Genomic DNA, 230,686 nt, shown 5'->3' on the forward strand with positions numbered 1-230,686 from the left:
GAACCATCGGTCACGTTGACCACGGTAAAACAACATTAACCGCTGCAATCACCACCGTCTTAAACAAACGCTTCGGAACCGGTGAAGCTGTAGCTTTCGACAACATCGATAAAGCACCAGAAGAAAGAGAACGTGGAATCACCATCTCAACCGCCCACGTTGAATATGAAACCGACGCCCGCCACTACGCCCACGTTGACTGCCCGGGCCATGCCGACTACGTTAAAAATATGATCACCGGCGCAGCCCAGATGGACGGCGCGATCTTAGTCGTATCCGCAGCCGACGGCCCAATGCCGCAGACCCGTGAACACATCCTGTTAAGCCGCCAGGTAGGCGTACCTTACATCATCGTATTCTTAAACAAAGCCGACATGGTCGACGATGAAGAATTATTAGAACTCGTTGAAATGGAAGTACGTGAACTGTTAGACGAATACGAATTCCCAGGAGACGACACACCAATCGTTATCGGATCCGCTTTAAAAGCCCTGGAAGATCCAGACGGCGAATGGGGCGACAAGATCGTCGAACTGATGAAAGAAGTGGATGCATACATCCCAGAACCAGAACGTGACACCGACAAACCTTTCTTAATGCCAGTGGAAGACGTGTTCTCCATCACCGGCCGTGGTACCGTTGCAACCGGTAGAGTAGAACGTGGGATCGTACACGTTGGGGACGAAGTTGAAATCGTAGGGATCCATGAAATCAAGAAAACCGTTGTAACCGGGATTGAAATGTTCCGTAAGCTGTTAGATGAAGGCCGCTCCGGCGACAACATCGGCGCGCTGTTACGTGGGATCGACCGTACCATGATCGAACGTGGACAGGTACTGGCAAAACCAGGCTCCATCCACCCACACACCCACTTCACCGCTCAGGTCTATGTACTGACCAAAGAAGAAGGCGGCCGTCATACCCCATTCTTCGATGGCTACAGACCACAGTTCTACTTCAGAACAACCGACGTAACCGGTAATATCAAATTACCAGAAGGCGTTGAAATGGTAATGCCAGGGGATAACGTAGAAATGGAAATCACCCTGATCACCCCAATCGCGATCGAAGAAGGTTTACGTTTCGCGATCCGTGAAGGCGGCCGTACCGTAGGTTCCGGCGCTGTTGCGAAGATTATCACGGATTAATTTCAGATAAAACCAATTTAAAATTAAAAGGATCTGGCTTTTGTGAGCCGGATCCTTTTTTAATGGAAAGGATAGAGCCGGTCACGGTTACTGCCTGCACAGATGAAAAAGACCTCCCGAAATCCCGAATAAGCAGTTCAAAAACAGTTTTCGGGATTTCGGGAGGCCTTTTGTAATTTAAAAGCAAAAAAATAAAAAGCAACGGGCTCCGATACCCATTGCCTTTTATATAAATTAGGAATGAAAAGAAAAAGGGGAGATGTTTATCTCTCAAGTACTATTCTAATCGTTCAACCTTTAGAATATCTTTAATTTTCTCTATCTTAATAAAAAATTTACATACCAAATACAATTTGTTCGAGTGTTTTCCTGAAAATGTCCTGGCTGTTTACGCCGTCTTCCTTTACCAGCTCCCGGGCCAGCGGCACATCGTCTGTGATGATATTGTCAACGTTGAGGTCGATCATGTCGTCGATGAGGTCCTCGTTGTCGACCGTCCAGACGTAGATGTCTTTATTCTGCCGGTGTACAGCCTCGACGAGGGTTTTGTTGACAAAGGTGGCCTCGATACTGAAGGCGTCCACCGGAAGGGTGTCAATGTCGCCGTAGGCAATGGCGCTGATATAAGCGGTACGCACACTGGAGTCAATTTGCTTAACCCGTTCAATAGTGGGATAATCCAGCGAGGCAAGAATGCAGTCGTCTTTAAAATGCTGGTTCTGGACAACGGCCACAGCCTTTTCCACAAACTCGTGATCGTGAGAGGTGGGCTTGAGCTCAATGTTCATCTTGACCTTACCGCGGCAGGTCTCAATGGCTTCGTCCAGAGTCATGAGGCGTTCGCCGCTGAATTCAGGCGAGAACCAGCTGCCAATGTCGATGTTCTTAAGCGCATCATAGGTGCTGTTCCAGATGTCAATGTCCTGCCCGGAAACCCGCTTGAGGTTATTGTCATGGGAAACCACCAGTACACCGTCTTTGGTCTCGGCAATGTCGATTTCTACATAATCGGCGCCGTTGGTAATGGCCGCCTCCAGCGCAGCGCGGGTATTTTCCGGCGCTTCAGTAGAATTGCCGCGGTGCCCGGTAACCTGTGGGCCGCTTAGCAGAATATCGGCAGTGTCGGCGTCAAAGGCCAGCATAATCTGCGCGCTTTTAACCCCGATGGAGATGACCAGCAGAATACAGGCGGCGATGACCAGGTGTTTTTTTTGGGGAGCGAGGGACATGTTGTTGTTGACCAGCGCCACTTCGTCCAGCGCTCCGTTGTCAGCCTGGGAATAGGCAGCGTAAAGCTTTGATATAAAAGCAAAGTTTAACGGAGTGATAACCGCGTCCAGAATGGTTGAGCCCAGAAGAAAAATGATGGAGACCACACTGGTCAGAAGGGTAAACCAGAAGGAAGGATCGTTCATTTCCTGGATACGCTCAATGATCAGGGAAGCCGGAATGACACAGACCATGAGAAACGCCAGTATCACAAGCAGACCAATGGCCACAATAAAAAGATTCCAGAGCAGAAACCGCCACAGCGTTTGGAAAAAGCGGCCTTTAATCAGCTTTGCGCTCTGGCGCCGGGCGCTTTTAAAGGATTGGTCTTTTAAAATGAACACATTAAACACAAAGAGCCAGCGAATAACAAGAATGGCCAGAAAGGCAACCAGCAAGAGAAAAATAACCGACAGCAGGGCCGAGTCCGCGATATAGTCCGAAATAAACCCTGGAATGGTGAGTTCCCCGATAAAGTTGGAGGTAACCATCATGTTCATAAACGGGATGATCAGGATCAGAAACAGAATCATCAGGAAATTTTTAGGTTTAAAAATCGCCAGTGCCCGTTTAAAGCCGCTCCGTATTAATGGAATGATCTGCACCTTATGTCCGGCCAGGCTTTCGTGAAAGCAGACGGCCAGGGTGGTAAACTCGATGAGGGTATAGAAGGCCAGAATGAGCAGCAGCAGCAGTCCGACAATCCAGAGCACCGGATGCCGGAGCAGCTCGCTGATATTGGAGCCTGTAATATAGAAAAGTCCCGCGGCCGAGAGTGAATGCTTTAAAATAAACCCGGTCGCAGGAAAAATAATCGTGCTTCCGCAGAAAGAGTACAAAATCTCGAAAATGATCAAGGGCCAGAAGTTAAACCGAAAGAGCCCAAGGGTTTCTCTTGAGAAGCGTTTATATTGAATTTTTTGTTTTTTCATGGAAACCGCCCTCTCAATCGAAGGAAGCAACGGCTTCGAGACCTGCGTCTTCACCGGCCAGATACATCATCCCCCAGCCAATGGGCTTATCCTTTTCGTCCAGCAGCTTTTCCTCAACGACCAGCAGGGGCATCCCCACAGGAATCTCAAGGTTCCGCGCGGTTTCATCCTCCGCGATGGCCGCTCTTATTTTAAGCTTTTTGGTCATGGCAAAAATAGAATTTTTCTTTGCCACCATCTCCGGGAAGGTTGCGTAGCGGATTTCCTTTTCCACAATCGGAATCCCTCTGTAGTAGGGAATGTATTTGATATCGTAGGCGGTTGGGAAACCGTCCTTTAAAAAGATACGCTTGACCACAATGACGTGCTTGGTTTCGGGAATTTCAAGGTTGAAACCAACCTCATAGCTGGGCTTGACAACGTTCACCTCAATCAGGCGGACCTCGTCTCCACGCTCATTTCCCGGCGCCATCTCATTATAATGAAGGATATACTGGTCCAGATCCGGCTCGCAGACATAATTGCCCTTTCCGGGAATCGAATAGATGTAGCCCTCATTGACGAGTACGGCCAGGCCCTTGCGCACGGTCATCCGGCTGACGTTAAATTCCTCGCAGAGAAGGTTCTCTGACTGGATAGCGTCCCCGGGCTCAAGCTCCTGGCTGGTTATTTTATTTTTTATCGCTTCGACAATTTTAATATATTCAGGTGCGCCCATGACTTACTTTTTCTCCTGTATCCATTGTTTGCATATTTCCACCGCTTTGGTTACGTCCTTTGTGCCGTAATCTGCGCCTACGCTGAGATGGGTTACGCCGTCATCCACACATGCGCCGCCGATCATCACACGTATCTGCTCCCTTATGCCAAGGTCTTCAAGTCCGTCGGTGATTTTTTTCATTTCGATGGTTGTTTCCTGCTGCATTCCGCTGAGACCGATGATATCAGCCTGATATTCCTGTACTTTTTCAAGAATGGTCGTGGAAGGAACGTCAATGCCGATGTCGATGACTTCAAAGCCTGCTGTGGTTGCAAAGGAGGCAAAAATATTTTTTCCGATGTCGTGGCAGTCTCCATAAACAGAAGCGACGACAATTTTACCCATTCTGGGCACTGCCGGCATGGCGTACAGCGCTTTCAGCTCATCAAGATCCATGACTTCCTGAAAGATAATACCGGCAAAAATAAGATCGGCAATGAAATAATCACATTTTTCATAATGGTCTCCGACCCGTTCCATGCCGATACGCAGCCAGTCCAGAATCTGAAGCGGTGTAAAGCCTTTACGCACGGCGATCTTTACCAGCTCCAGCGTCCGCTGCTCATACAACCCCTCTACTGATCTTACAATACTCTCTTTCATGATTTTTACCTAACTTGTGTTCACACAAAGAATTATTCAAAAATTATACCATAAAAAGATTGTTTGTGAAAAAATTATCTTAGTAATCTTAAAAGAATTCAAACAATCTGAAATCGTTTTGTCTTTATTATACCATACTTATACTAACCTGTATATACAAATCTAGACATAAGACAAAAAAAGACATTAAAAAAGACACCATTGTTGGTGTCTTTTTTATATTTGATCTTACTTTACGGATTTAACTCAGCCAACCCATGCCTGGCAGATCTTAACGCCTTCAGCTGCATTTGTTGTGAAGTCGTCAGCGCCAACATATTCGCAGGCTTCTTTAGTAACAGGGTTACCACCGATGATTAATTTAGAGTCAACGCCAGCTGCTTTCAGAGCGTCTGAGGTTTCTTTCATAGAGTCGATAGCCAGGGTTAAAACGCCGCTGATACCGATAATGTCCGGTTTGATTTCTTTAGCTTTTTCAACGAAAGTGTCGATTGCTACGTCAATACCTAAGTCAGTAACCTGGAAGCCAGCTGCTTCAGCCATGCTTCTGAAAATGTTTTTACCGATATCATGTAAATCGCCATGAGCGGTACCGATTAAGATAGTGCCGGCAACAGCTGTGTCGCCACTGCCTAATACTGGTTTTAATACGTTGATTGCTTCGGTTAATAATTCGCCTGCGAAAATTAAGTCCCCAACAAAATATTCGCCTTCTTCGAATAAATCACCAACAACAGCCATACCAGCCTGGCAAGCTGCAACAGCTTCTTCAGCTTCTGCTTCGGTAGGATTTGTAGCTACGAAATCATTTAAGATTTCCATTACATCGTCTTCTTCTAAATCTCCAACTGCCTGTGTTAAATTTTTCCAATCTGCCATTTTAAAATACCATCCCTTCATTTTTTGAATAAATAATTTTTCAGTAAGCACATGTGTGTACATGTGTTGTTTGTGATTCTATAATACTCCCTTTTGAATCCGTTGTCAAGAAAACGCTTTCGATTTTTTGCTCAAAAAGGCCAAAAAACAAAAATTTATCTGTTTAGAAGTATGTGCAGGAAGAATTACACTAATTTACATGAAAAAGAAGAGGTTTTCTTAAAGAAAAGACCTCCCGAAAACCCGAAAACTCTTTTAAAATAATCAGGTAAAAGGGTTTTTGGGATTTCGGGAGGTGTATGGGTGGGGAAAAGATGTTTAGCGGGGGCCGTCAAAGAATTTTTCTGTGGGAGGCCGCAAATCGCGGTACTCTTATTTCGCGGCTTCGATGGCTCTTTGAAAAATCAACAATAATTGACAGGCAATGAGACCATAGGCGCAGCTCAATAAAGTACCGCGCTCTGCGGCGCGAGTGGATGAAAAATTCTTTGACTCCTCAGCGTTTTGTAATGATGGTGGCTCATTGGTTTTCTGAGCGGCCTGAATGCTTTTAAAAACGCTGAGCTGCAAATATTCAATTTTTTGAGGAGACGGGAGATTTTCGTCCCCCATGCCGTAAGCAGGGTACTTTACCGAACGGCGCCTGCGGTCTCATTGAGAAAGAAATCGGATTGTTTTTCGCAGAGCCGCCGAAGCCGAGAGGTAAGAGTACCTTGATTGCGGCATATTTCTGAAAATCTCCCATCGGTCTTAAGCTGCAAACCCAATCTACTGTATATGATTTCTGAGGATGCCGATCTTTTCGATCTCGGCTTCTACCACGTCGCCGTGCTTCAGGAAAACGGGAGGATCCTGGGCCAGGCCAACGCCGGCAGGGGTGCCGGTCAGGATGATGTCGCCGGGATACAGTGTAACGCCCTGGGACAGATCGCTGATGATGGTGGGGATGTCAAAGATCATATGGCCGGTGGTGGATTCCTGGCGGGTCTCGCCGTTGACACGGCAGCGGATGCCCAGGTTCAGGGGCAGGGGCAGGGCGCTTTTGTGAACGATGGCCGGTCCCAGAGGGCAGAAGGTATCCAGCGATTTGCCCTTATACCACTGAGAATGCTTTTTCTGGAGGTCGCGGGCCGTGATGTCATTGGCGACCGTGTAGCCGAAGATATAGCCTTCAGCGTCCTTTTTGGCGATATCAGAGCCCTCTCTGCCGATGATAACGGCCAGCTCGGCCTCATAGTCGATCTGCTTGGTAGCGTTGGCGTGGGACAGAATAACGGAGTCCGGACCGGTGACAGATGAGGAGAGCTTCGAGAAATAAATGGGGCTTTCCGGCACAGAGCCCAGGCCGGGTATATTTTTGATTTCCTGTACATGCTCGGTATAGTTTTTGCCAAGGCAGAAAATGTTGCGTTCTGGCTTTGGTATGGGGGCCAGCAGCTTGACTGAGTTCAGGTTAATGCCCATATTGGGGTTGTCGGACATGGCCTTCTCGATGGAAGCGATCAGGGCGTCGTCGGACTGGCGGATAAAATCCGTCATCTGCTCGGGCAGCTTGACGCCGAGCACCTTACCGATGGTGGTAACCGGCACCACGCGTTTGAAATCCGAGGTGAGAATACCCGCTTCGCTGAAGGATGCGTATTGATAGGTGACAAAATACATTGGATGTACCTCCGTTCATTTCATTTGCTTAATCTTACCATAAATTTCTTAGTAAAGGCCAATATTTTGAACCATTAAGATATTGACATTTTTCAGGTTATACTTTATCATTAATTTAATTAAACTCTTAACAAAAGGGCAGAGGAAACCCCTGTTGAAGATGACCACGACCTTAGAGTAATATAGTGCATGATTATTGCGTGAAACGCCCTTTTGACAGTTTGAAAAGGTGTTTTTTTTTGCAAAAATGCACGTCGTGGACGAATTTAAAGCCAAGGAGGCAAGAGATGCTAAAAGGAAGACATTTAATAGAACCCGGTGACTTTACCATAGAAGAATTAGAATCCATTTTTGGGCTGGCTGATAATATTATTGCAAATCAGGACGATTATATTGACGTTTGCAAGGGAAAATTATTAGCCAGCCTTTTTTACGAACCATCCACCCGTACACGGTTCAGCTTTGAGTCGGCCATGCTGCGCTTAGGCGGCAAGGTTATTGGCTTTGACAACCCTGCGAACTCGTCCGTATCCAAGGGCGAAAGCATTGCCGATACCATCCGCACCGTCGGCTGCTACGCCGATATTGCGGTGATCCGTCACCCGAGAGAGGGGACCGCCAAGCTGGTATCCAAGGCGGCCTGCGATATGCCCATTATCAACGCCGGAGACGGCGGGCACGAGCACCCCACCCAGACCCTGACCGACCTCCTGACCATCCGGCATGAAATGGGCAGCTGTGACGGGCACGTGGTAGGGCTCTGCGGCGACCTGCTCTTCGGCCGTACCATCCACTCCCTGGTCAAAACCCTGAACCGCTACAAGGGCAGCAAATTTGTGTTTATCTCACCCAAGGAACTGAAAATGCCAGAATATTTCCTGAGCATGCTGGAACCCGGCTCCTATATTGAAACAGACAGCCTGGACGATGTCATCGGCGATCTGGATATTCTTTACATGTCCCGTGTGCAGCGTGAACGCTTCGTAAGTGAAGAAGAATACCTGCGCTTGAAGGACTACTACATTTTGGACAGGAAAAAAATGAAAAAGGCCAAAGAAGATATGATTGTCATGCACCCGCTGCCGCGTGTCAATGAAATTTCCGTGGAGGTGGATGACGATCCGCGCGCCGTGTATTTTAAACAGGCAAAATACGGCATGTATGTGCGCATGGCCCTGATTTCAAAATTACTGGGGGTAGACATCAATGATTAATGTATCAAAACTGAAAAAAGGAATTATCATCGACCATATTGAATCCGGCCACGGCTTTGAGATTTACAAGGAGCTGCACCTCAACGAAATCGACGATGTGGTCGTGCTCATGAAAAATGTTCCCAGCAAGAAAATGGGCAAAAAAGACCTGATCAAAATCGAGACCGATCTGGAGCTGGACATGAACGTGCTGGGCCTCATCGACCCCAATGTCACCATCAACTTTGTCAATAACGGCGAGCTTGTGAGCAAGGTGCAGCTGACCCTGCCCACCCGGGTCACGGGTATCATGAAGTGCAAAAACCCGCGCTGCATCACCCAGTATGAGGATGTGGGCGATATTGACTTCTATCTGGTAGACGCCGAAAAGAAATTATACCGCTGCGAATACTGCGACTCATACACAACGTTTATTGAGAAGTGAAGCTGAGTCCAAATTCTGAAAGAATTTGGCAGGACGCAGTTCTATGAGCCGATAGGCGAATGCGCCTGGCAACGAAGCAAATGCAAATGATGAGGAAATCATCCTGAAAGGATAAAAAGATTTCCGAAGAATTTGTGATCCTTAAAATAAAGGGGAAGGAAATACAATGAAAACATTGATCACAAATGTTGAAATCATCGACGCCACTGGCCGCAGGCCGGGAAAGGTGCTCATTGATGATGATGGTAAGATCAAAAAGGTTTATAAGGAAAAGGGACAGGTCAAAGCCGCCCATGACCGTGAAATTGACGGACAGGGCAAGGTGCTGATGCCGGGCTTTATCGACATGCACTGCCATCTGCGGGATCCTGGGCTCACCTATAAGGAAGATATGGAAACCGGCATGAAAGCAGCCCTGAAGGGCGGCTTTACCACGCTGGTGGCCATGGCTAATACCAAGCCAATTATGGACAACGCCGAAGCCCTGAAATCCAATATGGACAAAGCGGAAGCTCTGGGCCTCTGCGATCTGGTACAGGTCTGTGCCCTGACAAAGGATTTCAGCGATGCGGACCTGGTAGACTTTGAGAGTACCCGGGAATACACAAACGTGTACTCCAACGATGGACACAATGTGGACAACGAAGAAACCATGAAGCAGGGACTGGCCGCCTCCACCGAATACGACTTTATTCTGGCTACGCACTGTGAGCCGGAAACCGAAACCGTAGAGCGGGACATTGCCCTGCTGCGTGAGACACCGGGGCACCTGCACGTGTGCCATATCAGCAAAAAGGCTACTCTGGACGCCATTGTGGCCGCCAAGGCAGAGGGCCTGGACATTACCTGTGAGGTCACCCCGCACCACCTGTACGCTTCCGCCATGGAGTACAAGGTACACCCTCCGTTCAGAAGCTACCCGGACCGCCGGGCTTTGATCGAAGGCGCAAGGGACGGCAGCATTGATATCTGCGGCACCGACCACGCGCCGCACAGCGATGAGGACAAGCTTAAGGGCGCGCCGGGGATCAACAACTTCGAGACCGCCTTTGCCATGTACTACACTGTCTTTGAGGGCGCGGGCATTCCTGTGGAACGCCTGAGCCAGATGCTGAGCGAGGCCCCGGCAGCCCGCATGGGCTTAAAGGCCGGACTGGTCAAGGAACGCTATGCCGGCGATTTGGTTTTAGTAGATCTGGACGCCGAGGAACGGGTAGACCCCAAAACCTTTATCTCAAAAAGCCACAACACCCCCTTTGGCAGAGAACTGCTCAAAGGCAAGGTGCTCATGACATTTAAAGGAGGAGAGATCGCATATGATCATGGATCGCTTATATAACGAAGCATTGAAAAGCCCTGTCTGCGTGGGCCTGGATACCAAAATTGACTTTCTGCCCCAGTACCTGAAGGACAAGGACTGGTCAGCCGGTGAAAAGATCACCGAGTTCAACAAAAAGATTGTGGACGCCACCGCAGATATTGCGGCCTGCTACAAAATGCAGATTGCCTGCTACGAGGCTCTGGGCCTGGACGGCATGAAGGCTTACTCGGAAACCGTCAGCTATGTGCGCAAAAACGGTAAAATCGCCATTGGAGACGCGAAAAGAGGCGACATCACCTCCACAGCCACCCAGTACGCCAAGGGCCATTTTGAGGGCGATTTTGAGGTGGATATCCTGACCGTCAATGCCTACATGGGCGAGGATGCCGTGTCCCCTTATTTCCCATATATCAAAAACAATGAAAAGGGCCTCTTTGTCCTGCTGCACACCTCCAACCCATCCTCACGGGATTTTCAGGAGCTGAAGCTGGAAGAAAACGGCCAGAAGCTTTATGAGGCCGTGGGCGACAAGATTACCCAATGGGGTAAGCCCTTTATCGGCGAGAGCGGCTATTCGGCAGTGGGCGCAGTGGTGGGCCTCACCTTCCCCGAAGAATTTGAAGCTTTGCAGAACCAGTGCCCGTCCACCTTTTTCCTGGTGCCGGGCTACGGCGCCCAGGGCGGCACCGGCAAGGATATTGCCAACATCTTTAAGAAATCCCGCTGTGCGGTCATCAATTCCTCCAGAGGCCTGATCACCGCCCATCAGAAGGCTGAAACACCCTGCGAAACCGAAGGCTTTGAAGCCCTGATCCGGGAAAAGACACTGGCCATGAAGGAGGATATTCTGCAATGGCTTTAATCTTAAACAACCAGTTTGTGGCTGAGGGCATCTACAAAATGGATGTGGCCTACGACGGCGAAGTGGGCGCAGGACAGTTCTTTATGCTGCGCGCCTGGGACAAGGATCCGCTGCTGTCGCGCCCGGTCTCAGTGCACAATTACGAAAACGGTGTGCTCACCTTCCTGTATCAGATAGTGGGCAAGGGCACACAGCTTTTATCAAAGCTGGAAAAGGACGGCACCGTGGAATTGCAGGGCCCATACGGCAAAGGCTTCCCGGATGTGGACGCCGACCTGGCCGTGGTGGGCGGCGGTATCGGCATCGCCCCTCTGTACTATGTGTGCCGGGATTTTAAGGAAAAACACCCGGACCGCAACCTGCGTGTTTACCTGGGCTACCGCGACACCGCCTACTGCGTAGAAGAATTTGACGCGGTGGCAGACGAGGTGATCGTGGACATTGGCGGCATCATTACCCACAGGGTGGAAGCCCGGCCCGGTGAGGTGTTCTTTACCTGCGGGCCTGAGATCATGATGAAAAGTCTGTGCGACATTGTTCCGGCCGAAAATCCGGTTTATGTGTCCCTGGAGGCCCATATGGCCTGCGGTATCGGCGCCTGTCTGGGCTGTACCTGCAAAACCAGCGAGGGCAACAAGAAGGTCTGTAAAGATGGCCCGGTATTTACCAGAGAGGTGGCAGCCTTATGAGCAAAGCGTTAGAAACGAAGTTTAACGACATTATCTTTAAGAACCCGGTGCTCACCGCTTCCGGTACCTTTGGCTTTGGACGTGAGTTTGAGGAATACTACGACCTGGCAGCGCTGGGCGGCCTGTGCACCAAGGGCCTGACCCTTGAGCCGCGGCCGGGCAACACAGGCATGCGCCTGTGGGAAACCCCTGCGGGCATGATCAACAGTATCGGCCTTGAAAACCCGGGAGTGGACGCCTTTATCGCCAATGAGTGGCCCCACCTCAAGGGGATTGACACCGTGACCGTGGTCAATGTGGGCGGCAAGGACGAAGCCTCCTACCTGGAAGCCATAGAACGGATCAATGCCATCAACGCCCAGCTGGTTGAGCTGAACATTTCCTGCCCTAACGTCAAGGCCGGCGGCATGGCCTACGGCATCAAAGCGGAAATGGCAGCGGACATCACCCGCAAGGTAGTGGCAGTGTCCAAGGCTCCGGTCATGGTTAAGCTGTCGCCCAATGTGGAGAGCATTGCCGACATCGCTCTGGCCTGCGAAGAAGCCGGCGCCTGCGGGATTTCGCTCATCAATACCATCCAGGCCATGGCCGTGGACTACAAAAAGAAAAAGATTGTGTTCGACAATACCTACGCCGGCCTGTCCGGCCCGGCGGTCAAGCCCATTGCCCTGCGCATGACCCATCAGGTCTGTAAGGCTGTGGACGTGCCGGTCATGGCCATGGGCGGCATCAGCACCTGGGAGGACGCCCTTGAGTTTATCATGGTCGGCGCGGCCTGTGTGCAGGTGGGAACCATGAACTTCATCGACCCCAAAGCGCCAGTCCGGGTGATCGAGGGGTTAGAGGCCTACTGTCAGGCCGAGGGCCTTACCAACATCGATCAGGTGCGCGGTATTTTATTATAAATTTTAAACACAGCGGACCTCCCGAAATCCCGAAAAGCTGCCAGCAATGGCTTTTCAGGATTTCGGGAGGTCTTTTTTAACGGAAAACAAAAGCCGCGCTCAGGGGAGTGAGCGCGGCTTTTTATCTTACGGGGGAGTAATAAAATGAATATCGGAACCATCCGATAAGGGGTAAGCTATGATTTATTCAATCGCAATGTATTTTTTCTGTTCAACCTGTTTGGTCTCATTTTTCGGAAATTCCAGATGGAGAATACCATCCTTATAGCCGGCTTTAATGTCCTCTTCTTTTACATTGTCGCCAACGTAGAAGCTTCTTGAGCACTGGCCGGTGTAGCGTTCCTGATGAACCAGATTGCCTTTTTCATCCTTTTCTTCCTTTGAGTCATTTCTGGAAGCGGTAATGGTCAGGTAGCCATTTTCAAGGTCGGCTTTGATGTTTTCCCTGCCAAAGCCCGGCAGATCCATGTCCAGGATGTACCTGCCATCCTTTTCCTGAATATCCGTTTTCATGAGAGCGGGGGACTCTGTCTTTTTAAAAAACGGGTCATTAAACATATCATCAAACAAATTAAAACCGAAACGATCTCTAGGCATCAACAACATAAGGCATTCCTCCTTTTTGATTTAGTTTTCATGATTTATGAAGTGATCAACCTGTATAACCATTGAGTTCGGTTCCTTTTTCAAGGGACTTCGCTTAATTCTGTTTACGCGTATATTATAGGACGGGTTGTTAGCACTGTCAAGTGGTGAGTGCTAAAATTTTAGAATTTTTTAAGCTTTTGCAAGGTCTGCTTTTATTCAGGCTCTGTGCTTAACAGGCGGACTGACGGCGACAGACGGGTCTCATCGGGCTGAAAGCCGTTTTTGAGCAGATAGGCCTCTGCTTCTTTAAATTCTCGGGATAACAGGCCGCTGAGCAGCCTGGCACACTGGTCAAAATCCTTTGCCCTGAGGGCGTCCACAGAAGCTTTGGTGAAGGCGGACATCTGCAGGTCGAGGCGGGCGGAGCGTTCGTAGCGGCTCACCGGGTAGCCCCAGAAGAGCAGGCCGTACAGCTTGCCGTAAATTTCCTTTATGCCCTGAAGAGGAGCGTGCTCAATGATGCGGGTCAGGATGGACCCCGGCGAGTGAACACTGTTGCCAGTGGACAGGTTCGTCTCCAGCTGGAGCAGAAGCGCCTCCAGCTGGCTGTCGCTGAGCAGCGGCAGAACGGTCCGGACAATCGCTCTGCAGGTATAGGTGATGATCTCATAAGACTGGATAAAGAGAGCCATGTTCCGGCGGATGGCAGATTGGCTGAAATCAGGCTTACCGCTGCGCTCGTTCAGGGAAAAAATACGGATGCCCTTGCCGTTGATGGTGCGCACCGCGCCGATCTGGCTCAGGAGGCTGACGGTCCGCCGTATGGTGCTGACCGACACCCCGTACTGCTTTGCCAGCTGGGTATAGGAGGGCAGGAAATCCGCGTTGCGGTATTGTCCTGAATAAATTTCGTGCAGGATATGCACCGCCAGCGTGTGGCAGATCTGGGGCCGGTCACGGTAGATCCGCCATGTGAAGGGTACGGTCTCCTGTTGGGCTGCGGTAGCTGTCTGCCGGCCCATGTACTGGGTCAGTTTTTTGGATACATCCTTCTGAAAAGTCAGATGCGCCTCAAGAATCCGGCGCGGGTTTTTCATCTGTCCGCAGCGGATAACCGTTTCTATCCGCTTACGCATCATATCTGTGCTGCAGGGGCCGGCGCTGTCTTTTTCGCTGAGATAGGGCAGGCCCAGGTACAGCGAGGTTTCCCAGAACAGGTTCATGATCAGGGGATTATCCATTTTTTGCAGAACGAAGCAGTAAATCCTGGTCAGGTCATCGGGGCCGGACCTTTCTGCCCAGCGGTAGACGCAGTCAAAATCCTTTTCGTCCATCCGGAGAAAGCCCTCGATGAGAAGCGGGATAAAAATCATCTCCGTGGACTGATACAAATCCGGAAAGGTCGTTTTCCGTTTTGAAAAATAATCGGCCGCGTAGGCCTTGAGCTCGGCGTCCGTTTTTTTAAAGGTCACGACAGTGCTGCGGCGCTGCTGTGTGGAAATGTAGCCCTCGGCCCGCATACGGCTGAAGGCTTCCTTCACGGTGAGGGAGGACACGCTGAACTCGCGGCACAGGCTGTCGATGGAGGGAAGTGTATCGCCATATTTATAATATTGAAACCAAAAGCGCAGAATAAAATACTCGTAGATTAAATTAGACCGTCTCTGTTTATTTGGCAAGACCCTTACCTCCTGATCATTGTTGGTCTTTTCATTTTAGCATCTACGAGCGCAAAAGGCCAATATGGATTGATTTTTGTTGCTTAATGCGCTATACTAGAGATTAATTCTGAGGTATATATGAACAAGGTATGAGCTTGGTATGGGCAGGCTATCGTGTGAAAGGAGCGCGCATGAGTGAGAAATTGAATCAGCTGAAAGAGGAAATTATGGATATATTCTGGCAGGAGCCAGACTTTGATGTGGCCGTCCGGCAGACGCTTGAGAAGGTCGGCGTCTGTTTTGGAGCAGATACGGTCTATGTCGCCGAGTATTCGGAAGCTGCCGGCGCGCCTGAGCACACCTACTGCTGGTGCGCGCCCGGGACGAACGCGCTGCCCGAAAAACAGGAGACTGGGCGCCAGGCATTACAGGTCCCCATCGAGGAGGACGGAGAGGCACTGGCCTTTTGGGGCATGACCGGCGGCCAGTGTGAACCGGAGGCCCAAAGCGTCCTGCCGTTTATCGCCAGAATGCTCGGAACCTTTCTGCTTAAGAAGCTTTACGCGCGGCGCAACGAGGAATACCAGAAGCGTATGGAAGCCTCGCTGGAGCTGTCGGAGAAAAGGGCAGAGACGGCCTATAATATTCTGGATTCCATCTCAGCCGGCGTTATTCTGGTACGCCTGTATCCAGACGGAAGCGCCCGCCCCCTGTACGGTAATCTGGGCATGTACCGCATATTGAAGCTGCCGCGCACTGCGGAGAACGCCCGGGTGCCGGACCGGGAAAGCGCGGAGCTGGAGGGGCAGTATTTTGACGATTTTTTCGCGAATATTCCAGAACCAGACGGCACCCGGGTACGGCGTGAATACAAAGAGGGATATGGTTTGGAGCATTTCAGCGTGAAAAAATACCGGCTGCTCCGCGGCGACGGCAGCTATGTATGGGTAAGTGCGGACATAAGCCTGTGCGAGGAGCATTCCGATTACCGGACCTATTACGCGACCTATACCGATATGACAGAAGAACAAAACCTGCAGGTCGGGCTGATGGACGCACTGGAAAAGGAAAAGAAAATTTCCAAAGCGCTGGAAAAGGCAGACCGGGCAAAGAACGAGTTTTTGTCGCGCATGTCCCATGAAATCCGGACGCCGATGAACGCCATTATCGGCCTCACCACCATTTCGGCCGCCCATATCGACGACCGGGCACGCCTGGAGGACTGTCTGACCAAAATCGGTATATCGTCTCGCCATCTGCTGTCTATTATCAACGATGTGCTGGACATGTCTAAAATCAGCGATGGAAAAATTTCCATTAACAATGAGCCCTTTGAGCTGCGGCAGCTGCTGCTGAATTTATCGGCAGTGTGCGCGGCGAACTGTGAGCAGCAGCGGCAGAAATTTGATATGCGGCTTTCCAATGTCGAAAACGAAATTTTGATGGGTGACCGGATGCGCCTCCAGCAGATTCTTCTGAATCTGCTGTCCAACGCTGAAAAGTTCACCCCGGCCGGCGGCAGTATCCGGCTCTGGGTCGAGCAGACTCCCAAGTCAGAGCACCAGGTGGTCATGCGGTTTACCGTGGAAGATACTGGAATCGGGATGAAGAAAGAGTTTCTGGAACGGATATTCGTACCCTTCGAGCAGGAAGACCAGTCCATGACCCGCCAGCAGAATGGCACGGGCCTGGGCATGTCGATCACCAAAAACCTGGTCGAGCTCATGGGCGGTACCATTGAGGTGGAAAGCGAGTATGGGGAAGGCTCCCGCTTTACCGTGGAGATTCCCATGAGCCTGCCGCAGCAGAGGAAGCCGGAAAAACCAAAGGAGGACGTGGCGCATCTGAAGGTTTTGATTGTGGACGACGACGAGGGAACCTGTGAGCATGCCGCGCTGCTGCTGGAACGCATGGGCATTGCCGGACAGTGGGTGCTGGAGGGCGCTGAGGCGGTAAGGCTCATTGAGACTAGCCACCAGAGCGGCGATGATTTTGACGTCTGCTTTATCGACTGGAAGATGCCCCGGATGGACGGGCTGGAGACCACACGGCAAATCCGGAAGCTGCTGGGGCCGGATGTGCTGATCATTATCATCACAGCCTATGACCTGGGCGCGGTCGAGACAGAGGCGCGTAAGGCCGGCGCCAACGCGCTGCTCAGCAAGCCCTTTTTCCAGTCCGCGCTCTATGACGCGCTGCTCACAGCCAGCAACCTGCGTGTCATTCCAGAGGCGCCGGCGGAGGCGGAACAGCCGCTCTGCGGCCATGTGCTGCTGTGTGAGGACAATGCGCTGAACACCGAGATCGCTGTTTACCTGCTGGAGGAAGCGGGCATGACCGTGGAATGTGCCGGAAACGGGCAGATCGGTCTGGAAAAATTCGAGTCGGCTGCGCCCGGGGCCTACGATGCAATTCTCATGGACATCAGTATGCCGGTCATGGACGGACTCCAGGCCACCAGAGCCATCCGTTCGCTGAAACACCCCGACGCCGGCACCATCCCCATCATCGCCATGACAGCCAACGCCTACGATGAGGATAAAAAGAAAAGCCTGGACGCAGGCATGAACGCACATTTATCAAAGCCCATTGAGCCGGCGGTGTTATACAAAATGCTCCGGCAGTATCTGAGGCCGACACCACCCGATTCGCCAGGGAGATAAAATGGAGGAAGAAGAGATGCAGACACCAGATTTGAGTACAACCGAGCTGCTGGACAGCTTTCGCGGGCTCATGGACACCATGTGGGTGATCACGCCGGAGGAGAACCGTGTGGAAATTTTACGCGATTCCATGACGCCGGAATGGGAGGGCCGTGTTCTGGACTATTCAGAGCTCTGCGACACCTATATGAAAAGCTTCATCTACATGCCCGATATGGACTGGTGGGATGAGGTGCTTTCGCTTCGCGCCCTAAAGCAGTTCTGCATCTCTGGCCAGAAAAACAGGGATTTTGACATGCGCTTTAAAAATACGCATTTCGGTTTTGAGTGGCATGAGGCCCATGTCAGCAGGATTGCCGGCAATGGGGACAGGCCGGACCGGATTATGCTCACCAGCCGTTTTGCCAACTCAGACCGCAAGGCCGCCATTGTGGAAACCGCTGTGCAGACAGAGTACGACTATGTGGTCTACATCGAGGCTGATAAAAACAGCTACGTCATGTACTCGTCCAACGATTCGACCGGTACGCCGCTGCCACCGGTTGCCAGCGACGACTACGAAAAGGAGGTCGCGGAATTTCACAGGCTGTACGTGCCCGAGGAAGAGCGCGACAGCCTGACCCAGAAGCTCAGCATTGCCAACGCAGGGGCGCATTTGAAAAATAGCGGCGAGTACGTGATCTTCTGTACCGTGGTGGAAAACGGTGAGCGGCGGGATAAAAAGCTGCGCTTCAGCTATTTTGACCGGGCGAAAAACATCTGGCTTCTGACCCGGACCGACGTGACCGAGGTACGGGACGAAAAACGGCAGAGAAAGGAACTTCAGGAAGCCCTTCAGGCCGCCAGGGTGGCGAGCCGCGCGAAATCCGATTTTCTCTCACGGATGAGCCACGATATCCGCACACCCATGAATGCCATTATCGGGATGACCACCATTGCGACTTCTTATATCGGAAGCCCCGAGCGTGTCAGGGACTGTCTGGAGAAAATCAGCGTGTCCTCCAAATTACTGCTCAGCATCATCAACGAGGTGCTGGACATGTCCAAGATAGAGAGCGGGCGCATCCTTCTGACAGAGGAGGAGGTGAACCTGGCCGACCTGGTGTACGGCGTGGTAACCATGGTACAGCCGCAGATGCAAGAAAAGAAGCTGAACTTTAACATCCATATCAACGACATTCCCAACGAGATTGTCATCAGCGATATGCAGCGTCTGCAGCAGCTTTTGGTAAACCTTCTTTCCAATTCAGTAAAATATACGCCCACGGGCGGCAGCATTCTGCTGGAAATCAATGAGGGGCCTTCGGAAACGCCGGGGTTCAGGCGCTACGAGTTTGCGGTGTCCGACACCGGCATCGGCATGCAGCCGGAATTTCTCGCCCGGGTTTTTGACCCTTTCGAGAGGGCAAACGATCAGAAGATACAGCCGGTGCAGGGAACCGGCCTGGGGCTGTCCATCTGTAAAAGCGTCACAGAGCTCATGGGCGGGGACATAAAGGTGGAAAGCGTGTACGGCGAGGGCAGCCGCTTTACCGCGATCGTTTACCTGAAGGTGGAGGAAGAAGTCCTCGACCAGAAGCACCTGGCTGGACTGCCGGTGCTGGTGGCAGACGATGACGAGATTGTCTGCCGCAATACCTGCAGGCGGTTGGAAAGCATGGGCATGAAGCCCGAATGGGTGTTGAGCGGTTTGGAAGCCCTTGAAAAGACAGAAGCGGCCCACCGCGCCGGTCAGGATTACTTCGCGCTGATCATTGACCTTAAAATGCCGGGAATGGACGGCATTGAGACCACCCGGAGGATCCGGGAAAGCCTGGGCTTCAAGCTGCCGATTATTGTGATCTCCGCCTATGACCTGTCCGATCAGATGGACGCCGCTGTGAGCGCAGGCGCCAACGACTTTATCACCAAACCGCTCTTCTGCTCACGCCTGGCCTACAAGCTCAGCCAGTTTCTGGAGGATGCCCCCCACGAGCCCGGCCCGGCCATTCAGAGAACAGAGCGCCAATATGTAAAAAAACGTGTTCTGCTGGCAGAGGACAATGAACTCAACCAGGAAATCGCCGTGGAGCTGCTCTCACAGCTTGGAATCACGGTGGAAACCGCCGAGAACGGCAGAATTGCGGTGGAGATGGTATCCCGCTCACCCGAGGGCTACTACGACCTGATCTTTATGGACATGCAGATGCCTGTGCTGGACGGCTGCGGCGCAGCCGTGGAAATCAGGGCCCTTCCCCGGTCAGACATCCAGACCATGCCCATCATCGCCATGACGGCCAACGCCTTTGCCGATGACCGCCGGAGGACAAGGGACGCGGGCATGAATGAGCATCTCGACAAGCCCATTGACACAGCCCGCCTGTCCGAGGTGCTGCACCGCTGGCTGAAGCCGGGTAAATCATAGCATCCATAAACCTGTCCCGGTATCCTGTCTGGATGCCCGGGCAGGTTTTATTTTATTAAGAGAAAAAAGAATAAAAAAAGGAACGGCAATGTTTTAAGATAAAAAAATTGTATATTTGGTTTAATGAGTATATAATAAAGAGTAATACTGGTAATTAATGAGAGAAATTAATCCGCCGAGGGGCAGGAGGAAGAAAAGTGAGACAGTTCTTTAGGAGGCTATGCAGCGCCGGCCTTGTTTTGTGCCTGGTTTTTTGTTTTGCTGCGTCGCCGGTTCACGCTGAGGAAAAAAAGGTGGTTCGGGTGGCTTTTCCGAACCAGCAGGGTTTTAGCAATACAGATGAAAAGGGAAACCATACCGGCTACAGCTATGAATTTCTTCAGGAAATCGCAAAATATACCGGATGGGAATATGAGTTCATCACCGGGGACGACAGCAACGAGAGTCTGCTTCAAATGATGGAGGACCTGAAAAACGGCGAGGTCGATATCATGGGCGGCATGCTTTATTCGGATGAGCTGGCCCAGGACTACGACTTTCCTGAGTACAACTGCGGCTACAGCTACTCGACGCTGGCCGTTTTAAAGGACAATAACAACATCAACGCCACCAACTATTCAACCTTTGAAAACATGAAGGTCGGCGTGCTGGCAACGGCCAAACGCCGGATACAGGCCCTGGAGGATTTCTGCAAAGCCAACGGCATCACCGTGCAGATTGTATCCTTTGAGAACGACGAGGAGCGGCAGAAAGCCCTGAACGAGGGCGAGATCGACGCTGTTCTGGGGTCCGATGTGACGCCGAGCGATAATCAGCGCTTCATCGCCCGGTTTGACGGCAGGCCTTATTACTTTGCTGTGACCAAGGGCAACTCGGAGATCGTGAGCGGCATCAACACCGCCACGTCAACCATCAACGAGAAGGACCCGAACTACGCCACCGATCTCTATATGAAATACTTTAACCCGGCAGACAGCCAGCGGGTCACCCTGGAGCGCTTTATCAAGGCCAATCCCATTGAGAGTATTATCGCGGCCCTGCTGATCGGCCTGGTGCTGGCAGTGGTGGTAGGTCTGACCATGTATATCCGTATCCAGCGCAACCGCCAGCTGCTCCTGGACTATGAGCGCTACCGGGTGCTTTCGGAAATGTCCAGTGAGCTGATTTTTGAATATGACTACAGCGACGACAGCATCATGGTTTCTGAGCCCTACGCCCCGTATTTCGGGGGAAAGGCCCGAAACGAGCATTTTGCCGTTGAGTCTCTGAAAACGAGTATGGGAACAAGCGAGGCGGTCGACTGCTTTGCGAAGCTTATCGGGCGGCGCCCGCCCGAGCAGGCGCGGTATGAGACCGAGTTCCAGGCCCGGATGATAAGCGGCAATATTGAGTGGGTGCGCGGAACCAGCGTGATCATCTACAATAAGCACAACCAGCCGCTGCGCGCTGTGGGCAAAATCATCAATATCAATCAGGAAAAATGCGAGCGGGAGGCCTTGATCAACCAGGCCCGCCACGACGCCCTCACCGGGCTTTACAACCGCACAACCTTTGAGCATCTGGTCAACCAGTATCTCGAACAGCGCGGCGAACAGGAAGGGGCCATCATGGTGGTGGATCTCGACCATTTTAAAACCGTCAACGATACCCTCGGGCATCAGGGCGGCGACGAGGTTCTCGAGGATCTTGCCCGGGAAATGAGCGGGATTTTCGGCGAGGACGCCATTCTGGGCCGTCTGGGCGGCGACGAGTTTCTGGTTTTTGTCCGGGATATCAAGGAACGTCTGGAAGAGCCCGTGGAAAAGGCCCGTGCGCTCTGCCAGATCATGTACCGCTGTTATAAGAGAGGCAATGTGCACACCGAGGTTTCCATAAGCGTAGGGCTGGCCTATTCCGGTGAGGAAAGTGGCTTTGAAAAGCTGTACGGAATGGCCGATACGGCGCTCTACTATATGAAAGCCCACGGAAAGAACAACGTGACCGTCTATGATGCGTCCTTAGAGGATGCTTTGGGTAATAATGGCAATACAAAACGAAAAGGAGCATTTTAACATGGCTAAAAAAATTATCGCTTTAATCAGCGACGACTTTGAAGATCTGGAATTATGGTACCCGGTTCACCGGCTGCGCGAGGAGGACAATGTGACCGTCCACGTGGTCGGCGAGGAAAAGGGAAAAACCTATATCGGCAAGTACGGCGTGCCCTGCGTATCCGACTACCGCTTTGATGAGATCGACCCGGACGACTACGACGGCATTCTGGTGCCGGGCGGCTGGGCGCCGGACAAGCTGCGCCGTTTCCCGGTGGTGCTGGATATGGTGCGGGCAATGGACAGAGCCGGAAAGCCCATTGGTGAAATCTGCCACGCGGGCTGGGTGCTGATCTCAGCCGGTATCCTGAAGGGCAAAAACGTCACGAGCACCCCGGGTATCCGGGATGACATGGAAAACGCAGGCGCTGTCTGGCACGACACCCCGTCCATTGTGGACGGCCACATTATTTCCGCCAGACGCCCGCCGGATCTGCCGCAGTACATGAAGGATTACATCAGTGTTTTGATGAAGTAGAAAAGCAGGTCCCGAAATCCCGAAAAGCTAAAAAATGGTTTTTGGGATTTCGGGATTTTTTTACGATCACGCACAATTATGGTATAATAGAGCAATTATAAAGCGTTAAGGAGTAAAAGCATGAAGAACATCCGTATAGGGGACATACTGGTCGGCGACGGCTATATTACAGAGGGGCAGCTTCAGGAAGCCCTGGCCTATCAGAAAGTGGACAAAAGCAAACGTCTGGGCGCGATTCTGGTCGATTACGGCTACGTGACCGAGAGCCAGCTGCTGGGCGCGCTGGCAAAACGCCTGGATCTGCAGGTGATTAATCTGAGCCAGATTGAGGTAGACCTGGAGGCAGCCGCCAAAATTCCGAAAAATATTGCGCAGAAATACACCCTTATCCCAATAGGGTTTTCCAACGGGCATCTGCTGGTCGCCACCAATGACCCGCTGGATTTCTACGCCATCGAGGACCTGCGGCTGATCACCAACATGCCCATCGACATTGTCCTGGCCGAAAAGGACGCGATCCTTAAGGGTATTGACAGCGGCTATTCGGAAATTGAGGCCCGCCAGGCAGCCACCAGCGCCAACGAGATGGCCGACGATATGGAAACAGTCTCCATCGTGGAGGACCTGGACGCCGCCGGAGATGACGCGCCGGTTGTCAACCTGATCAATACCATGCTCATAAAAGGCTATAATACCGGCGCCAGCGATATCCACATCGAGCCCTTTGAGGACAAGACCAACGTGCGCCTGCGTATCGACGGTCTCATTGTCGACTACCTGACACTGGCCACCGCGCTGCACCAGTCCGTCATCGCCCGAATCAAGATATTGTCCAACCTGGACATCGCCGAGCGGCGCCTGCCCCAGGACGGCCATTTCCGCGCGCGGATCAAGGGCATTGAGATGAATATCCGTACTTCGGTTATCCCGACCGTCTACGGCGAAAAGGCCGTGCTGCGTTTCCTGAACCAGAACACCAAGCTCGACCATTCCGGTACCTTTGGCATGAACGACGACAACTATGCCCGCATGCGCCAGATCCTGCAGAGCCCACACGGCATCATCTACATCACCGGGCCGACCGGGAGCGGTAAAACCACCACCCTGTACATGGTTCTGGAAATGCTCTCGAGCAAAAACGTCAATATCTGTACCATCGAGGACCCGGTAGAACGGAACCTCGACAGCGTCAACCAGACCCAGGTCAACAACGTGGCCGGCCTCACCTTTGAGAGCGGCCTGCGCTCCCTTCTGCGCCAGGATCCGGACATCATCATGGTCGGTGAAACCCGTGACTCAGAGACGGCCAACATCGCTGTGCGTGCCGCCATCACCGGGCACCAGGTGCTCTCCACCCTGCATACCAACGACGCCGTATCCACCATTGTGCGTCTGGTGGATATGGGGGTCGAGCCCTACATGGTCGCCAACTCCCTGACCGGGGTGGTGGCCCAGCGGCTGGTCAAGAAAATCTGCCCGGACTGCAAGGAAGCCTATACCCCCAGCGAGGCCGAGCGGGAGCTTCTGGGCAGGGACATCCCTGTGCTGTACCGCGGCCGGGGCTGTCACCAGTGCAACCACACCGGCTATAAGGGGCGTATCGCCGTCCATGAGATTTTAGCCATTGACAAAACCATCAGGAACATGATCTCAGGCCAGACGCCCATCGAGGATATCTATGAATATGTGGCCGTTAACCATAAAACCACCAGCCTGCGCCAGAGCCTGGTCGAGCTGGTCGAGCAGGGCGTGACAAGCATGGAAGAGCTGCTGAAGGTTACGTATTACGTGGAATAAATAAAAGCGAGGAAAGATATGCCAACCATTTTAGACTTAATCAATTACGGCCGCCAGACAGGCTGCTCCGATATTCATTTGACAACAGATCTGCCGCCGGTGTTCAGAAGCAACGGGGTGCTGGTCAAGGGACCCTTTGAGATGAGCAAGCGGGAGATCGGCGAAATGATCGTCGATATGCTCAGCGAGATGAACCGCGAGAAAATCAAGAACGGCGAGGACGCGGACTTTACCTTTGTCACCCCTGAGGGGCTCAGACAGAGGGTGAACGTGTACCGCCAGCAGAATGAGCTCTGTGCCGCTGTGCGTCTGCTCAACGATACCATCCCCACCTTTGAGGAGCTGGGCCTGCCGCCCATTATCCGCAAGCTGGCCGCTGAGCCCAGAGGCCTGATCCTGATCACCGGGCCCACCGGGAGCGGGAAATCCACCACGCTGGCTGCCATGATCGACTACATCAACATCAATTTTGCCAAGCACATCATTACCATTGAGGATCCGGTGGAATACCGCCATTACCATAAGCTCAGCATGATCCACCAGCGTGAGGTGGGCGTGGATGTGTCCTCCTTTTCAGGCGCGCTCCGCTCCTCCCTGCGTGAGGACCCCGACGTTATTCTGGTAGGGGAAATGCGGGACTACGAAACCATCTCAGCGGCGGTAACCGCAGCCGAAACCGGCCATCTTGTGCTGTCCACCCTGCACACCATCGGGGCCGCCAACACCGTGGACCGTATCATCGACGTGTTCCCGCCCCACAGCCAGCAGCAGATACGGACACAGCTGGCCAGCACCCTGAAGGGCGTTGTGACCCAGCAGCTTGTGCCGCTGGCGTCCGGCGAAGGCCGTATGGCCGCCCTCGAGGTGATGACCGGCACCGACGCGGTGCTCAACCTTATCCGTGAGAACAAAACCCATCAGCTTTCCTCAGCCATGCAGACCGGCAGCCGGGACGGCATGAACACCCTGAACAGCCACCTGGCCAAGCTGGTCAAGGAAGGAAAAATCGGCTTCGATACCGGCCTCCAGTGGTCGTCCGATAAAAACGAGTTCAACCAATACTTTTAAATAAGGGAGTAAGATTGACATGAGCAATGAGCAGTCATCAGTTTTGAAAAAGAAAATAGAACGCTATGGTATCATACTGGAAACCACCGGAGACATCATCTTTGAGTACCATATCGACGAGGACCGGATGCTGTTCGATGAAGCCAGGCTGGAAAATGGGCAGTACGTGCACTACCCGATGGTGGTGGAGCGCTACATCGAGGCCCTGCACCTGGGGAACCTGGTGCACCCCGATGATATTGAGGAAACCATCCGCCTGGTCAACGGTCTTACTGCCGACGGCATTGTTATCCGTGTGACCCGGCCCGATGAGCACGACGGCCAGTACCACTGGACCCTGGTCCGCGCCGCCACTGTCCGGGACGACGATGGCAGAGTAACCGAGATTGTGGGCATCATGCGGGACATCGACGACCAGAAACGCCGGGAGGATCGTCTCATCGAGGAATCCCGGTGCGACAAGCTCACAGGGCTCTACGATAAAAAATGGACCCGCGAAAAAATCAGCGAAGCCCTAGCCGCAGGCACAAAGCTGGACGAGGGCATCATGATGCTGGTGGACATCGACGGGTTTCGCGCGGTCAATGAAAACTTAGGCCATATCTTTGGCGACGCCGTGCTGGTGGAAACCGCTGAAAAGCTGACCGCCCATGCGGCTCCTGGCGATGTCATCGGCCGTATCGGCGGCGATGAGTTTCTGGTCTACAGCCCCGGCGTGGCAGAAAACCAGATCGCCGAGCGGGTGACCCGTATCCGCCGCATATTTGACCATACCTTCGAGGGGAAAAACCAGTCCTACCGCATTACCTGCAGTCTGGGCGTTGCCGCCTGCCCGAGGGACGGCGACACCTTTGAGTCTCTGTTCAGCTGCGCCGACCAGGCCCTGAGCATGGCGAAAATGGCGGGACGGGACCGCTGGTACCGCTACGATAAAAAGATGAGCGGCAGATCCTATCTGACCGGACACGCCACCAATATCGATGGCACAGTCTTCCAGAAGGGCGGTATCTCCGCGGAGAACCGGGTGCTGATCAATATTTTTGAAATCCTGGCCGACTCCAAGGACCTCACCTCGTCCATGACCCTGATCCTGGGCATGATCGGCCGTTTCATCGGGGTGGAGCGGGTCTGCGTTTTCGTGGAGGAGCCGGAAAGCGGAGAGCTGGTAAACCAGTACAGCTGGTATTCCGGCACTGCCATCTGCCCGAAAACAGAACGGGTCGGAGCAGAGGACCACAGGCGGTACCGCGAAGCCTATGATGAAAAGGGCCTGTACACACTGTACAGCGCCGATACCCTCCCGGCGCGGGAGCGCGCCCTGTTCTGTGAAAGAGGCGTTTACTCCGGGATTTATAAAACCCTGGTGGAAAACGGCCGGTACCTGGGCTGCATCGGGCTGTCCGGCAGCCAGAACAACCGCAGCTGGAGCGAGGATGAAAAAGAATTTGTGTGCCTGGTGTCCAAAATTATCAGCGCAAACCTGTATAAATTCCACCTTCAGAAGGAAAATGCCTACGAGAGCCAGGTGGCCCGCACCATTGTGGATTCCCAGAGCATTAAAAGCCATGTGGTTGACGCCAAAACCTATAAGCTTTTGTTTGTCAGCGCTTCCTTGAAGGCCGAGCGGCCAGCCGCCAAAGTGGGCAGCCTGTGCTACGAGACCGTCATGGGCCTGGACGCGCCCTGCCCCTTCTGCCGCCTGAACGAGCTCACCCAGGAGACACCGGATTTAAACTGGCAGCGTTATGTGAGCGGGTGGAACCGCTGGTTCAATTTCCAGTGCCACAGCCTGCAGTGGCGTGGCGCCGGCGAGGCCGCCCTCATCGCCATGGACGATATCTCCAATTTTGTGGATAATATCCTGTATGTGGATAAGCTCACAGGGATTTCCACCTTCAGCCGCTTTGAGCTGGACGCCTCCGAAATCTTCGACCATGAGACCGGCAAGGAATACGCCATGGTCACCTTTGATATCGACGAGTTCCGCTACATTAACGAGTTTCACGGCTACAGCATGGGCAACCAGCTGCTGCGCTATATCTCCGGCGGCCTGGTGGTAGCCATGAGCGGCGCCGAGGTCTGCGCCCGTGTGACCGGGGACGTGTTTGTCGCCCTGATGGAATGGACCGGCGAGGGCCCGCTGTTCAAGCGGCTCACCCAGATGGTCGAGGGCATCAACAAGCGTCTGGACTACGTGATTCCAGGCATCCGCCCCAGCTTTCAGATTGGCGTGTACCACGCCCGGGAGGGAGAGCGGGACATTGGTAAAATGATGGACAACGCCGATATTGCCCGAAAATCCATAAAGGGCAGCCGCAAAACCGGCATCGCCTTTTACAATAAATCCATGGGCGAAAAGATCCTGAAAACCCGCCAGATCGAGGCGCGGATGGAGCGGGCCCTCAAGGACAAGGAGTTCCTTGTCTACCTGCAGCCCAAAATCGACCTGGAAAGCGGCCGTGTGGTGGGGGCCGAGGCACTGGCCCGCTGGGTGGACGACCGGGGGAACATTGTGCTGCCCGGGGAATTTATCCCCGTGTTCGAGAGCAACGGCTTCATCGTCGAGCTGGACTTTTACGTGTACGAGGAAGTTTTTAAGACCCATTGCTACCGCCAGTCCAGAGGGCTGAAACGCCTGCCCATCTCCATGAACATGTCCAGGTTCCATCTGAAATCCGGCAGCTATATCGAGCGTTTCCGGGCGCTGGCCGAGAACTACCAGGTCGATCCCAGTCTCATCGAGGTGGAGGTGACCGAGACCATCTTCATCGAGAACAGCGGTTATGTGAAACGTCTGGTCAGCGAGTTGAGAAGCGACGGCTTCAAGGTCTCCATCGACGACTTCGGTTCAGGCTACTCCTCCTTAAATCTGCTGTCCGAAATCGACGTGGATGTGCTCAAGCTTGACCGCTCCCTCTGCCGCGAGGAAAACCTCTCGTCCAAGGAACGGGTCATTCTCAAAAACATCGCGGCCATGGCCAAGGAGCTTAACCTCCAGGTGCTGGCCGAGGGCATTGAAACCCAGAACCAGGCCGAATTCCTGAGAAGCATCCAGTGCGACAGCGCCCAGGGCTTCCTGTTCGCAAGACCCATGCCCATGGACGAGTTTTTTAAGAAGCTGGATGGGGAATGGTAGGAAAATGCAAAAAGGCTGTGCGCTTGATAATCAACGCACAGCCGGCAGCCATTATTATAAAGATGTGTTCATATGGGATCATTTTTAAGAAGCCGTTGTAGTTTCTTGTCGAAAGTAAATACTTCATAGTGAAGATTGGAATGATAGGCAAACAGAACACAATCAACAAAATCAAGTTTTTTAGTCCTGAAAACGGACAGAGCAGTTTCGGCAATATCAGGAACGGTTAATTGAATATTCTCGTTTTTGATAAAGGAAAGAAGTCCTTCAGCGATATCTTCTCGGGAAACAGAATAGACTTTCTCTAAAACATATACAATCTCTGCCTGGACTTCGATCGTAAGGGAAACCGTTTCTTTTTGAAGAATTTCTTCTACCTTATCGGCCATTTCTTCATGATCGTTTAAATTGAATCGCAGAACGGCATTTGCATCAAAGAGCATCGTCATCGGTATATTTTTCCTTTACGGCATCTGGCCATGCATTTTTTTCATGACCGATTTTCTCTGGGTTAGCATATTTTGCAAAAAGTCCTCTGGAAGAACCTTTTTTTCCCGTTAAGCGTGCAATTTCCTTTTCGTCGGCATATTCATCCAAAACCGTTATTTTAACAAGCTGATTCTTTTTTAAACGCAGCTTTTCAAGGGGTAAAATATTTTTCCCGTCATAGTAACCTTTTGACGCCAGCATACAATCGCCTCCCATTCAGATGGTTTAATCATATTATAACTTATTTCGAGATGTGCCACAAGTTTAGCAAGCGATTCTTAATTGTCTGTAAAAATATCGTGTTATACCGAAAAAAGGATCGTTTTATCAAGTTGTTTACAATAGATGTACAATATAATATAATTTACCCATAAAATAAACTGAAGGAGCCGAAAAAATAAAATGACGGAATGGAAGAATAATGCTGAAACGACCCGAGCTTAAAACAGCCGCCTCGGCGGTGCTGGCAGTCATTGCCGGAGCGGTGCCCATGATCATTGTGCCGCCCTTTGGCGATACCCTGTACATGCCCAAGCTGATGACCATTGAGGTGCTGGTTTTTGGTCTGCTGCTTTTGTATGTGCGGCCGCTTACAGGGTATTTTACCGGGAAACCTAAAATACCGCTGCCGGTCAAGCTGGTGCTGCTGTATCTTTTGTGCGTGACCATTACGCTGCCCTTCTCGACCGATGTGATGCTCTCGCTTAAGGGGCGGTCCTTCCGGCTGGAGAGCTACTCCGCCATTTTGTTTTATGGTATTTTAATGATGCTGGGCGCTTTTTTCTACACCTTTAAGCCCTGGCATGTGCGGTTGTATGCCGTGGGCGTATCCTGTGTGGCGCTCTACGGCATTTTTCAGAAATTCGGTCTGGACTTTCAGCCCCAGGATCCTTTAATGTACGGCGGCCCTGGTTCGTCCTATGCCACCATCGGCAACCCCAATTTTCTGGGTTCTTTTCTGACACTGGCACTGCCGATTCTCATCTATGCTTTTATCAGAGGCCCCAGGATCTGCCTGTTGCCCTGTGGGTTGGTGTACTTCTGCCTGCTGTGCACCAATACGCGCGGCGCATGGATCGGCAGCTTTCTGGGCTTTATCCTGCTGGGCGTGTTCCTGCTGAGAGAAAAAGAAAACCGATGCCGTTTCGTGGTGGTGAGCGGTCTGTTTGTCGTGCTGACCCTTGTTTTTTTGCTGATAAACACCGGATTTGGCGCCCGGCTTTTCAGTGTTTTTGCCGATCTGTCGAAAGCCATCAAGGGGGACGACTGGGAAAAGGGCGGTTCCTGCCGGCTTTTTATCTGGTCAAAAACCGTGGAGCTCATTAAGCTGCGGCCGCTGACCGGCTTTGGCATTGAGACGCTGGGACAGGTTATGGGACAGTATTTCGAGAACGATATTATCCGGGTGACCGGGCACCATCTCGTCATCGACCGCGCCCACAACGAGTACCTGCACATCGCTGTGAGCAGCGGAATCCCTGCAGCGCTCAGTTATCTGGCCTTTGAGGGGACAACGCTGTACCAGGGCATTAAAAGCTGGCGCAGGTCTCCCATGCTCATACCGCTGATCTGCAGTGTGGCCGCCTATATGGTCGCAGGCTGCTTTAATATCTCGGTGGTGACGGTAGCGCCTGTTTTCTGGATATTCTGCGGAATAGTGGTGCGGCTGAGCAATGAAAATCAAGTAAAATTTGAATATGATTTAAGGAAATGAAAATTTGAAAAAATCTTGAAAAAGATTGAGGGCTTTACCAAAATCGTACTGTTTTTACCATCAGCTTAATACTGGTGGTAAATGAAACAGTATTTATAATAACCTATAGCTATAAGAGAAGCGAAAAAAGCATATTTATGTGGTTTTGAAAGTGTGCAAACCTGTATTAATGGTGAATGGCTGGAACCTTTTAAAGTTTTTAAAAGTAACTGGTTTTTATAGTTCTTGACAATTGTCCGAATCAGTTGTAGAATAGAATTGTTCAAAAGGCAAAGCGGTGCGAAAGCCCGTGGCGCAAAACTACAGGGTCTACGTCGGGAGCTCCAGTCCGATATGACAGCCAGCTGCCAAAACGGTAGACGGCCGAAAGCCCTGTGTGGTTTCCGGCTATTTTTGTTTTTTGAGCGGCCTTTAACAAAAAGGCATGCTGGGGCAGGTAATGACTTCATTTATAATCGTCATGGCGCGGACGGTTTAAATAAAGGTTTATATTTATAAGGTAAACAAGAGAACATAAAAGGAGAGATGTAAATGATTCAGATGATTAACAAGCTGAAGAAAAACCGTAAAGGTTTTACTTTGGTAGAATTGATTGTTGTATTGGTTATTTTGGCGATTTTAGCGGCGTTCACGATTCCGGCGATGTTGGGGTTTGTTGATGATGCTAGAGGGAAAGCTGGAATCGCAGAAGCGAGAGAAATTTATATGGCTTATTCGGGCTCTGTAACAGAAGTTATAGCTGGTGGAAAAACTGCTGATGCTCAAGGTTACGATGCAGTTTTTGTACAAAGTGGGGTTAAAACATCACCAAGTGGAGATACAAAAGCGCCTAGTATTCAGAAAGGTGCATTAAATAAATTATCAGGTGATGTTACAGATGGAGATAAAGTAACAAATGGTAGTGAATGGATGGTTACAGTAACTGATGGTAAAGTAACCGAAGTGAAATATTGGGTTACAAGTGGATACTTGATTACTTTAAATATGGAAGCCTCTGGAAGTGAAGCTACTGTTGAAAAGATGAAGACAGCACCTGGTTATACAGTGTAATAATATAAGGCCGAGCCTGCAGCGCCGCAGCCGGCCTTTTCTCCCCATTTTTTAGGCGCTTTTTTTATTGCCAGAAAAGAGAGTAGTTGACAGTTTATCAGGGGAAAGCTTTTCAGGTGAAAGATTGAAAGCAGACCGGAACAGGTGTAGGCTAGTGTTTTTTTCTGTTTTCAAGGTTTCATCTTTATTGCATATTTGTAAAAAAGTATTTTAAATGCTTTCTTATCATAAAAATAGGATTCAATTGATTTTTTAGCAGAATAACTGTTGTGTTTTCAGGATTTCAGGAGGTGGAATCTGTGTCTAAACTAAAAAAGCTGCTTAAAAACCAAAAGGGCTTTACCGTGGTTGAACTGATTGTAGTACTGGTAATCCTGGCGATTTTAGCGGCTTTCACTATTCCGGCCATGCTGGGATTTGTGGAGGACGCCAAAGGAAAAGCCGCGATTGCCGAGGCGAGAGAAGTTTATGTGGCGGCACAGACGGCGTCTACAGAATTTAAAGGCGATAATGACTTTGTCAGCGATAAGTTGATTGATGTTTTGAAAAATGATTTAGGTGATTTGGAAGTTTGGGACATAAGAATATCGTCAAACGAGCCTCCAATTATATGGGATCCAAATAAAGGGAATACAGGAAGAATAGGAGTGCTGCTTGATAGCAGTACAAATGGTATTGTTAAATGGGTCGAGTATATTGATGCATCACAAAGTTATCTTGTTAAAATCACCCCCGGCGGCTCCGCCGAAGTCACAAAAATAAAATAATCCACCAGTCCCTATCCCGAAAACCCGAAAACAGCCGCAGGAGGTGTTGTCATGCGCTTTGACCGCAAACCTGAAAATCTGATCAAAGATACCTCTGGCTTCACCATGATGGAGCTCATCACCGTCATTGTGGTCATTGCCCTGCTGGCAGTGATCATCATCCCGGGCTATCTCCATTTTATCGACGACGCCAAAAAGGACGCGGTGATTGCTGAGGCGCGGACCATTTATCTGGCGGCCCAGATACGGGCGACGGAGCTTAAGTCCGCCGAGACGCCGGAGAGCCCTTACCGCATTCCGGACGCAGATGACCTGCGGGAGCTGGTGGGGCCGGACGACATCTACGTGGGGGTCACCAAGCTGACCATTGTGGACGATAACCGGGATGGCTCCATTGATAAAATTGAGATGATTAAAAATAACATCAATGTTATAATTGAACCAGGAAAAAATGTGATTGTCGATGGAAAGGTGCGAACGGTCTATTCCAAGGATGATCAAAAGTAAAATGCCTGAATTCACATAGCAATCCTGGAGGTTTTGTCTTGTATGATTCTTTGACCTTGATCTATTTTGTCCTGTATGCCTTTGTTTTTATCTTTGGCTGTATGATTGGCAGTTTTTTGAACGTGGTGGTCTACCGGGTGCCCATTGGCATTTCGGTGGCTAAGGGGCGGTCCTTTTGTCCGAACTGCGGCAAGCCCATTGCGTTTTATGATAATATTCCTCTGCTCAGCTATCTGTGGCTGAGGGGGAAATGCCGGAAGTGCGGGGCGAGGATCGCGCCGCGGTACTTCCTGACCGAGCTGTGCGGCGGGCTGCTGGCCCTGCTCATGGCCTGGCATTACGATTTTGGATTACAGGCGGTGGTCGGCTTTGCCGTGGCGGCAATTCTGCTGGCCATCACCCTCATTGATTTTGACACCATGACCATCCCCAATGGCCTGGTGATCGCTCTGATCCTTCCGGTGGCGGCCAGCTATTTTGTGTTTCTGGAGCCCAGCCTTATTTCCCGGGTAATCGGTGTGTTTGTCATATCGGTGCCCATGCTGGTTTTATCCATGGTCATCCCCGGCGGCTTCGGCGGCGGTGACGTCAAGCTCATGGCAGTCGCCGGATTTCTCCTCGGCTGGCCCTGCACCCTGCTGGCTACCTTTATCGGCCTGGTGCTGGGCGGCATTGTGGGTGTGGTCAAGCTTGTCCGCAAAAGCGGAGAAAAGCATATGGCCTTTGGCCCGTACCTCTCGGTGGGCATACTGGTTTCCATGCTGTGGGGCATGCAGATTATTTTCTGGTATTTGGATTTTTTTGGACTTTAATGAGAGGGCAGACACCCCGGACTTCAACCTTATGAAGCGGCCGAAAGGAGCGATGAAGCTTTGCCAAAGTTTAAGTATAAAGCAAAAAACATGAACTCAAAAATAGTAAATGGAATGGCAGATGCCATCGACGAGAGCACGCTGCGTAAGGCTTTGCGGGAGAAGAACGAGTTTCTTGTTTCGTGCCGCGAGGTGGACACCGAGAAGAAAGCCTATAAAATGAAGAACATGGAGCTTTCGGATTTCTCAAGGGAGATTGAGAGCATGCTGGCCTCCGGGATTACCGTGATCCGCGCGCTCTCCATTATGATGGACCGGAACATCAAGCCCAATGTGGCCAAGGTGTACCAGGCCCTTTACCGGGAGGTGCAGCAGGGTATTACGCTGTCAGAGGCCATGGAAAGCAGCCACGGCTCCTTTCCGCAGCTCATCATCAACATGTTTCGGGCGGGTGAGTCCAGCGGCCAGATGGCCGAGACAGCGCACAAGATGGCGCTGTACTACGAAAAGGAGCACCGCCTTCACACCAAGATCCGGAACGCTATGATCTACCCGATTTTGCTCTTAGTGGCAACGGTCGTGGTGGTGATCGGGCTGTTTACCTTTATCCTGCCCCAGTTCTTTGACCTGTTTGAGGGTATGGACGCAGCACTGCCGGGCATTACGGTCATGGTCATTGGCATTTCCAATTTTATGACCACCAACTGGTACTGGGTGCTCATCGTGATCGCGCTGCTCGCTGGCGGCTTCCGGGCTCTGCTCGGGGTGCCGTCCTTCAGGCTGCGCTTTGATAAGATGAAGGTACACCTGCCCTGGGCCGGCAAGCTCATTAAGATTATCTATACCGCCCGTTTTGCCAGGACGCTGAGCTCGCTGTATTCCAGCGGCCTCTCCATGATCAACGCCATGGAGATCAGCGCGAGTATTGTGGGCAACAAATACATCGAGGACCAGTTTGGCCCGGCCACCCAGATGGTGCGCAGCGGGAACACACTGTCCGAGGCCATTGGCAGCATTGACGGCATGGATAAAAAGCTGATTTCCACCATCTTTATCGGTGAGGAAACCGGGAATCTTGACACCATGCTGGACTCCATTGCGGATTCCTATGATTATGACTCAGAAATGGCGATACAGCGCATGGTCACGATCATCGAGCCGGTGATGATTATCATCATGGCTGTGATTGTGGGGACAGTCATGCTGTCCGTTATGGTACCGATCGTCACACTTTACAACAGCATCGGTTAGGGGGATATAAGAGAGTATGCAGACAACCATCTATTTAGGCAGCGACGCCATTCAGATACTCCAGGGGGATGTGCGCGGCGGCAGGCTGACCATTTCAAAGCACCTGACCGTGGAGATGGGACCAGGCGCCATGATCAACGGGGTGATCACCAACGAGGATATGCTCCTTGACGCCATTGACCAGGCCGACGAGGAAGGCGATATTGATTTCCACAACACCAATCTGGTCATCAACTCCAGCCTGATTGTGAACAAAAACGTGGCAGTGCCCAAAATGACGCCAAAGGAGCTCACCGAGCTGTCCCACCACGAATTTGAGGACGCCACCAATTTTGAGAACCTGATCATTGACTACAGCGGTATCCGTGGCAAACAGGGCACCAACATGCTCTGCTGCGCGGTGGAGCGGGAGGTGCTGGAAAGCTATATCCGCCTCTTTGAGACGGCGGGCATCAAGCTCAGACGCATTGACACCGCCCTCAACGCCACCATTAATTATGTGGAGGCGACCAGCGAGTACGACAGCCAGACCTTTGCCATCAACATGCTGGACGGCAATAACCTCATGTACGCGCTTTTTGAAAATGGGGTTTACACCTTCTCCAGCCAGGCCAGAATCATGGCCGAGCGGGGCACCGAGGCCTTTACCATTGAAATGGCCGCCAAGCTGTCCTCACTGGTGCAGTTCAACAAAAGCCAGAAATCCGACTATATTCTGGACAAGGCTTACTATGCCGGCCTGACCAGGGATGAGGTCCGCCGTTTGAAGGAATATGTGGACGATACTGAGGTAGCCGTCTATGCGGTGGAAAACACCGGGAACATCCAGGAAAATTTCAACATCGACGATGACTTTCTCCTGTCCGATTATTTCTACCCGGCAGCCCTGTTCTTTGAGAAAAAGAACGACGTCAACCTGTTGACCAGCTATAAGACAGCGCTCAAGCCTCAGCGGTCCTTTTCCGTCAAAAATAAGTGGGCCATTCCACCTCTGGTGGTGGTGGCGGTCATGATCATTGGCTTTACCTTTTTTACCATCATGAACTACAATGTGGACAAGGCGCTTAAAAAGGCCAATAAATACATCAATGACCCCGCCAATGTGTCTGAGTACACCGAGGCCCAGCAGGTTGACAGCGCTCTGAAGCTTATCCAGGGCCAGACCAGTATTCTGGACACGAACCGAAAGGCCATGGAATCCTATCCGGTGGTCAACAGCGATAAGGTCTATCAGGTGCTGAACCTGGGCAATAACATCACCGTGGGTGCCCTGAGCTATGACTGGACCACCGGCGGCGTGAGTATTACCGCCTCAGCGCCCAACGAGTTTGCGGCCGCAGCCTACGTCAGCGAGCTTAATCGTTCCGGCCTGTTCAGCAGCATTGAGTACCAGGGCTACAGCCTGAGCGAGGGCAGCACCTCCACGGTGACCAACGGCTCCTCCACAACCACGCTGCCTGGCGGCCAGACCGTCACCACGCCCAATACCGAAACCGTTACGACGCCAGACAGCTACGGCTTCTCTGTTGTGGCCTATCTGAAACCGGGGGTTGTACAGCCATGAAAAAGCCAGAATTTAAAAAACCCAATATTAAGCTGAACATCAACTACGAGTTCACCAGGCGTGAAAAAGGCCTGCTCTATATTTTAGGCATGGCCCTGCTCATCGTGGCAGCCCTGTACCTGGTGTTTTTCCCGGGGATCAATAAATATCAGGCCCTGTCCGAGGAGCGGAGCGAGGCCGAGTTTAAGCAGCAGGAAATGGAAATGGCCATTGCCAGCCTGCCGGCCAATAAGACCATCAAGGACGCGGCAGCGGCCGACCTGTCGGCCAAAAAAGAGGGCTACGAAAAGCGCATGACCAACGACGAGCTGGATAACCTTATCACCAATCTGGTGGTGGACGAGGGCTTTAAGGCCCAGGATCTGGCCATCACCGCCAATGAGATCGCCACAGTGGCCACCTTTGGCAGCGATGGTGCTGAGACCACCGAGTCCAGCGATACCACCACCGAAGCCCAGGAAATGAAAGACCTGGCCGAAATGCAGGGCAATACCACTACGGATGAAAACAGTACGACCACTACCACCGAGCCGACCATCAGCGGTATTTACATCGGTACCGTCACCATGACCATCCAGGGCAACATCGGCCAGTTTGAAAATTTGCTGGACACGGTCAACAGCCGTTCCGATATGCAGATCACCGCCTTTGACGTAAGCCCGGGCACCAGCAGTTCCAGCAGTTCAGGCAGCAGCAACACCGTCGCCAACCTGCGCGCGGGCACCAATACGGTGAGCGTGACCTTTAACGTGTATATGGTGGATAAAGGCAGCACAGCGGCCAACACCACCGAATAACAAGCTATTAATTGAGAATGGGCACACCCCGTTCTCCTTTGATAAACCTCCCAAAATCCCAAAAATACTGCGCCAGGTACTTTTCGGGATTTCGGGAGGACCTTTTGGAATCATTTTGTTTTTTGATCAGAGAACGGAAGAGATTTAGTGGATAGTTGACAGTGGATAGTGGATAGTTTTGGAACAAAATGCCTTTGGCATTTTGATTTTAATCAAATTTTCCACAGGAAAATTTGTACTTCAACTGTCAACTATCAACTATCAACTGCTTTCCCGCTTTGTGATAAGGAAATGAAAAAGCCCGTCAGGGTAACAGGAAGTGATGATCGGTAAAATTTACCGGTCCAGCACCACGGGCAATACAGCCAAAGCCCGGAAAGGAGCGCAGATGGATGAAGAAACAATGGAAGCTCGACAATAAAGGCATGACCCTGCTGGAAGTGATCGTAGCCTTTGCGATATTCGCGATTGCGGCGACGATTTTGATTACCGGGTTTAATGGGGCGCTGAAGGTGATGGGGAATAGTGAGGCCATTAAGGATGCGAGTCAGAAGAATGCGAGTGGATTGGAATCACCGTTGGAAGTAATTGAAGAAGAAGGTTACACGGTAAAAAAGCTGGATGCACCAACAACAGCAACCTTTACTTATGATGGTAAAATGTATGTTATAAATGGTAGTTATATAAAGGCTATAAGCACAAAAAGCAACGATTCTTTAGCTATGGAAATGGCACTTTTTGAAGCAGATGCTTTAGGTTCGGCAGAAACGCCGGAAACACCAGAGACACCAGATGCACCAGTTATTACGCCACCTTCATCGGACAAAGCGTATTATGACAATGACAGGAAACAATATCCTTACAATTCATATATTGTATTTAATACGGGAACTTTTTGTACTCAGGCATTCGATGATATGGCTCAAGACCCTGATGATCCGAATAATAAATGGCTGGCTTATAGACCTTTTGGCCGATACTTTTCCAGTTTAGTTGTCACAGATACACCTAATTATCCAGCGCATGGAACCACTCAAGCGTATTACGAGAATGTTAAACAAATTTATTTTATTGGAAAACCTCCAATGACTTTTTCTACCCATGGCGGAATATCTTATGCTGTTAAATTATGCTATATTGGTACTGAAACAGAGGATAAGACTAATATTGATATCGAAGTAAAATATGATTATACATCTAATCAGCGAAAGAATGTAATCATAGAGGGCGAAACGAATCAGTTTATTTTAAATACCTGCGAAGGCAATCAATCCATTATTTTGTACTTGCCAAAGCCTTTAACCATAACAGCCAAATGTACAGATTATGCAAACACACCAGCAACTATTTCAGAAGTAACGCTTTCGCCGGGCTTCTATGCTTTACCTTCTGGGACGGATTTATTCAAAATAACTTATGATACAGATGAAAAAGATAAATATTCTGACAGCTCAGCAACGGGATACTATCGGCCTGATATGACGGAAGCGGAACTGAAAAAGATGGGTATTGAATACTAAATAATGAGGGGAATATGAAAAAAAGATTATCAGATCAATCAGGTTCAGCTCTTGTCTGGGTTTTAGTCATTTGTATTATCTTCGGTTTGTTGGGAATAGCTATCGGTTCTGTGGCCTTATCCATGAATAATAGAAGTATAAAAAACAATTTGCATCAGCAGACTTATTTTACTGCACGTTCGGCAGTTGATGCCTTTTTTGTACAGCTTAATGGCGATACCTCAGACAACCCTACAACAGCGCTTTTGTATCAAAAATTAATTGAGGATGGCGGTCATGCGTTTGAAGTGGAAAACATTGATTTTGAGGACACTATGGGTAATTGTTCTTTAAAAGCAACGTATGACGTGAATGCTAAAGAAGTAACTTTGACGGCTACAGCCAGTAAAGGAGATATGACTGATACGGTAACGTTAAAGGCAAAATATAAAGGTAACCAAGACGGTGAAATATGGCCTTCAAAAGAAAGTGGCATAAAACTAAATGCTAATGGAGGAGGACTGGTGCCGAATCTTGGTAAAGATAGTCAGGTTTATTGTTTAGAGAAATCTAATACTAAAGGCGATACGCTAAATTTCTTTGCTAATAATAAAAGAAAAGCAATTTTTATCTATGTTTTGGAGGGGCAAACACTTACAATAAACAATATAAATCAGTGGGATAAAACGGAGCCGGATGTTTTTATCTATTTGGAGAAAGATGCGGTTTTGAAATTTGAGCTGAAAAATAATGCTGAAACGACTTACCCGATTTATATCAATGGTGACAACAGTGCTGAAATAATATATGAAGGAAACAGCCAGATAAGCATTTATAATATCAATACTGTAAAATATAATCACAATGAGAAGATACGAAATTTAGGATATACAACAAAAACAAAGAAAAGTGGATATAATCCGAATGGTAAACCTGCATCTGAGGAAAACGATGTGTGGCAGAAAATTGCGTACAGTACAGCTGAATGATCAGGGTTCTCTAAGGTTGAAATGAGGAAATAGGCATGAAACAATGGAATAAAATAAGAAATAATAAAGGCTTTACTTTAGTTGAGTTGATCGTTACACTTGCGATTGCTTCCATTGTGATGCTGGTCGCAGGCAACTATCTTTTCTTTGGAAACCGAATGTTTGCTGAAAATGAAGTAAAGAATACAGATAAATATATTGGTGACAGTGTCTTTCAGTTTATGAAAGAAAGGCTGATTTATGCTGGTAAGATTGAAGTAATTGATAGAGCAAAAGTTTTATCGGGTGAGTCTGAAGCTAAGTATAGTCATATTTTTGAATTAAGCGGTAATTCTGTGGAGGAAAATAAAGGATACTTAGAATTTACCAATGATAAAACCGTTAAAGCACCAGAGGACATATACGGTGTGGATTTTTATCGTAATAATAAGATTTCATATACGCTTAGGCTGGATGAAAAGGACAGTACAAAAACAACGTTTGTTTTGACAGTTTATGTTTATAATACAAAAGGTGAAGAGGTTTACCAAACCGGAGCCGCAATTAGAAATCTCAATATTCGTTTGGAAAAAAACAACGGAGAAATTGAAACGATTAATTATAAAGAAGAAACGTCAAAAGTATTCATGAATCCGGTCATATCTTACGAGGATAAAAAAAGTAAGGCGATTGATCCTTTTGAAGAAATGGCAAAGCAGCTAAGAGAAGATTATATTGGAACGTATGAGACTTTATGGAAAATATGGCACAGTGAACTTGATAAAAATTCTTTAATAGATCATGATAAATATTTTAATAAAGGAACAAGTCAAGGTGGTAACAGCCAAATTAGAACATATATATATAAACAGATTTATAATGGAAGTTGGCCTGAATTTACAAATTTTTCGGAAAAAATGTTAAAAGATTTGTCACCAGAATATGATCGTATAATCAAGTTTTTAGAAACGAATCCAGATTTATACTATCAGCCTATGTTGGGATTACAAAGTAGTGGGTCTTATAGTCCAAATAGCAAACCATTGAACTTTGCTAAGGATAATTGTTTTATTTATTTGGGAGCATCAAATGTTCCTGCGTCTAACTGGAGTGCGTATTTTGTTTATGATCATGAAAATAATTTATGGTATGCAAGTGCAAAAGAACATTCTTATACACATAAAATGGAAGGGCAAGGTATTGCAAGTATGAATTGGCAGACACTAAAACAAGAACTGGATGATCAAAGTAAATGGATACCGTTAAATTCATATTAATAAATAATATCTCCATAAAAACGGAGGAAATCAATGAAATTATTAAGTCAGTTTAGAAATAAAGTAGCAGGCTTCACCCTTGTAGAACTCATTGTCGTCCTCGTCATCCTCGCCATCCTTGCGGCATTCACGATTCCTGCCATGCTTGGGTTTGTAGAGGATGCGAGAAGTAAAGCGTCAATTACTCTGGCACGTGAGGTTTATACGGCTGCACAATCAGCGGCTACAGAACTTTTCAATCAAATTGGCGGTGAAAATTTAGCTGACGGAAATACAGATAACATAAATGGTTTTAAAGAAAAGGTTGGAAAAAAAATACAAGCGTTAACTGCAGGCGATATTAATTTTACAAAAGTAGTTACCGGAGATGGGCCTAATACATCAGCTAACGCAAAAAGAGACTTTATAGAAGTAGCCATCCGATACAGCGAAGGGAATAGCTATAAATCAAGCGAATTTAAATATCCTAATAGTGCAAAAGTATGGTTTGATCGAAAGGATAAGGATTCTGGACAATTTGTTGTTAAAGCTGTTTGGTATGTTGACAAAGAGGGAAAATATAGAATAATCATCTTAGAAGACAGCACCAAAGGCATTTCCACCACCGTAGAAAAAATAAAATAACTTTCCCATCCCGCCTCCCGAAAACCCGAAAACCTCAAAAAAGGAGATATGCCACCGCGGCATATCTCCTTTTTTATTCCTCTCCACCATCCTCAAACTCTGTCTCTAACTCCCGAAGCCACTTAAAGTGCCAGTTCAGCAGCATCTGGTCCTCGGGCGGGAAGGGGCGGCCTTCTTTTTTGCAGATACGGGCTTTGTACAGAAGCTCCAGGCATTCGTCCAGCGCGTTGGGCGTGCTTTCGGCGATATGCTGAAAGGCGGGGTGGTTACGGCCTTTTTCCACCATCAGCGCCTCCATGCTGTGGGTCAGCTTATCAATTTCCTGGCGGTAGCTGGTTTCAATGTTTTCCTCGATCAGGGTCTGCAAAAGGCGCTCGTTTTCGTCCTCGGGCGTTGCAGGCGGGGTGTCCTCCATGCGCAGCTGGCGGATGGCTTTATCGGCCAGCAGGCGTGTGTACTCAAAAAAACTCTGGGAGGCCAGCAGAATATTGAGGGCGGCGCTGTCGCTGTGGGTTTTGTTGAAATGATGGACGATGTTGTCGCAGGCGGCAGGGCTCAGGTCCAGAAAATCCAGGACGGTGGGGTCTGGCGGCAGGGGGTGCTGGGTATAGCCCAGCATGTACTCAAAGCTGACGTCAAATTCATTATAGAGGGTATCCATGACGCGCAGATCGGGCAGGCGCTCGCCGTTCTCGTAATAGCTGATGCTGGCCGGGGCGACGCCGAGGCGGGCGGCCATTTCGGCCTGGGTGAGTTTATGGGATTTCCGGAGCTCCCGGAGCCGGGCTGGAAAATAGGATAGGTTGATTTCAGACATTTTGGCCTCTTTTCTTGAATGATTCTTAAGTTGAAATAAAATACTTGACAAACGCATAGCTTTGTAATAATATCTAAACTAATTGTTTCACTTTTGTGAAGTTATATTATTTATATCACTATAATGATTATAACGGATTTACAGGGGTTTGGCAAGGGGTTTTTAAAAATTTAAGAAAGTAAGGGGTAATGGATGATGTCAACAACCACAGATTTAATGGTACAGGGGAATGGGTGCGGAATCGGGGAGAAATCGCCCAACGCGTTGAGACTGGAGGCAAAAATGCGTGAGCTGAGCCGTCAGGAGGAGATTGAGCAATACGCGCCGCTTAAAAAAATTGAGATGGTGCAGGATCGTCTGCCGGATTTTCCGCTGGACTGCCTGCCGGCCGGGCTCCAAGATTTTGTCCGGCAGCTGTCTGGCTGTAAGCAGGCGCCAGTGGATACGGCGGCGGTATCGCTGCTTTCGGTGTTTTCGATGGCGGAAGGGGGCCGCTTTATGGTTGATCCTGGAATCGCCGCAGTGTATCAGCTTGGGATTAATCTGTTTACCATGACGGTGATGGAATCGGGCACGGGCAAATCGGAGATCATGAATGTGCTCAAAAAGCCCATCGAGGATTTTGTGAGGGATTATAATTGGAAAAACCGGGAGAAAATAGCAATGGATGAAAACTGGAGCAGTGTGCTGAGGGAGCGTGTGAGCAAGGCGAAAAAGCAGTGTGTCAGCGGCAAGGCAGATTACTCGGATCTGGAGGAAGCCCAGCGTGAGCTGGATGCCTTTAAGCCGATGAAAAAGCTGCGCCGCATTACGGATAACGCGACTTCTGAGGCTCTTGAGAACCTGCTGGCCGAGAACGATGGGGTCATGTCGGTGGTATCGACAGAGGGGGGCGTCATTGATATTATGGGCGGACGCTACAGCAAGGACGGAGGCTCCAACATTGATATTTACCTGCATGGGTACAGCAATGAATCCTTTGACAAGGACCGGGCGGGCCAGGGCCACGTGCACGTGGATCATCTTCATCTGACGGTTATCTTCTCCATCCAGCCCAGGGTGCTTAAGGATTTTATGCGCAGAGATTTTATTGAAAAGGGGATGACCTCGCGGTTTTTGTATGCCATTCCCAAGGAGCTTGATGAACGTCTCCTGAGGGATTCGTCGAATATTGACCCTCTGGTTCTGGCGGATTATGAAAATAAAATCAGGGATATCATGTCCATTGAACGCAATGTGGGCGCGCCCTATGAGCTGCGCTTTTCTGAGGAAGCGACTGAGCTTATGATCAGCTATAACGACGATGAGATTCAAAAGCGGATTAAGGAGGATCTGGCCTGTATTAAAAGGACGGCCCGGCGCATCATCGGGCAGACCATCCGTCTGGCGGGGGTCTTACACCTTATGGAGCACGGCGGCGAGGCGGTGGAGAAACGTGAGATTTCGGCACAGACGGTGGAAAAGGCCATCCGCCTAACCGATTATTTTCTGGAGCACACCAAGGCGGCGCACAAAACCGTGGAGGACAGCGAGGAGATCAAAAATCTGAAATATGTGTGGGAAAAATGCCGCGGCTTTAAAATGCCTGAGTTTTCCAGCGATGTGCTGCGTGAGAAATGCCGCGGCCGTCTGCGGACCAATGAGGAGCAAAAGCCTTATATTATGGGGCTCATTGAAAGGGGCTACCTGAGGGAGCTGCCCGAGGATAAAAATAACAAAGGAAAGGATGGGCGGCCAAAGGCTGCGCGCTACAGGATCAATCCGCTTTTATATAAGGCCATACTGCCTAAAAAGGATTCGACGGTCACAAAACTGCATCCCGAAATCCCGAAAAGCGGTGAGCCGGAAACGGCTGAAGCGGTATCCTGAAGTTGAACCAGTGGTATGTGTTTTAAGCTTCTAAGATTTGTAAAGGGAAAGCAATTATGATAAAATGTAACATAGTGTCATAGAAGGTACCGGACAAAGAAAGGGGGCTGCCTTTATGGAAAAAGAAAAAAGAACCAGACGGACGGGCAGGCGGGTTGCGCTGGATATTTTGTTTGCGGCTCTGATTGTTTTTCTGATTGTGGCCTCCTTTGTTGATTTTTCAAAGCGGGTGCGCTCCTCGGTCCATGAGAATGCCGAGCAGACCTTGCGTGAGATGAACCAGGAGGGCGCGCTGCTTCTGGAAACCCAGGTCCAACGGGATTTTGAGTTTCTCCACAGCCTGGCGGCCATTATGGTGGCGGACGGCTCTGTGGACAACCCGGAAATGGTGATCCGCAATCTGGGGCTGGGGCGTGACAACTATTCCTTTGACCGTATGTCCTATATTAAGGCGGACGGCATGGCCTACACTTCGGCCGGAGAGGCGCTGGACCAGAGCGGCTGCGATTATTTTAAGCGGGCCATGACGGGAGAAAACGCGGTGTCGGGGATTCTGTTTTTTGAGCAGACTGGCAAAGACGGCTTTGCGGTGGCCGTGCCGGTGTACAGGGACGGCGCCATCATTGGTGTGCTGTCGGGCTCCTATCTGACGGAGACCTTTAGCAACGTGGTAAATATGGAGGTCTACGGCGGCCAGAGCATTACCTACGTGGTGCAGCCGGACGGCAGCTATATCCTGAAGCCGGCGAACAATGAGGTGGATGTTAAAAAGTGGTCAACCGACGGCGATTCTAAACGGTCTGTCCGTGAGAAGATGGACCGGGGCGAGTCGGGCTATGCCTCCTTTGAGGGCGAGGGCGGAACCTGGCGTTTCTGCTATGTGCCCACCACCATCAACGACTGGTATGTGGTGACGGTTGTGCCGGACCGGGTGATCATGAAGCAGGCGGATTACATTAACCAGATGGCCCTGATCCTCGGCGCTAAAATCGGCCTGGCGCTGGTGTTCACAGGCGTTTACCTTGCTGTGAACCACCGGAGAAACGAGCGCAGGGAGCAGGAGCGTCAGGAGCGCTCCCAAATGGACAACGCGCGCTACCGGGTGCTGCTTGAAAATATGGACGCGCTGTTCTTTGAGTGGGATCTGCAGGACAATACCCTGACCTGCTCCCAGGGCTGGCAGGAGCAGATGGGTTACACGCCCCGGCTCGACGATATCGAGAACGGCGGCATTGTGGACACGCCGGAATCTCTGTCCTTTATCGGCTTTCTGGAAAGCGTGCGTGGCGGCCTGGAGCACGGCGAGGAGGAATACCAGGTGCTGAGGGCAGACACCAGCACCTACTGGTGCCGGGTGCGCCTGACAGGCATTAAGGACCATCAGGGCCGGGTGCGCCGGATCATGGGCCTGATCGAGGATATTGACGCCCGGAAAAAGCGTGAGGCTCAGCTCGTGAACCAGGCGAGCCGGGATTCGCTGACCAATCTCTATAATAAAAAGGCCACCGAGGAACAGATTACCTTTATTCTGAAAAACGAGCAGCGGGAGACTTACTGCCACGGGTTTTTCCTGCTGGACATTGACGATTTCAAGGCGATCAACGACACCTACGGCCACAGTGTGGGCGACCAGGTGCTCCGGGACCTTGCGGACTGCCTGCTGCGCCTGTTCCGGAGTACGGATGTGGTGGGACGTATCGGCGGCGACGAGTTCGCCATTTTTCTGCGAAACGCCGGCGCCCGTGAGGATATCCTGAAACGGGCCCGGGAGCTGATCGCAGAATTTCGCCGGATTCCAGTGAGCGGTGAGCAGTATGTGAGCTGCAGCCTGGGCGTGGTGATCGCTGAGCGCGGCGAAAAAGACTTCAAGAGCCTGTACAGCCACGCGGACGCGGCCATGTACGAGGCCAAGCGCAAGGGCAAAAACCAGTACGCGGTCTATGAGACGAACGAATAAGCACAGGAAATGAGGAGCCGGCAGTGCCGGCTCCTTTTTCGGGATTTCGGGAGGCCCGGCGTGGAAATTTTTGAAAAGAATTGGAATTGAACGGGCTGAAGTGCTACAATAGAGGTTGAAACACACATCCATCAAAAAAACGGATAAACCGATGTGTGATAAAGGAGAGACTTATGCAGTTTGAACGGAAACTCCAGCTCGCCACGGACTTGTACCAGATGAGTATGGGCAACGTTTATGTTGAGGACGGCAAGCAGGATGAAATGGCTGTCTTTGATGTTTTTATCAGAAATAACCCCTTCAGCGGCGGTTACACTGTGGCCGCCGGCCTGGAGCAGGTCATCGAATATATAGAGGGACTGGCCTTTGAGGAAGCGGATGTCCAGCTTCTTAAAAAGAACCACCCGGAATTTTCAGATAAGTTTATCAACTATCTGCGTCATTTTAAATTTACCGGAGAGCTCTACGCCCTGCCGGAGGGCACGATTTTCTTCCCCTTTGAGCCCATTATAAGGGTCAAGGCGCCGCTGGTGCAGGCGCAGCTGGTGGAGACCACAATCCTGAGCATCATCAACCACCAGACCCTCATCGCCACCAAGGCCTCCCGCATTGTGGAGGAAGCCCGCGGCGGCGCGGTCATGGAGTTTGGCCTGCGCCGGGCCCACGGCACCGAGGCCGGCTATTTCGGGGCGCGCGCCGCGGTTATCGGCGGCTGTGTGGGCACCTCGGTGGTGGAAACTGAGGCCATGCTGGACCGCCCCTCCATGGGCACCATGTCCCACAGCTTTATTCTCAGCTACGACACAGAGCTGGAGGCCTTTGAGAAGTTTGTCAAATACAATCCCCAGAACGCCACCCTGCTGGTGGACACCTACAACACCCTGGAGCAGGGAGTGCCCAATGCCATCAAGGTCTTTAAAAAAGCGCTGGCCGAGGGCGGTATTACCGGAAAATACGGTATCCGGATCGACTCGGGCGACCTGGCTTACCTGACGGCCGAAGCCCGCAAGCTGCTGGACGCGGCCGGACTTCAGGACGCGTCCATCTGCGCCTCCTCCGACCTGGACGAATACCTGATCAAGGACCTGAAGCTCCAGGGCGCCAAAATCGACTCCTGGGGCATTGGCACCAAGCTCATCACGGCCTATGATTGCCCGGCCCTGGGCGGGGTATATAAACTGGCGGAAATCGACGGCAAGCCCAAGCTCAAGGTCTCCAACGATCCCTGGAAAATCACCAATCCGGGCTATAAGAAAATTTACCGGATTTACGGCCGGAGCAACAACATGGCGCTGGCCGACCTGATGACCCTGGAATCCGAGACCATTGACGAAAGCCAGCCCCTCACCATCTTTCACCCCATGCACACCTGGAAAAAGCGCACCATCACGGATTATTACGTGAAGGAGCTGCTGGTACCGGTGTTTGTGGACGGGAAATGCGTGTATGAAAAGCCGTCCATCCGTCAAATCCACGACCGGCTGGTCCAGGAAAAGGAAACCCTGTGGCCGACCTTTAAGCGTATGGTGAACCCCCACGTGTACCACGTGGATCTCTCCCAGCCGCTCTGGGATATGAAGCAGCAGCTGCTGAGCGAGGCAGAATAAAAAAATACAGTAGGTTGATCTTATGAAAACAGAACTATTTAGAACGGACAGTCCCCTGCTCGGGGCCGTCCATCTGACCAAGGCCGGAGAACTGATTGCCATGGGAGAAACCGTGGTGTTTCCGACCGAAACGGTGTACGGTCTGGGGGCCAATGCCCTGGACGAAAACGCCGTGAAAAAAATCTTTGAAGCGAAAGGACGCCCCGCGGATAATCCGCTCATCGTGCACATTGCCGACCGGGCCGACCTGAAAAAACTGGTGACGGAGGTGCCAGAAAAGGCCGAAAAGCTCATGGACGCCTTCTGGCCCGGCCCCCTCACGCTGATCATGCATAAAAGCGGCGAGGTGCCGGAAATTGTGACCGCGGGACTGGACACCGTGGCGGTGCGCTTTCCCTCCAACCGGATTGCCCAGGGGCTGATCAAGTCGGCGGGGGTACCCATTGCCGCGCCCAGCGCCAATATTTCCGGACGGCCCAGCCCGACCAAAAGCGAGCATGTGATCGAGGATATGATGGGCCGGGTATCGGCCATCATCGTCTCGGAGGATACGGACGTGGGCCTGGAGTCCACCGTAGTGGACACCACCACCGAGCCGCCGACCGTGCTGCGTCCGGGCGGCGTGACTGTGGCGGAGCTGGAGTCTGTCATCGGCAGGGTGCAGGTATCGCCCAACGCCATCGAGAACGTGATCCCGGAAAAGGCCAAATCGCCGGGCATGAAGTACACCCATTACTCGCCAAAGGGTGATCTGGTCATCGTGAAGGGCACAGACGCCGAAAAGGTGGAGAAAATCAACCGCCATATCAAGAAGCACGAGGAAATGAAAATCGGCATTCTGGCAACCGATGAGACCATGGGCAATTACCATTCTGGCATCATCATTTCGCTGGGTAGCCGTGAGGACCCGGAGGAGATGAGCCACAACCTTTTCGCCCGGCTGCGCACCTTTGACGACCTGGGCATTGAGAAAATCTACGCCGAGGACATCGAGGTGGGCAACGATACCCTGGCGCTGGCCAACCGGCTGTACAAGGCCGGCGGCTACCATTTTATATGAAACAGAAAAGCAACCCGTACCGCTGCGGTACGGGTTGCTTTTTGATGCATTATTTTCACAAAGTTTCTCTATGTTTACTATCGTTAAAATTGGGAAAGTATGTTATAATAAATAAAAACGAATCGGAGGGAACTCAAATGAAATTAGCTATTGGATCGGATCACGGCGGTTTTGAGCTGAAACAGGTGGTGATGGCATTGCTTCGCGAGGAAGGCATCGACTATACGGACATGGGCCCTGAAACAGCGGAATCAGTGGATTATCCGGTATATGGACAGAAGGTTGCCGAAGCCGTGGCAGGCGGCGGGTATGACCGCGGGATTGCGATCTGCGGCACCGGCGTGGGCATCTCCATCGCGGTGAACAAGGTTCCCGGTATCCGCGGCTCACTCTGCACCAACGAATACATGGCTGAGATGACCAGACGCCACAACGACTCCAACGTGCTGGTGCTGGGCGGCCGTGTTCTGGGCGACGACCTGGCAAAGAACATTGTCAAGACCTGGCTGCACACCGAGTTTGAGGGCGGCCGCCACCAGCGCCGCATCGACATGATCGGCGACATTGAGAAAAAATACGATAAATAAGACCATCAGGCCTCCTAAAATCCCTTTTCAGGATTTCGGGAGGCTTTTTCTATGCCCTGGAATCAGAATTTCTAATGGAAAACCAGCGGTGTTTGTGTTATAATCTGATATTAAGTATACCATTTATAAAGCACTAAATACTGCTGAGAAGAGCGGTGTTTATTTTGAAGGAGAGCAAATTGATCATTAGTGTAATAGGCGCAGGAGTCCTGGGACTGGCGTACGCGGCTTCCTTTGCCCGCGGCGGGCATCGGGTTTACTGCACCGACATGGATGAAGAAATTGTCAATGCCGTGAAGGAAGGCGAATTTCCCGGCTACGAATCTGGACTGGAGCGGGTGGTGGCCGAGGCTGAGGCGACGGGAAATCTGGAGTTTACCGGCCATCTGCGCAAGGTTATCAAGGAGTCGGAGGTTATTTTCATTACCTGTGAGGTTCCCGAGGATGACGAGCACATGCCCAGCCTGCGGTTTGTAAAGGCCATTGCCCAGAGCATCGGCAGCCAGATGGAGTCGCCCAAGATTGTGGTGTTAAAATCCAGCGTGCCGCCGGGCTCGTCGGTGGTGATCGAGGAAACCATTCAGAAGGCCCTCGACGAGCGGGAGGAGGCCATTCGTTTTGATGTGGTGTCCTCGCCGTCCTTTGCCAAGCCCGGCAGCTTTTTGAAGGACATTGAGCGGCCCCGGTTTGTGGCCATCGGCGCGGATAACGAGGAGGCCCGTGAGAAGATACGCCGTCTGTACCGTGAGACGGGTATTGTGATGAACAAAATCATCGACGCCTCCCCGGCAGAGGTGGAGATGGCTGACTACGCCATCAGCGGCCTGATCGCGGTGAAAACCGCCTACATCAATGAGCTGGCCATGCTGTGCGAGAAGCTGGACATCGACGTGGACATGACCACCAAGATCATGGGCAGGGATTCCCGGATTTCGCCCCAGCTGATGGATCCGGGCCCGGGCTACGGCGGCAGTATTCTGCCGAAAACGGCCCGCGCCATGGTGCGCATCGCTCAGGAGGCGGACGAGACCGCCGAGGTTCTCAGTGGGGCCATCACGGCCAATGAGTGCCAAAAGCAGAAATGTGTGGCGAAAATTGAGAACATCATGGGCGGCGTGGCTGGAAAGACCATCGGGATTCTGGGGCTGGCCCCGGATTTTGGTACCGACGACCTCCGGGAAGCGCCGTCGCTGGACATTATCAGGAGCCTGGTGGAAAAGGAGGCCAGCCTGCGGATTTACAATCCCGACGGCTACCAGCAGGCTAAGTGGCGCCTGTTTAAGGAAAAGGACGCCATCACCTTTTGCGAGGACATCTACGGAGCGGCGGAGGATGCCGACGCCCTGGTGGTGCTGACCAAGTGGCCGAACACCCGGGCCACTGACGAAAACCAGTTGAAGGAAAAAATGAAGGGCGATATACTCATCGACCTGCAGAACCTTTTTGTCAAGCGCAGGGAGGTTCGGCAGCTCTTTAAATACTATGGATTAGGGATGCATTAAGCATTGCAGGAGGAATTATGAAAGTAAAAAAAGCGGTCATTCCGGCAGCGGGTCTGGGCACCCGTTTTCTGCCAGTCACCAAGTCTGTGCCAAAGGAAATGCTGCCCATTGTGGACAAGCCGACAATTCAGTACATCATCGAGGAGATTGTGGACTCCGGTATTCAGGAAATCCTGATCATCACCGGGCGGAACAAGGACATTATCACCAACCACTTTGACAATGTGCCGGAGCTGGAGTTTAATCTGCAGATGAAGGGCAAAACCGAGGAGCTCAAGATGATCGAGGACATTACCAATATGGCCCGCATCTTTACCGTGCGCCAGAAGGAGGCCAAGGGCCTGGGCCACGCGGTGCTCTGCGCCAAGGAATTTGTGGGTGACGAGCCCTTTGCGGTGGTGCTGGGGGACGACATTGTCTACAACCCGGAAAAGCCGGCCCTGAAGCAGATGATCGAGGTCTTTAACGAGTACCAGGCCTCTGTGATCGGCGTGCAGACTGTGCCGGATGACCAGGTGGACAAATACGGCATTGTCTCGGGCAAGCCGGTGACCGGGGATATTTTTGAGGTGGACAATATGGTTGAAAAGCCGGCCATCGGCACGGCGCCGTCCAACCTGGCCATTTTGGGGCGCTATATCATCACGCCGGCCATCTTCGACATTCTGGAAAACACCGGAAAGGGTGCCGGCGGCGAGATACAGCTGACCGACGGCCTGAAAACCCTGGGCGAAAAACAGCGGATTCTGGCCTATGACTTTAAGGGCCGCCGCTACGACGTAGGCGACAAGCTGGGCTTTCTGGAGGCCACAGTGGAGTACGGCCTGCGCACACCGGGGCTTGAGGAACGTTTTACCGAATACCTGAAAAATTATTTTCATCAGCATTAACGAGCAGCGTAATGGGGACGCGCAATCCGGAGCGGGGGCTTAGGCCGCCCGCCGGAGCGGTGTGTTCCCTGTTGTTTTTTGTGGAAATTTTATAGAAGTTTTACAGAAATTGCCACGCATTTGTGTTGAGTCAAACCGTTATTTCGGGTATAATAGATTTATGTAACCGAAATCAATGACTATAAATCATATAAGGAGGAACACAATGGGCTACAAAGAAGTATATCAACTATGGAAAGATTATCCGGAGCTGAACGCGGATTTGCGTGCAGAGCTTGAAGCAATGACCGACGAGGGTGAGATCGAGGACCGTTTTTATCAGGATCTGGAGTTCGGCACGGGCGGCATGCGCGGTAAGATCGGCGCGGGCATTAACCGGATGAACGTTTATATTGTGGCAAAGGCGACCTATGGCCTGGGCAGATACCTGCTGGGGGCCGACCCCAAGAATGCGGAAAAGGGTGTCGCCATCGCCTTTGACTCCAGAAATAAATCGGCTGAGTTCGCCCAGACCGCGGCCCGTGTGCTGGCGGCCATGGGCGTTCAGGCCTACCTGTTTGAAAGCCTGAGACCCACACCGGTGCTGTCCTTTACGGTACGCCACGTGGGCGCTGCGGGCGGGATCGTCATCACGGCCTCCCACAACCCCAAGGAATACAACGGCTATAAGGTTTACGGCTCCGACGGCGGACAGATGGTCTCCCCGGCGGCCGATGAGCTGGTGGCTGAAATTGAAAAGATTGACAACTACTTTGATATTCCGCTGGCCAACATGCAGACCGCTGTGGCAGACGGCATGATCCAGATCATCGGTAAGGAAGTGGATGACGCTTACGCCGCTGCGGTCGAAGCGGTGGCAAAGGCCAATCCGGGCAGTGACTTAAAGGTGATCTACACCCCGATCCACGGCAGCGGCAACGTGCCGGTGCGCCGGGTGCTGGACGATCTGGGCTATAAGAACGTGACCGTGGTGGCCGAGCAGGAACAGCCGGACGGCAGCTTCCCGACCGTGTCCTACCCCAATCCGGAGGAACGCTCTGTGTTTAACATTGCCATGGAAATGCCTGAAGCGCAGGATGTGGACATCATCATCGGCACCGACCCGGACTGCGACCGTGTGGGCGTGGTCGGACGCAACGCCGAGGGCGAGTTCGTGGTCTTTACCGGGAACCAGACCGGCGCGCTGCTGGTGGACTATTTCCTCAAAACCCGCACGGAGCTGCCCGACAACAAGGTGGTCATCAAGACCATTGTCACCAGCGAGCTGGGCGGCATCGTGGCCAAAGCGAACGGCGCCGAGGTGGTGGATGTGCTCACCGGCTTTAAATACATCGGCGAACACATGACCGAATATGAAAAGACTGGCGAAAAGACCTTTGCCTTTGGCTATGAGGAAAGCTACGGCTACCTGGCCGGCGGCTATGCCCGTGACAAGGACGCAGTGCTGGCCTCCGCGCTGGTCTGCGAGATGGCCGACTACTATAAGAAACAGGGCATGACCCTGTACGACGCGCTGGAAGGACTGTACCAGAAATTTGGCTATTTCATCGAGGGGATCCAGTCCATGACCCTGGAGGGCATTGAGGGCAAGAAGCAGATCGCCAGCATCATGGAAAAATTCCGCGCCGGCCATTTCGACGCCTTTGCCGACGAAAAGCTGGTGACCTACAACGACTACCAGTCAAAGGAAAGCCTGGAGGTGGCAACGGGCCAGAAAACCGCCATCGACCTGCCAAAATCCAATGTGCTTAAATTTGTCTTTAACGAAAATTCCTGGTACGCCCTGAGACCTTCAGGCACTGAGCCGAAGCTGAAGGTTTACTACTCGGTTACGGGCAAGAGCCGTGAGCGGGCCGAGGAAAAAATGGAAATTCTGAAAAAGGCAGTGAATGAAATCATCGAGGGTTAAGCCCTGACAGAATAAGGCGTCTGCGGACAGAACAGCCCCCGAAATCCTGAAAAGACGGTTTTCGGGATTTCGGGCGGCTTTTTACAAATGAGGAGTAAAAAATGAAATATGAAATTATCGGCGACACCCTGCCAGTCGTAGAGCTTGTGCTGGACCGGGGCGAGCAGATTTATACCGAATCCGGGGGCATGTCCTGGATGGACCCCTGCTTTGAAATGGAAACCAGCACCCGGGGCGGGGCGTTAAAGGCCATCAAGCGCAGCTTCAGCGGCAACTCGATGTTTCTGACCACCTATACCTGCCAGGCGGACAAGGGGCGGATCGCTTTTTCAGCCTCCTTCCCGGGCAATATCCGCGCGGTGCACCTGGAGGCCGGACAGTCCATTATCTGCGCCAAGACGGCTTTTCTGGCGGCGGAGGAATCGGTGGATTTCTCTATTTTCTTTAAGAAGAGCGTTAAAACCGGGGTTTTTGGCGGCGCGGGTTTTATTCTCCAGAAGCTCACCGGGCCGGGCCTTGTGTTCCTGGAGCTCAATGGCACCACGGTCGAGTACACACTGGATCCGGGACAGCAGCTGAACGTGGATCAGGGACACATCGCGGTCTTTGAGGAAAAGGTCAGCTTTGACGTGACCCAGGTAAAGGGCGCAAAAAATATCCTGTTCAGCGGCGAGGGGCTGTTCTTTGCCACGCTGACCGGGCCGGGCCGGGTCGTGCTCCAGAGCATGCCGGTGGACAAGCTGGCCAAAGCGCTGATCCCCTACATGCCCACCACTACCAGCACCTGAGACTGAAACGGACAAGAATCCACCCACCTATGCGGAGTGGATTCTTTTGTTTTTATGCCATTGGTGTGGTAAAATAAAGTAAATGAAGGAAAGGAAAAGTGTGCGGAAATGAGAGAAATGGTGGTTATAGGAACAGGCCTTGCGGCCAGAGTGATCGCGGACGCGCTCACAGAGCCGGATTACGCCCTGGTCGGTTTTTTGTATACGGGCGACGCGCCGCCGGAGGATTTCCCCTATCCGGTGCTGGGAAAGTTTGATGAGGCGGAGAACTTTGCGGCCGACGGCCGCAGCTTTATTGTCGCGGAGGAAAATTTAAAGGCGCGGGAGGCCCTGATGAATGCCCTTCCATTGCTTGATTTTCAGCCTGTGATCCATCCGGCCGCCTATGTGGCCAGGAACGTGCGGGTGGGGCCCTGCGCCTATATCGGGGCCGGAGCCATCGTGGGGACGGACGCGATTATCAGCGGGTGCACCTATATCGGCGAGGGGGCCATCGTCGGCGCCACGTCCCAGATCGCCCCTTACTGCCAGATACAGTCCCGGGTGAACATCGGCAGCGGGGTGCTGGTGGAGCCACGCTGCTTTATCGGCCAAAGCGCCACCCTTAAGGATAACATTACCATCGCCGGAGGCACGGTGATTCAAACCGGTGAGATTGTGGTAAAAGATATGGTGATGAAAATGGTGTACAAGCGCGGAGCCTGGATTTATAAGGAAAACGGCATCCCCGAAAAATAAAGGCTAGAGGGGAGAAGGGCAGCGTGTTATGAAAAAGAAGCAGACAGAAAGCGAAAAGCTGGTGGTCAGCGCCTGTCTGGCCGGGGAGGCCTGCCGGTATGACGGGCGGGACAACCTGGTGCCAGAGCTTAAAGCACTGGTGGCAGCCGGAAAAGCGGTGGCCATTTGCCCCGAATGTCTGGGCGGGCTGGAAATTCCCCGAAAACCCTGTGAAATTAGGGTAGTCAAAGGGGAACGAAAAGTGTATAATGTAAAAAATGAAGATTTAACGAACGCCTTTGAAAAAGGGGCGGAAAAAGCGTTATCCCTTGCCAGGGACGCGGGCGCGCGGCTGGCGGTGCTCAAGGCAAAGAGCCCTTCCTGCGGCTGCGGACGCGTCTATGACGGCAGCTTCCATAAACAGCTGGTGCCTGGAAACGGCATAACAGCGGAGCTGTTCCTGCAAAACGGCCTGAGGGTCATGACAGAGCAGGAGTGGCTGACGCAAAAATCTAAGGAGGAATCCAATATGGAGAAAAAGATTAATTTAGGCATTGTATTTGGTGGACAGTCTGGCGAACATGAGGTATCACGCGCCTCGGCCTGCAATGTCATTGAAGTGGTTGACAAAGAAAAATATGATATTACCCTGATCGGCATCACCAAGGACGGTGACTGGAAGGTCTACACTGGGGACTATAAAAAAATTAAGGACGGCTCCTGGGAGCAGGATACAGACAAAATCCACGCGGATTTTTCCATCTTCCACGATCCCATTATCCAGGATGTGGACGTGTTCTTCCCGGTTCTGCACGGGCCCATGGGCGAGGACGGCACCATTCAGGGCCTCTTTGAGCTCATGAACAAGCCTTACGTGGGCTGCGGGGTGCTGGCCTCCGCCGCGGGCATGGACAAGGTCGCTTCTAAAATGCTTTTTGAGAGCGCCGGCATTCCGGTTGGCCCTTACGTTTACTTTAAACGCAGAGACTGGGAAAAGGACCCGGACAGCATCATCGACGACATCGCCGGACGCGGTTTCCCGGTGTTCATCAAGCCCTCCAATATGGGCTCCAGCGTGGGCATCAGCAAGGCGCATAATAAGGAAGAGTTCATCGACGGCGTCAACGAAGCGCTCCGCTACGATAACAAAATCGTGGTCGAAGGCTTCCTGAACGCCCGCGAGATCGAGTGCGCGGTTCTGGAGGAAAACGGCGAGATCAAAGCTGCGGTTCCGGGCGAGGTGGTGGCCTCCAAGGAATTCTACGATTATGAGGCCAAGTACAGCGACCAGCAGGACTCCAAAATCGTGATTCCGGCCCAGATCAGCGACGCGCTGCTCGACAAAATCCGGAAATACGCCATCAAGGCCTTTGAGGTGATTGATGGCAGCGGCCTGAGCCGGGTGGATTTCTTTGTGACCCGCGCGACCTACAACATTTATATCAATGAAATCAACACCATGCCGGGCTTTACCGATATCAGCATGTACTCCAAAATGTGGGAAAACATGGGCGTTTCCTACACCGAGCTGGTGGAAAAGCTGATCCAGGGCGCTTCGGTTAAGCGTGTCAACAACTAATGGCCGATTATTTAAGAAAGTCCTTGAAAAATAAAGCCATAAATGATTTAATAGAGACACTAAAGTTTTAATAAGTGTACAAAGCGCGAAGCAAGGTGCCTCCGGGCAGTGGCTTCCTGCTGTGCAGCAGCCTGAAAAGTTTATAACGATTCGGAGGTGATTGTTGTGACAGATGATGAAAGAAAAAAAGTATGGCTTTCGATTACTGGAATCGTGAGCGATCAGCACCGTAATGAGGATAAGATGGAGTTTTCAACCGAAGGCGATATGTATAAGGAAAAAAACATCTCTTGTCTGACCTATAAAGAATCCGAGGTCTCGGGCATGGAGGGCACCACCACCACCGTGAAGGTGGAGGGCGGCAAAATCTCTGTGATCCGTCTGGGCTCGGTGAACTCCCTCATGGAATTTGAAGAGGGCAAACGCAATGTGACGCTTTATTCCACGCCCTACGGCGACATCGCCATGGGTATCTTTACCAAAGGGGTGAACATCGCCTACAACGACCGGAAGGACCCGGTCAATGTCAAGGTCGATTACGCCATCGAGGTTGAGGGCATGACCAACACGGAAAATACGCTGGACATTCGCATCAGTAATTATAAAAACTAGGTTGAAAAAGGGCGAACGAGGTTCGCCCTTTTAGTTGAAAGAGGAAAGTGGAATATTTTTGGAGGATACTATGTATATCAGAGAAAAAATCGAAAACCAAATAAAGGGGCTCATCCGTCAATCACTGGACGCGGCCATGGACGCCGGCGACTTTTCCGTCGAGGTCATGCCAGAGATCTATCTGGAGGTGCCCCGTGAGAAGGAACACGGCGAGTACGCCACCAACATCGCCATGCAGCTGCCAAAGCAGGCCCATAAGCCCCCCCGTGTGATTGCGGAGAGCATCGTGCGCCACATGAACATTGACAGCTCCTACGTGGAGGTGGTCGAGATTGCCGGACCGGGCTTTATCAATTTCAAGCTTAAAGCCGACTGGGTGTATGAGGTGCTGCTGGAAATCGAAGCCATGCAGGAAAACTATGGCAAAACCCAGGGCAATGCCGGCAAAAAATACAACCTGGAGTTTATATCCGCCAATCCCACAGGCCCGATGCACATGGGCAACGCCCGGGGCGGTGCCATCGGCGATATCCTGGCCTCCATCGCGGCGTGGACCGGCTACGATGTGACCCGCGAGTTTTACGTCAACGACGCCGGCAACCAGATCGCCAAGTTTGGCGACTCCTTAGACGCGCGATTCCGTCAGCTCATGGGCGAGGATATTCCCTTTCCGGAGGACGGCTACCAGGGCGACGACATCCGTGTGCACATGGAAGAATTCATCGACCGGGAGGGCGGCGCCGGGGCCTGTCAAAAATATCTGGCCATGGACGAAACCGAACGCAAGGGTCTTTTTGTAGACTACGCCCTTGAAAAAAACCTGAAAAAAATGCATGCCGACCTTGAAAAGTACGGTATCCACTATGATATCTGGTTCTCGGAGCAGAGCCTGTACGACCAGGGCGCCATTGAATCGGCCCTGAAGATTTTACAGGACAGCGGCGCGGTCTATGAAAAGGAAGGGGCCCTCTGGTTTACTACCAGCGAGTTCGGCTGCGAAAAGGACGACGTCCTGGTTCGCCAGAACGGCCTGCCCACCTACTTCATGGGCGATATCGCCTATCACCTGAACAAGTTTAAGACCCGCGGCTTTGACCGCTGTATCAACGTCTGGGGGGCAGACCACCACGGCCACATCGCCCGCCTGAAGGCCGCCATGCAGGCCGCCGGTGTGAACCCGGACCACCTGGAAATTGTCATCATGCAGCTGGTGCGCCTCATGCGCGACGGCGAGATCGCCCGTATGTCCAAGCGCAAGGGCGAGATGATCACCCTGACCGACCTCATCGAGGAGGTTGGCCGCGACGCTGCCCGTTTCCTGTTCAATATGCGCTCACCGGACAGCCATCTGGATTTCGACCTGGATCTGGCCATCGAGCAGTCCAACGAGAACCCGGTGTTCTATGTCCAGTACGCCCACGCCCGCATCTGCAGCATTCTGCGCCAGATGGAGGCGGACGGAAATACCGAGGGCCCGGCCAACCTGACCCTGCTCCGGGAAAAGGAAGAGCTGACCCTGCTGGATATGCTGTCGAATCTGCCCAACGAGATCATCGTGGCTGAGGAAAAGATGGACCCGAGCCGGATCACCCACTACGCCATGGATCTGGCCTCGGCCTTCCACAGCTTCTACAACGCCTGCCGCGTGCGCGTGGACGATGCCCCGCTCATGAAAGCCCGCCTGGCCCTGATCAAGGGCACCAAGCAGGTGCTGGCCAATGTGCTGGAAATTCTGGGCATTGACGCGCCGGAAAGAATGTAATGGCAACACAGTTTGACCGAACGGCCCTTGTCCTTGGCGACGAGGGCCTTAAAAAGTTGCAGCGGGCCCGGGTGATCCTGTTCGGCTTGGGGGGCGTGGGCTCCTTTACGGCCGAGGCCCTGATCCGGGCCGGAGTGGGCAGCCTGACCCTGGTGGACAAGGACGTGGTGGACCTTACAAACCTCAACCGCCAGCTCATCGCCCTGCACTCCACCATCGGCCGTGTGAAGGTGGAGGTGGCCGCCGAGCGGCTGAGGGACATCAACCCGGCGGCGGCGATCACCCCGCTGCACCAGTGCTTTCTGCCGGAGAACGCCGGGGATTTCGCGCTGGAAACCTATGACTACGTCATCGATGCCATCGACATGGTCACTGCCAAGCTGGCCCTGATCTGTGCGTGTCAGGAAAAGGGGATTCCCATTATTTCCAGCATGGGCACGGGCAACAAGCTGGACCCCTCCTGTTTTGAGATCACGGATATTTACAAAACCTCGGTCTGCCCCCTGGCAAAGGTTATGCGCCGGGAGCTGAAGGCCCGGGGCATCAAAAAGCTGAAGGTGCTCTACTCAAAGGAAGTGCCTGCCCTGAAATGCACCCCGCCGGGCAGCGTGAGCTTTGTGCCCTCAGTGGCCGGGCTGATGATCGCCGGGGAGTGTATTCAGGATTTGATAAGAGTTTAGAAATAGCAAGCCGTACCGCCGCGATACGGCTTGAGTGCTGTCAAAGGATCTGTGAAAATTGCCGCTGTCCGTGGATTAAAAACACCTTCTCTCGGTAAAAATGACAATCTTTGAAAGTCATTTTTAATGTCGAACCAGGTGTTGTTTAATCCACGGACAGCTTTGTTTTTTGCAATCCATTGTCTGGGAACGAGGGACGCAGTGATGGTGACGGCAGTCTTTTTTATATGCCTGTTTAAGGGATAGATTACACATCACAAGAGCCAAAGCCCGCAAATACCGTCTTCCCCGTCTGGCCTGTTTTGCTTTAGTATGGTGTGATTTCTGTCGAAAAAGCAGCGCAGCCGGTTTCGGGTTAATGGTTGATCGGTGCAGTGTCTAAAGAAGATACCAGCTTCTTCAAATAGAACTTCTTGAAAACCGATCTTTCCATTGACCTGAAATCGGACTAAGTCGCTTTTGAGATCAGCATGAACGCCATACTAAAGCAAGTTAAGGACAGACATTGTGGGGATTTGTGGGCGGCCCTGAAGAACTCTTTTCCATTTTCCAATCTCATTTATTAATTATTCATTAATTCGTATTGGCGGCGGTGAAGGTTTTTCCGATTTATGGTATAATAGAGCCACAAAAGTCCCGGCGGGACAACAGAATGGAGGCGTGAAATGGCAAAGAGCAGTAAGGTGGATGCCTATTTATTTTGCATGAACTGTGATAAGGAAACCGAGCATGAGATTGATTATCAGGATGGGCAGATTCATAAGATAACCTGTAAGAACTGTGGCATCGGCATTCAGATTAACCAGGAATATGTCAAAGAACACTACAAAGATGATTTTATTTCCCGGGTTATGTCAAAGCCAAAGCGGATGACGCGGGAGATGGAGGCCGACCTTAACGGCTTCTTGCGTTCACTGCCCTACCGTGTGATTACCAAGCCCTACCGGGTATATAAGGAGTTCTCGGAGGAGGATGAAATCCGCTGAGAATTTGATGTGAATGCCTTTAATTTTGTAAAAATTGGTATGTGCTAAACCCGTGAATTGGGGTTTGAAAATGCAGCTATTTTTACTTAATTAAACAAGTTGGGCGTATTCTTGAAAATTCGGAAAAACCGTAAATTTGCATAGGATTACATGAATTTTTGTTCAGCGATTCTCTATGCAAATCTTTTAGAATGTGATAAGATTCAGCTATCGGGAGCACTGTTTTTAAGCGGATAAAAAAGGCAGGGCGGCCCGGAGCGTTTAAATGAAAATTATGACAAACATTCGTGGAGGTAACCCTATGAATCCCTTTCGAGTCGGACTCGGTTATGATGTGCATCAGCTGGCGGAGGGCCGGAAGCTGATCCTCGGCGGCGTGGAGATCGCGTTTCCCAGAGGTTTGCTGGGCCATTCGGATGCCGATGTGCTGGTCCATGCCATTATGGACGCCATGCTGGGGGCTCTGGCCCTGGGCGACATTGGAAAATGGTTCCCGGATACGGATGAGAAATATAAGGGCGCGGACAGCATCGGCCTGCTGGCGGAGGTGGGCGCGCTCATTGACGAAAAAGGCTACGCGGTTGGCAACATCGACGCCATCATCGTGGCCCAGGCCCCAAAGTGTGCCCCCTACATCGACGCCATGCGTGAGAACATCGCGGCGGGGCTGGGGATCGGCCGGGACCAGGTCAGCGTGAAGGCAACCACGGAGGAAAAGCTCGGCTTTACCGGGCGGCAGGAGGGCATTGCCTCCAAGGCCGTGGTGCTGCTGGTAAAAAAATAAAAAACAGAGTGGAGAGAGAGTATGATCGGAATCATTGCGGCACTGAAGGATGAAGTGCGGGACATTAAAAATAAAATGACACAGGTGCAGACCAGTGAAAAGGCGGGTATGACCTTTTACCGGGGCCTGCTTTCCGGCAAGCCGGCCGTGGCTGTGATGTGCGGCGTGGGCAAGGTTAACGCGGCGCTGTGCGCCCAGATTCTGGTGGACCTTTTTGATGTGGACTGCCTGATCAACGTGGGCGTGGGCGGCGCGGTGGCCAAAGGCCTGACCGTGGGCGACATTGTCATCTCAAAGGATTCCGTCCAGTATGATATGGACGGCTCGGCTTTCGGCCACCCCAGAGGCGAGATCCCCAACATGGACATCACCTTTTTCCCGGCTGACGAGCGGCTGATCGGCCTGGCCAAGGACGCGGCGGCCCGGGTAGGCCAGGCGGCGCTGGTGGGCCGTGTGATGACCGCGGACCTGGGCGTTGATTCCCAGGCGCTCAAGCAGGAGCTGACCCAGCTTTTCGGCGGGGCCTGTGTGGAGATGGAGGGCGCGGCCATTGGCCAGGCGGCCTTTATCAACCAAATTCCCTACATTGTGATCCGCTCCATTTCGGACAACGCGGACGGCGATCTGGTAGAGACTTACCAGAATAATTTCCAGACATCTGTGGTCAACGCGGCCAAGATGGTACTGGAAATGGTTGAAAACTACTAAAGACAGAAGGTGTTTCCCTTGGATCTTTTTGATGATTTTAGCACGCTGCCGGCCCACCGGCCCACCTGGGCCGAGATCAGGCTGGAAAACCTGCTCTTTAACCTGGAGCAGATTAAAAAGGCGGCCGGCCCCGAGGCCCGGATCATGGGCGTGGTCAAGGCGGACGCCTACGGCCACGGCGTGGACGTGGCTGAGCTTTTGCAGGACGAGGGCGTGCCCTGCCTGGGGGTCGCTTTTCTGGACGAAGCCATTGCCCTGCGCCAGAAGGGCATTGACCGCTGCGACCTCTTTATTCTGGGCCATACCGGCGCAGACCAGATCCCCGAGCTGGTGGAATGGGATGTGACGCCCGGGGTTTACCAGATGGATTTTGCCGAAGCGCTCTCAGACTACTGCGTGGCGAACGGCGCAGTGCATCCGGTCCACGTCAAGGTGGATACGGGCATGGGGCGCATCGGCTTCCGCTGGGACGAGGCCGCGGACGCGGTGGAGCGCATGGCTGCCCTGCCGGGCATCCGCGTCGAGGGGCTGTACACGCATTTTGCCACCGCGGACGCCCAGGACAAGGACTTTACCCATCTGCAGCTGACGCGTTACGCCCAGGTGGTCAAGGCGCTTTCAGATAAGGGCATTGAGATTCCGATCAAGCATGTGGAAAACTCAGCGGCCATCATTGATTTTGACAAGACCATCTTTAACATGGTGCGGCCGGGCATTATTCTCTACGGCCATTATCCCTCGGACGAGGTGAAAAAGGAAAAGCTGGCGCTGAAGCCAGTCATGAGCTTTAAGACAAAGATCGTGCACATTAAGACCATCCACGCGGGCGATTCGGTGAGCTACGGCCGCCGCTTCATCGCCGACCGCGACCGCAGAATCGCCACCCTGCCGGTGGGCTACGCCGACGGCTATACCCGGATGCTCTCCGGAAAGGGGGCGGAGGTACTGATTAAGGGCCAGCGCGCGCCCGTGGTGGGGAATATCTGTATGGACCAGTGCATGGTGGATATTACGGACCTTGAGGGCGTTTCGCTCTACGATGAGGTAGAGCTTTTTGGGGAGAATCTCCCCGTGGAGGAGCTGGCTGAAAAGCTGGGCACCATCGCCTATGAGCTGCTCTGCATGGTGAACAAGCGGGTTCCCCGCATTTACGATTTTATGGGTGAAAAGCATCTGGAGGTCGAGATTTTGAACGACGGATTTTTTGGCGGCTTCTGAGTGCTGTAAAATTTATGAGGTGAAACCGGTTGGCCCAGCGCCGACCGGTGTGATGGGGAAATGGAAAACAAAATCAAAGATAATAAGGTTGCCCGTACCATTTTTGAGTACGTAGGCATTTTGTTCGGGACCTTTATGACAGCCCTGGCTGCCAATATGTTCATGATTCCCAATAAGCTGGCGCCGGGGGGCTTCAGCGGGCTGGCCACTGTGCTCTACTATGTGACAGGGCTGCCGGTCGGGACGGTTACCTTTGTATTCTCGGTGGCCACACAGCTGATTGCCCTCAAGGTGCTGGGCAAAAGCCTGGGTCTCAAGAGCTTTTTCTGTACCCTGGCCTACGGGGTCTTAGTCGATGTGATGGCGGGCGTGATTCCGCCCTTCTCAGACGACGTCCTGCTGGCCAGTATTTTCGCCGGCGTCCTTTACGGAGTCGGCATGGGCGTGCTGTACCGCATGGGCGGCTCCGGCGGCGGGACCGACCTGCTGGCCCGGATGCTGCTCAAGGTGACCAAACGCCTGACCCTGAGCACCTGGATCATGTGCATTGACTTCTGCGTGGTCATCTTTGCCGGGATCGCCTTTAAAAACATCTCGGTCATGCTGTATTCCATCATCGTGCTGTTTTTATACACACAGGTCATGGATTTTGTCATCGTGGGCAACAATTATGCCAAGGCGGCCAACATTGTCTCGGACAAGAGCCCGGAAATCTGCGAGCGCATCCGAACCGACCTCAACAAGACCGCCACCATCTTTCACGCTTACGGCGCTTACTCGGGCCAGAGCAAGGACGTGGTCTACTGCATTGTCTACCGGAGCCAGATCGCCAAGCTTAAGGGCATTATCTATGAGATTGACCCAGGCGCCTTTGTGACCCTGGCCGATACCCAGGAGGTTCTGGGCGGCGGATTTAAAAATCTCAATGAGTAATGAAAGCATTTGTGTTAATGAGCACTTTACGAAGTGCTAAAATATATTAGAAGGAGTAACATATGGAAAACTTAGAAAAAACAGCAAAAGGTATCCGTCGGGATATCGTGAAAATGATTGGTAAAGCCGCTTCCGGTCATCCGGGCGGATCTTTATCTGCCGTTGAAATTTTGAGCTTGTTATATTTTGAAAAGATGAACGTTGATCCAGCGGAGCCGAAGAAAGCAGACCGCGACCGCTTCGTCCTGTCAAAGGGCCATGCCGCGCCGGTGCTGTACGCAACCCTGGCCGCAAAGGGCTTCTTTGATAAAGCAGAGCTGGACAGCCTGCGCCAGGTCGGCGCGATCCTCCAGGGCCACCCGGATATGAAGAAGATCCCAGGTGTGGACATGTCCACCGGTTCGCTGGGACAGGGCATCTCCGCGGCTGTCGGCATGGCGCTGGGCGCTAAGATCGACAAGGCCGACTGGAAAACCTATGTGTTACTCGGCGACGGCGAGCTCCAGGAAGGCCTGGTCTGGGAAGCGGCCATGTCCGCAGCCCACTACAAGCTGGACAACCTGATCGCCTTTGTGGATAACAACAACCTGCAGATCGACGGCGCCATCACCGACGTTATGTCCCCGTATCCGATCGATGAAAAATTCGCGGCCTTTGGCTGGAATGTCATCAACATCGCGGACGGCAACGACTTTGACCAGCTGCGCGAAGGCCTTGAAAAAGCTTATGCCTGCGAGGGCAAGCCGTCTGTTTTAGTCTGCAAGACCGTCAAGGGCAAGGGCGTTTCCTACATGGAAAACAACGCAGGCTGGCACGGCAAGGGACCAAACGCGGAACAGGTTGAAATTGCACTGAAAGAACTGGAGGACTAATCATGAGTAAAAAATCAACAAGACAGGCATACGGCGAATATTTAGCGGTACTCGCTGAAAAAAATAAAGATATCGTTGTTCTGGACGCCGATTTATCCGGCGCAACCAAGACCTCTGAATTTAAAAAGGTGATGCCGGAACGTCATTTCAACGCCGGTATCGCAGAAGCCGACCTCATGGGCATGTCCGCCGGCTTAGCCACCACGGGCAAGATTCCCTTTGCCAGCACCTTCGCCATTTTCGGCGCAGGCCGTGCCTTTGAAATCATCCGCAACAGCATCTGCTATCCCAAGCTGAACGTCAAGATCGCCTTAACCCATGCGGGCATCTCCGTTGGCGAGGACGGCGGCTCCCACCAGTCCGTGGAAGACGTTGCCCTGATGCGCGCGGTTCCGAACATGACCGTTCTGGTACCCGCTGACGCCACCGAAACACAGCGCATGATGGATGCTGCCATCGCCATTGACGGCCCGGTTTACATCCGCTTAGGCCGCCTGGACACCAACGTGATCTTCGACGACGATTACGAATTTGAAGTGGGCAAGGCCGTAACCTTAAAGGAAGGCCACGACCTGACCATCATGGCCATGGGCTTAATGGTTGAAAAGGCTGTGGAAGCCGCCGACGCCTTAAAGGCAGAAGGCATCTCCGCCCGCGTGCTGAACATGGGCAGCATCAAGCCCATTGACCGCGAAGCCATCGAAGCAGCCGCCAAAGAAACCGGCGCCATCGTGACCGCTGAAGAACACAGCATCATCGGCGGCCTGGCCGGCGCAGTCTGTGAAGTTCTGGCAGAAACCACCCCCGCTCCGGTCGAAAAGGTCGGCGTGATGGATCAGTTCGGCCAGTCCGGCAAAGCGCTGGAGCTGCTTGAAAAGTACAACCTGACCACTGGCGCCATCGTAGAAGCCGCCAAAAAGGTTGTGGCACGCAAAGCCAAATAGTAAAACAACCACACAGGAGAAGATACGGCGTTTCGCCGTATCTTCTTTTTAATTGAAAGGGTACCGCGGCGGTACGGGTTGGGGAGCCCCCCAGACACCTTCGGTTTTCTTTTTACCAGTTCCGACAGAGAATTAATTTTTATTTAAGAATCGAACATTCCGAAGCTGAAACATTTGCCCATAAAGAAGATTAATAAAAGGCATAAGCGGTATCTGTGAAATATTTTGTAAAATTCCTGTAAATTTTCTTTAAAATTGAAAAATAACCTTGCCACACTTTTTGCCACATATTGAAATCCCGGCAAAACTCTGATATGATGTTCCTAAGTGCCGGTGCTGTGAATGCCACATCCCGGCTGAAATTGTCCAATCTCTACAGTTTTTACGGACGCCAAAGACTGCTCCGCGGCGTCATGCCGGACTGCTCCAAATTTTCCGGCCAAAACTGTTTGGTGAAAATACTGCCAATGGCAGTATTTTTTTTACCCCTTTGTAGAACGTTTCCAAAAAATACCCTTATATATGAAAATATTGACATTGCATTTTATTGAAAATGGTTATATAATATTTCTATTAATCTCAAAATTCACGTCTGAAAGGAGAAAGCCCATGTCGCAATTCAGTGAACGTCTGACCACCCTGGTCGAAGCAACGGGATTTTCCATCTATCAGCTTTCCAAAAAAGCCAAAATCGACCGCTCCACCATCCATAAAGTCATGGTGGGCGAGCGCATGCCCAGCGCCGATTTTTATAAAAAGCTCTGCCGCGCCCTGTCCCTGACCCCCTTTGAGAAAAGAGAGCTCGACGATCTCTACAAAATGGCCCGGATCGGGGATAAGGTCTACTACCGGCGCAACAGCGTCAAGCGCCTGGTCGAGGAGCTGGCCGGCAACACCTACGCCCCCAGCGAGGACATCAGCGGCCGGGAATATAAGGCCTTTCCCGTATTGGCGCGCGGTACCCAGGTCATCGAGGGCAAGAACGACATCAACAGCGTGCTCATCGATGTGATCAACGATGAAATTTACCACCGCGAGGCCCCGCACCTGGCCGTCGCCCTGGCTTTTGACCACCAGTTCGTGTACGAGTACCTGTACAACGCCTTTGTGAGCGCCGCCGGCCCGGTCGACATCGACCACTTTATCTACCTGGACAAGGAGACCAGCCGCAACGACGCCATCCAGAAAAACCTGCGCCACCTCCAGTACATCCTGTCCTTCAGCCTGTGCGGGCGCGACGGCTACCACCCCTATTATTCCTATGTCAACGCCGACCCAGCCCAGGCCGTGACCACCTTCCTGCCCTATTTCATCATCACCAGCCGCCACGTGCTCAAGCTGTCCCGCAGCTTTAAGACCGCTGTGCTGTACGACGACGAAGCGATCGTGAGTTTTTATAAGGCATCCGTGGAGCGCCTCTGCAGGGGCCTGCCCCAGCTCACCCGCAGGGCCAACCGGATCGAGGACATGTACGGCTGGACCCGGGAAAACCTGGGCGACGCCAGCCTGGAGCCCCACCCCTGCCTGAGCCTCTGCCTCAACGCGGCCCGCATCGAGCGCCTGGTGCAGCCCGATCTGCCCGGGCGGGAGGCCGTCTGCGCCATGGCAGAGGAAGTCTACGGCCCCTACGTCCGCCGCGAGCTGCCCCTGCCGCGGTCCATCTTCTCCCCAGAGGGGCTGAACATCTTTGCCGAGACCGGACGGATCTGCTACTTCCCGGAAACCGTGGTGCGCTGCTGCACCCCCGAGGAGCGCAAGGCCTTTCTGCGGGAGATCCTGGACGCAGTGGAGAGCGGGGAGACTGCCTTTATGGCCGTCGATTCCGATAAATTCAGAATCCCCCTCAACGTTGAGATCATCAAGGCAGCCGAGCAGCAGATCGTGGTCCAGCGCTTCAGCGACGACAGCCGGCGGCTCAACGCCATCTTCATCGACGAGCCCGGCATCTGCGAAGCCTTCAGCGATTTCTTCGACTACCTGCCCGACAGCGACCTGACCCTGGACCGGGAAGGGCTCATCAACCTGCTGAAAAGCTATTTATAATAAGGAGAGTACATGAATACCGACGCAAAAGAACATGCCCTGACGCCCGAACAGGCCAAGACCCTGAAAGAAAGCCTGGAGAATATCAGCAACGCCCTGACGGTAGAGGAAAAGGACCGGGAGCCCGGAAAGCCCTACATCAAGCATATCCACCGTGTTACCCACGAGCCCATCAGTATCCGCGACCCCGAAACGGGCGAAGACCGGCTGCTCACCGATGCGGAGCGAGAAGCCCAGACCACGGTTGACGAAACCGTCCGCTATTACCCCGACTTCCGGCTGAAATGGGGCGAGTACCTCTGCGATCCGGGCAAGGGCTGGACCCTGGAGGACTACGAGCACTACGAGGAGCGCATGCAGGAGTACGCCGAGACCGGCACCGTCCAGACCCAGTGGGGCCGCCTCATGCCCCTGACCGAGGAGATTGAGCGCCCCGAATTCCCCTTGAAATCCCTGCCAGAGCCCTACGCCCGCTACACCCGGGCCCTGGCCGAGAGCCTGCAGGTGCCCGTGGACATGGTGGGCGTGTCCGTGCTCGGCCTGCTGGGCGGCTGCCTGCAAAAGCGGTATGAGATCAACGCCAAGAACAAGTTCACCGTGCCCCTGGGCCTGTACACCCTGGTGGTGGCCGACCCCGGCGAGCGCAAATCCAGCGTCTACGACGAGGTCGTGCGCCCCGTCAAGGACTACGAGCAGAAGCTCTGGAGCGAGTACCAGAAAGCACAGCTCGACTACGAGCTGGAGCAGGAGCTGGCCGAGGAAGAATTCAAGAAAACCAAGCAGCAGTACATGAAATGCAAGGACGCGACCGAACGCGAAAGCCTCAAGGCGGCCCTGCTTGAGCTCAAGGAAAAGATCGCCTTTTTCCAGAAAAAATGCCCGCCCTGCCTGTATATGGACGACACCACCAACGCCGCCCTGGAGCAGGAGCTGGCCCGCAACGGCGGCCGCATGATCATCATGTCCGATGAGGGCGACCTCTTCGCCAACATGATGGGCCTGTACACCGGCGGCCAGCACACCCTGGGCGCCATGCTTAAGGGCCACACCGGCGGCAGCTCCAAGACCCACCGCGTGGGCCGCGACCCGGTCCGGCTGCCCGCCAGCAACCTGAGCGTGCTGCTCATGGTCCAGCCCATCATCATCGACACCATCATGGCCGACGCCGTCATGCGCGGCCGCGGCATGAACGCCCGGTTTCTCTACACCATGCCGAAAAGCCGGGTGGGGGACCGTAACATCGAGACCGCAAAGGATATCGACCCCAAAATCGACGCCGACTACTACAACGCCGTCTACAGCCTGTACGCCGACAACCACATCACCCTGGAACCAAAGCCCAGACAGCTTGTGCTCAAGGACAGCGCCCAGATGGCCTACATGGCCTACGAGACCATGTTTGAGCGGCGGCTCAAGGGCGATATGAAGGACCTCAGCGACTGGGGCAGCAAGCTCGGCGGCGAGATGCTGCGCCTGGTGGGCATCCTCCACTGCGCCGCCCACCCCGACGCCATCATGGAAACCCCCATCGCCAAGGAAACCGTGGATCAGGCCCATCAGCTGGCCAAATATTTTAGCGAGTACGCCCGCATCATCTATAACATGGGCAGCGGCCTGGACCCGAATATGCGGGTATGCCAGCGGATAGTGGAGGTGATAAAGGCACAGGGGATCAAAATCTTCTCGAAAACAGAGCTCTTTGGCATTTCACGCATGGGCTGTAAAAAAATTTCAGACCTGCTGCCCTATCTGAACATTCTGGAAGACTACGGCTATCTGAAAAGTGGCCGCTTTACCAACGGAAACCGCACCTTTACAGGCTATGAGGTGAATCCGGCAGTCTTTGAGGACGGGGAACAGATCCATAACAACGCATAACCACTAACATTTTAATAAAGAATCCCAAAACCGGCAAAACAGGATAAGGGGTATTAGGCATTTTTATGTAATGTTTATTTTATATAAATATTATAATATAAAAATGTCTTTTTTTCATGTTTGATTGCCAATTACAGGGTTAAGGTCTGGAAGTTAGTGGTTATGCGTTGTTATGGAATCTTTTTACCCTGAAAATAAAAAAAGCGCGGCACAAATTCTTGGTTTTTCCTTAATCAAATGGGTAAAACTCTTTTAAAGGTTAATTTTTATCATTCAGAAAAGGAAAATAACATGAAAACACATCGCTTACCGACGCTGCGGACATTTTTATTCGCAATGCTTCTGTTTTTGGCCGGCATGCTTTTTTTGGCTGCGCCCGTGCACGCCGAGGGCAGCCGTGAGCTGACCGCCGATGGCGGCGACCGCCCCTACACCGAGTGGTACGACCACATGGACGCCGGGGTGCTGCGCCACCAGATCGTCAAGGTCTACGCCCAGGCGGGCGAGACCCTGTATTTTGGCAGCAGCGTGACCGACAACGTCAACAAACAGGACATTGTGCTGCGCTATACCGGCAGCACCGACAACGGCTACGAGCCCTTTACCACCGCACCGGGCCAGCAGGGCATGGAGATCGTGTACGATACCAATACCGGCGACAACGTGGGCTATCTCATGAACCGTGACCAGGAAAAGGCCGGCCCGGACATCGCGGGCACCGGCACGGGCTACAAGCCCCTGGCCTTTAAAGTCACCGAGACCGGGAACTACGAGTTTGAGTTCCACGCCAGGCTGGACAGCGGCAACCGGAACAACCCGCGCCCCCTGAATGTGGACAGCAACGACGCCTGGAAGGCCAACGGCCAGGGCGACAGCACCGTGGCCGCCTGGGACGTGACCGTGGCAAAGGCCGACGGCACCCCGGTGCCCGGACGCGTCTTTACCCATTTCCTGACCCTGAACATGGGCAACAACGGCCGCAGCCTGGAATCCAAGATCACCGTGCTCACCATCGACGGGTTCCAGTACTGCGTGGACATGAACGGCATGGACCCCTTTGGCTTCATCTTCTTCGCCAACAACCGGGGCCTGGTGGTGGACGACAGCAACAGCAGCTACTACCACTCCTTTTACTCCGACAACCCGGGCCAGGGCGTGGACATCAACACCCTGATCAACCACGATCCCGCCCTTCAGCTCAACTCGCCCATCGCCGGCGACAGCGGCCTGGACATCAACGACCGTGTTTTCTTTAACCCGCCGGACGCCGAGCTGCTAAGCTCCCTGGGCATGACCCCAGAGCCCGACACCAGCGGCACCGTGAGCGATTTTAAATTCACCGGCTTCAAGGAAGGCTTCGGCTACGTGGGCGAGGGCGGCACCTTTACCTTCAACGCCCAGAATATCCACAGCTACGAGCTTCAGATCGACCTGCGGAATTACCAGGAAAAGCAGGCCGATGGCAGCTATAAGGCCGTGGACCACGGCGTTGTGACCATTGGCAACGCCAGTGTGGACGGCGTGAACAGCGTGGCCTGGGACGGCAAAGACGCAGCTGGCAACGTGCTGCCTGCGGGCCGCTGCGACCTGAGCCAGATCACCCTTCAGGCCCGGGGCGGCGAGGTGCACCTGCCTCTTTTGGATGTGGAAAACAACCCCAACGGCGTTATCGTCGAGCGCTGTAACGGCGCAGGCACCGACGCCGAGCGCTTTACTGTCCACTATGACAACACCACCGTTCCGGCCCTGAACGAAAACGGCGCGGACCAGAGCGCAGGTGTGGATAGCACAAACGGCGCCATGAAATTCTCCGGCAACAAGGGCAACCGCACCATTCTTGACGTCTGGGCCTTTTACAAAATCAGCGACCCCAACGGGCTGAGCACCAACCTTGAGCTCATCCCCAGAACCGACGACACCAACGGCGAAATCCGCGGCCTGGTTTTCTACGACACCAACAAGGACGGCGTCTACGCCAAGATCGACCAGGACTATCCGCTGCCAGGTGTTACCGTGCAGCTGCTGGGGCCAGACGGCAAAACCGTGATCGCCACCACGACTACCGACATCTCCGGCACCTACGTGTTCCCGGACGTGCCCTTCTCCGAGACACCCTACCAAGTTCAGGTGGTCAGCCCCTATCCGGGCCTGGACGCCTGCACCACCAGGGATAAGAAGAACCCCTCCAAGACCAACGAGCTGCAGTACGCCACCGTGGACCCCGCCACCCCCAAGGTGGTCAACACCGACGTGGGCTATTACGTGCCGCCCGAAACCATCAATATCCCGGTACAGAAGTACTGGAACGACGTGGACGACACCAGCCTGCGGCCAACCGAGATCGTGGTCAAGCTTTTGAAAAACAACAAGCCCACCCTGGAAAGCCTGACCCTGAACGCGGGCAACGGCTGGAAGGGCAGCTTTGAAAACCTGCTTAAGTTTGAAAACGGCAAGGCCATCCAGTACACCATCGCCGAGGTGGCCGTGGACGGCTACACCAGCCAGACCCAGGGCGACATGACCGCAGGCTATACCCTCACCAACACCCGCACCGCCCAGACCAGCCTTTCCGGCACCAAGACCTGGAAGGACGAGGGCGGCCCGCGGCCAGACGTCACCCTGACCCTCAAGGCCGGCGGCGTCCCTGTAGACGGCGCGGCCCCCGTCTGGGACAAAAGCGGCGACGTGTGGACCTGGCGCTTCGACAATCTGGATAAATTCGACGCAGGCGGCCGCCGCATCACCTACACCGTGGAAGAAGCCGTGCCCGACGGCTACAAGGCCGAATACGACGGCAATAACATCACCAATACCCGCTTTGGCACCACCGAGGTCACCGGCCAGAAAACCTGGCAGGACGGCGGGCGGGATAACCGCCAGCGCCCCAATATCCAGCTGACCCTCAAGGCAAACGGCGAGGTGGTCAACGACGCCGTGCCCTTCTGGTCCGACAAGGACGGCGACGTGTGGACCTACACCTTTGAAAACCTGCTGAAATACGACAAGGATGGCCAGAGCATTACCTACACCGTGGAAGAAGCCCCCATGGACGGCTACACCACCACCATGAGCGGCAGCAATATCACCAACACCCGCACCGGCTTCACCAGCCTCCAGGGCCAGAAGCTCTGGCAGGACGACAACAACAAGGACGGCCTGCGCCCGGCTCAGGTCACCGTCCAGCTCATGCAGAGCGTGAACCACGGCGCCGCTGTGCCCGTGGACGGCAGGACCGCTGTGGCCAGCGAGGACAGCGGCTGGTTCTACAGCTTTATGGACCTGCCCGCCTACGACAGCCAGGGCCGTGACATCATCTACACCGTGGCCGAAACCGGCATCAATCCGGATGATTACACCACCAGCTACAACGGCACCGACATCATTAACACCCACCCGGCCAAGCCCAAAATCGAGGTGGCCGGCGCCAAGACCTGGGAGGACAACGAAAACGCCGAGGGCCTGCGCCCAGAAAGCATTACCGTGCATCTGATGAAGAACGGCACCGAGGTGGCCAGCCAGACCGTCACCGGCCCAGACTGGCAGTACCGCTTTGAGGACCTGGACCCCGGCACCGCGGCCGACCCGGCCTACTACACCGTCCGGGAAGACCCCATCGAACACTACACCACCAGCTACGATGGCACCAATATCGTCAACACCCGCATTCCCACCGTTACCGTCACCGGGCAGAAAACCTGGAAGGACGGCCACAGCGTCAACCGGCCCCATCTGGACCTGATCCTCATGGCCAACGGCGTGGAGCAGCCGGACCGGGAGCCCGAATGGAGCAAGCAGGACGGCGATGTCTGGACCTACGAATACCGTAACCTGGACAAGTTTGACGCAGCGGGCAATACCATCACCTACACCGTGACCGAGGCCATCCCGGCCGGCTACGGCGGCTACCAGGACCCGGACAACCCCTTTAACTTCACCAATGTCCGCGACGAGGTCACCAGCCTTCACGGCCAAAAGACCTGGAGCGACAAGAACAACCAGGACGGACTGAGGCCCCAGAGCGTCACCGTACAGCTCATGCAGAGCATTGGGGGCGCGGCCGCCACACCTGTGGAGGGCCAGACCCGCGTCATGTCCGAGGACAACTACTGGACCTACAACTTTGAACGCATACCCGGCTACGATCAGAACGGCGACACCATTGTCTACACCGTCAAGGAAGTGGATCTGCCCGACGGCTACAGCGCCGATTACAACGGCAGCAACATCGTGAACGTGCACCCGGCCAAGGAAAAAATCCAGATCACAGGCACCAAGACCTGGGGAGACAACAACGACGCCGAGGGCAAGCGCCCGGGCAGCGTTAAGGTCCGCCTCATGGCCAACGGCGTCGAGCTGGCCGCCCAGACCGTCACCGGTCCGGACTGGCAGTACCGCTTCGAGAACCTGGACAAGACCGGCGACGACGGCGCCCCGGTGGTCTACACCGTGGTTGAGGACCCGGTGCCGGGCTACGACACCCTCTACAACGGCTACGACATCACCAACCAGTGCCGGGACTGCGAGACCCCGCCAGAGCCCAAAAAGCTGGGAAACATCAGCGGCAATGTCTTCTACGACGACAACTGGGATAAAAAATGGGACCGCGACACCGAGCCCCCAGTGGGCAACATCGTGGTCACCCTGTACAACGAAGCCGGGGACAAGGTGGGCGAGACCTTTGCGGACAGCAGCGGCTATTACCGCTTCGCCAGCCTGCCATACGGCCAGTACACCGTGACCGTCAGCGACCGGGGCGACGGCTACGTCTGCACCACCGAGAACCAGGAGCAGCCCATAACCCTGAACGCCCTGGAGGCAGAGGCGGCAGACGTCGGCTTTGCCAAAAAAGAGCCGCCCGTCGACCCACCCGTCGACCCGCCAGTGGATCCACCCGTGACCCCGCCTGTGAACCCGCCGGTCACCCCGCCGGCAGAACCGGGCACGCCTGACCTCACACCACCCCAGGGCTTTGAGATGCCGCCACAGGTCACAAAGGGCAGCGTGAACCCCAACACCGGGGCTCCGGCCACCTACGCCGGTGTGTTCGGCGCCGTGGCGCTGCTGGCCCTCATCGCCGTTTTAAGGAAAGTGCGCAGACGGTAGGGAAGAAACCAGAAAATTCTCAGGAATTTTAAAACTTTCCCTTGCACTTTTTGAAAGAAAAGGTAAAATAGATATATATATTGTTAATTGCATCACTGCAAAAAAAAAACCACTTTTTTGCAGTGATTTTCTTTATTTTATCATCAGGAGGCGTAATGAAAACAAAGTATATATTTGTAACCGGCGGCGTGGTTTCTTCACTAGGAAAAGGGATCACCAGTGCATCCCTGGGGCGTTTGCTCAAGGCCAGAGGCCTGAAGGTATCCATTCAGAAATTCGATCCCTACCTCAATTATGACCCGGGTACCATGAGCCCGTACCAGCACGGCGAGGTCTTCGTCACCGACGACGGCGCAGAGACCGACCTCGACCTCGGCCACTATGAGCGTTTTACCGATGAAAGCCTGGGCCAGTACAGCAACGTGACCACCGGCAAGGTCTACTGGAACGTCATCTCCAAGGAACGCCGGGGCGACTACCTGGGCGGCACCGTGCAGGTCATCCCGCACATCACCAACGAGATCAAGGAGAGCATCCTGCGCGTGTCCGAGAGCGCGGCCAACCCGGACGTGGTCATCACCGAAATCGGCGGCACCGTGGGCGATATTGAGAGCCTGCCCTATCTGGAGGCCATCCGCCAGTTTGAGGGCGACCTGGGCCCGGAAAACGTGCTCTACATCCACGTCACCCTGCTGCCCTATCTGGGCAAGGCCGGCGAGCTCAAGACCAAACCCACCCAGCACTCCGTCAAGGAGCTGCGCAGCATCGGGATTCAGCCCGACATCATTGTCCTGCGCTCCGAAAAGGAAGTGGAGGACAGCCTCAAGGACAAGATCAGCCTGTTCTGCAACGTGGATAAGGACGCAGTCGTCACCAACCTGGACGCGCCGGAGTTGTACGAAGTGCCCCTCATGCTTGAGAAGGAAGGCCTGGCCCGCCTGGTCTGCAGCAAGCTCAAAATCCGCTGTAAGGACCCGGACCTCACCGAGTGGAAGGACCTGGTCACCCGGGCCAAGAACCTGGAAAACAAGGTCACCATCGCCCTGGTAGGCAAGTACGTCGAGCTGCATGACGCCTACCTGTCCGTTGCTGAGGCCCTGCGCCACGGCGGCATCGCGGGCAACGCCGAGGTCACCGTCAAATGGGTGCACTCCGAGGATTTAAACGAACAGAACGTGGACCGGATCATGAAGGACGTGGACGGGATCATCGTGCCCGGGGGCTTTGGCAACCGCGGCATCGAGGGCAAGATCGAAGCCATCCGCTACGCCCGTGAGATGGGAATCCCCTTCCTGGGGCTCTGCCTGGGCTTACAGCTCACCGTCATCGAGTACGCCCGCAACGTGGTCGGCCTCGACGGCGCCAACAGCATCGAGCTGGACGAGGGAACGCCTTATCCGGTCATCAGCCTCATGGAGGAACAGAAAAAGATCCAGAACATGGGCGGTACCATGCGTCTGGGCGCTTACCCCTGTGAGATCAAGGAAGGCTCCCACGCCTGCGCGGCCTACGGCGGCGCAAAAACCATCGAGGAACGCCACCGCCACCGCTACGAGGTCAACGACGAGTACATCTCCGTGCTGGCCGAAAAGGGGCTGGTCTTTTCCGGTATGTCGCCGGACGGCGTTTTGGTGGAAATGGTCGAGCTCAGGGACCATCCCTTCTTCATCGCCACCCAGGCCCACCCGGAATTCAAATCCCGCCCGAACAAAGCCCACCCGCTGTTCAGCAGCTTTGTGGCAGCGGCCATGGATTACAAAAACAAGGGAAGCCGTTAATAAGGAAATTTTTCAAGGGGTATCGCCAAGATACCCCTTGATTTTTTGAGGAATGCGGTTCAGCATGCCGGAAAATTCAGAGAGATGAAGCCTTTTACCTAAGGAAGAAAGCGGGCGCAGTCTCAGACAGCACCCCTTTATTGACAGCCTGTTGAGTTTTTTACTTTCAATTTAAAAATTATAAAAAATTCTTTCTTGACACAAGATATAGGCCTGTGCAAAACTGTGGATAACCTGGGCTTTGTTTATAAAAACCGGTTAAAAATGTGTAAAACTGTGGAAAACATGCGTTTTTCCTGTGGATAATGTTCATAACTTGGTGGGTAAGTGAAGAAATGCCCATAAATCCGTTGTTGAAAAGTGAAGAAACTGTGGATAAGGTTCTGGAAAAGTTTATGCATAACTTGTGGATAAACCCCCTTGGTTATCCACACTTGTTCATAAATCCGATTCGCGGTATAATGAGATAAAAGCAAAACTATATCTTGGGGCAGGATTTTCAGACCACGCCCCGCCCGTCAAAAAAGATAATGTTTTCAATGAAATAGAAAGGGTAAATATGAAAGATTTAGGATATATTCGCACCGCCTGCGCGGTGCCAGTCATCAAGACAGGAGACTGCGCGGCCAACGCCAACGCGGTGCTGGCCCTGTGCGCCGAAGCCTGGGAAAAGCAGGTGGGCATTGTGGTTTTTCCCGAGCTGTGCCTCACCGGCTACACCTGCGGTGACCTCTTTTTCCAGCGGACCCTGCAAAAGGCCGCGGCGGCCGCTGTGGAGAAAATCAGAGAATGGTCCGAGGGTAAGGCCATGCTCATCGTGGTGGGCGCGCCCGTGGCAGCGGGCAGCGGCCTGTACAACTGCGCCCTGGCGCTGTCAGACGGTGAAATCCTGGGCATTGTGCCCAAAACCTATGTGCCCAACAATCAGGAATATTATGAGAAACGCTGGTTCCGCTCCGCCGGGCAGCTGCGCGCCACCGACAGAACCTGCTTCGGCGAGGGCGTGCCCATCGGAACCGACCTGCTCTTCCGCCACGAGGGCTGGCAGGACGTGGTGGTCGGCATTGAAATCTGCGAGGACCTGTGGGCGCCGGTGCCGCCGAGCTGCTTCCAGGCCGCCGAGGGAGCGACCATTATCGTGAACCCCTCGGCCAGCAACGAGGTTATCGGGAAGAGCGCCTACCGCAGAGCCCTCATCAGGCAGCAGTCTGCCCGCCTCAACGCCGGGTACCTGTACTGCTCCAGCGGCTATGGCGAGTCCACCACCGACCTCGTCTTTGGGGGCGACGCCCTCATCTGCGAAAAGGGAAGCCTGCTGGCCCAGTCCCAGCGGTTCCAGACCGAAAGCCAGCTGGTGGTGGCCGATCTGGACGTGGAGGCCATCGTGCACGACCGCCAGCTCCAGACCTCCTTTGGCGATTCGGCCGATATCCTGAGAGAGGGCGGCTATATGGAATGCTTCTTTAATGCCCAGGACGCCCAGGACTGCCTGCGGGAAGTGAACCCCCAGCCCTTTGTGCCCGCCGACGCCGGACGCCGCGACGAGCGCTGTGAGGAAATCCTGAATATTCAGACCATGGCCCTGGGCAGCCGTGTGGCCCATATCGGCGATCCGGCCATGGTGGTGGGCATCTCTGGCGGCCTGGACTCCACCCTGGCCCTGCTGGTCTGCGTGAACGTGTGCGACCGCTTCGGCATTGACAGAAAGCGCATCCACGCGGTCACCATGCCCGGCTTCGGCACCACTGACCGCACCTACGACAACGCCGTCAGCCTGATCCGCGCCCTGGGGGCCACCTTCCACGAGATCAGCATTAAGGACGCGGCCGCCCGCCACCTGGAGGACATCGGCCACGACCTGAGCGTGCACGACGTCACCTATGAAAACGCCCAGGCCCGGGAGCGCACCCAGATTCTCATGGATTTGGCCAACCGCCTGGACGGCCTGGTCATCGGCACCGGGGATCTGTCCGAGCTGGCCCTGGGCTGGGCCACCTACAACGGGGACCACATGTCCATGTACGGGGTCAACGGCGGCATTCCCAAGACCCTGGTGCGCTACCTGGTGCGCTACGTGGCCGAGAACAACGGGGACGCTGAGATCCGCCGGATTCTCTGCGACGTGCTGGACACCCCCGTGTCGCCGGAGCTGCTGCCCCCGGACGAGGCGGGCAAAATCGCCCAGAAAACCGAGGATCTGGTGGGGCCCTACGAGCTCCACGATTTCTTCATGTACCATGTGCTCAGAAACGGCTACAGCCCGGATAAAATCTACTTCCTGAGCCAGCGGGCCTTCGAGGGCCGCTACGACGACGCCACCCTGTACAAGTGGCTGCGCAACTTCTACTGGCGTTTCTTTACCCAGCAGTTCAAGCGCTCCTGCCTGCCCGACGGCCCCAAGGTGGGCACTGTGTCCCTGTCGCCAAGGGGCGACTGGCGCATGCCCTCCGACGCCAAGGTGGACGAGTGGCTGCGCGTGCTGGATACCCTGGGCTGAGCCCAGATTAAAAAGAGAGGAAGCCCATGGCGGAATTACTGAAAGACAAATATTACAATGCGGCGTCTCTGCGCGATTTGGGGCTGAGAATAAAGGCGGCGGCCCCCGCCTTTCCGGTGGAGCGGTTTGTGGCGGACACGCTGGACGAGGCTTGGCAGGCCCTGGGACTGAAAGAGCGCATGCGGCAGGTTACCGTCAACCTGGGCCGGTACCTGTCGGACGACTATGCCCGGGCGCTGGCCATTCTGGACGAGACCGCCGCGGGGTATCCCGCCGGGTTTAACGACTACGCCTTAATGATCTTCCCGGATTTTGTCGAGGTCTACGGCCAGCAGGAGGCCCATTGGGACCTGTCCGTGGCCGCGCTGGAGCGGTATACCCCGCTGTCCTCCGCCGAGTTTGCCGTGAGGCCCTTCATTATAAGGGATGAAGCCCGCATGATGCGGCAGATGGCGCTCTGGGCCGGGCACGACAACGCCCACGTCCGCCGGCTTGCCAGCGAGGGCTGCCGGCCGCAGCTGCCGTGGGGCCAGGCCCTGCCCCGCTTCAAGGAGGACCCGGAGCCGGTTCTCGCCATTTTAGAGCGGCTGAAAGCCGACCCGTCCCTGTATGTGCGCAAAAGCGTGGCCAATAACCTGAACGATATTTCCAAAACACATCCGGACCGGGTTGCGGGCCTCGCGCGGAAATGGTACGGCCAGAACAGGCACACAGACTGGATCGTAAAGCATGGGTGCCGGACCCTCCTTAAAAAGGGAAACCCGGAGGTGCTGGAGCTCTTTGGGTTTGAGGACGCCGCCAGCATCGAGGTGGCGGGCTTTGCGCTGGCGGCCGCGGCGGTGGCCATCGGGCAGGACCTGGTCTTCACCTTTAAGATCAGGGCTGGAAAGGAAGCCCGGGTCCGGCTGGAATACGGCATCGACTACGTGAAAGCAAACGGCCGGCGCAGCCGGAAGATCTTCCAGATATCCGAGCTTTCATTAAAGGCCAATCAGGAAAAAACCTACACGAAAGTCCAATCCTTTGCGGATTTGAGCACACGAAAGCACTGCCCCGGCCCCCACGCGGTAACCCTTATCGTCAACGGCGCGAAGCGGGGCACTCTGGATTTTGAGCTGCTGCCAGCAGAGGGCCGCACGGGCTCAGAAGGGGAATGACGCATCAAAAAAGAGGCGCAGCCTGGAAAAGGCCGCGCCTCTGGATTCAATAAATCCGTATTTAAGTTGTCGCCAAACGGTTCGATACAGCGGTGTACGCCAAAACAGCGTATACCGCTTTTTTAATGGAAGCCCTCAGCGCCCATGGCGGTGAGCCCCTCGCGCACCCTCTCCTCGGCCAGCTTTGGCAGGTTCTTCCAGTCGGCCCGGGTGTAGTCCGTGGTGTCGATGGGAGGCAGTACCCGGATCGCCACCTCGGCCGGGTGAATCCACAGGGTGTTCCGGCCCATGAGCTTGTCCGTGTCCTTCATGCAGAAGGGAACCACAGGCACCTTGTTGTTCTGGGCAATCTTAAAGGCCCCGCCCTTAAACTCGCCCAGGTACCCGTCCTCGGTGCGGGTGCCCTCAGGAAAGACGACCATGGAGTAGCCCTCGGCCACCCGGCGCTCGGCCTCCTTGATGTTTTTGATGGCCTCCCGCGGATTGTCCCGGTCCAGGAACACACAGTGCAGGGCCTCCATCCACGCGCGGATCAGCGGAATTTTGCCGATCTCCTTCTTGGCCACCAGCGGCTTGGTGTCGTCGCCCAGATAGCCCAGAACCAGGGGGATGTCAAAGTAGCTGCGGTGGTTGGAAACGTAGACCGCAGGCCCCTCGGGCATGTTTTCAAGCCCCTCCACCGTCACCGTGCCCCCGGCGGTGCGGATCATGCTCCTGGCCCAGGGCCCGACCTTTCGGCGCACCAGCGCGTCGTGCCCGGCCATGTCGCCCGCGGCCGCGAGCCTGCGGGCCTTGAACCGGCTGGGTAAAAGGGCCAGCTGGTACAGCCAGAAATGGATAAACCATAGAATTGTTCTCAAAATGCTCTCCTTGTCAATGTATTTCCGCCACGGCCAGTTTGATCCTGACGCCACGCTCCGCGAACATGGACTCGTGCTCGGTCACGATGTTGCCCGGGTATTCATCCGAGGCGTGCAGGTCCCGGATTAGCGTGGTCACCTGAAAGCCTGAGGCCTCAAAGTATTTCAGCGACGCCTCAAACAAAGGGTCGTCATCGGTCTTGAAGTGGATCTGCGCCCCGGGAACCAGGAATTTTTTGTACTGCTCCAGCTGCCGGGTGTGCGTCAGCCGCTTTTTCTGATAACGGCGCTTGGGCCAGGGATTGCAGAAGTTGATGTAGATGCGCTCCACCACGTCCTCAGGGGCGAGCATTTCCCCGATGCGGGCAATGTCCCAGGCTGTCAGGCGGATGTTGTCCACCGCTTCGGGCGCGTAGGCCTGCTCCACGTTGCGCTTGGAAAGCCCCAGCACCGCGTCGATCATGTCCACGGCCAGGTAGTTGACCTCAGGGTGGCGACGGCCCAGCGCCGCGATAAAGGTGCCCTTGCCGCAGCCCAGCTCCAGATGCAGGGGCGCCCGGCGCTCAAAAGCCTCCTGCCAGCGCCCCCGCATGGCCGTGGCCTCCGGAATGAAAAACCCGCAGGATAAAAGCTCGGGCCGGGCCCAGGGTTTTGGTCGAATATGCATAAATGCCCTCCGTCAATGGTTTTGTTCAAAAAAACAAGATTAATTCCTAAGATATATTACCATTTGACCCGGCATCCGTCAATTTTAAATTATTATCCGAAGTGTTAAAAAAAGTAAAGCTATTTTTGCGGGATCTGTGATATAATTTGCTTAGACAAGTATACTACAGCGGTCGTCGACAATGGGCAAACGGCTGCGTTGCAGACTTTTTTAAATTCAGTTACATATTGTAGATATGCGCCTTCATTTAAAAACGCCTGCGCCTTGCATTTTGCCCATTCTCTTAGACCGTTGGTCGTCCGGCCGTCGATAAAGAACAAGCTGCTGCGTTGCGAGCGTTTTTAAATTCAGTTACATATTATGAATATGTGCCTTCATTTAAAAACGCACACGCCTTGCATCTTGTCCTTTCTCTTAGGCCGGGGAGTTGGCAATGGGCAAACGGCTGCTTTGTCGACTGAGATTCATTATTTAAAATTTATATAAACTGATAGATAAACTGGAGAGAGCATTATGTTAGAAATGTTGATCAATGCCATCGAGGAGCTGGATGAGGAGAAGGTTCTGAAGATTGTGAAACGCTGTGTGGCGGCCGGGACGCCGCCCAAGGATATCTGGATGGCCCTGAACAAGGGGCTGGAAAAGGTGGGGCTGCGCTACGAGACCGGCGAGTACTCCATCGCGGATCTTATGGTGGTGGGCATTATTTTTGAAAATGTGCTGGAGTACACCAACATGTGTGATATTTACGACGGCATCGAGGCCGGGGAGTTTGGCAAGACCATGCTGCTGGGCACGGTCGAGGGCGATATCCACGACATCGGCAAGTCCATTTTCAAGGGCGCCATGCAGGCCGGCGGCTTTATCGTCAGGGACCTGGGCGTGGACGTCAAGGCCCAGGATTTTGTGGAGGCAGCCCGGAAGTACAAGTGTGACATCATCGGCCTGAGCGCTGTGCTCACCGACTGTATCCCCTCGGTTAAGGAAGTGGTGGACGCCTTTTCGGAGGCGGGCATGCGGGATCAGGTCCGGATCATCATCGGCGGCTGTGTGGCCAACAAAACCGTCAGCGATTTCGTGGGCGCCGACGCCTACACCAAATCGGCCATCAAAGGGGTGGAAATCTGTCAGGGATGGTTAAAAGATGAGCAAAAATGAAGTTAAATACCTCAACATTGCCGATTCCATTAAGATCAAGATCCTCAGCAATATCTATAAGCCTGGCGATTTGCTGCCATCGGAGAACAGCCTATGCGAGGAGTACGCTGTCAGCCGCATGACCATCCGCAAGGCCATCGAGGTGCTCATCGGCGAGGGCTACCTGATGTCATCCCCGGGCAAGGGCACCTATGTGCGGGAGTACTCCCTGAACAAATTTGACGTGGGCTTCAAAATTGACGAGATCATCCGCGGGGGCTACAGCCATGCCAAGCTCATCCACGCCAAAATCATGGCCCCCACTATCGAGCTGGTCTACCACCTGCAGGTGGCGCCCAAGACAAAGATCGTCTGTATCCGGTCCATGCTGTTCCAGGGCGAGCGGCCCGTGGCCCTGGATGAGAAGTACATTCCCTATTTTCCGGGCATGAACATCAAGGAGGACAGCTTCAGCTACCGCGACATGGTCAGCATCATCTTTGGCGAGCACTACGGCTTTGGCTACTGGGAGGAGATCTTTGTCACCGGGGTCATGACCGACGCGGAGATCGGTCCTTTTTTTGAGGAAATGACCGGAGAACCCCGGAAGAAGCAGAAGTTTATGATGCTCTTTGAGCAGAAGCTGTACGATTCCGACGATATTCCCATCGGCTATGGCAAGCTGTATGTGGAGAGCGACCTGTGCCGCCTGCGCGGCAATTCCAGAGTGTAGAGGTGTGCTGTGAAGACCTATGAATTTATTCTGAATGATATTCAGGCCAAAATCGAAAAGGGTGAGTACAAGCCTGAGGCGCAGCTGCCCTCGCTGCGGGAGTTCTCAAAAATCTACACGACCACGCCGGTCACGGTCAAGAAAAGCCTGGCGATCCTGGAGGAGCGGGGCTATGTGTACGTGGTGGACCGCAAAGGCTTCTTTGTGAGTTCGAGCAACCATAAGACCTACACCATGATCTTCCACGAGACCAAGAGCATCGACCATCTGACCGACATCCGCCTTGAGGAGATCAAGGAGGTGAGCGGCGCCAGCCTGCGGCAGCGCTTTGGCCTGGATGTGCCGGACCATACCCGCTGCCTGCGGGCCACCCGGATTCTCTACAACCGGGACATGCCCATCGGCCTGGACATCAAGTACATTATCCACAATGTCCGCAGCGCCTCGCCGGTCAGAAACCCGGAGCGGCTCATGGATTCGCTGAACCTGGTGCTGGGCAATTACGACATTTATAAGGAGCTTGAGATCACCCTCATGACCGACAACGCCCCGGTCCGGGACACCCTGTTCATCGACGCGGACGACGGCGTCTTTGCTTTCCGGCAGACCTACCGCACCGAGAGCGGCCAGCTCGTCGGGGTATCGGAAACCTATGTGCCCTGCGAGGAAATGCAGTTAAAAATGAAATATTAAAGTGAAAGGGTATCGCCGCGATACCCTTTTTTTGAGTTGTGAAAAAGCTTTAACGTAAGCGGCAGTTTGCTACAAAACCACAAAAGCCTCCGGCGGGATTTATGGAATGACAAGCTATTGATATATACAGTTATATGATCTGTTATATATTTTTTAACCAAATTCTATTGACAGAAATCGTTGCACGTGTTATAGTTGTAGCATACTTGTATATGACACATGGTCCGGACCCAAGTGTTATCAGTTTTTATGGAGGGGAAAAATGAATAAAAACGAAGTGACAAACGAAAGCATCAGCGGCTTTACCCGGAACGCGGTAATTGGTATTATCAGCTCCGGTGCGGTAGTGGTTTACCTGACATTCCTGATCCGGTATGTCTTTTACGAACCGGTTTTACAGAGCCTCGCGCTCTCCAACGAACAGCTTGGTGTGCTCTACGGCCTTTACGGCACCACCGCCATGATTTCCTATTTACCAGGCGGTATTCTGGCAGACAAGATTCGCGTCAAATACCTGGCGACTGCCGGCTTTGGACTTTCTGCAATTTTAACTTTCTGGTACGCGACGCTGCCGAGCTATGAGACCCTGAAGGTGATCTTCCTGCTCATGGGGGTCTGCACCACCTTTATTTACTGGGGCGTCCGCTATAAGGGCATCCGCCTGGTCAGCACAGACAACACCTATTCCAGAAACATCGGCATCAGCTACGGGATCGTCGGGATCCTCGGCCTGGTGGTCAACTTTATTTCCATGTGGATTTTTGACCTCTTTGCAGATCCGGCTTCCGGCTTTAACATGGTGCTCATGTTCTATGCATTCTTAAACATCGCCTTTGCCCTGGCGTCCTTCTTCCTGATTCCGAAGTTTGAGGGCGAAATCATTAAAACCAAGAAGAAATTCGACTTATCCGAGCTGGTGGCAGCTGTTAAGCACCCCGGTGTATGGCTCACCACCCTGTGTATGTTCTTTACCTATACGGTTTATACCTCGCTCAGCTACACCGTGCCTTACGTACAGGCCGTGTTCGGCGCCAGCGTGGCCATGGCAGCGCTCATGGGCAATATCCGTATGTACGGCACCTCGCTCTTTTCATCACCGATCATCGGGGCCCTGGCGACCAAGATCAAATCGCCGGCCAAAACCATTCTGCTGTGTATGGCCGTTACGGCTGTCTGCCTGTTCGTCATCGTTCTTGCGCCGCAGACCGCAGGCTTTATGGTTCCGGCCATTATCCTGATCATGATCCTGTCCTTCTTCTTAAGCGGGGCATACGGGGTTGAATCCTCACTGTTCACAGAAACCAAGGTACCGGCTGCCATCTTCGGCTCTGCCTCTGGTATTCTGTCACTGATCGGATTCCTGCCAGACATGTTCGTGTCACCGATCGCGGGCAAATGGCTGGACAGCTACGGCAACCAGGCCTATACCTATATCTTTATCGCCCTGGGCGTTAGCGCGATCCTGTCCATGGGCTGCGCGCTGCTGGTACTGGTCTACAATAAGAAAAAAGGGATCTCAATCGAAGAACCCGCTGAAGAAACACAGGCATAATATAAGAAAACAACTAGGGAACTTGAAGGAGAGAAATAACATATGGAACTTGAAAAACTGTTTTTACAGGCCAAGGATGTTGAGTTTATTCACGAACAATCCGCAAAATTACTGAAGGAAACCGGCTGTGTGTTCGAGGATGACCGCGCGGTTGAAATTTTCAAAAAACACGGCGCCACCGTGGATGGCTATACCATTCATTTTACCGATGAGCTCATTGCCAAGGGCCTGTCCACGGTCAGCCAGGAATTTGATATCCTGCGTCCGGACGGCACCAGCTACCACATGGGCGGGGGAAGCCTGACCATGGCCACAGCCGGCAGCCCGCCGTACGTGATGGAAAACGGCGAGTTCCGTTTTGCCGAAATGCACGACTACGTCGATATCTGCAAGCTGGTACAGACCAGCGACTGCATCGACATGACCCATTTGCTGCTCTGTGACACCTATGATGTGCCGAGAGAGGACCGATCCTACAACATGGCCGCCGCCCTGTTAAACTACACCACGCTGCCCATCTCGCTGACCGCCCTGGCCACCAAGCTGCACGATTCCGGCACTGTTGCCACCAACGTGGTCAAAATGATCCAGGATTTCGTGGATGTCCATGACCAATATGTGGCTGTCGGCTGTATCAGCCCGATCTCACCGCTGGCCTGGGTTAAGGACAGCCTGGACGCCATGTTTGCCTACTGCGAGCTCAATCAGCCCATGCAGCTGGCCACCTGCTCGCTGCCAGTGCTCACAAGCCCGGCCTCCATTCTGGGCACCATTATCCAGAACAACGCCGAGCTGCTGGCTGTCACGGTACTCATCCAGCTCATCAAGCCCGGACTGCCCATCTTCTACGGCAACACCTCCACCTCCACCAACCTGAGAGCTGTGTCCATGGCTCTGGGCAACAGTGAGACCGCTCTGATTTCTCTGGCAAGCGCGGCCATGGCCAAATATTACTGCATGCCGTTCAGAACCTCCGGCGCCCTCAACGACGCCATTGACGTGGACTACCAGGCAGGGGTTGAATCCACCCTCAACCTGATGAGCGGCACCCTGAGCAGCACAGACCTGATCTTCTTCAGCTGCGGTATGCTCAGCGGCTTTAACGTCAGCTCTCTGGAAAAATACATGGCGGACGAGCAGCTCATCAAGATGCTGAAGCGCATGACCCAGGGGATTGCCATTGACTACAATAAAGATTATACTAAAGAGATCAGCAAGGTGGGCCCGAGAGGCAACTTCATGTCTGGCCGCACCCCCAAGGAATACCGCAACGAGCACTATGTGCCGGATATGTTTGTGAAGGTGGACTACAACACCTGGCAGACAGAGGATAAAAAATCGGTCAAGGAAAAAGCATCAGAAAAGGTAGCTGAACGCCTGGCTGCCTATCAGGAACCGGAAAAGACACCGGAACAGATGAAAGTGATTGAAAAATATTTAATTAAGTAAACGGCATAGACGGGCGCGCAACAGGCAGGCCCGTCTTTGTTTTTTGAATCTAAGAAACGGAAGTGGAATATGGACCCGCAAAAAACCAAAATCCCCATTGATAAAACCATCTTTTTCGGCGCGCTGCTGCTCATGCTCCTGGTATCCGCGGCGTGTCTGGCCTTTCCGGAGCAGGCCATCGCTGTGTCCGGCGTGCTCAGAAACTTTGTCATCACAAAATTCGACTGGTTTTTCCTGCTCTTTGGCCTGGGGGTGTTTATTGTCTGTATGGTGGTGGGCTGCAGCCGCTACGGCAGGATCCGCCTCGGCGGCGAGGGGGAGAAGCCGGCCTACAGCTTTTACAGCTGGCTGGCCATGATTTTTTTCTCAGCCATTGGCTCATCGGCCATCCTGTGGTCAGTGTGCGAACCGTTAAACTATATCGCGTCACCGCCCTTCGGCTACGAGCCCTACTCGCTGGAGGCCTTTAACATTGCCATTCCCTACGGCCTGTTTCACTGGGGGCCTGTGGCCTGGTCCTTTTACGCGTTGTCCGGGCTGGTGGTCTCCTACTATTTTCTGGTGCTCAAGCGCAAAAACCTCAAGATATCCGGCGTGATGACCGACCTGATCGGTGAGAAAGCCGCCAAGGGCGTTCCGGGCAAGGCCATTGACATCGTGACGATTTTTGCAACCTTCTGTACCTTCGCTCCGGCCCTCGGCCTGGGGGTGCCCCTGCTGTCAGTGCTTATCTGCAAGATCACCGGGCTGCCCGACACCACCGAGCTGCAGGTGCTGGTGCTGGTGATCTGGATGTTTATTTTTTCCATCAGTGTCTACCGAGGCCTGGACAAGGGCATTAAGATTCTCAGCGACATCAACATGTACCTGCTCATCGGGGTCATTCTGTTCATTTTCTTTGCCAGCGGCGCGCGCTATATTCTGGCCGCCTCGGTCGAGGAATTCGGGACCCTGCTCAGCAATTTCCTGCGCATGAACAGCTACAGCGATGTGTTCGGCGGCGGGACCTTTGCCCAGGACTGGACGGTTTTTTACTGGAGCTGGTGGGTGGCCTCGGTGCCTTTCATGGCTATTTTTATCGCCAGAGTCTCCAAGGGACGCACCATCCGCGAGCTGATTTTCGGCATCATGGGCGCCGGCTCGGCCGGAACCATGGCGATCTTCTGCGTGCTGGGGAATTACGCCCTCAAGCTGCAGCGCAGCGGTGTGGTAGACCTGGCCAGGATCAACGCCGAGCAGGGCAGCAATTACGCGGTGCTGGCCATGCTGGACCAGCTGCCCTTTAAGAATGTGATCATCGTGGGGGTCATTCTCCTTTACTTTGTATTCCTGGCCACCTGTGTGGATTCCTGCGCCTTTACCATGGGCTGTATCGCGTCTAAGGAGATGACCGACATCAGCCAGCCGGCCCGCTGGAACCGCCTGTCCTGGTCCATCGCCATCGCCATACTCGGCGTGGCCGTGCTCAAGCTTGGCGGTGGTATCAGCGCTCTCCAGACCTTTGTCATTGTCGTGGGCCTGCCCTCAGCCCTCCTGACCATTGCCATGACCGTGCTGCTGTTCCGGTGGCTGAAAAAGAGAGAGATAAAAGAAAAGCTGTAAAAGACAACCCGTATTGCCATGATACGGGTTGTTTTTTTGTACGAACTAAAACGCGCCTTCCCCTTTGGCACAAGCCGGGAGCCAGTGCGACCGGCGCTCTCAATGCTGCTGCGAAGTGGCAGCAACCTAAGAGGGACCCGGATACGTTAAGGAAGCGGCGTAGCCCGGGACTGCGCCTTTTATCCAGATAAGAAAAAAGAACCAGGCGCTGTGGTGAACGGTCAGGAATCGTGCCGCTTTATCGGAGCAGCCGGACACCGGTAAGATAAAACGTCAGCTTTAGCGAGGAAGATATGGTTGCGAGCGCAGTACCCGCAGGCCGCTTTTTTCTTTCTTAGGTAAAAGGCTTCGTCTCTTGAGTTTAACGGTACGGTCTGAAATGCGCCATACCAAAAAAATAAAAGATAAATTTTTGATATGTGCTTGACTTTTTCTCCAAAGAAATATACCCTATAGGGGTATAGAGTAAATGAGGAGGAAATCATGATGACTTGGCTTAAGGATGAGGAAAAAAGAACGGTTGCGACCATGATTATTTCAGCGCTGGCGCTGGGGATTCATTTTGTGGCGGGCGGCCGGCTGGCCTTTGATTTATCGTGGATTGCGGTTGTTTTGTGCGGCTTTCCGATTATCATCGGTGCGGTGGTTGCGGTGATAAAGGAATTTGACATCCGGGCGGACGTGCTGGTCTCCATCGCCATCATCGCCTCTGTGGCGATCGGCGAGGTTTTCGCGGCGGGCGAGATCGCAGTGATCATGACCCTTGGCGGATATCTTGAGGAAAGAACAGTGAATAAGGCCCGGAAGGGCATCGAGCGCCTGGTGGACCTGACGCCGGAAAAAGCCCGGGTGATCCGGGGCGGAATAGAAGTGATGGCCGCTGTAGAGGATGTGGCCGTCGGTGAGGCGGTGCGGGTGCTGCCCGGAGAAAAGATACCCGTGGACGGCATTGTGCTCTGCGGCGATACGGCGGTGGATCAGTCCCTGATGACTGGGGAATCGCTGCCGGTTGATAAGGAAAAGGGCGACGAGGTTTTCTGCGGCACCATGAACCAGTTTGGCACAGTGGATATCCGGGTGACCAAGGCGGCTGAGGATAGCTCCCTGAAGCGGATGATCCGCCTGGTTGAGTCTGCCGACGCGGGCCGGGCGCCCATTGCGCACCTGGCAGACCGCTGGGCCACGGTTATTGTGGTGCTGGCGCTGACAGCCGCAGTTATCACGGGTCTGGTGACTGGAGCGCTGACCCGCGCGGTCACCATTCTGGTCGTGTTCTGCCCCTGTGCGCTGGTGCTCGCCACGCCAACAGCCATCATGGCTGGAATTGGCAACGCGGCTAAAAACGGGATTCTGATCCGGTCCGGAGACGCGCTGGAGCGGCTCTCGGCCATCGACCGTGTCGCCTTTGATAAAACCGGCACCATCACCTACGGAAAGCCCTGTGTGCGGGCCTTTGAATGTGATCAACCATGGGAAAAGGAGCCGCTGCTGCGGTGGACGGCGGCCGCCGAAGCCCGTTCGGAGCACCCGCTCGGCAAGGCGGTCTCAGACTATTATGCTCAAGAGCGCTCAGAAACGCTGCCAGAGCCGTCGACTTTTGCGATGCTGCCTGGCAAGGGTGTCCAGGCTGTGGTGGAGGGGCATGAAATTGCAGCTGGGAACCGAAAGCTGCTGGACGCCATGGGCGTTTCTGTGACGGAAAGCCTTGAAAAATCTGCGGAAAAATACTTGAAAGAGGGCGCTACCCTTATTTATATCGCGGTGGATGGAAAAGCAGCGGGCTACGCGGTGCTGGCCGATACCCTGCGCAACAACGCGCCAAGTATGGTTGAGAAACTGAGGGCGCAGGGGCTTAAAACCGCCCTGATCACCGGGGACCACCGGTCCGCGGCCCTCTATATGGCCGATCGGACCGGCATTGACACCGTCGAGGCTGACTGCCTGCCCGAGGATAAAATCGAGGTGGTCAAACGCCTCCAGTGGAAAGGCCAGGAGAAAGTCTGCATGATCGGCGATGGCATCAACGACGCGCCGGCCCTGAGGACAGCCGACGTGGGCCTGGCCATGGGCGATATCGGTTCAGACATTGCCATGGACGCGGCCGACGCGGTATTTGTGGGCGACGATGTGATGAAGGTGCCTTACCTGATGACCCTGTCCCGGAAAACCATGCGGACCATCCGCGTCAATATTTTCCTGTCCCAGGCCCTCAACGCCGTGGCTGTTGTGCTGGCCATGACCGGAATCATGGGGCCGGTGGCCGGCGCGCTGGTCCACAATGTGGGCTCGGTGGCAGTCATCATCAGCTCGGCCATGCTGCTGAACTTTAATCAGAAAAAAAACGAAAAGGACCGGCAGAAGACAGCCGGTTCCCTGGGATTATCGCAGCCGTAGGCTGACCTCGCCAGAGACGATGGACTGAAAGGTTCCATCGTCTTTTTTTAGGATCAGATGCCCCGAGTCGTTGATGTCGCTGACCACACCCTCCAGGGTTTCACGGCCGTTCAGGATGGTGACGGGCTTCCCGATCACCATGGAGTGCTTCCGGTAGTCGGCCATGACCTCACCGGGCTCGGGGATGCGGGTGAGGCGGCTCAGGCTGTTGACCAGCTCAGCGGCCAGGCGGCTCCGGAGCTGTCCGTCCGGGGCTTTCTTAAAGAGAGCGCCCGCCACAGGCTGAAGGTCTTCCGGAAAACCCTGCTTTGGTTCGGTAAAATTAATGCCGGCGCCGAGGACAATGTAGTCAATATTGCCGGTTTCAAAGTCGGCCGCGGCCTCGGTGAGGATGCCGCAGATTTTCTTATCCTTTATATAGAGATCGTTGACCCACTTGATCTCAGGCTCCAGGCCCGTGACATCCGCGATGGCCTGGCGGATCAGCACGCTGGCGGCAATGGTGATGAAAAGGGATTGGCTGATGGCCGTACCGGGCCTCAGGATGATGCTCAGGTAAATCCCGGAGCCGTCCGGTGAAAAAAAGGCGCGTCCCATGCGTCCGCGCCCGCCGGTCTGGGACTCCGCAATGATGACTGTGCCGTCCGGCGCCCCGGCCAGCGCGCGCTCCTTACCAAAGCTGTTGGTCGAGTCAAGGGAGGGGTACACCTCCAGGCGCTCTGCCTGCTGCGGGTTCTTCAGCCAGGGACCGATGGAGGCAGCGGAGAGAATGTCGTTGCCACTGCACAGCGTGTAGCCCCGCCGGGTTTTGGACTCGATCTGGTAGCCCTTATCTTTGAGGGCCTTGACGGCCTTCCAGACCGCGCTGCGGGACAGGCTCAGCCTTTCCGCCAGCGCCTCGCCGGACACGGGCTCGCCGCGGTTTTCCTCCAGTATTTTTAAAAGGTCAGTTTGTGTGGACATGGGCAGTTCTCCTTTGTGGTTTCTGTTATTATTATAAGATAGAAGAAAAGCAGCGGTCAATCTAAGAATCCTCAGGCAGCAAAATATTACCGTTTTCCCCGCTTAGAATCTTTAAATAAACCTTAAAAAGGTTACAGGAGTAAAAATATGACTTTTATATTTAAAAGAGGAAAGCAATGAAAAAAGGAATATTTTGCCATCAAATTGAAATGATTCTTAACTGCTGGACAATTTAATGCCTATTTCAGTCAAAATAATCTAAAATGTCAAAAATTTGGTTAAAAAAGTGCACGTTTGTGTTATAATATTATTCAAACAAGAGTTTTGAAGTATGATCATTAAGATAAAGAGGTTAATCTATGAGAGTCTTATTAAAAATCACAGATATCATCGATGTAGAAGTGCTGCAAAAAATTCAAGATTCTTTTTCAGATGCAACAGGCTTTGCGACCATTACCGTAGATTACAAGGGAAATCCCATTACGGAATACAGTAATTTTTCAGGTTACTGCACCAAGGTCCGTGAGGACGCCAAGTGTCTCGAGTGCTGCTATCGCTCCGATGCGCACGGGGGCATTGAGTCCGCCCGCTCTGGCAAGCCTTCGATCTATATCTGTCATGGAGGCCTCGTGGATTTAGCGGTTCCGATTATGGTCAAGGGCAACTACCTGGGCGCGATCATGTCCGGGCAGGTCCGGATTGACGAGGAGGGAATGAAAAAGCTCCCGCTGGGGTCGGTTTCCGAGCTCACGGATTTCTCGGGCAATCCGGAACTTCAGAAGCTGTATGATCAGACGCTGGTGACCACACTGAAGCAGGTTCACGCCGCTGCGGACCTTTTGTATACGATTGCCAATTATCTGGTCGAAAAGCAGATGATCCACATCATGCAGGAGGAACTGCACAACAAAAACCTCGAGCTCATGGAAGAGGTCAAGCTGCGAAGCGAGGTGGAGGCAGCCCTGAAGGAAGCGGATCTCAAGGCGCTGCAGGCCCAGATCAACCCGCACTTCCTCTTTAATGTCCTCAACACCATCGGCCGTCTGGCCCTGCTTGAGAACGCCGAAAAGACCCAGGAGATGATCTATGCCTTTTCGGATATGATGCGTTATACTTTAAAAAAGGAAAACACCAATATCGTTACGCTGAAGGAGGAGGTCGAGCATGTGCGCAATTACCTTTCCATTCAGAAGATGCGCCTGGGCGAACGTCTGGATTACTCCATTCACATCGACGAGGACGCCGAAGAGGTGATGTGCCCCTTCATGACGATCCAGCCCTTTGTGGAAAACGCGATCAACCACGCGATTGAGCCCCATGCTGCCGGCGGCAAGGTGATGATTACCGGGGAGCAGGACGGCGATATCGTGACGGTCCGCATTATTGACGACGGAAAGGGAATCGCTCCGGCGTTAATTGAAAAGATCCTTGATGGCAACTACGACCCAGAAGCGCAGGGTAATGACAAAAATACGGGTATTGGCATCAATAACGCCAATAAACGGCTAAAATATTATTATGGCCCTGAATTTGGTATTAAGATCAACAGCGAGGTTGGTAAAGGGACTGAAGTGATGATTAAGATACCCCGTAAGGCATTATTAGGGAGAGGTTTAAATGTATAAATTATTTATCGTAGAAGACGAACATCTGGAAATTGAAGCGATTGAATTGATTTTGAGTCAGTACGGTAAAAATATCACGGTCATTGGAAAAGCATCTTCAGGGCGTGTCGCCCTTGAGGAGATCAGGAGACTGGACCCTGACATTGTTCTGCTGGATATCAATATCCCAGAAATCAATGGTATTGATGTGCTGCGCGCCATCAAAAAAGAGGATCAGGAGAAAAAGGTTATTCTGATCACGGCCTTTAATGAGTTCGATTTTGCCCATCAGGCCATCAAAGCCCGTGTGGACGATTTCCTGTTAAAGCCCATCCGGCCCCAGCAGCTCATGGAATCCATCAATATGGTGATCTCTACATTAAAAGCGAACGCTAAAAATAAATTCGATGAAAAGATGAGCGAGGTTATTTTTGCGGTTGTGCAGAAAAAATACAGCGATGCCCGCAATGTGCTTACGGAGTACCTGGATCTGCTCTATGACCACTATGGCTATGACCTGATGTCCATCCAGAATGAAATTCAGCATTTTATGGAAGAATTGAACATTGTGTCCATGGATACCTGCGGCTATGACATCAAAAGTCCGCTGCGCATGAAGAACAACCAGCAGTTTGTGACCTCCTATAAAAACCGCTACGATCTGAAGGTCGAGATCATGAAGGTCATCGACAAGATTTTCGACCACCTCATGGATAATAAGGAAAACCGGAAGAATAATATCGAGGATATCCTGAATTATATTGACCGGAACTGCCATAAGGACATCTCGCTGGATCAGGTGGGCGAGTACGCCAACATGAGCTCCTATTATCTGAGTAAAATCTTTAAAAAGGAAACCGGTGTCAATTTTGTCACCTACCTCACCGAGCGCAAAATTGAGATTGCCAAGGATATGCTACTCAATACAGATGTGCCGATTATCAACATCGCGCTGGATTTGTCCTACCATGAGCCAAATTATTTCAGTAAGGTTTTTAAGAAAAGCACCGGCATGACGCCGACGGAATACAGACGTCTGCGAAAGGGCGACAATGGTGAGGGAAAAGAGGAGGAAAAGGAAATTTCCTGATCTTATTCTTAAAGCAAAAAAAGATGAACACATAAAAATCTGTAAAAAACAGGCTGTAAAAACAGGAAGTGCTGTTAAAAAATGCACTTCCTGTTTTTATTTTACGAAAATTCGCAAAATAATATCGTCAAAAGACAAAAAAAGACATGGCTTTAAATGGTAAAAGACAAAAAGAAACCAAATTGAAAACCGTTTTCAAAAAAAGCGGAGATCAGACAATATTTTTATAACAACAGTGCAAGTAATTACTCCCGCATATGGATTAAAATAGTAACAGTAAGAATATTAATATCAACCAAGGAGGGCAAAGCTTATGACAAATGAAGCTTTAGGTATGATTGAAACCAAAGGTCTTGTTGGCTGTATTGAAGCAGCTGATGCAATGGTTAAATCTGCAAACGTAGTATTAACAGGCTATGAAAAAATCGGTTCTGGTTTAGTAACCGTTATGGTTCGTGGCGATGTTGGTGCTGTAAAGGCAGCCGTAGACGCTGGCGCAGCTGCAGCTGACAAAGTAGGTCAGGTTGTTTCTGTACACGTTATCCCAAGACCACATCAAGATGTGGAAAAAATGTTACCTAGTTTTTAATCTAAATTTAATGGAGGTGTAGATTAATGAAAGATGATTTAATGAACAAATTGATGGAAGAAGTCATGAAAAAAATGGACGAAGTTGAAGAAACAGGTACTTGTGCAGCAGCAACTGGTGTTTGTGGCTTAACTGAATTCGTTGGAACCGCCATTGGTGACACCATTGGTTTTGTAATCGCTAATGTAGACTCTCAGTTACATGAAGCAATGAAAATTGACCCTAAATATAGATCAATCGGTATTTTATCCGCTCGTACTGGTGCCGGCCCTCAGGTTTTCGCAGCTGACGAAGCTGTTAAAGCGACCAACACAGAAGTTGTTTCCTGCGAATTCGCAAGAGATACAAAAGGTGGCGCTGGTCACGGTTCTTTAATTATTTTCGGTGCTGAAGACGTATCTGATGCTAAACGTGCTGTTGAAGTAGCTTTAAATGACTTAAACAGAACTTTCGGCGATGTATACGGAAACGACGCTGGCCATCTGGAATTCCAGTACACAGCAAGAGCTTCTTTCGCTTGTAACATGGTATTAGGCGCTCCAATCGGCAAAGCTTTCGGTATTGTTGTAGGCGCTCCTGCGGGTATCGGCGTATTAATGTCTGATGCTGCTTTAAAAGCTGCTAATGTAGAATTAGTTGGTTATGCTTCACCTGATAATGGTGGCACACAGTATTCAAACGAGTCCATGATTTTCTTCTCTGGCGACGCAGGTGCTGTTCGTCAAGCTATTTACGCTGCAAGAGAAGTTGGTAAACCAGCTCTGGAAGCTATGGCTGGTCCTGCACCATCTTCTACAACTCCTTATATTTAAGAAGCAGTAGCGAAATAGTTATAGAAAAGAGGAGGAATGACTATGAGATCAAAAAGATTTGAAGCGTTAGATGCTCGTCCGGTTAAAAAGGACGGTTTCGTAAAAGAATGGCCTGAAGTAGGTCTTATTGCAATGAATAACCCCGGAGATCCTACTCCGAGCTTAAAAATTGAAAATGGCGTTATCGTAGAAATGGATGGAAAGGCAAGAGCAGAATTCGATATGCTCGATACCTTCATCGCAAATTACGGTATCCGCACAGAAAAAGCACAGGAATACATGGCAATGGATTCTCTGGAAATTGCTCGTATGCTTTGTGATATCAATGTACCAAGAGCAACCGTTGTAGACATTACTACTTCCATTACTCCTGCTAAAATTACCGAAGTTTTAGGTAACATGACAGTACTGGAAATGATGATGGCACAGACAAAAATGCGTGCCCGCTTAATGCCTTCTAACCAGTGCCACGTCACCAACGTTAAAGATAACATGGTTCAGATCGCGTGTGACGCTGCTGAAGCTGCTATCCGTGGTTTCGACGAAATGGAAACAACCGTTGGTATCGCTCGTTACGCTCCTTTCAACGCTTTAGCGATCATGGTTGGCGCAAATGTTGGCCGTCCAGGTATCTTAACACAGTGTGCTGTTGAAGAAGCTACCGAACTTGACTTAGGTATGAAGGGCTACACCGCTTATGCTGAAACAATTTCTGTATATGGTACAGAACCAGTATTCATGGATGGCGATGATACTCCTTACTCTAAAGCTTTCTTAGCATCCTGCTACGCTTCCCGTGGTTTGAAGATGCGTTTTACATCCGGTTCCGGTTCTGAAGTACAGATGGGTTATGCCGAAGGTAAATCCATGTTATACTTGGAAGCTCGCTGCTTATACGTAACAAAAGGCGCTGGCGTTCAGGGTACTCAGAATGGTTCCGTATCTTGTATCGGTGTACCTGCCGGCGTACCTGGCGGTATCCGTGAAGTATTGGCTGAAAACTTATTAGCAGCATGTTTAGACCTTGAATGTGCTTCTTCTAATGACCAGACTTTCACCCACTCTGACCTTCGTAGAGTTGCTCGTTCATTAATGCAGATGGTACCAGGTACTGACTATATCTGTTCTGGTTACTCTTCTACACCAAACTACGACAACATGTTCGCAGGTTCCAACTGGGATGCTGAAGACTATGATGACTGGAACGTAATCCAGCGTGACCTTAAGATCGACGCCGGCTTACAGCCTGCTGATGAAGATACTGTTGTTGCTGCCCGTGCAAAAGCTGCCCGTGCTATGCAGGTTATCTTCCGCGAATTAGGCTTACCAGAAATCACCGATGAAGAAGTTGAAGCTGGTACATACGCTAACGGTTCTCAGGATATGCCTGACCGTGACGTAGTTGCTGACCTGAAAGCTGCTGAAGACTTAGTAAACCGCGCAACCGCAGTAGACTTCGTTAAAGCATTAGATCGCGGCGGCATGAGAGATGTTGCTGAATCGATCTTCAACATTCAGTTACAGAAATGTGCTGGTGACTACTTACACACCGCTTCTATGATCACATCTGACTGGGAAGTTGTTTCTGCAGTTAACTACATGAACGACTACCATGGTCCAATGACTGGTTATGTAATCAGTGATGAAAGATGGAAAGAAATTCAGGATATTCCATGGGCTGTTGACCCAGCCAGCATTTAAGGAAAGGGGTGTAGTAGAATGGCTATTAATGAACAAATGTTAAAAAGTATCATCGAAGATGTTTTAAATGAAATGAGCGGCGCTGCTCCAGCTGCTCCTGCTGCTCCGGCTGCTTCTGCCGCTGCTGCTGCAGGTTCTGTTGAATTGACTCCAGTAGGGGACGTTCAGCAGGGTGTTGCCGCTGATGAAGTTCTGATTGGTTTAGCTCCAGCTTTTGCTGAATTCCAGACAGAAAATATCGTAGGCGTACCTCATGATAAAATCTTAAAAGAAATTATTGCCGGTATCGAAGAAGAAGGTTTAAAAGCTCGTGTTATCAAAGTATACAGAAGCTCTGACGTTGCTGTATGCGGACATGACGCTGCTGAACTGAGTGGTTCTGGCGTTGCTGTTGGCTTACAGTCAAAAGGCACCTGCTTAATCCACCAGAAGGATTTACCACAGTTATCTAACTTGGAATTATTCTCTCAGGCTCCTTTGATCGATTTAGACACATATCGTGCAATCGGTAAAAATGCGGCTAAATACGCTAAAGGCGAAAGCCCGGCTCCAGTTCCGGTTCGTAATGACCAGATGGCCCGTCCTGCTTATCAGGCGAAAGCTGCTCTGTTACACATTAAAGAAACAGAACATGTTGTGCCAGGTAAAAAACCTGTAGAAATGAAAGTTACATTCAAATAGGAGGTGGATAGAATGACTCAAGAACAAATGTTAGAACAGATCGTTAAACAAGTTATGGCGTCTATGTCAGCTGCACCAGCTGAAGCACCTTCTTGTGCTTGTGGTGACAAAGTTACAAAAGAAGATTACCCAATCGGTGATAAGAGACCAGAATTAATTATCTCTGCTACTGGCAAACAGTACAAAGAATTAACACTGGATAAATTATTAGCTGGTGAATTAACCGCTGAAGATTTAAGAATCAGACCAGAAACTCTGGAATTACAGGCTCAGGTAGCTGAATCTGTACATCGTGATGCATTCGCAGGCAACTTAAGAAGAGCTGCTGAATTAATCGCTGTTCCAGATGCTCGTTTACTTGAAATCTACAATGCACTGAGACCTTACAAATCTACTAAAGATGAACTGTTAGCTATCTCAGAAGAACTGAAAAATCAGTACAATGCACCGATCTCTGCAGCTTTAGTAGCAGAAGCCGCTGAAGTTTACTACGTAAGAAAGAGATCTAAAGAATTTAAGTAAGCACAACATAATCCAGGAAATTGTTTGGAGGAAGCGATATGATTATTGCAGGTATTGATATTGGTAATGCAAGTACCGAAACAGCACTTGCCCGATATACTGACGGAAAACCTGAGTTCCTGAGCAGTGGCATCGTTAGTACCACTGGTATGAAAGGGACACGTCAAAACATTCATGGAGTGTTCGCCTCTCTAAAACAAGCCCTAGAAAAAGCAAACTTAACTGTTGATAATGTTGATTTAATTAGAATCAATGAAGCCGCTCCAGTTATTGGTGATGTGGCTATGGAAACTATTACTGAGACAATTATTACAGAATCCACCATGATCGGTCACAATCCTTCCACTCCGGGAGGATTGGGGACCGGTGTTGGTGTAACTGTAAACATAAGGGAAATTAGTAGTGTTAAAAAAGGAGACTCGGTTATCGTCATCATTCCGCGCGAAGTTGACTTTGAGAGTTCCTCCAGCATTATTAATCAGGCCGTTGCAAACGGCATTTTTGTAAATGGTGCCATTGTCCAGCGTGATGATGGCGTTTTAATTAATAACCGTTTGAACAAACCGATCCCAATTGTTGATGAAGTTTCTTTAATTGATAAGGTTCCGCTTGGAATGCGCGCTGCCGTTGAGGTAGCAGCTCCGGGAGCCGTTGTTGAACAATTATCCAATCCCTATGGGATTGCAACAGTCTTCGATTTATCCTCAGATGAAACCAAACAAGTTGTTCCTGTATCAAGAGCATTGATCGGGAACCGTTCTGCCGTTGTCATCAAAACACCAGCAGGGGACGTTAAAGAACGTAAAATCCCGGCCGGTAAAATCATTATCCAGGGTGAACATAAAAAAGCCGAGGTTAATGTAGATGAAGGCGCGGAAATCATCATGGATGCAATCCGAAGCGTTGCGCCTGTCGAAGATGTAAAGGGAGAAGCCGGAACAAACGCTGGCGGTATGCTCGAAAAGGTAAGACAGGTAATGTCAAACCTGACCGAACAGAATCCTCAGAACATCAAAATTCAGGATTTATTAGCTGTCGACACCTTTGTGCCTCAGAGCGTAAAGGGTGGTATGGCCGACGAATTTTCAATGGAAAACGCCGTTGGTATTGCCGCGATGGTCAAGGCTGATAAATTACAGATGAACATGATTGCCGAAGTTCTTGAAAAAGAACTGAACGTAAAGGTTGAAGTCGGCGGTGTTGAAGCTGACATGGCGATCCGCGGTGCGTTAACCACCCCGGGGAGCAATAAACCGCTCGCGATCATTGACATGGGCGCAGGGTCGACAGATGCTGCTATTATTAACAGGGCTGGCGAAATACATTCTATTCATCTGGCAGGCGCTGGTAACATGGTCACCATGCTTATCGGTTCAGAACTTGGTTTCGAGGACTCTGGCCTGGCAGAAGATATTAAAAAATATCCTTTAGCAAAGGTAGAAAGCTTATTCCATATTCGTCATGAAGATGGAACTGTTCAATTTTTTGATGAACCATTAGATCCGAGATCTTTTGCGCGTGTTGTCATTCTGACACCAAGCGGCATGGTTCCGATTCCAGGCAACCATTCGCTGGAAAGAATCCGCACAGTGCGCCGTGAAGCGAAAACCAAGGTTTTTGTTATGAATGCGATTCGTTCATTGGAACGGGTCAGCCCAACCGGTAATGTAAGAGACATTGAGTTTGTTACATTGGTTGGCGGTTCCGCACTCGACTTCGAGATTCCGCAGCTGGTAACGGATGCTTTATCAAAATTCAGTATTGTAGCAGGTAGAGCAAATATAAGAAGTGTAGAAGGTCCAAGAAACGCAGTTGCCACCGGCTTAGTACTTGCGTACGGCGAAGGTGAATAACATGAACGTGAACTTCGAAGCTCCAAAACCAGAAATAAAGGTTTTTTACAATAAAAACTCTGTCAATAAAAGCATTGTCACACAGGTTTTATTAGGCATCGAAGAAGAAGGTTTGCCTTTTTCGCTTGAAGAACGGGACAACAACGACGGCGTTGAGCTTGCTTATAAAGCGGCTGAGGTTTCACATCTTGGTGTGGGCATCGGCATCGGCGACAGTATTGTTTTACATTACATCAAGCTGAAAGAAAATGCTCCGCTGTTTTCCGTGCGTCTTCAGGACGATGAGAATACCCTTAGAGCCATTGGCGCAAATGCCGCCAGACTTGTAAAACGAATGCCTTTTAAAGATATTGGCAGTGCTAAATAGTGAGGGGGGATTTATTTGAGACAAGCATTAGGGTTGATTGAAGCGATCGGGCTGGCAACAGCCATTGAAGCCACTGATGCTGCTGTGAAATCAGCAAATGTCGAGCTGCTCGGACTGGAATCCGCCAAAGGTGACGGAATGCATACCATTAAGGTCGTTGGCGACGTGGGTGCGGTCAAGGCTGCTGTTGAGGCAGCAACCGCGGCATGTGCCAAGGGTCGCGGTGTGTTCAGCACAAAGGTGATTGCACGGCCGGCAGATGGTCTTGGACCGATGATCTATAATAATCAGACAATGGGCTTTGATCCGGAACAGGATCGCGATCGGATGGAACTGGACTCTTATTGGGTTTTCAATAAGTATGACCAGAAAAAACCGACAACCGCAGTGGAAAAAACACTGACGCCTATTTCTGAAGAAAAAGATGAAGCAGTCGAAGAGGAACCGACAGAAGAATAATCCTTGCGAACAGCAGATCCATAGATCTTAAAGAAAAGGTGTAAGCGAATGAATGATATTGAAAGAAAAGTGATTGAAGAGATTGTCATTAACACTGTCAAAAAATTAATGGCAGAAAAAGACGCTCCCAATCGCGTGCCCTTGGGCGTTTCCAATAAACACCTTCACTTGACCCAGGAACATGTCGAAATTTTATTCGGCGAAGGACATCAGCTTACAAATTTAAAAGATGTCAAACAGCCTGGTCAGTTTGCATGTGAAGAATGTGTAAGAATTATTGGCCCCAAAGGTGAATTTCCTAAAGTTAGAGTTTTAGGACCAGCAAGAAATGAAACCCAGATTGAACTTTCCATGACCGATGCGCGGACCTTGGGCGTTAATGTGCCAATCCGTGAATCCGGAAAACTGGAAGGAACACCGGGACTTATTCTGGAAGGCCCCTGTGGTCGTGTTGAACTGGATCATGGTGCCATTGCGGCACTGCGCCACATTCACATGACTCCGGACATTGCAGAACAGCTGGGACTGAAGGATGGCGATTGTGTAGGTGTAGAAAGCAGTGGGTTGCGTCCTACTCTGTTCCGCGATGTATTGGTACGTGTATCACCAAAATATGCCTATGAAATGCATATTGATACCGATGAAGCCAATGCTGCCGGACTTAAAAATAATGACATTTTAAAAATTGTTAAAAAGCAGGAGAAATAATGGACTGGAAGAGCGGTAATGACACAATACTAGAGTTTAACGAACTGATCAAAGCCAAAAGAGCAAACCCTTATCAGGGAAACCTGAAGGTTGGCGTCGACCTTGGTACAGCCAACATCGTTGTAGCTGTTGTTGACGAAAACAACCGTCCGGTAGCAGGTGCTACCCAGGGCGCTCACGTTGTAAGAGACGGGATCGTCGTGGATTATCTCGGAGCGGTAAATATTGTCAGAACCTTAAAAGCCGAAGTCGAAAAAATTATTGGTGTTGATTTAACGTATGCCAATGCCGCGACCGCTATCCCACCTGGAATTTTGGATGGAAATACTAAAATTATTTCTAATGTTGTGGATTCAGCTGATTTTACCGTTACCAATGTGGTTGACGAGCCGACGGCTGCCGCGACCGTTTTGGGGATTCAGAACGGTGCTGTTGTAGACGTTGGGGGCGGCACCACGGGTATCAGTATATTAAAAAATGGCGAAGTCATTTTTACAGCCGATGAGGCAACTGGCGGGACACATATGAGTCTCGTCATCGCAGGCGCTTATCATATCAGCTTCGATGAAGCGGAAGAGATGAAGAAGCATGAAGACCAGCGAAAGATATTCCCAGTCATAAAACCAGTTGTGGAAAAGATGGCGTCAATTGTCCATCGTTTTATCCAGGGCTATGATGTCGACACCATTTATGTCGTCGGCGGGGCCTGCGTTTTTGATAAATTTGAACAGGTTTTTGAAAAAGAAATCGGCATCAAAACAGTAAAACCCGTAGAACCTTTGTTGGTAACTCCTTTAGGGATAGCCTTTAATTGTCAAAGGTAAGGAATGTGGTGATATAATTTGGACTTAAAAGATTTGATTAACAGTGAAGCCTTCATGGATGCTTTTATCCAGAAGGTTGTCGAAGAAGTCATCAAAAGAATAAAGAATAAACCTAAGACAGCGCTGGTTGTTTTTTCCGGTGCGGCGATTGGGTTTAATCAGGCAATGGATTCACTGGTCAAGTTAAAAAATGATGGTTGGCAATTAAAGGTTTTCCTTTCGGATGAGGCGATGCACGTGTTCACTCCGAGCTATATACAGGAAACCTTAGGCTTAGACACCATTTATAACAGTGGTTCCAAGGTAGCCCAGAAAGAACTTTACGGTGAAGTTGATCAAATCATTATTGCAGCGACAACTGTTAATACCGCGGCAAAAATTGCCTATGGTATTTGTGATAATGAAATGCTCACCCTCATCAACCACGGGATCATGGCCGGAACACCAGTTGTTTGCGCCATCAACGGCGCTTGTCCGGATGACAGCGTCAGAGCACAGCTGGGGATGGGGAAATCCCCGCAAGGCTACCGTGAGTTACTGAGAAATAACCTCAAGGCTTTAAAAAGCTTTGGAATCAAACTGGTCAGCTCAGATGAGCTGTACGATGGCTGTGTGGGAAAAGACAGCTGCAAAGACGCGCTTCAGAGCAGCGCCTGCGCAGTGCCGGAACAGGCAGCCAAGGAATCCGATCCCTTTGAACCGGATGATGGCATGATTGCAAAACGTATCATCAGCCGCGGCGATGTATTATTACACCGCAACAGCAAAGTGATCAAAGTGCCTGCGGACGCTATCATTACAGAATATGCTAAGGAAGCAATCGCTACCCTTGGTCTTCGTGTAGAAAAGATATAGTAGGTGATTGAATGCATTTAGCAAAAGTAGTTGGTAATGTGGTTTCAACTCAGAAGGATTCAAACCTTGTGGGCTGCAAGCTCTTAATTATCAAAAAAATCAATGAAAACGGGGAGTTTGAAAAATACTCCAGCCAGTCTACCGCCATTGCCGTCGACTCTGTCGGCGCAGGTATTGGCGAAACTGTTATTGTGACAACCGGTAGTACGGCCCGTTACGTCTACGGTGATAAGCTGGCACCGCTTGATATGACTATCGTTGGAATTGTTGACGAAATTCAAATTGTTTAGTGAGGTAGAAATATGCCAAATGTCTATACAAGAGGCGGTGACAAAGGTGAAACCGGTTTGTTCGGCGGTAACCGTACGCCTAAAGATGATATTCGGGTAGAAGCCTACGGTACAATGGATGAAGCCAATTCAGCCATTGGCCTGGCCTATTCTTTATCTGAAGACAATGACATCCGCGAAATCCTCCACCATTTACAAGAAAGAATTTTCGTTTTAGGTGCGGAACTCGCCAGTGATGAAAAGGGTAAGGCAATGCTGAAGGATGGGATTTCCCAGGCAGACATTGACTTTATGGAAGAAAAGCTCGACTATTACCTTTCCATTATCGGCCCGCAAAAATCGTTTATTGTACCAGGGAAAAACCCTGTATCCTCAGCCTTGCATCTGGCTCGTACAGTTGTACGGCGCGGCGAAAGAAGAATTGTGGAGTATACCCACAAGGATCCGGATGTAAGACCGGAACTGGTGAAATTTGCCAACCGTCTTTCCGATCTGCTTTTCGTTCTCGCAAGAACTGAAGAATACAACGAAATGGTGAAAGAAGTCGTCAGACGAGTCGTTGAAAAAATGAAAATGGCTGAAGCGCCTTCAGAAGAAGCTCCTGAAGAAGAGAAAAAAAAAGACTTTTCACTTCTGACAACTGCTAAGAGAATGGGAGCAGCAGCAAGGGTCAAAGCAGAAGAAATGGGTGTGCCTATTGTTTTTTCCGTTGTTGATGCAGGTGGTAATTTAACGTATTTTGAAAGAATGGAAGATTCCCTGCTTGCCAGTATGGATATTTCAGTTAACAAGGCCTATACGGCCAATGCGTTGAAAATGTCTACCGATAAGGTTACCGATCTGGCAAAAGAAGATGGAGCACTCTTTGGAATTCAATTTACTAATGAAGGCCGCATTGTGACCTTCGGTGGTGGTTATCCACTCGTAGTTGAGGGAAAAATTGTCGGCGGTATCGGCGTTAGCGGCGGTACGGCAGACCAGGATATGGCCATCGCACAAAGCGCATTAGCTATTTTATAAGAGAGAAGATTTAATAGAGGAATCCAGGAGGAAATCTGTATGAATATTGATACAACAGGTATTGAATATATTGTAAAAAAGGTTATGGATCAGATCGACTATGCTGAAGAAACCGGCGCGCCGGTAGTAGACGGCAAAGACGGCGTTTTCCAGACCATGGACGCTGCGATTGAAGCCGCTGCAGTCGCCCAGAAAGAATACATGAAAAAACCATTGGCACTGCGTCGTCAGATGATTGCTGCCATGCGTGAAATCATGCTCAAGAAAGAAAATGTTGAAACAATCTGCGCCATGGTTGTTGAAGAATCTGGTATGGGTAACTATGAACATAAGTTAGCTAAACACCGTCTTGCAACAACAGGTACACCGGGTGTTGAAGATTTATTAACAGAAGCATGGGCTGGTGATGACGGCTGTACATTACTTGAGCTGTCACCATTTGGCGTAATCGGTGCGATTACACCAACCACCAACCCGAACGAAACCATTGTCAATAACAGTATTGGTATGTTGGCTGCCGGTAATGCGGTTGTTTTCTCACCCCATCCAAAGGCATTAAAAACAAGCTTTTTATGTATTAAATTATTAAATGAAGCCATTGTCTCTGTTGGCGGTCCGAGAAACTTAATCGTAACCTGCGCAAATCCGACCATTGATGCTGCTAACGAAATGATGGTTCATCCTAAAATCAGAATGTTAGTTGCAACAGGTGGCCCTGGTGTTGTTAAAGCGGTTCTGTCCAGCGGCAAAAAAGCCATTGGTGCCGGCGCTGGTAACCCACCGGCACTGGTTGATGAAACTGCTGACATCGAAAAAGCAGCAAAAGATATTATCGACGGCTGTTCTTTCGACAACAACCTGCCATGTATTGCAGAAAAAGAAGTCGTTGTTGTTGACCAGGTAGCAGACTATCTGATTTTCAACATGAAGAAAAACGGCGCTTATGAAATCACAGACAAAAAAGCCATTGACGCTTTAGCAGATTTGGTTTGTCCTGAAGGCCGTCTGAGCCGTGATTTCGTCGGTAAATCCGCCAAACACATCGCAGCGGCAGCTGGCCTGGATGTTCCGGAAGATACACGCGTATTAATCTGCGAAACTTCAAAAGATCATCTGTTAGCTGTAGAAGAACTGATGATGCCAATTCTTCCAATCGTTCGTGTTGCTAACGTTGATGAAGGTATCGATGTTGCTGTTGAATTAGAACATGGAAACAGACACACCGCTATCATGCATTCCAAAAATGTAGATAAATTAACAGAAATGGCTAAGAGAATCCAGACGACCATTTTCGTTAAAAATGGTCCTTCCTACGCTGGTATTGGTTTCGGTGGTGAAGGTTATCCGACATTCACCATTGCAGGTCCGACCGGTGAAGGCTTAACATCTGCTAAATCCTTCGCAAGAAGAAGAAGATGTGTGCTCGTTGGGGGATTCGATATTAAATAACAATAACAGGGGTGTTGCTCATGAGCACAAATTTAGTTGAAATAGTCAAAAGCGCTGGTATTATTGGTGCCGGCGGGGCTGGCTTCCCAACCCATGTGAAAATCGACGCTGAAGTTGATACAGTTATCGTCAACGGTGCTGAATGTGAGCCTTTGTTAAGAGTTGACCAACAATTAATGGCCGAAAGAGCCCACCACATGCTGGTGGCTCTTCAGGCCGTTATGGATCATACCAAGGCAAAGGCAGGCATTGTCGGACTCAAAAAGAAATATATTTCGGCAATCGGCGCATTAAGACAAGACTTACCCAATTTTCCTAAAATCGACCTTCACATTATGAATAATTTCTATCCTGCCGGTGATGAACAAACGCTGGTATATGAAACAACAGGGAGAATTGTTCCAGAGGGTGGAATTCCATTAAATGTTGGAACTTTAGTCATAAATGTAGAGACACTTCTCAATATTTATGATATAATGAACGAGGACAAGCCCGTAGTAGATAAATACATCACTGTTACGGGGGCAGTCCGCAATAAAATCACGACAAAGGTTCCACTGGGAATTACTGTTCGTGAAGCACTTGAGCTGGCTGGCGGAACAACCATTTCAGATTTTGTTATTATCAATGGTGGTCCAATGATGGGGAAAATTGTCGATATCGACTCCTATGTCACCAAGACCACAAAAGGCTTTATTGTTTTACCGAGCGATCATCCATTGATCGAATCAAAGACAAGAAGCATTCAGGATACAATAAAATTAGCCGGAATGGCGTGTATGCAGTGTAGTTTATGTACAGAAGTTTGTCCGAGACACAGTCTGGGACATAACCTTGAACCACACAAGCTTATGCGAATCGCGGCCTATGGCTCAACTTGTGATACGACCACTCAAGCTACAAATGCTTTCTTATGCTGTGAATGTGGCTTATGTCAATATGCGTGTGTCATGGATCTCCAACCTTGGAAATTCAATATCGCGCTCAAGCGGGAATTAGGCAGCAAAGGCATTAAAAACCCACATCACGACAAACCTGAAAAAGCTGATCCTTTCAGATCAGCAAAACAGTTTAACGTACATCGTTTAATTTCACGTCTGGGCCTGGATGAGTATGATCAACCAGCTCCGATGGTCGATTGCGACAAACAGTTTACTGAAGTAACCATTCAGCTGGCACAGCACATTGGTGCGCCTGCTCAGCCGGTTGTCAGTGTAGGAGATGTCGTTGAAAAGGGAACCCTGATTGGAGAAATTCCAGAAGGAAGCCTTGGCGCCCGTATTTTCGCAAGTATCGACGGTAAAGTAACTGCCGTTGAAGATGGTAAAATTACCATCCGGTCCTAAATAATTTAATAAGGGGGATAATTATGGACTTTACAATGTTAATTACCGCGTTTGGCGGTGGTTTATTAGCTGCTGCTATCGGTGGTGTTCCTTCATTCGTATTTACAGGTTTAACTGTAATTGCTGCTATTTTTGGCGGAGAAGCTGGTGCTCCTATGATTAGTGCATTAAGCTTTGGTTCTTTCTTTGGACCTCACGTAGCATTCGGTGGTGCTGTAGCCGGTGCTGCTTACGCTAAGACCAAAAACCTGTTAGATGACGGTCAGGATATCGTTACTCCATTATTCAAAACTGGAGACGCTGGTGTTCTGTTAGTCGGTGGTGTATTTGGTATTATTGGTTTCTTAATTCAGTATTTATTAGGTGCTGTTCTTGGCGGAATGGTATTCAGCTATGCAGGTTGGACCGATACTGTTGCTTTAACAGTATTCATCTCTGACATCTTAGTACGTTTGATCTTCACAAAATCTGGTCTTACCGGTAAATACACAGGTACTGAAAAGAGAAAATACTTCCCAGAAGGCAAACGCTTAAGCTTCTTAATCATGGTAGGCTTAGGTATTGGTGTTGCTATCGGTGGTTTAGCTGCTACTTTAGGTCAGTTAGGCGTCGCTGGTTCTGATGAAGCTTTATACTTATTCAATAACATCGGTTCCATCGGTTTCGGTATCGCTGCTGTATCCCTGGCGTTCTTATGTATGGGTCTTCCTTTAGAAGGATACCACCACGTAATCCTGCCAGCAGGCACAACAGCTATGATCGTTTTCGCTGCTACATTAAATCCGTTCTTAGCAATCTTAGGTGGCGCTATCATGGGTATTATTACCTCATTATGGGGCGAAATGATGGCATTAACTTTCAATAGTTATGCTGATTCTCATATTGACCCTCCGGCAGCTACTATCTGGGTATGGCAGTTAGTTAACTTTAGCCTGTTAATGATGTTATTACCATCAGTTCTTTAATTTTAATCTAGTAATTATACGTAATTTGTAGCAAATAAGCATTGAATTCACAGTATAGAAAGAAGTGGTATTTTGAAAAAAGCAGTAGGTTTTATAGAATTTAAGAGTATTCCTATCGGCATCGAAGCCACTGATGATATGCTGAAAGCCGGAAATGTTGATTTAATGATGGCCTCTCCTTTATGTCCCGGGAAATATGTTACCATAATTTCCGGTGACGTAGGGGCCGTTCAGGCATCAATTAGAAACGGTGAGCACATCGGTGGAATCTATGTACTCGAATCTCACGTTATTCCGAACATTCACCCGGATGTATTGCCGGCTATGTTGGGCGCGGGAGAAATCGAAGATGTCAAAGCTCTTGGTATCGTTGAAACAATTAATGCAATCTCTTCAATTATCGTCGGCGATGTGGCTGTCAAGGCTGCAAATGTCGAACTGATTGAAATCAGAATAGCCAGAGGCTTGGGTGGTAAAGGTTTTGTATTATTGACTGGTGAGGTTGCTTCTGTTAAACAGGCGATTAAAGCCGCAGAAGCCGACATGCGCGATTTAGGTGTTATCACAAGTTACTCAGTAATCGCGTCACCGCATAAAGATATTAAGAAAGTCATTTTCTAAAACGCATGAAATGTTTAGATGGAAGCTATTCCATCTAAACATCTTTTCATATACAGACCTTTTATTTTTTATAAGCGATTATAGCACTATGATCTTTTATAAAAAATAAAAAGATAAGAGGGAACGACGTGAAAACCATCAGTTTATTTAACTTAAAAGGCGGTTGTGGAAAAACCACATCTGTCATCAATCTCGGATATCTGCTGGGGCAAAAGATAAAAGGCAGGCTGCTCTATATTGATTGTGATATGCAGAGTAACCTGACTAACTCTCTTATGGAGTACGATCTGGACCGTCCATGTATCTATCATTTGTTCACTGACGAAAAAGAGGCGAAAGATGTTATCTATCAAGTAACCGATAACATTGATATTATTCCTTCCAGCCTTTTGATGGCAACCATTGAGCCGCGTCTTGCAGGCATGTATGGACGGGAGTTTATCTTAAAACGTAAGCTTGAAGCAGTTGCGGACGATTATGAATACTGCATCATTGACTGTTCGCCATCATTCAGCATTGTGACGACCAACGCGCTGGTGGTCACCGATGATATTTTCATACCAGTACAAACCGAATATTATGCGGTGGATGGGGTACACCTTTTGGAGGAAACCCTGGAATACATCAGCAAATCGCTGGGAATTGACAAGGACATTACACTTCTCTTCGCGACACTTCACGATGTGCGTAATAATATTAACAACCTTCAATATGATAATCTAAAGGCAAGCTTTGGCGATAAGTTTATGGATACCTATATTCGGAAGAATATCGCTCTGGTAGAGTCACCGATATTCAAGCAGTCGATCTTTGAGTATAAACCAAAGTCAAACGGCGCTGAAGATTATCTGAAATTATTTAAAGAAATAGAATCCAAAGGGGGCTTTTAAATGGCTAGGAAAAGCAAATTAAAATCAGAATTAAAAACACATAATAGTACCATTAAGGAAAAAAACGAACTGGCTTCTAAGGTTTTGACAGATGAAAATTCTACTAATACGGGGGATAACGAAGTGGGAATCATCGATGATTTGAAGAAAAAGATTATGGGGGAACCGAAAGAAGAAGAACAGGCCTCTGCTGCCAATCTTGAAGCAGAAAAGCTGAAGGCTGAAGCCATTAAGAAGGAAAAAGCATTAGCCGAAAAAGCAGCTGAGGAAAAAGAAAAGAAGGCTGAAGCCGCCCGCCAGAAAGCAGAAGCTGACGCGGCTGAAAAAGAGAAAAAAGAGGCCGAAGCTGCTGCAAAGGCAAAAGAAGCCGAAGAAGCTGAAAAAAGGGCAAAGGAAGAGGCTGACCAACAGGCCGCTAAGGAAGCTGCTGAAAAGGAAAAGGCTGAAAAATTGGCAGAGAAAAAGGCAAAAGAAGCTGAAGCAGCCAAGAAAAAGGCTGAAGAAGAGTTGAAGAAAAAACAGGAAGCAGAAGCCAAAGCCAAGGCTGAGGCAGAGGCCAAGAAAAAAGCAGAGGAAGAAGCAGCTGCGAAAGCAAAGGCGGCTGAGGAAGCTCAGGCCAAGGCGAAGGAAGAAGCCGAAGCTAAGAGAAAGGCCGAGGAGGCTGCTAAAGTAAAAGAAAAAGCAGAAGCGGAAGCCAAGAAGAAGGCTGAGAAAGAAGCTGCTGAAAAAGCTAAAGCAGAAGCGGAAGCCAAAAAGAAAGCTGCAGCTGAAGCAGAGGCTAAGAAAAAGGCAGAAGCGGAAGAAAAACGGAAAGCAGAAGAAGCTAAAAAGAAAGAATTTGAACGCCAGGAAGCAATCCGTATTGAAAAAGAACGAAAAGAAAAAGAAGAACAGGAAGCGCGGAATAAGGCAGAGCTCGAAGAAAAAATTAAAAAAGAGCTGAAAGAAAAGATGAAAAAACTGCATGAACTTCCGGATTATCTGTTATAAACGGCTAAAAACCCATACCTTTATAGGTATGGGTTTTTTATTACGCACAAAATTGTCACACTTTTTGCGTGATATTTTTAAAAACAGGTTCAGAAGCCATAAAGGTCTTTCTATAATAAGAGATACGCCGGATAAGAGAAGGAGTAAAAAGGATGAGTAAGCTTAAAAAAGGCCTTGTGGTTTTACTGGGGCTTCTATTATTTATGGTCAGCAGCAGCTTTTTTACTTATGTCAGAGAGACTGAACCAATACAGCTTGAGCATGAGCTCGGGCAGAAGAAGGAGGTGGATAAAGGAGAATACGCTTCGGATGAAAAAGACGGAAAGACAGAAGAAAACAAGCCGCTGCTTTACAATGGGCTGGGAGCTTATGAAGCGTATAACGCGGTTTCAGAAAATGATTTGTATGTAAAAATCCGTGATGTGGGCATGGCTTTGATTTTTCTGATCGCCATTTTGGGATCAGCCACTTTGTTTTTTTTATTGCGGGAGAAAGCGGATGGGGAAGAATAAGACTTCGTTAAGACAATGTGTCAAATTCTATGAATGGGGTATTAAGTAAATACTTATAGAATATAAGGAGTCTTATCATGAAAAAAATAAATCATTCAATCATTATAGCACTGCTTTTGTTTTGTCTGTCATTTAGTCCACAGGCGATGGTCATGGCAGAGGAAAGCAGCAACTCAGACCAAGCAGTGACACAAACCCGTTCGGAAAACCCAAATACGGGCATCGCAGAAAGGATAGGAACCGGCGCTTTTCTGTTTCTGGCCGGCAGCGGTTCTCTTGCGGGAACTGTTTTATTAAGAAGATTTCATAACGAGCAGCTTAAAAACGAAAACCGGCACTGTTAGATGCCGGTTTCGTGTTTTTTGCAACAGCTTTTACGGTAACACTGTGTTAAAATAGAATAGCATTAATTTACCCTTTCATAGGGTAGCGAATTTAAAGAATAAGTGATAAACTGGGGATATTACAAAAGAACATCGAGGAAAAAATAATGGGGGAAAATTTACATTGGGAATACGATGACTTTGAGTTTGATAACCGCGTAACAAACCTGATGTGGACCATCTGCGGAGACTACAAGGAGCAGATGAGTACAGCGGAAAAAACGAACCTATCTAAAAATATTGCACTTTACTATGGCATTACAGCCGGCGGCCGGCGCCGTTTTGTTGACTGGCAGCTGGTGGATACCTATGTTGGCTGGCGGAGGCGTCAGGGGTTCAAAAGAGACCGGCTGCAGCTGTTGATTCTTCATGCCGTCAATCCCATGGCCATTGACCGTCTGGTGACAGAAAGGCCGGGGATTGCGGACATTCAAAATGAAGCCTGCTCAGAGATGATTGCTCTGATGGAAGCGCCGGATTCTAACAAGATACTGGATCAGGTAGAGTTTGCCATGTTTGAAGCACTGGCGGGGGCGGCTTTTTCCGTAAAACCAGAAGCACAGTGGCTGGCAGAAAACCTGTTGAAGCTACGAAGCTCAAAGACAACCGCCGAGCTGCTCGAAGGCGTTGATGCGGTCTACATAGAGTGGCAGGGTTTAAAAAACATAGCGCCACTTGACTGGGATGCGGTTCTGCATCAGGATCGGGAAAAGGATATTAACACAGAGGATTTCGTGGACAGCGTTATATCGGCGATGATGAACCGGGAGTCGCTTCAGGTAAACAGCGATCAGAAGGAAATGTCCGGAAATATCGCAGAAGCAGAGGTGGTTTATCTTGATCAGGAACAGATTGACAATATGCACAGGCAGGTCGCACATTACTGCGGCAGCTCTTATCTGGAGTCCTATCAGGTTAAGCAGCTTCAGAGCCGGATCTGCAAAGGAGTGCACCGTGACTGCAGACTGCACTATACCGAAGGCGTTCTGCGAAGTGAGTGTGACGGCGAATTTCAGAGAAAATATGCCAAGAAGGATCTGAAACGAAACCAGGAGGCTTATCAGGCGAACCTGAGGGTCTATTCCAGAACGATCAAGCGTCTGCGCGACGCGCTGATCCGCACACTGGTTGCGGAGCGAGCCCGGTATCCGGTTGCCAGCGATTCGGGAGACATCGACGCCGCCAAGGTGTGGCGTGTGGGCAGGACACCCTGTTCCAGAATATTCAGGCGCTTTGAGAGCAATGATAAGGGCGGCTATGTGGTCGATCTTTTACTGGACAGCAGTACGTCCCAGAAGGGACGGGAAGCATTGGTTGCGATTCAGGCATATATCATAGCCCGAGCGCTGATTGAAGCCGGGATACCCTGCCGGGTCAACGGCTTTAACTGCTTTCTGGATTTTACGGTTCTCAAGCGTTTTAGAAATTACGATGATCCGATGAGAGAAACTGAAAATATTTTTGAATACTACTGCGAAGGCAGCAACCGGGACGGTCTGGCCATCAAGGGAATCTGCGACGGGCTGTATACAAGGGACGAGGAGAACAAAATCCTGATTATACTGAGCGACGGCAAGCCCAATGACATGCATCTGGAGCGTAAGGGAAATAAAAATCCCTTCAGAGGAGAAAAAGCCTATACCGGCGGCCGGGCTGTCGGCGATACCGCCAAAGAGGTGCGCATCGCCAGACAGCGGGGGATCTCGGTCCTTGGTGTTTTTACCGGAAATGAGCAGGAGCTTAAAGCGGAAAAGCTGATTTACGGCAAGGACTTTATTTACACCCGGGATGTCAAGCATTTTGCAGATATTGTTACAACCTATCTCAAGCGTATCATTACGCGGTAGAGAAGAAATAAATGATGAGAAAAGACAAAAGGAGATTGAATTGGAACTTTATAACAAACTTTTAGAACAGGGCATCAGTGAAAAACTCATTGACGATGTCAAGCACTTTAGAGCAGAATACCCGGTGGAAGCCGATCTGGCAGACCGCGTGCCCCAGTCGGAAACTATTTTTTACGGCAAGGATATCTGGGCAATGTGCATCACCGCGATTCTGGAGGGAGAAAATATTCTGCTTTCCGGTCCAAAGGCCACCGGGAAAAACGTTCTGGCCGATAACCTCTGTGAGCTTTTCGGCAGGCCTCAATGGAACACATCCTTCCATGTCAACACGGACAGCACCAGCCTGATCGGAACGGATACCTTTATTGACAATGAGGTCCGTCTGCGCCGCGGATCGGTTTATGAATGCGCGGTGAACGGCGGGTTCGGTGTGTTTGATGAAATCAATATGGCTAAAAATGACGCGCTGGTGGTTCTCCATTCCGCACTGGACTACCGCAAGGTCATTGATGTGCCAGGCTATGAAAAGATCAGCCTGAACCCTGCTACCCGCTTTATCGGGACCATGAACTATGAATACGCTGGGACCAAAGAGCTGAACGAAGCGCTGGTGTCCCGTTTTATGACCATTGATATTCCTCAGATTGATGAGGAAACGCTGATGGTTATTTTATCCGATGAGTTCCCAGACGCCAAACAGGATATGCTGAAGCAGTTTGCCGGGATCTTCCTGGATTTACAGGAAAAAGCCATGAACTCAGAAATCTCGACCAAATCCGTCGACCTCCGCGGCATCATGGGAAGCCTCCGTACCATACGCAGAGGGCTGCGGCCAATGCTCGCCATCAATATGGGGGTTATCGGGAAAACCTTTGACCAGTATGAGAAGGAAATCGTCTATGATGTTATCCGGACGCGTATCCGGGAGGACTGGACAGCGGAGGATATTTTTTAAAGGGCTGATAGTACCTTATCACGAAAGAAAGGAGGGATATAAATGGCAGAACCGGCGAAATGGGTCTACGACGACCTGGATTTTGACAACCGTGTGACGAATCTGATGTGGACAATTTCCGGCAATTACGATGAGAATATGGACGCTGGCGAGAAAAGCTTTATCTCCAGGGATGTGGCCCTTTACCAGGGGATCACCGCCGGGGGCCGGCGTAAATACATCAACTGGGACGCAGTGAAGCGCTTTATCATCAGCCGGGTAAAGGCTGGGCTGGATAAGGATATTCTTCTGGGACTGATCCAGATGGCCACCGATGTTCTGGTAGAGGAAAAGCTCATGGAGGAGCGGCCTGGAATCTATGATATTCGGAAAAAGGCCTATGACGACATTCTGTCGGATTATTTTAAGATGCATACCGATAATCTGCTTGAAAAAGCAAGGCACGCCCTCGTGCTGGAAAAGGTTGGAAAAACGCCTCGGCTGGATGTGGCGACAAACGGGCTGATCCGGGACATTAAGGCCCTCAGCGGCTGCGGGGATACCATCGAGATGCTGAGGGGCGTGGAGGCTGTTTACATCAAGTATTTCCCCATTTACGTTTATTCGGAGGATGGCGAGATTGTCGGCGAGGAACGCCGCAGCGATGTGGAGCCGAGTGATTTCAACGATTTTATGATGGAAGAATTCTATGACGACGCGCTGGAAGAGGAAATGCAGCTGGATGAAAGCCTGGATGAAATTGCCGAGTCCCTTCTGGGAGATAGTGGCGAGGGCAGCGGCTTTAACGGCGATGTCAAGAGTAACCGGGTGCTTCGTATCCGGGAGGAGGATCTGGATAAGATTTACGAAAAGGTCTCCTATCATTTTGGGAAGACCTATCTCTCGACACCGGAGGTCCGGAGACTGCAGAACCGGGTATGCCGTGATGTGCATGAAAACTGCCGGATTCACCTGACCGATGGGGTTATCCGGAGCAACTGCGACAATGGATTCCAGAAAAACCTGGTTGGGCGGCACAAGGTAAAGAATACGCTGGCCTACGGTGTGAACAAGCGCATCCACAAGCGCAATATCCACAAGCTGCGGGACAGCATTGCCCGAACGCTGGTGCAGGAGGAATTTAAGGATGAGATTCCGTCGGACCAGGGCATGCTTGTGCCCAACAAGCTTTGGCGGGTCGGACGCAGCAGTAATACAAAGGTGTTTGTGCGCACCCTGGACAATGACAAGGGCAGCTATGTGGTGGATATCCTCATTGATTCCAGCGGGTCACAGCGGCGGAATCAGGCACTGGTGGCCAGCCAGGCCTATGTGCTGGCCCAGGCGCTGACCCTGAATGGTATTCCCAACCGGGTCATGGGGTTTAACAGCTTTCTTGACTACACGATTCTGAAGCGCTACCGTGACTATGAATCTAACCTGAGGGCCAATGAAAATATTTTTGAGTACTACTGCACAGGCAATAACCGTGACGGTCTGGCCATAAAAGCCGTGGTAGAGGATTTGAAAAGACGGCCCGAGGATAATAAAATCCTTATTGTCTTAAGCGATGGCCGGCCCAATGACATTAAGGTGGGCAAGGGCCAGAGCCAGACGCTTGAGGAGGCCTACCGCGGCGCCACCGCCGTGCGGGACACGGCCATCGAGGTTCGCAGGGCCCGCCAGCAGGGCATTATGGTGCTTGGCGTATTTACCGGAAAGGAAAAGGACCTGCCGGCGGAAAAGCTGATTTATGGCAAGGACTTTGCCTATATCAAAGACATTAACCGGTTTTCGGATCTGGTAATCAAATACCTGAAGCAGGTTATCACCAATTAAAAAAGCTGTTGCCAATCGTGGTAACAGCTTTTTCAGTAGCCGAACTGGGTCATGAACTCGTCGTAGGTTCCGCGGTAAACATTGAGATCAATGTTGGGTGCGTAGCCCGTATATCCGGAGAGAGAGCCTTTATCTGAGTATTGCCAGAAGGTCCATTGCCGGTGGTCTGACAGGATGGGGCAGGCGTAGAAATTCCGGATCCAGATGGGATAATCGGTGTAATAATCGGCGATGTAGGTGGCGTAGGGCTTGGTAGAGGTATAGATGATGGGCCGCTTGCCATAATGGCTTTCCAGGCGGTTTAAAAGCTCTGTCAGTTCCCTGCGGATGGTTTCTTTATCCGGCGCGGTATAGCGGGTGTAGCTGCCGTAGAATTCGATGTCCACCACTGGCGGCAGGGCGTCGTCCCTGACCGGAACCGTCTTGATGTAGTTGTCTGCCTGGGTAGCGCCGCTGGTCTCATAGCTGAAAAAATGATAGGCGCCAACCTTTAAAGGCGTTTTGCCGGCATTTTCCCAGTTGTACCTGAATTTTTCATCCTGAAAGCTGCTGCCCTCGGTGGCCTTGATAAAGGCAAAGGTCAGGTTGTTGCCGGCCAGAACCGGCCAGTCGATGGTGCCCTGGTAGGTGGAGACATCAATGCCCTGAACCGGGTAGGTCTCGGCGTCGGGATGGTTAAACTGCAGGACGCCCCAGTGATAGAGCAGAAAGGCCCCAGCGATCAGGATGAGGACAATGAGCAGCAGCGGGGATATTTTCTTACGGGTTGGCATGGATTCCCCACCTTCCATTTTTTACGAGCCTGTCGGCAATGTACTTCGCGGGATAGCTCAGGATAATGCCAATGACAATACCGGCCAGCACGTCTGTCGGATAATGCACAAAGAGGTACAGGCGCGAGAAGGCAATGGCGGCAGCCAGGGCCAGGAGCCCCCAGCGAAGCCGGTCTTTCCTTGTGATAAAGTAGGCCCAGGCAGCCCCAAAGGAGGTAGCACTGTGGCCAGAAGGGAAGGAGGTTCCGCTTGGCGGCGCAATGGCAATATCAAGAGGATAGATCTGAAAGGGACGCGGTCTGCTGACCAGCGGCTTTATCCCCAAATTAACGACAGCCGCCGATAAAACAAACGAAATGGCCATCACAAGGCCAACGTAACGGGTGTCTTTGCGTATGAGCAGGACCAGGGTCAGCAGTATCCAGAAGATGCCGATATTGCCGAGCTTTGTGATCGAGCTGAAAATAAAATCAAGCACATCGCAACGCATATGTGCCTGAATCCAGAGTAAAATGTTTAATTCCAAGATAAACCGCCTTTCTAAAGGGGATCAATCTGCCAGTCAACCGGTTTTTTGCCAATGCTTTCGAGAAAGGCGTTGGTTTTTGAAAATGGACGGCTGCCAAAGAAGCCGCGGTTGGCAGAAAATGGGCTGGGGTGCGGTGATTTAATAATGTGGTGGGCCGGATTGGTGATCATGGGGATTTTAGACTGGGCAAAGGCGCCCCACAAAATAAAGACAATGGGATCCCCGCGCCGGTTCAGGGTTTCGATGACATGGTCTGTGAACTGCTCCCAGCCCATGCCTCTGTGGGAGGCGGGCTGGCCTGCCCGCACAGTGAGCACTGCGTTGAGCAGCAGAACGCCCTCATCGGTCCATTTTTTCAGGTAGCCGTGGTTTGGAACGGCGCAGCCCAGATCGTCGGACAGCTCCTTGTAGATATTCTGAAGCGATGGCGGCACAGCGACCTCTGGCTTTACGGAGAAGGAAAGGCCATGAGCCTGCCCTCTGCCGTGGTAAGGGTCCTGGCCGATGATACACACCTTGGTATCGGAGTAAGCCGTAAAGTGAAAGGCATTAAAAATGTCGTACATGTCTGGATAAATGGTCTGTGTTTTATATTCATGAAGCAGAAAGCGCCGCAGCTTCTGATAGTATTCCTGCTGAAATTCGTTTTGGAGCGTTTCCTCCCAGTCGTTTTGAAAATTGATGGACATCTGAGCCTTCCTTTCTAATCTAAATCGGTAAAATCCTGAATAAAGCCGTCGGCCAGGTTTTTAATTTTGACCAGATGGTCGCCCTGCCACAGGTCAGCCACGGCGATCGCATCCATTCCGGCCGTCTTGGCGGCCTGGATCCCCTCGAGGGTATCCTCAAAGACAAGGCAGTCCGCAGGCGGCAGAGCCAGCAGCTGGGCAGCCTGGATAAAAACCGCGGGGTCTGGCTTCCCTGCGCCTACCTCAGTGGTAAAGCAGAGAATATCAAAATAGCTCAGCACCTTGTGCTTTTGCAGAAAAGCTTCGGTGGTCTCCCGGTTGTTGGAGGTCGCCATGGCGATGCGCTGGCGCCGCCCGTGCAGATCTCGGATCAGGCGCAGGGCGCCGGGTTTAAAATGGACGTTGTTCAAATACGCCTCGTGGGACATTTCCACCCACTCGGCCTTGATTTCCTCGATGGAGTCCTCAAGCCCGAAGCGCTCTTTAAAGTATTCTGCGGTCTCGGTAAAGCTTTTACCGGCAATTTCATAAGGCAGGGTCTCAGGACAGACCTTGTTGTGGCGTGCCAGATAGATGTGGTCAATGCTGTGCCACAGCCCCATTGAATCTACAAGAGTACCGTCAAAATCAAAGATGACGGCTCTGTAATCCTCTATGTTTTTCATTCAGATGCTCCCTTAATTAAAGTATCCCTAATTATACACTATTTGCTTAAAGAAATACATGAAATTGGATTTAAACTGACGGATAATTTTTAGACAAACTTAAAGATATCAGTTGAATTTACTTTGTCTTGTGTTATAATGTATACAATGTGCTCAGAGTATAAACAAGAAGGATGAATGTATGAACGAATATGTAGTGCGGGCGCCCGCAAAGGTAAACCTTTCTTTGGACGTTATTGGCAAACGGCCTGACGGTTATCATGAGATGCGCATGGTGAATCATTCGGTGGCGTTGTCGGACACCCTTGTGTTTGAAAAAAGCGGTCAGGGAATCAGCATTTCCTGCAGTGATCCTAAAATCCCGACCGATGAGCGCAATCTGGTCCACCGGGTCGCAGAGAAGCTGCAGACCCGTTTCGGCATTGACCGGGGTATCCACATCGACATTAAAAAGAACATCCCGAGCGAGGCAGGACTGGCCGGCGGCAGCACCGATGCGGCGGCGGCCATTCTGGGGCTGAACCTGATCTGGGCGCTGAACATGAGTCTGGATGAGATGCTTGCCTTTGGCAGTACCATCGGCGCGGATATTCCCTATTGCTGTTATAAGGGAACGGCCCTGGTAGAGGGGATCGGCGAGCGCATCAGGCCTGTGAAGCCTCTTAGAAGACTGCCGGTGCTGGTGGTTAAGCCTGAGATCAGTATCGCTACGCCATGGGCCTTCGGCCGTCTGGACAGCGCAGAGTATGTGGCGCATCCGGACATCGACCGGGTGATCCGGCTGGTGGAAACGGAGGACTACGCAGCCCTCGGCAATGCTGTGGGCAACGCCTTCGAGCAGGTGGTTTTTCAGGATTATCCAGAGATTGGCGAGATGAAGGCAGAAATGCTGGCGTCTGGCGCTTTCGCGGCCATTATGAGCGGCAGCGGCTCGACAGTGATCGGTTATTTTTCAGACAACGCTGCGGCAGAGAGGGCCTACAGGGCCTTTAGACAGAAATATTTATTAACATTTTTAACTGAAATAGAATAGAGGATACAAAGAACATGGAAGCAGAAAAAGAAAAGATCAAATTAACCCTTGATGTGAGCTCCTGTAAGCCGCTGAGAGAAATTGTGTTTGAAACCATCAGAAACGCCATTATCAACGGTGACCTGAAGCCGGGACAGCGCCTGATGGAGGTACAGCTGGCAGAACAGCTGGGCGTCAGCCGCACCCCGGTGCGCGAGTCGATCCGTAAGCTGGAGCTGGAGGGCCTTGTGAAAATGGTTCCGAGAAAGGGCGCTTATGTTACGCCCATGTCCATCGACGATCTCAGGGATATGATGGAAATCCGCCGTGCCCTGGAGGCTTTGTCGGCTGAGCTGGCAGCCAAAAACGCAACGGAGGAGGATATCCAAAAGCTGGAGGAAAGCAACCGCGGCTTTGAGGAATCGGCCCTTAAAAATGATGAGGAGGGTATTATCAATTACGACATTGCGTTTCACGAAGCCATCTACCGGGCAACGGGAAATGAGCGCCTGATCCAGATGATCAACTCTCTGAGAGAGCAGATGCAGCGTGTCCGTGTGGAATATGTCCATCACATCGAGGATAAAACCCCGCTGATCGGCCAGCATCAGAAGATTATCGACAATATTGCCAACCACCGCTGCGGCGAAGCAAGCGAAGCGGCCGGCGCGCATATCCAGATTACTGAAAAAGATATGGTGGCGGTGCTGGAATAGACAGTGCCCCACGCAAAAACACCTCCTGAAACGCCAGCTTCTGGTCTTTCAGGAGGTGTTTTCATCTGAGGATTAATCCTCAGGTTCTTTTTTGTTTTTGTGCTGGAGGAATTCCGGTTCCTCCGGCGGCGGTCCGGGCTCAAAGTCGATGGAGCTGTAATGCTCGGGCAGCTTTTCGATTTGGGTCTTGACTTCTGGCTCCAGGTTCCGGCGGCGTTTCCGGGGCTTTCTTTTTGAGAGGACGTCCTTATTCAGCCCCTGGGCCTCCTCGGTGGCCTTTTCAGCCCCTGGATCAGCGTTTTTTTCGCGGACTTTGGATTTCCTCAGTACCTGCGCGGCCCGCTGGCGTTTTTTTTTAGCCAGGCTCGGCGGGTCGTTGAGCAGCTCCTTGTTTCTGAAAATGGCGATGACCATAAGGATGCAGCCCACAACCACAAAGATATCGGCAATGTTAAAAATGGCGAAGCCAATGAGGCGGACATCGAAAAAATCGATCACGTAGTTCAGGCGGATGCGGTCAATGAGATTGCCGACAGCGCCGCTGATAATCATCGACAAGGCCAGGTTGACGTCAAAATAGCGCTTGGTCTTGGGCATGATGACAAAAAAGTAAATCAGGACAACAATAAAAATCAGGGTGAGAAGAATCAGAAAAATTTGTTTCCCGGCAAAAATACTGAAAGCGGCGCCTGTGTTCTCCACGTAGGTCAGGTGAAAAACATGGGGAATGACAGGGACAGTGGTGACGGGCGACAAAAATGTTACGGCCAGATATTTGGTAAGCTGGTCAACGACGATTCCTCCAATGATGAATAATATATAAAATAACATGGATGCTCCTTAAGGGGGGCCGCCGATAAAAAACGGCGCGGCAGTGCCGGGAATTCGCTTTTTACCTTGGTCCGGAATTTTATAAATTCAGTGGTAACGGCCTTGTTTGTTTTATCATTGTTCAAGTATACATGATAATTTGAAATTTTTCAAAGATTTCTTAGAAAATTGTTTAAATTTTTCTCTTAAAATGGTAAGATGAAGGTTGTTAATCTATTTTTTAAGACAGGAGGTGCAGAGAATGCGCATTAAATTTGATAAGCAGTATTTAAAATACTATACCTATGCGGTTTTAGGCGTCATTACCATCATTCTGTTTTATAAAATATTGGATAATCTTGGCTTTATCCTCTCAGCGATCAGCAATGTGGTGGGGTCGGCCTTTGAAATTCTGCTGCCCATCATTATGGGGGCAGTACTGGCCTATTTTTTATTCCGTCCCATGCGCTGGATTGAGAAGAAAGCCTTTAAGTACATTAAGGGAAGTGAGCGAAAACCAAAACTCGTCAGGCTTCTGGCCGTTTTGGTCGTCTATATCATCACGATAATCGTGGTGATCCTGTTCATGTATATCTCGATTCCGGCCATTATTGACAGTGTGGTCGGCTTAGTGAGCAGTATACCCACCTACGCGGAAGAAATCAACGCTTTTCTGATAAACCTGTCGCACCGCGGCGGTTTCCTTAAGGATCTGGTGGATATGGTACAGCTGGACCTGTCTTCGGTCCAGAGCCTGAACGCCAAGGACACCATGGACTTTATTTTCGGCGATATGAATTTTAACTCCGAATCGGTCAAGCAGATCGGAAACATCGCCGTCGGCTTTGCCAAGGGAACCACCAGCTTTTTAATCGGCTTTGTGGCGGTCTTTTTCTCCGGCTTCTACCTGATGCTGGACAAGGAAAACATTGAGCGCCAGCTGAAACGGCTGAACCGGGCGATCCTGAGCCCAAAGGCCAACAATGGCCTGAACTGGGCGGTCCGTACCATCGACGGTGTTTTTTACAAATACTTCTCGGGTAAAATCATGACCTCCGCCTTAATCGGCCTGATCTGCTACGTTGGGCTTTTGGTCCTGCGGGTGGAATACGCGCCGCTCATCGCGCTGGTGGTGGGCGTGACCAATGTCATCCCTTATTTCGGCCCCATCATCGGGGCGATCCCGGGTATTTTCCTGACATTGCTGTACAGCCCGGCCAAGGCGCTCGGGGTAGCGATCTGGATTCTCATCGTTCAGCAGTTTGACGGCAATGTGCTGGGACCAAACGTGCTGGGGAAAATCGTAGAGCTGAACCCCTTCTGGGTACTGTTCTGCGTCATGGTGGGCGGAAGCCTTTTCGGGCCCCTCGGGATGTTTGTGGCCATTCCGTTTTTTGCCGTGATCAAGGTGTTTGTCACCGAGGCGCTGGACCGGTGGGAACGGCGCAAGACAACGGTTCAGGATGAGGTTACCGATAAAATCAATGAAAATATGAAGGATCTTTTGTGACGCTGGGGCCGCCGTCCTCCGGGAATTGGCGGAACCAGGCACGCGGTTCATTAAAAATAAAACACTTTTGAAAGGATAGACAGACAAATGGAAAATGTATTTGACGTACTACAAGAACGCGGTATGATCGAGCAGTGTACCAATGAGGAAGAAATCCGTAAATTATTGGGCAGCGAACCGGTCACCTTTTATATCGGCTTTGACCCGACAGCAGACAGCCTGCACGTCGGCCATTTTATCCAGATTATGGTGATGGCGCACATGCAGCGCTACGGCCACAGACCCATCGCTCTGATCGGCGGCGGCACCACCATGATCGGGGATCCCTCCGGCAGACAGGACCTGCGCCAGGTCATGACTCAGGAACGCATTGCCGAAAACGGCGAAAAATTTAAAAAGGTTTTTGAAAAATTTTTGACCTTTGAGGATGACAGGGCCATGATGGTCAACAACGCGGAATGGCTGCTGCCTTTGAACTACATCGGCTTTTTAAGAGATGTGGGCGCCCACTTCTCGGTCAACCGGATGCTGACCGCAGAATGCTACAAATCCAGAATGGAAAAAGGGCTGACCTTCCTTGAGTTTAACTACATGCTGCTGCAGGCCTATGATTTCTATGTGCTGCACAAGGATTACGGCTGTAAAATGCAGTTTGGGGGCAACGACCAGTGGTCCAACATCATCGCCGGGGCGGAGCTGGTGCGCCGCAAGGACGCGGAAACCGTGTACGGCATGACCTTCTCGCTGCTGACCACCAGCGAGGGCATCAAGATGGGCAAAACCGCCAAGGGCGCGCTCTGGCTTGATCCTGAAAAAACCTCACCCTACGAGTTCTACCAGTACTGGCGGAACGTGGCCGACGCGGATGTTGAGAAATGTCTGGCCATGCTCACCTTCCTGCCCATGGATGAGGTCCACCGTCTGGGCGCCCTGGAGGGCTCTGAAATCAACAAAGCCAAGGAAATCCTGGCCTATGAAGTGACCGCCATGGTTCACAGCAAGGAGGATGCGGACAAGGCCCAGGAAGCTTCAAGAGCTTTATTCGCGGGCGGTGTAAAAACCGATGATATCCCAAGCGTGGAGCTGTCAAGGGATGCGCTGGGCGACGGCATGGAAATCCTGACCCTGCTCGATGCGGCAGGCCTGATTCCCACCAGAAGCGAAGGCCGCAGACTGGTGCAGCAGGGCGGTATCGAGGTGGACGGCAATAAAATTACAGACATTAAGGCGCTCATTACGCCGGCTGATTTCAAGGATGACGCCATCATCGTTAAAAAGGGCAAGAAAGTCTATCGTCAGATTAAATTAGTATAAGAGGTGACCGAATTGATTAGTTCTAATCCAGTGCGGGGCGCGCGTGACATACTGCCCCGGGAAATGCTTATCCGGGATCAGCTAGAACAGCAGATCCTGGCGATTTACAGAAGTCATGGGTTCTCACGGATTGAAACGCCGGCCCTTGAAAATATTGATTTGCTGCTGGGCAGCGACGGCGGTGAGAACCTGAAGATGCTCTTCACGGTGTTAAAGCGCGGCGACAAGCTCAAGGTACACGAGGCAAGCACGGTGTCCGATCTCTGCGATATGGGCCTGCGCTTTGACCTGACCCTGCCGCTGAGCCGTTTCTATTCAAACAATGCCGGCGAGCTGGAAACGCCTTTTAAGGCGATCCAGATCGGCAATGTGTTCCGGGCCGAGCGTCCGCAGAAGGGGCGTTACCGTTCCTTTAAGCAGTGCGATATTGACATCATCGGGGATCCCACCGTATCGGCTGAGATGGAACTGATCAACACGACCTCCAAGGCGCTCATGGCCATTGGCTTTGAGGGGTTTACCATCAAGGTGAACGACCGCAAGCTGCTCAACGCCTTTATTGCAAAGGCTGGCTTTAAGGAGGAGGACGCGGGCTCGGTCTGCATCTCTCTGGATAAGGCGGATAAGATCGGACCGGACGGCGTGAAAAAGGAGCTCATCGAAAAGGGCTACGACGAAGCCATGGTCAATGCCTTTGTGGACGAAGCAGCCACCATTACCCTGGATAACATCGGCGGCAAGGTCGATGAGCCTGAGGCTGTGGCCGACCTGAAAAGGGTCATTGAGACCAGCACCGCCCTGTCCGGCGGCAGGTACAATGTCGTCTTTGATTTTACACTGATCCGCGGCATGGGGTATTACACCGGCCAGATCTTTGAAGTCAGCTACGGGCCTTATGGCTTCTCCATTGCTGGCGGTGGACGCTATGACAATATGATCGGCAAGTACTCTAAAAACTCGGTTCCGGCGGTTGGCTTTTCCATCGGCTTTGAACGGATCGTCAACATTCTTCTGGAGGAACAGGCCGACAAGGCGGCTGAAAACAAGCGGCTTCTGCTGTTCTACGACGCTGGCAGAGACGCCATGACCGAGGTCATTCCCTATGCCGACAAGCTCCGGGCTGACGGCTACACCGTCAATCTGGTCGCCATGAAGAAGAAATTTGGCAAGCAGATCAGTTATTATGAAGGTAAGGGCTACGGCGGATTTATGGTTTTTGGCAGAGACGAAGCAATAAAAGCATTTTAGCAGTCCAGGGGCGTGGCTTTAGCACACGCCCTTCAGGGAGTCAAAAAAGTGGCGTAGTGCGAGACTGCGCCTTTTATCCAGATAAGAAAAAGGTCCAGGCGCTGCGGGAAACGGCCCGAAATTGTATCGCTTTACCCGAACAGCCGGACACTGGAGAGATCAAGCATCAGCCTTAGTGAAGAAGATGCCGGCGCGGGTGCAGTGTCCGCAGAACGCTTTTTCTTCCTTAGGTAAAAGGCTTCGTCTCTTTGACTTTTGGCATTCTGAAGGGCGTGGCTTTAGCACACGCCCTTCTCCGTTTTAATGTAAAAATAAATATACAGTAAGGAAAATTATGAACAGACAAGTACATCTGATCGCGACGACAGCCTTTGGGCTGGAGAGCGTGGTAAAGGATGAAGTTAAACGCCTGGGTTACGAGATCGAGGCCGTTGAGAACGGGCGGGTTTACTACACCGGGCCGCTTTCAGCCATTGCGGAGTCCAATTTGTGGCTGCGGTGCGCAGACCGGGTTCTGCTGAAAATAGGGCAGTTCCGCGCGGAAACCTTTGACGAGCTTTTTGAAAAAACCAAGGCGCTGGCCTGGGAGGACTGGATTCCGGTAAAGGGCGTCTTTCCGGCGGCTAAGATCACCAGTGTAAAATCCAAGCTGTTCAGCAAATCGGACGGGCAGCGGATCGTGAAAAAGGCGGTGGTCGAGCGGCTGAAAAAGGTCTACGGCGTGAACTGGTTTGAGGAGACTGAGGGCCACTATCCCATTCATATTCAGATTTTAAAAGATGAGGTGGTTCTGTCCATTGATACCAGCGGTTCCGGGCTGAACAAACGCGGCTACAGACAGTACGGCAATGAGGCGCCGCTCAAGGAGACCATTGCCGCGGCGCTGGTATACCTGTCGCGCTGGCAGCCCCACCGTGTTTTTCTCGACCCGTTGTGCGGCTCTGGCACCATTGTCATCGAGGCGGCCCTGATGGGCAAGAACATCGCGCCGGGGCTGAACCGGAGCTTTGTGGCTGAAGAATGGCCGGCCATACCGGCAGAGCTGTGGGCGGAAACCCGGGAAAAGGCCAGAGCGGCCATCAATGACCGGGAGTTCCGGCTTATGGGGTCGGATATTGACCCGTCGGCTCTGAAGCAGGCGCGCATCAACGCTGAGCTGGCTGGAGTCACCAATTATGTGGCTTTTCAGAAGCTGCCGGTGCAGTCCGTTGCCACCAAACGGCGTTACGGGGTCATTGTCACCAACCCGCCCTACGGCGAGCGCATCGGGCAGGAAAAGGAAATCCAGGCGCTTTACCGTGATATGGGCGAGGCCTTTTCAGGGCTGGAGGACTGGTCGTACTTTATCATCACCGGCTATCCGGAGTTCGAGCGTTATTTCGGCCAAAAAGCCACCAAAAACCGCAAGCTCTACAACAGCACCATCAAAACCTATTTTTACCAGTATTTCGGCCCGCTGCCGCCCAGAAAACGGCGCGAGGGGGAAGCGGACGACCGGTAGAATTTACCGGTTGTGAGAGATGTTTAATCCAGCATTAATGATTCAATGTTAAAATAAAATAAAAACAAGCAGGTATAAAATGAAAAAAAATGATCGTAAAAATCCCCGGAATGACCGTGGGCGGGAACAGAAAAAGGAAAGCTATCACCGGGCAGATCTGAAACGGCGCGACACACGCAGACAGGATGACGACGGGGACGACAGCTTTGTGATCGTGGGCAAAAACCCGGTCATGGAAGCACTGCGCTCAGAGCAGCAGATGGACAAGCTTCTGATCCTCAAGGACAATAAAGACCATGTCCTGGGTGATATTGCCGAAAAAGCCCGCAAACGCGGCATTGTGGTCCAGAGCGTTGAGAAGATGAAGCTCGAGGGCCTGGCCGACGGGCAGCCGCACCAGGGTGTGGCGGCAATGATGGCGCCCTTTCCCTACAGCGGCATTGAGGATGTGCTGGCAAAGGCAGACGCCCGGGGCGAGGAACCTCTGGTGGTGATTCTGGACCACCTGACCGATCCCCATAACCTGGGGGCGATTATCCGGAGCGCCAACCTCTGCGGGGTTCACGGCGTGATTATTCCCAAACGCCGTTCAGCCAGCCTGACCGCTGTATCGGTCAAGGCATCCTCGGGCGCGGTGGCCCACACGCCCATTGTCAAGGTCGGCAACCTGACCCAGTGTATTGACGACCTGAAAGCAAAGGGCTTCTGGATCATGGCAGCGGATATGGACGGCGCGCCTTACTATAAAAATGATTTTAAGGGCAAGCTGGCCATTATCATCGGCAACGAAGGCAAGGGGATCAGCCCCAATGTGAAAAAACAGTGCGACTACAGCGTTTCGATTCCGCTTTACGGCGATATTGATTCCTTTAACGCGTCCGCCGCGGCGGCCATTATCCTGAGCGAGGCGGCCAGACAGCGCCACCAGTAGGCAGGGCGCGCTTCGGGCAGTACCGGAACGCGGACGCTAAAAGATGAAGGGAGGTGTCAAAAATAAAAACCTATCTGATTGTCGACGGCTACAATGTGATCCACCACTGGGCAGAGATGGAAGGCCTGACTGAGTTTAACCTGGAGGAGGCCCGTGAGGATTTGATCGAGCAGCTGAACAGCTACAGCGGGCTGATGGGCTATGAAACGGTTTTGGTTTTTGACGCCTATTCCCAGGAAACTACCGAGCGGCGCGAGGAAGTGCGCGGCCGGATCAAGGTGGTTTTTACCGAAAAAAATAAAACCGCCGACACCTATATTGAAAAGCTGGTGTTCAGCCTGCCGCGGCCCTACACGGTCAAGGTGGTCACCTCAGACTACACGCTGCAGCGGGTCGTGCTGGCAAACGGCGGTGAGCGGGTGCCCTCCCGGGAGCTGCTCCAGGCCATGCGCGAGAGCGCGAAGCAGGTCCGGAAGCAGTACCGCGAGGCGGAAAGCGACACCCGCAATAAGCTCGAGGACTACATGGACGACGAGGTGCTGGCCGTCATGAAGGAACTGAGAAAAGGAAATGTGGAGGATTAATGGAGCAGGATCGGGAACTTGTGAAAAAAGCCCAGGGCGGCGATAAGGAAGCGGTGGTCGCCATTGTGGAGAAATACCGCTGCGTGGTGACGCAGAAGGCCCGGCCCTTTTATTACATCGGCGGCGACCAGGAGGATTTGATCCAGGAGGGCATGATCGCCCTGCTGGGCGCGATCTGGGATTACCGCGCCGACCGGGGCACAAGCTTTAAAACCTTTGCCAGCCTGTGCGTGGAGAACCGCATCAAAAGTGTGGTCACAAGCGCCAAACGGCCAAAGCACAGCCCTGTGGGCGATACCGTTTCGCTCGATTCACCCATTTCGGAGGACGACCCGGACACCACGCTGCTGGATCTGGTGGCCTCCACCGCGGCGCTGGACCCAGACGAGGAGCTGGTGACCCGGGAGGCTGTGGAGCATTTCAGCCAGGTGGCCAGAAGCGAGCTCTCCGAGCTTGAAAAGCAGGTGCTTTATTATTACCTGAAAGGCGCGTCCCACCAGGAGATCAGCGACAGGATCGGGCGGTCGAAAAAGGCCGTGGACAACGCGATCCAGCGGATCCGAAAAAAAATCTAAAAATTTTAATAAAAGGGCTTGACTATCCTATCAGAATAGAGTATCATATAGAAGCTGTCAGGAACGGCAGCAGCCACCACACTTGTGGGGAGATGCCCGAGTGGCTAAAGGGGGCGGACTGTAAATCCGTTGACTGAGTCTACGATGGTTCGAATCCATCTCTCCCCACCAACATTTCGTCCAAATACATGCCCTTGTAGCTCAGCAGGTAGAGCACCACCATGGTAAGGTGGGGGTCTCCGGTTCGAATCCGGACAAGGGCTCCATCAATTAGTATTCAAGCGGTTCTTAGGAACCGCTATTTTAATAATGTGAGTATTTTGCACTGTGTTTGCACTGTAGAGTTTACAGCTGGTTCAAGAACGTTAACTTGGTCAGTTTCAGCGAGATCAGGAATACTTTCAGACGTGCGATAAAGGTCATCAATTTTGGTGGCCGTTTTTTGTTTGGTTTTTTCCAGCACATGAATGTAAGTTCCAAGCGTTATATTTATATCTGAATGTCCCAGAAGCTCTTGAACGGTCCGTGGCTCTTCACCAAGCTCAAAAAGCCTGGTCGCATAAGTATGTCTTAGATCATGAAAGGTTTTGCTTTTATCAAATCCTAGATTTTTGTATATGGTTTTAAGCCTGTGCAAGACGTTGTTGCCATCAAGGTAAGTACCAACAACTGTGGAAAAGACAATGCTTGTTTCTTCCTGAGGCATACCACAGCGGAACAGCATCGCTTTTTGTTCTGCTTTATGTTTTAGCAGTATTTCTTTCGTTCGCTGTGGTAGTGGAATATCACGGACAGATTTTTCTGATTTTGGCGGCGTGATCATTCCAACGCGTTTATTAAGCTTCAAATCTTTGGTGTAGCCATAAGTTTTATCAATATGTATGACCAGGCTTTCAAAATCAATGTCAGACCAAGTTAAAGCAAACAGTTCACCCTGCCGCATTCCAGTATCTAATGCAGTGTTAAACAGTGCTTCTAAAGGGTGCCCCTTAATTTCCCTGATAAAGGCCATTTGTTCATCAAGGGTTAACGGATGTACCCTTGATGCTTTTTCTTTCGAATTTGCGGCTTTTTTTAGGTTTTTAGGTAGAATTACAAGCTCAGCATAGTTTCTTAATATGTTCCCGGTTTTATAGGCGAAGCGTAAACAAGGGCTGATAATTTTGTGAATATTCTTAACCACGTTTTCAGCGTTTTTTCCTTCAGATACTTTCTCATCAAAAATATCATTGTACCATTGTTGAAGTTGAGTTGCGTCGAGGTCTTTTAGCTTCATTTTACCAATATAGCCGTTTTCAATATAGATTCGAAAGGTTGAATCATACCGCTGGGCTGTAGCAGGTTTTTTGTCTCTTAAGTGAATATTATAAAGCCATCCTTTGCAGTATTCACTAAATGTGTCAGATGTTTCTTTAATACCTGCCACCCGCTTAGCCTGGTAATTCTCATATTTTTCTAATAATTCCGCATAAGTTTTGCCATATAAGTAATTGTCATATTTTTTTAATACAGAATCCCAGTGCCGATAACGGAAATAAGTTATTCCATTATTTACAACTTTGTCATATTTCATATTGTTACCATCCTTTGTTCCAGGGCAAATTTCGGACACAAAAAAAGTCCCCGTGTTGTTTTTCAACCGGGAACATGGTACAATATCAATTGTCTAGAGAGATTATTGTGACCATGTGTCCGGTATCTCAAAGTGCTCCTTACCTTGCAGGGTGAGGGGCATTTTTTTATTTGTATGGTTTATATTTTACCTCAATTCGCATACCTAAAGTGGGAGAGTCTACGCTACCGCCTACAATTCTAAATTTAGTAATGTGATATTTTGTCTTTAGAATATTCAAAACTTGTTTTGTTCGCGAACTTCTTATATAACCTATTTTTATTCCATTTGCAAAAACAGCAACACATTCTTTATCTTCGTATAATTCTTTGGAAAAGCTAATTTTTACATCTTTTACATTAAAGGGTGATGTTTTATTTCTAAGGGCCTTTAGGAGTTCTTGTCTTTGAATGCCATCTTCATTGTCGAATGTTACTCCAGCAATAGCAAAATTAGCCGTATTCATTAATTTTAGTTCTTCTTGCTTTTCTTGATAAGATTTAAAACATGTTGGGCACAACCCTTGATTTAGTTTTAGAAATAGCCCCTTTTTTCCACAAGAAACACACTTAGCCATTTTCCATCAGCTCCTATCTTTTGATACAAATACAAAATATAGGATTATTATACAATACTTTAAGAGAAAATGAAAACGAATTTCAATCTTTAATCTAAAAACGAAGCATCAAAGTCAAAAGCACGGCCCACACGCAGGTTATCAAAACAAATGATGTAATTGTCAAAGGTCGTGAAATTTCCGTATTTCCGGCGGTATACTTCGACAGACATATCTAGAAATTTTTCTGTAACATCCAGGTATTCAGCCAGCTCATAGCGATTGCGCACACCATCTTCAAAAGCCTTTATAATGTCTGTCAGGCGTATTAACTTGAACACTGCCTGTTTACGGGCTTTTTGTTCCTGCCAGCGGCTGTTTGGATCGTCTGTGTCAGTAATGTTACCGATGTTATATTCATGGTGAGAGAGTTCTTCAGCTAAAGCACATTTTTTCTCTACCTGTGTCTGTAATTTTTCAGACAAGCCGATGACGTTTTTTCCTATCAACGCGTCGGCGTCACTCTCAAGGATTTCATTCTCAAAGACTTCAATTTCTTTGTTATAAGCATAATCAAGCATTTCTTCATATTGGTTCATTTGACTACCTCTCTAACTTTCGCTTTCGCGCCTTTTCCTCCAGTCTGGAGATGTCATTATTCATTTTTTCGACTTGGTCAGGGTCCTCATTGTCGTTATGTGCGGCTCTGACGATGTATGCGTCATCCTCGTCTGTATCAATGACAGGTTTTAAGTCTACATCAACAATTTCATCATACGGAAAATCCTTAATCGTTTCAGATTTAATTTCCATTAAGCAGTCAATAAAACTGGACATCATTCTTAATTCTTCATAGTCCATTTCATCTATTAACCGATCAAGTTTTTCACGGGTGGTTTGAGGTTTTACAAACATCTCACCAATGCCGGTTCTCAACCAGGTTTCATTTACGTTATATTCTGAACAAATCATAGTTATATGCCGTTCATTTACGTTCCTATCACCTTTTTCTATGCTTGAAATAGCAGATTTTGATAGGCCAATCTTAGCACCGAAGTCTTCCTGATTGAGCTTTAGTTTTTTTCTTAATTCAAAAATTCTTTTATTCATATCACACCTCTGAACATATTCTATCACGAAAATTCCCGTTTGTAAACTTTTTTGTTTTAAAAAGATTGACATATTCCACAAACAAGAATATAATATACACAAACAGGACTTAAAGGGAGGTGATAAAAATGTTAGCTAATAACGCTTTAGCCAAAAATGAGAGGTTAATAGTTTCTGAAAAAATTGATCAGCTAGAAAAGTCAGATAAAGATCAACGACTTAGCGAAATTACTATGAGGACGCTATTGATGTACGGTGAAATGGTCAAAGAGATTCACGAGATTAGTCCAGGTGACAGGAAATGCTGATTCAGCATTTCAACAGAGAAAGGAGGCAACTATGCGATTGTGGGTTATGTTATGTGTTTTGCTTTTGTGGGCTGTCGGAGCAGTTTGCGCTTTTATCATGAAAAAGGTTCAACCAGAGTTTTTGAAACTTTACATAGTCTATGCTTTGTTTATTCTCATAGCTGAGACATTGTTGGTACTGTATTTAAATTAATCAAAATAGTTATATTTCAAGGAGAATTTAAATGATACCCAATATTTTAACCGTTAAGGAAACCTGTAAAATCCTTAAAGTGGGCCGAACAAAGCTGTCCCGTATCCTTAACAGTGATCCAACATTTCCAGCCGTTAAGGATGGCACATGGTTCATTTTTGGGGATCGCCTACAGGACTGGATGGACCGGAAAAAATATATGCAGGAAGCAGACAGAGAGAAAGCGGCAAGCTGACATGGAAAGAAATAATATTAAGAATTGCCCAATAATAATGAGCTTGATTCAATTGGGTTACTCGGCTGAAAAAACGCAAGGTGCATTTGAAGTGTTTAAAGTTTTAACCAAAGGGAGGAAAAATTGACAGATGAACAACTTGTAACCAAGTATTTAAAGGTCGCGCACGAACTGGCAATGTTACCCCACGGAATCGGCTGGACGCCAGAAGTCGGCAGAAGGCGAGAGGAGCTGGAGCGGCAGGTGGAGGCGATGCGGCCACAGATTGATGTGCTGCATCGGAAGTATGAAAGGAGCACAAATGAAAAAGGTTGAATTTGCTTTTTCCTCAACGCAGGACTTAAAAGGGTGGCTGGAACGAAAAAACTGGAATAGTGAAAGCCCGGAAGCGTTCGATAATTGGCTACAGAATTTTTTTAATAGCGGCCATAAAATATCCGTTAATGATAAAAAATATGAGTATTGGGATTGTTGGGAATTGGTATAAAAAAGGTCCCAAAGCGTTGCAGCGCAATAGGGACCATAAATAAGACATTTTCATTATAGCAGTAATGGATACTGCGTGTCAATTTGCTATAAAGGGATCACCTAAAAACCTCCTAGAAATAAAAGTTCTTCCCCATTGAATTAATATTCTGGTGGTCCCTTTATATACATTAAGGAGTAAAAATGAATATTAAAGATAAAATTGAAAAATTGTTAAGGCTTAGCGAAAGTCCAAATGAAAACGAAGCAAAGGCCGCATTATTAAAGGCCAGAAAGCTTATGATGGAACATAAGCTGAGCGAAGCGGATTTTAAAGTCTTGGAGAAACAAGAACCTGTCAAAATTGAAACAGGGATCTATTTCACGAAAAAGACAAATTACTGGATTACCCAATTATTGACAGTGATTGCTCCGAATTATGCTTGTAATAATTACATGAATAAAAAGTATCGAAAAAAGAGCCATCAGGCAATTATCTACGGCTTTAAAGAGGACGCTGAGTTGTGTGAGCGTGTGTTTAAGTATGCTGTGGACTGTGTCATGTCCTGGATTAAAGAGTTGAAAAAGTCTATGCGTGGGCAGACGGCATACATCATTAATTCATATGTAGATAGCTATGCTCAGGGTTTTATTGATGGTTTGAAAGAATCGTATGATGAGCAGACCGAAGAAAATGAACAAGAATGGGGATTAGTGGCTGTTGTCCCGCCAGAGGTTAAAGCTGTGACCGATGGTATGAAACCTGTTTATCCTAACAACGATACATTTTTCGCTTCGGAATATTACGGCAATGGTTTTATGGATGGCAGGCGTTTTTCCATGGAAAAGAGATTAGAAAGTGAGGGAACAGTATGAGCGATAGAATTTGCAAGGCAATCGAAAAATTTGAGGATAAGGGCTTTATTGTAACCACAGGGGACTACAATGAGTACTGCTGTGAAAAAGAGGGGTTTAAAGACATTGTCTTTATCCCCGCGAATGTTGGAACAGGCGTGATGTTTCGTGTTGGCAAGGTATTGACTAAGAGTATGGAAAATGCCCTGAGACTGGCAAAGGTGAACTGAAAATGTTTTACGGATTTGACACGGAAATAGCCGAACAGTACGGCGTTGATGAAGCGATTATGTTACAGAATTTTGCTTTCTGGATTGAGAAAAATATGGCCAATGACAAGCATTTTCATGATGGGCGTTACTGGACGTACAACAGCCATAAGGCGATGGCAAGTCTGTTTCCCTTCTGGACAGAAAAGCAGATTCGCCGTATTATTGACAATTTGATTGAAAAAGGACTGATCACAAAAGAAAATTATAATGAATTAAAATACGATCAAACAAAATGGTATGCTCTTACCGATTTGGGCATCTCCATTTGCCTAAATGGGCAAATGGAAAAGACCGAACGGGCAGATGTCATTTGCCCAAATGGGCAAATCGAACAGCCCAAACGGGCGAATCGAATTGCTAAAAAGGGCGAACCTATACCAGATATAAACCATATACATACACAGATACAAAACCAGATAGTAAACACAGATATTGAGGCGGCTCCTTCCAAAGCCGAAATAGATTTTTCGAAAATTCAGGAGCACTGGAACAGTGTATGTGTAAAATTACCCGCTGTTACAGTGATGAGCAAAAAACGGATGGCAACGGTCAAGGCCAGGGTAAAAGAGCATGGACTTGAAGCGGTCTTTTCTGCTATCGACAAAACAGGTAAAAGCGATTTTATGAACGGTCAAAATAATAAGGGCTGGCGGGCAAGTTTTGACTGGATCATGCGGCCTGAAAACTTTGTGAAAGTGCTGGAAGGAAATTATGACAATGCAACTTTTAATCCACTGCCGCCAAACCTGCAAGGGGCTTTGCAGAATGTCGAAATACAGATGATGGGAGGGAATATTTTTGAATAACGTGGAGACTGCTAAAATACTGGCCGTCATTGCGGCGGTATACAGTAACTTTGCTGTGAATGATTTTAAGCAAAAAATATGGGCTGAACTACTGGCTGACATATCTTACAAAGATGCCAGCATCGCCCTTAAGGAGCTGCTGAAAACCAACAAATTTCCTCCTGTACCTTCGGAGATTATTGAAAAAGCCAACGTGGCAAAAATATTGAGCTGCGGGGGATTGGATTATAAATGGCTGGAAGGGGGTGACGATTTTGAACGCATTGGAGACAAAAAACTTACTGGAGCTGATACAAGGCGTTTACCCGAAAATCCGCATCAATGATTTTGCGATTGCAACGTGGATGGACGTTCTGGAAAATTTTGAGTTCGATGCCTGCCGGAAGGCGTATCTGGAATATGTCAGGGATGGCGGTGACCGGGAGCCGAAGCCAGCGGATATTTTACAGGTTTGCCGGAGGAATTACCGTGATCCAGATTTAAACATTGAGATGCAGGACTGTCCGATCTGCCACGGTAAGGGGATCGTGAGGGTTTTAAATAAAGGCTATGAGTGTGTCTACAGCTGCCGCTGCCCGAATGGTCGAAAATATAAAGGGCTGCCGCGTTTTGAAGCGGAACAATGGACGGAAAATGAATTTCACGTCAAGGAGGTGGCTGGTGGATGATTGATCTAAAGCAATGGCGGCTTGAGCGCGGCTACACAGTGGCAGCATTTTCGCGAATCGCAGGGGTTCACCGGAAGGTGATCGAACGGGCTGAGGCAGGCATGACAATACAATACAGGAGTGCAGACAAAATATGCCGGGCTATCGGAATACCGCTTATTTATTCGGACTGGGCCATTACTAAAGATAAATTCAGGCAGGTTGAAAGACCCTGCCTGGTAAAAGAATACCGTACCTATAAATTTTTTAAAGACAAGCTGAAAGCAGGGGAAAAGATCATGGTGCCCTGTACGCAGCTTAAGTCAAAAGACAGAAAAGGTATTTTGGTCGAAGGCACAATTTTAAAGTTTTATGAGAATTATGCGCTGCTGGAATTGAGGATTAAAAAACACTGTAATTCTGGGGAAAGATACAGAACAATAAAATCCGGCTTTGCCCTGGATGATCTTGTTAAGTTCAAGGAAGGACGTTACCAAAATGAATGAATTTATAACAATGCTGAAGATTCGCAGTCTCTGTGAAAAAAGAAAAACATGTATTAAAGAAACGGGTGAAGGCGGAATTGACAAATGTCCGTTGTACGATCCGTGTAACCACTTAGCATTTAGTGATCTTACAGAGGGGCAGCTTTTAGAAATTGCTGAAGCTTTGGGAGAAATTAAGGTACCTATGCAGGTGCGGAAGGGAATAAAAATGAGTAAACTGAGTGCAGAAAAATATTTCAAAATGAAAGCGAGAATGACGTGCAACTGTAGTATTTGTTGTAATGATTGTCCGCTTGACATGCTTAACAATGATATGACCTTAGACTGCAATGATCTTGAATTGAAATTTTATGGTCGGGCGATTGAAATTGTCGAAAACTGGGCAAAAGAGAATCCGGAAAGGACGTATAAGAGCCGTGTTTTTGGAGATAATGTAAAACCTAACGAATGTCAATACTATAGCTGTGCCGACTGTTTGAAGCGGGGGATAGAAAAATGAAAAAAGTGATCTTTAGTATTTTTGAGTTTGTAGGGTTGGCGTTTGTTGCTATGTGTGTACTGGGTTTGTTGCTGTTTGGCCGGGATTGGTTCACGGCCACAGTTTCAGTCACCTGGGGATTAAAGCGGCAGGTGATTACAGGAGCATTCTTTGCTGTCGGGGGAATCGTTGGCTTATGCGTAGGGTTTAGCCGATTTTGGAAAGACCAAACTAAAAAAATGGCACATGAAATTTGTATGAAGTATAAATACATTCCAAAAGATTACGCCTGCCCAGGCTGCCCGATCAGGGATCAGATCGGTCTGGGACATGATTGTAAGGCTTTTATAAGAGAAAACCCCATTGCGGTCCGGGAAATGTATAAAAAAATGATTGAACAGGAGAAGCGACATGTGCACTGAATTGAATAGACTTAAAAATAAGGATTGTGGCTTGATTCATGGCTTTGCTGATTATATTTACAAGGGTTTGAAAAATGGTAATGAACATATTTGTTTTAAAATTAAACGGACGAGGAAGCTTAAATGCGAAGCCTTGGATATTACCATTTTAAATTTGGAGCGATTCGACAAAGTAAATTTCTGGATATTTGTACCATTACAGGAGGATTGGTTTATTGCTCTTTTGAATGCACGGAGCCGGGCCAACCGCTTGTTTGGATATACGGTTTTGAGATAGGAGGGAACAATGGCAGAAAAAGGCAGCTTATTAGCAGAAATTGAGATTGAAAAAAGAATGTTGGAGGCGTTGGAGCACAAAAGGGACCGGATCATTTCAAAACTTGGTCCGGGAGCTGGTCAGTCAACCAGCTATGTTGATGCCGACAACATTCATGGGAGCAGCACCAGGGCCTTTGAAGCCTATCTTCCTGAAATGGTCGAGAATGAGCGAAAAATAGGGGACTGTAAGGCGGCCATTGAGACCTATGAAAAGCTATTAAGGACAATTCAGTATCAAATAAATTTAGTAGATTCTAAAAAAAATAAAATAATTTATCTGAAACATTATGTAGGGTTAAAAAATGCTGAAATCGCCCAGAAACTCGGGACTTCTGTGCAGTATGTAAAAAATGTTTTGGCAGAAAACAAAGGGCCAAAATAGTGGGGTTACCTTTTGGGTTACTTGCATTTTGAAATAAACATGATAAACTTTAGTGTATGAAAAAAGGTTTTTACAAATGCCGCGGTTGACCGTGGCTTTTTTATACGCGGAGGTGAGACGATGAAATGAAAAAGCAAGCATCACGGCCAATAAAAAATGACCGGACGGTGTGGGATATTCAGGATTATTTAAAAGTAGCGGCCAACCGCTCTTGTGAAGGTATGCGAAATTATATGCTGTTTTTGATTGGCGTAACAACCGGGTACCGTGCTGGTGATCTGGTCAATCTCAAGGTCCGGGATGCCAAAGAAGCCTTAAGGGCAAAGTATTTTACGATCATGGAGGGCAAGAAGCAGAACAGCCCTTTTGTAAGAGAGAAGAACCGGAAGCCGCGGCGGGCAGAGATACTGCCAAAGGTGGCTAAGGAATTAAAGGCTTATATCAAAGACAAACATGATTATGAATGGCTTTTCCCGAGCAGAAAGGGAAATGGGCATATTGGTGTCCAGGCGGTCAGTAATATTCTAAAGAATGCCGGGCTGTATTTTGGCCTGGAGAATATCTCAGCGCACTCAATGCGCAAGACCTATGCGTATAAAATATATATCACATCGGGCAAGGATATTGTAGCTGTGAAAGAAATGCTGGGACATAGCAGCATTGAAGAAACAAAAAGGTATCTGGGCTTAGACCAGGAAAGATACCACGAATTAAGTCAAGCACTTGGTGATTTCACCAGGTGATTTTTTATTTTTTGCGCTTTAATGTTTAAAAAATAAAGGAGCTGATATTTAAGGGCGATTGAAAAAAATAATCCTTAAGTATTAAAAAAACAGGAATGTGTGATTTACCAAGCAAATAAAACATTCAAGGGTATAAAACACGAACGATTAAAGAATAACAATAAAAAACGTTCGGGTTTTTTGGCGTGAAAGAAGGTGGTTTTTATCCGTGAGTTTGCAAGGCATATTTACAAAGGCCAGCAATGGAAGAAAGTAAGGCAATATGTTTTTGAAAAGTATTATGGTCTGTGTGCTGAGTGCGGTGCGCCGGGTGAGGAAGTGCACCACAAAACATTCCTGACACCACAGAATATAAATGATCCCGAGATTGTATATGGCGAGAACAACTTAGTGCTGCTGTGTAAGGAGTGTCATTTCAAAAAGCACCGCAAGACGAATCCACTGGAGCAGAACTTTAAGAGGCGGCGGCTTACCAACAATGGTTGTTGGTTTGATGAGTTCGGCAACGTGCAGCCCGTTAGGCGGTGGATCATCTGCGGCGCGCCTGCGTCTGGGAAATCAACTTACGTACAAGAACATATGCTGCCTGGTGATCTGGTGGTAGACCTGGACCTGATCGGCCAGGCTATCAGTATAAGCGCAAAGGCTGCGATACCTTACAATCTTTTGCCGACAACTTATGACATCCGCGATTACTTATATAAGCTGATCGAGAGTGACAAAGTAGATGCCAGGAATATCTGGATCATTGCAGCATTGCCAGACAGTAAGACCAGGGCAGAGCTTGCCGGGAGGCTGAGAGCTGAGATCGTGGACATGAAAGCAGATATAAATACTTGCATAGAAAGAGCGTTAAGCGATCCGGAAAGAATGGATAAAGAATTACAGAAGCAGATAATAGAGGATTATTTTGCTAAATATGGAAAGTAAGGAGGCCCCCCATAAAAATTTCATGGGGGAGCGCAGCGGGACCGTCGGAGGGGAACCTCTCTTTTCCTCCGCATGAAAATTTTGAAAAAAGGAGGGGGTTGATTTGAAAGGAAATCCCGAACAAATAAGGCTCCAGGTTGAGCGAGATAAAAAGATTCGTGCTGAGTTTAACCGAATTAAGCGGATTTTCAAGGATGTGGACATTGATAAGAATTTGTTGAAGGCTTTAGAAGGGCTTTGTAAGGACGCTGCTTTTATGCGTGTAAGCCTGGATGAGTTGAAGGAGTCCTTGACCTTATACGGCAATACCGAAATCTTTGAACAGGGTGCACAGCGTTTTGAGCGCGAACGGCCAGCGGTCAAGACCTTTTTAAATTATCTCAAGCAGTATTCCGTTGTCATGAAGCAGATTATTGACCAACTGCCAAAAGAGCAGCAGGAACAGGAAGAAAGCGAGCTGTTTGATTTTATCCAGGAAGCGCAAAAGCTCAGGGCGGTTAAATGATACCAACCTATATTGAGGAATACTATGACGCGATCATGTCAGGTGATATTAACGCCTGCAAGCGAATCAAACAAGTATACTCGATGCTTTATAAACAGCTAAAACATCCTGGAAAATATGTGTATGATAATGACCTGGCAAATTTGCCCATTGAATTTATTGAGCGGTTCTGTAAACAGGCGCAGGGCGTGGCAGGAAGGCCTCTTGAACTCATGCTTTTTCAAAAAGCAAAGTTCCAGGCGGTGTTTGGTTTTGTGGATGCTAAGACGCATTTTAGGAAAGTTGATGAGGTGCTGGACATCCGTGGCCGTAAAAATGGAAAGACCACGGAAAACGCCGCAACCAGTATTTTCCTGACAGTCGGTGACGGCGAAGCAGCCGCTGAAAGCTATTTTCTAGCCACCAAAAAAGAGCAGTCTCTAAAAGGCTTTAATGAGGCCTGGAATATGGTAAAGCAGTCTAAAGAATTGCGGCGTATACTCAGAAAACGCAAGTCTGATCTTTATTGTGAAATGACACTGGGATTTATTCAGGCGTTATCCAGCAATGACAACGGCCTTGACGGGCTGAACGTTCACAGCGCGATTATAGACGAACTGGCAGCCATAAAAAAACGTGATCTGTATGACCTGATCAAACAGGGGACATCTTCGCGACGGCAGCCTTTAATTAACTGTATCACAACAAACGGCTTTGTCCGTCATTCCATTTATGATTCACAGTATGAATATGCCTGTAAGGTGTTGGATGGGAAAATAGACGATCCATCATTTTTAGCATTTATTTATGAGCTGGATGATAAAGACGAGTGGGACAATGAAGAAATGTGGATCAAGGCGAATCCGGGACTGGACTTTATTAAGGATCGGGAGAAGCTCAGGGCCAATGTTAACAAGGCGAAAGAGGACCCGGCTTTCAAACCGACGGTCTTGGTCAAAGATTTTAATATGACTGAAAACGCCGCGACAAGATGGCTGCGCTGGGATGAACTCAACAACGAAGAAACCTTTGCTGTCGCAGATATGGGCTTTCGCTATGGTATTGGCGGATTTGACCTGGCTGAGACAACAGACCTGGCAGCTGCTAAGGCGGCAATGATGAAAAAAGATGATCCGAAGGTTTATTGGAAATCCATGTACTGGATACCTGAAGCACTGCTTGAGAAAAAGGAACTCATGGACAGTGTGCCTTATCAGCTTTGGGAGAAACAGGACTTGATAAGAGTCTGTGAGGGAAACCGGGTAAATCCCTATGATATGCTGAAATGGTATATGGAGTTACAAGAGAATGACGGTATCAACATGCTGTATATCGGCTATGACCCGTGGCATGTTGACGAAAGCCTGTTACAGGCTTATGAAAACTATTTTGGGAAAAATGTGATGATAGAGGTTCGGCAAGGACCGTATACTTTATCAGTTCCGATGAAAGAGTTCAAAGCTGAACTTGACGCCGATATTCACGTTTATAACAACAATCCGGTTGATAAGTGGTGTTTATCCAACTTAGAGATTAAAACCGATATAAACGGCAATATCCAGCCAATAAAGGGTATGGACAGCACACAGCGCATAGATGGTGCGGTGGCGCAGATTATCGCGAAGGTTATTTTACGTGATAAAATGGCCGAATATGAAAATATGATTTGAGGTGGTTGAGTGTTTGAAAGAATCAAGCGGCTTTTTAACAAAAGCCCAACAGAAACAAGGCTGAAAATGGTGACAATGCACGGAAACGGCTTTTATGCCTGGGATGGCAGGCTGTACCACAGCGACATTGTCCGGTCCTGTATCCGGCCAAAGGTGAAGGCGGTTGGAAAACTGGTGGCTAAGCATATCCGGGAGGATACAAGTGGGATTAAGACGAATCCTGAGCCCTATATGCGGTTTCTGCTAGAGGAACCAAACCCCTATATGACGGGGCAGGTATTACAGGAAAAAATAGCCGCACAACTACAGCTTAACAACAATGCCTTTGTTTTAATTATACGAAACAATGAGGGACTGCCTGTTGAGCTTTACCCGATTCCGGCCACGTCCGTTGAAGCAATCTACGGTGAAACCGGGGAGCTGTTTCTGCGGTGTTTTATGAAAAACGGAAAGATGTTTACTTTTCCGTACCGTGAAATTATCCATCTGCGACAGGACTTTAACAGTAATGATTTGTTTGGAGACAGTCCTGGAAAAGCCTTAGCGCCGCTCATGGAAATTGTGAACACAACGGACCAGGGGATTATCCACGCGGTCAGAAACAGCGCCATTATCCGATGGTTATTGAAGTTTAATACGAATCTGAACAAAGAAGATATAAAGGCAAAAACACAGGAATTTGCGGATGCCTTTTTAAGCATAGATAACACAACAACGGCTGCGGCTGTTGATAATAAGATGGAGGCTGTGCAAGTGCAGCCCCAGAGTTATGTCCCCAATGCGGTGCAGATGGATAAAACCACGCAGCGCATTTATTCATTTTTTGGGACAAACGAAAAGATTGTCCAGAGCCGATACAATGAAGATGAATGGAATGCTTATTATGAAGCAGAGATTGAGCCCTTAGCCGTCCAGATGGCCGGGGAGTACAGCCGTAAGCTGTTCAATCGGCGCGAGCGGAGTTTCGGCAATGCCATCATGTTCGAGGCCAGCAATCTACAGTATGCCAGTATGTCCACAAAGCTAAATCTATACCAGGTGGTTGACCGTGGAGCAATGACCCCCAATGAATGGCGAAAAATATTAGGAAATATGACCCCGCTTGATGGTGGTGATAAGCCAGTACGCCGTTTAGATACACAGCCCGTTGACGGGCAAGCCGAAAGGAGTGATTAATATTGCCGTTTGAAATTGGTATTCGCGGATGCATTGTAGAGGACTCGGACAAATGGATTTATGACTGGTTCGGGGAAACAGCAGTGTGTCCAGAGGATGTAAGAAAAGTGCTCAGTGAAGCGCGAGGGCAGCCAGTAAATGTGCTGATCAACAGCTATGGAGGTTCTGTCTTTGCCGGATCGGAAATTTATACAAACCTGATGGCTTATGCAGGTGAAGTAAATATCCGCATTGACGGTCTGGCCGCTTCTGCGGCTTCGGTGGTGGCGATGGGCGGCCGATGTGCCATGAGCCCAACAGCGCAAATAATGATTCATAATGTGTCTACTTCTGTGGCAGGAGATTACCGGGATATGGACAAAACCAGTGAAACCTTGCGGATCGCCAACCAGACCATTGCCAGTGCTTACAGTATTAAGTCTGGAATGGCTTTGGATGAAGCCCTTGCCATGATGGATGAGGAAACATGGATGACAGCCCAGGAGGCAAAAGACAAAGGTCTGATTGATGAGGTTTTGTTTATTGATGAGGAACAGCGCAGTATTTTTGCCAACGGCGGGCTGATGAACAGCTTGAAAAACAGTGCAAAGTCTTTATATGCCTGTATTCCAATACTGGATAAAGAAAAGATGATTGAAGCCTACAATGCCCGGCGTGAACGGATAGAAAAGCCTGTTGTTAATGACGATTCCGAATCATTAGCCAGGGCTAAAAGTAAATTTTTAAATTTAAGGAGAATTGAAGAATGACAAGAGAAGAATATTTAAAGCAGAGAAACGAGCTTATGAACGCGATTGACGTATTGATTGGATGCGGTCAGATTGACGAAGCCAATGCCAAAATGGCAGAAGTAGAGGTCCTTGACGGGCAATATGAAGCAGAACGAACCGCAAGGGCTAACGCTGAAGCGTTGCGACAGACTGGCTGTGTTGCTCCTGAACCGGTTAGAAATATTCTGGATATCGCCGGGGAACAAGCCGTTTCTGATAATGGGGCGGCAGTTGAGCCGGAAAATGCTATCTATGAGCGCGCTTTTTATAATTATATGACAGGCCGCAGCTTAACCGTCGATGAACAGAACGTGTTCGACAGGATAAATGAGCCGTTAAGAAACAGCACACAAACCGTTGAGGATCACCAGATTCTGGTTCCGGAGTCTACGGTTCAAACGATCTGGATGGAAATGGAGAGGCTTCATCCCATTATAGCGGATGTTGGCATGACCCATGTTCCAGGGGACATTAAAATTATCAAGGATGATGATTCTGCGGGCACAGATGCAGAATGGATTACTGAGACGGATACGCCTTCTGACGAAGCCATTAATACATCGGTTGTTGAACTTAATGGCCATGAACTGGTTAAATCTATTACTATTTCATGGAAACTCAAGAAAATGTCTATGGCAGACTTTTTAAATTATATTGCAAAGAAGATTGCCCGTAAAATGGGGAATGCTCTGGCCGCCGGGTTTGTTGTCGGTAAGGGAACCCCTGGGGAAAGTGATAGCCACAAAGCACAGCCTTTGGGGATTGTAACTGCACTGGAAAAGGAAGTGAGCACCCCACAAGTAGTGACTTACTCGACAAGCGATGCCTTAACTTTTAAAAAGGTGACCGAAGCTTTTGCGAAGATTAAAAGCGGGTATATTTCCGGCGCTGCGATCTATTCCAACAACAAGACAATCTGGGAAACCCTGGCCAATATGATGGATGGAAACGACAGGCCATACTTTGTTCCGGACCCGACATCTGGAGGTGTGGGCAGGATGTTTGGATTGGTCGTAAAAGAAGAATCAGCCATGCCGGATGGCGCGGCTTTAATCGGCTGCCCAGCAGAAGGGTATACCGCGAATGTGAATGAAAATATTACAATGTATACAGAGGACCATGTGAAAGCCAGAACAACGGACTATATGGGCTATGCGATCATTGACGGGACGGTTTTAGATACAAAGGCGTTTGCGTTAGTAAAAAAGTCATAAGCCAGCCCCCGGTAGAAAAAGAACCGGACCCGGCTGGCGCAAAGTGAGATAGGAGGGGAAACCCTCCTTTTTTAGGAGGGAGCAATGGAAAATGAACTGATCAAAAAAGTAAGAGAGAAGTGCCGAATCCGCAATACTGCCCTTGATAGTGAGGTTAGTGATTATATAGAGGCGGCAAAGCGGGATATGGGCATTTCCGGGATTAATACAGTGAATGGACAGGATAAGCTGATTGAACAGGCCATTGTACTATATTGTAAAGCCCAATATGCCGACATTAAGGACAGCGTCCGGTATATGGAAGCCTATGAAAAGACCTGCGTCAAGCTGGCGTTATCGGGTGAAAAAAATGTGGACTGATATATGTTATCTGGGAGAAATCCGGGAAATTGAAAATGATGTGGGGGATATTATCACGGAAATTACATATTTTCCGGAAGATGAGTATATTTTCTGTAATGAAAAATCCATTACCGATAAAGAGTTTTACCAGGCAGCCACAACAGACTATAAGCCCAGCGTTGAACTGGAGGTAAAAGCATCTGATTACAATGGACAACGGTTTATTAAGTATTACGGTGAAGAATATACCGTGTATAAAAGTAAAAAAGTCGGCAGTGAAAACATAGCATTGACACTGGAAAGGGGGATCAAGCATGAGCGTGCCACCGAAGGTACATAAGGTTATGTACCGCAAAGGAAAATGCATTGTCGAATACGACAATAAAATAGACCGGGCAAAATATACCCTTGACGGCCTTGTGTACGGCGCTTTAAGGGATGTAGGTAAATTTGTTTGCACAAAATTTAAAGAAGCCTATTACGGACACTTTAAAAGGCGCAAGGGTAGGGTAGGACGGTTTACACAATACTGGGTGCGCCGCCGTGAAATGAATTTACAGGTTGGCATTAAGCCTGGCGGCTTTTATGGTGGTTTCCAGGAAAAAGGAACATCAAAACAGCCAGCCCTTAACCTACTCTCGGATTCTGTAAAAAATAATATTCCTCAGATTGTCCAGATTGAATCAGAATATTTGAGTTCCTTGTCCGATGAAGCGGCTGCTTTGGCGCGTGTCACAGAGTCCCAGGAGGAAACAGGTGGTGCTGATGGATAGCCCGACAATCGCACTTCGGCGTGATGTTCATAATTTGCTTAAAATGGCTCATAACCGCGTTTCATATGTTAAGGCTAGTAAGAATACTCAATATCCTTATATCGTCTATAAAATAAGCGATATGGGGGATTCAAAAAAGCTGGAACTGGACTATTGGGACAGGAACAGCGATTCCACAAAAATTGAGACGATGGCCGACGATGTAAAGGGAATTTTAGACCAATGTGTTTTAACAAATGAACAACACTGCCTAGTTTTTTATCATGGACAGGATCGGCAGCCATTAACGGATGATGATCCGCAGATTTTAAGAATTAACGAGTCTTATGAGATTCGCTATTTCGGAAAGGATTGAGAATGAGCAGAGGAAAAGTAACCACAGGTTACAATCCAAAGACAAAAGACCACCTGCATTTGAACGCAGGTGCAATTTTTAAAAATTTTGAAGTGGGTGTTGATACCTACGAATCGGCAAGGGCATCAGGCAAGCTGATCGGGGCCACCCAGGGAGGTAATGAATTTAAAGCTGTCGCGGAAGTGCGTCAAATTGAAATTGATGGGCTGCCGGGCCGGGCAAAAGGGGCAGAGGTAATTGACAGCTGGGAGGTTTCCCAGATGGCAAATTTTGTTGAAACGACCCCAGATATTATTACGATGGCTTTAGGCGCAGCTACCATTGATAGTGATACGAATGGAACATACCACATTATAAAGGGTAAAAACAATATTGAAGATGAAGATTATATTGATAACATCACCTATATTGGGACTATTTCGGGTTCTGAACGGCCTGTTATTATCCAGACGCTAAATGCCTTGAGCACTGATGGCCTGGATATTAAAACAGAGGACAAAAAAGAAGGCGTTATCGCAGCTACCTTTTATGGACATTATGAGGATGATGGCAGCGGAAACATTGATTCACCACCCTATATTATTTATTACCCGAAAGGCGATAATGTCGAAAAGCCCGTTGCATCGGTTAAGGGAGGCACTTATACCGCTGGAAAAAGCGTAACGCTGAGCTGTGCAGATTCCGGCGCAACCATCCGGTATACAACCAATGGTTTTGAACCGGATGGCAGCAGTGATGAGTACACCACAGCCATTTCAATTTCAAAAAACACAATTTTAAAGGCAAAAGCCTTTAAATCGGGTAAGGCTGACAGCCCAACGCTCACAGAAACCTATATTATTAAATCTGGATCATAAGGAGAAAAAATATGGCAGTAAGAAAGTTAAATTTAAAAGATGTATTCAAGTTCAGCCGCTTGGTAAAAAAGACAGGTGCAAAGGCAGATATGCTGGCGGCATTCAAGGAAATCAGCAGCGACGGCGAAATGGCACAGACGGAACTGGGCATTCATTATGCCTTTATTTTTTTGGAAATCTTTTCCAAAGATGGCTGTGAGGAAGATTTATACGATCTGCTTTCCGGTCCGCTGGATTGCTCAAAAAGCGATGTGCCAAATATGGAATTAACAGAGCTCGCAGAAAAACTGTTCGAGGTTGCAAGTGTCGATGAGTGGAAAGCTTTTTTCAAGAAGGCAGTTCCTTCGACACCATCGAAGTCGGAGAGCTGCTTGCCCGAAAATATAATCTCAGCTATGTAATGCCCTTGGAGTTTTCCGAAGGCATTTCTTTTATCCGAAAAGCCTTTGAAAAGGAAAATGAACAGCGATTATGGGATTTATATATTGCTCAGTTTCCATATATGGACAAAGAAACGTTTATATCCTTTGAGGATTACAAAAAGCAGTTAATGGCAAAACCAAGTGCACAAATAAATAAACCACAGTCTAAAGAGCAGATTCTTGAAAGCGTAGAAGCCATAATAAATCTGACGGTGAAGGGTGGTGATCCACTTGGCGTTTGAAATTTTTAAACTGTTCGGTTCTATTTTCGTGGATACCAGCCAGGCGAAAAATGAAATGGACCAGGCTGGTACCAATGCAGAACGGTTAGGCAAAAATTTTAAGACCGTTGCTGACAAGGCCGGAGCTTTTGGTCAAGCAGTGACCAATGCAGGGAAAAAGCTTACTTTAGGGCTCACAACGCCAATTGTCGGTGCGGGCACTGCTGCTTTTAAACTTGCATCTGATTATAATGAATCTTTCTCAAAGATGGAGCAGGTGTTTAAGGGCAACAGTGGAAAAATTGAGGATTGGGCTAAAAACTCAATTAAGCAGTTTGGGATGGCTAAAGAAACCGCGTATGGTATGGTTTCGACATTTGGGGATATGTCCTTGTCAATGGGGCTGAGCTCAGACGAAGCGGTAAGTATGTCCACATCTGTCGCTGGTTTGGCAGCGGATATGGCTTCGTTCCACAATGTCAGCTTGGATGTAGCCCAAACAGCACTCAATTCTATCTGGACAGGTGAAACAGAATCTCTTAAACAGTTTGGTATTGTCATGACGCAGACAAACCTTGACGCTTTTGCCTTATCCCAGGGGCTTGGAAAAACCTATAGTCAGATGTCCCAGGCAGAACAGGTACAGCTAAGATATGCCTACGTCATGAGTGTCACGAGTAATGCGCAAGGCGATTTTGCCCGAACAAATGACCAGACGGCAAACCAGATGCGTATTTTTACAGAAGGACTGAAGGAGCTTGGCGCAAGCATCGGACAAGTGCTGCTGCCCATGATTACACCCATTATTCAGAAATTGAACGAATGGGTGCAGAAGCTATCAGCAATGGATGAAGGACAGAAAAAATTTATTGTTACCATTGCAGGAGTTGTGGCGGCTATTGGGCCGCTGCTCTTAATTTTGGGGAGCATGGCAAATGCAGTATCAAGCATCGCGGGTTTGTTTGCAACGGGAGGGATATTTAACAGTGCCCTTGGAGCGACAACGGCGGCTGCTGGAATGACCGCAGAATCAACAGTAGGCTTAGGCTCAGCATTGGGAACATTGCTTGGTCCCGTCGCACTAGTTGTAGCGGCCATTGCGGGGGTTATTGCTATTTTAGTAGGTGCCTGGCAGCAGTCAGAAGCTTTCAGAAATGCAGTAGGCACTCTGATTGAGACAATACAGCTCAAGCTACAAGATGCAATGGCAAGAATACAAGAGGCTCTGGCACCAGGGATACTTGCTTTTCAGAATTTCTTTGCTATTATCGGTCCGATATTACAACAGATTGGGGACTTTATCGGAAATAATATCGTCCCAATGATTAGCTGGTTTATGACATCTTTCATTGACGCTTTTACGGCTGTAATTACAGCGGCCGCGCCTTTCCTGGAAGTGATTGGAAACATCGCTTCATTTATTGGAAATATGGTGGGCTTTGTATTTGCGCTTTTAAACGGTGACTGGGCTTCGGCCTGGCAATTTGCTCAAAATATGGTTCAAAACGTCGTGGGCGTAATTACTGGACTGTTCAACACAATGTTGTCCGTTGGAACGTCTATTGTAGGCGGTATTTATAATGCTTTTGTGGGCGGTTTCAATTCTCTCCGTGATAGTGTCGTTGGCACGATTCAAAATTTGCATGACCGTGTGGTTGGTGTATTTAATACCATCAAAGGCGTGTTTAGTGGAGAATTACCTTTTCCCAGAATAAAGCTGCCTCATGTTAATATCTCTGGGTCGTTTTCCTTGAACCCACCACGAGCGCCCCACTTTGGAATTGAATGGTATGCAAAAGGGGCTGTATTAAATGATCCTACAGTTTTCGGGTTTAACGGCCCTAATGCCATGATTGGCGGTGAAGCAGGACCAGAAGCAATATCGCCAATTAGTACATTGCAAGCGTATATACGTGAAGCTGTTAATGATAATAATACTAAAATTTTAGTAATTTTACAGGCTATTTATGAATTGCTTGTTCAGTATTTTCCTGAATTTGGTAAACAGCCTATTATTGGTGCTGACGCAGTAGGCGTTATCACTGATGAGGCTTCAGCCTTTTTAGGTATGAGTAGTAGGAGGGTTAAAAAATGAAAATTGATAATATAAATATATCAAGATATGGAGCTAGGCAAAAGAGCTGCTCTATACAGCCCTCGGAAATTATTAATGAATCCGAAAAAATCAATGGAAGTATAAGTCCTGTATTTTTTCGTTCAGAGATAGGTATTAAAACATTAAAAATCGAATTGCTTTTCCAAGCGAAGCGTTCAGAAGAAATAGAAAAAAATATTTCGGACTGTACAGCCTTGCTTTTGGAACCGCGAGTAATCAAAATAGACTATCAAAATTTTCTTTACTCAGTTATTTTAACAAAAGTTGATAGTAAAAATGAAGTCAAGTCTGGTGTTGCTTCTATTGTAACCTATACTTTCATCGGCTATGCCTGCGGCACCCGGAAAAAAATGGATTTTAACCAGGCCTTAACCGCTGAGTGGAAGATAAAAGGAAACATCCCCAGCAGCGCCGTTGTGAGCATCACGCCGACACTCAGCATCCAGTCCGCAACATTGACGGGCTTTTCCGATGATCCGATCACGATCCGGAACCTGAAAAAGGACCAGGCCGTGATCCTGGACGGGGAAGCCGGGACCGTTACCGAGGCCGGGCAGAATAAATTTAAAGATGTGGATTTGTGGGAGTTTCCAAGGCTGCTGCCTGGTATGCAGTCCTTTGGCTGTAGCCATAACGGCTTAAAAATTCACATTGAATACAACCCAAGATATTTATAAAGGAGAACCCCATGTTAGATAAAACCATTACCGAGTTTAAACTTACCAACAAAAGCACCATTGACGGGAAGCTGGTCAAAAGCTTCCAGGCCGTGGTGGATACCCAGAACCCTGAGACGCTGCGCTTTTCGCACAGTACCGTATTGGACCAGGACCTGTACAAGGCCAACCGCGCCGAAATCCGTAAAGACGAATCTGATTTTGAAGATGAAGCCTACGCGTTCCAGGACAACCTGATCGCGGAAAGGAGAAAGACCCATGAAGCAGAAAATGTGTAACGCCGAGATCAACACCCATGTAATCGCCATGATGAAGGTATCGAAAAAGAAATTTTCCCCGGTGATCAACGTGGCCATTACAAGGAATTTCCGCGAGATCGGGAAACTAAATGACGATGTCCTTGAGGAGCGGAAAAAACTGGAGGCCGAGTACCTGGAAACCGAAGAAAGCGGAAGAATCGTCCTGACAGAGAGCGGCGAACCCGTTCCCAGGGAAGGGAAAAGCCTAAAAGATTATTTTAAGCAAGTCCAGGAAATTCTGGACGCTGAAACCGAAGTGGAGATCCAGACCGTCCCGATGGTCAAAATATCCAAAGAAAAAGAAGCCACTGCCAACGACCTGATCCTTTTAGATTTTATGATCGACGACAGCGAATAAGGGCAGAAAGGAGCTGAAACATGCTGATACAGCTCTTTGATAAAAACACCAGAGAACCCACCGGGTACCTGAGACACGCAAAGGAAATCAAGCTCGAGAGCACGCTTTCCGACGGGGATGAGCGGCTCTCTTTTTTAGTGCCGCGGGATACGGAGGTACACAACGAAGATTATTTAAGAACCAAGGATAACGAGTACGTGATTAAGCTGCTCTCCCCACAGTCCGACACCAACTGGATGCCCGTGGAGGCCACCCTGAACACCGAGGACTTAGAGGGAAAAGAGTGGAAAGCCTTTGAATCCGTGGAGCAGACCGCCCAGGCCTGCCTGAACCTGGCCTTTGCCGGAACCGGATGGACCGTCCAGCCCCACGGCGATTTAAAAAAGAAACGGACCATCCGCATGACCGGGAGCAGCTGGGAAGTCTTGCAGCAGGCCCTGAAAACCTACCGCTACGAAACCCGCCTGGAGGCCAGAGAAAAAGTCTGCCACCTGTACGAGCAGCGCGGCGAGGACAAGGGCGTGTATTTTAAAGACGGCCTGAACCTCAAAAAGCTGGCCGTCCAGAGCGACAGCTATGACTTTTATACCCGCATCCGTCCCGAGGGCAAGGAAGGCCTGACCATTGCAGACATCAACGATGGCCGGGACTACCTGGAAAACCACGGCTACAGCACCAAAGTTAAGACCCTGTACTGGAAAGATGAGCGGTACACCGTGGCCCAGAACCTGAAAGAGGATGCCGAGGACAAGCTGGCCGAGCTGGCCGCCCCGGCCGTGGCCTATACCACCGAAGTCCGGGACCTGGCCGCCATGAAGCCTGAAACCTATACGATACTGAGCTATGGCATCGGTGACACAATTACTTTGATCGACAAAGCCACCCTGACCCATGAGGAACAGCGGATCGTGAAGCTGGTCCGGTATCCGGACACCCCATGGAAAAACACCTGTGAGATTGCCAACCGGGCCGCGAGTTTTGACACCGTCCAGCAGGAGCAGAGCAGCGTCAACACCACGGTGAATAACATCACATCAACCAATGACCTGATTGCCGCGTCCGCCCTGGACGGTGTGATCGAGTCCAGTAGTTTTGGCCAGCTCATCGTCCAGGACCTGACCGCCGTAACCGCGCGGATCGGCCATCTGGAAGCAACCACTGCCGAGATCACCGAGCTTTACGCCAAGAAAGCCTATGTATCCGAGCTTTTAGCTGGATATGCCAAAATCACCGAACTGGACGTTACCAACGCCCGGATCGAAAATGCCGAGATCAAGGTGGCTGACATCGAGACCCTGGTCAACGGAAACCTGACCAGTGATAACATCCTGTCCCTGATCCTCACCTCCGATAAAGTGACCGCCGACACCCTGTTTGTCAAAACACAGATCGCCAGCAAAATTGCCGTCAACGATCTGGTGGCCGGAACCATCTACACCGAAAAGCAAAAGATTATGTCCGAGGATGGCGCGCTGGTGATCCAGGGGCCGACCATGCAGTTTAAAGACGAAAACAGCAAGGTCAGGATGCAGATCGGGCGGGATGCCTACGGCCATTTTAACTTTATCCTAATCGGCGAGGACCCGACAAAGGGCGCGATCCTGGACCAGGACGGCATCCATACCGGAGCCGTACCCGACGGGCTGATCGTGGATATTATGATCGCAGACAACGCCAATATTGGCGGGAATAAGATCAATATTCCCAGCCTGGTCACCGAGATCAACGGCAACACCGAAACCATCAAAAGCAGCCTGATCGCATACGATCCAACCGGGCAGACCCTGGACGTATTTCTGGGACAGCTCAAAACCACCACCGACAACCTGGACGGCATCACCGAGAGCCTGGAAACCAGTATCGGCATCCAGCAGGGCAAGATCGACGGCCTGATCTCCGATTCCGTGATCGTGAACAGCGACGGTACCACCACCAAGCTGAAAGACGCGTTCACCAGCTTTAAAATCACGCTGGACGGCCTTCAGATCACGGTCACCGATCATGAGAGCCGCTTCGGGGACTACGCCACCACCAGCGCCATGACCAGCGCCATCACCCAGGCAAAAAACGAAATTTCGACAACCGTGAGCCAGACCTACGCGACAAAAAGCAGTCTGAACAATTACTCCACCACCGAGCAGATGAACAGCGCCATTATCCAGAAGGGCAACAGCATTTTATCAACGGTGAGCCAGACCTATGTGTCAGAATCCAACATGGAGCAGGTGTTAAGCTTTTATTGGTCAGCCAGTACAACACAGACTGCCATTAATCAGAAGGCCGATGAAATTACCCTGTCCGCTTCAAAAAACTATGCGACCAAAACCGAGCAGGAAGGACTGGCAGAACGTATTTCAAGCGCAGAACTCAAGCTCACCGACAAAGCCATCACACTTGCCGTGAGCAATGGGATCAACGCAGGAAGTCCGGTCAGTACCACCAAGTTCACGCTGGACGGTTCTGGCGGCACCTTTAAAAACGGCGGGATTAAAATCCAGAACAATCAGGGGACCAATGTTTTATACGCGGACACCAGCGGAAATCTGAAAACTCTGAACATGATTGCCGACAACATGACCGCCAATAATATGACCGCTGTAAATGCCTATCTGGATGGCGGGACCATGACTACATACGGCTATTATGGAAGTGAAAAGAAAAAGGCCATTGACTTCCAGGGCAACTCCATCTATTTTTACAGCCTTATGGCCGCGTCTGGCTCCAGGCTGGCAGGAAAACTGTACAACTGGCAAGGTGCAAGCTATGACGGTTTAGGGATATGGGGTGCAACCGATAATGGCGGTGCGGTCGTGATTGGCGCAGGATCAAATACCAGTACAGGTATGGGCCTTGTCGTGCGCGCGACATCCACCACGGCCTATAATTTTAACAACGCTTCCACCGAGAGAATAAAAAGCAATATCCGGGAAATTGACCTGGATGTCAGAAACGTTATTAAAAATGCAAAAATATACGGATATAATCTGAACAGCGAGCGAGAGTTCTACGGAGCGGCCGCGCCAAGGCATTATGGTTTTGTCGTTGAACGTGAAACCCCAGAACAGGTTATTTCTATCGAACAGGATGCCGTGGATACCTATACCATGTCAGCCATCAACTGGCAGGCAACCAAAGAAATCTATACGATCACCGAAAATCACAAGCTCAGGATTGAGCAGTTAGAACAGGAAAATGCCCAGCTGAGAGCACGCCTACAGGCATTGGAAAATCAAAACGCTGCGTAAAGGAGGAAAAAATTTGCTTGAATTTAGAATAACCGAGCAGAACACCATTCGCGTGGATAACAGTAAAGTCGTTGCCGATTTTACAAAATTTATCGAATTTAAACTGGAACTTCCGGAAAACTGGCAGGGCCTGACCGTCAACGGCCTGTTTTACCGGGAAGAGGACGAAACGCTGGGAATGGTTGAAAACATCGTGAGCGGCGAAGTGCGAAACCTGCCGTCTGCGCCCTTTAAGGGAGAAGAATTTGGACAGGATTTTAAAGTGTTCATTTCATTTGTGGGGACCGGAACCGATGGAAAAACCGCCACCAGCTCCGTCTATGAGTTAACCGTTCATCCGAGCGGTTTGTCTGGAATGAACGTCACGCCGGACGGGGACGAAGAAAACCCCTTCGCCCGTTTTTTAAGACTGGTTGAGGAAGAACGAAAAAAAGCCGAAGCCAAAGCAGAGGAAGCAGCCGAAAGTGCAAGTGCCGCCGCCGGGGCTGGGGCCGCTGCTGCGGCCAGTGCAAAGAGTGCCGCCAGTGACGCAGCCAAAGCAGCCATGGATCGTGCCGCCGCGGATCAGGCTGCCGTGGATGCCGCCGCCGCCAAACAGGCAGCTAACCAATCGGCCATTGCCGCCGCCGCTTCCAAAGCAGCCGCCGCAGAAAGCGAAAAGAAAACCGCTGCCGACGCAACGAAAACCGGGCAGGATCGGGCCGCTGCCGAAAAGGCGGCCAGTGATGCCGCCGCAGCAAAGGAAGCCGCAGCACAAGAGGCCGCAGCCGCTGAGCAGTCACGCGTTCAAGCAGACGGCAGTGAACAGAGCGCCGCGGAAGCCGCCGAGCAAACGCAACAAGATAAAACCGACGCTGATGCCGCTGCGAGCGCAGCAGCGATATCCAAAAGCGAAGCGGCCGAAAAAGCCAGCGCCGCCGAAAAAGCCGCTGCCGCTGCTGAAAATAGCGAACAAGGTGCTGCCGCGTCGGCAACAGCGGCAGCAGCTTCCGCGACACAGATCGAAAACAGCCTTACAGACTATGTCAAAAAAGACACCGTCTATACCATACAAGGCGTATTATAGGAGGACACAATATGTTGAGATTTAAGAAAGTTGCACGAAAAGCAAACGGGGGGGGGGTATTATTCCTAAATAATAATATCTCCTGGCGGGAGGTGAACTAAATGCCGGATTCAAACACCTTAGAACGGCGTATCCTCCTGCCACGAAAGACAGCCTCAGAACTGTCAAACCTCAACCCAATTTTATTAAACGGTCAAACCGTGATCGAAGCCGACACCAACAAGCATAAAACAGGCGATGGTGTGAGCCCGTGGAACAGCCTGCCCTATGGAAAAGTAAGCTGCGTGAATGGACTGGACAGTGACAGTACAATAGACCCGCTGTCTGCCGCCCAGGGGAAAGCCCTGGAGCAGAAAAAACGGGATCGGATCAATGCGGATACAAACGCTTTTTATCGGGAAGGAAACTACTGTGTAAAGTATTTTAGTTTAGAGGTTTCTGAGCAGAATTCGATGGGGAACCAACTCTATTTTGCCTGGCCTGCATCAGAAAATATATATGGGAGAATCGTTGTAACGCTATTAACAACTTATTCTTACCAAAACGCCAGTGGAACCCTGTGTAAAGAGTATTCTTTTGCCAACGAATCCGGAAACACTTTTGAAAATGTATCAAGGTATACTTTTATTGGGGAAAAAGTCGCAGAGTATTATTCTTTATGGGACAAAATAGGGGTAAATGCAAACATGTTTGCAATTATTCTATCCAGAAAAGATACAAGTATCAATAATCGAATTACCATTAAAATAGAAGTTTTCGGGCGTACTAATTTAACTGAAAATTCTTTTTACATTTATGGGGGTAATTGGTTGGAGGTCACGAATACCTATAAAAAGCCAGAGTACACATTAGGAAACGTGCAGGAATTAAGCTATAAAGGCATCAGCGCGATACGTAGCCAGGAAGAGTTGAACAATGCTTTGGATAACATCGCCGTAGCGTCTGGTATCGAATCTTACATCAAAATGCTAAGTGTGAATGTTACCGGATTAAGCTTAAATGGTGGCATTAAACAGGTATTTGGATTGTCGATTGACAGCAGCTATCAAGCACAGTTTGCGATCTCGTATAACGCTGGGATGTTTTACCGCCATAAAAACGGTGGTGATTGGTATCCGTGGACAAAAGTGATCACGCTGGAAGATTTCACGCAGTCCATTAACGCAGAAAACGGCGTCGGTTATTTAAAACTGCCAAGTGGGGTATTGCTCCAGTGGTTTATCCTTTCATCGACTACCGAAATCTATAGCGGTGCCTTTCCGATAGCCTTTCCACATTATCCGCGTTATATCAACGGCATCGTGGTGGACTCTTCTAAAAGTGGCGTCAGTTTGACGAGTGCAAACAGAACAAACTGCACTCTAAAAGGACAGGCTGGCAGCACCATGTGGGTTTTTGCGATCGGTAATTAAAAAAAGGTTGAGGTTTGACAAGAAAATTTTAAAGGAGTTAACAATATGTTGAGACTTAATAAAGTTGCGCAAAAAGCAAACGGGGGGGGGTATTATAACTTAAAGTATAATATTCCCAAGCAGGAGGTGAACTAAATGCCAGATGCAAATACACTTGAACGGCGCATCCTCCTGCCACGAATGACAGCAGCAGAATTGTCGAACCTCAACCCGATTTTAAAAAATGGACAAGTCGTGATCGAAGCCGACACCAACAAGCAAAAGGCCGGAGACGGCGTAACCGAATGGAGCCGCCTGCCCTATGGAAAAGTAATCTGTATAAACAGCCTGGAAAATGACAGCGCGAGCGATCCGCTGTCTGCCGCCCAGGGAAAAATATTAAAACAAAATCTGGAGGCCGTTGCCAAGAAAAATCACATCATCAATTCTGATTTCAGCCGGGGACTGTACGGCATTGAACCAAACCAAAACGTGACCCTTAGTATCAATGAGCACCCAGACGGTTTCTCTTTTCTGACAGCCCAGTCAGAGCAGGCAACCTCCACACCAGGAGTTAAAATAAAATTGTCCGACATTGAGTATGGCAGGGATTATACCATATCCTTTAAGTATTCAGCCGCCATAGCCCATATACTTATGACAAGCGTCGCAGACTATTCAGGTGCGACCGCGCATAATACTGGCGCGTATGAAAGAATAGACAACAGCGGCGGGACAAGGACCTTTAAGCAGACCATCCGGATCAACAAAAACGGAAATGAGAATGAAATATTACACGAGTGTTATCTGTTTATTATTTGGGCGGGTGTAAGCGGGCAGGTGGTTTTAAACCTATGGGATCTGAAAATGGAGAAAGGCCTAGTTGCGACAGACTGGTGTTTATCCGACGACGATTTCGCAAAGATGGCAGATTACACACAATTCTTTACATCAGATGGCTATGCGAGGCTACCGAATGGCTTGATCCTACAGTGGCTGGTCTGGAAGGAAGTGACACCGAATGTACTGACCACATTGAATTATCCGATTACCTTTCCAAGGGCACAGACCGCGATCCTCGCAACGGGGAACGCAGGCACACCAGGTCAGGTGTCCGCTGCCAATGAATCAGAAAGCAGCGTACAGATCATATCCAGTGTAGGCCGAGTCAATCTTGCTATACTAGGGTATTAAAATCAATTTGAGGTTTCGACGTATAAAAAATACGGAGGAACACATGGACAATCTACAAAGAAGAATGCAGCAGGTCACCAATACCGCCGCACAATGGGAAACCGAAAACCCGGTACTGGCCGAAGGCCTGATCGGCGTGGTGAAAGAAACCGGACGCATGAAAGCCGGGGACGGTATTAAGCACTGGAACGAATTAAAGTTCGAGCTGGATTATTTTCCAGATGAAGAGTACCTCAAAAAAAGGGATAGCACTTTTGACAGTGAGGTCGTTCAAGACGGAAATACCATCAGTAAAAAAATCAGGCAAATAACAAAAAACCATGCCGTTATCAATTTTCAGATTAGATTTAGGACACAAGAAAATTCGATCATTATCCAAGCACACGTCAATTCAAAAACAGTCTTTACAGGAAAAGTTAAAATCAATTTGACATCTGGTTATCAGACAGAAGATACATCCGGTTGTTTAAGTAAAGAAATCTCAATTCTGTATATTAAAGATACAATCATCGATCAAAGTTCAAGATACACGAATATTGGATACCCGATCGGTAACTATTATTCTATTGGTGATTTTGTCAGAAGTGGAGAAATCCTATATTTTACCGTTGCAAAACGAACAAAATATCAAGACAATGTTAACTTAAGTGTAGAATTTGAAGGTCTTAATGCCGATCAGGCAGCTTTGTCCATGTATCAGGAGTACCCACTACTGATCGGTAATTTAAAAAACAGTGTTTATGTAAAACCAGAGTATACCCTCGGCAATGCCGGTGAATTTGTCTACAAAAATTTAGGAAGGCCTTCCACCCAGGGTGATTTGGATGGAGCGATTGATAATATTACGGATACGCTCTATGTCGCTTTCGTATATCCCAGTGAAAGTGGCTTGAGTTTGCCGCAATATCAAGGAACTATTATTGGTCAGTCCGAGCCATCTAAGGCTTATCAATCACAGATATATTTTTCTCATGGTGACCATTTACTTTTAAGAAGGTATAGATGGATCGGTGTTTGGAGTCCCTGGACAAAAATTCTTGAAATGACCGATATGCCGTCTGCGATGAATAACTATAGCGGTTATATTAAATTACCAACCGGACATATTCTGCAATATGGATATGTGACGAATGCGACACCGGAAGGATTGCAGGTAACCTGGCCCGTAGCCATCACACGCGTTCCGATGAGCCCGATTGTTACACCAGAGGTTAGCGGAGAAACAACAGGATACTACGCTTATTCTTACGCAACATCCAGCAATAAAAACAGTTTTATACTGCATTCAAACTGCCCAGGAGTAAGTTGGATGTGCATTACATTTTAGGAGATACTATGGAAATAAAAAGATACCTGAGAATCGGGGAAAACTACCCCGACAATTTGCAGGATTTTGGCTTTATATCCACCGATATTTATAAGCCAGAGGATATACGAGACACGGATCGGCCCATTACACAGGAAGATTGGCAGTTCTTTTTAGACAACGCAAACGGCCGAATGCGGCTTAAAAACCCGCTGCCGGAAAACGGCGGCCTGTTCGACTACTTGGAAATCTTTACCCAGGCAACGGCAGAACCGACCATAACGGCCGATGATGAGAAAACATTGGCCGCGGTCGAACTGTACGAGCAGCAGGAGCAGGATAAAACCGACATGCAGCTGTTAGTTGCAGAAATGATGGAAGGAGGCCTTTAAATGGCAAAGTTAAGCCCAATGGTAAAGATGTACGCTGACCTTGTAGAAAAGGGGATGCGGGCATTAGAGGAGAACGCAGACGGCATTAAGCTGGTGGATAGTCGGTATTGCGCAGAGGTGGCCCTGGAAGTGGAGCGCCGGAACATCGAAAAACAAGCCGCGCTTCAGAAGATGGAGGAAGAAAACGCCCGTCTGGCCGCCGAGATTGAAGCACAACGGCAGAAAACCGAACAGGCGGCAGGCAAACAACCGGAAACGCCGGAGAATACTGGAACCGAGGAAAACGTGCCGGATCAGTCGCAGGAAAGCCAAAACGATCCAGAGCCACCAAAACCTTCCGAAAAGGAAACAGAGTTCACAGAACAGCTGTAAGGCTGTTTTTTTAGTGCGAGAAAAGGAGGTGAGCTGTTAAGTCTTTACTGCAAATAGAACAGGAGGAAAACATGCAGGAGTCTATAAAGTTGCTGGCAGACTGGTCCGGGTGGATCGTTGCGATAATAGCGTGTGTGGCGCTTTTCTATAAGCCGTTAAACCAGTGGTTCCACAGAAAAATAATCCGGCCAGACCAGGAACAAGATAAAAAAATCGAAGCAATGGAAGAAAGAATCGCCGCAACCGAGAGCTGGCAGCGGAAACAGCAGGAGGACATCCAGGTAAGGACAAAAGAAAACTATATCCTTATAACCGCCATGAAAGCCTGTCTGGAAGCCGTTTCCGGAAAGAAGTGTAACGGCAATGTCGACGATGCGATCAAGCACATCGACGATTTTATGGCCGAGCAGGCCCACAAAACCAAAAGCCGCATGGAGGCTTAGAAAGGAAACAAAAATGAAATGGGAAGATTTAAGCAAGTATTCCGGCCCGATCGCCAGACTGTTTGTGCTGGTATTAACGTGGTTTAACCAGGTCTGCGCCATGACCGGGAATCCGTTTATCCCGATCGACAACGAGGCGATCAACCTGTTTGTAAGTACCGGGCTGACGCTGTTATCGACGGCGGTGTGCTACTGGAAAAACAACAGCTTCACCGAACCCGCCGTGGCGGCCGACAATTTAAAAAAGGCCATCAAGAAACTGGCCACAGACAAGCTCAACGAGCTTCTGGGAATTGTAGAGGAAGAAAACAACAAGGAGGAAAAATAAAAATGGCAACAATCGAATTATACAGTAACATCAGCATTCAGCAGGCATTAGCATGGCTTTACGGCGAGGAAGCCCTGGGCCCCTGTGGCTACGACGGGGATTTAGGGGAACCCGGCAGCGCCAGCTGCTGCCGCCAGCTGATCCGGCGTTTTGAATCCGAATACGGCCTGGCAGTCGACGACGGTGTCTGGGGCTGGGACTGCCAGCGCAAAATGGCCGAAGTTCTTACAAACGGTGTACAGCTCACCCCGCATTTTAACAGCGCAGAACTGGGCTGCGGCATTGCCGTGTCCGATAACGACGATCCGGCCATCCACTCCGGGAACTGCCTGCACTTCCCGGAAATGATTAACCATACGGCCTTAAACTGCCTGGAAGCCACCCGGCAGGATTTAGGCTCCGGCATCCAGGTAACCTCCGGGGTGCGCTGCCCAGACTACAACGCCAGCCTGTCCGGAAGCTCCTCCGAATCCTGCCACATGGCAGGACGGGCCTTTGACTGCAACCCCATGGGCGCGTGCAGCTACGAGGAACTGTTAGAAATCGGATTAAGAAACGGCTTTACCTGGGGCTATGTTGGCGATGGCTATGTCCATCTGCAATATACCGGAGCAGGTTATTAAGAAAACATCGGGCCGCCTTCGGGCGGCCCACACAAATGAAAGGAGAATAAAAAAATGAATAGCTTTTTAATGTGGATCGGCGGGAAACGCCTGTTAAGAAAACAGATTATCGCCCTGTTTCCAAAAGAATACGAGCGGTACATCGAAGTCTTTGGCGGCGCCGGATGGGTGCTGTTCGGAAAGGAACCCGGAAAAGAAATGGAGGTCTACAACGATGCCAACGGCGAGCTGGTAAACCTGTACCGCGTTGTTAAATACCATCCCGAGGCCCTACAGAAGGAGCTGGCCTACACCCTTAACTCATACGAACAATTTAATATCTGCAAAAACCAGTTAGAGGCAGAGGGACTGACCGATATCCAGCGGGCCGCTCGGTTTTATATTCTTATTAAGCATAGCTACGGCGCAAATTTGAAAGATTACTCCGGAAGAGAACGGACACCCGATAGGGGAATCGCTTACCTGGGAGAAATATCCGAACGCCTTCGGAAAGTGGTGATCGAAAATCGGGACTTTGAACGCATCCTAAAAACGTATGACCGCGAGAATGCTTTATTCTATCTGGACCCGCCCTATCACAGTACCGAAAAATATTATTCCGTGGCATTCACCGAAGCCGATCATAAGCGGCTGAAGGCCTGCCTGGACAAGATCCAAGGAAAATTTATTTTAAGCTACAACCGGGACAGCTTTGTAGAGGCACTTTATAAAGATTACAACCTGCACCCGGTGTCCAGGCGAAACGGGCTGCTGGAAAGATACAATAAGTCCGACGAGGAAATGGAATATAAAGAATTAATCATCACCAATTATTAGATGTGAGAGGACCGTCAAAGACGATCTTGTCCCATGTAATAAAAAAGCTCCCAGAACGGGAGCCGTTTCCTAAACACTCTTAATGCGCATGGCAAAGGGCATTTCAGGAGCGTTAGCATTTTCAAGGCGCAGGTCTTTCAATATACCAGCGCGGATTTTCATAAAACAGGTTGATCACCCTTTCACTTTCACCGATGCGGCAGACAAACCGGGTACCCAGTGCGCCAGCCCTTAAGCCCGGTGATTCGTGGATTTCCAGTATTTCGTCGATGTCGCATTTTCGTTCGTCCGGGAGCTTCAGGCGCAGCGGCCTTACTTTTCCATTTAAATCGAAAGCCGCCAGGACAGAAATGTAAAACCGATCAACCTTCAGCTTTGTATAGGCCTCCCGGTCTCTTTGCGGAGAATCATACCATTCATACAAAAGAACCACCCCCGTCAAAGTGCGCAAAACGCCATGATCTTTTAAGAAAGAGGCGGTTTTTCATCGTCCGAATCATTTCACGGTCCAGGCCGTCAATCCAAAATTTCATGTTCATTCCCTCCTTGATGATCGAATAAATGTTTATTTTATTATAAAATAAGAAAGCATGTTCGTCAAGAGAGACAAAAGGACACGCTTGTGAAAAGAAAGAAATTGTAAAATTAATGGGGGGTTGAATCCATACTTTTAATGATTGCAAAAAATATGGTAAAGATATATAATAGAGAACAGGAAAAACAAAAAAGCGGCATCCAGACAGTGCGCCAACACTGTCCGGCTTGCATAGCAGGTGTCCAAGCCACCATACCACACAACCTCCCTGAGGAAGTACCGCATACTGATTATTATAGGCTATTTATGTACAAATTACAAGTGATTGTGTTTGAGCATTAACGCGGGAAAAAGGCAGAAGTTTTATGCTGTGTATGGGTGTCACCCTGCACAGCATTTTTTGTTTTTCTGGAAGCTGGGGAACCAAAAGAGGACGCAGCGCGCCGTCCTCTTTCCACAGCGGATTCCAGAAAAATATAGATAGGGGAAAGAAACATGCAGCCACTCGATCACAAGGCCATCGGCCTAAGAATCCGTAAACAAAGAACCTTTTTAAACATGTCCCGCGACGAATTGGCCCGTAAAATTGGGATCACACCCACATTTTTAGCCGATATCGAGCTGGGGACAAAAGGCTTCTCATTAAAAAGCCTGAACCGCTTCTGTGACATTTTAAAAATGTCTGCCGATGCCATTCTCTACGGCCCAAAGGAATACATGGGGACAAAGTACGCATCGCTGCTGGAGCTTCTGGAACGCTGCCCGGCCGACAAGGGGAAATATGCAGAAGAAATCCTGACATTGTACTTACGCAGCCATGATCCGGTAGAATAAAAAAAGCCGCCTTTAATCAGGCGGCTGGCTTTCAGTTTTAAAATAGTTTCATAATAATTTCAGAAATAGTGCAAAAAGAAGCTATAAACTCGGTAGCGTTAAAAAGATTATTTACTGACTGAGAAATTTTACTTTTTTTATTTTCTTTAATGGAGTTGTTTGTTTCGTTTAATAAACACTCTAGATTATTAATTTTTATTAATGTATCGGTAGTAAGGGAACTAGCATTTGATTTGATTATTTTCAGTTCACGCTGCATATCGACAATAGAGACGCAAAGTAGTTGAAGTGTCTCTTCATATTTTGGAGACTCCAACAAATTGAGCATTGTAAACATATTTTCATGAATTTTATGATACCTCTCATCTAATTCATTTCTATCATCAAAAAGACAATAATAATTTTCTAATGACTGGAATAGAGCGCTAGGAAAATTATAGGGATTGTAATCTTCTTTAAAAAAGTAATCAACGGAGCTGTCGCTGGTGAACCATTCCACAACTTCTGGTAAAGTAGAATTGGTTAGAGTTACTATTTTTAGATCGGGTGAAATTTCTCTCAATTTGTGGAATAAAGCTAATCCGGTAGTCCACCCTCCATGAGATTCAATAGTGCTGAAAAGATGTTCCGTGTCATTCATATGAATATCAACCACAACAGCATCTAGTTCATGAGATTTAACATAAATAATCAATTCTGAGATTGAATTAAAAACTTTTGGTATAAAACCATACAATTGTAGTTTCTCTGAATATTGATAAGCACGAAATAAATCGTCATCTAAAAGACCAATTTTATAAGAGTACATGTAATCTTCCGTTCGTTATTTTTGTTTTAATACAATTATAATAGAGATATAAAAAAAAATAAATAAAAAAATATCTACATTATTATATATATATTGTTTACAGGTTTTGTTGATGAATATATCCGCTTTAAAAATCAACTTTCTTCTACTATACAATATATATAATATATATAATAAAAAATTTATTTATATTTTTGCCCGAGATTTGCCCTGTAGATTTTATAATGATATGTAAGGTAAGATGTACTTGTGACGGATATACCCTTGAAAACAAGCCATTTCTGAGCACCTTGAAACTTTGATAAACACTCTTTTCCTAAGGTGGGGGTCTCCGGTTCGAATCCGGACAAGGGCTCCATCAAATGAACTTGAACAGCTGCAAGCAGCTGTTTTTTTATTGCTCCGGGGCATGATGGCCCGGCTCAGGCGGTGGCCTTAAAAACCGGGGCCGGACCTTCTGCCGGTGTTTAAACCCCTGGTCCAGCGGGTATAATCATAACGAACACACAGACCTCTTATTTTAACGAACCATTCACTCTCCCAATTTTCTCTTTGCGAAGCCCTGGCCGGATGGCTGGGGCTTCGTTTCTTAAGAAAACGGGTTTTTCCTTAAGGTGATTTGACAAAGGACGCCGACTAGGGTATACTAAGAATGTATTTAAGAGAGTATCAATTGATTTCACATATTTTTGCAAGTCGTTTTTGTCTACTTAAGTTCAATGTAAGCTTGGTGACAAGAGGGTTTGCAAAAATATGTGTTTTTTTATTTTACGATTGCGAATATAATATAATTTTCAGGAGGTACCACAATGAATAATGGTACAGTTAAATGGTTTAATGGCGATAAAGGTTTTGGTTTCATCTCAAGAGAAGACGGCGACGATGTATTCGTACATTTCTCTTCAATCATTGGCGATGGCTTCAAGACTTTAAATGACGGCGACAAAGTAACCTTTGATACCGAACAGGGCCCACGCGGCTTACAGGCAAAGAACGTCTGCTTAGCGTAGACTGTCGCGATAAAATGAATTTTAAGCCGGATGCTTCCGGCTTATTTTTTTTATCCCCAATTTTATTTAAGTTTTGGAAGAAAAAAGCTTGAAACCCCCCGGATGCTATTGTATAATATGCTGAGTGAAGCCGTCCGGAATATGGAAAAAACGGCGCGCATCAAATCGTATCTATTAAAATTAATTTATAATCTTTAAGGAGATAACAAAATGGCTAAAGAAAAATTTGAAAGATCCAAACCACATGTTAACATTGGGACCATCGGTCACGTTGACCACGGTAAAACAACATTAACCGCTGCAATCACCACCGTCTTAAACAAACGCTTCGGAACCGGTGAAGCTGTAGCTTTCGACAACATCGATAAAGCACCAGAAGAAAGAGAACGTGGAATCACCATCTCAACCGCCCACGTTGAATATGAAACCGACGCTCGTCACTACGCACATGTTGACTGCCCGGGCCATGCCGACTACGTTAAAAACATGATCACCGGCGCAGCCCAGATGGACGGCGCGATCTTAGTAGTATCCGCAGCCGACGGCCCAATGCCGCAGACCCGTGAACACATCCTGTTAAGCCGCCAGGTCGGCGTACCTTACATCATCGTATTCTTAAACAAAGCCGACATGGTCGACGATGAAGAATTATTAGAACTCGTTGAAATGGAAGTACGTGAACTGTTAGACGAATACGAATTCCCAGGAGACGACACACCAATCGTTATCGGATCCGCTTTAAAAGCCCTGGAAGATCCAGACGGCGAATGGGGCGACAAGATCGTCGAACTGATGAAAGAAGTGGATGCCTACATCCCAGAACCAGAACGTGACACCGACAAACCTTTCTTAATGCCAGTGGAAGACGTGTTCTCCATCACCGGCCGTGGTACCGTTGCAACCGGTAGAGTAGAACGTGGGATCGTACACGTTGGGGACGAAGTTGAAATCGTAGGGATCCATGAAATCAAGAAAACCGTTGTAACCGGGATTGAAATGTTCCGTAAGCTGTTAGATGAAGGCCGCTCCGGCGACAACATCGGCGCGCTGTTACGTGGGATCGACCGTACCATGATCGAACGTGGACAGGTACTGGCAAAACCAGGCTCCATCCACCCACACACCCACTTCACCGCCCAGGTCTACGTACTGACCAAAGAAGAAGGCGGCCGTCATACCCCATTCTTCGATGGCTACAGACCACAGTTCTACTTCAGAACAACCGACGTAACCGGTAATATCAAACTGCCAGAAGGCGTTGAAATGGTAATGCCAGGGGATAACGTAGAAATGGAAATCACCCTGATCACCCCAATCGCGATCGAAGAAGGTTTACGTTTCGCGATCCGTGAAGGCGGCCGTACCGTAGGTTCCGGCGCCGTTGCGAAGATTATCACGGACTGACGCTGAGTCCGAATTTCGTGGAAATAATAAGCATAAAATAAAATTAAAAGGATCCGGCTTTTGCGAGCCGGATCCTTTTTTAATGGAAAATTCTTAGTTCCCGATTCTCAGTTCCTTCGCCATCCGCACATGGCCGATTCCGAGCTCCATGAAGGGTTCGCTCACAGTGGCGTACCCCTGCTTGTGGTAAAAGGCTTCGGCGGTCTGTCTGGCGTTGAGGATCATGCGGGTATAGCCCTGGGTGGCGGCAAAGCTTTCGGCAAAGGCGACGAGCTTCGCGCCGAGGTGCTGTCCCTGGAGGGCCGTGTCCACGGCCACCTGGCGCATCTGGAGGGTGGCGCTGTCCTTTGGGATGAGCACCAGCACTGCGGCCAGCGCCGGGCCCTTGAAAATGCCGAGGTGGTAATCGTCTTTTTCGCCGCTCAGGTCCTCGTCGTACAGGCTCAGGCCCAGAGGCCTGCGCAGCAGCCTGTCCCTCAGGGCAAGGGCCTGGTCGTAATCGTCGGAGCCGTAGGCGATGATTTTTCGTAGGGTTAAATTTGCAAACATGGGGATCTCCTTTGATGATAAGGTGTTTTCATTATACCACAGCGCCCGGACGGTTCATAACGCAAAAATCAAAAGGCGGCCCATGCGTTATGAGAAAAGGCTGGAACCCGCATGGACAGGGGGCTTGAGCCCACGAAAAAGTCATAACACCCATAACGCAGCCAATACGCCGCGTTTTTGGCCGGAGAAATGAGCGGCGGGTGTTGAAAGCGCGGACCCGGCGTATTATGATTTGAAAGGTTGTAAACCGAAAAGGAACTTCCGATGCGTTAGGGAAGTGGCGGAGCCCGAGACTACGCCTTTTATCCAGATAAGGAAAAAGGGCCAGGCGCTTTGGAGGACGGCCGAAAATCGAGCCGCCTTATCGGAGCAGCCGGACACCTGTGAGATAAAGCGTCAACCTTAATGAGGAAGATACGGTTGTGCGTGCAGTGCCCGCAGGCCGCTTTTTGCTTCCTTAGGTAAAAGGCTTCGTCTCTTGAGGTTTTGACACGGTGTGGCGGGGTCCGAGACTACGCCTTTTATCCAGATAAGGAAAAAGGGCCAGGCGCTTTGGAGGACGGCCGAAAATCGAGCCGCCTTATCGGAGCAGCCGGACACCTGTGAGATAAAGCGTCAACTTTAATGAAGAAGATAGCGTTGTGCGTGCAGTGCCCGTAGGCCGCTTTTTGCTTCCTTAGGTAAAAGGCTTCGTCTCTTGAGGTTTTGACACGGTGTGACGGGGCCCGAGACTACGCCTTTTATCCAGATAAGGAAAAAGGGCCAGGTGCAAGCCGGGAGCAAGGGCGACCGGCGCTCTCAGTGCTGCTGCGAAGCGGCAGCAACCGAAAAGGGACCCGGACGCGTTAGGGAACACAGCTGATCCACGCAGCCGGACACCTGTGAGATAAAGCGTCGACTTTAATGAGGAAGATAGCGTTGTGCGTGCAGTGCCCGCAGGCCGCTTTTTGCTTCCTCAGGTAAAAGACTTCGTCTCTCGTGTTTCTTTGGTCGTGAAATTTTCCATCCTTCATTTTCCGTTTGCTAAAATGCCCCCGGTTCTGCGCTTTATGTGTGTTATGACTTTTTGGTGTGCTCAAAGCCTGTGTTCATGCGGCTTCCAGCGGTTTTTCATAACGCAGGCGGGCCTTTCTGAAAAAGGCGTTATGTGTTTCTGGGACGCTGAAGCCAGGGGTGCGTTACTGTGGGAAAGTATCATTCCTTAAGGCTTTCTTAATTGTAAACGTCTTTTCATAAAGTCTTTAAAAAAATATGTTTATTTCTGCAAAAAGCTTGCAACGGAGCGTTCGGGCATGTATAATAGACAAGGTTGACTATCTGCGATGAGATGGGAAGTTGCTGTTACTAATTCAGGTAATTCCCATGGAGTATGTCACGATCACAGAATCGGACGACAACCCCTTGAAACCGGCTGTTTCAGGCCGCTTTTTTTTAAAAGTTTTAGAATGAAACACCCGGCAGAGTTGACAAGGCGGTTGACGTACCTAAATGCTATTGCAAAAAACATACAAGGAGGTAAATTTAGGTATGGCAAAACAAAAAATTAGAATCAGACTCAAGGCTTTTGATCATCAGTTACTCGATCAATCAGCTGAAAAAATCGTTGAAACGGCGAAGAGAACAGGTGCGAGTGTTTCTGGCCCTATTCCGCTTCCGACGGATAAAGAAATCATCACGATTTTAAGAGCGGTTCACAAGTACAAGGATTCCAGAGAACAGTTCGAAATGCGCACACATAAGCGCCTGATCGACATCTTAAATCCGACACCGAAGACAGTAGACGCTTTAATGCGTTTAAACCTGCCAGCAGGCGTTGATATCGAAATTAAATTATAATTTTTAGTCAACCACACACAATATTATGATCGCGCCGCGATCCAATGATATAGGAGGAAAAAATTGAAAAAAGCAATTATCGGCAAAAAAATTGGTATGACTCAGATTTTCACAGAAAACGGGACCGTAATCCCGGTAACGGTTGTGGAAGCGGGTCCATGTGTTGTTGTCCAGAAGAAAAATATGGACGTTGACGGTTACGAAGCCATTCAGCTCGCTTACGGCGATGTGAAGGAAAAAAGAGTAACCAAACCTTTAAAAGGTCATTATGACAAACACGGTGTTGAATACAAAAAAGTCATCCGTGAATTTAAATTAGACGATTACGATGCTTTTGAAACAGGACAGGTCATCAAGGCCGACTTGTTTGAAGCTGGCGACAAGGTTGATATCTCCGGTAAATCCAAAGGTAAGGGTTTCCAGGGCGTTATCAAGCGTCACGGCCAGTCCAGAGGACCAATGGCCCACGGCTCCAAGTACCACAGAAGCCCAGGCTCCATGGGTGCTTCCGCTTACCCGGCTCGTGTTATGAAGGGTAAGAAGTTACCAGGTCAGATGGGGAACAAGAATGTTACGGCTTTAAATCTGGAAGTTGTCCAGGTTTCTGCTGAAGACAATATTCTGCTCATTAAGGGGGCTGTTCCCGGTCCTAGAGGCGCACTGGTTTCCATCAAAAGCAGCGTTAAAGCATAGAATATCTTAGCTTGAAAGGAGGAATTCAAATGCCAAAAATGGACATCTTAGATGTAAAAGGAAATGTCGTTGGTGACGTGGAACTCAGCGAAAGAGTTTTCGGGATCGAACCCAACGAACCGGTTGTACATGAAGTGGTCGTAGCACTGCTTGCAAATAAACGTCAGGGCACTAAAGGCACCTTAACCCGTTCCGAGGTCAGAGGCGGCGGCAGAAAGCCCTGGAGACAAAAAGGAACGGGCCGCGCACGTGCCGGCACAAGCCGTTCTCCATTATGGGTTGGCGGCGGCGTGATCTTCGCTCCGAAATCCAGAGATTACAGCAAGAAGGTTAACAAGAAGGTTCGTAACCTGGCCATGCGTTCTGTTTTCTCAGCGAAGGCTCAGGACAACGAACTCCGCGTTTTGGATCAGCTGACAATGGATGCACCGAAGACCAAGGAAATGGTCGGCATCTTAAGCGCGATCAACGCGCCGAAGGCTCTGATCGTTACCGTGGAAAAAGACGATGCGGTTGTCCGCAGCGCCAACAACATTCAGAAGGTTGCGACCGCGACGGTCAGCGAGCTGAATGTTTATGATATGTTAAAATACGACGTTCTGGTCATGACCAAGGACGCTTTAGAAAAAATTGAGGAGGTATACGCATAATGAAGAATCCTCGCGATATTATCATCCGTCCACTGATCACTGAAAAGAGCATGGATGATAGTGAATTCAACCGATATACTTTCGAAGTCGCTAAAAATGCGAACAAAATCGAAATCAAGAATGCCGTTGAAGAAATCTTCGATGTGAAGGTCGAAAAAGTTGCGACCATGAACATGAACGGTAAGATGAAGAGAATGGGCCGTTTCGAAGGCAGAAGAAAAAACTGGAAAAAAGCCATCGTTAAACTGACGGAAGACAGCAAGGCCATTGAATTCTTCGAAGGCGTATAAGCCTAAGACCCGATAAGCATTTAACACTACAGGAGGTTTGCGAATAATGGGTATTAAAAAATACAAACCGACGTCCCCTGGACGCAGAAATATGAGCGTCAATACATTTGACGAAGTAACCAAAAAAGAACCAGAAAAATCCTTGTTGACGCCTTTGAAATCCAAAGCTGGTCGTAACAATTACGGTCGTATCACCGTAAGACACCAGGGTGGCGGCGCCAAGAGAAAATACAGAATCATTGACTTCAAGCGAAACAAAGACGGTGTACCGGGCAAGGTTGCCGGTATCGAATACGATCCGAACCGCAGCTCCAACATCGCGTTAATCCACTATGCAGATGGGGAAAAACGTTACATCATCGCGCCTTTAAAATTAAAGGTTGGCGACACCATTGTTTCCGGTCCTGAAGCGGAAATCACCATTGGCAACTGTCTGCCGCTGAAAAATATCCCTGTTGGTACCCTGGTGCACAACATCGAATTAAAAGCGGGCAAGGGCGGCCAGATGGTCCGTTCTGCCGGCGCTTCTGCCCAGCTGATGGCAAAGGAAGGCAACTACGCGACCCTGCGTCTGCCATCTGGTGAAATGCGCCAGGTTCGTCTGGAATGCCGCGCCACAGTCGGTACGGTTGGTAACTTAGACCACCAGAATGTCCGTATTGGTAAAGCGGGCCGTAAACGCCACATGGGTATCCGCCCGACCGTCCGCGGTTCGGTTATGAACCCGAATGACCATCCACACGGTGGTGGTGAAGGCCGCGCTCCGGTTGGCCGCTCTGGCCCAGTTACGCCTTGGGGTAAACCGGCACTTGGTTATAAGACACGTAAGAAGAATAAACCTTCCGATAAATATATCGTACGTCGTCGTAACGTGAAATAAGCATAGGAGGTTAAAATATGAGTCGATCTGTAAAAAAAGGACCTTACGTCAGCGAAAAGCTGCTTAAAAGAATCGAAGAAATGAACGAAAAAGGCGAAAAGAACGTGCTGAAGACCTGGTCAAGAAGCTCCACTTTATTCCCACAGATGGTTGGACACACCATCGCTGTTCATGACGGTAGAAAGCATGTGCCTGTATATGTCACTGAAGACATGGTTGGTCACAAACTCGGCGAGTTTGCGCCCACAAGAACCTACAGGGGCCATGCCGGCGAAAAGAAAACAAAAATGAAATAGCCAAAAGGAGGGTGCAAAGTGGAAGCAAGAGCTACAGCTAAATATGTACGTGTTTCATCCAGAAAGGCTAAATTAGTGGCTGATTTGATCAGAGGTAAAAGCCTCGGAGAAGCCTTAAGTATTTTGGCTTTAACACCGAACAAAGCCGCAAAAATCACTGAAAAAGTCGTAAAATCTGCCTTAGCAAACGCGGAAAATAACCATAACATGGATCCTGAAAAACTGTATATCGATCAGATCTACGCGGATCAGGGACCAACCTTAAAGAGATACAAAGCTGGCCCGCAGGGACGTGCTTTTCCAATTAAGAAGAGAACTTCCCACATCACAGCTGTTTTAAAAGAATACGAAGTACAGGAATAGGAGGAATCAGGTTTGGGTCAAAAAGTTAATGCACACGGCTTACGTGTGGGCGTGATTAAAGACTGGAATGCAAAATGGTATGCAAATGACAGAGATTTTGCAGATTGCTTAATTGAAGATCACGATATTCGTAAATACATCAAGGCCAGCCAATTCCAGGCGGGCATTTCCAAAATCGTTATCGAACGTTTCGGTAACAAGATTAAAATCCACATTCATACCGCAAAACCCGGCATGATCATCGGCAAGGGCGGTGCAGGTATTGAAGCGCTGAGATTAGAACTTGAAAAAATGACTGGCAAAACAGTCTTTATCAATATTGTAGAAGTTAAGAACATTGATATGGATGCTCAGCTGATCGCTGAAAACATTGCAGGCCAGTTAGAAAGAAGAATTTCTTTCCGTCGTGCAATGAAGCAGTGCATGCAGCGCACCATGCGCGCAGGCGCTAAGGGCATCAAAACCATGGTTGCCGGCCGCCTGAACGGTGCTGAAATGGCCCGTACAGAAGGCTACGCCCAGGGGAATGTACCGATGCAGACCTTACGTGCGAACATCGATTACGGTTTCGCCGAAGCCGACACCACTTATGGTAAAATCGGGATCAAGGTCTGGGTCAACAAAGGTGAAATCTTAACAGGACGTGAAAACATCTTAGCCGTCAGCGAGGAAGAAGATTCCAGAGGCAAAAGAAACAATAACCGTCGTAAAGCTCCCAGAAAAGAAGCAAACTAAGAGAGGAGGACATACAATATGTTAATGCCGAAACGTGTTAAACGTAGAAGAGTACATAGAGGTCGTATGAAAGGCCAGGCTACCCGCGGTAACAAGATCACCTATGGTGATTACGCGATTCAGGCCTTAGAACCAGCATGGATCACAGCCAATCAGATTGAAGCTGCCCGTGTTGCCATGACCAGATATATTAAAAGAGGTGGTAAGGTTTGGATCAAGATTTTCCCGGACAAGCCGGTTACTGCCAAACCAGCCGAAACGCGTATGGGTTCCGGTAAAGGGGCTCCAGAATACTGGGTGGCCGTTGTTAAACCAGGCCGCGTATTATTCGAAATCTCAGGTATTCCTGAAGATGTCGCGCGAGAAGCGATGCGTCTTGCTCAGCACAAGCTGCCGATCAAAACCAAGTTTATCACTCGTGCAGCACAGGAAGAAGTGGGTGAATAAATATGAAAGCAAATGAATTAAGAGAATTAACAAACGTAGAATTAGAAGGCAAGCTTGGAGATTTAAAGGAAGAATTATTCAACCTGCGTTTCCAGCACGCTACCGGACAATTGGAAAACCCGATGCGGATTAAAGAAGTAAAGAAAACATACGCACGTATCAAGACGATTATGCAGGAACGCTCCGCAAAATCGGCTGAAGCGTAAAAACTGGAGGTTTAGCTGATGGAACGTAATGATAGAAAAACCCGAGTTGGTCGCGTAGTCAGTGACAAAATGGACAAAACCATTGTTGTTGCAGTAGAAACTTTTGTAAAACATCCTCTTTACAAGAAAAGAGTTAAGAATACAGTTAAGTTTAAGGCGCATGATGAAAATAACGAATGTGGCATTGGCGATACCGTTAAAATCATGGAAACAAGACCACTTAGTAAAGATAAACGCTGGAGATTAGTTGAAATAGTAGAAAAGGCATTATAAGATATAGTGCCCGGAAGGAGGTATTTCGGATGATTCAACAAGAAAGTAGATTGAAAGTTGCTGATAATACCGGTGCAAAGGAATTGTTATGCATCCGAGTTCTCGGTGGTTCAGGAAGACGTTATGCCAACATTGGCGACGTGATTGTCTGCTCTGTAAAAAGCGCAGCTCCTGGCGGAGACGTTAAAAAAGGTGACGTTGTAAAAGCGGTTGTTGTTCGCTCAAAGCGCGGTGTACGCCGTGATGACGGAAGCTATATCAAATTTGACCAGAACGCAGCTGTTTTGATAAAAGATGATAAAAATCCAAGAGGCACCCGTATCTTCGGACCTGTTGCGAGAGAGTTAAGAGACAAGAAGTATATGAAAATTGTATCTTTGGCTCCTGAAGTACTTTAATTAGGAGGTGACCATATGGCTAACAAGATGCATGTAAAAAAAGATGATATTGTCCAGGTAATTTCTGGTAAAGATAAAGGCAAAACCGGTAAGGTTTTAGCCGCTTTCCCTGACGAAGGAAAAGTTCGTGTCGAAGGTGTCAACATTCTGACCAAGCATAAAAAACCATCCCAGGCAATGCAGCAGGGTGGCATTATCCGTGAAGAAGGCAAAATCGACGCTTCTAACGTATTGTTAAACTGTGACAAATGCGGCCGCGGCGTGCGCACCGGCGTTCAGATCACAGAAGATGGTAAAAAAGTAAGAGTCTGCAAGAAATGCGGACAGGTTCTCGATAACTAATCTGGGGAAGGAGGCACATTATGGCAAGAATGCAAGATAAGTATCTCAACGAAGTCGTACCGGCTTTAAAAGAGAAATTTCAGTATAAAAATGTAATGGAAGTTCCTAAACTGGAAAAGGTTGTAATCAACATGGGTTTAGGGGACTGCAAAGATAATTCAAAGGCTCTGGAAGCTGCGGTTATTGACTTAGGCATCATCGCCGGTCAGCGGCCGGTCGTTACCAAGGCTAAAAAATCAGTTGCAAACTTTAAGGTAAGAGAAGGACAGAATGTCGGTGCTAAAGTGACCTTAAGAAGCGACAGAATGTATGAATTCTGCGACAAGCTGTTTAACATCGCTCTCCCACGCGTAAGAGACTTCAGAGGTTTATCCAACAAGTCTTTTGACGGCAGAGGCAACTACGCATTCGGTATCAAGGAACAGTTAATCTTCCCTGAAATTGACTACGATAAGGTAGAACAGATCAGAGGGATGGACATTATGTTCGTAACCACGGCTAAAACCGACGAGGAAGCGCACGAACTGCTCAGCTTACTCGGCTTACCGTATGCTAAATAAGGAGGCTCGTTACAATGGCTAAAAAAGCAATGAAAGAAAAACAGCAGAAAAAACAAAAATATTCGTCACGTGAATACAACCGTTGTCGGATTTGCGGGAGACCACATGCTTACTTAAGAAAGTTTGGTATCTGCAGAATTTGTTTTAGAGAATTGGCTTATAAGGGAGAAATTCCTGGTGTTCGTAAAGCCAGCTGGTAAGTACGGCTTACACAAACGAAAAGGAGGCACTAAGCATGACAATGACTGATCCAATTGCAGATATGCTGACAAGAATCAGAAATGCAAACAATGCAGGTCACAAAACTGTAGAAATGCCGGCTTCCAAAGAAAAGAAAGCGATCGCTGAAATTCTTTTGGAAGAAGGTTATATCAATAAAGTAGATTTCATTGATGATGACAAACAGGGCATTATCAAAATCACACTTAAATACGGCGAAAACAAGAGCAAGGTTATTGCGGGTTTAAAGAGAATCTCTAAACCGGGCCTGCGTGTTTATGCTGGGAACAATGAAATCCCAAAAGTATTAAACGGACTGGGTGTAGCGATTATCTCTACATCTAAGGGCGTTTTAACCGATAAAGAAGCTAGAAGAGCCGGCGTAGGCGGCGAAGTAATCTGTTACGTCTGGTAACAAATTAACAGGAGGTATACGAAAATGTCAAGAATCGGTAAAGCTCCAGTTGCCATTCCCGCTGGTGTCGAAATCAAATTAGATGGACATACCTTAACTGTAAAAGGGCCTAAAGGTCAACTGGTTAGAGAGTTCCATCCGGATATGATTATCGAAATTGAAGAGAACGAAGTGATCGTTAAAAGACCAACTGAAAGTAAAGAACACAAGTCCTTACACGGTTTAACCCGTGCGTTGATCGCCAACATGGTAACCGGCGTCAGCAATGGATTTGAAAAAGTCCTTGAAATCAGTGGTGTTGGTTACAGAGCTGAAAAGAAAGGCAACAAACTGGTGATGAACCTCGGTTATTCTCATCCTGTCGAAATGGAAGATCCCGAAGGCGTCGAAACCGTTTGTGATGGACAGACGAAAGTAATTGTCAAAGGCATCAGCAAGGAAGCCGTTGGCGCACACGCTGCCAATATCCGTGCGAAGAGATTGCCTGAACCTTACAAGGGACATGGTGTTAAGTACGCGGACGAACATATCCGTCGTAAAGTTGGTAAAACTGGTTAATCATTAACGGCTATGCCCAACAGGTAAGAAAAAGGAGTGAATCTGAATGATTAAAAAAATCAATAAAAACGAATTACGTTTGAGAAAACATTTAAGAGTCCGTAAAAAAATCTCCGGAACAAATGAAAGACCTCGCCTGAACGTATTCAGAAGCAATAAAAATATGTACGCACAGATCATTGATGATGCCAAAGGTGTCACCTTGGTTTCTGCTTCCACCCTTGACAAAGATCTGAGAGACCAGATCGAAAAAGGTGGCGGAAAAGCCGCTGCAAAGATGGTCGGCGAAGCCATTGCCAAAAAAGCACTGGCAGCGGGCATTGAAGATGTCGTATTTGACCGTGGCGGTTATATCTACACTGGAAGAGTAAAAGAATTAGCAGACGGCGCGCGTGAAGCCGGATTAAAATTCTAAGTAAAGGAGGTCGCTTGATGCAGAGTAATAAAATTGATCCGAACACATTGGATTTACAGGAAAGAGTTGTTACCATCAACCGTGTAACCAAGGTTGTAAAAGGTGGTCGTAACTTTAGATTCAGTTGTTTAGTGATTGTTGGAGACGGAAACGGCTATGTGGGTGTCGGCAAAGGGAAAGCAATGGAAATTCCTGACGCGATCCGCAAGGGCATCGAATCCGCCAAAAAATCATTAATCAAAGTACCACTTGTTGGAACAACCATTCCGCATTTAGTACAGGGCGAAGACGGCGCCGGCAAAGTGCTCTTAAAACCTGCCGGACCTGGTACCGGTGTTATCGCCGGCGGCGCTGTTCGTGCTGTATGCGAATTGGCCGGAATTAAAGATATCAGAACGAAATCTTTAGGAACTAATAATGCCCGCAATATGGTCAACGCTACAATGGAAGGGTTAGCACGTTTAACCACTCTCGAAGAAGTAGCAGCCAAACGCGGCAAAACACCTGAAGAAATTTTAGGTTAGGAGGCGTTCATCGTGGCGAAACAATTAAAAATCACACTTAAGAAAAGCATCATCGGTCGCAATCAGAGACAGCGTAAGACGATTGAAGCCCTGGGTCTTAAGAAAATCGGACAGACCGTTGTTCATGATGACACCCCTCAGATTCGCGGCATGATCCACAAGACGGATTTCATGCTCGACGTTGAAGAAGTATAGGAGGTGTACGATGAGATTACATACCTTAAGACCTGCAGAAGGCTCTAAGAAAGATACCAAGCGTAAAGGCCGCGGTACCGCAACCGGACAGGGTAAAACTGCCGGCAGAGGACAGGACGGCCAAAAATCACGTTCAGGCGGCGGCGTACGTCCGGGCTTTGAAGGTGGTCAGATGCCATTGGCAAGAAGACTGCCAAAACGTGGTTTCTCAAACTACCGTTTCAAAAAAGAATATGCCATCGTCAATGTTGGTGAATTAAACGCTTTTGAAGAAAATACGGTAGTAACACCCGAGTTATTATTAGAATATGGTTTCATTCGCAAATTAAAAGCTGGTGTAAAAATTTTGGGCGAAGGGGATTTAGAAAAAACTTTAACCGTTAAAGTCAATAAAGTCAGCAAATCTGCTGAAGAAAAAATCCTTGCCCGAGGAGGAAAGGTAGAGGTGATTTAGATGATTTCTACTTTGAAGGATGCATGGAGAATACCGGATTTACGACGCAAGATGATCTATACGATCGCCTTGCTGTTCGTCTATCGTCTGGGTTCTTTTATTCCCGTCCCTTACATTGACACCGCGCAGCTTGCGAACCTTGTTAATGATGGCGGAATTTTTGGATTGTTTAACATCATTTCGGGGGGGAACTTTGGTAATTTTACGATTTTTGCCATGAGCATCACCCCTTATATCAATGCATCCATCATCATGAATCTTCTAGCATTTGCCATACCAGCATTAGAAAGATTACAAAAAGAAGGCGAAGAAGGACGTAAAAAAATTGCCCAGTACACCCGTTACCTGACCATTGTGCTGGCAATTATTCAAGCCTTGGGGATGAGTTTATCCTATGGTGGACTTTTAACCGAAAAGACAGCCTTTACCATTTTCGTTGTTGTGCTCTGTATTACATCAGGAACGACCTTCCTGATGTTCTTAGGCGAACAGATCACAGAAAACGGCATCGGCAACGGGATTTCACTGATCATCTTTATCAGTATCATCTCCAGAATTCCAAGTGCGATCGTACAGATTTATGAATATGTACAGGTCGGAACCATGTCCATCGTTGCGGTTATTTTACTTGTGATCGGGATCATCATCGCAACGGTTGCCGTTGTGGCCGTTACCGAAGGACAGCGTAAAATACCCGTACAGTATGCAAAAAGAGTGGTCGGACGTAAAATGTACGGCGGACAGAGCACCCATATTCCGCTCCGCGTGAATATGGCAGGCGTTATCCCCATCATTTTCGCCAGTTCCTTAACCCTCTTCCCGGCAACTTTAGCACAGTTTTTCCCGAACTCCGGCTTCTCAGCCTGGATTTCGAAATACTTTGCCTGGGGCGCACCGGTAACAACCATTATTTATATCGTTTTAATTGTAGCATTCACCTATTTCTATACTGCTGTTACCTTCAATCCATTCGATATTGCAGATAACATCAAGAAACAGGGTGGTTATGTGCCCGGTATACGGCCTGGTAAACCGACGGTTGAGTATTTATCCCGTATCATGAACCGCCTGACCCTGTTCGGTGGGATTTTCCTTGCGCTGATTGCGATCATTCCAATCATCATCGGAAATTTCATGGGCGGCGTCAGTCTGCAGTTCGGTGGTACCAGCCTGCTGATCATCGTCGGTGTTGCGCTGGAAACAGTTAAACAAATCGAGTCAGAAATGACCATGCGGAATTATCAAGGATTTTTAAAATAGTAAAAACGGAGATAAGAAAATGAGAGTTGTATTATTAGGACCTCCGGGTGCTGGAAAAGGTACACAGGCAAAGGGCATCGCGAATGCCTACGCCATTCCTCATATTTCCACTGGAGATCTTTTCAGAGAAAATTTAAAAAATAAAACACCGCTCGGAGTCAAGGCACAGTCCTATATGGACGCCGGGAAACTGGTGCCGGACGAACTTGTCATCGCATTGGTAGAAGACCGGATCGAAAGAGACGATTGTAAAAATGGTTACCTGCTCGACGGTTTCCCAAGAACCGTAGCACAGGCAGAAGCACTGAAAGCATTTAACGAAAAAATGGGTCATCCCCTGGACTTCGCTGTGAACATTTCCGTTCCCTCCGACATCCTGGTCGACCGGATTACCGAAAGACGCAGCTGTCCGGCCTGTGGCGCGACCTACCATGTCCGCTACAACGCTCCAAAGACAGAAGGGATTTGCGACAATGACGGCACAGCCTTAATCCAGAGAGATGACGATAAACCGGAAACGGTAAAAACCCGTATTGACGTATACGAAGCAGAATCCGCTCCTTTAGTAGGCTATTACGACAAGCTGGGTAAACTGGTGACCATTGACGGTACCCAGTCTCCTGCAGAAGTTGCAGAAGCGATCAAAGTTGCGCTTGGTGGTGCCCGGTAATATGATTACCATAAAATCACAAAATGAGATTGAAGCGATGCGGTGCGCCGGCAGAATTGTTGCCGAATGCCACGAGCTCATTCAATCAAAAATAAAGCCGGGTATGACAACCCTGGATCTGGACCGGATTGCTGAAAAGTTTATCCGGGAACAGGGTGCGTACCCAACCTTCCTGGGATACCAGGGCTTCCCAAATTCCATTTGTGCTTCCGTTAACGAGGAAGTGGTTCACGGCATTCCCGGGAACCGCCGCTTGAAGGAAGGAGACATTATCGCCGTGGATCTCGGCGCCACGCTTGACGGCTATGTCGGCGACGCGGCCAGAACCCATGGGGTCGGTAAAATCTCCGAGGAGGCGCAAAAACTCATTGATGTAACCAGAGAGTCCTTCTTTAAAGGCATCGCGTATGCCCGGGAGGGTTACCGCCTGTCAGACATCTCCCATGCGATACAAGAAGTTGTGGAAGCAAACGGGTTCTCTGTGGTAAGGGACTATGTGGGACACGGCATCGGACGCGAAATGCACGAAGATCCGCCCATTCCAAACTACGGTAAACCCGGTCACGGGCCTAGATTACGCCAGGGAATGTGCCTTGCCATTGAGCCAATGGTCGATGTGGGTACTTACAACGTAAAACTTTTAGCAAACGACTGGACCGTTGTGACTGCGGATGGTTCCTTATCCGCTCACTATGAAAATACAATTTACATTACAGGCAAAGAAGCGCCTGAGATACTCACGATGCTTTAAGGGTAATGAAGATGGATGATTTAAAAGTGGGACAGATTGTCCGGCCATTAGCCGGACGGGATAAAGGCCAGGTCATGGTTGTCTACGAGATTCTGGATCAGAACTACGTAACGATCTGTGATGGAAAGCTTAGAAAAGTAAGTAACCCTAAAAAGAAAAAGGTCAGGCACCTGGCAAAGACAAACCAGATCGTCACAATATTGCATGAGAAATTGAAAAACGGTGATAAAGTAAACAATGCCGAAATCAGAAAATGTCTTGAACCATTTTTAGGCGAGATTGATGACGGTAAAAGTGAGGAGGTTTGATCAATGGGCAAAAAAGACGTGATTGAAGTCGAAGGTAAAGTGATTGAGGCTTTACCAAATACGATTTTTTTAGTAGAATTAGAGAATGGGCATCAGATAACGGCGCATATTTCAGGAAAATTAAGAATGAACTACATTCGGATTTTACCTGGAGACAAAGTTATGTTAGAATTGTCCCCATATGATTTGACCCGTGGGCGTATCGTATGGCGGGGAAAAGGCAGATCATAAAGGAGGAAACAAACAATGAAAGTAAGACCATCAGTAAAACCGATTTGCGAAAAATGCAAAATCATTAAGAGAAACGGTCGTGTAATGGTAATTTGTGAAAATCCTAAACACAAACAGAAACAGGGTTAAGCAAACCCTTTGGACTAAAACAAGCGTGCGGCCGCGGCAATTAATCCGCACGTATGATATAGAGGCACAGGCCTGATTGCATAACCCACAAGGGGCCTGTCGAACATGGGACTAGGAAAAATAAGCAAGGAATCCGGGGTTCCAGGTCATCATACACATGACCAATAAATTTTAGGAGGTACTAACCATATGGCAAGAATTGCCGGCGTCGATTTACCCAGAGATAAAAGGGTAGAAGTAGGCTTAACCTACATTTATGGAATTGGTCGTCCCACTTCCAATAAGATTTTAAAAGAGTTAAACATTAACCCTGATACCAGAGTTAAAGACTTAACTGAAAATGAAGTTAACGCATTAAGAAACATTCTCGATGAAAAATACACCGTAGAAGGTGATTTACGCCGAGAAGTTAATTTAAATATTAAACGACTGATCGAAATTGGTTCCTACAGAGGTTTAAGACACCGTAGAGGTTTACCTGTCCGTGGACAGAAAACCAAAACCAATGCCCGCACACGCAAAGGTCCGAAGAAAACAGTCGGAAGAAAGAGCAAATAGGAGGTTGAATCATGGCTAAGAAAGTTATCCGTTCTAAGAAAAGAAAAATCAAAAAGAATATTGAACGCGGCCAGGCCCACATTCAATCTTCATTCAATAACACCATTGTGACCATCACTGACACTGCCGGAAACGCCTTATCTTGGGCAAGTGCCGGAGAATTAGGTTTCAGAGGTTCCAGAAAAAGCACACCTTTCGCAGCTCAGATGGCTGCTGAACAGGCGGCAAAGCTCGCAATGGAACACGGTTTAAAGAGTGTTGAAGTAATGGTCAAAGGACCAGGTTCAGGTCGTGAAGCAGCGATTCGTGCCCTACAGGCAGCGGGCCTTGAAATTACCCTCATCCGAGACGTAACCCCAATCCCGCACAATGGCTGTCGTCCACCTAAACGCAGAAGAGTCTAATAGGAGGTGTAAAGAATAGTATGGCAAGATATACAGAAGCATCATGCCGTCAGTGCAGACGTGAAGGCATGAAATTATACTTAAAGGGTGAAAGATGTTATTCTACAAACAAATGCGCGTTTGAAAGAAGACCGACACCACCAGGACAGCACGGTAAAAGACGGACAAAATTATCTGAATACGGCTTACAGTTACGTGAAAAACAGAAAGTTAAAAGAATCTATGGCGTTCTTGAAAAACAGTTCGCACATTATTTTGATTTAGCTGAAAAACAGAAAGGGATCACTGGTTCCAACCTGTTAGAAATCCTGGAAACCCGTCTGGACAATGTTGTTTACCGTCTTGGCCTGGCAACATCCAGAAAAGAAGCCCGTCAGCTGGTACAGCACGCTCATTTCCTGATTAACGGCAAAAAGGTCAACGTACCTTCTTACCTGGTTAAGGAAGGCGATACCATCGAAGTAAAGGCAAAAAGCAAAAAATCACCTAAATTTAAAGAAATTCTTGAAGCAACTGAAAACAGAGCTGTCGCTCCTTGGTTATCAGCAGATTTAGATACTTTAAGCGGAAAAGTTATCGGAAGACCGACAAGAGAAGATATTGATGTTGAAATTGCTGAACATCTAATCGTCGAATTGTATTCTAAGTAATAGGATAAAATGACAATGAGACATTCGCCGGCGCTCTGCGCCGGTATGCGTAACCCTCACGTTATGGAACTGAAAAATTTAAATTTAGGAGGGTCAAGATTAAATGATCGAATTTGAAAAACCAATTATCGAAATCGTTGAAAAATCAGAAGATGAAACCTACGGCAAGTTTGTCGTCGAACCCTTGGAAAGAGGCTATGGTACAACCTTAGGCAACAGCTTAAGACGGATCATGCTTTCCTCCCTCCCGGGCGTTGCCGTTACTTCCGTTAAAATAGACGGTGTTCTTCATGAGTTCTCAACCATTCCCGGCGTACGGGAAGACGTTGTGGAAATCCTGCTGAACATGAAAGGTCTGGCTGCTGAAATCTTCTCAGACGAACCGAAGACCGTCCGTATCGAAGCAGAAGGCGAAGGCGAGATCACCGCTGGTGATATCATTACCGACGCTGATGTGGAAATCTTAAACCCCGACATGCACATCGCAACCCTGGCAAAGGGCGCAACCCTGAACATGGAAATGCGTCTGGAAAAGGGCCGCGGCTATGTCGCTTCTGATAAAAATAAATACCCGGGTATGCCAATCGGCACTTTGCCGGTTGACTCCATTTTCTCACCAATCCGTAAGGTCAACTTTCTGGTGGAAAATACCCGTGTCGGTCAGATAACCGATTTTGACAAGCTGACCCTGGAAGTGTGGACCGATGGGACCACCACGCCAGAAGAAGCCCTGTCATTATCAGCAAAAGTACTGAATGAACATTTGAATCTTTTCATTGATTTAACCGACCACGCAAACAGTGTCGAAATCATGGTAGAAAAAGAAGAAAATGAAAAAGAACGCATCCGTGAAATGTCCATCGAAGAGCTGGAATTATCCGTGCGCTCAAGCAATTGCCTGAGAAGGGCAAATATTGATACCGTTGAAAAATTAACTCAGAAAACCGAAGAGGACATGATCAAGGTGCGTAACCTTGGCCGTAAGTCCTTAAATGAAATCAAGCATAAACTGGCTGAAATCGGGTTATCGCTGAGTCAAGAAGACGAAAAGACAAAGGAGTGATAGAATAATGGCTGGATACAGAAAATTAGGCCGCCCAACCGATCAAAGAAGAGCAATGCTCAGAAATCTGACCACTTCACTTTTAGAGCACGGTAGAATCGAAACAACCGTTACCCGCGCAAAAGAAGTAAAAAGAATGGCAGATAAAATGGTCACCTTGGGTAAAAGAGGCGACTTACATGCCAGAAGACAGGCGTTAGCATACATCACTAAAGATGATGTAGTCAAAAGCCTGTTCGATGAAATTGCACCTAAATACGCCGAAAGACAGGGTGGATACACACGCATCTACCGTGTTGGACCACGCAGAGGCGACGGTGCTGAAATGGCAGTAATTGAATTAGTATAACAAAGAATGGGATTAAGCCTTGCGCAAGGTTTAATCCCTTTTGACGATTTAGTCAGAAATTTCAGAATTCCATAGAAAGTTGAGTGGGAGCATAAAGCATGCCCTGCATTAAACAGAAAGAGAAACTCATGGAAAAAATTATCGAGGTTAAAAACCTGATCTATGAATACCCCAAAACCAATGAAAATGAAAGCACCATCGCGCTGCAAGGCGTCGATTTTAGTATAGAACGCGGGGAGTTCGTGGGGATTATCGGCCATAACGGCTCCGGTAAATCCACCCTGTCAAAGCTCCTCAACGCCATCATTCAGCCCACCGGCGGCGACGTCGTGGTCAACGGGATGAACACAAAGGACCCCGAACACATCTGGGACATCCGCCAGACCGCCGGCATGGTTTTTCAGAATCCTGACAACCAGCTGGTCGCCACCATCGTCGAGGAGGACGTGGCCTTTGGACCGGAAAATCTGGGCATACCGCCGGAGGAAATCCGCAGGCGCGTGGACGAGGCACTCGGCACCGTCGCCATGGAAGCCTACCGCCGGCAAAAGCCCCATCAGCTGTCCGGCGGACAGAAGCAGCGGATCGCCATTGCCGGTATCCTGGCCATGGAACCCGACTGCATCATTTTTGATGAGCCCACTGCCATGCTCGACCCCTCCGGCCGGAAAGAGGTTATGCGGACCATCAAAAAACTGAACCAGGAAAAGAAAATGACCGTGCTGCACATCACCCACTATATGAATGAGCTCATCGACGCAGACCGGATCATTGTACTCGATAAAGGCAGAATCGTCATGCAGGGCCGGCCCAAGGAAATCTTCCGTCAGGTGGATAAGCTGAAGGAGATCGGCCTTGACGTCCCTCAGATGACCGAGCTGGCACATGGTTTGCGCCAGTCAGGCTACGATATTCCCGACGATATTCTGCATATCGAAGAAATGGTGAGTGCCCTATGCCACTAGAAATACAACATTTAGACCATACCTACTCGGAAGGCTCCCCCTTTGAGTTCAAAGCGCTGAAGGACATTAACCTGAACATTGAGGACGGAGAGTTTATCGGTCTGATCGGCCATACCGGCTCCGGAAAATCCACCCTGATCCAGCACCTCAACGGGCTGCTTCAGCCCACTGGCGGCACGGTTTTATTTAACGGGGCAGACATCTTTGCCGAAAAGAAGGAAGCCCTGATCCAGATCCGCCATAAAATCGGTCTGGTTTTCCAGTATCCCGAGCACCAGCTGTTCGAGGAGACCGTGGAAAAGGACGTGTCCTTCGGCCCCAAAAACCTGGGGCTGGATGAGGAAGAAATCAGCCGTCGGGTCAAGCACGCCATTAAAATGGTTGGCCTGAACTACGAAAAGGTCAAGGATAAATCGCCCTTTGAGCTGTCCGGCGGACAGATGCGCCGCGTAGCCATTGCCGGTGTGCTGGCCATGGACCCCGACGTGCTCATTCTGGACGAACCCACCGCGGGCCTGGACCCCAGCGGGCGGGACGAGATCCTGAACCAGATCAAGACCCTGCATGAGAAAAAGAAAATCACCGTTATCCTCGTGTCCCACAGCATGGAGGACGTGGGCAAGCTGGTGGATAAAATCATCGTCATGCACGCCGGAGAGGTTGTCTTTTTCGACACGCCGGCCAGGGTTTTTACCCAGATCGACACCCTTGAGTCCATTGGGCTAGCCGTGCCGGAGGTCACCTACCTCATGCGTGAGCTTAAGAAAAAATATCCGGATATCCGGGAGGATATCTTTACCGTCGAAGCCGCAAGGCAGGAGATCGAGCGGGTTGTGGGGAGGGAACGTCATGTTTAAAGATATTACCATTGGCCAGTACTATCCCACCGATTCCATCATCCACCGCCTGGACCCACGCACCAAGATCATTTTTACCTTTGCCTACATTGTCATGCTCTTTGTGGTCAATAACCTGTGGGGCTATATCGCGGCCTTCGCGCTGCTGGTCGGCATTATCATCGCCTCCAGAATCCCGCTTTCCTACATTGTGCGCGGGGTCAAGGGGCTGATCTTTATTATCCTGCTGACTGTTATCCTTAACCTGTTTATGACACCGGGGACTGAAATCGCCAGCCTGGGACCACTGCGCATTACCATGGAAGGGGTAAAGGTCGCGGTTTTTATGGCCATGCGTCTGATCTTCCTGGTGGTGGGCACCAGCATCATGACTCTGACCACCTCGCCCATTGATCTGACCGACGGCATGGAGTTCTGCATGAAGGGCATTCCCTTTGTGCGCCGCTATGCCCATGAGCTGGCCATGATGATGTCCATCGCGCTCCGGTTTATCCCGACCCTGATGGAAGAAACCGACCGGATCATGAAAGCCCAGAAGGCCAGAGGCGCCAACTTTGAGACCGGCAATATCATTTCACGGGCCAAAGCCCTGATCCCCATATTGGTGCCGCTGTTCATCAGCGCCTTCAGACGGGCCGACGAGCTGGCAACCGCCATGGAAGCACGGTGCTACCGGGGCGGCGAGAACCGTACCCGCATGAACCAGCTGCGGTTTGCCAAGCGTGACGGCTGGGCCTTTGTGGTCATGTTTATCATGATCGCTGTCTTTATTCTGTCACGGTTTATCACCATACCGCTGATTTTCCCAGCGTGAGCGTAAAAAACATGGAGGACCGGTAAAAGCTGCCGGTCCTCAGATAATCAAAGAAGTGGAGCCGCCTGAGACTGCGCCTTTTATCCAGATAAGAAAAAGGTCCAGGCGCTGTGGATAACGGCCAGGAATCGTGCCGTTTTATCGAAGCCGCCGGACATCTGTGAGATAAAGCGTCAGCTTTAGTGAAGAAAGATAGCGTTGAGCGTGTGGTGCCCGCAGGACGCTTTTATCTGCCTTAGGTAAAAGGCTTCGTCTCTCAGATTTTTGACACTCGAAGGACCGGTAAAAGCTGCCGGTCCCGATTTATTTAAGGAAGCATACCATGAAAAATATCCAGATGATCATCGCCTACAAAGGCACCCGATACGCCGGATGGCAGCGCCAGCCGAACGCTCTCGCCGTCGAGCAGGTTCTGACAGACGCCATCGAAGCCGTGACCCGGGAGAAGATCACCCTTTACGGCTCGGGCCGTACCGACGCCGGCGTCCACGCCCTCGGGCAAAGTGCCAACTTCCATACCGAAAGCCGGGTGCCGCCTGAGCGCTTCGCGGCCGCCATCAATACCAAGCTGCCGGAGGACATCCGGGTGCTGTCAAGCTGTGAGGTCCCAGAAGGCTTTCACAGCCGCTATTCGGCGCGCGGTAAGGTTTATACCTACCAGATTTGTTTAAATCCGGTTTTAAGCCCTTTTTACGCCGAATACAGCTGGCATATCCAATATCCTGTGGATGTTTCCAGCATGAAGGCAGCGTCAGCGGCTTTTTTGGGCGAGCACGACTTCCGCGGGTTTATGGCGGCGGGCAGCAGTGTCAGGGGAACCGTCCGCACGGTCCGCGCCATCGCCTTTGAACAGGAGGGGGACTTACTGCGCGTGACCTATACCGGCAACGGCTTTCTGTACAACATGGTCCGGATCATGACCGGCACTCTGGCGGAAATCGGCATGGGCAGGCTGGAGGCAGCTGCGCTGCCGGAGATCATCGCTTCCTGCGACCGAAAACAGGCAGGAATCACGGCACCGCCCCAGGGGCTTTTTCTGCGGGAAGTGCTGTATTGAAAAAACATCAAAAAAGCCGGAAAATTAAGCAAAAAAGAATTGACACGCCAGGTGAGATGTAATAGAATATAGCGTGGACGTTATTGTATCACTAGCCCCGATACATTGATAAACGTGTTCCGGTAACCCCACTTTTACTGGAAAGACACTATAGATTAACACAGAATAACCGAGTTTTTTAGAAGAATGAAGGAGGAGCTTGAGATGAATTCAAACGCAACAAAAATGCCAAAATCTCATGAAATAGAGCGTAAATGGTACGTTGTTGACGCCGAAGGAAAAGTATTAGGCCGTCTGGCAACTGAAGTAGCCAATATTTTAAGAGGAAAGAACAAACCATATTTTGCACCACACGTAGACTGCGGTGACTTTGTGATCATTATCAATGCAGACAAAATTGTCTTAACGGGTAACAAATTAGATCAGAAATTATACAAAACCTATTCCGGACATCCAGGCGGATTAAAGGAAGTAACATACAGAAAATTCTTAGCAGACAAGCCAGAATTACTGGTGACCAAAGCCGTTAAAGGCATGGTTCCCCACAACAAGCTGGGCAGCCAGATCATGACCAAATTAAAGGTTTATGCCGGCAACGAACATCCGCATGCTGCGCAGCAGCCAGAAGCTTTAGAAATTTAATGCTAAGAAGGGAGAAAAAATAGAATGGCAAAAGTACAATATTTTGGAACAGGTAGAAGAAAAACCTCTGTCGCCAGAGTTCGTTTATTACCAGGCGAAGGTAAATTCGTCATCAATGGCCGCAATATCGATGAATACTTTGGTATGGAAACCTTAAAAGTGATCGCGAGACAGCCATTAACCTTAACAGGAACCACCGATACCTTTGACGTGATCGTCAACGTATACGGCGGCGGTTTCACCGGCCAGGCTGGTGCAATCCGTCATGGTATTGCAAGAGCCTTACTCGAAGCCGATGCCAACTTAAGACCAGAACTGAAAAAAGCCGGTTACTTAACCCGTGACCCAAGAATGACCGAAAGAAAGAAATACGGTCTCAAAAAAGCACGTCGTGCACCACAGTTCTCAAAGAGATAGATTTTATACTTTTTCGAGGAATTGTTTATGGCTGGGTTTTGTTGTAAAGGCCCGGAAATACAAGGTTTATAGAAGTTGTGAAAAGTTGTCAGTTGCATAGGATTTTTGGTGGTATGCAACACAAATGCAACAAGCATGCAACAGTAATATCTGATATTCAGGACATTTTCCAGGGCACCGTTCTTTGGAAAATGTCCTTTTTATATTTTATTGATGGCATCGACCAGTTCTTGAGGATCAAAATGTGTGTACACTTTTTCACTCAAAGACATTGCACCGGAGTGTCCCACAATTTTCTTTATAATTGTTTCATTGACATTCGCTGCGGCCAGAAGTGAAATGCAGGTATGCCTGCAGCAGTGAGGTGTCTGATCCCAATGGAAATTGTCCATAATGGGCTTGAAATAACTGTCATAGTAATTTCGATATTTAAATTGCTTACCATCCTCAGTATGAATAAGGTAAGGGCATTCAGGGTGATCTTCATACCACCATTGATAAAATGGAAAGACTTTTTCAGCAATAGGCACCTTGCGAATGCCATTTTCCGTTTTTGAGTCTATAACATCAAAGAAACGTTTTTCAAGGTTAACATCTTCTTTTTTTAAATTCAAAAATTCTGATATTCTTGCGCCATTATAAATAAGCATAAGAATAATTTGATAGTATCGATCATTCTCTAAATCCCAGAGGGTTTTAATCTGCTCATCACTAAACTTCTTGCGATTAAACTGGTTGGGATTTTTATCTTTATACTGCAAAATATCGACAAATTGTGAGTAATCTTTGTTGCAGATTTCATTCATTAAAGCATAGTCATAAAGCTGATTGAACAAAACTTTTAATTTTCTCAGAGTTGGATAATTCTTTCCACAACTATCAATAATATATTGCAAATCGACCAGTTTAATTTCTTTAAAGATTTTGTTATGCAAAGTGCCGCATAGCTTGTAAGAGGCATTGTAGCCCTTAATATTTGAATCAGAACAGGTTGAAAACTTCTTTTCAGACCATTTTTTAAAAACTTCCTCAAAGGTTATCTTTGAAGCGTTGATATCATAGGGATTTTTATTATAGTCTGCCAACATTTGAAGGCCATCCGCTTTTGTGGGAGCATAACCGATAATGACATATTCCTGTTTTTTCTTTTTTGTAACCTCATCAATTTTCCATCCGACCGTTTTTCGGACAATGTACGGCTTTCGGCGCTTGCCGGAGAGTTTGACGACACTGCCGTAACCATTTGGTAACCTCATACATACCATTCCTTTCATAATAAATTTTATGTTATAGGATAAGAGTCCTGATAACAGCCTTGGGTTTATTCATCATGATTATCGGATTTATCCGTTAAAAGTGAATCTGAATAATAAGCTAGTTTTTTCTCTTGCCATTCAGTATAGCTTTTTTTAGAAATCCAGTCAGTTTCTAAGAGATCGCGATGATTTTCGTAGTCTTCTAAAATTAGACAAATGGAAGAATTATATTTATGCTCTTTGTCCTGCCCGTCAAAAACAATTGAGCAACTCCATTCACCATCTTCTTTTGGCTTTTTTATGTCAAGATCAAAATGTACTTCTTGTTTGTCATCTAACTGAAACAAAAAATTGATTAAATCGGCAACACATGTGACTTCAATATTACTTGTTGAATAGTAACCTAATAGATGGGCAGGGCTCGTTTTTAAAACTTTGGCAATATCATTGATTGTTGCAATGTTGAGCTCAATTTCACCGCTTTCATATTTTTGAACCGTCCGTAATGACTTGTTGAGGGCATCGGCGAGATCTGTTTGGCTCAGTTTCATTAATTTTCGAGATTCCTTAATACGCGCTCCAATTTCTTGAGATTTGCACATTTTCTTAATCCTTTCTTAAATAAATGTATTTTGAGACAATCTAAAGGTCTTTAAATGTAAAGTGATCACTTTACATTTATATTAACACAAAGAAAAACGAATTTCAAGTACATATTATGAAATTAAAATACATAATTATATTGACTTGGCCTAATGATGTGTATTATAATTTCTTTATACGAACTAGAGTGCATATAAATAAGGAGGATAAACATGCAGATCGATTTAATGAAGTTTCAGATTTTAATGGCCCAGAAAAATTTTAATATTTCTAAATTGGCAGAAGAGAGTAATGTTTCCAGACAGACGATTTCATGTATTAAAGCAGGGAAAAGCTGTACACCCATTATAGTGTGTAAACTGGCGAAAGCTCTTGACGTTGAGATGGAAGAAATTTTAAAGGAGTGAGGGAAAAATGTTAGATTATCAGAAATTATATGTGGAATTACCCAAATTTAAAGGACGAAACGTTCCGATCACAGAGATTGCAAAAGCTATGGGTAAGGATGCTCAGTATATTCGCGTCGGATTACAGCAGGGAATTTTCAAATTTGGTTATGCTTTTAAGCTTAAGGATTCATCCGAATATAATTATTATTGCCCTGACCGTAAGGTGTGGGAGGAAACAGGCTATTTTAACGAGGAGGGATAATGTTGGATGAGAAACGATCAGGCGCCAATTTGAAAGATTCACAGGAACTTAAGCTTGTGCAACTATCTGAGATAGAGGCAGAGGAAGTCGAATGGCTTTGGTATCCTTTTATTCCTTTTGGGAAAATCACATTATTACAGGGTGATCCGGGATGTGGCAAAACATTTCTTATTTTAAAGTTAATCGCATTATTGACACGCGGTTTGTCTTTACCGGAATGCAAGGGGGAGCCTCTGCCCCCTTTTAATGTGATTTATCAAACCGCAGAAGATGGGATTGCAGATACAATTAAACCCCGACTGGAACAGGCAGGGGCAGATTGTGAGAAGGTGTTTGTGATTGATGAAAGCAAAAATCCACTTTCATTTGTTGATGCGCGGATTGAACAGGCAATTATTCAACAGAAGGCCCGCCTTTTAATTCTGGACCCCTTACAAGCATATCTCGGTGAGATGGTTGATATGAATCAGTCCAATAAAGTTCGACCGCAGTTTGCAAGACTAGCAGGTATTGCAGAGCGGACAGGCTGTTCAATTATTTTAATCGGCCATCTTAATAAAAAAGAAGGCACTAAAGATTTATATCGTGCACTCGGTTCAATTGACATTGCGGCTGCGGTTCGTAGTGTCCTGCTGGTTACAGAGGCAATGGAAAATAGAGGGCGTAAAGTTATGTTACAGTTTAAAAATAATTTAGCGCCGATGTGTCCCGGAATAGAATTTGAACTTGGAGAAGCAGTACACTTTTTGGGCTATACAGATATTCCAACAGATACTTTTTTGAAAGGAATGGAAAAGCTTCAAGAAAAATCACAAGCAGAAAAATTTAATAAAGCGCTTAAACGGATTCCAGAAATTTTATCCGAGCAGGCAGATTTAAGAATGCCATCTACTGAAATAATTCAAAGACTAGTTGATGAAGGGATCGGGAAACGAACCGCAGATAAAGCCAAGAAAGAATTAAATGTTCTATCTGTCAAAGAGGATAATATCTGGTATTGGTATCTGGATCATCCAGCAGAAAGTTAAGGATGCAAGGTTGTACGCTTCTATATAAATGCAATCTTGAAATACTCTGTTTAAGATTGCATTTTGTAAAGAGTGTGCAATCTTGCATCCTTTTCCAGAGATACAAAGAAAAAAGAAGCAGCCAAATGTCATAGGGTGTAACAAGCATTGGCTTTGTGTTGCCACGCCGCCGAAACAGGGGGCAAAGCCCCCTGCAACCCCCAGTTCATGAAAGGAGAAGCCCATGAGAAATCGAAGAGAAACCATTCAAATAAGAGTACGGGAAGATGAAAAAAATCAGATTATCACCAACAGCAAAAAGTGCGGATTAAGCGTTTCCGAATACCTGCGGATGCTGGCCAGAGGGTACGAACCGAAGCCGTTGCCCTCTTTCCAATATAGGGAATTGATGACCCTATTATACGATATTCAGAATGCTTTAGGCGATTATGACGCCCCAAAAGCCATCGCGGTCTTAGAAGAAACCCTGCTTGAAATGCATGCCGTTTTAGCCCCGGAAAGGAGAAAAAACAATGGCCATCACCAAAATCTGGCCCGTCAAGGACAGCTTGAACCGTGTCATTGAGTATGCCAAAAACGTTGATAAAACCGAAAATCCCGACTTTTTAAACTCCGATCTCTATCAGGTGCTGCACTACGCAGCCGATGAAAACAAGACCAAATTTGAACGACAATACTATGTAACCGGCATTAACTGCGCCGTCAAAACCGCCGGACAGCAGATGCAGATCACCAAAGAAAGGTTTGGCAAAACAGGTGGAATCCTGGCCCATCACGCCTGTCAAAGCTTCAGACCCGACGAGCTTACACCCAAAGAGTGCCACACAATCGGTGTCAAGCTCGCGCAAAAAATGTGGGGCGACAAGTATGAAGTGATCGTGAGCACCCACCTTAATACCAACTGCCTGCACAACCATTTCGTCATCAATTCCGTCTCTTTCCTTGACGGAAAGAAGTACAATGAACGCAAAGCAGAATACCAGCGGCTGCGGGATACCTCCGACGCTCTATGCCGAGAACAGCATCTGTCCGTGATTGAAAACCCCACAAAACGCAAACGGAGTCCGGGCCTTTACCAGGCAGAAAAACAGGGAGAGCCGACACGTTATGCCCTTTATCGTTCCGATATCGACGAAGCCATTGAACGCTCAATGACGATGAAAGAATTCTACGACTATCTGAGACAAAAAGGGTATCAGATTAAAGGGAAAATTGATTCCTGCGCGCTGAAGCTGCCACATTATCCACGCTTCACACGCTTTAAAACACTCGGAGAAGCCTACTCCGTGCTGCACATTCAAGATCAGATCTATAGACAAAGAGGGCCAGAAGTCCGGGAAAGAAGCAAAGAACCCATTTTATTCTTTGTACCCACACCAAAGAAATTACAGATCGAAGGCATACTGGGATTTGGAGAGGAGTACCGAAAACTTCGCAACCTTTACTTGTTTTTTTGCTACCAATTGGGGATCTATCCCAAAAACAAAGGACAGGTTTCCATGAGCCCTTATATCAAAGAAGAAGTCCGCCGCATGGAAGAAATATCCCAGCAGACCATCTTTTTGTGCAAAAATCAGATCGATACCTATGAACAGCTCAAAGAAAAACAGGAAGAAATTCAGACAGAGATGGATGATTTAATCAACAAAAGAAAGAAGCTTAACAACAAAATGCGGCGGGCAGAGCCAAAATCGAAAGAGCGATTTAGTCAGGAGAAAAAGGAATTGACGAAACAGATTTCAGGACTTCGTAAGGACTTGAAGTTGGCAATCGGCGTTGAAAAACGAGCATTAGATATGGTTGAGCAGCTTGAAACTACATTGATCGCTATGAATAAAGAGAAAGTGATTATTCATAAAAAAAAGAAATATCGATGATAAAATAAATTTAAGTAATTGGATTAAGATTCGACATATAAGTATAAAGTATTAAATACAAAATATTCATTGGAAATTTTTAGTTAGCTAAGAAACTTAAAAAATATATAGAAGAAAAAGAATAATGCCAATGAAACACTTAAGTTAAAGTCTTTGTTATGATTAAATTGTATTTTTATAGAAAATCACTAAACATAAAGTTCTTGACAAAAATAAGTATCTAATATAGAATTAAAGAAAATTAAATATATGTTTGTAGACGGATACAAACATTTTGATAGGTTTACGATGTAGCAAACTGAGATAACTTTTGGGGTCTCTGTTTGCTTTTTTGTTAGTATCGATTTTAAAGGTTGGCAGGACGGTGATAAGATGGAAGAGGTAATATTGGACGATAAGAAAAAAACAACGGTTGTTATTGTAGATGATGAACCCATTATTATCATGGATTTAGAAGAGGTTCTGGAAAATCTTGGATACAAAGTAGTAGGAAAAGCGCTTGATGGATTTGAAGCCATTGAAATATGTCGCTATAAAAAGCCGGATGTTGTGCTTATGGATGTTGAGATGCCTGTCCTTGATGGGTTTGCGGCAGCTAACTGCATTTTGGAAGAGGCCCTTGCTGAAACCGTAATTATGGTCACAGCATATAATGATAAAAAATTTGTAGATCAGGCAATGGAGATAGGCGCTTCAGGATATTTGGTAAAACCCATTAATGAGCGTTCCATCATGCCTTGTATCAATGTCGCTAGAGCCAGAAGCAAGGAGATTATACACCTTAAGCAAGAGGTGAAGAAGACAAAGGAGCTTGTAGAAGCAAGAAAGATTATTGAAAAGGCTAAAGGTTTGATTATGAAGAAAAAAAATATCAGCGAAAATGAAGCTTATGAGTATATCCGTTTGATTAGCAAAGAAAAACAGATTTCGATGCAGCGAGTCGCTGAAATTTTACTTAAGGGAAGACGAAAATAATGTCTGTACTTATTCGAAATTTATGTGAAAAATATACTAATTTAACGGAAGAAGATATTGATATCATTATAGAAAAGTCAGAAGTACTTGCTGATATTGCCTCCAAAACAGATCAAGATGTTTTTATTGACTGTCCCTGCATTCAAATATCTGAGGCGGTGGTTGTGGCAGAAGCTTTAAAAAAAGATTCACTTTACCAGCTAAGTACGTTAGGTTGTATCGTTCGTGAGGAAGATGAACCTGCGGTTTTTAGAACTTTTCGTTCTGGAGAGGAAACTGAAGAGGTTGAAGCCACAATTTTTTCTTCAAGATTAGAGGGAAGAGTCATTCAAAATGTTCAGCCAATAAAAAATAAGGATAAAACCATTGGTGTTTTAATTTTTGAGAGACCAACCAAGGAAGACTGGCCTTTAAAAAGAAATACAAAAAAATTGATGGCAAATACAGCGGGAACTTTGCCTATTTTAAAAGACTGTGTCTGGATTACAGAGTACTTTGATGATGCGCTTATTATTGTAAGTGAAAATGGCGTGATTTTATACCGCAATACAGTTGCTGCTAAACTGTACAGAAAACAGGGATATGTTTATGATATTTTAGGACAGGAATATTCAAAAGTTTCACTCCATGGTGAGTTACTGCCCAAAGATGGTAAACGCTCCGAAGCAGACATGAAAATTGGGGCTTACTATTATCGTATACGACAGTTCAATTTAAAGGATAAAGGCGTATTTTTAATTGTTATTCGTGATATTACAGAACTCAGAATAAACGAACAGGAGTTGATTTTAAAATCCACTGCTATCCAAGAGATCCATCATAGAATTAAAAATAATTTGCAAACAGTGCACAGTTTGCTCCGTTTACAATGGCGTCGGGCAAAATCAGTAGAGACACAAACCGCTTTATCAGATGCTATGAACCGAATCCTTAGCATTGCTACAACACATGAAAGCCTTTTGTATAGTGGAGTAGATGAGATTAGTCTTTTTACCGTCATTGAGGAAATTAAAAAAAATTTTACGGACTTAATGAATTTGGAAAAGCAAAAAATTGAAATAGATGTGACAGGTGATGATCTGCGCGTTTCTTCGGATATTTCATCCTCCATTGCCCTGGTCATTAATGAATTGATCCAGAACTCATTGAAATATGCCTTTGAAAATCGAAAGAATGGACGAATTACAATCGCTGTTTCCGAAGGAAATATGGGGTATGCCAATATAACAGTAACTGATAATGGGACTGGGTATGAAGTTCAGCAAGAAAATAAAAGCCTAGGATTAAAAATTGTCGAAAATCTTGTGCAGAATAAGTTAAAGGGAAGATTGGAAATTCAATCAGGGAATGGCGGTACACAAGTAACATTTGATTTTAAAATTAAATAATGTGTTTATGCGATGAAGCATAAATGAAAGAGTGACGAAGCTCGGCATACAGATATTATTTCTGTTTGGCGAGCTTTTTATTTTGAAGGGGTCGGAAATTATGAAAGAAAAAGTTTTAAGTGTAGGTATTGATATTGGAACCTCAACTACTGAGATGGTATTCAGCCATATTATTATTGAAAATATTGCATCAAACTTCAGAGTGCCAAACATTCAAATTGTAGATAAAGAGATTATTTACCGCAGTCCTATTTATTTTACACCACTGCTGTCAAACGCTGTGCTTGACACGGACGGAATCATGGACATCGTTAAAAAGGAGTACGATACAGCCGGTATTAAGCCAAGTGATGTACAGACAGGCGCAGTAATTATAACAGGTGATACTGCAAGAAAAGAAAATGCTGAAAATGTACTAAGGGAGATCAGTGATTATGCAGGTGATTTTGTTGTCGCGACAGCGGGACCCGAGCTTGAAAGTATTTTGGCAGGAAAAGGTAGTGGCGCCTCAGAATTTTCAAGAAGAAATAAAGGAACTATTTTAAATTTAGATATCGGTGGTGGCACAACAAATGTAGCGCTGTTCGAAAATGGAGAAGTTCTTGAAGCGAGTTGTTTTGACATTGGAGGAAGACTCATTCGTTTTTCAAAGGAAACAAATGAAATAGAGTATATTTTCCCCAAAATACAAAAGCTTTTTCAGGCGATGGGGATAACCGTCAAAGCAGGCGGCACATTAACCGATGATATGTTTGACAAAATAACAGAAGTTTTGGCGAAAGGGATAATAGAGATTATTGATCCATCACAAAGAAGCTTTCTCATTGATTTTTTGGCGACTAATAAAATTGTAAAAGATTTTGTTAAAATTCCAGACTATGTTTCACTTTCAGGTGGGGTCGGTGATCTTGTTTATCAAGAGCTATTGCCAAAAACAAATGTATTTGGTGATATTGGCGTGCTACTGGCAAAGAAAATAAGAAAAAATTTAGCTAAAGGTGCTGTTAATGTCGTTAAGCCAGCGGAGACAATTGGTGCAACGGTTGTTGGCGCTGGAAACCACAGCGTTAATATAAGCGGAAGCACCATCACTGTCACCGCCAAAAACTGTCTGCCGATTGTGAATACACCGATCATGAAGGTTGATAACCCAATAAACTATACAGATGAAGAAATAAAGAAAACTTTTGAAAAAAAAATAAATTGGATACATGGTGAAGATACATCAATGAATATTGCGTTGGCTATTGAAAGTGAAAAAATGTTGACGTTCGATGAGATACAGTTGATGGCCAGAAAGATTATTATCGGGATGCAGCCGATTATACAAAAACAGGAAGCGCTTATCGTAGTTTTAAAAGTAGACTATGGAAAGGTATTGGGACAATCTATTCAGAAATATCTTTCTGAGGATAAGCAAATTATCTGTTTGGATGGTGTTAATGTAGGTAATGGCGATTACATTGACATTGGAAGACCTGTTGGAGTAGGAGAAGCAGTACCCGTTGTAATAAAAACAATAGCATTTAGTTATTAGAGGAGGAGAAGCAATGCGATTAAAAACAAAGCTATTTGGAAAGGTCTACCAATTCGATTCAGTTAATGATGTTCTGGCAAAGGCAAATGAGCAAAAATCAGGAGATATTCTGGCTGGAATTGCGGCTGAGTCGGAACAGGAGCGTGTAGCTGCAAAAGAGGTATTGAGCAATCTTTTAGTTTCAGATATCCGAAATAACCCCTGTGTTCCTTATGAAGAAGATGAGGTGACCAGAATTATTCAAGATGATGTTAACGAAGCGATTTACAGTGAATTCAAGAATATGACGATTAGCGATCTAAGAGAGTATATCCTGGATTATAAAACATCGGAACTGGATTTAAAACGTATGGCAAGAGGTATCACATCAGAAGTTGCCGCAGCCGTTGGGAAGCTAATGGGGAATATGGATTTGATTTATGCTGCGCAGAAGATACGTGTGGAGGCTACTTGTAATACCACCATTGGAAAAAGAGGCATTTTGGCCAGTCGGATTCAGCCGAATCATCCGACGGATGATCCGGATTCTATAAAATTGTCACTGTATGAAGGCCTTAGTTATGGGTGTGGTGATGCGGTTCTTGGACTAAATCCTGTTGATGATACTATTGACAGTTTGACACGCAGTTTGAATTTATTTGATGAAATAAAACGTGAATTGGAGATTCCAACGCAAATTTGCGTTCTGGGGCACATTACGACACAGATTGAATGTCTGAAAAATGGAGTTCCAATGGATTTAATGTTCCAAAGTCTTGCGGGAACTGAAAAAGCAAATTCTTCTTTTGGAATTGATGCCGAGATGCTGCAAACTGGAAAAGACCTAATGCTTAAGCAGGGGACGTCTATCGGACCAAATGTGATGTATTTTGAAACTGGACAAGGTTCTGAATTATCCGCTGAGGCACATCATGGTGTAGACCAGATGACTTTAGAAGCACGTTGCTATGGATTAGCTAAGCGATATCAACCTTATTTAGTTAACACGGTTGTTGGCTTTATTGGACCGGAATATCTGTATGATGGCAGACAGGTTATTAGAGCGGCTCTTGAAGATCATTTTATGGGTAAAATACAAGGAATTCCCATGGGCGTAGACTCAACAATGACTTGTCATATGGATTCTTCATTTAATGATCTAGATATGCTTGAATCCCTTTTGGCTTTGGCTGGATGTAATTATTTTATGGGCATTAATGGCGGTGATGATGTGATGCTAAACCACTTAACATCTTCTTACCATGATATGGCAACATTACGTGAAATGACGAATAAAAAGGTTATTCCAGAATTTGGGGACTGGTGCCGCAAATGGGGAATTATGGATGAAAATGACCATTTGACAGAGCTGGCCGGCGACGCATCAATCTTTTTTAAATAATCTAAGGAGGATGAGTAAATGAATAATCAAATAAATGAAAAGCAAATATTAGAAGCGGTTATGAAAGTTTTGGGCGAAAGCAAAAACAATAATACTTCTCTTTTAACAGAATCCAGTAAAAATGAAGATCTGGTAGATATTACAGAAATAGATTTGCGTAAAGAGCTCTTGATAGACCATCCCCAAAATGGAGAAATATATCTTCGCTTAAAAAGCAGAACGCCCGCAAGACTTGGCATTGGAAAAGCCGGTCCGCGTTATAAAACATCTACGATGCTGAGAATACGCGCTGATCTTGCTGCTGCGCGCGATGCCGTTCAAACAATGGTTTCTCCAGAATTTATTGATGATCTGAAGTTGCCAGTAGTTAAAACAAAGGCAGAAGATAAAGCTCAGTATTTACTACGTCCAGATTTGGGAAGAATTTTCGATGAAGAAAACACGAAAATCATGAAGGAACGCTTAAAACAAAATCCAGATGTTCAAATTGTCATTGGTGATGGGCTTAGTTCCACAGCGATTGAGGCAAATATCCGTGAAATACTGCCGGCGTTAGAACAAGGGTTGAATTCCTTTGGTGTTGATCCCGGAACACCGGTTTTTGTTGAATACTCCCGTGTGGGAGCAGGTGATTTTATCGCTGAAACCGTTGGCGCAAAACTGGTTTTAATTCTTATCGGAGAAAGGCCAGGGGTGGCTTCATCAGAGAGTATGAGTTGCTATATGACGTATAATCCAAAAGTAGGTATGATGGAATCTGGAAGAACTGTTATTTCTAATATACATCAGCATGGAACACCTCCTGCTGAGGCAGGTGCGCATATTGCGGAACTTGTCAATACCATGTTACGTGAAAAGAAAAGCGGTGTTGATTTAGTCGTTGAATCGAATAAGACAACAGTCTGTTAAAGGGAGTTTAAAATGAAAGGTGATCGTATTAAAACTTATGTCTTAAGTCAAAAGCTAATTCCTAATGTTGATAAAGACATGTTTAAAGAACTAAAATTGCCGGATAATCACCGCAGTATTGGAATTTTTACAGCGGATAACGATGACGCAGCTTTTATCGCAATGGATGATGCTACTAAAAAAGCAAATATTCAGGTTGCTTATGCAGAATCAACCTATGGTGGTGGAAGTTGTGCCTGGTCAAAATATGGTGGAGAAGTTATAGGCATTATTTCGGGCCCGTCCCCAGATGATGTGCGAAGTGGTCTGAACTATATCAAAGAATTTATTGAAACAAAATCTTCCCTTTACAGTGTAAATGAGGATGATTCGGTTGTATATTATGCTTATAATATATCGAGAATTGGTAAATTTTACGCAAACTCTCTTGGACTGGAGGAAGGGACATCTCTTGCTTATGTGGCGTCTGCACCTCTGGAGTCGATGTATGCTCTGGACGCTGCGCTTAAAGCAGCAAATGTTCATGTGGCTGAATTTTGGGGGCCGCCAACAGTTACTAACTGCGGAGGAGCTCTTTTAACAGGAACACAGTCTGCCTGTAAAGCAGCAGTGGATGCTTTTGCCAATGCTGTCGCGTTTGCAGTGGATCGGCCGCTTGAGATTTAAAGGAATGGGGGAGTAAACTATGAGTGTTAGTACAATTATTATTTATATCATGGTGGCTTTTATGTTTTGGGGAGCCATTGATAAAGTTTTTTTGAATAATCGCTTTGGGTATGGGGCACAGTTTGAAGAAGGCATAAACACAATGGGGCCACTTGCAATGTCTATGGTAGGGATTATGTGTCTAGCGCCTGTTATCGGAAATATTTTAACACCTATTGTCGCGCCTGCTTTTAATTTAATTGGTGCAGATCCGGCAATGTTTTCTGGATCACTATTAGCAATTGACATGGGAGGATTTCCGCTTGCACAGGTCATGACATCAAATCAGGACATTGTAGTTCTTTCGGGTATTTTGCTTGCGTCCATGCTGGGGTGTACCATTGTTTTCTCGATTCCGGTATCTTTGAGTATTGTGGAAGAAAAAGATAAAACTTTTTTGGCAAAAGGTATGATGATTGGTATTATATCCATTCCCTTCGGAACTTTTATTGGTGCCATGATTGCAGGCATACCGGTATTGTTGACATTGATCAATATTGTACCTGCGGCTTTACTCTCCATACTTCTGGCTATTGGATTATGGAAAATTCCAAATGGTTTGCTCAAAGGCTTCAGTGTATTTTCTAAAATTATTACGATCATTATTGTAATGTCTTTTGCATGCGCGATTGTCGAGGGACTGACAGGAATCGTTATTATTCCAGGAATGGACCCGATCGGTCCACAACTTGAAATTATCGGAACAATTGCTATTACTTTAGCAGGCGCTTATCCACTCGTGCATTTCATTACAACAACGATGTCAAAACTTTTATCAAAATTTGGGAAAATTTTGGGTGTCAACGATATTGCAGTGGCTGGGATGATTGCAGCACTGGCAAACAGTATTCCAACCTTTGGAATGGTTAAGGATATGGATAATCGAGGAAAGGTTATTGCAATTGCTTTTGCTGTCCCAGCAGTAGCAGCATTGGGCGATCATTTAGGATATGTCTCTGCCAACGCACCGGAGTATCTTTTACCTTTAGTTATTGGAAAAGTTGCAGCAGGTATTATTGCTGTCCTGGTTGCCCTGCTATTTTTAAAGAATGATAAAAATGAAGCAATTAAAGTGGAAGGAGAATAAAATGGATGATAAACAAATATATGAAATTATTCATAAAGTATTAGATGAATTGACAGATAATACAATTAAAAATGAAGCTTTGGAATTTGAAAAAAAGGTTGATGAGAGTGGTGTGCTCTGTGTAAAAACGGATACCGTAAAGCCTGAACCTTTCGATACTGGAAAATCCGGCGATAAAGTATTTTTAAAAGATATTGTTACATTAAACGAAAGTCCGCGTCTGGGAGCCGGAGTAATGGAAATGGATCATACAACATTCGACTGGACACTCGGGTATGATGAGTTTGACTATATCATAGAAGGCACGCTATGTATCAATATAAATGGCCGCTCCATTATTGGGAATAAAGGTGATGTTATTTTTATTCCCAAGGGGTCTTCAATTCAGTTTTCAGCTCCACAATTTGCAAGATTTGTTTATATCACTTATCCTGCGGATTGGCAATAGAGTTTGAAATAATAGTTATTCCTCTTAAATCAGGGTCAATCTTTTGGCCCTGGATTTTTTTAAACCTATATTTTCTTTTAATGCGTAATGGCGTAAAATTCGAATGGTGAATTTGTCGGAAGGTGAGAAGATGAAACAAGAACAAAAATTTGCTAATGATTATATTGATAATTGGTATTCTAAATTTTTCATCCGAAATTTTGGTGACAAAAAAGGTCAGGATATTTTTGGTTTGTTTATAAATGAATATGTAAAATTAGTGGATATAGAAAATAAAGCTCATAATTACTTTGATAGAGAAACCCTGGGAATTGTCGCTCTTTACCATACATTGGTAATTAAAAAAATCGAATGGGAATTTGTAGAGCCAATGATTAAGGAAACGATGAAATTTTACATGGATACTAGAAAAAGTAAGTATATTGAATATTGTGTAAATGTAGACCATTCGTCGATTCCGGATTTTTGGGGACAGTATAAAAGAAATAGAAGTTTAGAAAACACCAGTTTTTCTGTGAGTGTTCCATTAAATATGTTAAAAAGACATAATTGTGTGGTACTTCTTCCCCTATTTGATGAAATTGAAAAAAATTACCAGTATAGCTGAAATATAATTACACAAAAGAAAACAGGTAAAATATATTGATTTGCCGAAAAGATTGTGAAAGAGTTTCTAGATATCAAAAATACAATAGTAATAGATTGTTATAAGAAGAACTACATCGCCCAGAACATAAAACACACAAGCAACAAATCCTATAGAAAAACAAGCATTTCAGGGCCTTTACAGTTCTCAAAACGTTAACAAAGAGATAATTATACCGATATCACAAAGCCCCGGATTTTATGCCGGGGTTTTTTATATCAAAGTCGTTTTGATTTTTCTAAAGGCATGCTCAAAAGACTCAAAACCCAATTTTCAGAGGTTTTGAGTCTTTTGAGCAGGGGGCAGGAAAATAAAAAATAATGGGCAGGGCATTCTTGAAAAATTAAAAATCAAGTGTTATAATAAACCCAGATTAGCGAGTAGTGCACGTCACGTAAGTCCAGTTGACGCCACGGCTCGCTTTTTTTATTTTCAGAATAAGGAGTGATTTTATGCCAAAAACAAAATTACAGGAGATTGTTTACGCGGTTTTAATGACCTTTTTCATGGTGCTGGCCATGGAATTTTATAATACCGGGCTGCGCATGGGGGGAATGACCAACGAGGGATTCTTTATGGCCTTTGAGGAAATGCGGATAATGGTGCCGGTTTGCTTTGTGATGGGCTATTTTTTCATGGACCGGATCGCCCCCAAAATCGCCTTTAAAATGGTAACGCCGGGTGAGGACAAGGAAATATTCTGCGTGATTGTCCGGGCCGCGGTAACGGTCTGTCTGATGTGCCCGGTGATGAGTTTCTGGGCAACCCTGATTTTTAAGCAGCCGGGTGTGCAGTTTTTGGCCGTCTGGCTGGAGACCATTGTCATCAACTTCCCCATGGCCCTCTGCTGGCAGGTTTTCTTCTGCGGGCCGCTGGTACGGTTTTTATTCCGGACGATTTTTAAGGGGCAGCTTGAAAAGCAGGCGGTGGAATTGCAGGAGTAGAGGTCTCTTTATCAGTAAAGAGACGCCTTAGGCTGTCAAAAAAGTGGCATAGAGGAGACTATGTCGATTAAGTTTTTTTGACGCGCTGAAGCCCGTATCCTTTAAAAAGGGATATGGGCTTTTTTATGGGGCTCACATTGCCATCAGCAGCCCCGTCAGCGCGGGAGGACTCAGCTCGGGGTCGCGGGTCAGGTGGTCACTCAGAAGGGCCTGATTTGGGATGGAATGCTCGATTTCGCGGGAGTAAGCGCAAAAGATGGCCTGGTGCTCCTTTTCGGACAGGGTGCGGCTGTTTTCGAGCCATTGGCGCTGTGAGAGCGCGTAGACGGCCAGGACGGCCAGGGCGGTGTGCTGAATTTGCAGCAGGGGCTCGCAGGACCAGGCGCAGTCCATGAAGTAGCGGAACAGATGGTACACGCTTAAATGCTCGTAATAATGGGCGTGAAGGTCCTGAAACCCGGCGTTGTCGAACCGGTTGGGCGCTGTTCTGAAGTGTGCCTGCACCTTTTCCAGCTGCCGGGTGAAGCTGGTCTGACGGTGCTCGCATTGGCCGAGGCAGCGGAAGAGGGCCTCAAAGGTATCATGGGGCTTCGGGCCTTCGGGCCGGGGCGCGCTCCGCAGGGCGGACAGGGTACGGCTAAGCTGTTTATCATCCGAAAAGGTGGTGTACAGGGTATTTTCCGCAGCATCATCAGATATAAACAGCAGGGCGGTGAGCCGGGTGGCGAACTGGAGCAGCAGGGCCAGGCGCTCAAAGATTGTGAAGCGGCGGTTTTGCAGCAGAGTACGGCCAAGGTGCCGGGCTCTGAGCATGCGCGCGCAGAAAAGCGGATCGAGCTCAGGCTCGTAACCGGTAGGTCCGTCGTTCTGGGAGGTCACAAAGCCCATAGGCGCAGGATCGGACAGCATGAGCCGGGCGGCCTCTGGGCAGGACAGGGAAAGGCCCGCCTCCTGGAGGTTTCCATAGTTCGCATAAAAGCGCGGGTAGAGGCGGCAGGTCTCGCTCAGGGCGTCCTCGCCCAGGGCGATATGGATATCGCAGAGATCTTTATGGTTGAGAAAGGGACAGCGGCCGGTCGGGTTGATGAAAATGCAGTCACCGTCCGCATCCAGGGTCATGGCGTCCCGGAGCCGCTTGCCGATGGCGCCCCCGGCGCTCTGGTAAAGCTGTTCGGCGGCCGGGTCGATGACCACCTCCCAGCCTGCGCAGCAGGTATCCGGGCAGGCTCCGGCCAGGCACCGGAAGGTATTAAAGGTTTCGGGTGTTTGAAAATTCATGGGGTTCTCCTTTTTAACTGCCTTTATTATAGCAGAACCGGGGCATGTTTAAAAATAAAAACACGGCTGAACCGTCTTGACTTTTCAATGATTAGAAGTATAATAATTAGAGTTCTAATTATTGAGAAGGAGTGTGGAGAATGACCGCAGGAGAAAAAATGAAACGCTATATGGTCTTTACGATTGGGGTGCTCATCAACGCCTTTGGCATCAGCTTTATCACAAAGGCCAGCCTGGGGACCTCGCCGATTTCCAGCGTGCCCTATGTGCTGAGCCTGCGGTTTGAGCCGACGCTGGGTGAATTCTCATTCGTGCTCAACATGCTCTTCATTATTCTGGAGATCGCGCTGCTGCGCAGAAGCTTTGAGAAGATCCAGCTCCTGCAGATTGTGGTGAACGTGGTGTTCAGCTATTTCATTGATTTCAGCATGCTGCTGCTCGGAGGCTTAAACCCGGGGAACTATGCCATGAAGCTTGTGTTTCTGCTGGTCGGCTGCGCGATTCTGGCCTTTGGCATTACACTGGAGGTCTTTGCGGATGTGATCCTGGTGCCGGGCGAGGGGATTGTGAACGCCATCGCGGTGACCTTTAAGAAGCCCTTCGGGTCGGTCAAGGTGGGCTTTGACGTGACGCTGATGTCCACGGCCTGCATTCTGTCGCTGGTCTTTTTTCACGGGCTGCAGGGCATCCGGGAGGGAACGCTGATTTCAGCGCTGATTGTGGGCACGGTGGTCAGGTTTTACAGTAAACGTCTGGCCTTTCTAAAGGACTGGCTTTTTGGCGCGCGGGCGGCAGCCGGTGCGGCGGCGGACAAGCCCTGCCGCTGCCCGGTGATTACCGTCAGCCGGCAGTATGGCTGCGGCGGAAACGAGGTGGGCCGGCGTCTGGCCGGGGATTTGAAGATGGCCTTTTATGACGATGAGATCAGCCGTCTCACGGCCGCTGAGGGCGGCTACACCAACCAGTATGTGGAGAAGGAGGAGCAGCGCTATACCAACAGCCTGCTCTACGACCTGGTGGCCTCCAATTATGCCATGGCGCCCGGAGAGGTGCCGCCGCTGGAGGCTCTGTTTGAAGTCCAGAGCCGGGTGATCCGCGCGCTTTCCTGCCAGGGCCCGTGTGTGATCATCGGGCGCTGCGCCGATTATGTGCTTAGGGACCAGCCGGACGGTTTTCATGTTTACCTCAGCGCCAGCCTGGAGGACCGGGTCCGCCGGGTAATGGCAAAGGAACAGCTGGACGAGGCCCAGGCCAGACAGCGGATCGCGGAAAAGGACCGGGAGCGGACCAGCCATTATCAGCATTTTACCGGACGGACCTGGGGCGCCGCCGGGAATTACAGCCTGTCGGTGGACACCTCGGTTTTTGGCATTGAGGGGGCCGCCGAGTTGATTGAGCACGCCTTTGAGTGTGCCCGGAAAGGAAAAGAAAATGAACCAGAGCTTTCACAACCTGCTGTTTGTCAGCCAGAGTCTTTTTAGCAAGCGCCTTTACGCGGCGCTGCAGGGCACGGGCCTGACCTCTGGGCAGCCCAAGGTGCTGGAATACCTGAGCAAAAATGACGGCAGTGTCCAGAAGGACATCGCGGCCGGCTGCCAGATCGAGCCGGCGACGGTCACCAGCCTGCTGCCCCGGATGGAGGCGGCCGGGCTCATCGAAAGACGCTCAGAAAACGGCAACCGCCGGTCCCTGTATGTCTATCTGACGGATAAGGGCAGAGCGGACGCCAACCGGATCGGGCAGGCCTTTGCGGATCTGGAGCGTCAGGCTTTTGAGGATATTGAGGATACGGAGCGCGAAGCGTTTATGTCGGTTTTAGGGAAGATCTGTGAGAACCTGAATGGAAAATAAAGGAACGGGTTTCAGTTTTCAGTTTTTTTCATAAAAGACTTGTGCTGAGGCTGGTTTTGCAGTATAATAAAGGACGGATTAATTTTCAATCAATGCAATTTTGAAAAGATATCCAGGGGGAGGCCCTGGGTATCTTTTTCTGATTATACCTCTTGACTGTCTGCGGTGAACCTTTATCCCCCATGCTCAAAAGACTCAAAACACCGGATACAGTGAAAATTTTTAATGAAGAAAGCAGGAAACATATGAAAGAAGAACAACCGATTATTAATATCGCGGTTATCGCCCACGTTGACGCGGGCAAGTCGACCCTGGTCGACGCGCTGTTGAGCCAGAGCGGCGTTTTCAGGGATAACCAGGAAGTGGTTGACTGTATTATGGACAGCAATGACCTGGAAAGAGAGCGTGGGATCACCATCTATTCCAAAAACTGCTCCATCATGCACGATCACATCAAAATCAACATTGTGGACACTCCGGGCCATGCGGATTTCTCATCGGAGGTCGAACGTATTTTAAAAACAGTTGACACGGTGATTCTGCTGGTGGACTCCAGCGAGGGGCCCATGCCGCAGACCCGCTTTGTGCTCAACAAATCCCTGGAACAGGGGCTGCGCCCCATTCTGTTCATCAACAAGATTGACAAGAAGGACCAGCGCGCCGAGGAAGTGGTCGATATGGTTTTCGACCTCTTTGTGGAGCTGAAGGCCAATGACGAGCAGCTGGACTTCCCGATTCTGTACGGGGTGGCCAAGCAGGGCATTGCCAAATATGACATGGACGATGACAGCACCGACCTGACCCCGCTGTTTGAGACCATTGTGAAGCATGTGGGCATTCCGGAGGATATGAGCCTGGAACCGCTGCAGATGCAGGTTTCCACCCTGGGCTATGACGATTATATCGGCCGTCTGGGCATTGGCCGCATCGACAAGGGCACCATCCACACCGGGGACAGCCTGGAGGTCTGCAAGCGTGACGGCAGCTTTAAACGGGTGAAGATCGGGCAGATCTTTGTGTACCGCGGCCTCTCAAGGGTTGAGGTCAAGGAGGCGAAGGCCGGCGACATCGTGGTGGTTTCCGGGATTCCAGACATTATGATCGGGGAAACCATCGGCGAAGTGGACCAGGTACAGCCCATGGAGCTCATCGAGATCGAGGAGCCGACCCTGTCCATGAACTTCTTAGTCAACACCTCGCCCTTTGCCGGCAAAACCGGTAAATTCGTGACCACCCGCCACATCAAGGCCCGCCTTGAAAAGGAGCTGGAGGTTAACGTCGGGATGACCGTTGAGCCGCTGGAGGGCACCACCGAGGGCTACCGTGTATCGGGCCGCGGCGAGCTGCATTTATCCATTCTGCTTGAGAACATGCGCCGCGAGGGCTATGAGGTGGCGGTTTCCAAGCCAGAGGTTATCATGCACCGCGACGAAAGGGGCCGCAAGCTGGAGCCTGTGGAAAGCGTGATCATCAGCGTCCCGGACGAGTATTCCGGCACGGTGATCTCCAAGCTGAACGTGCGCAAGGGCAGCATGGTGAGCATGGCTGCCGAGGAAGGCTGGACCAAGCTGGAATACCTGGTGCCGACCCGCGGGCTGCTGGGATACCAGAGCGAGTTCATCAACGACACCCACGGCGAGGGCACCCTGGTCCGCCGTTTCGATTCCTTCGAGCCTTATTTCGGAGAGATTCCGCAGCGCCAGAACGGCGTGCTGGTTTCCGGCGTCACCGGCGAGACCATGGCCTACTCACTGTTTAACCTGAGCGACCGCGGCACCATGATGGTGGAGGCGGGCACACCGGTTTACGAGGGTATGATCATCGGCATCAACAACCGCAGCGACGACATGGTCGTCAATCCCATCAAAAACAAAAAGATGACCAATACCCGTTCCTCCGGAGCGGACGAAGCCTTAAAGCTCATTGATCCCAAGGTCTTTACCTTAGAGGAAGCCCTGGAATTCATCAATGACGACGAGCTGGTTGAGATCACCCCGACGGATATCCGTATCCGCAAGAAGATTTTATCCGAGCTTGACCGGAGAAGAGACCGGCGAAACTAAGATAAAAGCGAGAACCCGTATCACGGCGATACGGGTTCTTTTTGATTCTCAGGCAAAATTAATACAAAGTGGGTATACTAGACTTAGAAAGAAATGAAAGGAGCTGGCAGATGGTATTTAAGAAGAAAAATATGAAGGATTATATCCTCCTGATCACCTATGCGGTCTGCCTGCTCATGGCGCTGGTCAACATCCAATATATCTGGAACGGCCTGGGCATTCTGGTGGATATTGTCATGCCCATGCTCATCGGAATCGGGATCGCCTTTGTGCTCAACATTCCCATGAGCTTTTTCGAGCGCTATGTCTTTAAGTTCATGAACCGGATCCGGGGCAGGCGGCTGAGGGAAAAGGGCAAGCGGGCCGCGGCCATGGTGCTCACCTTTATCTTTATCGGCCTGCTGATCACCGGAGTGGTCACCTTTGTGATCCCCCAGCTCCAGAAAAGTATTGAGATGCTCATCACCAAATTTCCGGGCTATGTGGCCAGCTTTAACCTGCTGGTCAACCAGGTGCTGGAATGGCTGCACCTGCCCGAGGACGCCTGGAACCAGCTCTCGAGCCAGTGGCAGGACCTGTTCCCCAAAATCAGCAGCAGCCTGATCGGGGCCATGCCGGAGATTGTCAACACGACGGTCAGCATCACCCAGGGCGTGTTCAACTTTCTCATGGGCTTTATCATCTCGGTCTATATGCTGGCCGACAAGGAACGCCTGCTGGCGCTGAAGGATAAGCTCATGTACGCCTATATCCCGGACAGGGCCAGGCTGTTTATCAACGAGGTGGGCCACACGGCCAACCAGACCTTCCACGGCTTTATCGCCGGACAGATCACCGAGGCCTTTATCCTGGGCACGCTGTGCGCCGCCGGGCTGGCCATTCTGCGGGTGCCCTACGCGCTGCTCATCGGCGTGCTGGTGGGTGTGACGAGTATTATCCCCATCTTCGGGGCTTTTCTGGGCGCAGTGCCCAGCGGGCTGATTCTGCTGGTGGTCAAGCCGGTGTACTGCCTGATCTTTATTGTTTACATCATCTGCCTGCAGCAGGTGGAGAGCAATGTGATCTACCCCAAGGTGGTGGGCACCTCGGTGGGGATTTCGGGCCTGTGGGTGCTGATCGGCATGCTGCTGGGCGGCAGCTTCTTCGGCTTTACGGGCATGATCCTGGGCATACCGGGCTTCGCGGTGCTGTACTCAGTGGTGCGCACCCTGACCAATGCCCGCATCGCCAGAAAGCAGGCGGCCGAGCGGCGCGAGACCATCGAGGTGAAGGATTTGGAAGATTCATAAATTAAAATCAAAAATATAAAGGAGTGAATGACATGAGTCGGGAATTAAAAAGTATTGAACCGGACGAATTGGAGGCTTTACTGGAAAAAAATGATGGAAACACCGTCTTATTGGATATTCGGGACAAAATGGAAATTCACAATGAGTTTGAGGATCAGGCGAATGTGGTGAACATTCCGCTCAAGCTTTTGCCCTCGCAGCTGGAGGCCCTCGCGCCTTTTAAGGATAAGACCATTGTGCTGGTGTGCCGGTCGGGCATGCGGGCGTCCAGAGCCCAGAAGCTGCTGGCCCAGAAGGGCTTTAAGGACCTGCGGGTGCTGAAGGGCGGCGTGGTGCTCTGGGAAAGGTTTAAGAACCATTCATAATTTTGTCTGAAGATATGATGCTCAAAAGACTCAAAACAGCCTGTGAAAGGGTTTTGAGTCTTTTGAGTGTTTTTTTTATGGGGTATTATTTTTTTTGTACGGTGTGATGTCGTGGCAGGACAGCAGCCAGGCCGGCGTATTTTTCCAGGAAATCACGGAGGCGTCGGCGGCCGACCAGACCTTGAGCACCGGATTGTAAACCTCCAGGGTGGAGCTGTTGTTCTCAGCGCTCAGCCCCCGGACCGGACAGGCCTCGCAGGGGGTTTCCTGGTCGAAAAAGGCCTGGTGGCAGGTCATGCCCACCTCGGAGGCGGGCGCGATGCTTTTGGTTTTGCGGTTGATGTACAGGAGCCGGTAGCTGGCGGGCTCGACGACATAAATCCAGGCGTTCTGGCTGTCGAGCACCTCTGTGAGCGCGGCCAGGGACTGCTCGGCGCGGTCCTGGGCCCGTTTTTTGAGCAGAAAGGTGCTCAGAATCTCGGCGATAAAGGACAGGGCGCTCACCTGCTCCTGGGTCCAGAGGCGGTTGCTGCGGCATTCGTCAAAGCCCACGTAGCCCTTGGCGTGGCCGTTATCGTTGATGGCGCACTGGAGCAGGGATTTGACGCCCTGAGGGGCCAGAATGGCGTACTCGGCCTCGGACAGGGTGCGGATATCCTGACAGTAGAAAATGCCGTTTTCGTCGAAGTTTTCCAGGTAATGGCCCTTCAGGTCATCCTCGTAGGAGAGCAGGGCCAGGTTCTCGATCTCGGGCGTGATGCCCTCGTTGCACCACTCGAAGGTGTTGCTGCAGTACAGGTCGTCCTCGCTGTTTTCAAAGATATAGACCCGGCTGACGTCGAACTGGCGTCCGACGATCTCGAGGATGGAGCTGACCGCTGCCTCCAGGTCGATGGACTGGTAGAGGATGCGGAAAACGTACTCCACCAGCTGGCTGTTGAGGGCGTGCGGGACCGACTCGGTGTCCGAATCAATGCGGGCGCCGACGGCGCTGTACATGCCGGATGCCGCGTCCTTAAAGGCCATGTCCTCAATGGTCTGGTTAAAGACGACGAACTGGTTTTTGCCCTGCCGTTTGGCCTGGTAGAGGGCGTAGTCGGCACATTTGTAGAGAGCGTGGAAGTCCACGGCGTTATCCGGATAGCAGGCAATGCCAATGCTGCAGGAGGTATCGCCGCCGTCGAAGTTGAACTCGTCGAGGTGGTGGAAATTCTCAAGGACCTGGACGGCCTTGGCGGTCGCCACCGCGGTGGCGGGAATATCCCGCAGAAAGACGATGAACTCATCGCCGCCGATGCGGCCCACGATATCGCTGCTTCGGAACAACGACTGGATCTTGGCGGAGATTTCCATGAGGAAGGCGTCACCGAACAGGTGCCCCCGGGTGTCGTTGACGTTTTTGAAATTGTCAATGTCGATGATCATCAGGGCGCAGCGGGTGTTCTCCTCGCAGAAGGAAAGCTGGCTTTCGATGAGGCTCTCGGCGGTCCCCTTGTTGTAGAGCTTGGTGAGGGTGTCGCGCTGGGCCTTCTGGGTCAGCTCCTCGGATTTCTTCCGTTCGTTGTCGATGTCGACGAAAACGCCCACGGCCTTAAAGGGATGGCCGCTCTCATCGTACTGGGCGGTGATGCGCACACGGCACCAGAGGTACAGCCCGTCGTTTTTCTGGATGCGCACCTCGGCCTCCACATAGGACTCGCCGTTGCGGATACGGTTTAAGATGCCGGCAAAAACAGGCACGTCGGCCGGGTGGAGGTGGGATTTGGCGGTGAGGTTCACGCTCACGTTCTCGGTGATGGGCTGATAGCCGAATTTTTTCTGCCAGTTGTGGGAAAACACAAAATTATCCCGCCGGATATCCCACTCGAAGATGATGTCATTGGCCTGATCCATGATGATCTCATGGCGCTCCAGGCTCAGGCGCAGGTTCTCCTGGGCCTCCTTGCCGGCAGTGTCGTCGATGAGAATGCAGTAGAAGGACGGCGGCCCGTCACTGGTGGTGATGAGCTGGCCCTTGTCAAGCACCCAGATGGTCCTGCCGTCGCCCCGGGTCACCCGGTATTCGATCTGCTTGGTGTTGCTGAGGCCCATCTGGCGCTCCACCTCCTGCCAGGTGGCGGCCCGGTCCCGGGGGTCGATCATGGCGAAAAAGCTGTCGTTGAATTTCTCGCGGATTTCAGAGCGGGTGTAGCCGAACATGGAAAGAAAGCCGTCGTTAACCTGCAAAATGGTCAGGCGGGCGTCGTACAGGCAGCGGAAAATGCCGCCCGGAATGTTTTCGGTCAGCTGCTGAAGGTCCCGGTTGCGGGCGTCCAGCTCCCTGGTGGTGTCCTCGATCAGCTTGTGGACATTGGCGTCAGGGGGCAGGTCCATATCGCGCAGAAGGGCGTCCGGCCCGTCGGGATTGGCATAAATCCGGGCGAGGTGCAGTTGGCGGAGCAGGATCCTGCCGCCGATGAGGCTGCAGGCCAGGCTGGCGGAAAGGCGCACGTCGTGCCCGGAACGCTCCGGGGCGTTATGGCGCAGGGTCAGCTGGCACTCGGCCAGACAGTTTTCCGGCCCCAGGGCTGTGGTCTGGACGCTGGATTCCAGGACCGTAAAGGCATGGGGAGACCGCTTGAAATCCTCGCGGAGGATGGTCTCCAGGCGCCCGGAACCAGCAGGCGCACAATCGTGATGAAACAGGCCGGACCAGATCACGTCTTCTGCGGCCATGCTGCATATCTTCTCAATGTCTCTCTCTTCAAAATAGGCTCTTTGCAGCGCTCCAACAAAGGCCTGCGTCTTGCTTTCGATGCTCATCCTTACACCTCTTCCGGCAGGTTCTCTGCGCGATTATCCTTCACGTGTGATCATCCTCAAAATCACTAAAATCACTTTTCACAGCGGCAAAGCGCTATGGCGGGAGACCGGTTTTCAAAATTAATTAATTTATGCTATTATACAGCTAAAAGCCCTAAATAACAAGCGAAAAGAAAAAGAGACCCCCGCGTGAAAGCGGGGGTTAGAATCCAGACGCAGGATACTAAGGGCCGTTTATTCTAAGGCCGGAACAGGCCTTTTACAGGGCCCGGTTGATGGCTGAAACCAGTGCGGTAACGGAGGCGACGATGATGTCGTTGTGGATACCGGCGCCCCAGACGGTGCGGCCGCCGGGCATGGTGATGCCCACATAGGCGGCGGCCTGGGAGGTCGAGCCTTCTTCCAGCGCGTGCTCCTTATAGATCAGGTCGGTATACGGGGTGTCGAGATAGTCCTTGAGCGCGTTGCTGACCGCGTCGAAGCGGCCGTTGCCCTCGGCGGCGACCATGGTTTTCTGTCCGTCGCGCTCAATGGTGATGGTGGCTTTGATGTGTTCGCCCACCTGCTCGAAATGGTATTCGGGCAGGGTGACCGGGTGCTGGATATTGACATAGGTTCTTTCAAAAATATCCCGGACCTCCTCGGCGGAGAGCTCCTTGTGCTTGTGGTCGGACACGTCCTTGACCGCATAGCCCAGGTCCTCGCGCATGCCCTTTGGCAGGTCGTAGCCGTACTTCTGTTCCAGCACATAGCCGATGCCGCCCTTGCCGGACTGGCTGTTGATCCGGATCACATCCTTTTCGTAGCGGCGGCCCAGGTCGGTGGGGTCGATGAGCAGGTAAGGCACGGTCCACTGGTCGCAGTGCTTTTCCTCACGCCACTGCATGCCCTTGGCGATGGCGTCCTGGTGGGAGCCGGAGAAAGCGGCAAAGACCAGCGCGCCGCTGTAGGGCTGGCGTTCGTAGACGTGCATGCGGGTGGTGCGCTCGTACACCTCGGTGATCTGGGGCAGATTGCTGAAATCGAGTCCCGGGTCCACGCCGTGGGTGTACATGTTCAGCGCCAGGGTGATGATGTCCACGTTGCCGGTGCGTTCGCCGTTGCCAAAGAGGGTGCCCTCAATGCGGTCGGCTCCGGCCAGAAGGCCCAGCTCGGTGTCGGCCACGGCGCAGCCGCGGTCATTGTGGGGGTGCAGCGAGACGATGACGTGCTCGCGGTTATTCAGGTTTTTACACATGTATTCAATCTGGCTGGCGTACACGTGGGGCATGGACATGGACACGGTGACGGGCAGGTTGATGATGACCTTGCTGTCCGCGGTGGGTTTCCAGACGTCGAGCACAGCGTTGCAGATGTCCAGGGCGAAATCGACCTCGGTACCGGTAAAGCTCTCTGGCGAATACTGGAACTGGAAGTTGCCCTCGGTTTCAGCGGCCAGGTCTCTGAGCATGACGGCTCCGTCCACGGCGATCTGGATAATCTCTTCCTTGGATTTGCGGAAGACCTGCTCGCGCTGGGCCACAGAGGTGGAGTTGTACAGGTGGACAACGGATTTCTTGCAGCCCTCCAGCGCCGCGAAGGTTTTGCGGATAATGTGCTCTCTTGCCTGGGTGAGCACCTGAATGGTCACGTCGTCGGGGATCAGGTCCTGCTCGATCAGGGTTCTCAGAAAGACGTACTCGGTTTCGGAGGCCGCCGGGAAGCCGACCTCGATTTCCTTAAAGCCCACGGCCACCAGGGTTTTAAAATATTCGATCTTTTCCTCCAGGCTCATGGGAATGATGAGGGCCTGGTTGCCGTCGCGCAGGTCCACTGAGCACCAGATCGGCGCTTTGGTAATGTATTCCTTGTGCACCCAGTCGGTGGATTCTTCGGGGGGCATAAAATAACCGCGTGTGTATTTTTTGGGGTTCATCATGGGTTGTTCTCCTTTTTGTTTTACAGGTATTTTAATCAGATCATCTTTTCCTTTAATCCTTTTGATGCCGGTGTTGAGAAGGATCGAATGAAAAGACATTTGTTTTGTTACCGCTCGTCCGCTGACGCTCCTTACGCGCTGCCAAATTTTTTTAAAATTTGGACAGTTTAACGGATCATCTTTTCCTTCAATCCTTTTGATGCCGGTGTTGAGAAGGATCGAATGAAAAGACGTTTGTTTTGTTATCGCTCGTCCGCTGACGCTCCTTACGCGCTGCCAAATTTTTTCAAAATTTGGACAAAACATCAAAAAACCGCCTCTACGCGCATTTTTATAAATGACGTATAGAGACGGAAGATTTTATCTTACGTGGTACCACTCTAATTTCACAGCGTAACGCTGCCTCATTGGCAGATACGGACCGGCAGGGCCTTATATCCTCCTGGGGTAACGGTCAGGAACCGGCGCCGCCTACTCTCGTAGATTTCAGCTTGCCACTCCGAGGCCAGTTCAGACGCCTTTCCCAACTGCTTCGCATCAACCAGCAGCTTTCTGAATGTTCCGGGAATCCTACTACTCCTCATCAAGGTGTTGTGATAATCATAATCATTTTAAAGTGATTTGTCAAGAAAAAAATTGTTAAAGTTGGGAAACCAATTGTGCGGAGGCGGTATGGGAGCCTGCGCCTTTTATCCAGATAAGAAAAAAGAGTCCAGGCGCTGCGGATAACGGCCGGGAATCGTGCCGCTTTATTGGAGCAGCCGGACACTGGAGCGATCGAGGGCTGGCTTTAATAAGGCAGATACAAGGTGTACGTGCAGTGCCCGCAGGACGTCTTTTTGCTTCCTTAGGTAAAAGGCTCCGGCGCTTGGGAGCCTGCGCCTTTTATCCAGATAAGAAAAAAGAGTCCAGGCGCTGCGGATAACGGCTGGGAATCGTGCCGTTTTATTGGAGCAGCCGGACACCGGAGCGATCAGGGGCTGGCTTTAATAAGGCAGATACAAGGTGTACGTGCAGTGCCCGCAGGACGTCTTTTATCTTCCTTAGGTAAAAGGCTCCGGCGCTCAGGTTTTGATCCTTATGTCAAATCGCAGGATCAACGCCGTCAATGCTTATCCAATCTTACACACACAATCCTTTGACAGCCACGCCACACACACAATGCGTGTGCCCGACCTTAAGCTCAAAAGACTCAAAACCCCCCAGCGTTGAAGTTTTGAGCCTTTTGAGCATGCCGCTTCATATTTTTATGCAAATAACACCGCGTAGATAATGACAATGATGCCGAGCACAATGCGGTAGTAGCCGAAAGCCTTGAAGTCGTGCTTGCGGATATAGCCCATGAGGAACTTGATGGCAAAGACGGAGACCACAAAAGCCACGATCATGCCGACCAGCAGGATGCCGACCTCGATGCCGGTAAAGCCCACGCCGGTTTTCACAAAGAACTTCACGATCTTCAGCAGGCTGGCGCCCAGCATAACCGGCACCGCGAGGAAGAAGGAGAACTCGGTGGCCACATAACGGGAGCAGCCCAGCAGGGTCGCGCCAATGATGGTGGAGCCGGAGCGGGAGGTGCCCGGGATCAGGGCCAGAATCTGGAACACGCCGATAAACAGGGCGGTTTTGTAGTCCAGCTGCTCAAAATTGCGGATGGTGGGGTGCTTGGTGCGCTCCATGTTTTCCACCACAATAAAGGCAATCCCGTAGACGATCAGGGTGATGGCCACGGTCACGTAGCCGTAGAGCTTGTCGGTGATAAAATCATCAAATAAAAGCCCGATAACCGCTGCCGGAATAACCGCCACCAGCACCTTGCCCCAGAGGGACCAGGTCTCCCTTTTCTGGACCGGTGATTTCTTAGGTGAAAAGGGATTAAGCTTATGAAAATACAGCAGCACAACGGCCAGAATGGACCCAAACTGGATAACCACCAGAAACATATCCCAGAAATCCTTGGATACATTCATGTGGATAAACTGCTCAAAGAGGATCATGTGGCCGGTACTGCTGATGGGCAGCCACTCGGTAATCCCCTGGACTACGCCGAAAAAGGCGGCTTTCAGCAATTCTAAAAACATATAAATAACTCCTTATGTATTGATTTTTTAACCGTGTAATATTTTACCACAACAGCTGGCAAAAAAACATTAAAAAATTCTTACATTTTCAGTCCTTCGCGCCATAAAAGCCCTGTCGGCCAGGACTTAAGGATGAAGATTGATTTTATCCGTATTTTATTGTAAGATTATAAGGATGAAAATGATAACAAGAAGGAAAAGATGAAAAATACATGCTTACAAAAATGCGCCGCGCTGCTCGCGGTGCTGCTGCTCCTGCCTGCGCTTTTGTCAGGCTGTCAGAGCGCTGAGGATCAAAACTATACAGTTCCGGATACGGAGAGCGCTGAAACGGTTACGCTGAAATTCTTTGGCAATAAGAACGAAGCCCTGAACGTGATGGTCATTGAGAATATCTTAAAGGCCTATATGGAAGAGAACCCCGGGATCAACATCACCTATGAGAGCGTCAAGGGCACCGACTACTTTGACGTGCTTAAAAAGCGGGTGAAAAGCGGCAACGGCGACGATATTTTTATGGTCAACCACGACACCACGCTGGCCTTTATTAAAACAGGGGAGCTGGCAGATCTGTCCGGCCTCTCCACGCTTTCGGATTTCAGCCCCAGCGTGCGCAGCCAGATGGAAATTGACGGCGCGGTTCCCTTTGTGCCTACCAGCATCTCCGCATTTGGGCTCTACTGCAATCTGGATCTGCTCAAAGCGTATAACGTGGCGGTTCCGGAAACCTATGAGGAATTTCTGGCGGCTTGCGATACCTTTGTGGAAAAGGATAAAATCCCCATTGTGGCGAACAATGACATTTCGTTGAAAACACTGGCCATTTCCCGGGGAATGTTTGACGTCTATCAGGATGAAAACGCCGATAAGCTGCTGGAGCAGATGAATGCAGACCCCAGCCTGCTGGCTCAGTACATGCGCCCGGGCTTTGAGATGGTCGAGCTTTTTATCGACCGCGGCTATGTGGACGCCGGGCGGGCTCTGGAAACCGAAAAGACAAAGGATGATCTCGACGATTTCGTCACAGGCCAGTACCCCTTTATGCTCACCGGAGCCTGGGCGTCGCCGCGGGTAGAAGCCATGAACCCGGATTTCAGTTATAAGGTTTATCCCTATCCGGTACAGGCGGACGGCAGCGTCCTGGTGACCAATGTGGATACCCGGGTGGCGGTTAACGCGCGGGGAGCCCATGTGGACGAGGCCAGAAAATTTTTGGAATACCTGACCCAGAAGGACGTGATGTGGGAATTTGTGGATGGTCAGAGCTCCTTCAGCCCCCTGAACGACAAACGGCTGCCCAGCGACCCGGCCGTACAGCCGCTGAGCGCCAGTATGACCAGCGGCAGAAGCGTTCTGGGGACCGACAGCAATCTCAAATACCCGATCTGGGATCTCTCCAGGGAGAGCGTGCGGCAGCTGCTGAAGGGTCAAAAAACCGATACCGTGCTGTCGGACTTTGAGGAAGGTCTCAGGAAAAGTCAGGAAGGAGGCTCAGAATGAAACACAGGCATCTGTCCATATTGCTGGCAACCGCCGTGCTGTCCCTTGCCCTGCTGGCCGGCGGCATGCTTTTATACATCAACCGTGTCAACAGCTCGCTCTGGAACCAGTCCGTCGCCAGTATTCTGGAGCTGACCAGACAGGGCGGGAACACGCTGGACACCTTTATCCAGAAAGATTATGATACCCTTCAGGTCTTTGCCAGTGAGATGAGCGAAAGACCCTCAGACGACCAGGCATGGATCCGGAGCAACCTGACCAGCTTTGAGTCGCCTCTTAAGGACAGCTATTACTGCATCGACCTGACCGCGAACCGGGTATACCATAACGACGGCATCACGGATCTCGGCGTCGAGCAGGCCGGGTATCTGGCGGGTATAGGCGATCAGGGGGTGCTGGAGCCCTACAACAGCGCAGAAAACGGAGTCCGCTCCCTGGGCGTCTATAAGCGTTTTACCTTCGGGGACGGCCGGAGCGGCCTGGTGTTCAAGCAGCACCGCCTGGAGGACGTGACCGACAGCTTTGCGCTGTCCTTTTACAATGGCAGCGGCTTTTCCTACGTGGTTAAAAATGACGGCGAGGTGCTGATCCGTTCGTCCAATAAAAACAGCAACCGGACCTTCAAAAACCTTTATGACATTATCGACCTGTCCGGAAAAAACAGCGAGGCGGCCCTCACGTCCTTTAAGGAGGCCATGGCGGGCGGCCAGGCAGGCGCTGCGGTTTTCAGCTACAACAAAGCCCGGAATGTGTTCTGCTATGTGCCCATCTCAAGCGTAGAGGGATGGTATCTGGTTTCCATTATCCCCAACAGCGTCATCATGAAGCAGGCCGACAACATCATCAACTGGACACTGATGCTCTGCGGGCTCATCACCGTTCTGATACTGGCCATCATTCTGATCTATAACCGCAGCAGCCGTGAACACCGGCGGGAGGTTCGTCAGATTGCCTATTATGACAGTCTGACCGGGCTGCCCAATTTTGAGAAGTTCAAGCTTGACGGCGCAGGCCTGGTGGCGGAGGCCTCTGGGGTCAAATGGTCGGCGCTGTATATCGACCTCACAGGCTTTAAGCTGGTAAACGACGTCATGGGTTTCCAGTTCGGCGACGAGGTGCTCTGTTATCTGGCCGACGTGCTCACCCGTGAGAAGGATGAGGGGGACATCGTATGCCGCTTTTCGGCCGATAATTTCCTGATGCTGCACGCGTACAAAGCGCGCGCAGAGGTTGAGGACCTGTGCCGGCGCATTATCCGCGGCATGAGCAGCCCCACCATCGGCGATAAGCAGAACGTGCCGCTGTCGGTCCATATCGGGACTTTCTGCCTGGAGGACGATCCCGCAGCGTCGGACATCAGCCTCATGGTGGACCGCGCCCACATGGCTCAGAAAAGCATAAAAAATGGCCGCAGCAACCAGTACTGCGCGTACAACAGCCGGATGCGCTCCGAAATGCTGCGCCGTTCCGAGATCGAGGGCGCCATGGAACAGGCGCTGGCCGACGGTCAGTTTGTCTTTTACCTCCAGCCCAAATACGAGGTGTCCGGAAAGCAGGTGGTGGGGGCCGAGGCCCTGGCCCGCTGGATACAGCCTGGGGGAAAAATTGTCAGCCCCGGGGAATTTATCCCCGTTTTTGAGCAGAACCACTTCATACTCCAGCTGGACGAGTATATCTTTACCAGAGTGTGCGAATCGGTCCGGGAACGTCTGGAACAGGGGCTGCCCGTGGTGACGGTCTCGGTCAATGTCTCCCGGGTGCATGTGCGCCAGCCGCACTTTGTCAGAAACTACCGGGCGATCAAGGACCGCTGCCAGATACCCGACGGCCTCATTGAGCTTGAGCTCACGGAAAGCATTTTTTTAGAAGATATTGACCGCATCGGCGCGATTATCCGTGAGCTGAGAGAGGCGGGCTTCGGCTGCTCCATCGACGACTTTGGCTCAGGCTATTCCTCCCTCAATGCCTTAAAGGGGCTGCCGGTCAATGTCATCAAGCTGGACCGGAATTTCCTGCTGGACGAGGGCAGCACCGGAAAGGGCGCGATCATTGTCCGCAGTATCATACAGATGGCCAAGAAGCTGGATATGGAGACTGTGGCCGAGGGCGTCGAGACGCCGGAGCAGCTGGCCTTTTTAAAGGAGGCGGGCTGCGATATGATCCAGGGCTTCATCTTCTCGAAGCCTCTGCCGGAGCCGGAGTTTGTGCAGCTTCTGGCGGCGGACACGCAGCCGGCAGCGGAAACTTTTTAACCGCTCCGTTGCTATTCCCGGAAAAATGTGATAGGATAAATAGCTAAAGAGAACTTAAAGAGAGCCGAGACAAAGGAGATACGATGAGAGAATGTATGGAAGACTTACCGAAGCTGCAGGCGCGGCTGAAGCGCATCGAGGGGCAGATCCGCGGCATTTCGGATATGATGGAAAAGGACGTGCCCTGCAATGAAATCCTGATTCAGATCAACGCCGCCAAATCGGCCCTGCACAAGGTAGGGCAGATGGTGGTGGAGGGACATCTGCACCACTGTGTCAAGGACAGCATCGAGCACGGAAATACCGAACAGACTTTAAAGGATCTGTCAAAGGTCATCGAATATTTTTCGAGAATCTGACAGAAAAGAACCCGTATCGTGGGGATACGGGTTCTTTTTTATGGGATTACAGCAGCCTGCTGACCTCTTTGTTGAGCGCTTCGATGTTAAAGGGCTTGGCCAGATGGCTGTCCATGCCCGCTTTTCTGGCGGCCTCCACATCCTCGGCGAAGGCGTCGGCGGTCATGGCCACAATGGGCACGGACGCGTCGCTCCGGTCCAGGGCGCGGATCTGCCGGGTGGCCTCGTACCCGTTCAGGTTCGGCATCTGGATATCCATCAGGATCAGGTCGTAATAGCCCTCCGGCGAGGCGTTAAACCGGGCTACGGCCAGAGCCCCGTCCTCGGCGGTTTCGACGGCAGCGCCCATGGTCTGCAGCAGCTCGACGGCAATCTCACGGTTTATGGGATTGTCCTCGGCCAGCAGGAGGGTCTTGTGCTGCAGGGAGTGCAGGATCCCTTTTGCGTGGTCATCGGGCAGCGCCTTCCCGCTGACAAAGTGCTGGATGCCGTCGCGCAGCGTGGATTTAAACAGCGGCTTCTGAATAAAGCCGTCGATGCCGGACTGTTCCGCCTCTGCCCGAATATCGCCCCAGTCATAGGCGGAGGTGATGATGATCGGGGTGATGGTGCCAATGGCCTCCCGGATTGCGGCGGCGGTCTGCACGCCGTCCATTTCCGGCATTTTCCAGTCCAGCAGGATGGCGTCAAAATCGCGGCCCGAGGCGTGGGCCTTAAGCACCTGCTCCAGGGCGTCGGCGCCGTTGGTGGAACAGACGGGCTGGATCTCCAGCTCCTGCAGGGTTTCTGCCAGATAGTCGCAGGCGATGGCGTCGTTATCCACGACCAGTATCCGCATCCCCGCGCAGGAGGCTGACCCTTCGGCCGGGGTGGTGATCTGCATGGGCAGCACGACTTGGAAGGTGGTACCTTTGCCTAACTGGCTGTCCACGGTGATGGAGCCGCCCAGCAGCTCGACGAGCCGTTGGGTAATGGCCATGCCCAGGCCGCTGCCCTCGGTCTGGTCCACACGGCTGTCCCGCTCCCGTGTGAAGGCGTCAAAAATATGGGGCAGGAAGTCCGGCTTGATGCCGATCCCGCTGTCCGAGCAGGTAAAGCGGAACAACGCGCGCTCCGGTTCGTCCGAAGACAGCTCCTCCACCTCAAAGACGATGGCGCCGTTATCGGGGGTAAACTTGGACGCGTTTGATAAAAGGTTGATAAAGACCTGCCGCAGGCGCAGGGCGTCGGAGATCAGGTCCTCATGCTGCACATGCTGGAGCCGGATGGAAAAGTGCTGCGCGTGCTCCCGGACCATGGGCTGCATAATGGTTACCACGTCCTCCAGCAGGCAGGGAAGGGACATCCGTTCCTGGTTGAGGGCGATACTGCCGCTCTCAATCTTTGACATGTCCAGCACATCGTTGATCAGGCCCAGAAGATGCTGGCTGGACAGCGATATTTTTTTCAGGCAGTCCTGTACCTTGCCGCGGTCGTCGAGGTGCATGGCGGCAATGCTCGTCATCCCGATGATGGCGTTCATGGGGGTGCGGATGTCGTGGCTCATCTGGGAGAGAAAATCGGATTTGGCCCGGTTGGCTTTCTCGGCCATGGCCAGGGCGTCGGTCAGCTGCCGGGACTGCTGCTCCAGCTGCCGCTGCATGGTTTTCAGCCGGGTGATGTCGGTGTAGATCGTGTAGATGACCGGAATCCCCTCAAAGATCTCGTCCGTGAAGCGTCCGGTAACCCGTATCCAGACCGTGTCGCCGCTCTTGGTGTGCATGGGGCATTCAAATTCATACCCCGGCTCCCGGCGTTCATAGGCTTCCAGGATCGTTTTGCCCATCATGGCCACAGCCTCTGGATCGTCCCGGTAGTATTCGTCTACATGGTTATGGAAAAGGGACTCGTACTCCTCTTTGGGGTAGCCGATGAGCTCGTAAAAATAATCGTTGGCCCACAGCACGGTAAAATGCTCGTCGAACAAATGCTTGCTGACGCTGACGTTCATGACGCTCATGAACGCGTTGTACTCGTAATCCATTACTTTATTGGCGTAGTTTTTAATCATTCAGACCTCCTTCTCAGGTCTCCGGTAGGTGGATTTCTTCTTTATCTGAGTATAGCATTTATGGTCCGCCACGTCAAAAGTTTCCTCGTTTTAATGGATTTTACAGCCTCAAAAACGCTTTTTTGTTAAATTTTCTTAACAGGCCTTGATTAATCTGGTCAACAGCTTATAATGGAGATTAACCGATCGGGTTAATGAAAGGATACGCTATGGTCAATGACAAGTTTTACAGGATGCCGGCTGAGAAGCAGCAGCGCATCATCAACGCGGCGCTGAAGGTCTTTGCCCGCAATCCCTATAAAAAGGCGAATACGGCGGACATCGCGGCGGCTGCGGGTATCTCAAAGGGGCTTTTGTTTCACTATTTTAACAATAAGCAGACCCTGTACGAGTACCTGTTCCAGTACGGCACCGACGTCATGCGGGAGCACATCGCCGAGGTGCTGCCCTCCAGCGAGTCGGATTTTTTTGAAATCTGGATGAAGGCGCAGCGGGCCAAAAGTGAGATCGTGATCCGCAACCCGCATCTCATGGATTTTATGATCCGGTCCTACTACGACCGGGAGCCGGAGAACGACGGCAACATGAATTATTACGACAGTCTTGAGGTCTCGAGTCTCGCCGTGATCATGGCCCGGGTGGACCGGTCCAAATTTAAGGAGGAGACGCCGCCGGAGAAGGTCATGAGCTGGCTGATGTGGGCGGCCGAGGGCTTTATGAAGCGCCAGACCGAAAGGGGCGGCCTCGATCTGGAGGCGCTGGACACCGCGTTCAGTGAGCTCGTTCTGTTTATGAAACAACACTGCTACAAGGAGGAGGCATTACAATGATCAGCGTGAATCAGTTGACCAGAGACTACGGCGAGGGACGGGGGATATTCAACCTGTCGCTGGAGGTAAAGCAGGGGGAGGTTTTTGGCTACCTGGGGCCCAATGGCGCCGGGAAGACCACCACCATCCGGCACCTCATGGGGTTTTTGAAGCCCAAAAAGGGCCAGTGTGTGATCGACGGGCTGGACTGCTTTAAGCAGGCGGCGGCGATCAAGGAATTTTTAGGCTACCTGCCCGGGGAGATCGCTTTTTTCGACAGCATGAGCGGTGTGGAGTTTTTAAACTTTATGGCGGAGATGCGGGGCATGAAGGACCGGGCCAAGATGGAAAAGCTCATTGCCTTTTTCGACCTGAACCCAAAGGGAAAGATCCGGAAGATGTCCAAGGGCACCAAGCAGAAGCTGGGGCTGGTGTCGGCCTTTATGCACGACCCCGAGGTGCTGATCCTCGACGAGCCCACCAGCGGTCTGGACCCGCTCATGCAGAACCGGTTTATCCGCCTCATTCTCAATGAGAAAAAGCGGGGCACCACCATTCTCATGTCCTCCCACAGCTTTGAGGAGGTGGAGCGCACCTGCGACCGGGTGGGCATCATCCGGGCCGGGGAGCTGGTGGCCCTGGACAGCGTGGCCTCCCTTAAGGCCGAGCGCCACAAGATCTACCGAGTCAGCTTCGCCAGTGAAGCGGAGGCCGCCGATTTTAGCCGCCACGCAGGCGGCACCCGGCAGATGAAGGAGCACCCCCAGGTGGTGGAGGTACGGATAGCGGGCAGCATGGACGCCTTTTTAAAAATGCTCACCGCCTACCACGTCACCGATATGGACACAGTTTCTCAGGATCTGGAGGATATTTTTATGCAGTATTACGGAGGTAAACACCATGCTTAGCTGGCCGCTTTTCAAAAAAACCTTTAAGTCACAGCTCAAAATGCTCATAATCTTCGCGGCCATCCTGGCCATGTACATGAGCGTTGAGATCAGTATGTTCAACCCGGACTCCATGGACGGCATCCAGCAGATGATGGACATGCTGCCCCAGCAGATGATCAGCGCCATGAACCTGGACGTCAGCGCAGAGACAAGCCTTGTGGGCTTTCTGGGGTCCTACTTTTACGGCTTTATCGTCATCATGGTGCCCATGATTTTTAACATCATCGCCAGCAACAACGCGGCGGCTAAGCTGGTAGACAGCGGCGCCATGGCCTGCCTGCTGTCCGCGCCTAACTCCCGGACCAAGGTGATTTTCACCCAGGCGCTGTCGCTGATTTTGTCCAATATCATCCTCATGACTTTTGTGACCGTGATGGGCATTGTGGTGAGCCAGGCCCTGTTCCCGGGCGATCTGGACATCAGAGCCTTTCTGCTCGTCAACGCCGGCGCGCTGCTCATGCAGCTGGCCGTCAGCGCCATCGGCTTCTTTGCCTCCTGCCTGTTTAATGAGAGCCGGTTCTCCCTGGCCCTGGGCGGCGGGCTGCCAGTGCTGTTTCTGGTGCTGATGATGCTCTCCGGCGTCAGCGAAGATCTGGACGCGGTGCGCTACACCACCATGTACAGCCTGTTTGACCCTGCCGAGATCATCGCCGGAGGCGATACGGTCGGCCTGTGCCTGGCCGGGCTGGCCGCCATCTTTGTGGTGCTCTACGCTCTGGGCATTTTGGTGTTCAGACGGAAGGACCTGCCCCTGTAAATCAAAAGGTAAGCTGGAAAAAGAACCTCAAAAGACTCAAAACCCATTATTCAGAGGGTTTTGAGTCTTTTGAGCTTTTACCTTGGAGCATTCTTATAAAAACCGCGCGGCCGGTTATTCTTTCCTGAAAGTGGTATGTACATAGAAAGGGCACTGCCAGAGGCAGGCCCAAAGCACTGATGAAAGAAGGAAGAATGATGAGAATTGCCATTGTGACCGGGGCGTCCAGCGGGCTTGGACGCGAATTTGTAAGACAGATCAGCGCGCGTGGGCAGCTGGATGAAATCTGGGCCGTTGCCCGGAGGCGGGAAAAGCTGGAGGCGCTGGCCGGGGAAGTGAAAACACCGGTGAGGCCAGTGGTCATGGACCTGACCGATACCGCCAGCTTTCCGGCGCTGACAGCCCTGCTGGCCGAGCACCAGCCCGACGTGCGGCTGTTTATCGGCGCCGCAGGCATGGGCAAGCTGGGAAAATACGACGAGGTCTCCGAGGCCGACGCCAATGCCCTCATTGATTTAAACTGCCGTGGGGCAGTGGATATGACCCTCAGGGTGCTCCCCTATATGAACCGGGGCGCCCGTCTGATGCAGATCTGCTCGGTGGCGGCCTTTCTGCCCCTGCCGGGCCTGAACCTGTACGCGGCCTCCAAGGCCTTTCTGCTCAGCTATACCAGGGCCCTGCGCCGGGAGCTCTCCGGCCGGGGCATCCGGGTGACGGCCGTGTGCCCCTACTGGATCAAAAACACCGAGTTTGTGTCCCGGGCCAGCGCCAACGCGGACCGCTCCGCAGTGCGGCACCTGCCCTTTGCCTCCACACCGCAGACCGTTGCGGGCCGGGCCCTGGCAGACAGCCGCAGGGGCGTGGCTGTATCCACTCCCGGGCTCATCAGCCTGAGCCTGCGGATTTTTAACAAGCTCGTGCCCCAATCGGTGGGGATGAGCCTCTGGAACGCCGTCCGCCGGCTGTGAGGTTTTAAAGGGCGCGGCCATAAATGTGTC

The 230,686-nt window shown here is 49.5% G+C and carries 241 protein-coding genes, 2 tRNA genes, 1 pseudogene, 1 riboswitch and 1 other annotated feature; of the genes and pseudogenes, 210 read left to right on the forward strand and 34 right to left on the reverse strand.

Annotation, left to right across the window (positions count from 1 at the left end):
- Positions 1-1,148 (forward strand): elongation factor Tu (gene tuf, locus I2B62_RS14670; protein WP_195269824.1); only part of this gene is annotated, 1,148 nt, incomplete at its 5' end.
- 335 nt (positions 1,149-1,483) lie between these two features.
- On the opposite strand, the gene I2B62_RS14675 is transcribed toward tuf (I2B62_RS14670), so the two are convergent.
- The 6 genes from I2B62_RS14675 to I2B62_RS14695 form a co-directional block, all read right to left on the reverse strand.
- Positions 1,484-3,349: a glycerophosphodiester phosphodiesterase gene (locus tag I2B62_RS14675; RefSeq protein WP_195269825.1), complete on the reverse strand. Its 1,866-nt coding sequence runs from the start codon at positions 3,347-3,349 to the stop codon at positions 1,484-1,486.
- Positions 3,350-3,362: 13 nt separating this feature from the next.
- A complete protein-coding gene (locus tag I2B62_RS14680; protein ID WP_013382418.1) occupies positions 3,363-4,067 on the reverse strand; it encodes a GntR family transcriptional regulator in 705 nt (234 codons plus the stop codon).
- Positions 4,068-4,070: 3 nt separating this feature from the next.
- Complete coding sequence (locus tag I2B62_RS14685) at positions 4,071-4,712, reverse strand: cobalamin-dependent protein (RefSeq protein ID WP_195269826.1); 642 nt, start codon at positions 4,710-4,712, stop codon at positions 4,071-4,073.
- Between the two features lie 246 nt (positions 4,713-4,958).
- Positions 4,959-5,591 carry a cobalamin-dependent protein gene (locus tag I2B62_RS14690; RefSeq protein ID WP_038352545.1) on the reverse strand — a complete coding sequence of 211 codons (633 nt, stop codon included), beginning with the start codon at positions 5,589-5,591 and terminating at the stop codon, positions 4,959-4,961.
- Positions 5,592-5,963: 372 nt separating this feature from the next.
- Positions 5,964-6,203, reverse strand: a complete 240-nt coding sequence (locus I2B62_RS20380) for a hypothetical protein (RefSeq protein ID WP_207736024.1) — start codon at positions 6,201-6,203, stop codon at positions 5,964-5,966.
- Between the two features lie 156 nt (positions 6,204-6,359).
- On the reverse strand, positions 6,360-7,253 hold the full coding sequence (locus I2B62_RS14695; RefSeq protein WP_195269827.1) for a fumarylacetoacetate hydrolase family protein: 894 nt from the start codon (positions 7,251-7,253) through the stop codon (positions 6,360-6,362).
- A gap of 287 nt (positions 7,254-7,540) precedes the next feature.
- Between I2B62_RS14695 and pyrB the strand changes: the two genes are divergently transcribed.
- The 6 genes from pyrB (at position 7,541) to I2B62_RS14725 (ending at position 12,668) form a co-directional block, all read left to right on the forward strand.
- On the forward strand, positions 7,541-8,467 hold the full coding sequence (gene pyrB, locus I2B62_RS14700; protein WP_195269828.1) for an aspartate carbamoyltransferase: 927 nt from the start codon (positions 7,541-7,543) through the stop codon (positions 8,465-8,467).
- A complete protein-coding gene (locus tag I2B62_RS14705; RefSeq protein ID WP_195269829.1) occupies positions 8,460-8,891 on the forward strand; it encodes an aspartate carbamoyltransferase regulatory subunit in 432 nt (143 codons plus the stop codon). Before pyrB ends, I2B62_RS14705 begins: the two co-directional genes overlap by 8 nt.
- A 166-nt stretch (positions 8,892-9,057) precedes the next feature.
- The gene (locus I2B62_RS14710) at positions 9,058-10,230 is read left to right on the forward strand and encodes a dihydroorotase (RefSeq protein WP_195269830.1); all 1,173 of its coding nucleotides are present in this window, start codon (positions 9,058-9,060) and stop codon (positions 10,228-10,230) included.
- Positions 10,214-11,074 (forward strand): orotidine-5'-phosphate decarboxylase, encoded by an 861-nt coding sequence (pyrF, locus tag I2B62_RS14715; protein WP_243259551.1) that lies wholly within the window; start codon positions 10,214-10,216, stop codon positions 11,072-11,074. The genes I2B62_RS14710 and pyrF overlap by 17 nt, the downstream gene beginning before the upstream one ends.
- The gene (locus I2B62_RS14720) at positions 11,065-11,763 is read left to right on the forward strand and encodes a dihydroorotate dehydrogenase electron transfer subunit (RefSeq protein ID WP_195269832.1); all 699 of its coding nucleotides are present in this window, start codon (positions 11,065-11,067) and stop codon (positions 11,761-11,763) included. Before pyrF ends, I2B62_RS14720 begins: the two co-directional genes overlap by 10 nt.
- Positions 11,760-12,668: a dihydroorotate dehydrogenase gene (locus I2B62_RS14725; protein WP_195269833.1), complete on the forward strand. Its 909-nt coding sequence runs from the start codon at positions 11,760-11,762 to the stop codon at positions 12,666-12,668. The genes I2B62_RS14720 and I2B62_RS14725 overlap by 4 nt, the downstream gene beginning before the upstream one ends.
- Positions 12,669-12,851: 183 nt before the next feature.
- Here I2B62_RS14725 and I2B62_RS14730 read toward each other — a convergent pair whose 3' ends face one another.
- Together I2B62_RS14730 and I2B62_RS14735 are read right to left on the reverse strand one after the other, a co-directional pair.
- Positions 12,852-13,274, reverse strand: a complete 423-nt coding sequence (locus I2B62_RS14730) for an Hsp20/alpha crystallin family protein (RefSeq protein ID WP_195269834.1) — start codon at positions 13,272-13,274, stop codon at positions 12,852-12,854.
- 194 nt (positions 13,275-13,468) lie between these two features.
- On the reverse strand, positions 13,469-14,935 hold the full coding sequence (locus I2B62_RS14735; protein ID WP_195269835.1) for a GntR family transcriptional regulator: 1,467 nt from the start codon (positions 14,933-14,935) through the stop codon (positions 13,469-13,471).
- A 173-nt stretch (positions 14,936-15,108) separates the two neighbouring features.
- On the opposite strand from I2B62_RS14735, the gene I2B62_RS14740 reads away from it, so the two are divergent.
- The 7 genes from I2B62_RS14740 to I2B62_RS14770 all read left to right on the forward strand — a co-directional run bounded on the left by I2B62_RS14740 (position 15,109) and on the right by I2B62_RS14770 (position 28,553).
- Positions 15,109-17,580 carry a response regulator gene (locus I2B62_RS14740; RefSeq protein WP_195269836.1) on the forward strand — a complete coding sequence of 824 codons (2,472 nt, stop codon included), beginning with the start codon at positions 15,109-15,111 and terminating at the stop codon, positions 17,578-17,580.
- A 1-nt stretch (position 17,581) separates the two neighbouring features.
- Positions 17,582-19,984, forward strand: a complete 2,403-nt coding sequence (locus I2B62_RS14745; protein ID WP_207736025.1) for a response regulator — start codon at positions 17,582-17,584, stop codon at positions 19,982-19,984.
- Between the two features lie 197 nt (positions 19,985-20,181).
- Positions 20,182-22,035 (forward strand): GGDEF domain-containing protein, encoded by a 1,854-nt coding sequence (locus I2B62_RS14750; protein ID WP_195269837.1) that lies wholly within the window; start codon positions 20,182-20,184, stop codon positions 22,033-22,035.
- A gap of 1 nt (position 22,036) precedes the next feature.
- Complete coding sequence (locus tag I2B62_RS14755; RefSeq protein ID WP_195269838.1) at positions 22,037-22,552, forward strand: type 1 glutamine amidotransferase domain-containing protein; 516 nt, start codon at positions 22,037-22,039, stop codon at positions 22,550-22,552.
- Positions 22,553-22,672: 120 nt separating this feature from the next.
- The gene (locus tag I2B62_RS14760; RefSeq protein ID WP_195269839.1) at positions 22,673-24,349 is read left to right on the forward strand and encodes a GspE/PulE family protein; all 1,677 of its coding nucleotides are present in this window, start codon (positions 22,673-22,675) and stop codon (positions 24,347-24,349) included.
- A gap of 18 nt (positions 24,350-24,367) precedes the next feature.
- Positions 24,368-25,417, forward strand: coding sequence for a type IV pilus twitching motility protein PilT (locus I2B62_RS14765; RefSeq protein WP_195269840.1), 1,050 nt, complete (start codon positions 24,368-24,370; stop codon positions 25,415-25,417).
- Between the two features lie 19 nt (positions 25,418-25,436).
- A complete protein-coding gene (locus I2B62_RS14770; protein ID WP_195269841.1) occupies positions 25,437-28,553 on the forward strand; it encodes an EAL domain-containing protein in 3,117 nt (1,038 codons plus the stop codon).
- Positions 28,554-28,621: 68 nt separating this feature from the next.
- Here the strand turns inward: I2B62_RS14770 and I2B62_RS14775 are convergent, their stop codons facing one another.
- On the reverse strand, positions 28,622-29,002 hold the full coding sequence (locus tag I2B62_RS14775) for a PIN domain-containing protein (RefSeq protein WP_207736026.1): 381 nt from the start codon (positions 29,000-29,002) through the stop codon (positions 28,622-28,624).
- Entirely contained in the window at positions 28,986-29,243 is a 258-nt protein-coding gene (locus tag I2B62_RS14780; protein WP_195269842.1) for a hypothetical protein, read from the reverse strand. The genes I2B62_RS14775 and I2B62_RS14780 overlap by 17 nt, the downstream gene beginning before the upstream one ends.
- Before the next feature lie 220 nt (positions 29,244-29,463).
- Here I2B62_RS14780 and I2B62_RS14785 point away from each other — a divergent pair, with 220 nt between their 5' ends.
- The 12 genes from I2B62_RS14785 to I2B62_RS14840 all read left to right on the forward strand — a co-directional run bounded on the left by I2B62_RS14785 (position 29,464) and on the right by I2B62_RS14840 (position 41,872).
- On the forward strand, positions 29,464-30,756 hold the full coding sequence (locus I2B62_RS14785) for an O-antigen ligase family protein (protein ID WP_195269843.1): 1,293 nt from the start codon (positions 29,464-29,466) through the stop codon (positions 30,754-30,756).
- A 258-nt stretch (positions 30,757-31,014) separates the two neighbouring features.
- A riboswitch (cyclic di-GMP riboswitch) is annotated at positions 31,015-31,108 on the forward strand.
- 179 nt (positions 31,109-31,287) lie between these two features.
- Entirely contained in the window at positions 31,288-31,806 is a 519-nt protein-coding gene (locus I2B62_RS14790; RefSeq protein ID WP_195269844.1) for a prepilin-type N-terminal cleavage/methylation domain-containing protein, read from the forward strand.
- 299 nt (positions 31,807-32,105) lie between these two features.
- Positions 32,106-32,573 (forward strand): prepilin-type N-terminal cleavage/methylation domain-containing protein, encoded by a 468-nt coding sequence (locus tag I2B62_RS14795; protein WP_195269845.1) that lies wholly within the window; start codon positions 32,106-32,108, stop codon positions 32,571-32,573.
- A 51-nt stretch (positions 32,574-32,624) separates the two neighbouring features.
- Complete coding sequence (locus I2B62_RS14800) at positions 32,625-33,080, forward strand: type II secretion system protein (RefSeq protein ID WP_195269846.1); 456 nt, start codon at positions 32,625-32,627, stop codon at positions 33,078-33,080.
- Between the two features lie 38 nt (positions 33,081-33,118).
- On the forward strand, positions 33,119-33,892 hold the full coding sequence (locus tag I2B62_RS14805) for an A24 family peptidase (RefSeq protein ID WP_195269847.1): 774 nt from the start codon (positions 33,119-33,121) through the stop codon (positions 33,890-33,892).
- A 90-nt stretch (positions 33,893-33,982) separates the two neighbouring features.
- Complete coding sequence (locus I2B62_RS14810) at positions 33,983-35,143, forward strand: type II secretion system F family protein (protein WP_243259552.1); 1,161 nt, start codon at positions 33,983-33,985, stop codon at positions 35,141-35,143.
- 16 nt (positions 35,144-35,159) lie between these two features.
- Positions 35,160-36,707, forward strand: a complete 1,548-nt coding sequence (locus I2B62_RS14815; protein WP_195269849.1) for a pilus assembly protein PilM — start codon at positions 35,160-35,162, stop codon at positions 36,705-36,707.
- Positions 36,704-37,504, forward strand: coding sequence for a hypothetical protein (locus tag I2B62_RS14820; RefSeq protein ID WP_195269850.1), 801 nt, complete (start codon positions 36,704-36,706; stop codon positions 37,502-37,504). The genes I2B62_RS14815 and I2B62_RS14820 overlap by 4 nt, the downstream gene beginning before the upstream one ends.
- 392 nt (positions 37,505-37,896) lie before the next feature.
- Positions 37,897-39,024, forward strand: coding sequence for a prepilin-type N-terminal cleavage/methylation domain-containing protein (locus I2B62_RS14825; RefSeq protein WP_195269851.1), 1,128 nt, complete (start codon positions 37,897-37,899; stop codon positions 39,022-39,024).
- Between the two features lie 14 nt (positions 39,025-39,038).
- Positions 39,039-39,992, forward strand: a complete 954-nt coding sequence (locus I2B62_RS14830) for a hypothetical protein (RefSeq protein WP_195269852.1) — start codon at positions 39,039-39,041, stop codon at positions 39,990-39,992.
- 35 nt (positions 39,993-40,027) lie between these two features.
- Positions 40,028-41,248, forward strand: a complete 1,221-nt coding sequence (locus I2B62_RS14835; protein ID WP_195269853.1) for a prepilin-type N-terminal cleavage/methylation domain-containing protein — start codon at positions 40,028-40,030, stop codon at positions 41,246-41,248.
- A gap of 33 nt (positions 41,249-41,281) precedes the next feature.
- The gene (locus I2B62_RS14840) at positions 41,282-41,872 is read left to right on the forward strand and encodes a prepilin-type N-terminal cleavage/methylation domain-containing protein (RefSeq protein ID WP_195269854.1); all 591 of its coding nucleotides are present in this window, start codon (positions 41,282-41,284) and stop codon (positions 41,870-41,872) included.
- Positions 41,873-41,945: 73 nt separating this feature from the next.
- Here the strand turns inward: I2B62_RS14840 and I2B62_RS14845 are convergent, their stop codons facing one another.
- Entirely contained in the window at positions 41,946-42,689 is a 744-nt protein-coding gene (locus tag I2B62_RS14845; RefSeq protein WP_195269855.1) for a helix-turn-helix transcriptional regulator, read from the reverse strand.
- A 192-nt stretch (positions 42,690-42,881) separates the two neighbouring features.
- Here I2B62_RS14845 and I2B62_RS14850 point away from each other — a divergent pair, with 192 nt between their 5' ends.
- The 28 genes and pseudogenes from I2B62_RS14850 (at position 42,882) to I2B62_RS14980 (ending at position 81,109) form a co-directional block, all read left to right on the forward strand.
- Complete coding sequence (locus I2B62_RS14850) at positions 42,882-44,558, forward strand: YfjI family protein (protein WP_195269856.1); 1,677 nt, start codon at positions 42,882-42,884, stop codon at positions 44,556-44,558.
- 115 nt (positions 44,559-44,673) lie between these two features.
- The gene (locus tag I2B62_RS14855) at positions 44,674-46,515 is read left to right on the forward strand and encodes a diguanylate cyclase (RefSeq protein ID WP_195269857.1); all 1,842 of its coding nucleotides are present in this window, start codon (positions 44,674-44,676) and stop codon (positions 46,513-46,515) included.
- A 173-nt stretch (positions 46,516-46,688) separates the two neighbouring features.
- Positions 46,689-48,122, forward strand: coding sequence for a nicotinate phosphoribosyltransferase (locus I2B62_RS14860; RefSeq protein WP_195269858.1), 1,434 nt, complete (start codon positions 46,689-46,691; stop codon positions 48,120-48,122).
- A gap of 22 nt (positions 48,123-48,144) precedes the next feature.
- Complete coding sequence (locus I2B62_RS14865) at positions 48,145-49,182, forward strand: L-threonylcarbamoyladenylate synthase (protein WP_195269859.1); 1,038 nt, start codon at positions 48,145-48,147, stop codon at positions 49,180-49,182.
- A gap of 137 nt (positions 49,183-49,319) precedes the next feature.
- Positions 49,320-49,769: a ribose 5-phosphate isomerase B gene (gene rpiB, locus I2B62_RS14870; RefSeq protein WP_195269860.1), complete on the forward strand. Its 450-nt coding sequence runs from the start codon at positions 49,320-49,322 to the stop codon at positions 49,767-49,769.
- Positions 49,770-49,948: 179 nt separating this feature from the next.
- The gene (locus tag I2B62_RS14875) at positions 49,949-51,271 is read left to right on the forward strand and encodes a nucleotide sugar dehydrogenase (RefSeq protein WP_195269861.1); all 1,323 of its coding nucleotides are present in this window, start codon (positions 49,949-49,951) and stop codon (positions 51,269-51,271) included.
- Positions 51,272-51,288: 17 nt separating this feature from the next.
- Positions 51,289-52,161: a UTP--glucose-1-phosphate uridylyltransferase GalU gene (gene galU, locus I2B62_RS14880; RefSeq protein ID WP_195269862.1), complete on the forward strand. Its 873-nt coding sequence runs from the start codon at positions 51,289-51,291 to the stop codon at positions 52,159-52,161.
- Between the two features lie 205 nt (positions 52,162-52,366).
- Entirely contained in the window at positions 52,367-54,070 is a 1,704-nt protein-coding gene (locus I2B62_RS14885; RefSeq protein ID WP_195269863.1) for a phospho-sugar mutase, read from the forward strand.
- A 101-nt stretch (positions 54,071-54,171) separates the two neighbouring features.
- A complete protein-coding gene (locus tag I2B62_RS14890) occupies positions 54,172-54,858 on the forward strand; it encodes a TIGR00266 family protein (RefSeq protein ID WP_195269864.1) in 687 nt (228 codons plus the stop codon).
- A gap of 108 nt (positions 54,859-54,966) precedes the next feature.
- Positions 54,967-55,596 carry a hypothetical protein gene (locus I2B62_RS14895; RefSeq protein ID WP_195269865.1) on the forward strand — a complete coding sequence of 210 codons (630 nt, stop codon included), beginning with the start codon at positions 54,967-54,969 and terminating at the stop codon, positions 55,594-55,596.
- A 28-nt stretch (positions 55,597-55,624) separates the two neighbouring features.
- Positions 55,625-56,059 (forward strand): annotated as a pseudogene (locus tag I2B62_RS20530) (DUF523 domain-containing protein); the annotation flags it as partial.
- 45 nt (positions 56,060-56,104) lie between these two features.
- Positions 56,105-57,154, forward strand: a complete 1,050-nt coding sequence (locus I2B62_RS14900; protein WP_243259564.1) for a D-alanine--D-alanine ligase family protein — start codon at positions 56,105-56,107, stop codon at positions 57,152-57,154.
- Between the two features lie 165 nt (positions 57,155-57,319).
- Complete coding sequence (locus I2B62_RS14905) at positions 57,320-57,766, forward strand: DUF1934 domain-containing protein (RefSeq protein ID WP_133968305.1); 447 nt, start codon at positions 57,320-57,322, stop codon at positions 57,764-57,766.
- 70 nt (positions 57,767-57,836) lie between these two features.
- Entirely contained in the window at positions 57,837-59,528 is a 1,692-nt protein-coding gene (gene argS / locus I2B62_RS14910; protein ID WP_195269867.1) for an arginine--tRNA ligase, read from the forward strand.
- A complete protein-coding gene (locus tag I2B62_RS14915) occupies positions 59,528-60,208 on the forward strand; it encodes a tRNA threonylcarbamoyladenosine dehydratase (protein WP_195269868.1) in 681 nt (226 codons plus the stop codon). Before argS ends, I2B62_RS14915 begins: the two co-directional genes overlap by 1 nt.
- A 665-nt stretch (positions 60,209-60,873) precedes the next feature.
- Positions 60,874-61,194 (forward strand): bh protein, encoded by a 321-nt coding sequence (locus I2B62_RS14920; RefSeq protein WP_195269869.1) that lies wholly within the window; start codon positions 60,874-60,876, stop codon positions 61,192-61,194.
- Between the two features lie 301 nt (positions 61,195-61,495).
- The gene (gene ispF / locus I2B62_RS14925) at positions 61,496-61,978 is read left to right on the forward strand and encodes a 2-C-methyl-D-erythritol 2,4-cyclodiphosphate synthase (protein WP_195269870.1); all 483 of its coding nucleotides are present in this window, start codon (positions 61,496-61,498) and stop codon (positions 61,976-61,978) included.
- 21 nt (positions 61,979-61,999) lie between these two features.
- Entirely contained in the window at positions 62,000-62,686 is a 687-nt protein-coding gene (locus I2B62_RS14930; RefSeq protein ID WP_195269871.1) for a 5'-methylthioadenosine/adenosylhomocysteine nucleosidase, read from the forward strand.
- Positions 62,687-62,695: 9 nt separating this feature from the next.
- Complete coding sequence (alr, locus tag I2B62_RS14935; protein WP_347707828.1) at positions 62,696-63,904, forward strand: alanine racemase; 1,209 nt, start codon at positions 62,696-62,698, stop codon at positions 63,902-63,904.
- A gap of 60 nt (positions 63,905-63,964) precedes the next feature.
- The gene (locus tag I2B62_RS14940; protein WP_195269873.1) at positions 63,965-64,837 is read left to right on the forward strand and encodes a YitT family protein; all 873 of its coding nucleotides are present in this window, start codon (positions 63,965-63,967) and stop codon (positions 64,835-64,837) included.
- Positions 64,838-64,899: 62 nt separating this feature from the next.
- A complete protein-coding gene (locus tag I2B62_RS14945) occupies positions 64,900-65,709 on the forward strand; it encodes a transketolase (RefSeq protein WP_195269874.1) in 810 nt (269 codons plus the stop codon).
- A 2-nt stretch (positions 65,710-65,711) separates the two neighbouring features.
- On the forward strand, positions 65,712-66,653 hold the full coding sequence (locus I2B62_RS14950; protein ID WP_195269875.1) for a transketolase family protein: 942 nt from the start codon (positions 65,712-65,714) through the stop codon (positions 66,651-66,653).
- A gap of 609 nt (positions 66,654-67,262) precedes the next feature.
- Entirely contained in the window at positions 67,263-68,696 is a 1,434-nt protein-coding gene (locus I2B62_RS14955) for a helix-turn-helix transcriptional regulator (RefSeq protein ID WP_195269876.1), read from the forward strand.
- A gap of 12 nt (positions 68,697-68,708) precedes the next feature.
- Entirely contained in the window at positions 68,709-70,574 is a 1,866-nt protein-coding gene (locus I2B62_RS14960) for a YfjI family protein (RefSeq protein ID WP_195269877.1), read from the forward strand.
- A 291-nt stretch (positions 70,575-70,865) separates the two neighbouring features.
- Positions 70,866-75,677, forward strand: coding sequence for a Cna B-type domain-containing protein (locus I2B62_RS14965; protein WP_195269878.1), 4,812 nt, complete (start codon positions 70,866-70,868; stop codon positions 75,675-75,677).
- A 155-nt stretch (positions 75,678-75,832) separates the two neighbouring features.
- The gene (locus tag I2B62_RS14970) at positions 75,833-77,455 is read left to right on the forward strand and encodes a CTP synthase (RefSeq protein ID WP_195269879.1); all 1,623 of its coding nucleotides are present in this window, start codon (positions 75,833-75,835) and stop codon (positions 77,453-77,455) included.
- A 559-nt stretch (positions 77,456-78,014) separates the two neighbouring features.
- Entirely contained in the window at positions 78,015-79,952 is a 1,938-nt protein-coding gene (locus I2B62_RS14975; protein WP_195269880.1) for an NAD(+) synthase, read from the forward strand.
- A 26-nt stretch (positions 79,953-79,978) separates the two neighbouring features.
- A complete protein-coding gene (locus I2B62_RS14980; RefSeq protein WP_195269881.1) occupies positions 79,979-81,109 on the forward strand; it encodes a DNA alkylation repair protein in 1,131 nt (376 codons plus the stop codon).
- A gap of 122 nt (positions 81,110-81,231) precedes the next feature.
- On the opposite strand, the gene I2B62_RS14985 is transcribed toward I2B62_RS14980, so the two are convergent.
- Positions 81,232-81,969, reverse strand: coding sequence for a lysophospholipid acyltransferase family protein (locus tag I2B62_RS14985; protein ID WP_195269882.1), 738 nt, complete (start codon positions 81,967-81,969; stop codon positions 81,232-81,234).
- A gap of 13 nt (positions 81,970-81,982) precedes the next feature.
- Positions 81,983-82,636: a tRNA (guanosine(46)-N7)-methyltransferase TrmB gene (gene trmB, locus I2B62_RS14990; RefSeq protein ID WP_195269883.1), complete on the reverse strand. Its 654-nt coding sequence runs from the start codon at positions 82,634-82,636 to the stop codon at positions 81,983-81,985.
- 513 nt (positions 82,637-83,149) lie between these two features.
- Between trmB and I2B62_RS14995 the strand changes: the two genes are divergently transcribed.
- The 7 genes from I2B62_RS14995 (at position 83,150) to I2B62_RS15025 (ending at position 92,196) form a co-directional block, all read left to right on the forward strand.
- Positions 83,150-83,794, forward strand: coding sequence for a cobalamin-dependent protein (locus I2B62_RS14995; RefSeq protein WP_195269884.1), 645 nt, complete (start codon positions 83,150-83,152; stop codon positions 83,792-83,794).
- Positions 83,781-84,506 carry a GntR family transcriptional regulator gene (locus I2B62_RS15000; protein WP_195269885.1) on the forward strand — a complete coding sequence of 242 codons (726 nt, stop codon included), beginning with the start codon at positions 83,781-83,783 and terminating at the stop codon, positions 84,504-84,506. Before I2B62_RS14995 ends, I2B62_RS15000 begins: the two co-directional genes overlap by 14 nt.
- 9 nt (positions 84,507-84,515) lie before the next feature.
- Positions 84,516-85,199, forward strand: coding sequence for a GntR family transcriptional regulator (locus I2B62_RS15005; RefSeq protein ID WP_195269886.1), 684 nt, complete (start codon positions 84,516-84,518; stop codon positions 85,197-85,199).
- Positions 85,200-85,461: 262 nt separating this feature from the next.
- The gene (locus I2B62_RS15010) at positions 85,462-86,751 is read left to right on the forward strand and encodes an MFS transporter (RefSeq protein WP_195269887.1); all 1,290 of its coding nucleotides are present in this window, start codon (positions 85,462-85,464) and stop codon (positions 86,749-86,751) included.
- Between the two features lie 42 nt (positions 86,752-86,793).
- Positions 86,794-88,200 (forward strand): trimethylamine methyltransferase family protein, encoded by a 1,407-nt coding sequence (locus I2B62_RS15015; RefSeq protein ID WP_195269888.1) that lies wholly within the window; start codon positions 86,794-86,796, stop codon positions 88,198-88,200.
- A 69-nt stretch (positions 88,201-88,269) separates the two neighbouring features.
- The gene (locus I2B62_RS15020; RefSeq protein WP_195269889.1) at positions 88,270-89,802 is read left to right on the forward strand and encodes a BCCT family transporter; all 1,533 of its coding nucleotides are present in this window, start codon (positions 88,270-88,272) and stop codon (positions 89,800-89,802) included.
- Positions 89,803-90,285: 483 nt separating this feature from the next.
- Positions 90,286-92,196: a cation-translocating P-type ATPase gene (locus I2B62_RS15025; RefSeq protein ID WP_195269890.1), complete on the forward strand. Its 1,911-nt coding sequence runs from the start codon at positions 90,286-90,288 to the stop codon at positions 92,194-92,196.
- On the opposite strand, the gene I2B62_RS15030 is transcribed toward I2B62_RS15025, so the two are convergent.
- The gene (locus I2B62_RS15030) at positions 92,182-93,159 is read right to left on the reverse strand and encodes a biotin--[acetyl-CoA-carboxylase] ligase (protein ID WP_195269891.1); all 978 of its coding nucleotides are present in this window, start codon (positions 93,157-93,159) and stop codon (positions 92,182-92,184) included. The genes I2B62_RS15025 and I2B62_RS15030 overlap by 15 nt on opposite strands.
- Positions 93,160-93,518: 359 nt before the next feature.
- On the opposite strand from I2B62_RS15030, the gene I2B62_RS15035 reads away from it, so the two are divergent.
- From I2B62_RS15035 to I2B62_RS15160, 26 genes are all read left to right on the forward strand, one after another.
- Positions 93,519-94,784: a PocR ligand-binding domain-containing protein gene (locus tag I2B62_RS15035; protein ID WP_195269892.1), complete on the forward strand. Its 1,266-nt coding sequence runs from the start codon at positions 93,519-93,521 to the stop codon at positions 94,782-94,784.
- Positions 94,777-95,853 carry a response regulator gene (locus I2B62_RS15040; RefSeq protein WP_195269893.1) on the forward strand — a complete coding sequence of 359 codons (1,077 nt, stop codon included), beginning with the start codon at positions 94,777-94,779 and terminating at the stop codon, positions 95,851-95,853. Before I2B62_RS15035 ends, I2B62_RS15040 begins: the two co-directional genes overlap by 8 nt.
- Before the next feature lie 313 nt (positions 95,854-96,166).
- A complete protein-coding gene (gene pduA / locus I2B62_RS15045; RefSeq protein WP_013382334.1) occupies positions 96,167-96,442 on the forward strand; it encodes a propanediol utilization microcompartment protein PduA in 276 nt (91 codons plus the stop codon).
- A gap of 26 nt (positions 96,443-96,468) precedes the next feature.
- A complete protein-coding gene (gene pduB / locus I2B62_RS15050) occupies positions 96,469-97,254 on the forward strand; it encodes a propanediol utilization microcompartment protein PduB (RefSeq protein WP_013382333.1) in 786 nt (261 codons plus the stop codon).
- 42 nt (positions 97,255-97,296) lie between these two features.
- The gene (locus tag I2B62_RS15055) at positions 97,297-98,955 is read left to right on the forward strand and encodes a propanediol/glycerol family dehydratase large subunit (RefSeq protein WP_013382332.1); all 1,659 of its coding nucleotides are present in this window, start codon (positions 97,297-97,299) and stop codon (positions 98,953-98,955) included.
- A gap of 18 nt (positions 98,956-98,973) precedes the next feature.
- A complete protein-coding gene (locus I2B62_RS15060) occupies positions 98,974-99,636 on the forward strand; it encodes a propanediol/glycerol family dehydratase medium subunit (RefSeq protein ID WP_195269894.1) in 663 nt (220 codons plus the stop codon).
- 12 nt (positions 99,637-99,648) lie between these two features.
- Positions 99,649-100,158: a diol dehydratase small subunit gene (locus I2B62_RS15065; protein WP_195269895.1), complete on the forward strand. Its 510-nt coding sequence runs from the start codon at positions 99,649-99,651 to the stop codon at positions 100,156-100,158.
- A 38-nt stretch (positions 100,159-100,196) separates the two neighbouring features.
- The gene (locus I2B62_RS15070; protein ID WP_195269896.1) at positions 100,197-102,011 is read left to right on the forward strand and encodes a diol dehydratase reactivase subunit alpha; all 1,815 of its coding nucleotides are present in this window, start codon (positions 100,197-100,199) and stop codon (positions 102,009-102,011) included.
- Between the two features lies 1 nt (position 102,012).
- A complete protein-coding gene (locus I2B62_RS15075; RefSeq protein ID WP_195269897.1) occupies positions 102,013-102,378 on the forward strand; it encodes a glycerol dehydratase reactivase beta/small subunit family protein in 366 nt (121 codons plus the stop codon).
- Between the two features lie 15 nt (positions 102,379-102,393).
- Positions 102,394-102,837 (forward strand): BMC domain-containing protein, encoded by a 444-nt coding sequence (locus tag I2B62_RS20700; protein ID WP_195269898.1) that lies wholly within the window; start codon positions 102,394-102,396, stop codon positions 102,835-102,837.
- A gap of 48 nt (positions 102,838-102,885) precedes the next feature.
- Positions 102,886-103,545 (forward strand): phosphate propanoyltransferase, encoded by a 660-nt coding sequence (locus tag I2B62_RS15085; RefSeq protein ID WP_172611187.1) that lies wholly within the window; start codon positions 102,886-102,888, stop codon positions 103,543-103,545.
- Positions 103,545-104,369, forward strand: a complete 825-nt coding sequence (gene eutJ, locus I2B62_RS15090; RefSeq protein WP_195269899.1) for an ethanolamine utilization protein EutJ — start codon at positions 103,545-103,547, stop codon at positions 104,367-104,369. Before I2B62_RS15085 ends, eutJ begins: the two co-directional genes overlap by 1 nt.
- A gap of 18 nt (positions 104,370-104,387) precedes the next feature.
- Entirely contained in the window at positions 104,388-105,224 is an 837-nt protein-coding gene (locus I2B62_RS15095) for a flavoprotein (RefSeq protein ID WP_195269900.1), read from the forward strand.
- 11 nt (positions 105,225-105,235) lie between these two features.
- Positions 105,236-105,514: a EutN/CcmL family microcompartment protein gene (locus I2B62_RS15100; protein WP_013382323.1), complete on the forward strand. Its 279-nt coding sequence runs from the start codon at positions 105,236-105,238 to the stop codon at positions 105,512-105,514.
- Between the two features lie 12 nt (positions 105,515-105,526).
- Entirely contained in the window at positions 105,527-106,534 is a 1,008-nt protein-coding gene (locus I2B62_RS15105) for a cob(I)yrinic acid a,c-diamide adenosyltransferase (protein ID WP_195269901.1), read from the forward strand.
- A gap of 39 nt (positions 106,535-106,573) precedes the next feature.
- Entirely contained in the window at positions 106,574-107,983 is a 1,410-nt protein-coding gene (locus I2B62_RS15110) for an aldehyde dehydrogenase family protein (RefSeq protein WP_207736027.1), read from the forward strand.
- A 20-nt stretch (positions 107,984-108,003) separates the two neighbouring features.
- Complete coding sequence (locus I2B62_RS15115) at positions 108,004-109,329, forward strand: 4Fe-4S dicluster domain-containing protein (RefSeq protein WP_195269902.1); 1,326 nt, start codon at positions 108,004-108,006, stop codon at positions 109,327-109,329.
- A 23-nt stretch (positions 109,330-109,352) separates the two neighbouring features.
- Positions 109,353-110,294, forward strand: a complete 942-nt coding sequence (locus tag I2B62_RS15120; RefSeq protein WP_195269903.1) for a hypothetical protein — start codon at positions 109,353-109,355, stop codon at positions 110,292-110,294.
- Positions 110,295-110,366: 72 nt separating this feature from the next.
- Complete coding sequence (locus I2B62_RS15125) at positions 110,367-110,915, forward strand: BMC domain-containing protein (RefSeq protein WP_013382318.1); 549 nt, start codon at positions 110,367-110,369, stop codon at positions 110,913-110,915.
- Between the two features lie 128 nt (positions 110,916-111,043).
- A complete protein-coding gene (locus I2B62_RS15130; RefSeq protein ID WP_195269904.1) occupies positions 111,044-111,805 on the forward strand; it encodes a ParA family protein in 762 nt (253 codons plus the stop codon).
- Positions 111,806-112,795, forward strand: a complete 990-nt coding sequence (locus tag I2B62_RS15135) for a hypothetical protein (RefSeq protein ID WP_195269905.1) — start codon at positions 111,806-111,808, stop codon at positions 112,793-112,795.
- Positions 112,796-112,947: 152 nt separating this feature from the next.
- Positions 112,948-113,307: a hypothetical protein gene (locus I2B62_RS15140; RefSeq protein ID WP_195269906.1), complete on the forward strand. Its 360-nt coding sequence runs from the start codon at positions 112,948-112,950 to the stop codon at positions 113,305-113,307.
- A gap of 77 nt (positions 113,308-113,384) precedes the next feature.
- A complete protein-coding gene (locus I2B62_RS15145; protein WP_195269907.1) occupies positions 113,385-113,651 on the forward strand; it encodes a hypothetical protein in 267 nt (88 codons plus the stop codon).
- A gap of 146 nt (positions 113,652-113,797) precedes the next feature.
- Entirely contained in the window at positions 113,798-115,537 is a 1,740-nt protein-coding gene (locus I2B62_RS15150) for a hypothetical protein (RefSeq protein ID WP_195269908.1), read from the forward strand.
- Positions 115,538-115,577: 40 nt separating this feature from the next.
- Positions 115,578-116,492: a MoxR family ATPase gene (locus I2B62_RS15155; protein WP_195269909.1), complete on the forward strand. Its 915-nt coding sequence runs from the start codon at positions 115,578-115,580 to the stop codon at positions 116,490-116,492.
- A gap of 42 nt (positions 116,493-116,534) precedes the next feature.
- On the forward strand, positions 116,535-118,310 hold the full coding sequence (locus I2B62_RS15160; protein WP_195269910.1) for a VWA domain-containing protein: 1,776 nt from the start codon (positions 116,535-116,537) through the stop codon (positions 118,308-118,310).
- Positions 118,311-118,342: 32 nt separating this feature from the next.
- Here the strand turns inward: I2B62_RS15160 and I2B62_RS15165 are convergent, their stop codons facing one another.
- Genes I2B62_RS15165 through I2B62_RS15180 form a run of 4 tightly spaced genes read right to left on the reverse strand, consistent with a single transcriptional unit; the run spans position 118,343 to position 120,966 of the window.
- Entirely contained in the window at positions 118,343-119,083 is a 741-nt protein-coding gene (locus I2B62_RS15165) for a GH25 family lysozyme (RefSeq protein ID WP_195269911.1), read from the reverse strand.
- Positions 119,070-119,609 (reverse strand): phosphatase PAP2 family protein, encoded by a 540-nt coding sequence (locus tag I2B62_RS15170; RefSeq protein WP_195269912.1) that lies wholly within the window; start codon positions 119,607-119,609, stop codon positions 119,070-119,072. The genes I2B62_RS15165 and I2B62_RS15170 overlap by 14 nt, the downstream gene beginning before the upstream one ends.
- A gap of 14 nt (positions 119,610-119,623) precedes the next feature.
- Entirely contained in the window at positions 119,624-120,301 is a 678-nt protein-coding gene (locus tag I2B62_RS15175) for a uracil-DNA glycosylase (protein WP_195269913.1), read from the reverse strand.
- Positions 120,302-120,315: 14 nt separating this feature from the next.
- Positions 120,316-120,966 (reverse strand): HAD family phosphatase, encoded by a 651-nt coding sequence (locus I2B62_RS15180; RefSeq protein WP_195269914.1) that lies wholly within the window; start codon positions 120,964-120,966, stop codon positions 120,316-120,318.
- A gap of 181 nt (positions 120,967-121,147) precedes the next feature.
- Between I2B62_RS15180 and ispE the strand changes: the two genes are divergently transcribed.
- Both ispE and I2B62_RS15190 read left to right on the forward strand, forming a co-directional pair.
- Positions 121,148-121,999 carry a 4-(cytidine 5'-diphospho)-2-C-methyl-D-erythritol kinase gene (gene ispE / locus I2B62_RS15185; RefSeq protein ID WP_195269915.1) on the forward strand — a complete coding sequence of 284 codons (852 nt, stop codon included), beginning with the start codon at positions 121,148-121,150 and terminating at the stop codon, positions 121,997-121,999.
- 14 nt (positions 122,000-122,013) lie between these two features.
- Complete coding sequence (locus I2B62_RS15190; protein ID WP_195269916.1) at positions 122,014-122,694, forward strand: GntR family transcriptional regulator; 681 nt, start codon at positions 122,014-122,016, stop codon at positions 122,692-122,694.
- 72 nt (positions 122,695-122,766) lie between these two features.
- Here the strand turns inward: I2B62_RS15190 and lspA are convergent, their stop codons facing one another.
- Positions 122,767-123,525, reverse strand: coding sequence for a signal peptidase II (lspA, locus tag I2B62_RS15195; RefSeq protein WP_195269917.1), 759 nt, complete (start codon positions 123,523-123,525; stop codon positions 122,767-122,769).
- A gap of 241 nt (positions 123,526-123,766) precedes the next feature.
- Here lspA and I2B62_RS15200 point away from each other — a divergent pair, with 241 nt between their 5' ends.
- The 9 genes from I2B62_RS15200 (at position 123,767) to I2B62_RS15240 (ending at position 131,433) form a co-directional block, all read left to right on the forward strand.
- Positions 123,767-125,014 (forward strand): AI-2E family transporter, encoded by a 1,248-nt coding sequence (locus I2B62_RS15200; protein ID WP_195269918.1) that lies wholly within the window; start codon positions 123,767-123,769, stop codon positions 125,012-125,014.
- An 87-nt stretch (positions 125,015-125,101) separates the two neighbouring features.
- On the forward strand, positions 125,102-126,328 hold the full coding sequence (gene tyrS / locus I2B62_RS15205; protein ID WP_195269919.1) for a tyrosine--tRNA ligase: 1,227 nt from the start codon (positions 125,102-125,104) through the stop codon (positions 126,326-126,328).
- A gap of 3 nt (positions 126,329-126,331) precedes the next feature.
- A complete protein-coding gene (gene hisS / locus I2B62_RS15210) occupies positions 126,332-127,576 on the forward strand; it encodes a histidine--tRNA ligase (protein WP_347707829.1) in 1,245 nt (414 codons plus the stop codon).
- 334 nt (positions 127,577-127,910) lie between these two features.
- On the forward strand, positions 127,911-129,077 hold the full coding sequence (locus I2B62_RS15215; RefSeq protein WP_195269921.1) for a class I SAM-dependent RNA methyltransferase: 1,167 nt from the start codon (positions 127,911-127,913) through the stop codon (positions 129,075-129,077).
- A gap of 79 nt (positions 129,078-129,156) precedes the next feature.
- On the forward strand, positions 129,157-130,008 hold the full coding sequence (rlmB, locus tag I2B62_RS15220; RefSeq protein WP_195269922.1) for a 23S rRNA (guanosine(2251)-2'-O)-methyltransferase RlmB: 852 nt from the start codon (positions 129,157-129,159) through the stop codon (positions 130,006-130,008).
- Between the two features lie 53 nt (positions 130,009-130,061).
- Complete coding sequence (locus tag I2B62_RS15225; protein ID WP_195269923.1) at positions 130,062-130,592, forward strand: NYN domain-containing protein; 531 nt, start codon at positions 130,062-130,064, stop codon at positions 130,590-130,592.
- Entirely contained in the window at positions 130,592-131,167 is a 576-nt protein-coding gene (locus I2B62_RS15230) for a sigma-70 family RNA polymerase sigma factor (RefSeq protein WP_195269924.1), read from the forward strand. Before I2B62_RS15225 ends, I2B62_RS15230 begins: the two co-directional genes overlap by 1 nt.
- An 86-nt stretch (positions 131,168-131,253) precedes the next feature.
- Positions 131,254-131,338: transfer RNA gene (locus I2B62_RS15235), tRNA-Tyr, on the forward strand.
- A 19-nt stretch (positions 131,339-131,357) separates the two neighbouring features.
- A tRNA-Thr gene (locus I2B62_RS15240) sits at positions 131,358-131,433 on the forward strand.
- A gap of 32 nt (positions 131,434-131,465) precedes the next feature.
- On the opposite strand, the gene I2B62_RS15245 is transcribed toward I2B62_RS15240, so the two are convergent.
- From I2B62_RS15245 to I2B62_RS15260, 4 genes are all read right to left on the reverse strand, one after another.
- Positions 131,466-132,740: a site-specific integrase gene (locus tag I2B62_RS15245; RefSeq protein WP_195269925.1), complete on the reverse strand. Its 1,275-nt coding sequence runs from the start codon at positions 132,738-132,740 to the stop codon at positions 131,466-131,468.
- A gap of 166 nt (positions 132,741-132,906) precedes the next feature.
- Positions 132,907-133,356, reverse strand: a complete 450-nt coding sequence (locus tag I2B62_RS15250) for a hypothetical protein (protein ID WP_195269926.1) — start codon at positions 133,354-133,356, stop codon at positions 132,907-132,909.
- An 89-nt stretch (positions 133,357-133,445) separates the two neighbouring features.
- Positions 133,446-133,934: an ImmA/IrrE family metallo-endopeptidase gene (locus tag I2B62_RS15255; protein ID WP_195269927.1), complete on the reverse strand. Its 489-nt coding sequence runs from the start codon at positions 133,932-133,934 to the stop codon at positions 133,446-133,448.
- Between the two features lie 4 nt (positions 133,935-133,938).
- Positions 133,939-134,445 carry a helix-turn-helix transcriptional regulator gene (locus tag I2B62_RS15260; protein ID WP_195269928.1) on the reverse strand — a complete coding sequence of 169 codons (507 nt, stop codon included), beginning with the start codon at positions 134,443-134,445 and terminating at the stop codon, positions 133,939-133,941.
- A gap of 128 nt (positions 134,446-134,573) precedes the next feature.
- Here I2B62_RS15260 and I2B62_RS15265 point away from each other — a divergent pair, with 128 nt between their 5' ends.
- The 43 genes from I2B62_RS15265 (at position 134,574) to I2B62_RS15475 (ending at position 164,915) form a co-directional block, all read left to right on the forward strand.
- Entirely contained in the window at positions 134,574-134,753 is a 180-nt protein-coding gene (locus I2B62_RS15265) for a hypothetical protein (RefSeq protein WP_195269929.1), read from the forward strand.
- 224 nt (positions 134,754-134,977) lie between these two features.
- Positions 134,978-135,181 carry a helix-turn-helix domain-containing protein gene (locus I2B62_RS15270; RefSeq protein ID WP_195269930.1) on the forward strand — a complete coding sequence of 68 codons (204 nt, stop codon included), beginning with the start codon at positions 134,978-134,980 and terminating at the stop codon, positions 135,179-135,181.
- Between the two features lie 123 nt (positions 135,182-135,304).
- Entirely contained in the window at positions 135,305-135,496 is a 192-nt protein-coding gene (locus I2B62_RS15275) for a hypothetical protein (RefSeq protein ID WP_195269931.1), read from the forward strand.
- Positions 135,483-135,668: a hypothetical protein gene (locus tag I2B62_RS15280; protein WP_195269932.1), complete on the forward strand. Its 186-nt coding sequence runs from the start codon at positions 135,483-135,485 to the stop codon at positions 135,666-135,668. The genes I2B62_RS15275 and I2B62_RS15280 overlap by 14 nt, the downstream gene beginning before the upstream one ends.
- A 182-nt stretch (positions 135,669-135,850) precedes the next feature.
- Entirely contained in the window at positions 135,851-136,522 is a 672-nt protein-coding gene (locus tag I2B62_RS15285) for a DUF2786 domain-containing protein (RefSeq protein ID WP_195269933.1), read from the forward strand.
- On the forward strand, positions 136,519-136,731 hold the full coding sequence (locus I2B62_RS15290) for a hypothetical protein (protein ID WP_195269934.1): 213 nt from the start codon (positions 136,519-136,521) through the stop codon (positions 136,729-136,731). The genes I2B62_RS15285 and I2B62_RS15290 overlap by 4 nt, the downstream gene beginning before the upstream one ends.
- 2 nt (positions 136,732-136,733) lie before the next feature.
- Positions 136,734-137,579, forward strand: a complete 846-nt coding sequence (locus tag I2B62_RS15295; RefSeq protein ID WP_195269935.1) for a hypothetical protein — start codon at positions 136,734-136,736, stop codon at positions 137,577-137,579.
- Between the two features lies 1 nt (position 137,580).
- Positions 137,581-137,904: a replicative helicase loader/inhibitor gene (locus I2B62_RS15300; protein ID WP_347707833.1), complete on the forward strand. Its 324-nt coding sequence runs from the start codon at positions 137,581-137,583 to the stop codon at positions 137,902-137,904.
- Positions 137,834-138,247, forward strand: coding sequence for a hypothetical protein (locus I2B62_RS15305; RefSeq protein ID WP_195269937.1), 414 nt, complete (start codon positions 137,834-137,836; stop codon positions 138,245-138,247). Before I2B62_RS15300 ends, I2B62_RS15305 begins: the two co-directional genes overlap by 71 nt.
- A complete protein-coding gene (locus I2B62_RS15310) occupies positions 138,244-138,732 on the forward strand; it encodes a helix-turn-helix transcriptional regulator (RefSeq protein ID WP_195269938.1) in 489 nt (162 codons plus the stop codon). Before I2B62_RS15305 ends, I2B62_RS15310 begins: the two co-directional genes overlap by 4 nt.
- Positions 138,725-139,231: a hypothetical protein gene (locus I2B62_RS15315; protein WP_195269939.1), complete on the forward strand. Its 507-nt coding sequence runs from the start codon at positions 138,725-138,727 to the stop codon at positions 139,229-139,231. The genes I2B62_RS15310 and I2B62_RS15315 overlap by 8 nt, the downstream gene beginning before the upstream one ends.
- Entirely contained in the window at positions 139,228-139,632 is a 405-nt protein-coding gene (locus tag I2B62_RS15320; RefSeq protein ID WP_195269940.1) for a hypothetical protein, read from the forward strand. Before I2B62_RS15315 ends, I2B62_RS15320 begins: the two co-directional genes overlap by 4 nt.
- Entirely contained in the window at positions 139,622-139,909 is a 288-nt protein-coding gene (locus tag I2B62_RS15325) for a hypothetical protein (RefSeq protein ID WP_195269941.1), read from the forward strand. The genes I2B62_RS15320 and I2B62_RS15325 overlap by 11 nt, the downstream gene beginning before the upstream one ends.
- Before the next feature lie 9 nt (positions 139,910-139,918).
- Positions 139,919-140,332 carry a hypothetical protein gene (locus tag I2B62_RS15330; protein ID WP_195269942.1) on the forward strand — a complete coding sequence of 138 codons (414 nt, stop codon included), beginning with the start codon at positions 139,919-139,921 and terminating at the stop codon, positions 140,330-140,332.
- Between the two features lie 125 nt (positions 140,333-140,457).
- Positions 140,458-141,075 (forward strand): tyrosine-type recombinase/integrase, encoded by a 618-nt coding sequence (locus I2B62_RS15335; RefSeq protein ID WP_195269943.1) that lies wholly within the window; start codon positions 140,458-140,460, stop codon positions 141,073-141,075.
- 195 nt (positions 141,076-141,270) lie between these two features.
- A complete protein-coding gene (locus I2B62_RS15340) occupies positions 141,271-142,005 on the forward strand; it encodes an AAA family ATPase (protein ID WP_347707830.1) in 735 nt (244 codons plus the stop codon).
- 103 nt (positions 142,006-142,108) lie between these two features.
- Complete coding sequence (locus tag I2B62_RS15345) at positions 142,109-142,510, forward strand: hypothetical protein (protein ID WP_207736028.1); 402 nt, start codon at positions 142,109-142,111, stop codon at positions 142,508-142,510.
- Positions 142,507-144,159 (forward strand): terminase TerL endonuclease subunit, encoded by a 1,653-nt coding sequence (locus tag I2B62_RS15350; RefSeq protein ID WP_195269944.1) that lies wholly within the window; start codon positions 142,507-142,509, stop codon positions 144,157-144,159. Before I2B62_RS15345 ends, I2B62_RS15350 begins: the two co-directional genes overlap by 4 nt.
- Before the next feature lie 9 nt (positions 144,160-144,168).
- Entirely contained in the window at positions 144,169-145,335 is a 1,167-nt protein-coding gene (locus I2B62_RS15355; RefSeq protein WP_347707831.1) for a phage portal protein, read from the forward strand.
- 2 nt (positions 145,336-145,337) lie between these two features.
- The gene (locus I2B62_RS15360) at positions 145,338-146,084 is read left to right on the forward strand and encodes a head maturation protease, ClpP-related (RefSeq protein ID WP_195269945.1); all 747 of its coding nucleotides are present in this window, start codon (positions 145,338-145,340) and stop codon (positions 146,082-146,084) included.
- The gene (locus tag I2B62_RS15365; protein ID WP_195269946.1) at positions 146,081-147,319 is read left to right on the forward strand and encodes a phage major capsid protein; all 1,239 of its coding nucleotides are present in this window, start codon (positions 146,081-146,083) and stop codon (positions 147,317-147,319) included. Before I2B62_RS15360 ends, I2B62_RS15365 begins: the two co-directional genes overlap by 4 nt.
- A gap of 84 nt (positions 147,320-147,403) precedes the next feature.
- Positions 147,404-147,679, forward strand: a complete 276-nt coding sequence (locus I2B62_RS15370) for a DNA-packaging protein (protein WP_195269947.1) — start codon at positions 147,404-147,406, stop codon at positions 147,677-147,679.
- The gene (locus tag I2B62_RS15375; RefSeq protein WP_195269948.1) at positions 147,669-148,001 is read left to right on the forward strand and encodes a hypothetical protein; all 333 of its coding nucleotides are present in this window, start codon (positions 147,669-147,671) and stop codon (positions 147,999-148,001) included. Before I2B62_RS15370 ends, I2B62_RS15375 begins: the two co-directional genes overlap by 11 nt.
- Positions 147,976-148,434: a hypothetical protein gene (locus I2B62_RS15380; protein WP_195269949.1), complete on the forward strand. Its 459-nt coding sequence runs from the start codon at positions 147,976-147,978 to the stop codon at positions 148,432-148,434. The genes I2B62_RS15375 and I2B62_RS15380 overlap by 26 nt, the downstream gene beginning before the upstream one ends.
- The gene (locus I2B62_RS15385) at positions 148,418-148,789 is read left to right on the forward strand and encodes a hypothetical protein (RefSeq protein ID WP_207736029.1); all 372 of its coding nucleotides are present in this window, start codon (positions 148,418-148,420) and stop codon (positions 148,787-148,789) included. The genes I2B62_RS15380 and I2B62_RS15385 overlap by 17 nt, the downstream gene beginning before the upstream one ends.
- A 2-nt stretch (positions 148,790-148,791) precedes the next feature.
- Positions 148,792-149,646, forward strand: a complete 855-nt coding sequence (locus I2B62_RS15390) for a chitobiase/beta-hexosaminidase C-terminal domain-containing protein (RefSeq protein WP_195269951.1) — start codon at positions 148,792-148,794, stop codon at positions 149,644-149,646.
- Positions 149,647-149,657: 11 nt separating this feature from the next.
- Entirely contained in the window at positions 149,658-150,047 is a 390-nt protein-coding gene (locus tag I2B62_RS15395) for a hypothetical protein (protein WP_195269952.1), read from the forward strand.
- Positions 150,048-150,052: 5 nt separating this feature from the next.
- A complete protein-coding gene (locus tag I2B62_RS15400; protein WP_195269953.1) occupies positions 150,053-150,310 on the forward strand; it encodes a hypothetical protein in 258 nt (85 codons plus the stop codon).
- Positions 150,300-152,384 carry a phage tail tape measure protein gene (locus tag I2B62_RS15405; protein WP_195269954.1) on the forward strand — a complete coding sequence of 695 codons (2,085 nt, stop codon included), beginning with the start codon at positions 150,300-150,302 and terminating at the stop codon, positions 152,382-152,384. Before I2B62_RS15400 ends, I2B62_RS15405 begins: the two co-directional genes overlap by 11 nt.
- Positions 152,381-153,082, forward strand: coding sequence for a hypothetical protein (locus I2B62_RS15410; RefSeq protein ID WP_195269955.1), 702 nt, complete (start codon positions 152,381-152,383; stop codon positions 153,080-153,082). Before I2B62_RS15405 ends, I2B62_RS15410 begins: the two co-directional genes overlap by 4 nt.
- 11 nt (positions 153,083-153,093) lie before the next feature.
- The gene (locus I2B62_RS15415) at positions 153,094-153,360 is read left to right on the forward strand and encodes a hypothetical protein (protein ID WP_195269956.1); all 267 of its coding nucleotides are present in this window, start codon (positions 153,094-153,096) and stop codon (positions 153,358-153,360) included.
- Complete coding sequence (locus I2B62_RS15420) at positions 153,341-153,739, forward strand: hypothetical protein (RefSeq protein ID WP_195269957.1); 399 nt, start codon at positions 153,341-153,343, stop codon at positions 153,737-153,739. The genes I2B62_RS15415 and I2B62_RS15420 overlap by 20 nt, the downstream gene beginning before the upstream one ends.
- Before the next feature lie 20 nt (positions 153,740-153,759).
- Entirely contained in the window at positions 153,760-156,984 is a 3,225-nt protein-coding gene (locus I2B62_RS15425; RefSeq protein WP_195269958.1) for a phage tail spike protein, read from the forward strand.
- Between the two features lie 13 nt (positions 156,985-156,997).
- Complete coding sequence (locus tag I2B62_RS15430) at positions 156,998-158,050, forward strand: hypothetical protein (protein WP_195269959.1); 1,053 nt, start codon at positions 156,998-157,000, stop codon at positions 158,048-158,050.
- Between the two features lie 101 nt (positions 158,051-158,151).
- Positions 158,152-159,462, forward strand: coding sequence for a pyocin knob domain-containing protein (locus tag I2B62_RS15435; RefSeq protein WP_195269960.1), 1,311 nt, complete (start codon positions 158,152-158,154; stop codon positions 159,460-159,462).
- A 135-nt stretch (positions 159,463-159,597) separates the two neighbouring features.
- Complete coding sequence (locus I2B62_RS15440; RefSeq protein ID WP_195269961.1) at positions 159,598-160,635, forward strand: hypothetical protein; 1,038 nt, start codon at positions 159,598-159,600, stop codon at positions 160,633-160,635.
- A gap of 43 nt (positions 160,636-160,678) precedes the next feature.
- A complete protein-coding gene (locus I2B62_RS15445; RefSeq protein WP_195269962.1) occupies positions 160,679-161,962 on the forward strand; it encodes a hypothetical protein in 1,284 nt (427 codons plus the stop codon).
- A gap of 8 nt (positions 161,963-161,970) precedes the next feature.
- Positions 161,971-162,333 (forward strand): hypothetical protein, encoded by a 363-nt coding sequence (locus I2B62_RS15450; protein WP_195269963.1) that lies wholly within the window; start codon positions 161,971-161,973, stop codon positions 162,331-162,333.
- Positions 162,334-162,705, forward strand: coding sequence for a hypothetical protein (locus I2B62_RS15455; protein WP_195269964.1), 372 nt, complete (start codon positions 162,334-162,336; stop codon positions 162,703-162,705).
- Positions 162,706-162,776: 71 nt separating this feature from the next.
- Positions 162,777-163,148, forward strand: a complete 372-nt coding sequence (locus I2B62_RS15460) for a hypothetical protein (RefSeq protein WP_195269965.1) — start codon at positions 162,777-162,779, stop codon at positions 163,146-163,148.
- Positions 163,149-163,161: 13 nt separating this feature from the next.
- Positions 163,162-163,476 carry a phage holin gene (locus tag I2B62_RS15465; protein ID WP_195269966.1) on the forward strand — a complete coding sequence of 105 codons (315 nt, stop codon included), beginning with the start codon at positions 163,162-163,164 and terminating at the stop codon, positions 163,474-163,476.
- Positions 163,477-163,478: 2 nt separating this feature from the next.
- Entirely contained in the window at positions 163,479-164,099 is a 621-nt protein-coding gene (locus tag I2B62_RS15470) for a D-Ala-D-Ala carboxypeptidase family metallohydrolase (RefSeq protein WP_195269967.1), read from the forward strand.
- A gap of 54 nt (positions 164,100-164,153) precedes the next feature.
- Positions 164,154-164,915, forward strand: a complete 762-nt coding sequence (locus tag I2B62_RS15475) for a DNA adenine methylase (protein WP_195269968.1) — start codon at positions 164,154-164,156, stop codon at positions 164,913-164,915.
- Between the two features lie 121 nt (positions 164,916-165,036).
- On the opposite strand, the gene I2B62_RS15480 is transcribed toward I2B62_RS15475, so the two are convergent.
- Positions 165,037-165,339 (reverse strand): hypothetical protein, encoded by a 303-nt coding sequence (locus tag I2B62_RS15480; protein WP_195269969.1) that lies wholly within the window; start codon positions 165,337-165,339, stop codon positions 165,037-165,039.
- A complete protein-coding gene (locus I2B62_RS15485; protein ID WP_195269970.1) occupies positions 165,332-165,709 on the reverse strand; it encodes a hypothetical protein in 378 nt (125 codons plus the stop codon). The genes I2B62_RS15480 and I2B62_RS15485 overlap by 8 nt, the downstream gene beginning before the upstream one ends.
- A 236-nt stretch (positions 165,710-165,945) precedes the next feature.
- On the opposite strand from I2B62_RS15485, the gene I2B62_RS15490 reads away from it, so the two are divergent.
- The gene (locus I2B62_RS15490) at positions 165,946-166,284 is read left to right on the forward strand and encodes a helix-turn-helix transcriptional regulator (RefSeq protein ID WP_195269971.1); all 339 of its coding nucleotides are present in this window, start codon (positions 165,946-165,948) and stop codon (positions 166,282-166,284) included.
- Positions 166,285-166,321: 37 nt separating this feature from the next.
- Here the strand turns inward: I2B62_RS15490 and I2B62_RS15495 are convergent, their stop codons facing one another.
- Positions 166,322-167,092, reverse strand: a complete 771-nt coding sequence (locus tag I2B62_RS15495) for a response regulator (RefSeq protein WP_195269972.1) — start codon at positions 167,090-167,092, stop codon at positions 166,322-166,324.
- A gap of 809 nt (positions 167,093-167,901) precedes the next feature.
- Here I2B62_RS15495 and I2B62_RS15500 point away from each other — a divergent pair.
- Positions 167,902-168,102 carry a cold-shock protein gene (locus tag I2B62_RS15500; RefSeq protein ID WP_195269973.1) on the forward strand — a complete coding sequence of 67 codons (201 nt, stop codon included), beginning with the start codon at positions 167,902-167,904 and terminating at the stop codon, positions 168,100-168,102.
- Between the two features lie 210 nt (positions 168,103-168,312).
- Positions 168,313-169,506, forward strand: a complete 1,194-nt coding sequence (tuf, locus tag I2B62_RS15505) for an elongation factor Tu (RefSeq protein ID WP_013382292.1) — start codon at positions 168,313-168,315, stop codon at positions 169,504-169,506.
- Between the two features lie 93 nt (positions 169,507-169,599).
- On the opposite strand, the gene I2B62_RS15510 is transcribed toward tuf (I2B62_RS15505), so the two are convergent.
- Positions 169,600-170,055, reverse strand: a complete 456-nt coding sequence (locus I2B62_RS15510) for a GNAT family N-acetyltransferase (RefSeq protein ID WP_195269974.1) — start codon at positions 170,053-170,055, stop codon at positions 169,600-169,602.
- Positions 170,056-170,975: 920 nt separating this feature from the next.
- On the opposite strand from I2B62_RS15510, the gene I2B62_RS15515 reads away from it, so the two are divergent.
- The 39 genes from I2B62_RS15515 to rpsI all read left to right on the forward strand — a co-directional run bounded on the left by I2B62_RS15515 (position 170,976) and on the right by rpsI (position 191,929).
- On the forward strand, positions 170,976-171,260 hold the full coding sequence (locus I2B62_RS15515) for a hypothetical protein (protein ID WP_195269975.1): 285 nt from the start codon (positions 170,976-170,978) through the stop codon (positions 171,258-171,260).
- Between the two features lie 322 nt (positions 171,261-171,582).
- Positions 171,583-171,891, forward strand: a complete 309-nt coding sequence (gene rpsJ, locus I2B62_RS15520) for a 30S ribosomal protein S10 (protein ID WP_013382287.1) — start codon at positions 171,583-171,585, stop codon at positions 171,889-171,891.
- Between the two features lie 63 nt (positions 171,892-171,954).
- Entirely contained in the window at positions 171,955-172,584 is a 630-nt protein-coding gene (gene rplC / locus I2B62_RS15525; RefSeq protein WP_195269976.1) for a 50S ribosomal protein L3, read from the forward strand.
- Between the two features lie 29 nt (positions 172,585-172,613).
- Positions 172,614-173,234: a 50S ribosomal protein L4 gene (gene rplD, locus I2B62_RS15530; RefSeq protein WP_195269977.1), complete on the forward strand. Its 621-nt coding sequence runs from the start codon at positions 172,614-172,616 to the stop codon at positions 173,232-173,234.
- Positions 173,234-173,524: a 50S ribosomal protein L23 gene (rplW, locus tag I2B62_RS15535; RefSeq protein ID WP_013382284.1), complete on the forward strand. Its 291-nt coding sequence runs from the start codon at positions 173,234-173,236 to the stop codon at positions 173,522-173,524. The genes rplD and rplW overlap by 1 nt, the downstream gene beginning before the upstream one ends.
- A gap of 46 nt (positions 173,525-173,570) precedes the next feature.
- Entirely contained in the window at positions 173,571-174,404 is an 834-nt protein-coding gene (gene rplB / locus I2B62_RS15540) for a 50S ribosomal protein L2 (protein ID WP_195269978.1), read from the forward strand.
- 17 nt (positions 174,405-174,421) lie between these two features.
- On the forward strand, positions 174,422-174,700 hold the full coding sequence (gene rpsS, locus I2B62_RS15545) for a 30S ribosomal protein S19 (RefSeq protein WP_013382282.1): 279 nt from the start codon (positions 174,422-174,424) through the stop codon (positions 174,698-174,700).
- Positions 174,701-174,718: 18 nt separating this feature from the next.
- Positions 174,719-175,063, forward strand: a complete 345-nt coding sequence (gene rplV, locus I2B62_RS15550; RefSeq protein WP_013382281.1) for a 50S ribosomal protein L22 — start codon at positions 174,719-174,721, stop codon at positions 175,061-175,063.
- A 12-nt stretch (positions 175,064-175,075) separates the two neighbouring features.
- Positions 175,076-175,798, forward strand: coding sequence for a 30S ribosomal protein S3 (gene rpsC / locus I2B62_RS15555; RefSeq protein ID WP_195269979.1), 723 nt, complete (start codon positions 175,076-175,078; stop codon positions 175,796-175,798).
- 18 nt (positions 175,799-175,816) lie between these two features.
- A complete protein-coding gene (gene rplP, locus I2B62_RS15560) occupies positions 175,817-176,245 on the forward strand; it encodes a 50S ribosomal protein L16 (RefSeq protein WP_013382279.1) in 429 nt (142 codons plus the stop codon).
- 2 nt (positions 176,246-176,247) lie between these two features.
- Positions 176,248-176,451, forward strand: coding sequence for a 50S ribosomal protein L29 (rpmC, locus tag I2B62_RS15565; RefSeq protein ID WP_195269980.1), 204 nt, complete (start codon positions 176,248-176,250; stop codon positions 176,449-176,451).
- A gap of 18 nt (positions 176,452-176,469) precedes the next feature.
- Positions 176,470-176,724: a 30S ribosomal protein S17 gene (gene rpsQ / locus I2B62_RS15570; RefSeq protein WP_013382277.1), complete on the forward strand. Its 255-nt coding sequence runs from the start codon at positions 176,470-176,472 to the stop codon at positions 176,722-176,724.
- A 29-nt stretch (positions 176,725-176,753) separates the two neighbouring features.
- Positions 176,754-177,122, forward strand: coding sequence for a 50S ribosomal protein L14 (rplN, locus tag I2B62_RS15575; protein ID WP_195269981.1), 369 nt, complete (start codon positions 176,754-176,756; stop codon positions 177,120-177,122).
- Positions 177,123-177,137: 15 nt separating this feature from the next.
- Positions 177,138-177,464: a 50S ribosomal protein L24 gene (rplX, locus tag I2B62_RS15580; protein WP_013382275.1), complete on the forward strand. Its 327-nt coding sequence runs from the start codon at positions 177,138-177,140 to the stop codon at positions 177,462-177,464.
- 20 nt (positions 177,465-177,484) lie between these two features.
- The gene (rplE, locus tag I2B62_RS15585; RefSeq protein ID WP_013382274.1) at positions 177,485-178,024 is read left to right on the forward strand and encodes a 50S ribosomal protein L5; all 540 of its coding nucleotides are present in this window, start codon (positions 177,485-177,487) and stop codon (positions 178,022-178,024) included.
- A 14-nt stretch (positions 178,025-178,038) separates the two neighbouring features.
- Positions 178,039-178,224, forward strand: coding sequence for a type Z 30S ribosomal protein S14 (locus tag I2B62_RS15590; protein WP_013382273.1), 186 nt, complete (start codon positions 178,039-178,041; stop codon positions 178,222-178,224).
- A 35-nt stretch (positions 178,225-178,259) separates the two neighbouring features.
- A complete protein-coding gene (gene rpsH / locus I2B62_RS15595; protein ID WP_013382272.1) occupies positions 178,260-178,658 on the forward strand; it encodes a 30S ribosomal protein S8 in 399 nt (132 codons plus the stop codon).
- A 24-nt stretch (positions 178,659-178,682) separates the two neighbouring features.
- Positions 178,683-179,216: a 50S ribosomal protein L6 gene (rplF, locus tag I2B62_RS15600; RefSeq protein ID WP_195269982.1), complete on the forward strand. Its 534-nt coding sequence runs from the start codon at positions 178,683-178,685 to the stop codon at positions 179,214-179,216.
- A 46-nt stretch (positions 179,217-179,262) separates the two neighbouring features.
- Complete coding sequence (rplR, locus tag I2B62_RS15605) at positions 179,263-179,631, forward strand: 50S ribosomal protein L18 (RefSeq protein ID WP_195269983.1); 369 nt, start codon at positions 179,263-179,265, stop codon at positions 179,629-179,631.
- Positions 179,632-179,648: 17 nt separating this feature from the next.
- The gene (gene rpsE / locus I2B62_RS15610) at positions 179,649-180,155 is read left to right on the forward strand and encodes a 30S ribosomal protein S5 (protein ID WP_038354266.1); all 507 of its coding nucleotides are present in this window, start codon (positions 179,649-179,651) and stop codon (positions 180,153-180,155) included.
- Between the two features lie 12 nt (positions 180,156-180,167).
- Positions 180,168-180,350 carry a 50S ribosomal protein L30 gene (gene rpmD, locus I2B62_RS15615; RefSeq protein ID WP_013382268.1) on the forward strand — a complete coding sequence of 61 codons (183 nt, stop codon included), beginning with the start codon at positions 180,168-180,170 and terminating at the stop codon, positions 180,348-180,350.
- Positions 180,351-180,360: 10 nt separating this feature from the next.
- Positions 180,361-180,804, forward strand: coding sequence for a 50S ribosomal protein L15 (gene rplO, locus I2B62_RS15620; protein ID WP_195269984.1), 444 nt, complete (start codon positions 180,361-180,363; stop codon positions 180,802-180,804).
- The gene (gene secY, locus I2B62_RS15625) at positions 180,805-182,064 is read left to right on the forward strand and encodes a preprotein translocase subunit SecY (RefSeq protein ID WP_195269985.1); all 1,260 of its coding nucleotides are present in this window, start codon (positions 180,805-180,807) and stop codon (positions 182,062-182,064) included.
- A 19-nt stretch (positions 182,065-182,083) separates the two neighbouring features.
- A complete protein-coding gene (locus I2B62_RS15630) occupies positions 182,084-182,734 on the forward strand; it encodes an adenylate kinase (RefSeq protein WP_195269986.1) in 651 nt (216 codons plus the stop codon).
- A gap of 1 nt (position 182,735) precedes the next feature.
- Positions 182,736-183,485, forward strand: coding sequence for a type I methionyl aminopeptidase (gene map / locus I2B62_RS15635; RefSeq protein WP_195269987.1), 750 nt, complete (start codon positions 182,736-182,738; stop codon positions 183,483-183,485).
- 11 nt (positions 183,486-183,496) lie between these two features.
- Positions 183,497-183,793, forward strand: a complete 297-nt coding sequence (locus I2B62_RS15640; protein ID WP_038354277.1) for a KOW domain-containing RNA-binding protein — start codon at positions 183,497-183,499, stop codon at positions 183,791-183,793.
- A 3-nt stretch (positions 183,794-183,796) separates the two neighbouring features.
- On the forward strand, positions 183,797-184,024 hold the full coding sequence (gene infA / locus I2B62_RS15645; protein WP_013382262.1) for a translation initiation factor IF-1: 228 nt from the start codon (positions 183,797-183,799) through the stop codon (positions 184,022-184,024).
- Between the two features lie 15 nt (positions 184,025-184,039).
- Positions 184,040-184,153: a 50S ribosomal protein L36 gene (gene rpmJ / locus I2B62_RS15650; protein WP_013382261.1), complete on the forward strand. Its 114-nt coding sequence runs from the start codon at positions 184,040-184,042 to the stop codon at positions 184,151-184,153.
- Between the two features lie 189 nt (positions 184,154-184,342).
- Positions 184,343-184,711 carry a 30S ribosomal protein S13 gene (rpsM, locus tag I2B62_RS15655; RefSeq protein ID WP_013382260.1) on the forward strand — a complete coding sequence of 123 codons (369 nt, stop codon included), beginning with the start codon at positions 184,343-184,345 and terminating at the stop codon, positions 184,709-184,711.
- Positions 184,712-184,719: 8 nt separating this feature from the next.
- A complete protein-coding gene (gene rpsK / locus I2B62_RS15660) occupies positions 184,720-185,115 on the forward strand; it encodes a 30S ribosomal protein S11 (RefSeq protein ID WP_333519749.1) in 396 nt (131 codons plus the stop codon).
- A gap of 20 nt (positions 185,116-185,135) precedes the next feature.
- Positions 185,136-185,765: a 30S ribosomal protein S4 gene (gene rpsD / locus I2B62_RS15665; RefSeq protein ID WP_038354261.1), complete on the forward strand. Its 630-nt coding sequence runs from the start codon at positions 185,136-185,138 to the stop codon at positions 185,763-185,765.
- 103 nt (positions 185,766-185,868) lie between these two features.
- Positions 185,869-186,828: a DNA-directed RNA polymerase subunit alpha gene (locus tag I2B62_RS15670; protein ID WP_013382257.1), complete on the forward strand. Its 960-nt coding sequence runs from the start codon at positions 185,869-185,871 to the stop codon at positions 186,826-186,828.
- Between the two features lie 7 nt (positions 186,829-186,835).
- Positions 186,836-187,177, forward strand: coding sequence for a 50S ribosomal protein L17 (gene rplQ, locus I2B62_RS15675; protein ID WP_013382256.1), 342 nt, complete (start codon positions 186,836-186,838; stop codon positions 187,175-187,177).
- 128 nt (positions 187,178-187,305) lie between these two features.
- Positions 187,306-188,142, forward strand: a complete 837-nt coding sequence (locus tag I2B62_RS15680; RefSeq protein ID WP_243259554.1) for an energy-coupling factor transporter ATPase — start codon at positions 187,306-187,308, stop codon at positions 188,140-188,142.
- A complete protein-coding gene (locus I2B62_RS15685) occupies positions 188,133-188,999 on the forward strand; it encodes an energy-coupling factor transporter ATPase (RefSeq protein ID WP_195269989.1) in 867 nt (288 codons plus the stop codon). The genes I2B62_RS15680 and I2B62_RS15685 overlap by 10 nt, the downstream gene beginning before the upstream one ends.
- Positions 188,992-189,813 (forward strand): energy-coupling factor transporter transmembrane component T, encoded by an 822-nt coding sequence (locus I2B62_RS15690; RefSeq protein WP_195269990.1) that lies wholly within the window; start codon positions 188,992-188,994, stop codon positions 189,811-189,813. The genes I2B62_RS15685 and I2B62_RS15690 overlap by 8 nt, the downstream gene beginning before the upstream one ends.
- Before the next feature lie 322 nt (positions 189,814-190,135).
- The gene (truA, locus tag I2B62_RS15695; protein ID WP_195269991.1) at positions 190,136-190,870 is read left to right on the forward strand and encodes a tRNA pseudouridine(38-40) synthase TruA; all 735 of its coding nucleotides are present in this window, start codon (positions 190,136-190,138) and stop codon (positions 190,868-190,870) included.
- A 225-nt stretch (positions 190,871-191,095) separates the two neighbouring features.
- Positions 191,096-191,512 carry a 50S ribosomal protein L13 gene (gene rplM, locus I2B62_RS15700; RefSeq protein WP_333519748.1) on the forward strand — a complete coding sequence of 139 codons (417 nt, stop codon included), beginning with the start codon at positions 191,096-191,098 and terminating at the stop codon, positions 191,510-191,512.
- Between the two features lie 24 nt (positions 191,513-191,536).
- Positions 191,537-191,929 carry a 30S ribosomal protein S9 gene (gene rpsI, locus I2B62_RS15705; RefSeq protein WP_195269992.1) on the forward strand — a complete coding sequence of 131 codons (393 nt, stop codon included), beginning with the start codon at positions 191,537-191,539 and terminating at the stop codon, positions 191,927-191,929.
- Positions 191,930-192,129: 200 nt separating this feature from the next.
- Here the strand turns inward: rpsI and I2B62_RS15710 are convergent, their stop codons facing one another.
- Positions 192,130-193,185 carry a site-specific integrase gene (locus tag I2B62_RS15710; RefSeq protein ID WP_195269993.1) on the reverse strand — a complete coding sequence of 352 codons (1,056 nt, stop codon included), beginning with the start codon at positions 193,183-193,185 and terminating at the stop codon, positions 192,130-192,132.
- A 65-nt stretch (positions 193,186-193,250) separates the two neighbouring features.
- Complete coding sequence (locus I2B62_RS15715) at positions 193,251-193,787, reverse strand: helix-turn-helix transcriptional regulator (RefSeq protein ID WP_074618093.1); 537 nt, start codon at positions 193,785-193,787, stop codon at positions 193,251-193,253.
- A 213-nt stretch (positions 193,788-194,000) separates the two neighbouring features.
- Between I2B62_RS15715 and I2B62_RS15720 the strand changes: the two genes are divergently transcribed.
- The 15 genes from I2B62_RS15720 to I2B62_RS15790 all read left to right on the forward strand — a co-directional run bounded on the left by I2B62_RS15720 (position 194,001) and on the right by I2B62_RS15790 (position 207,364).
- Positions 194,001-194,195 carry a helix-turn-helix transcriptional regulator gene (locus I2B62_RS15720; RefSeq protein ID WP_013381103.1) on the forward strand — a complete coding sequence of 65 codons (195 nt, stop codon included), beginning with the start codon at positions 194,001-194,003 and terminating at the stop codon, positions 194,193-194,195.
- 7 nt (positions 194,196-194,202) lie between these two features.
- Positions 194,203-194,439, forward strand: a complete 237-nt coding sequence (locus tag I2B62_RS15725) for a hypothetical protein (RefSeq protein ID WP_013381102.1) — start codon at positions 194,203-194,205, stop codon at positions 194,437-194,439.
- On the forward strand, positions 194,439-195,467 hold the full coding sequence (locus I2B62_RS15730) for an AAA family ATPase (RefSeq protein ID WP_195269994.1): 1,029 nt from the start codon (positions 194,439-194,441) through the stop codon (positions 195,465-195,467). The genes I2B62_RS15725 and I2B62_RS15730 overlap by 1 nt, the downstream gene beginning before the upstream one ends.
- A 223-nt stretch (positions 195,468-195,690) precedes the next feature.
- Positions 195,691-196,032 (forward strand): hypothetical protein, encoded by a 342-nt coding sequence (locus I2B62_RS15735; protein WP_195269995.1) that lies wholly within the window; start codon positions 195,691-195,693, stop codon positions 196,030-196,032.
- Positions 195,980-197,344, forward strand: a complete 1,365-nt coding sequence (locus I2B62_RS15740; RefSeq protein WP_195269996.1) for a relaxase/mobilization nuclease domain-containing protein — start codon at positions 195,980-195,982, stop codon at positions 197,342-197,344. The genes I2B62_RS15735 and I2B62_RS15740 overlap by 53 nt, the downstream gene beginning before the upstream one ends.
- Positions 197,345-197,716: 372 nt before the next feature.
- Positions 197,717-198,319 carry a response regulator gene (locus tag I2B62_RS15745; protein ID WP_195269997.1) on the forward strand — a complete coding sequence of 201 codons (603 nt, stop codon included), beginning with the start codon at positions 197,717-197,719 and terminating at the stop codon, positions 198,317-198,319.
- On the forward strand, positions 198,319-199,707 hold the full coding sequence (locus I2B62_RS15750; protein WP_074618097.1) for a histidine kinase N-terminal domain-containing protein: 1,389 nt from the start codon (positions 198,319-198,321) through the stop codon (positions 199,705-199,707). The genes I2B62_RS15745 and I2B62_RS15750 overlap by 1 nt, the downstream gene beginning before the upstream one ends.
- A gap of 100 nt (positions 199,708-199,807) precedes the next feature.
- Complete coding sequence (locus I2B62_RS15755; protein ID WP_074618098.1) at positions 199,808-201,244, forward strand: ethanolamine ammonia-lyase reactivating factor EutA; 1,437 nt, start codon at positions 199,808-199,810, stop codon at positions 201,242-201,244.
- 13 nt (positions 201,245-201,257) lie between these two features.
- Positions 201,258-202,625, forward strand: coding sequence for an ethanolamine ammonia-lyase subunit EutB (locus tag I2B62_RS15760; RefSeq protein ID WP_074618099.1), 1,368 nt, complete (start codon positions 201,258-201,260; stop codon positions 202,623-202,625).
- A gap of 18 nt (positions 202,626-202,643) precedes the next feature.
- Positions 202,644-203,534 carry an ethanolamine ammonia-lyase subunit EutC gene (eutC, locus tag I2B62_RS15765; RefSeq protein ID WP_074618100.1) on the forward strand — a complete coding sequence of 297 codons (891 nt, stop codon included), beginning with the start codon at positions 202,644-202,646 and terminating at the stop codon, positions 203,532-203,534.
- A gap of 12 nt (positions 203,535-203,546) precedes the next feature.
- Entirely contained in the window at positions 203,547-204,200 is a 654-nt protein-coding gene (eutL, locus tag I2B62_RS15770) for an ethanolamine utilization microcompartment protein EutL (protein ID WP_038350763.1), read from the forward strand.
- 19 nt (positions 204,201-204,219) lie between these two features.
- Complete coding sequence (locus tag I2B62_RS15775; protein ID WP_074618101.1) at positions 204,220-205,326, forward strand: ethanolamine utilization protein EutH; 1,107 nt, start codon at positions 204,220-204,222, stop codon at positions 205,324-205,326.
- Between the two features lies 1 nt (position 205,327).
- Positions 205,328-205,774, forward strand: coding sequence for a cupin domain-containing protein (locus I2B62_RS15780; RefSeq protein WP_083337176.1), 447 nt, complete (start codon positions 205,328-205,330; stop codon positions 205,772-205,774).
- A 130-nt stretch (positions 205,775-205,904) separates the two neighbouring features.
- The gene (locus I2B62_RS15785; RefSeq protein WP_074618103.1) at positions 205,905-206,381 is read left to right on the forward strand and encodes a hypothetical protein; all 477 of its coding nucleotides are present in this window, start codon (positions 205,905-205,907) and stop codon (positions 206,379-206,381) included.
- Positions 206,382-206,872: 491 nt separating this feature from the next.
- Positions 206,873-207,364, forward strand: coding sequence for a DUF2798 domain-containing protein (locus tag I2B62_RS15790; RefSeq protein WP_195269998.1), 492 nt, complete (start codon positions 206,873-206,875; stop codon positions 207,362-207,364).
- Between the two features lie 132 nt (positions 207,365-207,496).
- On the opposite strand, the gene fliB is transcribed toward I2B62_RS15790, so the two are convergent.
- On the reverse strand, positions 207,497-208,642 hold the full coding sequence (gene fliB, locus I2B62_RS15795; protein WP_195269999.1) for a flagellin lysine-N-methylase: 1,146 nt from the start codon (positions 208,640-208,642) through the stop codon (positions 207,497-207,499).
- Between the two features lie 140 nt (positions 208,643-208,782).
- Between fliB and I2B62_RS15800 the strand changes: the two genes are divergently transcribed.
- The 5 genes from I2B62_RS15800 to I2B62_RS15820 all read left to right on the forward strand — a co-directional run bounded on the left by I2B62_RS15800 (position 208,783) and on the right by I2B62_RS15820 (position 214,210).
- A complete protein-coding gene (locus tag I2B62_RS15800; RefSeq protein WP_195270000.1) occupies positions 208,783-210,123 on the forward strand; it encodes a cytidylate kinase family protein in 1,341 nt (446 codons plus the stop codon).
- Complete coding sequence (locus tag I2B62_RS15805; RefSeq protein WP_195270001.1) at positions 210,074-210,493, forward strand: MarR family transcriptional regulator; 420 nt, start codon at positions 210,074-210,076, stop codon at positions 210,491-210,493. Before I2B62_RS15800 ends, I2B62_RS15805 begins: the two co-directional genes overlap by 50 nt.
- 245 nt (positions 210,494-210,738) lie before the next feature.
- Positions 210,739-212,556 carry a translational GTPase TypA gene (gene typA, locus I2B62_RS15810; protein ID WP_195270002.1) on the forward strand — a complete coding sequence of 606 codons (1,818 nt, stop codon included), beginning with the start codon at positions 210,739-210,741 and terminating at the stop codon, positions 212,554-212,556.
- Between the two features lie 110 nt (positions 212,557-212,666).
- Positions 212,667-213,845, forward strand: a complete 1,179-nt coding sequence (locus tag I2B62_RS15815) for an AI-2E family transporter (RefSeq protein WP_195270003.1) — start codon at positions 212,667-212,669, stop codon at positions 213,843-213,845.
- 32 nt (positions 213,846-213,877) lie between these two features.
- On the forward strand, positions 213,878-214,210 hold the full coding sequence (locus I2B62_RS15820; protein ID WP_195270004.1) for a rhodanese-like domain-containing protein: 333 nt from the start codon (positions 213,878-213,880) through the stop codon (positions 214,208-214,210).
- Between the two features lie 75 nt (positions 214,211-214,285).
- Here I2B62_RS15820 and I2B62_RS15825 read toward each other — a convergent pair whose 3' ends face one another.
- The 3 genes from I2B62_RS15825 to I2B62_RS15835 form a co-directional block, all read right to left on the reverse strand.
- On the reverse strand, positions 214,286-217,012 hold the full coding sequence (locus I2B62_RS15825) for a diguanylate cyclase (protein WP_195270005.1): 2,727 nt from the start codon (positions 217,010-217,012) through the stop codon (positions 214,286-214,288).
- Positions 217,013-217,271: 259 nt separating this feature from the next.
- The gene (locus I2B62_RS15830) at positions 217,272-218,930 is read right to left on the reverse strand and encodes a 2-isopropylmalate synthase (protein ID WP_195270006.1); all 1,659 of its coding nucleotides are present in this window, start codon (positions 218,928-218,930) and stop codon (positions 217,272-217,274) included.
- Positions 218,931-219,273: 343 nt separating this feature from the next.
- Positions 219,274-219,526, reverse strand: a binding site (T-box leader).
- 651 nt (positions 219,527-220,177) lie between these two features.
- Entirely contained in the window at positions 220,178-221,011 is an 834-nt protein-coding gene (locus tag I2B62_RS15835; RefSeq protein WP_195270007.1) for an undecaprenyl-diphosphate phosphatase, read from the reverse strand.
- 201 nt (positions 221,012-221,212) lie between these two features.
- On the opposite strand from I2B62_RS15835, the gene I2B62_RS15840 reads away from it, so the two are divergent.
- The 3 genes from I2B62_RS15840 to I2B62_RS15850 all read left to right on the forward strand — a co-directional run bounded on the left by I2B62_RS15840 (position 221,213) and on the right by I2B62_RS15850 (position 225,122).
- Positions 221,213-222,511: an extracellular solute-binding protein gene (locus I2B62_RS15840; protein ID WP_195270008.1), complete on the forward strand. Its 1,299-nt coding sequence runs from the start codon at positions 221,213-221,215 to the stop codon at positions 222,509-222,511.
- Positions 222,508-224,763, forward strand: a complete 2,256-nt coding sequence (locus I2B62_RS15845; RefSeq protein WP_195270009.1) for an EAL domain-containing protein — start codon at positions 222,508-222,510, stop codon at positions 224,761-224,763. The genes I2B62_RS15840 and I2B62_RS15845 overlap by 4 nt, the downstream gene beginning before the upstream one ends.
- Before the next feature lie 83 nt (positions 224,764-224,846).
- Positions 224,847-225,122 carry a metal-sensing transcriptional repressor gene (locus I2B62_RS15850; RefSeq protein WP_195270010.1) on the forward strand — a complete coding sequence of 92 codons (276 nt, stop codon included), beginning with the start codon at positions 224,847-224,849 and terminating at the stop codon, positions 225,120-225,122.
- A 46-nt stretch (positions 225,123-225,168) separates the two neighbouring features.
- On the opposite strand, the gene I2B62_RS15855 is transcribed toward I2B62_RS15850, so the two are convergent.
- Positions 225,169-227,172 (reverse strand): PAS domain-containing hybrid sensor histidine kinase/response regulator, encoded by a 2,004-nt coding sequence (locus I2B62_RS15855; protein ID WP_195270011.1) that lies wholly within the window; start codon positions 227,170-227,172, stop codon positions 225,169-225,171.
- 209 nt (positions 227,173-227,381) lie between these two features.
- Here I2B62_RS15855 and I2B62_RS15860 point away from each other — a divergent pair, with 209 nt between their 5' ends.
- From I2B62_RS15860 to I2B62_RS15875, 4 genes are all read left to right on the forward strand, one after another.
- Positions 227,382-228,002 (forward strand): TetR/AcrR family transcriptional regulator, encoded by a 621-nt coding sequence (locus I2B62_RS15860; RefSeq protein WP_195270012.1) that lies wholly within the window; start codon positions 227,382-227,384, stop codon positions 228,000-228,002.
- A complete protein-coding gene (locus I2B62_RS15865) occupies positions 227,999-228,889 on the forward strand; it encodes an ABC transporter ATP-binding protein (RefSeq protein WP_207736030.1) in 891 nt (296 codons plus the stop codon). The genes I2B62_RS15860 and I2B62_RS15865 overlap by 4 nt, the downstream gene beginning before the upstream one ends.
- On the forward strand, positions 228,882-229,688 hold the full coding sequence (locus I2B62_RS15870) for an ABC transporter permease subunit (protein WP_195270013.1): 807 nt from the start codon (positions 228,882-228,884) through the stop codon (positions 229,686-229,688). Before I2B62_RS15865 ends, I2B62_RS15870 begins: the two co-directional genes overlap by 8 nt.
- Positions 229,689-229,882: 194 nt before the next feature.
- Positions 229,883-230,656 (forward strand): SDR family NAD(P)-dependent oxidoreductase, encoded by a 774-nt coding sequence (locus I2B62_RS15875; protein WP_243259557.1) that lies wholly within the window; start codon positions 229,883-229,885, stop codon positions 230,654-230,656.
- The last annotated feature ends 30 nt before the right edge of the window (positions 230,657-230,686 follow it).

This window comes from Eubacterium sp. 1001713B170207_170306_E7, assembly GCF_015547515.1.
Classification (GTDB): Bacteria; Bacillota; Clostridia; order Eubacteriales; family Eubacteriaceae; genus Eubacterium.

Excerpts from the sequence above, each read along its gene's own strand:
- I2B62_RS15710 (WP_195269993.1), bottom strand. The coding sequence starts at position 193,185 with ATGAGGTTACCAAATGGTTACGGCAGTGTCGTCAAACTCTCCGGCAAG.
- I2B62_RS15510 (WP_195269974.1), bottom strand. The coding sequence starts at position 170,055 with ATGTTTGCAAATTTAACCCTACGAAAAATCATCGCCTACGGCTCCGAC.
- rplD (WP_195269977.1), top strand. The coding sequence starts at position 172,614 with ATGCCAAAAATGGACATCTTAGATGTAAAAGGAAATGTCGTTGGTGAC.
- I2B62_RS15425 (WP_195269958.1), top strand. The coding sequence starts at position 153,760 with ATGCTGATACAGCTCTTTGATAAAAACACCAGAGAACCCACCGGGTAC.
- map (WP_195269987.1), top strand. The coding sequence starts at position 182,736 with ATGATTACCATAAAATCACAAAATGAGATTGAAGCGATGCGGTGCGCC.
- I2B62_RS14725 (WP_195269833.1), top strand. The coding sequence starts at position 11,760 with ATGAGCAAAGCGTTAGAAACGAAGTTTAACGACATTATCTTTAAGAAC.
- I2B62_RS15165 (WP_195269911.1), bottom strand. The coding sequence starts at position 119,083 with ATGCCAACCCGTAAGAAAATATCCCCGCTGCTGCTCATTGTCCTCATC.
- I2B62_RS15065 (WP_195269895.1), top strand. The coding sequence starts at position 99,649 with ATGACTCAAGAACAAATGTTAGAACAGATCGTTAAACAAGTTATGGCG.
- I2B62_RS14835 (WP_195269853.1), top strand. The coding sequence starts at position 40,028 with ATGAAACAATGGAATAAAATAAGAAATAATAAAGGCTTTACTTTAGTT.
- I2B62_RS15435 (WP_195269960.1), top strand. The coding sequence starts at position 158,152 with ATGCCGGATTCAAACACCTTAGAACGGCGTATCCTCCTGCCACGAAAG.
- I2B62_RS15755 (WP_074618098.1), top strand. The coding sequence starts at position 199,808 with ATGAAAGAAAAAGTTTTAAGTGTAGGTATTGATATTGGAACCTCAACT.
- I2B62_RS14845 (WP_195269855.1), bottom strand. The coding sequence starts at position 42,689 with ATGTCTGAAATCAACCTATCCTATTTTCCAGCCCGGCTCCGGGAGCTC.
- I2B62_RS14920 (WP_195269869.1), top strand. The coding sequence starts at position 60,874 with ATGGCAAAGAGCAGTAAGGTGGATGCCTATTTATTTTGCATGAACTGT.
- rplE (WP_013382274.1), top strand. The coding sequence starts at position 177,485 with ATGGCAAGAATGCAAGATAAGTATCTCAACGAAGTCGTACCGGCTTTA.
- rplR (WP_195269983.1), top strand. The coding sequence starts at position 179,263 with ATGATTAAAAAAATCAATAAAAACGAATTACGTTTGAGAAAACATTTA.
- I2B62_RS15055 (WP_013382332.1), top strand. The coding sequence starts at position 97,297 with ATGAGATCAAAAAGATTTGAAGCGTTAGATGCTCGTCCGGTTAAAAAG.
- rpsM (WP_013382260.1), top strand. The coding sequence starts at position 184,343 with ATGGCAAGAATTGCCGGCGTCGATTTACCCAGAGATAAAAGGGTAGAA.
- I2B62_RS15730 (WP_195269994.1), top strand. The coding sequence starts at position 194,439 with ATGTTGGATGAGAAACGATCAGGCGCCAATTTGAAAGATTCACAGGAA.
- I2B62_RS15280 (WP_195269932.1), top strand. The coding sequence starts at position 135,483 with ATGAAAAAGGTTGAATTTGCTTTTTCCTCAACGCAGGACTTAAAAGGG.
- I2B62_RS15175 (WP_195269913.1), bottom strand. The coding sequence starts at position 120,301 with ATGTCCATCAATTTTCAAAACGACTGGGAGGAAACGCTCCAAAACGAA.
- I2B62_RS15085 (WP_172611187.1), top strand. The coding sequence starts at position 102,886 with ATGAATGATATTGAAAGAAAAGTGATTGAAGAGATTGTCATTAACACT.
- I2B62_RS15255 (WP_195269927.1), bottom strand. The coding sequence starts at position 133,934 with ATGAACCAATATGAAGAAATGCTTGATTATGCTTATAACAAAGAAATT.
- I2B62_RS15865 (WP_207736030.1), top strand. The coding sequence starts at position 227,999 with ATGATCAGCGTGAATCAGTTGACCAGAGACTACGGCGAGGGACGGGGG.
- I2B62_RS15150 (WP_195269908.1), top strand. The coding sequence starts at position 113,798 with ATGGGGGAAAATTTACATTGGGAATACGATGACTTTGAGTTTGATAAC.
- I2B62_RS14975 (WP_195269880.1), top strand. The coding sequence starts at position 78,015 with ATGAAAGATTTAGGATATATTCGCACCGCCTGCGCGGTGCCAGTCATC.
- rpsE (WP_038354266.1), top strand. The coding sequence starts at position 179,649 with ATGCAGAGTAATAAAATTGATCCGAACACATTGGATTTACAGGAAAGA.
- I2B62_RS15720 (WP_013381103.1), top strand. The coding sequence starts at position 194,001 with ATGCAGATCGATTTAATGAAGTTTCAGATTTTAATGGCCCAGAAAAAT.
- I2B62_RS14695 (WP_195269827.1), bottom strand. The coding sequence starts at position 7,253 with ATGTATTTTGTCACCTATCAATACGCATCCTTCAGCGAAGCGGGTATT.
- I2B62_RS15030 (WP_195269891.1), bottom strand. The coding sequence starts at position 93,159 with ATGTCCACACAAACTGACCTTTTAAAAATACTGGAGGAAAACCGCGGC.
- I2B62_RS15105 (WP_195269901.1), top strand. The coding sequence starts at position 105,527 with ATGCCAAATGTCTATACAAGAGGCGGTGACAAAGGTGAAACCGGTTTG.
- I2B62_RS14995 (WP_195269884.1), top strand. The coding sequence starts at position 83,150 with ATGTTAGAAATGTTGATCAATGCCATCGAGGAGCTGGATGAGGAGAAG.
- rplN (WP_195269981.1), top strand. The coding sequence starts at position 176,754 with ATGATTCAACAAGAAAGTAGATTGAAAGTTGCTGATAATACCGGTGCA.
- I2B62_RS15490 (WP_195269971.1), top strand. The coding sequence starts at position 165,946 with ATGCAGCCACTCGATCACAAGGCCATCGGCCTAAGAATCCGTAAACAA.
- I2B62_RS14825 (WP_195269851.1), top strand. The coding sequence starts at position 37,897 with ATGAAGAAACAATGGAAGCTCGACAATAAAGGCATGACCCTGCTGGAA.
- lspA (WP_195269917.1), bottom strand. The coding sequence starts at position 123,525 with ATGTTATTTTATATATTATTCATCATTGGAGGAATCGTCGTTGACCAG.
- I2B62_RS14885 (WP_195269863.1), top strand. The coding sequence starts at position 52,367 with ATGGGCTACAAAGAAGTATATCAACTATGGAAAGATTATCCGGAGCTG.
- I2B62_RS14710 (WP_195269830.1), top strand. The coding sequence starts at position 9,058 with ATGAAAACATTGATCACAAATGTTGAAATCATCGACGCCACTGGCCGC.
- I2B62_RS15230 (WP_195269924.1), top strand. The coding sequence starts at position 130,592 with ATGGAGCAGGATCGGGAACTTGTGAAAAAAGCCCAGGGCGGCGATAAG.
- I2B62_RS15375 (WP_195269948.1), top strand. The coding sequence starts at position 147,669 with ATGTGGACTGATATATGTTATCTGGGAGAAATCCGGGAAATTGAAAAT.
- I2B62_RS15670 (WP_013382257.1), top strand. The coding sequence starts at position 185,869 with ATGATCGAATTTGAAAAACCAATTATCGAAATCGTTGAAAAATCAGAA.
- I2B62_RS14755 (WP_195269838.1), top strand. The coding sequence starts at position 22,037 with ATGGCTAAAAAAATTATCGCTTTAATCAGCGACGACTTTGAAGATCTG.
- rpiB (WP_195269860.1), top strand. The coding sequence starts at position 49,320 with ATGAAATTAGCTATTGGATCGGATCACGGCGGTTTTGAGCTGAAACAG.
- I2B62_RS15025 (WP_195269890.1), top strand. The coding sequence starts at position 90,286 with ATGATGACTTGGCTTAAGGATGAGGAAAAAAGAACGGTTGCGACCATG.
- I2B62_RS15840 (WP_195270008.1), top strand. The coding sequence starts at position 221,213 with ATGAAAAATACATGCTTACAAAAATGCGCCGCGCTGCTCGCGGTGCTG.
- I2B62_RS15495 (WP_195269972.1), bottom strand. The coding sequence starts at position 167,092 with ATGTACTCTTATAAAATTGGTCTTTTAGATGACGATTTATTTCGTGCT.
- infA (WP_013382262.1), top strand. The coding sequence starts at position 183,797 with ATGGGCAAAAAAGACGTGATTGAAGTCGAAGGTAAAGTGATTGAGGCT.
- I2B62_RS15035 (WP_195269892.1), top strand. The coding sequence starts at position 93,519 with ATGAGAGTCTTATTAAAAATCACAGATATCATCGATGTAGAAGTGCTG.
- I2B62_RS15835 (WP_195270007.1), bottom strand. The coding sequence starts at position 221,011 with ATGTTTTTAGAATTGCTGAAAGCCGCCTTTTTCGGCGTAGTCCAGGGG.
- trmB (WP_195269883.1), bottom strand. The coding sequence starts at position 82,636 with ATGCATATTCGACCAAAACCCTGGGCCCGGCCCGAGCTTTTATCCTGC.
- I2B62_RS14850 (WP_195269856.1), top strand. The coding sequence starts at position 42,882 with ATGATGTCAACAACCACAGATTTAATGGTACAGGGGAATGGGTGCGGA.
- I2B62_RS14960 (WP_195269877.1), top strand. The coding sequence starts at position 68,709 with ATGAATACCGACGCAAAAGAACATGCCCTGACGCCCGAACAGGCCAAG.
- rpsS (WP_013382282.1), top strand. The coding sequence starts at position 174,422 with ATGAGTCGATCTGTAAAAAAAGGACCTTACGTCAGCGAAAAGCTGCTT.
- I2B62_RS15465 (WP_195269966.1), top strand. The coding sequence starts at position 163,162 with ATGAAATGGGAAGATTTAAGCAAGTATTCCGGCCCGATCGCCAGACTG.
- I2B62_RS14720 (WP_195269832.1), top strand. The coding sequence starts at position 11,065 with ATGGCTTTAATCTTAAACAACCAGTTTGTGGCTGAGGGCATCTACAAA.
- I2B62_RS15685 (WP_195269989.1), top strand. The coding sequence starts at position 188,133 with ATGCCACTAGAAATACAACATTTAGACCATACCTACTCGGAAGGCTCC.
- I2B62_RS14745 (WP_207736025.1), top strand. The coding sequence starts at position 17,582 with ATGGAGGAAGAAGAGATGCAGACACCAGATTTGAGTACAACCGAGCTG.
- I2B62_RS14790 (WP_195269844.1), top strand. The coding sequence starts at position 31,288 with ATGATTCAGATGATTAACAAGCTGAAGAAAAACCGTAAAGGTTTTACT.
- I2B62_RS14730 (WP_195269834.1), bottom strand. The coding sequence starts at position 13,274 with ATGTTGTTGATGCCTAGAGATCGTTTCGGTTTTAATTTGTTTGATGAT.
- eutJ (WP_195269899.1), top strand. The coding sequence starts at position 103,545 with ATGGACTGGAAGAGCGGTAATGACACAATACTAGAGTTTAACGAACTG.
- I2B62_RS15260 (WP_195269928.1), bottom strand. The coding sequence starts at position 134,445 with ATGAATAAAAGAATTTTTGAATTAAGAAAAAAACTAAAGCTCAATCAG.
- I2B62_RS14930 (WP_195269871.1), top strand. The coding sequence starts at position 62,000 with ATGATCGGAATCATTGCGGCACTGAAGGATGAAGTGCGGGACATTAAA.
- I2B62_RS14680 (WP_013382418.1), bottom strand. The coding sequence starts at position 4,067 with ATGGGCGCACCTGAATATATTAAAATTGTCGAAGCGATAAAAAATAAA.
- rpsJ (WP_013382287.1), top strand. The coding sequence starts at position 171,583 with ATGGCAAAACAAAAAATTAGAATCAGACTCAAGGCTTTTGATCATCAG.
- I2B62_RS14950 (WP_195269875.1), top strand. The coding sequence starts at position 65,712 with ATGAGTAAAAAATCAACAAGACAGGCATACGGCGAATATTTAGCGGTA.
- I2B62_RS15445 (WP_195269962.1), top strand. The coding sequence starts at position 160,679 with ATGGACAATCTACAAAGAAGAATGCAGCAGGTCACCAATACCGCCGCA.
- I2B62_RS15270 (WP_195269930.1), top strand. The coding sequence starts at position 134,978 with ATGATACCCAATATTTTAACCGTTAAGGAAACCTGTAAAATCCTTAAA.
- I2B62_RS15315 (WP_195269939.1), top strand. The coding sequence starts at position 138,725 with ATGAATGAATTTATAACAATGCTGAAGATTCGCAGTCTCTGTGAAAAA.
- I2B62_RS15800 (WP_195270000.1), top strand. The coding sequence starts at position 208,783 with ATGACCGCAGGAGAAAAAATGAAACGCTATATGGTCTTTACGATTGGG.
- I2B62_RS15630 (WP_195269986.1), top strand. The coding sequence starts at position 182,084 with ATGAGAGTTGTATTATTAGGACCTCCGGGTGCTGGAAAAGGTACACAG.
- I2B62_RS15190 (WP_195269916.1), top strand. The coding sequence starts at position 122,014 with ATGGAAGCAGAAAAAGAAAAGATCAAATTAACCCTTGATGTGAGCTCC.
- tyrS (WP_195269919.1), top strand. The coding sequence starts at position 125,102 with ATGGAAAATGTATTTGACGTACTACAAGAACGCGGTATGATCGAGCAG.
- I2B62_RS15715 (WP_074618093.1), bottom strand. The coding sequence starts at position 193,787 with ATGTGCAAATCTCAAGAAATTGGAGCGCGTATTAAGGAATCTCGAAAA.
- galU (WP_195269862.1), top strand. The coding sequence starts at position 51,289 with ATGAAAGTAAAAAAAGCGGTCATTCCGGCAGCGGGTCTGGGCACCCGT.
- I2B62_RS14840 (WP_195269854.1), top strand. The coding sequence starts at position 41,282 with ATGAAATTATTAAGTCAGTTTAGAAATAAAGTAGCAGGCTTCACCCTT.
- I2B62_RS15010 (WP_195269887.1), top strand. The coding sequence starts at position 85,462 with ATGAATAAAAACGAAGTGACAAACGAAAGCATCAGCGGCTTTACCCGG.
- I2B62_RS15640 (WP_038354277.1), top strand. The coding sequence starts at position 183,497 with ATGGATGATTTAAAAGTGGGACAGATTGTCCGGCCATTAGCCGGACGG.
- I2B62_RS15250 (WP_195269926.1), bottom strand. The coding sequence starts at position 133,356 with ATGGCTAAGTGTGTTTCTTGTGGAAAAAAGGGGCTATTTCTAAAACTA.
- I2B62_RS15460 (WP_195269965.1), top strand. The coding sequence starts at position 162,777 with ATGCAGGAGTCTATAAAGTTGCTGGCAGACTGGTCCGGGTGGATCGTT.
- I2B62_RS15780 (WP_083337176.1), top strand. The coding sequence starts at position 205,328 with ATGGATGATAAACAAATATATGAAATTATTCATAAAGTATTAGATGAA.
- secY (WP_195269985.1), top strand. The coding sequence starts at position 180,805 with ATGATTTCTACTTTGAAGGATGCATGGAGAATACCGGATTTACGACGC.
- I2B62_RS15100 (WP_013382323.1), top strand. The coding sequence starts at position 105,236 with ATGCATTTAGCAAAAGTAGTTGGTAATGTGGTTTCAACTCAGAAGGAT.
- I2B62_RS15135 (WP_195269905.1), top strand. The coding sequence starts at position 111,806 with ATGGCTAGGAAAAGCAAATTAAAATCAGAATTAAAAACACATAATAGT.
- I2B62_RS15735 (WP_195269995.1), top strand. The coding sequence starts at position 195,691 with ATGAGAAATCGAAGAGAAACCATTCAAATAAGAGTACGGGAAGATGAA.
- I2B62_RS14945 (WP_195269874.1), top strand. The coding sequence starts at position 64,900 with ATGGAAAACTTAGAAAAAACAGCAAAAGGTATCCGTCGGGATATCGTG.
- I2B62_RS15805 (WP_195270001.1), top strand. The coding sequence starts at position 210,074 with ATGAACCAGAGCTTTCACAACCTGCTGTTTGTCAGCCAGAGTCTTTTT.
- I2B62_RS15440 (WP_195269961.1), top strand. The coding sequence starts at position 159,598 with ATGCCAGATGCAAATACACTTGAACGGCGCATCCTCCTGCCACGAATG.
- I2B62_RS14855 (WP_195269857.1), top strand. The coding sequence starts at position 44,674 with ATGGAAAAAGAAAAAAGAACCAGACGGACGGGCAGGCGGGTTGCGCTG.
- I2B62_RS14860 (WP_195269858.1), top strand. The coding sequence starts at position 46,689 with ATGCAGTTTGAACGGAAACTCCAGCTCGCCACGGACTTGTACCAGATG.
- ispF (WP_195269870.1), top strand. The coding sequence starts at position 61,496 with ATGAATCCCTTTCGAGTCGGACTCGGTTATGATGTGCATCAGCTGGCG.
- I2B62_RS15200 (WP_195269918.1), top strand. The coding sequence starts at position 123,767 with ATGCGCATTAAATTTGATAAGCAGTATTTAAAATACTATACCTATGCG.
- I2B62_RS15450 (WP_195269963.1), top strand. The coding sequence starts at position 161,971 with ATGGAAATAAAAAGATACCTGAGAATCGGGGAAAACTACCCCGACAAT.
- argS (WP_195269867.1), top strand. The coding sequence starts at position 57,837 with ATGTATATCAGAGAAAAAATCGAAAACCAAATAAAGGGGCTCATCCGT.
- fliB (WP_195269999.1), bottom strand. The coding sequence starts at position 208,642 with ATGAATTTTCAAACACCCGAAACCTTTAATACCTTCCGGTGCCTGGCC.
- rplB (WP_195269978.1), top strand. The coding sequence starts at position 173,571 with ATGGGTATTAAAAAATACAAACCGACGTCCCCTGGACGCAGAAATATG.
- I2B62_RS14690 (WP_038352545.1), bottom strand. The coding sequence starts at position 5,591 with ATGGCAGATTGGAAAAATTTAACACAGGCAGTTGGAGATTTAGAAGAA.
- rpsD (WP_038354261.1), top strand. The coding sequence starts at position 185,136 with ATGGCAAGATATACAGAAGCATCATGCCGTCAGTGCAGACGTGAAGGC.
- pyrF (WP_243259551.1), top strand. The coding sequence starts at position 10,214 with ATGGATCGCTTATATAACGAAGCATTGAAAAGCCCTGTCTGCGTGGGC.
- I2B62_RS14890 (WP_195269864.1), top strand. The coding sequence starts at position 54,172 with ATGAAATATGAAATTATCGGCGACACCCTGCCAGTCGTAGAGCTTGTG.
- I2B62_RS15180 (WP_195269914.1), bottom strand. The coding sequence starts at position 120,966 with ATGAAAAACATAGAGGATTACAGAGCCGTCATCTTTGATTTTGACGGT.
- tuf (WP_013382292.1), top strand. The coding sequence starts at position 168,313 with ATGGCTAAAGAAAAATTTGAAAGATCCAAACCACATGTTAACATTGGG.
- I2B62_RS15380 (WP_195269949.1), top strand. The coding sequence starts at position 147,976 with ATGAGCGTGCCACCGAAGGTACATAAGGTTATGTACCGCAAAGGAAAA.
- I2B62_RS15790 (WP_195269998.1), top strand. The coding sequence starts at position 206,873 with ATGCCAAAAACAAAATTACAGGAGATTGTTTACGCGGTTTTAATGACC.
- I2B62_RS14770 (WP_195269841.1), top strand. The coding sequence starts at position 25,437 with ATGAGCAATGAGCAGTCATCAGTTTTGAAAAAGAAAATAGAACGCTAT.
- I2B62_RS15820 (WP_195270004.1), top strand. The coding sequence starts at position 213,878 with ATGAGTCGGGAATTAAAAAGTATTGAACCGGACGAATTGGAGGCTTTA.
- I2B62_RS15850 (WP_195270010.1), top strand. The coding sequence starts at position 224,847 with ATGAGAGAATGTATGGAAGACTTACCGAAGCTGCAGGCGCGGCTGAAG.
- I2B62_RS14775 (WP_207736026.1), bottom strand. The coding sequence starts at position 29,002 with ATGACGATGCTCTTTGATGCAAATGCCGTTCTGCGATTCAATTTAAAC.
- I2B62_RS15590 (WP_013382273.1), top strand. The coding sequence starts at position 178,039 with ATGGCTAAAAAAGCAATGAAAGAAAAACAGCAGAAAAAACAAAAATAT.
- rpsH (WP_013382272.1), top strand. The coding sequence starts at position 178,260 with ATGACAATGACTGATCCAATTGCAGATATGCTGACAAGAATCAGAAAT.
- I2B62_RS15070 (WP_195269896.1), top strand. The coding sequence starts at position 100,197 with ATGATTATTGCAGGTATTGATATTGGTAATGCAAGTACCGAAACAGCA.
- I2B62_RS14685 (WP_195269826.1), bottom strand. The coding sequence starts at position 4,712 with ATGAAAGAGAGTATTGTAAGATCAGTAGAGGGGTTGTATGAGCAGCGG.
- I2B62_RS15145 (WP_195269907.1), top strand. The coding sequence starts at position 113,385 with ATGAAAAAAATAAATCATTCAATCATTATAGCACTGCTTTTGTTTTGT.
- I2B62_RS15325 (WP_195269941.1), top strand. The coding sequence starts at position 139,622 with ATGTGCACTGAATTGAATAGACTTAAAAATAAGGATTGTGGCTTGATT.
- I2B62_RS14780 (WP_195269842.1), bottom strand. The coding sequence starts at position 29,243 with ATGCTGGCGTCAAAAGGTTACTATGACGGGAAAAATATTTTACCCCTT.
- I2B62_RS15295 (WP_195269935.1), top strand. The coding sequence starts at position 136,734 with ATGTTTTACGGATTTGACACGGAAATAGCCGAACAGTACGGCGTTGAT.
- I2B62_RS15775 (WP_074618101.1), top strand. The coding sequence starts at position 204,220 with ATGAGTGTTAGTACAATTATTATTTATATCATGGTGGCTTTTATGTTT.
- I2B62_RS15075 (WP_195269897.1), top strand. The coding sequence starts at position 102,013 with ATGAACGTGAACTTCGAAGCTCCAAAACCAGAAATAAAGGTTTTTTAC.
- I2B62_RS14940 (WP_195269873.1), top strand. The coding sequence starts at position 63,965 with ATGGAAAACAAAATCAAAGATAATAAGGTTGCCCGTACCATTTTTGAG.
- I2B62_RS14980 (WP_195269881.1), top strand. The coding sequence starts at position 79,979 with ATGGCGGAATTACTGAAAGACAAATATTACAATGCGGCGTCTCTGCGC.
- rplO (WP_195269984.1), top strand. The coding sequence starts at position 180,361 with ATGAGATTACATACCTTAAGACCTGCAGAAGGCTCTAAGAAAGATACC.
- I2B62_RS14740 (WP_195269836.1), top strand. The coding sequence starts at position 15,109 with ATGAGTGAGAAATTGAATCAGCTGAAAGAGGAAATTATGGATATATTC.
- I2B62_RS14810 (WP_243259552.1), top strand. The coding sequence starts at position 33,983 with ATGAACTCAAAAATAGTAAATGGAATGGCAGATGCCATCGACGAGAGC.
- I2B62_RS15470 (WP_195269967.1), top strand. The coding sequence starts at position 163,479 with ATGGCAACAATCGAATTATACAGTAACATCAGCATTCAGCAGGCATTA.
- I2B62_RS15855 (WP_195270011.1), bottom strand. The coding sequence starts at position 227,172 with ATGATTAAAAACTACGCCAATAAAGTAATGGATTACGAGTACAACGCG.
- I2B62_RS15745 (WP_195269997.1), top strand. The coding sequence starts at position 197,717 with ATGGAAGAGGTAATATTGGACGATAAGAAAAAAACAACGGTTGTTATT.
- I2B62_RS15500 (WP_195269973.1), top strand. The coding sequence starts at position 167,902 with ATGAATAATGGTACAGTTAAATGGTTTAATGGCGATAAAGGTTTTGGT.
- I2B62_RS15365 (WP_195269946.1), top strand. The coding sequence starts at position 146,081 with ATGACAAGAGAAGAATATTTAAAGCAGAGAAACGAGCTTATGAACGCG.
- I2B62_RS14970 (WP_195269879.1), top strand. The coding sequence starts at position 75,833 with ATGAAAACAAAGTATATATTTGTAACCGGCGGCGTGGTTTCTTCACTA.
- I2B62_RS15680 (WP_243259554.1), top strand. The coding sequence starts at position 187,306 with ATGGAAAAAATTATCGAGGTTAAAAACCTGATCTATGAATACCCCAAA.
- typA (WP_195270002.1), top strand. The coding sequence starts at position 210,739 with ATGAAAGAAGAACAACCGATTATTAATATCGCGGTTATCGCCCACGTT.
- I2B62_RS15690 (WP_195269990.1), top strand. The coding sequence starts at position 188,992 with ATGTTTAAAGATATTACCATTGGCCAGTACTATCCCACCGATTCCATC.
- rplQ (WP_013382256.1), top strand. The coding sequence starts at position 186,836 with ATGGCTGGATACAGAAAATTAGGCCGCCCAACCGATCAAAGAAGAGCA.
- I2B62_RS15760 (WP_074618099.1), top strand. The coding sequence starts at position 201,258 with ATGCGATTAAAAACAAAGCTATTTGGAAAGGTCTACCAATTCGATTCA.
- I2B62_RS15285 (WP_195269933.1), top strand. The coding sequence starts at position 135,851 with ATGAATATTAAAGATAAAATTGAAAAATTGTTAAGGCTTAGCGAAAGT.
- I2B62_RS15870 (WP_195270013.1), top strand. The coding sequence starts at position 228,882 with ATGCTTAGCTGGCCGCTTTTCAAAAAAACCTTTAAGTCACAGCTCAAA.
- I2B62_RS15020 (WP_195269889.1), top strand. The coding sequence starts at position 88,270 with ATGGACCCGCAAAAAACCAAAATCCCCATTGATAAAACCATCTTTTTC.
- I2B62_RS14815 (WP_195269849.1), top strand. The coding sequence starts at position 35,160 with ATGCAGACAACCATCTATTTAGGCAGCGACGCCATTCAGATACTCCAG.
- I2B62_RS15115 (WP_195269902.1), top strand. The coding sequence starts at position 108,004 with ATGAGCACAAATTTAGTTGAAATAGTCAAAAGCGCTGGTATTATTGGT.
- rplP (WP_013382279.1), top strand. The coding sequence starts at position 175,817 with ATGTTAATGCCGAAACGTGTTAAACGTAGAAGAGTACATAGAGGTCGT.
- rplX (WP_013382275.1), top strand. The coding sequence starts at position 177,138 with ATGGCTAACAAGATGCATGTAAAAAAAGATGATATTGTCCAGGTAATT.
- I2B62_RS15875 (WP_243259557.1), top strand. The coding sequence starts at position 229,883 with ATGATGAGAATTGCCATTGTGACCGGGGCGTCCAGCGGGCTTGGACGC.
- I2B62_RS15750 (WP_074618097.1), top strand. The coding sequence starts at position 198,319 with ATGTCTGTACTTATTCGAAATTTATGTGAAAAATATACTAATTTAACG.
- pyrB (WP_195269828.1), top strand. The coding sequence starts at position 7,541 with ATGCTAAAAGGAAGACATTTAATAGAACCCGGTGACTTTACCATAGAA.
- rpmC (WP_195269980.1), top strand. The coding sequence starts at position 176,248 with ATGAAAGCAAATGAATTAAGAGAATTAACAAACGTAGAATTAGAAGGC.
- I2B62_RS14765 (WP_195269840.1), top strand. The coding sequence starts at position 24,368 with ATGCCAACCATTTTAGACTTAATCAATTACGGCCGCCAGACAGGCTGC.
- rlmB (WP_195269922.1), top strand. The coding sequence starts at position 129,157 with ATGAAAAAAAATGATCGTAAAAATCCCCGGAATGACCGTGGGCGGGAA.
- I2B62_RS15140 (WP_195269906.1), top strand. The coding sequence starts at position 112,948 with ATGAGTAAGCTTAAAAAAGGCCTTGTGGTTTTACTGGGGCTTCTATTA.
- I2B62_RS15265 (WP_195269929.1), top strand. The coding sequence starts at position 134,574 with ATGTTAGCTAATAACGCTTTAGCCAAAAATGAGAGGTTAATAGTTTCT.
- rpsQ (WP_013382277.1), top strand. The coding sequence starts at position 176,470 with ATGGAACGTAATGATAGAAAAACCCGAGTTGGTCGCGTAGTCAGTGAC.
- I2B62_RS15060 (WP_195269894.1), top strand. The coding sequence starts at position 98,974 with ATGGCTATTAATGAACAAATGTTAAAAAGTATCATCGAAGATGTTTTA.
- rpsI (WP_195269992.1), top strand. The coding sequence starts at position 191,537 with ATGGCAAAAGTACAATATTTTGGAACAGGTAGAAGAAAAACCTCTGTC.
- I2B62_RS15120 (WP_195269903.1), top strand. The coding sequence starts at position 109,353 with ATGGACTTTACAATGTTAATTACCGCGTTTGGCGGTGGTTTATTAGCT.
- I2B62_RS14965 (WP_195269878.1), top strand. The coding sequence starts at position 70,866 with ATGAAAACACATCGCTTACCGACGCTGCGGACATTTTTATTCGCAATG.
- I2B62_RS14705 (WP_195269829.1), top strand. The coding sequence starts at position 8,460 with ATGATTAATGTATCAAAACTGAAAAAAGGAATTATCATCGACCATATT.
- I2B62_RS15335 (WP_195269943.1), top strand. The coding sequence starts at position 140,458 with ATGAAAAAGCAAGCATCACGGCCAATAAAAAATGACCGGACGGTGTGG.
- I2B62_RS15110 (WP_207736027.1), top strand. The coding sequence starts at position 106,574 with ATGAATATTGATACAACAGGTATTGAATATATTGTAAAAAAGGTTATG.
- eutC (WP_074618100.1), top strand. The coding sequence starts at position 202,644 with ATGAATAATCAAATAAATGAAAAGCAAATATTAGAAGCGGTTATGAAA.
- I2B62_RS14865 (WP_195269859.1), top strand. The coding sequence starts at position 48,145 with ATGAAAACAGAACTATTTAGAACGGACAGTCCCCTGCTCGGGGCCGTC.
- rplF (WP_195269982.1), top strand. The coding sequence starts at position 178,683 with ATGTCAAGAATCGGTAAAGCTCCAGTTGCCATTCCCGCTGGTGTCGAA.
- I2B62_RS14820 (WP_195269850.1), top strand. The coding sequence starts at position 36,704 with ATGAAAAAGCCAGAATTTAAAAAACCCAATATTAAGCTGAACATCAAC.
- I2B62_RS14895 (WP_195269865.1), top strand. The coding sequence starts at position 54,967 with ATGAGAGAAATGGTGGTTATAGGAACAGGCCTTGCGGCCAGAGTGATC.
- I2B62_RS15160 (WP_195269910.1), top strand. The coding sequence starts at position 116,535 with ATGGCAGAACCGGCGAAATGGGTCTACGACGACCTGGATTTTGACAAC.
- rpmJ (WP_013382261.1), top strand. The coding sequence starts at position 184,040 with ATGAAAGTAAGACCATCAGTAAAACCGATTTGCGAAAAATGCAAAATC.
- I2B62_RS15785 (WP_074618103.1), top strand. The coding sequence starts at position 205,905 with ATGAAACAAGAACAAAAATTTGCTAATGATTATATTGATAATTGGTAT.
- I2B62_RS14675 (WP_195269825.1), bottom strand. The coding sequence starts at position 3,349 with ATGAAAAAACAAAAAATTCAATATAAACGCTTCTCAAGAGAAACCCTT.
- I2B62_RS15215 (WP_195269921.1), top strand. The coding sequence starts at position 127,911 with ATGAACAGACAAGTACATCTGATCGCGACGACAGCCTTTGGGCTGGAG.
- I2B62_RS15310 (WP_195269938.1), top strand. The coding sequence starts at position 138,244 with ATGATTGATCTAAAGCAATGGCGGCTTGAGCGCGGCTACACAGTGGCA.
- I2B62_RS14915 (WP_195269868.1), top strand. The coding sequence starts at position 59,528 with ATGGCAACACAGTTTGACCGAACGGCCCTTGTCCTTGGCGACGAGGGC.
- ispE (WP_195269915.1), top strand. The coding sequence starts at position 121,148 with ATGAACGAATATGTAGTGCGGGCGCCCGCAAAGGTAAACCTTTCTTTG.
- I2B62_RS15370 (WP_195269947.1), top strand. The coding sequence starts at position 147,404 with ATGGAAAATGAACTGATCAAAAAAGTAAGAGAGAAGTGCCGAATCCGC.
- eutL (WP_038350763.1), top strand. The coding sequence starts at position 203,547 with ATGAAAGGTGATCGTATTAAAACTTATGTCTTAAGTCAAAAGCTAATT.
- I2B62_RS15350 (WP_195269944.1), top strand. The coding sequence starts at position 142,507 with ATGATACCAACCTATATTGAGGAATACTATGACGCGATCATGTCAGGT.
- I2B62_RS14830 (WP_195269852.1), top strand. The coding sequence starts at position 39,039 with ATGAAAAAAAGATTATCAGATCAATCAGGTTCAGCTCTTGTCTGGGTT.
- I2B62_RS15455 (WP_195269964.1), top strand. The coding sequence starts at position 162,334 with ATGGCAAAGTTAAGCCCAATGGTAAAGATGTACGCTGACCTTGTAGAA.
- I2B62_RS15415 (WP_195269956.1), top strand. The coding sequence starts at position 153,094 with ATGTTAGATAAAACCATTACCGAGTTTAAACTTACCAACAAAAGCACC.
- I2B62_RS15825 (WP_195270005.1), bottom strand. The coding sequence starts at position 217,012 with ATGAGCATCGAAAGCAAGACGCAGGCCTTTGTTGGAGCGCTGCAAAGA.
- I2B62_RS15395 (WP_195269952.1), top strand. The coding sequence starts at position 149,658 with ATGGCAGTAAGAAAGTTAAATTTAAAAGATGTATTCAAGTTCAGCCGC.
- I2B62_RS15830 (WP_195270006.1), bottom strand. The coding sequence starts at position 218,930 with ATGATGAACCCCAAAAAATACACACGCGGTTATTTTATGCCCCCCGAA.
- pduB (WP_013382333.1), top strand. The coding sequence starts at position 96,469 with ATGAAAGATGATTTAATGAACAAATTGATGGAAGAAGTCATGAAAAAA.
- I2B62_RS15040 (WP_195269893.1), top strand. The coding sequence starts at position 94,777 with ATGTATAAATTATTTATCGTAGAAGACGAACATCTGGAAATTGAAGCG.
- I2B62_RS15860 (WP_195270012.1), top strand. The coding sequence starts at position 227,382 with ATGGTCAATGACAAGTTTTACAGGATGCCGGCTGAGAAGCAGCAGCGC.
- I2B62_RS14760 (WP_195269839.1), top strand. The coding sequence starts at position 22,673 with ATGAAGAACATCCGTATAGGGGACATACTGGTCGGCGACGGCTATATT.
- I2B62_RS14955 (WP_195269876.1), top strand. The coding sequence starts at position 67,263 with ATGTCGCAATTCAGTGAACGTCTGACCACCCTGGTCGAAGCAACGGGA.
- rplW (WP_013382284.1), top strand. The coding sequence starts at position 173,234 with ATGAAGAATCCTCGCGATATTATCATCCGTCCACTGATCACTGAAAAG.
- truA (WP_195269991.1), top strand. The coding sequence starts at position 190,136 with ATGAAAAATATCCAGATGATCATCGCCTACAAAGGCACCCGATACGCC.
- I2B62_RS15475 (WP_195269968.1), top strand. The coding sequence starts at position 164,154 with ATGAATAGCTTTTTAATGTGGATCGGCGGGAAACGCCTGTTAAGAAAA.
- I2B62_RS15330 (WP_195269942.1), top strand. The coding sequence starts at position 139,919 with ATGGCAGAAAAAGGCAGCTTATTAGCAGAAATTGAGATTGAAAAAAGA.
- I2B62_RS14800 (WP_195269846.1), top strand. The coding sequence starts at position 32,625 with ATGCGCTTTGACCGCAAACCTGAAAATCTGATCAAAGATACCTCTGGC.
- I2B62_RS15390 (WP_195269951.1), top strand. The coding sequence starts at position 148,792 with ATGAGCAGAGGAAAAGTAACCACAGGTTACAATCCAAAGACAAAAGAC.
- rplM (WP_333519748.1), top strand. The coding sequence starts at position 191,096 with ATGCCAAAATCTCATGAAATAGAGCGTAAATGGTACGTTGTTGACGCC.
- I2B62_RS14900 (WP_243259564.1), top strand. The coding sequence starts at position 56,105 with ATGGAGAAAAAGATTAATTTAGGCATTGTATTTGGTGGACAGTCTGGC.
- I2B62_RS15015 (WP_195269888.1), top strand. The coding sequence starts at position 86,794 with ATGGAACTTGAAAAACTGTTTTTACAGGCCAAGGATGTTGAGTTTATT.
- I2B62_RS15290 (WP_195269934.1), top strand. The coding sequence starts at position 136,519 with ATGAGCGATAGAATTTGCAAGGCAATCGAAAAATTTGAGGATAAGGGC.
- I2B62_RS15420 (WP_195269957.1), top strand. The coding sequence starts at position 153,341 with ATGAAGCAGAAAATGTGTAACGCCGAGATCAACACCCATGTAATCGCC.
- I2B62_RS20380 (WP_207736024.1), bottom strand. The coding sequence starts at position 6,203 with ATGGGGGACGAAAATCTCCCGTCTCCTCAAAAAATTGAATATTTGCAG.
- I2B62_RS15410 (WP_195269955.1), top strand. The coding sequence starts at position 152,381 with ATGAAAATTGATAATATAAATATATCAAGATATGGAGCTAGGCAAAAG.
- I2B62_RS15245 (WP_195269925.1), bottom strand. The coding sequence starts at position 132,740 with ATGAAATATGACAAAGTTGTAAATAATGGAATAACTTATTTCCGTTAT.
- I2B62_RS15000 (WP_195269885.1), top strand. The coding sequence starts at position 83,781 with ATGAGCAAAAATGAAGTTAAATACCTCAACATTGCCGATTCCATTAAG.
- I2B62_RS15725 (WP_013381102.1), top strand. The coding sequence starts at position 194,203 with ATGTTAGATTATCAGAAATTATATGTGGAATTACCCAAATTTAAAGGA.
- I2B62_RS15845 (WP_195270009.1), top strand. The coding sequence starts at position 222,508 with ATGAAACACAGGCATCTGTCCATATTGCTGGCAACCGCCGTGCTGTCC.
- I2B62_RS15320 (WP_195269940.1), top strand. The coding sequence starts at position 139,228 with ATGAAAAAAGTGATCTTTAGTATTTTTGAGTTTGTAGGGTTGGCGTTT.
- I2B62_RS14785 (WP_195269843.1), top strand. The coding sequence starts at position 29,464 with ATGCTGAAACGACCCGAGCTTAAAACAGCCGCCTCGGCGGTGCTGGCA.
- I2B62_RS15815 (WP_195270003.1), top strand. The coding sequence starts at position 212,667 with ATGGTATTTAAGAAGAAAAATATGAAGGATTATATCCTCCTGATCACC.
- pduA (WP_013382334.1), top strand. The coding sequence starts at position 96,167 with ATGACAAATGAAGCTTTAGGTATGATTGAAACCAAAGGTCTTGTTGGC.
- I2B62_RS15740 (WP_195269996.1), top strand. The coding sequence starts at position 195,980 with ATGGCCATCACCAAAATCTGGCCCGTCAAGGACAGCTTGAACCGTGTC.